This window comes from Vibrio sp. JZG10 (assembly GCF_054064075.1).
Genome location: NZ_JBSUGE010000001.1, coordinates 345261 through 571084, shown reverse-complemented (window position 1 = coordinate 571084; position 225824 = coordinate 345261). Strand labels below are relative to the sequence as shown.

Annotated in this window: 200 protein-coding genes, 1 tRNA gene, 2 riboswitches and 1 other annotated feature (1 of these 204 only partly in view); of the genes, 116 read left to right on the top strand and 85 right to left on the bottom strand. The window is 44.7% G+C overall.

Features of this window, described 5'->3' with window-relative positions; genetic code table 11:
* Positions 1–286: 286 nt before the first annotated feature.
* The 3 genes from glgC (at position 287) to ACWYVB_RS02580 (ending at position 3865) form a co-directional block, all read left to right on the top strand.
* A complete protein-coding gene (glgC, locus tag ACWYVB_RS02590; RefSeq protein WP_005390714.1) occupies positions 287–1504 on the top strand; it encodes a glucose-1-phosphate adenylyltransferase in 1218 nt (405 codons plus the stop codon).
* Complete coding sequence (gene glgA / locus ACWYVB_RS02585; protein ID WP_457527814.1) at positions 1494–2951, top strand: glycogen synthase GlgA; 1458 nt, start codon at positions 1494–1496, stop codon at positions 2949–2951. The genes glgC and glgA overlap by 11 nt, the downstream gene beginning before the upstream one ends.
* A gap of 110 nt (positions 2952–3061) precedes the next feature.
* Complete coding sequence (locus ACWYVB_RS02580) at positions 3062–3865, top strand: alpha/beta fold hydrolase (protein WP_006742124.1); 804 nt, start codon at positions 3062–3064, stop codon at positions 3863–3865.
* A gap of 37 nt (positions 3866–3902) precedes the next feature.
* On the opposite strand, the gene ACWYVB_RS02575 is transcribed toward ACWYVB_RS02580, so the two are convergent.
* From ACWYVB_RS02575 to torD, 5 genes are all read right to left on the bottom strand, one after another.
* A complete protein-coding gene (locus ACWYVB_RS02575; RefSeq protein WP_005390719.1) occupies positions 3903–4223 on the bottom strand; it encodes a hypothetical protein in 321 nt (106 codons plus the stop codon).
* A gap of 20 nt (positions 4224–4243) precedes the next feature.
* Positions 4244–4930: a TVP38/TMEM64 family protein gene (locus ACWYVB_RS02570; protein WP_237308480.1), complete on the bottom strand. Its 687-nt coding sequence runs from the start codon at positions 4928–4930 to the stop codon at positions 4244–4246.
* 115 nt (positions 4931–5045) lie between these two features.
* Complete coding sequence (locus ACWYVB_RS02565) at positions 5046–5636, bottom strand: TfoX/Sxy family DNA transformation protein (RefSeq protein ID WP_005390721.1); 591 nt, start codon at positions 5634–5636, stop codon at positions 5046–5048.
* Positions 5637–5752: 116 nt separating this feature from the next.
* Positions 5753–5842: riboswitch (cyclic di-GMP riboswitch) on the bottom strand.
* Between the two features lie 285 nt (positions 5843–6127).
* Positions 6128–7132: an HTH-type transcriptional repressor PurR gene (purR, locus tag ACWYVB_RS02560; RefSeq protein WP_457527811.1), complete on the bottom strand. Its 1005-nt coding sequence runs from the start codon at positions 7130–7132 to the stop codon at positions 6128–6130.
* 465 nt (positions 7133–7597) lie between these two features.
* A complete protein-coding gene (gene torD, locus ACWYVB_RS02555; RefSeq protein WP_006742122.1) occupies positions 7598–8245 on the bottom strand; it encodes a molecular chaperone TorD in 648 nt (215 codons plus the stop codon).
* 266 nt (positions 8246–8511) lie between these two features.
* On the opposite strand from torD, the gene torR reads away from it, so the two are divergent.
* Positions 8512–9222, top strand: coding sequence for a two-component system response regulator TorR (gene torR / locus ACWYVB_RS02550; protein ID WP_005390726.1), 711 nt, complete (start codon positions 8512–8514; stop codon positions 9220–9222).
* Positions 9223–9295: 73 nt separating this feature from the next.
* On the opposite strand, the gene elyC is transcribed toward torR, so the two are convergent.
* On the bottom strand, positions 9296–10081 hold the full coding sequence (gene elyC, locus ACWYVB_RS02545) for an envelope biogenesis factor ElyC (RefSeq protein ID WP_199803836.1): 786 nt from the start codon (positions 10079–10081) through the stop codon (positions 9296–9298).
* A gap of 114 nt (positions 10082–10195) precedes the next feature.
* Between elyC and cmoM the strand changes: the two genes are divergently transcribed.
* The 4 genes from cmoM to mukB are packed head-to-tail and all read left to right on the top strand — an operon-like array spanning position 10196 to position 17499.
* Positions 10196–10987 (top strand): tRNA uridine 5-oxyacetic acid(34) methyltransferase CmoM, encoded by a 792-nt coding sequence (gene cmoM / locus ACWYVB_RS02540; RefSeq protein ID WP_012841987.1) that lies wholly within the window; start codon positions 10196–10198, stop codon positions 10985–10987.
* Positions 10988–10989: 2 nt separating this feature from the next.
* Complete coding sequence (mukF, locus tag ACWYVB_RS02535) at positions 10990–12327, top strand: chromosome partition protein MukF (RefSeq protein WP_457527809.1); 1338 nt, start codon at positions 10990–10992, stop codon at positions 12325–12327.
* On the top strand, positions 12308–13033 hold the full coding sequence (mukE, locus tag ACWYVB_RS02530; protein ID WP_005378379.1) for a chromosome partition protein MukE: 726 nt from the start codon (positions 12308–12310) through the stop codon (positions 13031–13033). The genes mukF and mukE overlap by 20 nt, the downstream gene beginning before the upstream one ends.
* Before the next feature lie 2 nt (positions 13034–13035).
* Positions 13036–17499, top strand: a complete 4464-nt coding sequence (gene mukB, locus ACWYVB_RS02525) for a chromosome partition protein MukB (RefSeq protein ID WP_457527823.1) — start codon at positions 13036–13038, stop codon at positions 17497–17499.
* Between the two features lie 142 nt (positions 17500–17641).
* On the opposite strand, the gene ACWYVB_RS02520 is transcribed toward mukB, so the two are convergent.
* From ACWYVB_RS02520 to ACWYVB_RS02490, 7 genes are all read right to left on the bottom strand, one after another.
* Positions 17642–17794: a hypothetical protein gene (locus ACWYVB_RS02520; RefSeq protein ID WP_005390736.1), complete on the bottom strand. Its 153-nt coding sequence runs from the start codon at positions 17792–17794 to the stop codon at positions 17642–17644.
* Positions 17795–18014: 220 nt separating this feature from the next.
* Entirely contained in the window at positions 18015–18983 is a 969-nt protein-coding gene (locus ACWYVB_RS02515; protein WP_047008555.1) for an alpha-L-glutamate ligase-like protein, read from the bottom strand.
* A gap of 3 nt (positions 18984–18986) precedes the next feature.
* A complete protein-coding gene (locus tag ACWYVB_RS02510; RefSeq protein ID WP_005390741.1) occupies positions 18987–20492 on the bottom strand; it encodes an inactive transglutaminase family protein in 1506 nt (501 codons plus the stop codon).
* 11 nt (positions 20493–20503) lie between these two features.
* Positions 20504–21250, bottom strand: a complete 747-nt coding sequence (locus tag ACWYVB_RS02505) for an ATP-dependent zinc protease family protein (protein WP_012841986.1) — start codon at positions 21248–21250, stop codon at positions 20504–20506.
* Positions 21251–21526: 276 nt separating this feature from the next.
* Positions 21527–22498: a tRNA 5-methoxyuridine(34)/uridine 5-oxyacetic acid(34) synthase CmoB gene (gene cmoB, locus ACWYVB_RS02500; protein ID WP_012841985.1), complete on the bottom strand. Its 972-nt coding sequence runs from the start codon at positions 22496–22498 to the stop codon at positions 21527–21529.
* A gap of 85 nt (positions 22499–22583) precedes the next feature.
* Positions 22584–23321 carry a carboxy-S-adenosyl-L-methionine synthase CmoA gene (cmoA, locus tag ACWYVB_RS02495; protein WP_048626189.1) on the bottom strand — a complete coding sequence of 246 codons (738 nt, stop codon included), beginning with the start codon at positions 23319–23321 and terminating at the stop codon, positions 22584–22586.
* A 93-nt stretch (positions 23322–23414) separates the two neighbouring features.
* Positions 23415–24281 carry a DUF72 domain-containing protein gene (locus ACWYVB_RS02490; RefSeq protein ID WP_317388031.1) on the bottom strand — a complete coding sequence of 289 codons (867 nt, stop codon included), beginning with the start codon at positions 24279–24281 and terminating at the stop codon, positions 23415–23417.
* A 273-nt stretch (positions 24282–24554) separates the two neighbouring features.
* On the opposite strand from ACWYVB_RS02490, the gene aspS reads away from it, so the two are divergent.
* The 21 genes from aspS (at position 24555) to ACWYVB_RS02385 (ending at position 43564) form a co-directional block, all read left to right on the top strand.
* Positions 24555–26333: an aspartate--tRNA ligase gene (gene aspS, locus ACWYVB_RS02485; protein WP_420667038.1), complete on the top strand. Its 1779-nt coding sequence runs from the start codon at positions 24555–24557 to the stop codon at positions 26331–26333.
* Positions 26334–26475: 142 nt separating this feature from the next.
* A complete protein-coding gene (locus ACWYVB_RS02480; RefSeq protein WP_203342253.1) occupies positions 26476–27222 on the top strand; it encodes a YebC/PmpR family DNA-binding transcriptional regulator in 747 nt (248 codons plus the stop codon).
* A 91-nt stretch (positions 27223–27313) separates the two neighbouring features.
* A complete protein-coding gene (gene ruvC / locus ACWYVB_RS02475) occupies positions 27314–27835 on the top strand; it encodes a crossover junction endodeoxyribonuclease RuvC (protein ID WP_012841980.1) in 522 nt (173 codons plus the stop codon).
* A 67-nt stretch (positions 27836–27902) separates the two neighbouring features.
* On the top strand, positions 27903–28514 hold the full coding sequence (gene ruvA, locus ACWYVB_RS02470) for a Holliday junction branch migration protein RuvA (protein WP_005390750.1): 612 nt from the start codon (positions 27903–27905) through the stop codon (positions 28512–28514).
* Between the two features lie 286 nt (positions 28515–28800).
* Positions 28801–29805, top strand: coding sequence for a Holliday junction branch migration DNA helicase RuvB (gene ruvB, locus ACWYVB_RS02465; RefSeq protein ID WP_031780162.1), 1005 nt, complete (start codon positions 28801–28803; stop codon positions 29803–29805).
* 461 nt (positions 29806–30266) lie between these two features.
* Positions 30267–31853, top strand: a complete 1587-nt coding sequence (gene cydA, locus ACWYVB_RS02460; RefSeq protein WP_012841977.1) for a cytochrome ubiquinol oxidase subunit I — start codon at positions 30267–30269, stop codon at positions 31851–31853.
* Positions 31854–31870: 17 nt separating this feature from the next.
* A complete protein-coding gene (gene cydB, locus ACWYVB_RS02455) occupies positions 31871–33007 on the top strand; it encodes a cytochrome d ubiquinol oxidase subunit II (RefSeq protein ID WP_006742909.1) in 1137 nt (378 codons plus the stop codon).
* A gap of 12 nt (positions 33008–33019) precedes the next feature.
* The gene (gene cydX / locus ACWYVB_RS02450) at positions 33020–33127 is read left to right on the top strand and encodes a cytochrome bd-I oxidase subunit CydX (RefSeq protein ID WP_000270284.1); all 108 of its coding nucleotides are present in this window, start codon (positions 33020–33022) and stop codon (positions 33125–33127) included.
* Positions 33120–33422: a cyd operon protein YbgE gene (gene ybgE / locus ACWYVB_RS02445; protein ID WP_046874743.1), complete on the top strand. Its 303-nt coding sequence runs from the start codon at positions 33120–33122 to the stop codon at positions 33420–33422. Before cydX ends, ybgE begins: the two co-directional genes overlap by 8 nt.
* 172 nt (positions 33423–33594) lie before the next feature.
* Entirely contained in the window at positions 33595–34014 is a 420-nt protein-coding gene (ybgC, locus tag ACWYVB_RS02440) for a tol-pal system-associated acyl-CoA thioesterase (protein WP_012841975.1), read from the top strand.
* Positions 34004–34702: a protein TolQ gene (gene tolQ, locus ACWYVB_RS02435; protein WP_005378301.1), complete on the top strand. Its 699-nt coding sequence runs from the start codon at positions 34004–34006 to the stop codon at positions 34700–34702. The genes ybgC and tolQ overlap by 11 nt, the downstream gene beginning before the upstream one ends.
* 3 nt (positions 34703–34705) lie before the next feature.
* Complete coding sequence (locus tag ACWYVB_RS02430; RefSeq protein ID WP_005378298.1) at positions 34706–35149, top strand: ExbD/TolR family protein; 444 nt, start codon at positions 34706–34708, stop codon at positions 35147–35149.
* A 13-nt stretch (positions 35150–35162) separates the two neighbouring features.
* Entirely contained in the window at positions 35163–36230 is a 1068-nt protein-coding gene (gene tolA / locus ACWYVB_RS02425; protein WP_053807177.1) for a cell envelope integrity protein TolA, read from the top strand.
* Positions 36231–36242: 12 nt separating this feature from the next.
* Positions 36243–37595, top strand: coding sequence for a Tol-Pal system beta propeller repeat protein TolB (tolB, locus tag ACWYVB_RS02420; RefSeq protein ID WP_005390758.1), 1353 nt, complete (start codon positions 36243–36245; stop codon positions 37593–37595).
* 30 nt (positions 37596–37625) lie between these two features.
* Complete coding sequence (gene pal, locus ACWYVB_RS02415; protein WP_005378293.1) at positions 37626–38150, top strand: peptidoglycan-associated lipoprotein Pal; 525 nt, start codon at positions 37626–37628, stop codon at positions 38148–38150.
* Positions 38151–38165: 15 nt separating this feature from the next.
* Complete coding sequence (gene ybgF / locus ACWYVB_RS02410; protein ID WP_006742904.1) at positions 38166–38918, top strand: tol-pal system protein YbgF; 753 nt, start codon at positions 38166–38168, stop codon at positions 38916–38918.
* Positions 38919–39171: 253 nt separating this feature from the next.
* Positions 39172–40233, top strand: a complete 1062-nt coding sequence (gene nadA / locus ACWYVB_RS02405) for a quinolinate synthase NadA (RefSeq protein WP_457527801.1) — start codon at positions 39172–39174, stop codon at positions 40231–40233.
* Positions 40234–40351: 118 nt separating this feature from the next.
* Positions 40352–41395 carry a potassium channel protein gene (locus ACWYVB_RS02400; protein WP_256953262.1) on the top strand — a complete coding sequence of 348 codons (1044 nt, stop codon included), beginning with the start codon at positions 40352–40354 and terminating at the stop codon, positions 41393–41395.
* The gene (locus ACWYVB_RS02395) at positions 41395–41811 is read left to right on the top strand and encodes a DUF350 domain-containing protein (RefSeq protein WP_005390766.1); all 417 of its coding nucleotides are present in this window, start codon (positions 41395–41397) and stop codon (positions 41809–41811) included. The genes ACWYVB_RS02400 and ACWYVB_RS02395 overlap by 1 nt, the downstream gene beginning before the upstream one ends.
* An 8-nt stretch (positions 41812–41819) precedes the next feature.
* Entirely contained in the window at positions 41820–42389 is a 570-nt protein-coding gene (locus ACWYVB_RS02390; RefSeq protein ID WP_005390768.1) for a DUF1190 domain-containing protein, read from the top strand.
* 8 nt (positions 42390–42397) lie between these two features.
* Positions 42398–43564, top strand: a complete 1167-nt coding sequence (locus ACWYVB_RS02385; protein ID WP_109168514.1) for a glutathionylspermidine synthase family protein — start codon at positions 42398–42400, stop codon at positions 43562–43564.
* Between the two features lie 73 nt (positions 43565–43637).
* Here the strand turns inward: ACWYVB_RS02385 and ACWYVB_RS02380 are convergent, their stop codons facing one another.
* Positions 43638–44249, bottom strand: coding sequence for a YecA/YgfB family protein (locus tag ACWYVB_RS02380; RefSeq protein WP_005390772.1), 612 nt, complete (start codon positions 44247–44249; stop codon positions 43638–43640).
* Positions 44250–44302: 53 nt separating this feature from the next.
* Between ACWYVB_RS02380 and ACWYVB_RS02375 the strand changes: the two genes are divergently transcribed.
* From ACWYVB_RS02375 to ACWYVB_RS02345, 7 genes are all read left to right on the top strand, one after another.
* Positions 44303–46723, top strand: coding sequence for an ATP-binding protein (locus ACWYVB_RS02375; RefSeq protein ID WP_457527798.1), 2421 nt, complete (start codon positions 44303–44305; stop codon positions 46721–46723).
* Between the two features lie 519 nt (positions 46724–47242).
* A complete protein-coding gene (locus ACWYVB_RS02370) occupies positions 47243–47692 on the top strand; it encodes an L-alanine exporter AlaE (protein ID WP_005390779.1) in 450 nt (149 codons plus the stop codon).
* Positions 47693–47835: 143 nt separating this feature from the next.
* Positions 47836–47923 (top strand) — tRNA-Ser (locus ACWYVB_RS02365).
* A gap of 359 nt (positions 47924–48282) precedes the next feature.
* On the top strand, positions 48283–49920 hold the full coding sequence (locus ACWYVB_RS02360; protein ID WP_104971483.1) for a methyl-accepting chemotaxis protein: 1638 nt from the start codon (positions 48283–48285) through the stop codon (positions 49918–49920).
* 463 nt (positions 49921–50383) lie between these two features.
* Positions 50384–51523, top strand: coding sequence for an efflux RND transporter periplasmic adaptor subunit (locus ACWYVB_RS02355; protein WP_005390787.1), 1140 nt, complete (start codon positions 50384–50386; stop codon positions 51521–51523).
* 2 nt (positions 51524–51525) lie between these two features.
* Positions 51526–54687 carry an efflux RND transporter permease subunit gene (locus ACWYVB_RS02350; protein WP_457527796.1) on the top strand — a complete coding sequence of 1054 codons (3162 nt, stop codon included), beginning with the start codon at positions 51526–51528 and terminating at the stop codon, positions 54685–54687.
* Positions 54688–54879: 192 nt separating this feature from the next.
* Positions 54880–55335: a MarR family winged helix-turn-helix transcriptional regulator gene (locus ACWYVB_RS02345; RefSeq protein ID WP_012841967.1), complete on the top strand. Its 456-nt coding sequence runs from the start codon at positions 54880–54882 to the stop codon at positions 55333–55335.
* 46 nt (positions 55336–55381) lie between these two features.
* Here the strand turns inward: ACWYVB_RS02345 and ACWYVB_RS02340 are convergent, their stop codons facing one another.
* Positions 55382–56338 carry an AEC family transporter gene (locus tag ACWYVB_RS02340; RefSeq protein ID WP_237311863.1) on the bottom strand — a complete coding sequence of 319 codons (957 nt, stop codon included), beginning with the start codon at positions 56336–56338 and terminating at the stop codon, positions 55382–55384.
* Positions 56339–56930: 592 nt separating this feature from the next.
* Between ACWYVB_RS02340 and trpS the strand changes: the two genes are divergently transcribed.
* Positions 56931–57953, top strand: coding sequence for a tryptophan--tRNA ligase (trpS, locus tag ACWYVB_RS02335; protein ID WP_457527793.1), 1023 nt, complete (start codon positions 56931–56933; stop codon positions 57951–57953).
* Between the two features lie 90 nt (positions 57954–58043).
* Here the strand turns inward: trpS and ACWYVB_RS02330 are convergent, their stop codons facing one another.
* Positions 58044–59000: an ATP-dependent dsDNA exonuclease gene (locus ACWYVB_RS02330; protein ID WP_457527791.1), complete on the bottom strand. Its 957-nt coding sequence runs from the start codon at positions 58998–59000 to the stop codon at positions 58044–58046.
* A complete protein-coding gene (locus ACWYVB_RS02325) occupies positions 58997–60325 on the bottom strand; it encodes a sphingomyelin phosphodiesterase (RefSeq protein ID WP_457527789.1) in 1329 nt (442 codons plus the stop codon). Before ACWYVB_RS02325 ends, ACWYVB_RS02330 begins: the two co-directional genes overlap by 4 nt.
* 292 nt (positions 60326–60617) lie before the next feature.
* On the opposite strand from ACWYVB_RS02325, the gene ACWYVB_RS02320 reads away from it, so the two are divergent.
* Positions 60618–60884 carry a hypothetical protein gene (locus ACWYVB_RS02320; RefSeq protein ID WP_109168505.1) on the top strand — a complete coding sequence of 89 codons (267 nt, stop codon included), beginning with the start codon at positions 60618–60620 and terminating at the stop codon, positions 60882–60884.
* Positions 60885–61039: 155 nt separating this feature from the next.
* Positions 61040–62668, top strand: coding sequence for a methyl-accepting chemotaxis protein (locus ACWYVB_RS02315; protein WP_005390805.1), 1629 nt, complete (start codon positions 61040–61042; stop codon positions 62666–62668).
* 129 nt (positions 62669–62797) lie between these two features.
* Here the strand turns inward: ACWYVB_RS02315 and miaE are convergent, their stop codons facing one another.
* Both miaE and ACWYVB_RS02305 read right to left on the bottom strand, forming a co-directional pair.
* On the bottom strand, positions 62798–63568 hold the full coding sequence (miaE, locus tag ACWYVB_RS02310) for a tRNA isopentenyl-2-thiomethyl-A-37 hydroxylase MiaE (protein WP_104974277.1): 771 nt from the start codon (positions 63566–63568) through the stop codon (positions 62798–62800).
* 97 nt (positions 63569–63665) lie between these two features.
* Positions 63666–64430, bottom strand: coding sequence for a hypothetical protein (locus ACWYVB_RS02305; protein WP_006742886.1), 765 nt, complete (start codon positions 64428–64430; stop codon positions 63666–63668).
* Between the two features lie 313 nt (positions 64431–64743).
* Between ACWYVB_RS02305 and cysB the strand changes: the two genes are divergently transcribed.
* Together cysB and ACWYVB_RS02295 are read left to right on the top strand one after the other, a co-directional pair.
* Positions 64744–65718 (top strand): HTH-type transcriptional regulator CysB, encoded by a 975-nt coding sequence (gene cysB / locus ACWYVB_RS02300; RefSeq protein WP_006742885.1) that lies wholly within the window; start codon positions 64744–64746, stop codon positions 65716–65718.
* Positions 65719–65771: 53 nt separating this feature from the next.
* A complete protein-coding gene (locus tag ACWYVB_RS02295) occupies positions 65772–66968 on the top strand; it encodes an SAM-dependent methyltransferase (RefSeq protein WP_301657930.1) in 1197 nt (398 codons plus the stop codon).
* Positions 66969–67061: 93 nt separating this feature from the next.
* Here ACWYVB_RS02295 and ald read toward each other — a convergent pair whose 3' ends face one another.
* Entirely contained in the window at positions 67062–68186 is a 1125-nt protein-coding gene (gene ald / locus ACWYVB_RS02290; RefSeq protein ID WP_005378241.1) for an alanine dehydrogenase, read from the bottom strand.
* Between the two features lie 156 nt (positions 68187–68342).
* On the opposite strand from ald, the gene lrp reads away from it, so the two are divergent.
* From lrp to ACWYVB_RS02250, 8 genes are all read left to right on the top strand, one after another.
* Positions 68343–68837: a leucine-responsive transcriptional regulator Lrp gene (gene lrp, locus ACWYVB_RS02285; protein ID WP_005378234.1), complete on the top strand. Its 495-nt coding sequence runs from the start codon at positions 68343–68345 to the stop codon at positions 68835–68837.
* A 152-nt stretch (positions 68838–68989) separates the two neighbouring features.
* Positions 68990–72043 carry a DNA translocase FtsK 4TM domain-containing protein gene (locus ACWYVB_RS02280; RefSeq protein ID WP_457527783.1) on the top strand — a complete coding sequence of 1018 codons (3054 nt, stop codon included), beginning with the start codon at positions 68990–68992 and terminating at the stop codon, positions 72041–72043.
* Between the two features lie 74 nt (positions 72044–72117).
* Positions 72118–72744, top strand: coding sequence for an outer membrane lipoprotein chaperone LolA (gene lolA / locus ACWYVB_RS02275; protein ID WP_012841960.1), 627 nt, complete (start codon positions 72118–72120; stop codon positions 72742–72744).
* Positions 72745–74100, top strand: coding sequence for a replication-associated recombination protein A (locus tag ACWYVB_RS02270; protein ID WP_212756466.1), 1356 nt, complete (start codon positions 72745–72747; stop codon positions 74098–74100).
* Between the two features lie 91 nt (positions 74101–74191).
* On the top strand, positions 74192–75499 hold the full coding sequence (serS, locus tag ACWYVB_RS02265) for a serine--tRNA ligase (protein ID WP_167426732.1): 1308 nt from the start codon (positions 74192–74194) through the stop codon (positions 75497–75499).
* Between the two features lie 207 nt (positions 75500–75706).
* Complete coding sequence (locus tag ACWYVB_RS02260; protein WP_237311856.1) at positions 75707–76438, top strand: ATPase; 732 nt, start codon at positions 75707–75709, stop codon at positions 76436–76438.
* Positions 76432–76872 carry a hypothetical protein gene (locus tag ACWYVB_RS02255; RefSeq protein ID WP_457527780.1) on the top strand — a complete coding sequence of 147 codons (441 nt, stop codon included), beginning with the start codon at positions 76432–76434 and terminating at the stop codon, positions 76870–76872. The genes ACWYVB_RS02260 and ACWYVB_RS02255 overlap by 7 nt, the downstream gene beginning before the upstream one ends.
* 137 nt (positions 76873–77009) lie before the next feature.
* A complete protein-coding gene (locus tag ACWYVB_RS02250) occupies positions 77010–77132 on the top strand; it encodes a TraR/DksA C4-type zinc finger protein (protein WP_395196502.1) in 123 nt (40 codons plus the stop codon).
* 35 nt (positions 77133–77167) lie between these two features.
* Here the strand turns inward: ACWYVB_RS02250 and bioA are convergent, their stop codons facing one another.
* A complete protein-coding gene (gene bioA / locus ACWYVB_RS02245; protein ID WP_457527778.1) occupies positions 77168–78448 on the bottom strand; it encodes an adenosylmethionine--8-amino-7-oxononanoate transaminase in 1281 nt (426 codons plus the stop codon).
* Positions 78449–78578: 130 nt separating this feature from the next.
* Here bioA and bioB point away from each other — a divergent pair, with 130 nt between their 5' ends.
* From bioB to bioD, 4 genes are read left to right on the top strand one after another with little or no spacing between them, the layout of a single operon-like run.
* Positions 78579–79631: a biotin synthase BioB gene (bioB, locus tag ACWYVB_RS02240; RefSeq protein WP_395217847.1), complete on the top strand. Its 1053-nt coding sequence runs from the start codon at positions 78579–78581 to the stop codon at positions 79629–79631.
* On the top strand, positions 79618–80769 hold the full coding sequence (gene bioF, locus ACWYVB_RS02235; RefSeq protein ID WP_395217848.1) for an 8-amino-7-oxononanoate synthase: 1152 nt from the start codon (positions 79618–79620) through the stop codon (positions 80767–80769). The genes bioB and bioF overlap by 14 nt, the downstream gene beginning before the upstream one ends.
* Positions 80769–81575 carry a malonyl-ACP O-methyltransferase BioC gene (bioC, locus tag ACWYVB_RS02230; protein WP_139060892.1) on the top strand — a complete coding sequence of 269 codons (807 nt, stop codon included), beginning with the start codon at positions 80769–80771 and terminating at the stop codon, positions 81573–81575. Before bioF ends, bioC begins: the two co-directional genes overlap by 1 nt.
* Complete coding sequence (bioD, locus tag ACWYVB_RS02225; RefSeq protein ID WP_257889189.1) at positions 81572–82258, top strand: dethiobiotin synthase; 687 nt, start codon at positions 81572–81574, stop codon at positions 82256–82258. The genes bioC and bioD overlap by 4 nt, the downstream gene beginning before the upstream one ends.
* Positions 82259–82334: 76 nt before the next feature.
* On the opposite strand, the gene ACWYVB_RS02220 is transcribed toward bioD, so the two are convergent.
* On the bottom strand, positions 82335–82502 hold the full coding sequence (locus ACWYVB_RS02220) for a hypothetical protein (protein WP_005378215.1): 168 nt from the start codon (positions 82500–82502) through the stop codon (positions 82335–82337).
* Positions 82503–83010: 508 nt separating this feature from the next.
* Here ACWYVB_RS02220 and htpX point away from each other — a divergent pair.
* The 9 genes from htpX (at position 83011) to ACWYVB_RS02175 (ending at position 90244) form a co-directional block, all read left to right on the top strand.
* Positions 83011–83880, top strand: a complete 870-nt coding sequence (gene htpX / locus ACWYVB_RS02215; RefSeq protein WP_005390832.1) for a protease HtpX — start codon at positions 83011–83013, stop codon at positions 83878–83880.
* A 224-nt stretch (positions 83881–84104) separates the two neighbouring features.
* Entirely contained in the window at positions 84105–84524 is a 420-nt protein-coding gene (locus ACWYVB_RS02210; protein WP_005390833.1) for a nuclear transport factor 2 family protein, read from the top strand.
* Entirely contained in the window at positions 84521–85246 is a 726-nt protein-coding gene (locus ACWYVB_RS02205) for an SDR family oxidoreductase (RefSeq protein WP_237311851.1), read from the top strand. The genes ACWYVB_RS02210 and ACWYVB_RS02205 overlap by 4 nt, the downstream gene beginning before the upstream one ends.
* 12 nt (positions 85247–85258) lie before the next feature.
* On the top strand, positions 85259–86569 hold the full coding sequence (locus tag ACWYVB_RS02200; RefSeq protein WP_457527776.1) for an NAD(P)/FAD-dependent oxidoreductase: 1311 nt from the start codon (positions 85259–85261) through the stop codon (positions 86567–86569).
* Position 86570: 1 nt separating this feature from the next.
* Complete coding sequence (locus ACWYVB_RS02195; RefSeq protein WP_074191109.1) at positions 86571–87389, top strand: DUF1365 domain-containing protein; 819 nt, start codon at positions 86571–86573, stop codon at positions 87387–87389.
* Positions 87383–88639, top strand: a complete 1257-nt coding sequence (locus tag ACWYVB_RS02190; protein ID WP_457527774.1) for a class I SAM-dependent methyltransferase — start codon at positions 87383–87385, stop codon at positions 88637–88639. The genes ACWYVB_RS02195 and ACWYVB_RS02190 overlap by 7 nt, the downstream gene beginning before the upstream one ends.
* A gap of 6 nt (positions 88640–88645) precedes the next feature.
* Complete coding sequence (locus ACWYVB_RS02185) at positions 88646–89158, top strand: DUF2878 domain-containing protein (protein WP_046874769.1); 513 nt, start codon at positions 88646–88648, stop codon at positions 89156–89158.
* Positions 89118–89711, top strand: coding sequence for a chalcone isomerase family protein (locus ACWYVB_RS02180; protein ID WP_394452520.1), 594 nt, complete (start codon positions 89118–89120; stop codon positions 89709–89711). The genes ACWYVB_RS02185 and ACWYVB_RS02180 overlap by 41 nt, the downstream gene beginning before the upstream one ends.
* A complete protein-coding gene (locus tag ACWYVB_RS02175; RefSeq protein ID WP_374072668.1) occupies positions 89711–90244 on the top strand; it encodes a DUF3833 domain-containing protein in 534 nt (177 codons plus the stop codon). The genes ACWYVB_RS02180 and ACWYVB_RS02175 overlap by 1 nt, the downstream gene beginning before the upstream one ends.
* 116 nt (positions 90245–90360) lie before the next feature.
* Here the strand turns inward: ACWYVB_RS02175 and purB are convergent, their stop codons facing one another.
* From purB to mnmA, 3 genes are all read right to left on the bottom strand, one after another.
* Positions 90361–91731 (bottom strand): adenylosuccinate lyase, encoded by a 1371-nt coding sequence (gene purB, locus ACWYVB_RS02170; RefSeq protein ID WP_457527771.1) that lies wholly within the window; start codon positions 91729–91731, stop codon positions 90361–90363.
* A 147-nt stretch (positions 91732–91878) separates the two neighbouring features.
* Complete coding sequence (gene hflD, locus ACWYVB_RS02165; protein WP_046874772.1) at positions 91879–92496, bottom strand: high frequency lysogenization protein HflD; 618 nt, start codon at positions 92494–92496, stop codon at positions 91879–91881.
* Between the two features lie 10 nt (positions 92497–92506).
* Complete coding sequence (gene mnmA / locus ACWYVB_RS02160; protein ID WP_005390857.1) at positions 92507–93631, bottom strand: tRNA 2-thiouridine(34) synthase MnmA; 1125 nt, start codon at positions 93629–93631, stop codon at positions 92507–92509.
* A 188-nt stretch (positions 93632–93819) separates the two neighbouring features.
* Here mnmA and ACWYVB_RS02155 point away from each other — a divergent pair, with 188 nt between their 5' ends.
* Positions 93820–94089 carry a hypothetical protein gene (locus tag ACWYVB_RS02155; protein ID WP_005390859.1) on the top strand — a complete coding sequence of 90 codons (270 nt, stop codon included), beginning with the start codon at positions 93820–93822 and terminating at the stop codon, positions 94087–94089.
* Between the two features lie 117 nt (positions 94090–94206).
* Positions 94207–95511: an inosine/guanosine kinase gene (locus tag ACWYVB_RS02150; protein ID WP_005390861.1), complete on the top strand. Its 1305-nt coding sequence runs from the start codon at positions 94207–94209 to the stop codon at positions 95509–95511.
* Positions 95512–95638: 127 nt separating this feature from the next.
* Here ACWYVB_RS02150 and ACWYVB_RS02145 read toward each other — a convergent pair whose 3' ends face one another.
* Entirely contained in the window at positions 95639–96046 is a 408-nt protein-coding gene (locus tag ACWYVB_RS02145; RefSeq protein ID WP_005390863.1) for an H-NS family histone-like protein, read from the bottom strand.
* A 582-nt stretch (positions 96047–96628) separates the two neighbouring features.
* A riboswitch (Lysine riboswitch) is annotated at positions 96629–96811 on the top strand.
* A gap of 109 nt (positions 96812–96920) precedes the next feature.
* On the opposite strand from ACWYVB_RS02145, the gene tet(35) reads away from it, so the two are divergent.
* Complete coding sequence (tet(35), locus tag ACWYVB_RS02140) at positions 96921–98522, top strand: tetracycline efflux Na+/H+ antiporter family transporter Tet(35) (RefSeq protein ID WP_152812416.1); 1602 nt, start codon at positions 96921–96923, stop codon at positions 98520–98522.
* A gap of 326 nt (positions 98523–98848) precedes the next feature.
* Here tet(35) and ACWYVB_RS02135 read toward each other — a convergent pair whose 3' ends face one another.
* Complete coding sequence (locus ACWYVB_RS02135; protein WP_005390867.1) at positions 98849–99802, bottom strand: sigma-54 interaction domain-containing protein; 954 nt, start codon at positions 99800–99802, stop codon at positions 98849–98851.
* 365 nt (positions 99803–100167) lie between these two features.
* Positions 100168–100305: a sequence feature (His leader region), on the top strand.
* A 53-nt stretch (positions 100306–100358) separates the two neighbouring features.
* Here ACWYVB_RS02135 and hisG point away from each other — a divergent pair.
* The 8 genes from hisG (at position 100359) to hisIE (ending at position 107529) form a co-directional block, all read left to right on the top strand.
* On the top strand, positions 100359–101255 hold the full coding sequence (gene hisG / locus ACWYVB_RS02130; RefSeq protein WP_005390869.1) for an ATP phosphoribosyltransferase: 897 nt from the start codon (positions 100359–100361) through the stop codon (positions 101253–101255).
* A 5-nt stretch (positions 101256–101260) separates the two neighbouring features.
* Positions 101261–102553, top strand: a complete 1293-nt coding sequence (gene hisD / locus ACWYVB_RS02125; protein WP_005390871.1) for a histidinol dehydrogenase — start codon at positions 101261–101263, stop codon at positions 102551–102553.
* Positions 102554–102571: 18 nt separating this feature from the next.
* Positions 102572–103612 carry a histidinol-phosphate transaminase gene (gene hisC, locus ACWYVB_RS02120; protein ID WP_114322490.1) on the top strand — a complete coding sequence of 347 codons (1041 nt, stop codon included), beginning with the start codon at positions 102572–102574 and terminating at the stop codon, positions 103610–103612.
* 65 nt (positions 103613–103677) lie between these two features.
* On the top strand, positions 103678–104751 hold the full coding sequence (gene hisB / locus ACWYVB_RS02115) for a bifunctional histidinol-phosphatase/imidazoleglycerol-phosphate dehydratase HisB (RefSeq protein ID WP_457527767.1): 1074 nt from the start codon (positions 103678–103680) through the stop codon (positions 104749–104751).
* Between the two features lie 26 nt (positions 104752–104777).
* Positions 104778–105392, top strand: a complete 615-nt coding sequence (hisH, locus tag ACWYVB_RS02110; RefSeq protein ID WP_047008596.1) for an imidazole glycerol phosphate synthase subunit HisH — start codon at positions 104778–104780, stop codon at positions 105390–105392.
* Between the two features lie 12 nt (positions 105393–105404).
* Positions 105405–106142 (top strand): 1-(5-phosphoribosyl)-5-[(5-phosphoribosylamino)methylideneamino]imidazole-4-carboxamide isomerase, encoded by a 738-nt coding sequence (hisA, locus tag ACWYVB_RS02105; RefSeq protein ID WP_047008597.1) that lies wholly within the window; start codon positions 105405–105407, stop codon positions 106140–106142.
* Positions 106124–106897, top strand: coding sequence for an imidazole glycerol phosphate synthase subunit HisF (hisF, locus tag ACWYVB_RS02100; RefSeq protein WP_004749837.1), 774 nt, complete (start codon positions 106124–106126; stop codon positions 106895–106897). The genes hisA and hisF overlap by 19 nt, the downstream gene beginning before the upstream one ends.
* Positions 106894–107529: a bifunctional phosphoribosyl-AMP cyclohydrolase/phosphoribosyl-ATP diphosphatase HisIE gene (gene hisIE, locus ACWYVB_RS02095; RefSeq protein ID WP_005533681.1), complete on the top strand. Its 636-nt coding sequence runs from the start codon at positions 106894–106896 to the stop codon at positions 107527–107529. The genes hisF and hisIE overlap by 4 nt, the downstream gene beginning before the upstream one ends.
* Before the next feature lie 283 nt (positions 107530–107812).
* On the opposite strand, the gene ACWYVB_RS02090 is transcribed toward hisIE, so the two are convergent.
* The 4 genes from ACWYVB_RS02090 to ACWYVB_RS02075 form a co-directional block, all read right to left on the bottom strand.
* Positions 107813–108328, bottom strand: coding sequence for a YchJ family protein (locus ACWYVB_RS02090; protein WP_193448130.1), 516 nt, complete (start codon positions 108326–108328; stop codon positions 107813–107815).
* An 80-nt stretch (positions 108329–108408) separates the two neighbouring features.
* Positions 108409–109623 (bottom strand): EAL and HDOD domain-containing protein, encoded by a 1215-nt coding sequence (locus ACWYVB_RS02085; RefSeq protein ID WP_005378158.1) that lies wholly within the window; start codon positions 109621–109623, stop codon positions 108409–108411.
* A 98-nt stretch (positions 109624–109721) separates the two neighbouring features.
* The gene (gene lpxH, locus ACWYVB_RS02080) at positions 109722–110459 is read right to left on the bottom strand and encodes a UDP-2,3-diacylglucosamine diphosphatase (RefSeq protein ID WP_006743038.1); all 738 of its coding nucleotides are present in this window, start codon (positions 110457–110459) and stop codon (positions 109722–109724) included.
* A gap of 60 nt (positions 110460–110519) precedes the next feature.
* Complete coding sequence (locus ACWYVB_RS02075; RefSeq protein WP_005390900.1) at positions 110520–111014, bottom strand: peptidylprolyl isomerase; 495 nt, start codon at positions 111012–111014, stop codon at positions 110520–110522.
* Between the two features lie 203 nt (positions 111015–111217).
* Here ACWYVB_RS02075 and cysS point away from each other — a divergent pair, with 203 nt between their 5' ends.
* Positions 111218–112600: a cysteine--tRNA ligase gene (gene cysS, locus ACWYVB_RS02070; RefSeq protein ID WP_005390902.1), complete on the top strand. Its 1383-nt coding sequence runs from the start codon at positions 111218–111220 to the stop codon at positions 112598–112600.
* Positions 112601–112687: 87 nt separating this feature from the next.
* Positions 112688–113266, top strand: a complete 579-nt coding sequence (locus tag ACWYVB_RS02065) for a thymidine kinase (protein ID WP_005378154.1) — start codon at positions 112688–112690, stop codon at positions 113264–113266.
* Positions 113267–113328: 62 nt separating this feature from the next.
* On the opposite strand, the gene ACWYVB_RS02060 is transcribed toward ACWYVB_RS02065, so the two are convergent.
* The 3 genes from ACWYVB_RS02060 to ACWYVB_RS02050 are packed head-to-tail and all read right to left on the bottom strand — an operon-like array spanning position 113329 to position 115692.
* Positions 113329–113967, bottom strand: coding sequence for a YdcF family protein (locus ACWYVB_RS02060; RefSeq protein WP_301613097.1), 639 nt, complete (start codon positions 113965–113967; stop codon positions 113329–113331).
* Entirely contained in the window at positions 113964–114791 is an 828-nt protein-coding gene (locus tag ACWYVB_RS02055; protein ID WP_161445668.1) for an NAD-dependent epimerase/dehydratase family protein, read from the bottom strand. The genes ACWYVB_RS02060 and ACWYVB_RS02055 overlap by 4 nt, the downstream gene beginning before the upstream one ends.
* A 22-nt stretch (positions 114792–114813) precedes the next feature.
* Positions 114814–115692 carry a LysR family transcriptional regulator gene (locus ACWYVB_RS02050; protein WP_005390908.1) on the bottom strand — a complete coding sequence of 293 codons (879 nt, stop codon included), beginning with the start codon at positions 115690–115692 and terminating at the stop codon, positions 114814–114816.
* An 89-nt stretch (positions 115693–115781) separates the two neighbouring features.
* On the opposite strand from ACWYVB_RS02050, the gene ACWYVB_RS02045 reads away from it, so the two are divergent.
* Positions 115782–116240, top strand: coding sequence for a PACE efflux transporter (locus tag ACWYVB_RS02045; RefSeq protein WP_005390910.1), 459 nt, complete (start codon positions 115782–115784; stop codon positions 116238–116240).
* Between the two features lie 35 nt (positions 116241–116275).
* On the opposite strand, the gene ACWYVB_RS02040 is transcribed toward ACWYVB_RS02045, so the two are convergent.
* Positions 116276–116509, bottom strand: a complete 234-nt coding sequence (locus ACWYVB_RS02040; RefSeq protein ID WP_005378148.1) for a TIGR02647 family protein — start codon at positions 116507–116509, stop codon at positions 116276–116278.
* Between the two features lie 299 nt (positions 116510–116808).
* On the opposite strand from ACWYVB_RS02040, the gene focA reads away from it, so the two are divergent.
* Complete coding sequence (focA, locus tag ACWYVB_RS02035) at positions 116809–117669, top strand: formate transporter FocA (RefSeq protein WP_005393324.1); 861 nt, start codon at positions 116809–116811, stop codon at positions 117667–117669.
* Positions 117670–117752: 83 nt separating this feature from the next.
* Here focA and ACWYVB_RS02030 read toward each other — a convergent pair whose 3' ends face one another.
* Together ACWYVB_RS02030 and ACWYVB_RS02025 are read right to left on the bottom strand one after the other, a co-directional pair.
* Positions 117753–117890 (bottom strand): hypothetical protein, encoded by a 138-nt coding sequence (locus ACWYVB_RS02030; RefSeq protein ID WP_005378145.1) that lies wholly within the window; start codon positions 117888–117890, stop codon positions 117753–117755.
* A gap of 354 nt (positions 117891–118244) precedes the next feature.
* Positions 118245–119057: an ABC transporter permease gene (locus ACWYVB_RS02025; RefSeq protein WP_457527761.1), complete on the bottom strand. Its 813-nt coding sequence runs from the start codon at positions 119055–119057 to the stop codon at positions 118245–118247.
* Positions 119058–119519: 462 nt separating this feature from the next.
* Between ACWYVB_RS02025 and torE the strand changes: the two genes are divergently transcribed.
* The 4 genes from torE (at position 119520) to ACWYVB_RS02005 (ending at position 125361) form a co-directional block, all read left to right on the top strand.
* Positions 119520–119699: a trimethylamine N-oxide reductase system protein TorE gene (gene torE / locus ACWYVB_RS02020; protein WP_005378141.1), complete on the top strand. Its 180-nt coding sequence runs from the start codon at positions 119520–119522 to the stop codon at positions 119697–119699.
* A 50-nt stretch (positions 119700–119749) separates the two neighbouring features.
* Positions 119750–120934, top strand: a complete 1185-nt coding sequence (gene torC, locus ACWYVB_RS02015; RefSeq protein ID WP_031780338.1) for a pentaheme c-type cytochrome TorC — start codon at positions 119750–119752, stop codon at positions 120932–120934.
* A gap of 25 nt (positions 120935–120959) precedes the next feature.
* On the top strand, positions 120960–123422 hold the full coding sequence (torA, locus tag ACWYVB_RS02010; RefSeq protein ID WP_041156583.1) for a trimethylamine-N-oxide reductase TorA: 2463 nt from the start codon (positions 120960–120962) through the stop codon (positions 123420–123422).
* Positions 123423–123621: 199 nt separating this feature from the next.
* The gene (locus tag ACWYVB_RS02005; protein ID WP_457527759.1) at positions 123622–125361 is read left to right on the top strand and encodes a glycoside hydrolase family 36 protein; all 1740 of its coding nucleotides are present in this window, start codon (positions 123622–123624) and stop codon (positions 125359–125361) included.
* Positions 125362–125438: 77 nt separating this feature from the next.
* Here the strand turns inward: ACWYVB_RS02005 and ACWYVB_RS02000 are convergent, their stop codons facing one another.
* Positions 125439–126653: a putative manganese transporter gene (locus tag ACWYVB_RS02000; RefSeq protein WP_395216899.1), complete on the bottom strand. Its 1215-nt coding sequence runs from the start codon at positions 126651–126653 to the stop codon at positions 125439–125441.
* A 186-nt stretch (positions 126654–126839) separates the two neighbouring features.
* Between ACWYVB_RS02000 and ACWYVB_RS01995 the strand changes: the two genes are divergently transcribed.
* Positions 126840–127745: a manganese-dependent inorganic pyrophosphatase gene (locus tag ACWYVB_RS01995; protein ID WP_005393312.1), complete on the top strand. Its 906-nt coding sequence runs from the start codon at positions 126840–126842 to the stop codon at positions 127743–127745.
* A gap of 68 nt (positions 127746–127813) precedes the next feature.
* Positions 127814–128203, top strand: coding sequence for a DUF2750 domain-containing protein (locus ACWYVB_RS01990; protein WP_005378129.1), 390 nt, complete (start codon positions 127814–127816; stop codon positions 128201–128203).
* 82 nt (positions 128204–128285) lie between these two features.
* Here the strand turns inward: ACWYVB_RS01990 and ACWYVB_RS01985 are convergent, their stop codons facing one another.
* The 6 genes from ACWYVB_RS01985 to pspF all read right to left on the bottom strand — a co-directional run bounded on the left by ACWYVB_RS01985 (position 128286) and on the right by pspF (position 134740).
* On the bottom strand, positions 128286–129077 hold the full coding sequence (locus tag ACWYVB_RS01985; protein WP_457527756.1) for a peptide ABC transporter ATP-binding protein: 792 nt from the start codon (positions 129075–129077) through the stop codon (positions 128286–128288).
* Positions 129074–130069 (bottom strand): peptide ABC transporter ATP-binding protein, encoded by a 996-nt coding sequence (locus tag ACWYVB_RS01980; protein WP_005378126.1) that lies wholly within the window; start codon positions 130067–130069, stop codon positions 129074–129076. The genes ACWYVB_RS01985 and ACWYVB_RS01980 overlap by 4 nt, the downstream gene beginning before the upstream one ends.
* On the bottom strand, positions 130069–130956 hold the full coding sequence (locus ACWYVB_RS01975; RefSeq protein WP_005378123.1) for an ABC transporter permease subunit: 888 nt from the start codon (positions 130954–130956) through the stop codon (positions 130069–130071). Before ACWYVB_RS01975 ends, ACWYVB_RS01980 begins: the two co-directional genes overlap by 1 nt.
* Positions 130943–131905, bottom strand: a complete 963-nt coding sequence (locus tag ACWYVB_RS01970; protein ID WP_046874787.1) for an ABC transporter permease — start codon at positions 131903–131905, stop codon at positions 130943–130945. Before ACWYVB_RS01970 ends, ACWYVB_RS01975 begins: the two co-directional genes overlap by 14 nt.
* On the bottom strand, positions 131905–133524 hold the full coding sequence (gene sapA, locus ACWYVB_RS01965) for an ABC transporter substrate-binding protein SapA (protein WP_301615133.1): 1620 nt from the start codon (positions 133522–133524) through the stop codon (positions 131905–131907). Before sapA ends, ACWYVB_RS01970 begins: the two co-directional genes overlap by 1 nt.
* A gap of 205 nt (positions 133525–133729) precedes the next feature.
* Positions 133730–134740, bottom strand: coding sequence for a phage shock protein operon transcriptional activator (gene pspF / locus ACWYVB_RS01960; protein WP_046874789.1), 1011 nt, complete (start codon positions 134738–134740; stop codon positions 133730–133732).
* Between the two features lie 232 nt (positions 134741–134972).
* Between pspF and pspA the strand changes: the two genes are divergently transcribed.
* From pspA to ACWYVB_RS01925, 7 genes are all read left to right on the top strand, one after another.
* Positions 134973–135644: a phage shock protein PspA gene (gene pspA / locus ACWYVB_RS01955; RefSeq protein WP_005393294.1), complete on the top strand. Its 672-nt coding sequence runs from the start codon at positions 134973–134975 to the stop codon at positions 135642–135644.
* A gap of 14 nt (positions 135645–135658) precedes the next feature.
* On the top strand, positions 135659–135892 hold the full coding sequence (gene pspB, locus ACWYVB_RS01950) for an envelope stress response membrane protein PspB (protein WP_054867313.1): 234 nt from the start codon (positions 135659–135661) through the stop codon (positions 135890–135892).
* Entirely contained in the window at positions 135885–136274 is a 390-nt protein-coding gene (gene pspC, locus ACWYVB_RS01945) for an envelope stress response membrane protein PspC (protein WP_012841944.1), read from the top strand. Before pspB ends, pspC begins: the two co-directional genes overlap by 8 nt.
* A gap of 162 nt (positions 136275–136436) precedes the next feature.
* Positions 136437–137468 (top strand): efflux RND transporter periplasmic adaptor subunit, encoded by a 1032-nt coding sequence (locus ACWYVB_RS01940; RefSeq protein WP_374092698.1) that lies wholly within the window; start codon positions 136437–136439, stop codon positions 137466–137468.
* Between the two features lies 1 nt (position 137469).
* A complete protein-coding gene (locus ACWYVB_RS01935; protein WP_139059500.1) occupies positions 137470–138567 on the top strand; it encodes an efflux RND transporter periplasmic adaptor subunit in 1098 nt (365 codons plus the stop codon).
* Positions 138564–141674, top strand: coding sequence for an efflux RND transporter permease subunit VmeI (vmeI, locus tag ACWYVB_RS01930; RefSeq protein WP_457527753.1), 3111 nt, complete (start codon positions 138564–138566; stop codon positions 141672–141674). Before ACWYVB_RS01935 ends, vmeI begins: the two co-directional genes overlap by 4 nt.
* A 72-nt stretch (positions 141675–141746) precedes the next feature.
* Positions 141747–142313 (top strand): DNA-3-methyladenine glycosylase I, encoded by a 567-nt coding sequence (locus ACWYVB_RS01925; protein WP_005378109.1) that lies wholly within the window; start codon positions 141747–141749, stop codon positions 142311–142313.
* Positions 142314–142338: 25 nt separating this feature from the next.
* Here ACWYVB_RS01925 and ACWYVB_RS01920 read toward each other — a convergent pair whose 3' ends face one another.
* From ACWYVB_RS01920 to cls, 4 genes are all read right to left on the bottom strand, one after another.
* The gene (locus ACWYVB_RS01920) at positions 142339–143199 is read right to left on the bottom strand and encodes a lipase secretion chaperone (protein ID WP_457527751.1); all 861 of its coding nucleotides are present in this window, start codon (positions 143197–143199) and stop codon (positions 142339–142341) included.
* Between the two features lie 12 nt (positions 143200–143211).
* Complete coding sequence (locus tag ACWYVB_RS01915) at positions 143212–144141, bottom strand: esterase/lipase family protein (protein ID WP_457527750.1); 930 nt, start codon at positions 144139–144141, stop codon at positions 143212–143214.
* Between the two features lie 221 nt (positions 144142–144362).
* The gene (locus ACWYVB_RS01910; protein ID WP_253643723.1) at positions 144363–145571 is read right to left on the bottom strand and encodes a cystathionine beta-lyase; all 1209 of its coding nucleotides are present in this window, start codon (positions 145569–145571) and stop codon (positions 144363–144365) included.
* A 241-nt stretch (positions 145572–145812) separates the two neighbouring features.
* Positions 145813–147267, bottom strand: a complete 1455-nt coding sequence (gene cls / locus ACWYVB_RS01905; RefSeq protein ID WP_005393277.1) for a cardiolipin synthase — start codon at positions 147265–147267, stop codon at positions 145813–145815.
* A 430-nt stretch (positions 147268–147697) separates the two neighbouring features.
* On the opposite strand from cls, the gene ACWYVB_RS01900 reads away from it, so the two are divergent.
* From ACWYVB_RS01900 to ACWYVB_RS01890, 3 genes are all read left to right on the top strand, one after another.
* The gene (locus ACWYVB_RS01900) at positions 147698–149068 is read left to right on the top strand and encodes a sodium-dependent transporter (protein ID WP_043884644.1); all 1371 of its coding nucleotides are present in this window, start codon (positions 147698–147700) and stop codon (positions 149066–149068) included.
* An 82-nt stretch (positions 149069–149150) separates the two neighbouring features.
* Entirely contained in the window at positions 149151–149843 is a 693-nt protein-coding gene (locus tag ACWYVB_RS01895; protein WP_104974250.1) for a TIGR01621 family pseudouridine synthase, read from the top strand.
* A gap of 31 nt (positions 149844–149874) precedes the next feature.
* On the top strand, positions 149875–150807 hold the full coding sequence (locus tag ACWYVB_RS01890) for a class I SAM-dependent methyltransferase (protein ID WP_457527747.1): 933 nt from the start codon (positions 149875–149877) through the stop codon (positions 150805–150807).
* A gap of 90 nt (positions 150808–150897) precedes the next feature.
* Here the strand turns inward: ACWYVB_RS01890 and ACWYVB_RS01885 are convergent, their stop codons facing one another.
* From ACWYVB_RS01885 to ACWYVB_RS01845, 9 genes are all read right to left on the bottom strand, one after another.
* The gene (locus ACWYVB_RS01885) at positions 150898–151953 is read right to left on the bottom strand and encodes a hybrid-cluster NAD(P)-dependent oxidoreductase (protein ID WP_012841941.1); all 1056 of its coding nucleotides are present in this window, start codon (positions 151951–151953) and stop codon (positions 150898–150900) included.
* A gap of 81 nt (positions 151954–152034) precedes the next feature.
* Positions 152035–153696, bottom strand: a complete 1662-nt coding sequence (gene hcp / locus ACWYVB_RS01880; protein WP_012841940.1) for a hydroxylamine reductase — start codon at positions 153694–153696, stop codon at positions 152035–152037.
* 174 nt (positions 153697–153870) lie between these two features.
* Complete coding sequence (gene norR / locus ACWYVB_RS01875; protein ID WP_301615137.1) at positions 153871–155400, bottom strand: nitric oxide reductase transcriptional regulator NorR; 1530 nt, start codon at positions 155398–155400, stop codon at positions 153871–153873.
* A gap of 212 nt (positions 155401–155612) precedes the next feature.
* Positions 155613–156092 carry an outer membrane lipoprotein gene (locus ACWYVB_RS01870; protein WP_005393265.1) on the bottom strand — a complete coding sequence of 160 codons (480 nt, stop codon included), beginning with the start codon at positions 156090–156092 and terminating at the stop codon, positions 155613–155615.
* Between the two features lie 124 nt (positions 156093–156216).
* Positions 156217–156828, bottom strand: coding sequence for a CDP-alcohol phosphatidyltransferase family protein (locus ACWYVB_RS01865; RefSeq protein WP_053807232.1), 612 nt, complete (start codon positions 156826–156828; stop codon positions 156217–156219).
* Positions 156821–157468 carry an ATP-binding cassette domain-containing protein gene (locus tag ACWYVB_RS01860; protein WP_005393263.1) on the bottom strand — a complete coding sequence of 216 codons (648 nt, stop codon included), beginning with the start codon at positions 157466–157468 and terminating at the stop codon, positions 156821–156823. The genes ACWYVB_RS01865 and ACWYVB_RS01860 overlap by 8 nt, the downstream gene beginning before the upstream one ends.
* Positions 157434–159143: an ABC transporter permease gene (locus ACWYVB_RS01855; RefSeq protein WP_457527744.1), complete on the bottom strand. Its 1710-nt coding sequence runs from the start codon at positions 159141–159143 to the stop codon at positions 157434–157436. Before ACWYVB_RS01855 ends, ACWYVB_RS01860 begins: the two co-directional genes overlap by 35 nt.
* A gap of 9 nt (positions 159144–159152) precedes the next feature.
* On the bottom strand, positions 159153–160313 hold the full coding sequence (locus ACWYVB_RS01850) for an ABC transporter substrate-binding protein (RefSeq protein WP_457527742.1): 1161 nt from the start codon (positions 160311–160313) through the stop codon (positions 159153–159155).
* Positions 160314–160778: 465 nt separating this feature from the next.
* Positions 160779–161225, bottom strand: a complete 447-nt coding sequence (locus ACWYVB_RS01845; RefSeq protein ID WP_005393252.1) for an META domain-containing protein — start codon at positions 161223–161225, stop codon at positions 160779–160781.
* 210 nt (positions 161226–161435) lie between these two features.
* Here ACWYVB_RS01845 and ACWYVB_RS01840 point away from each other — a divergent pair, with 210 nt between their 5' ends.
* Positions 161436–161684 (top strand): DUF1289 domain-containing protein, encoded by a 249-nt coding sequence (locus tag ACWYVB_RS01840; RefSeq protein ID WP_182036719.1) that lies wholly within the window; start codon positions 161436–161438, stop codon positions 161682–161684.
* A gap of 98 nt (positions 161685–161782) precedes the next feature.
* Here the strand turns inward: ACWYVB_RS01840 and ACWYVB_RS01835 are convergent, their stop codons facing one another.
* Both ACWYVB_RS01835 and ushA read right to left on the bottom strand, forming a co-directional pair.
* The gene (locus ACWYVB_RS01835; RefSeq protein ID WP_005393249.1) at positions 161783–162004 is read right to left on the bottom strand and encodes a hypothetical protein; all 222 of its coding nucleotides are present in this window, start codon (positions 162002–162004) and stop codon (positions 161783–161785) included.
* A gap of 414 nt (positions 162005–162418) precedes the next feature.
* A complete protein-coding gene (gene ushA / locus ACWYVB_RS01830; RefSeq protein ID WP_041852973.1) occupies positions 162419–164107 on the bottom strand; it encodes a bifunctional UDP-sugar hydrolase/5'-nucleotidase UshA in 1689 nt (562 codons plus the stop codon).
* 749 nt (positions 164108–164856) lie between these two features.
* On the opposite strand from ushA, the gene ACWYVB_RS01825 reads away from it, so the two are divergent.
* A complete protein-coding gene (locus tag ACWYVB_RS01825) occupies positions 164857–165372 on the top strand; it encodes a GNAT family N-acetyltransferase (protein WP_031780335.1) in 516 nt (171 codons plus the stop codon).
* A 147-nt stretch (positions 165373–165519) separates the two neighbouring features.
* On the opposite strand, the gene rplY is transcribed toward ACWYVB_RS01825, so the two are convergent.
* The 5 genes from rplY to ACWYVB_RS01800 all read right to left on the bottom strand — a co-directional run bounded on the left by rplY (position 165520) and on the right by ACWYVB_RS01800 (position 170430).
* The gene (rplY, locus tag ACWYVB_RS01820; protein ID WP_005393245.1) at positions 165520–165798 is read right to left on the bottom strand and encodes a 50S ribosomal protein L25; all 279 of its coding nucleotides are present in this window, start codon (positions 165796–165798) and stop codon (positions 165520–165522) included.
* A gap of 284 nt (positions 165799–166082) precedes the next feature.
* Complete coding sequence (locus tag ACWYVB_RS01815) at positions 166083–167432, bottom strand: ATP-binding protein (RefSeq protein ID WP_457527738.1); 1350 nt, start codon at positions 167430–167432, stop codon at positions 166083–166085.
* Positions 167422–168081, bottom strand: coding sequence for a response regulator transcription factor (locus tag ACWYVB_RS01810; RefSeq protein ID WP_005378073.1), 660 nt, complete (start codon positions 168079–168081; stop codon positions 167422–167424). The genes ACWYVB_RS01815 and ACWYVB_RS01810 overlap by 11 nt, the downstream gene beginning before the upstream one ends.
* 76 nt (positions 168082–168157) lie before the next feature.
* Complete coding sequence (locus ACWYVB_RS01805; RefSeq protein ID WP_012841930.1) at positions 168158–168583, bottom strand: PepSY domain-containing protein; 426 nt, start codon at positions 168581–168583, stop codon at positions 168158–168160.
* Positions 168584–168678: 95 nt separating this feature from the next.
* Positions 168679–170430, bottom strand: a complete 1752-nt coding sequence (locus ACWYVB_RS01800) for a DEAD/DEAH box helicase (protein ID WP_012841929.1) — start codon at positions 170428–170430, stop codon at positions 168679–168681.
* A 121-nt stretch (positions 170431–170551) separates the two neighbouring features.
* Between ACWYVB_RS01800 and rsuA the strand changes: the two genes are divergently transcribed.
* The 3 genes from rsuA to ACWYVB_RS01785 all read left to right on the top strand — a co-directional run bounded on the left by rsuA (position 170552) and on the right by ACWYVB_RS01785 (position 173551).
* Positions 170552–171253: a 16S rRNA pseudouridine(516) synthase RsuA gene (gene rsuA, locus ACWYVB_RS01795; RefSeq protein WP_033905117.1), complete on the top strand. Its 702-nt coding sequence runs from the start codon at positions 170552–170554 to the stop codon at positions 171251–171253.
* Positions 171254–171689: 436 nt separating this feature from the next.
* Positions 171690–172892, top strand: coding sequence for a Bcr/CflA family multidrug efflux MFS transporter (locus ACWYVB_RS01790; RefSeq protein ID WP_182018946.1), 1203 nt, complete (start codon positions 171690–171692; stop codon positions 172890–172892).
* Entirely contained in the window at positions 172892–173551 is a 660-nt protein-coding gene (locus ACWYVB_RS01785) for a DUF2913 family protein (RefSeq protein ID WP_046874809.1), read from the top strand. Before ACWYVB_RS01790 ends, ACWYVB_RS01785 begins: the two co-directional genes overlap by 1 nt.
* Positions 173552–173637: 86 nt before the next feature.
* Here ACWYVB_RS01785 and ACWYVB_RS01780 read toward each other — a convergent pair whose 3' ends face one another.
* From ACWYVB_RS01780 to ACWYVB_RS01770, 3 genes are read right to left on the bottom strand one after another with little or no spacing between them, the layout of a single operon-like run.
* Complete coding sequence (locus ACWYVB_RS01780) at positions 173638–175620, bottom strand: MtrB/PioB family decaheme-associated outer membrane protein (protein WP_457527734.1); 1983 nt, start codon at positions 175618–175620, stop codon at positions 173638–173640.
* Between the two features lie 9 nt (positions 175621–175629).
* Positions 175630–176610 (bottom strand): DmsE family decaheme c-type cytochrome, encoded by a 981-nt coding sequence (locus tag ACWYVB_RS01775; protein WP_025604768.1) that lies wholly within the window; start codon positions 176608–176610, stop codon positions 175630–175632.
* Positions 176611–176663: 53 nt separating this feature from the next.
* On the bottom strand, positions 176664–178928 hold the full coding sequence (locus ACWYVB_RS01770; protein ID WP_457527732.1) for an OmcA/MtrC family decaheme c-type cytochrome: 2265 nt from the start codon (positions 178926–178928) through the stop codon (positions 176664–176666).
* A 452-nt stretch (positions 178929–179380) separates the two neighbouring features.
* On the opposite strand from ACWYVB_RS01770, the gene ACWYVB_RS01765 reads away from it, so the two are divergent.
* Positions 179381–180004 (top strand): c-type cytochrome, encoded by a 624-nt coding sequence (locus ACWYVB_RS01765; RefSeq protein WP_457527730.1) that lies wholly within the window; start codon positions 179381–179383, stop codon positions 180002–180004.
* Positions 180005–180026: 22 nt separating this feature from the next.
* Positions 180027–180611: a NapC/NirT family cytochrome c gene (locus ACWYVB_RS01760; protein ID WP_226421808.1), complete on the top strand. Its 585-nt coding sequence runs from the start codon at positions 180027–180029 to the stop codon at positions 180609–180611.
* Here the strand turns inward: ACWYVB_RS01760 and ACWYVB_RS01755 are convergent.
* Positions 180568–182046, bottom strand: coding sequence for a DUF2867 domain-containing protein (locus ACWYVB_RS01755; RefSeq protein WP_182036723.1), 1479 nt, complete (start codon positions 182044–182046; stop codon positions 180568–180570). The two genes, ACWYVB_RS01760 and ACWYVB_RS01755, sit on opposite strands and share 44 nt — an antisense overlap.
* A 95-nt stretch (positions 182047–182141) precedes the next feature.
* On the opposite strand from ACWYVB_RS01755, the gene ACWYVB_RS01750 reads away from it, so the two are divergent.
* The 8 genes from ACWYVB_RS01750 (at position 182142) to fabV (ending at position 194506) form a co-directional block, all read left to right on the top strand.
* Entirely contained in the window at positions 182142–183518 is a 1377-nt protein-coding gene (locus tag ACWYVB_RS01750) for an MATE family efflux transporter (RefSeq protein WP_005393232.1), read from the top strand.
* 187 nt (positions 183519–183705) lie between these two features.
* Entirely contained in the window at positions 183706–184377 is a 672-nt protein-coding gene (locus ACWYVB_RS01745) for an ABC transporter ATP-binding protein (RefSeq protein WP_005393230.1), read from the top strand.
* Entirely contained in the window at positions 184358–186811 is a 2454-nt protein-coding gene (locus tag ACWYVB_RS01740) for an FtsX-like permease family protein (RefSeq protein ID WP_457527727.1), read from the top strand. Before ACWYVB_RS01745 ends, ACWYVB_RS01740 begins: the two co-directional genes overlap by 20 nt.
* Positions 186811–187935 carry a lipocalin-like domain-containing protein gene (locus tag ACWYVB_RS01735; RefSeq protein WP_258680832.1) on the top strand — a complete coding sequence of 375 codons (1125 nt, stop codon included), beginning with the start codon at positions 186811–186813 and terminating at the stop codon, positions 187933–187935. Before ACWYVB_RS01740 ends, ACWYVB_RS01735 begins: the two co-directional genes overlap by 1 nt.
* 329 nt (positions 187936–188264) lie before the next feature.
* Complete coding sequence (nhaA, locus tag ACWYVB_RS01730) at positions 188265–189416, top strand: Na+/H+ antiporter NhaA (protein WP_006742626.1); 1152 nt, start codon at positions 188265–188267, stop codon at positions 189414–189416.
* 723 nt (positions 189417–190139) lie between these two features.
* Entirely contained in the window at positions 190140–190784 is a 645-nt protein-coding gene (locus tag ACWYVB_RS01725) for a TetR/AcrR family transcriptional regulator (RefSeq protein WP_005393225.1), read from the top strand.
* Between the two features lie 62 nt (positions 190785–190846).
* On the top strand, positions 190847–193129 hold the full coding sequence (locus ACWYVB_RS01720) for an acyl-CoA dehydrogenase (RefSeq protein ID WP_457527725.1): 2283 nt from the start codon (positions 190847–190849) through the stop codon (positions 193127–193129).
* A 174-nt stretch (positions 193130–193303) separates the two neighbouring features.
* Positions 193304–194506 (top strand): enoyl-ACP reductase FabV, encoded by a 1203-nt coding sequence (gene fabV, locus ACWYVB_RS01715; protein WP_145532240.1) that lies wholly within the window; start codon positions 193304–193306, stop codon positions 194504–194506.
* A gap of 76 nt (positions 194507–194582) precedes the next feature.
* Here the strand turns inward: fabV and ACWYVB_RS01710 are convergent, their stop codons facing one another.
* Positions 194583–196265 carry an aspartate:alanine antiporter gene (locus tag ACWYVB_RS01710; protein ID WP_006742623.1) on the bottom strand — a complete coding sequence of 561 codons (1683 nt, stop codon included), beginning with the start codon at positions 196263–196265 and terminating at the stop codon, positions 194583–194585.
* 174 nt (positions 196266–196439) lie between these two features.
* Entirely contained in the window at positions 196440–196706 is a 267-nt protein-coding gene (locus ACWYVB_RS01705) for a GrxA family glutaredoxin (RefSeq protein ID WP_005378026.1), read from the bottom strand.
* Between the two features lie 377 nt (positions 196707–197083).
* Between ACWYVB_RS01705 and ACWYVB_RS01700 the strand changes: the two genes are divergently transcribed.
* Complete coding sequence (locus ACWYVB_RS01700) at positions 197084–198328, top strand: iron-containing alcohol dehydrogenase (RefSeq protein ID WP_457527722.1); 1245 nt, start codon at positions 197084–197086, stop codon at positions 198326–198328.
* A 77-nt stretch (positions 198329–198405) separates the two neighbouring features.
* On the opposite strand, the gene ACWYVB_RS01695 is transcribed toward ACWYVB_RS01700, so the two are convergent.
* The 5 genes from ACWYVB_RS01695 to ACWYVB_RS01675 all read right to left on the bottom strand — a co-directional run bounded on the left by ACWYVB_RS01695 (position 198406) and on the right by ACWYVB_RS01675 (position 204115).
* Positions 198406–199260 (bottom strand): MurR/RpiR family transcriptional regulator, encoded by an 855-nt coding sequence (locus ACWYVB_RS01695; protein ID WP_005378021.1) that lies wholly within the window; start codon positions 199258–199260, stop codon positions 198406–198408.
* A 311-nt stretch (positions 199261–199571) separates the two neighbouring features.
* Positions 199572–201218, bottom strand: a complete 1647-nt coding sequence (gene panP / locus ACWYVB_RS01690) for a pyridoxal-dependent aspartate 1-decarboxylase PanP (protein ID WP_457527720.1) — start codon at positions 201216–201218, stop codon at positions 199572–199574.
* Positions 201219–201417: 199 nt separating this feature from the next.
* A complete protein-coding gene (locus ACWYVB_RS01685) occupies positions 201418–201930 on the bottom strand; it encodes a hypothetical protein (protein ID WP_012841922.1) in 513 nt (170 codons plus the stop codon).
* 206 nt (positions 201931–202136) lie between these two features.
* Positions 202137–203042 (bottom strand): lysine exporter LysO family protein, encoded by a 906-nt coding sequence (locus tag ACWYVB_RS01680; RefSeq protein ID WP_006742620.1) that lies wholly within the window; start codon positions 203040–203042, stop codon positions 202137–202139.
* 152 nt (positions 203043–203194) lie between these two features.
* Positions 203195–204115 carry an HDOD domain-containing protein gene (locus ACWYVB_RS01675; protein WP_005393212.1) on the bottom strand — a complete coding sequence of 307 codons (921 nt, stop codon included), beginning with the start codon at positions 204113–204115 and terminating at the stop codon, positions 203195–203197.
* A gap of 369 nt (positions 204116–204484) precedes the next feature.
* Between ACWYVB_RS01675 and ACWYVB_RS01670 the strand changes: the two genes are divergently transcribed.
* Positions 204485–205072 carry a TfoX/Sxy family DNA transformation protein gene (locus ACWYVB_RS01670; protein ID WP_005393210.1) on the top strand — a complete coding sequence of 196 codons (588 nt, stop codon included), beginning with the start codon at positions 204485–204487 and terminating at the stop codon, positions 205070–205072.
* A 191-nt stretch (positions 205073–205263) separates the two neighbouring features.
* Here ACWYVB_RS01670 and ACWYVB_RS01665 read toward each other — a convergent pair whose 3' ends face one another.
* The 3 genes from ACWYVB_RS01665 to ACWYVB_RS01655 all read right to left on the bottom strand — a co-directional run bounded on the left by ACWYVB_RS01665 (position 205264) and on the right by ACWYVB_RS01655 (position 208536).
* The gene (locus ACWYVB_RS01665) at positions 205264–205812 is read right to left on the bottom strand and encodes a hypothetical protein (protein WP_005393208.1); all 549 of its coding nucleotides are present in this window, start codon (positions 205810–205812) and stop codon (positions 205264–205266) included.
* Positions 205813–206101: 289 nt separating this feature from the next.
* Positions 206102–206599: a response regulator gene (locus ACWYVB_RS01660; RefSeq protein ID WP_012841921.1), complete on the bottom strand. Its 498-nt coding sequence runs from the start codon at positions 206597–206599 to the stop codon at positions 206102–206104.
* Complete coding sequence (locus ACWYVB_RS01655) at positions 206596–208536, bottom strand: ATP-binding protein (protein ID WP_256953311.1); 1941 nt, start codon at positions 208534–208536, stop codon at positions 206596–206598. Before ACWYVB_RS01655 ends, ACWYVB_RS01660 begins: the two co-directional genes overlap by 4 nt.
* 186 nt (positions 208537–208722) lie before the next feature.
* Here ACWYVB_RS01655 and ACWYVB_RS01650 point away from each other — a divergent pair, with 186 nt between their 5' ends.
* The 3 genes from ACWYVB_RS01650 (at position 208723) to ACWYVB_RS01640 (ending at position 212639) form a co-directional block, all read left to right on the top strand.
* A complete protein-coding gene (locus ACWYVB_RS01650; RefSeq protein WP_006742618.1) occupies positions 208723–209991 on the top strand; it encodes a DUF945 family protein in 1269 nt (422 codons plus the stop codon).
* Between the two features lie 138 nt (positions 209992–210129).
* Complete coding sequence (gene serC / locus ACWYVB_RS01645) at positions 210130–211224, top strand: 3-phosphoserine/phosphohydroxythreonine transaminase (RefSeq protein WP_457527717.1); 1095 nt, start codon at positions 210130–210132, stop codon at positions 211222–211224.
* 83 nt (positions 211225–211307) lie between these two features.
* Complete coding sequence (locus ACWYVB_RS01640; RefSeq protein WP_182016164.1) at positions 211308–212639, top strand: D-serine ammonia-lyase; 1332 nt, start codon at positions 211308–211310, stop codon at positions 212637–212639.
* A 97-nt stretch (positions 212640–212736) separates the two neighbouring features.
* Here ACWYVB_RS01640 and cydC read toward each other — a convergent pair whose 3' ends face one another.
* The 3 genes from cydC to trxB form a co-directional block, all read right to left on the bottom strand.
* Positions 212737–214458, bottom strand: a complete 1722-nt coding sequence (gene cydC / locus ACWYVB_RS01635) for a heme ABC transporter ATP-binding protein/permease CydC (RefSeq protein WP_154204674.1) — start codon at positions 214456–214458, stop codon at positions 212737–212739.
* Positions 214451–216238: a heme ABC transporter permease/ATP-binding protein CydD gene (gene cydD / locus ACWYVB_RS01630; protein ID WP_318084149.1), complete on the bottom strand. Its 1788-nt coding sequence runs from the start codon at positions 216236–216238 to the stop codon at positions 214451–214453. Before cydD ends, cydC begins: the two co-directional genes overlap by 8 nt.
* A 103-nt stretch (positions 216239–216341) precedes the next feature.
* Entirely contained in the window at positions 216342–217301 is a 960-nt protein-coding gene (gene trxB / locus ACWYVB_RS01625) for a thioredoxin-disulfide reductase (protein ID WP_005393195.1), read from the bottom strand.
* A gap of 359 nt (positions 217302–217660) precedes the next feature.
* Between trxB and ACWYVB_RS01620 the strand changes: the two genes are divergently transcribed.
* Positions 217661–218317, top strand: a complete 657-nt coding sequence (locus tag ACWYVB_RS01620; RefSeq protein ID WP_457527821.1) for a 2OG-Fe dioxygenase family protein — start codon at positions 217661–217663, stop codon at positions 218315–218317.
* Positions 218301–219536: a cysteine desulfurase-like protein gene (locus ACWYVB_RS01615; protein ID WP_457527715.1), complete on the top strand. Its 1236-nt coding sequence runs from the start codon at positions 218301–218303 to the stop codon at positions 219534–219536. Before ACWYVB_RS01620 ends, ACWYVB_RS01615 begins: the two co-directional genes overlap by 17 nt.
* Before the next feature lie 97 nt (positions 219537–219633).
* Here the strand turns inward: ACWYVB_RS01615 and ACWYVB_RS01610 are convergent, their stop codons facing one another.
* The gene (locus tag ACWYVB_RS01610) at positions 219634–220458 is read right to left on the bottom strand and encodes a DUF2797 domain-containing protein (RefSeq protein ID WP_065645312.1); all 825 of its coding nucleotides are present in this window, start codon (positions 220456–220458) and stop codon (positions 219634–219636) included.
* A 336-nt stretch (positions 220459–220794) separates the two neighbouring features.
* On the opposite strand from ACWYVB_RS01610, the gene ACWYVB_RS01605 reads away from it, so the two are divergent.
* Complete coding sequence (locus ACWYVB_RS01605) at positions 220795–222132, top strand: GGDEF domain-containing protein (RefSeq protein ID WP_237308409.1); 1338 nt, start codon at positions 220795–220797, stop codon at positions 222130–222132.
* A gap of 142 nt (positions 222133–222274) precedes the next feature.
* On the opposite strand, the gene ACWYVB_RS01600 is transcribed toward ACWYVB_RS01605, so the two are convergent.
* The 3 genes from ACWYVB_RS01600 to ACWYVB_RS01590 form a co-directional block, all read right to left on the bottom strand.
* A complete protein-coding gene (locus ACWYVB_RS01600; protein WP_005395853.1) occupies positions 222275–223645 on the bottom strand; it encodes an SLC13 family permease in 1371 nt (456 codons plus the stop codon).
* Between the two features lie 219 nt (positions 223646–223864).
* A complete protein-coding gene (locus ACWYVB_RS01595; RefSeq protein WP_457527711.1) occupies positions 223865–224599 on the bottom strand; it encodes a SanA/YdcF family protein in 735 nt (244 codons plus the stop codon).
* A gap of 154 nt (positions 224600–224753) precedes the next feature.
* Positions 224754–225824: the 3' portion of an NAD-dependent malic enzyme gene (locus ACWYVB_RS01590; protein ID WP_005395857.1), read on the bottom strand. 618 nt of this gene lie beyond the right edge of the window; 1071 of the gene's 1689 nt are visible here — the last part of the coding sequence; the start codon falls outside the window, past its right edge; it ends in the stop codon at positions 224754–224756.

Sequence of the window (225824 nt, the reverse complement as noted above, 5' to 3'; positions counted from 1 at the left end):
CAGGGCGAAAAGGATTCTGGTCAACTCCGCATGGAGTTGTAACAGTAAGTACCCCGTGCATGCACGGGGGTATCTACTACAAAAATTAGTGCAACTGTGTGCATTTTGCGTCGAAAATAAGAAAAGAGTGGACGTTGCATACTGGAAGTGCCGTAGCTTTTTTATCGTGTTGTAAGAGTTCAAAGAAACTCCTGATACGGTTACTAAATGTATTCGCTTGACTCCCCGAGTATGACTCATTCAAGCGAGTACCAAATCCAAGCTATAACGATATGGAGAACAACAAATGGCTGGTGTTTTGGGAATGATTCTTGCTGGCGGTGAAGGCTCTCGTTTGAGACCTTTAACAGAATCTCGTAGTAAACCTTCGGTACCGTTTGGTGGTAGCTATCGATTGATCGATTTTGCTCTAAACAATTTTGTAAATGCGGATTTAATGCGCATTTACGTCCTCACCCAATTTAAATCTCAATCTTTGTTCCATCATTTAAAAAAGGGCTGGAACATTAATGGCATCACTGACCGCTTTATCGATCCTATTCCTGCTCAAATGCGCACTGGTAAGCGTTGGTACGAAGGAACGGCAGACGCGATCTATCAAAACCTCCGTTTTATGGAACTAGAGGAACCAGAGCAAGTTTGTATTTTTGGTTCTGACCATATCTATAAGATGGATATTAAACAAATGCTGAACTTCCACTCAGAGAAACAGGCTTCTCTCACGGTATCAGCATTGCGTATGCCACTAAAAGAGGCGTCGCAATTTGGGGTTATCGAAGTGGACAGTGAAGGTCGCATGATAGGCTTTGAAGAGAAACCAGCAAACCCGAAGTCAATTCCTGGAGATCCTGATTACGCTTTAGTTTCAATGGGTAACTACGTTTTTGAGGCTCAGGTGTTATTCTCTGAGTTGGTTGAAGATGCGGATAATGAAGCTTCATCACATGATTTTGGGAAGGACATTATTCCTAAGATGTTCCCTCGAGGTGACGTGTTCGTGTATGACTTCAGTACTAACAAAATCAGCGGTGAAAGAGAAGAGGTGTACTGGCGTGACGTGGGAACCATTGATGCGTACTGGGAGGCGCACATGGATCTGCTAGAAAAAGACGCACCGTTTTCACTATATAACCGTAAATGGCCGCTGCATACTTATTATCCTCCACTGCCGCCAGCGACATTTACAGACTCTGATAATGGCCGTGTTCAGATCATCGACAGTTTGGTATGTAATGGCAGTTACGTCAGAGGCTCAAGAATAGAAAAGTCGGTGCTTGGGTTCCGCAGTAATATTGCATCTGCTTGCGATATCAGCGAATGTATCCTTCTTGGTGACGTGAAAATTGGCGAAGGCTGTGTTTTACGTCGTGTGATTGTCGATAAGGATGCCGATATTGCTCCTGGTACTCAGATTGGTGTGAATCTTCAAGAAGATAAAAAACACTTCCATGTATCTGAGGAGGGCATTGTTGTTATTCCGAAAGGAGCTCGAGTTGGCTACTAACAACTTATCTATTCTGTTTGTAGCTTCTGAGGTTGAAGGTCTCATTAAAAGTGGTGGCTTGGCAGACGTTGCCAAGGCACTACCGGAAGCCCTTCAAAACCTACAGCAAGACGTAAGAATTACCATCCCTGCGTACAGCAGTATTGATAAACTCGCTGACGCAGAAGTTGTATTAGAAACAGAACTAACATCATGGCCGCATACGGAGTATCGAGTTCTGCGGCTCATGCTAGGTCAAAATCCTGTTTATCTGATTGATTGTCAGCCGTATTTCAATCGACCATCGATGTATGCGGAGAACAACCAAGCGTATACCGATAACGGTGAGCGCTTTGCGTTTTTTAGTGCGGCATGTTTAGACATGTTGCCAAAGCTTGCTTTTCAGCCGGATATCATACACGCGAACGATTGGCACACTGGTCTTGTTCCATTTTTGCTCAAGCACAGGTATGGCAATGATCCGTTTTTTGCTCATACTAAAAGCGTCATTTCAATTCACAATGCGGTCTTTAAAGGCGTATTTAGTTATGAAGACGTGCAGTGCTTGCCAGAGTTTCATTGTCGAAACGTTCCCGATGCTGCGGTGAGTGCAACGCATATTACGATGCTCAAAGCTGGTGTAATGAATGCAGATAAGATAAACGCGGTCAGCCCTACGTACGCAGAGGAACTCAAAACAGAGCTTGGCAGTCATGGAATGGCTTGGGAGTTTCAGCAACGCGCGCAGGACTTAGTTGGTATTTTGAACGGTTGTGATTACAGTGCTTGGAACCCGGAAACGGATACTTACTTGCCAGTTAATTACTGCGCTGACCAACAAAGTATGACGCAAGGCAAGAAAGCGTGTAAACAAGCATTACAACTGCGGCTAAATTTGCCTGAAAAAGATGTAGCTATGTTTGGTATGGTTTGTCGGTTGACCCAGCAGAAAGGTGTGCATTACTTGCTGCCTGCTTTGGCTGATTTTTTGAAGCACGATGTTCAACTAGTTGTCGTTGGGACCGGAGACCCTGTACTAGCCGCTCAGCTAGAAGAGGTTGCTGCACAGTTTTCTAGTAAATTTGTCTTCGTAGAAGCTTATGATAATGAACTTGCGCATATCGTTGAAGCGGGTTCTGATTTCTTTCTGATGCCTTCTGAGTTTGAACCATGTGGTTTGAATCAAATCTATAGTATGGCTTACGGTACATTGCCGATAGTACGTGGTGTCGGTGGTCTAAAAGACAGTGTCAACGATTATGATGTGAACCCTTCTGAAGCGACGGGGTTTGTTTTTTTCGAACCGACACCGCAGGCATTGTTGTTAACGATGCTAAGGGCACTGTTGCTCTATGCTCAAAACGAACCTGAAGTGAATAAAGTACAGTTGCACGCGATGCAACAAGATTTTTGTTGGCAAAAGTCCGCAGAAGCTTATTTGCAACTTTACAATTCGGCGTTAAATTGACTTAAAATTGTAACGAAAGGCACCGAATGAGGTGCCTTTATTATCTTGAGTAAGGGGAGTGTGGTAGGATGGCTTTTTACTCAATAGCACGACCTTTTTGATACTTGAATATGACCCAGCCGCTACTTTTTCATAAAACCTATTTGCACCCTACTAGCCATGAGTGGGTTGTATTTGTGCATGGTGCTGGCGGTAGCTCTTCTATCTGGTTCAAGCAAATCAAAGCTTACAAGCAACATTTTAACTTATTGCTGATCGATTTAAGAGGTCATGGAAAGTCAAATCAGTTACTTAAAGAGCTCATTGCCAGCCGTTATACCTTTACGGAAGTTACCCAAGATATTTTGAAAGTATTGGACCATTTAAAGATCCAATCCGCTCATTTTGTCGGTATGTCACTTGGTACCATTATTGTTCGAAACCTTGCTGAATTATCAGCAGAGCGCGTGCGTTCAATGGTACTCGGTGGCGCTGTCACAAGGCTCAATACTCGTTCTCAAATATTGGTTAAATTAGGTAATTTTTGTAAGCACATTCTGCCGTACATGTGGCTCTACAAACTTTTTGCGTACATTGTTATGCCACAGAGAAGCCAGCGAGAGTCTCGCCATCTTTTTATTCGTGAGGCCAAGAAGCTTTGCCAAAAAGAATTTAAACGTTGGTTTATTCTTGCTGCTGATGTAAATCCTTTAATGAAGTATTTTAAAGATCGAGAGTTACCCATTCCCACACTCTATTTAATGGGCGACAGAGATTACATGTTTATTAAGCCTGTTAAAGAAATGGTTGCGGCGCATAAGCTTAGTGTTTTACGAGAGATCCCCAACTGTGGTCATGTTTGTAATGTTGAGCGCCCTGAAGATTTCAATCAACATTCCATCGAATTTATTAAGCAGCAAACGGTTTCTGCTTAGCGCTGAATAAATCGATTGAGTAGGAGTAGGGGAGTTATTAAGGCTCCCCTATTTGATGTCCACATTGCCAACAAGCACCAAACTGCCCCTCGTTTACCTCATGGCACTTCGGGCACTGCCAATCTTGATACTCATTTCCATCGGATTGTTTGCGGTAGGCTTGTACTATTCCTTCTGCTTTTACTTGTTGTTTGGCGTCAAAAAGCCAGACATAAGGATCGGTATCATCACTAAACGGCAGCTCTCCTTTTAAACCGAAAATACCTTCTCCGCGGACTTCACAGTAGACTTGCTCGGTTTTCAATAATTCGCACACGATATGCGCTTCTGCTGGGTTTTTAGCAATGAATATTTTCATTAAACACGTCCACTTACTAATTATGAGTTTTGCTGACTCGGTGTTGGCCTTACTTTATTCATAACCCATTTAGTGATGATTGGAAACAGCCCCAGTAACGCAAAAGAGGCCAATACCGCAGGTGAAATAATGCCTGACAGGCTTTCAATTGTTGCTAGCTGAGTACCGGCGTTTAAGTAAACTGCAGTGCCTGGCAACATACCTACTTGGCTAGTAAGGTAAAATCGACCTACAGACATTGGCGTTAAGCCCATCAACAAGTTGATAAGAAAGAAAGGGAATACCGGAATGAGACGCAAGGAAAATAGATAAAATGCACCGTCCTTTTCGACACCTTGGTTAATTGCGATTAACTTATTGCCGAACTTGTTTTGTACCCAGTCACGCAGCAAATATCGGCTGCTTAAAAATGCTAGCGTTGCACCCACAGTACTGGCGAAAGAAACCAGTAATAAGCTCGTCCAAAAACCAAATAGAGCCGCACCAAGTAATGTAACCACAGCAGCACCAGGAATAGAAAAAGCGGTAATTGCAATGTAGGCAAAAAAGTAAATAGCTGCCGAAAAAACAAAGTTCTGATCGATGTATGTGGTCAGCGCTTCTTGTTGGGCTTTTGCATTTTCCAACGTTAAATACTGACTAAAGTTAACGCCTAAAAAGATAATGATCGCGACCAGTATTAGGCCTAATATCAGTTTCTTATTCATATTTATGATTCCAATTTGGGATATATGTAATAAGACAGAAGGAAAGTCGAAAAAATTTCACAAAAAAACCGCAGATTAGACTGCGGTTTTACAAGATAGTTTTTAAGGCCGACTTTTATTGGAGGCCGTTCATCAACTCATCTCGGCGAGCTTGAGGTACAACGCTCCAATGAGTACCGTTAATAGCCCCTTCTAGTGCCCATAACAGCTCAATGTTGACGGTTGCAGAGTGCGTATCTCTTATCGCTTTATAAGCGTTAAGTGCACCTTCCTCTTCCAGTTTTTCTACTGACTCAATGCCTGCTTTTTTCAGCATGCGTTCAGTCGCCAGTCGTAAGTTAGGCAAATCTTTTAAGCGATTAGGCTTTGTAGTTGCCTGCTGTTCTTTTTCAAGCTTTGCCTTTTTCAACGATTGGTTAGCTACTTCGATTAAGCGTTCGCTAGACTCCCATAAATCGTTGGAAATTGCGTAGTACTTTGTAACGACTGGGAAGCCACGTTTTTTATAAACGTAAGGCTTTAGCCCTTGTTTCTCGAAGTCAGATGAAGTTTGTTGGTCTGCTCTTATATGAAGCTGATTATTTACAACTAGTGCAAACATTGTTTCATCAGCGAATAGTCCGAAGCCACCAAACATTGAGCGCGACTTGATATTACCAAGTGCCTCAAATAGCTTCATAGAGTCTTTGAGTATCGGTTTATCCATGTTTTGTTATCTCGGTGTAATTAATATTACGCCACCAAAAGTCAGGTCCGAGAGAGTAGCAAACATGCGCAAAAGCAATGTCATTACAGGGTAAAGTCATCGCTTGCACACTTGCCATCGGTAACCCCGCTACCTTCCATATAGTACTATGGTTCAGGCCGGAGGCTTTGCGTCCCACCCTTTCGAATGGTTTGCCCTGTGCGTGACAGAGTGAGCATACTTCGTATATTGAATTAACATCACGTTTTACCCGTAAAAGTGTGATTTTGGTTCAATAAAAAGTGTCGACAAGCGCATGTTTGTGCATATTTGAGAATAAGGCGGGATGATCTCGAGGTTGTGAGGGAGTGTGATTTACCTACATATAAAACAGAGACTTAGAGATTCGAGGCTTTTTGTCTAACAAACCTAAGTCAGGGAAAAGTTATTTAGAGATAAAAAATAAGCGCCCTTTTAGAGCGCTTATTTGACATCGTTATATTTGGCGAATTTTAGTTCATTTTCTTCACGGTGTTTCGAATTACAAGCTCAGGTCGCATTTCGAAAATTCGCTTTTCGTGTTCTTTATCTTTGATTCGCTCAAGTAGGATCTCGAACGCATTTTTACCCACACGACGTTTAGGTTGGTGGATAGTTGTTAACGGTGGAGAGAAGTATTCCGCAAGCTCGATGTTGTCGTAGCCGATCACTGAAATATCATCAGGAACTTTGATGCCGTTTTGTTGTAGGCGGCTCATTAGGCCCAGAGCCATTGTGTCGTTAAAGCAGAATACCGCTGTCGGACGTTTGTCCATTGCTGTAATTTTATCTGCGACTAATACGGCCGTATCACATTCAAAGTTACCTTCAAGGATCCAATCTTCATTTACAGTTAGGTTTGCTTCGCTCATCGCGCGACGGAAACCTGCAATGCGCTCTTGGCAAGCAAGTTTTTCAAAGTGACCGCTTAGACAAGCAATATCAGTATGGCCATTGTCGATCAGATGTTTGGTTGCGATGTAGCCACCTTCTTCTGAGTTATCCATGATCTTGTCCGCTTGTGAGCTTTCTGGACCCCAATCCATGACCACTTTAGGAATGTCGGCATGACGGTCAAGCATCTCTTTAAGCTCTTCGGTTAAGTCAGAACACATCACTAGGATGCCATCAACACGTTTTTCAGCCAGCATACGGATGTAATCGCGTTGTTTTTCGTAAATCCCACCCGTATTACACAGAATCAGAGTGTAGCCTTGGCGGTAACAGTAGCTCTCAACCCCGTCAATCACTTCTGAGAAGAATAGGTTGGTTGACTGCGTTACTAACATGCCAATCGTACGAGTTGAGTTGCACTTTAGGCTGCGTGCAACAGCACTTGGCGCGTAATTCAACTCGTCCACGGCTTTCATTACTTTTTCTTGCGTTGCTTCTGCAACGAAACGCGTTTTATTGATAACGTGCGAAACTGTCGTAGTGGAAACGCCGGCTAAGCGAGCAACGTCTTTTATAGTGGCCATAAATGGTGTCCTGTATCGAGCTACTGAAATATGTCGTGTTGGATGTACCTGATGCTCTAATGGTTTACACCCAGCAATCTAAGGTTGGCGCTAAGTGTTTCGGCAGCGGTTGGTCCAAGCACGACAAAAGGGTACGTAGCAGCATCGGTCGATGAATTTTATCTTTTTTCTATCTGATTAGAAATTGCCATCAACCTGTTAAAAAACACAAAAACCGCTATATTTCAGCGGTTTACATATAAATCATATTTAATCGTTTGCGCTCACATTTTAGCCCTATGTGGACTGACTAGCAATGTTTTCAGCAAGAGATTTGTGTATTTGAAGTCACATTTTGACTGCTAAATAACCAAGCGTCTTTGAGCTAAGTTAAGGCAAACGAATAATATACCCAACTTACTTACATTCAGTTATTTCAGGTATACAGGAAGCCCGATAGGCGGGCTCCTTAAAAATAGGCGGCAATTATTCACCAAGAAGGTAAGCGCTGTCTAGTTTACAAAATGCAACTAATAGTTTCGCGACGCTCGAGTAGAACCCAAATTCGTCGAATTGTTTACATTTGTCTGCAAACTGAGGTAACCAAGACATCAACTGTTGCTGGATAAAGTCGTTTTGTTTAACGAAGGCTTCTTCCATGTGTTTTTCTTGCTCAAGTTCGTTTGAGCGGATGATCATGTTGCCGAGAAAGTCTAGTTCAACGGCTAAGTGGTCCGCTGGCTCTTTTAGATTTTCATCTACTTGAACGCCAAATTCTGCCATCAACTTTTCCATTTCCTCGGCGGGCTTGTCATTCAGCAAACCTGATTCACCGATGTACATCGATGCGTAAGGAAGAGCGCCGTATTTTTCTGTCTTCAAAAACAGTTCACAAAAGTCAGCAGCAAGCTCCAATTGAGCGTCTTCACGATCTTGCAATCGGTTTAGCGCATCAACTAGGCTATCAACGGCTGGTTTCAGCGACTCATTTTCACCTAAACCTGCTAGAAAACTGCGAATTTCAACACTGTGGTAGGCTTCCAGCTCTTTCTCTGTTAGCTCTTTTGCGAACAAGCTCGAAAACCACCAGTAAATTTCAGCGCGTTTTTCATTAAAAGCTTTCACTTCTTGCATCTTGGGCTCCTGAATGATGCTTCAAGTTGTGCATCACAAAGTCAATTAGGGATATCCCCTAAGTGTAATCAATTAAAATGAATAGCAGTAACTATAATTATTATGTTTTATGGTCAAAAATTAACGTTTATTAATAGCGATGGGTAAGCTTGTTTTGAATCAATAAAAACGCTAAATCTTGCTTTTTAATGTATCTATGACTAGAAATGTTACTAGTTATGAATAGAATACGTCTTGGATAATAAGAAGACAGAAAAGTGGTGTAAATGAGCTATCACGTATTAGTCGTAGAAGATGATGTTGTAACTCGTAGTAAGCTTGCGGGATATTTCCAAAATGAGGGTTACCAAGTCAGCGAAGCAGAGAGTGGCGCAGAAATGCGTGAGGTCCTGCAAGCGGGTGATGTAGACCTAATCATGCTGGATATCAACCTGCCGGGTGAAGACGGCCTGATGCTTACTCGTGAATTACGTAGCCAATCGGATATTGGTATCATATTAGTAACAGGACGCACGGATAGCATTGATAAAATCGTAGGCCTAGAAATGGGCGCTGACGATTATGTGACAAAACCTTTTGAACTGAGGGAATTGTTGGTTCGCGTTAAAAACTTGCTGTGGCGTATTTCAGCAGCGCGTAGCGGTAGCGCGAAAGCGAACGAAACCAGTGAAGAACATATTGTACGTTTTGGAGAGTGGACATTCGACATTCAACGTCGTGCGCTGAGCCGTAACGGCGAACCCGTAAAATTGACCAAAGCAGAATACGAACTTTTGGTGGCGTTATCGTCTTACCCTAACCAGGTGTTAAGTCGCGAGCGTATTTTGAATATGATCAGCCACCGAGTTGATGCTCCCAATGATCGTACTATTGATGTTCTTATTCGACGTATGCGCGCAAAAATGGAGTTTGATCCAAAGAACCCACAAATTTTTGTGACGGTGCACGGCGAAGGCTATATGTTTGCTGGTGATTAAACTGAACAAACCTAAGTCTTAAAAAAGAAAAAGGAGAGCTTCGGCTCTCCTTTTTTGTGGTTTCAAGATAGTACTACTTTGCTTCAACCATTGGTGTTTGGCCGACAGTATCACGCAACCTTTGCCAAATGCTGCCCAAGTACTCATGCCAATAAAGCTCTGTTTGTTCTAAGTAACGCGCTTTAGGTGAGTATTTATCCCAAGGTTGACTGATTTCGCTAATAGCTAAGAAGTTGGTCGGGGCTGGGATTGGTTTAATGCCTGCTGCGTTGAACTCATACAATGCACGGCTCATGTGGCTCGCAGAAGTGACTAACACAATCTCCTTTTGTTGAACGAATGCAGCCGCTTGACGCGCCTCTTCCCACGTATCTTTCGCATCTTCTAATAAAATGATATCGGATTTCGCGACTCCCAACGCAAGGGCAACGTTCGCCATCATTCTTGCGTGGCTAATTTCAGATCCGCCAGCATAGCCAGATAAAATTAATTTAGCACCTGGATACATTCTTAAAATACGAATGCCTTCAGTTAAGCGCATTAATGCTGCACGGCTTAACTGCGAGGTGGGTGGAATTTCGTCATCGATAACATGACCATTCCCTAAAACCATCACGTAGTCGATGGTGCCAGAAACTGGCAAAAAGGCTTTATGCTCTCGCTCTAATGGCATAAGAAGCTTGGTTGAAACAGGTTGGAAGGCAATAAGAAAAATGCCAACAAAAGAGAATAGAACAACGAAGCAGCCAGTTTTACGTTTTGTGGTAAAACTAATGAGAGCAAGACCCAACAAGCCTATCAGCAGCAATGCCGGAAGTGGCATAAGCAAGGCTGACACTACTTTTTTCAGCTCAAACATACATAAATAGTCCGAAAAAACATCAATTGATAATAAAAATGAGGGTACCCCTCTTTATTCCTGCTTTCCTTGTGCCAGAATAGCGGCACAATCCGTTATGATAACTCAGCAGAAGTGACAGAAGACCGCAATTTCGACGATATCGCCCACAAATTTGCAAAAAATATTTACGGCTCCGACAAAGGGGAGATCCGCCAAATCATTGTGTGGGAAGATTTTCTACAGATTCTAAGTGAATTAGATGCTGACCAGCAACCCCTAGAGGTGTTGGATGCTGGTGGTGGTTTGGCACAAATGTCGCAAAAGCTTGCTAAGCTCGGACATCGAATCGCTTTATGTGATCTATCTTCGGAAATGCTGCAGTTGGCTAAGCAGGATATTGAAAAAAACGGTTTGCTTGAGCAGTATCGCCTGATTCATTCGCCTGTCCAATCCATTGGTGAGCATATGGATGAACAGGTGGATCTTGTTATGTTTCACGCCGTCATGGAGTGGTTGGTCGATCCTAAGGCCGCACTTGAAACGGTACTAGAACAAGTAAAACCGGGAGGCATCGCGTCAGTGATGTTCTATAACCACCATGGTTTAGTCTATAAAAACGTGGTTTGTGGCAACATTCCTCATATATTAGACGGCATGCCTCACCGAAAAAGATTTAAACTACAGCCGCAAAAAGGCTTAAAACCTGAAGAAGTCTACCAATGGATAGAAGATTCAGGCTTTAGTATTTGTGGTAAATCTGGTATCCGCTCATTTAGTGATTACATAGGCAATATGCAATACATGGGCGATTACGAGTTTGAAGATGTGTTGGCGCTAGAAAAACAACTTTGTCGACAAGAGCCATACCTCTCATTAGGCCGCTACATTCATGTGTGGGCTAAAAAGAACGATAAACAGGAATAACAATGAGTGAGATGACTCTCAATGCTGCAGAGCAACCAATCGATGAGTTGGTTGGCTGGGTTAAGCAGCACGATTTCTCGTTGAACCTGACCACAGAGCGATTGGCATTCTTAATAGCCATTGCCGTACTGAGTAATGAAAGGTTCGATGAAGAATTGGGTGAAGGTGAATTGCATGATGCGTTTGCCATCGTCACTCGATTATTTGATGAGACTGGCGAAGCATCCGCTTTTCGTGCTAACAACGCCATCAACGAGATGGTAAAGCAGCGCCTTATTAGCCGTTTTGTCAGTGAGATTACTGATGGAGCGAGCATTTACCGCTTGTCGCCTTTAGCGATAGGAATTACCGATTACTACGTGCGTCATCGTGAGTTCTCGAAACTGCGCCTTTCTATTCAACTGTCTATGGTGGCAGATGAAATGGCGAAAGCGATTGAGGCAGCACAAAAAGGTGGCACACCGGGCCACTGGAAGAAAAACGTATACGGAGTTTTAAAATATTCTGTAGGCGAAATCTTCGATCAAATCGATCTTAACCAACGTGTGATGGATGAGCAGCAGCAATCTGTAAAACAACAAATTGCCGATCTGCTAAATAAAGACTGGCGCGAAGCGATCAACAACTGTGAAGCGCTCCTATCAGAAACATCAAGCACGTTGCGTGAACTTCAAGATACGCTGCAAGCCGCCAGTGATGAACTGCAAACTCAGATCCTAGATATTCAAGAAATTGTGTACGGCGATCCTGAGCTAGAGTTCATCGAAGAAGCGTTGTTTGGTCTGCAAATGAAGCTGGATCGAATCACAAGCTGGGGCCAGCAAGCGATTGACCTTTGGATTGGTTACGACCGACATGTGCACAAGTTCATCCGTACTGCAATTGATATGGATAAGAACCGTGCGTTTAGCTCGCGTCTACGTCAATCCGTCAAAGATTACTTCGATGCGCCTTGGTATCTGACTTATGCAGATGCGGAAAGGCTTTCTGACCTTCGTGATGAGGCGTTGGTGCTACGTGATGACGAAGTGACCGGCCAAGTTCCGATGGAAGTAGAGTATGAAGAATTTCAACAAGTCAATGATGAGTTGTCTGAACGAGTTGGTGACATGCTAAAAGCGCATAAAGATCAAGGCACGCCAATCGACTTGAGTGTGGTATTGCGAGATTACCTTGCACAGCATCCTTACACTCATCATTTTGATTTAGCTCGCATTATTGTCGATCAAGCTGTGCGTCTAGGGTATTCAGAATCGGATTACCAAGCGATTCAACCAGACTGGAAAGCGATCAACGAATTTGGGGCAAAGGTACAAGCGAATGTCATCGACCGATACTAATGAATACATGTCAGAGAATCTGGCAAAAGCAATCTCTAACCCTCTGTTCCCAGCGCTAGACAGCATGCTTCGGGCAGGGCGTCATATCTCAAGTGAAGATCTGGACAATCACGCGTTGTTGTCGGATTTCGAACTTGAGCTTTCTTCTTTCTACCAACGCTACAACACCGAATTGGTGAAAGCGCCAGAAGGTTTCTTCTACCTTCGTCCTCGTTCAACTTCTTTGATTGGCCGCAGTGTGCTTTCTGAGCTGGATATGCTGGTGGGTAAGGTACTGTGTTTCCTTTACCTAAGCCCTGAGCGTCTTGCGCACGAAGGTATCTTCACTAACCAAGAGCTGTACGACGAACTGCTTGCGCTAGCAGATGAAAACAAGCTGATGAAGCTGGTGACCAATCGTGCTACCGGTTCTGACCTTGATAAAGAAAAGCTGTTTGAAAAAGTACGTACGTCACTTCGTCGTCTACGCCGCCTAGGCATGATCATCAACATTGGTGAGACCGGTAAATTCAGCATCAGTGAAGCGGTATTCCGCTTTGGTGCCGATGTACGTATTGGCGATGATATGCGTGAAGCGCAGCTACGTCTGATCCGTGATGGTGAAGCGGTAGTGCACACCAAGGAGCCAAGCCAAGGCAGCCTATTGTCTGAAGAAGATCAAGACGACCAAGCCCAAGAAGAAACAACAGAAGAGGGTGAAGCATGAGCATGATTGAACGCGGTAAATACCAATCGCTGACCATGGTCAACTGGAACGGCTTCTTTGCCCGTACGTTTGACATCGATGGTCTGGTCACCACACTATCAGGTGGTAACGGTGCAGGTAAATCAACCACAATGGCGGCGTTCATCACCGCATTGATTCCTGACCAAACGCTACTGCACTTCCGTAACACGACAGAAGCGGGCAGCAGCCAATCGTCTCGCGATAAAGGTTTATACGGTAAGCTGCAGCCGGGCGCATGTTATGCGGCGCTAGATGTGGTGAACTCACGTAACCAACGCCTACTGTTTGCAGTAAAACTGCAGCAAGTTGCGGGTCGTGATAAGAAAGTAGACATCAAACCGTTTGTTATTCAAGGCCTTCCAAGCCATGTAAAACCAACAGATATTTTGGTTGAAAGCGTATCTGCGACTCAAGCTCGTGTACGTCAAATCAACGAAGTAAAAGAATCGATCGCGGAATTTGAAGGTGTTCAATTCAAAGCCTTCTCTTCTATTGTTGATTACCATGCGCAGATGTTTGAATTCGGTGTTATTCCGAAGAAACTGCGCAACTCTGGTGACCGCTCTAAATTCTACCGTCTGATCGAAGCATCGCTTTACGGTGGTATTTCAAGTGCGATTACGCGCTCGCTACGTGACTACCTTCTGCCACAAAACGGTGGTGTGAAGAAAGCGTTCCAAGATATGGAATCGGCGCTGCGTGAAAACCGCATGACGCTAGAAGCGATCAAAACTACGCAAGCAGACCGTGACTTGTTCAAGCACTTGATTACAGAGTCGACCAACTACGTGGCAGCAGACTATATGCGCCATGCCAACGAGCGTCGTAAAAAACTAGAACAGACACTGTCTTTGCGTTCAGAGTTATTTGGTTCTCGCGAGACCTTGATTGAGCAAAACAACCTGCTTAACCGCGTTCAAGAAGAGCTGGAACTGCTGAACGAATCAGAATCTTCTTTAGAGCAAGACTACCAAGCGGCTTCGGATCACTTGCAACTGGTGCAAAACGCGCTGCGTCAGCAAGAGAAGATCGAACGCTACCAAGAAGATCTTGAAGAGCTGAGCGAGCGTCTTGAAGAACAAATGATGGTAGTGGAAGAAGCGCAAGAACGCGTGATGATGGCTGAAGAGCAAGCGACCGTTGCAGAAGAAGAGGTGGACAGCCTTAAGACGCAACTTGCTGATTACCAGCAAGCTCTTGACGTTCAGCAAACTCGCGCGCTTCAATACCAACAAGCCGTTCAAGCGCTGGAGAAAGCGAAGCAGCTACTTGGCGATGACAGCCTAACGGCAGAATCCGCACAAGCGTTAGTGGCGGAGCTTAAAAACAAAGAGTCAGAAAATACCAATACGTTGTTGTCTGTGAAACATAAGCTCGATATGTCATCAGCTGCGGCAGAGCAGTTTGATACTGCATTGAAGCTTGTACAGAGCATCGTTGGCTATGTTGAGCGCAAAGAAGCCTCTGAGCACGCAAAATTGGCAATCGCTAAAGCTCGAGAATCACAGCAAATTGCACAAAACGAACAGCAATGGCGAGCGCAGCATCGCGATCTTGAGCGTAGCCTCAATCAGCAACGTCAAGCGCGTGAACTGGTTGCTGAATACAAAAAGCAATATCACGTCGAGCTAACCGATGAAGTTACGTTTGAACAAGAACGTGAACGTCATGCGATGCAAATCGAATCACTAGAGATAGCTCAAGAAGAAGTTCGTGATCAGCGTGGTGAACAGCGCCGTCTAGAGCAAAACGCGGCGGCAGAAATCAGTAAACTTGAAGCGATAGCGCCAGCTTGGATTGCGGCTAATGATGCGCTAGAGAAACTGAGAGAGCAGAGCGGGGCAGACCTTGAGGATCGCCATGCGGTAATGAACCACATGCAGGTTGTTCTTGAGCAAGAAAGGGAGCTGTCCTTAGCTAAAGATAAACTTGCTGAGCGTCGCAGTCAGCTTGACACTGAGATTGAACGTCTTGCTTCTCCTGGTGGTTCAAACGACCCTCGCCTGAAAGGTTTGGCTGATACTTTAGGCGGTGTATTACTGTCTGAGATCTACGATGACATCACGATTGATGATGCGCCTTACTTCAGTGCGATGTACGGTCCGGCTCGTCACGCTATCGTTGTTTCTGACCTGTCAGGTATCGAAGAGAAACTGGTAGAGCTAGACGACTGTCCAGAAGACTTGTACATCATTGAAGGTGACATCGATGCCTTTGATGACAGCTCGTTCGATGCAGAAGAGTTAGAGGGCGCGGTTTGTGTTCGCATGAACGATCGCCAAATGCGTTACTCTCGCTTGCCTGAGATCCCATTGTTTGGTCGTGCGGCCCGTGAGCAGCGTCTTGAGTTGCTGCGTAACGAACGAGAAGAAGTGGTAGAGAAACACGCAAAAGCGGCGTTTGATTCTCAGAAAATGCAGCGTTTGTACCAAGCATTTAACCAATTTGTGTCTAACCATATTCAAGTTGCTTTTGACGCCGATCCAGAACAAGCACTCGCAACCATTCGTGATAAGCGTAACCAAATCGCTCGCGTGCTGGCGGATCTGGATGCAAAAGAGCAGCAACAACGCTCTCAGCTTCAAACTAGTAAGCAAGCACTGTCTTCTCTGGACAAGCTAGCATCACACATGGTGCTTGTTGAAGATGAATCATTGCAAGCGCGTTTTGATGAGCTAGAAGAGAAAATCGCTCAGCTTGTAGAGGCGAAAAACTTCTTAAATAATCATGCAAAAGCCGTCGCGCAACTAGAGAATATTGCGTCTGCGCTTGATGCTGACCCAGAGCAATTTGATGCACTAGAAGCAGAATACAAAGCGGCAGATGAACAGTTACAAGATCTTAAGAAGCAAATCTTTGCACTCTCGGATCTGGTTGAACGTCGTCACTACTTCGCTTACTCAGACTCGGTTGATCTTCTGAACAAAAGTAGCGAACTGAGTGAGCAGCTAAAAGCGAAGTTGGTTCAAGCTGAACAGACTCGTACTCGTTCTCGTGAAGAGTTGAAGCAAGCACAAGGACAAATGAACCAATACAACCAAGTATTGGCGTCTTTGAAGAGTTCGCATCAAGCTAAGCAAGAAACCGTACAAGAGTTCAAACAAGAGCTGCAAGAGTATGGCGTAAATGCCGACGAAGGTGCGGAAGAGCGTGCAATGCGCCGTCGTGACGAGCTGCACGAACGCTTACATACTTCACGTAGTCGTAAGAGTGAATACGAGCGCACGATAACGTCGACCGAGCTTGAGATGAAAGGCTTAGCGAAACGTCTGAAGAAAGTGCAGAAAGAATACGCAGAGCTGCGCAAATTTGTCGTTGCAGCGAAAGCGGGTTGGTGTTCAGTACTTCGCTTAGCGCGTGAAAACGATGTTGAGCGTCGTCTACACAAGCGCGAACTGGCTTACATGTCGGCGGATGAATTGCGTTCGATGTCGGATAAATCATTGGGTGCGCTGCGTTTAGCGGTTGCGAACAATGACGACTTGCGTGATGCGCTGCGTCTATCAGAAGACAACGCACGTCCAGAGCGTAAAGTTCTGTTCTACATTGCTGTTTACCAACACCTTCGTGAGCGTATTCGCCAGGACATCATCCGCACTGATGACCCAGTAGAAGCGATCGAAGAGATGGAAGTGGAACTGGCGCGTCTAACGGAAGAGCTAACGCAACGTGAAAACCGTCTAGCGATCAGCTCTGAGTCGGTAGCGAGCATCATCAAGAAGACGATTCAGCGTGAGCAAAACCGTATTCGTATGCTGAACCAAGGTTTGTCGAATATCTCGTTCGGTCAGGTGAAGGGCGTACGTCTAAACGTGAAAATTCGCGAAAGTCACGAAGTGCTACTGAACGGTCTAGCGACACAACAAGAGCAGCATAAAGACCTGTTTGAATCGACTCGCTTTACCTTCTCTGAAGCAATGGCGAAACTGTTCCAACGTGTGAACCCACATATCGATATGGGTCAACGTTCTCCTCAGGTTCTGGGTGAAGAGCTACTGGATTACCGTAACTACCTAGAGCTAAGTGTAGAAGTGAACCGTGGTACAGATGGTTGGCTACAGGCCGAGTCTGGCGCGCTATCAACAGGTGAAGCGATCGGTACCGGTCAGTCAATTCTATTGATGGTCGTGCAAAGCTGGGAAGAAGAGTCTCGTCGTCTGCGCAGCAAAGACATTGTGCCTTGTCGTTTGCTCTTCTTGGATGAAGCAGCGCGTCTGGATGCTAAATCGATCGCGACATTGTTCGAATTGTGTGACCGTCTGGATATGCAACTTCTTATCGCGGCACCAGAAAACATCAGCCCAGAGAAAGGGACTACCTACAAGTTGGTGCGTAAGGTGTTTAAAGACCATGAGCACGTACACGTAGTTGGTCTACGTGGTTTTGGTCAAACGGATAAGCCTAAGACCGAAGCGCAAGAGATGATCGAAGAGTTTGAATCGTAAACTTCGAATCTAGCAAAACGCCCGCATTTATTGCGGGCGTTTTTGTATTTGTTAGCGGGAGGCTTCAAAGCGTATAAAATAAGCCGAGACTGTAGGACGACAGTCTCGGCTTATTAATAGAACTTAGCGGGGAGGCTAAGTTTTATTCCTCTGAAATATCGTCTCTGATATCGATCATTTCAGCAAGCTCTTCAAGTGCTTGGACAGAAAGCTCAGACAAGCGTTGTAAATGCTGGTCTAAGCTCTCTTGTTCTTCAAGCTCTGGTTCATCGTTATCTGTTTCTTTTGTTAGCATTTCTCAACCTCTCAAGTTGAGTAAGGGGAGACCTCATCATACTCAAAAGTTAAAGGAGAAAAGAAACGATCTATGTTGATTCTGTTAGCTCGATCATTGATTCAAGTTATAGGTGAGATAGGTTTGTTTAATAAGATGAGTAGGTAGACGGTTTTGGAAACGGAAACAAAAAACGCCAGCAATCCGAACAATTACTGGCGAATGATATTATGATTGGCGATTAGAACTGCGGTTTTACCCCAAACTGCTCTGCTGCGTAGGCGACACGTTCAATCGGCTTTGGATACTCGGCAGGTGTGCCGAGGCTCTCTATGTGTTTCAAACGAGGAAGCAAGCCTGCACCATTAGCGATTTGGATTGCTAAGCCAGGACGAGCGTTGAGCTCTAAAACCATAGGTCCTTCCTCTTTATCTAACACCATATCAGTGCCCATGTATCCCAACCCAGTCATCTCCCACGCACTAGACGCAAGCTCAAGCAAGCGCTCCCAGTGCGGGACTTGGAGGGTAGAAAGGTCTTTGCCGGTATCCGGATGGTGGGTGACTGGATGGTCGAATTGCACCGCTCGGATTGCTTTACCTGTGGCGATATCAATGCCCACGCCCACAGCGCCTTGGTGTAGGTTTGCTTTACCGTCCGACGCCGCCGTAGAACAGCGCATCATTGCCATAACAGGGTAGCCTTTAAATACGATGATTCGAACATCAGGCACACCTTCATAACTGAAGCCATCGAAACAATCATCAAACTTAATCAGGTTCTCAACGACTGCGACGTCGTTTTTACCACCAAGAGAGAAAAGGCCAGCAAGCGCATTACTGATATGACGTTCAACTTCGTCCTTACCAATTGTAGAGCCGGAAGGTTTGGTATAGACCCCATCTTTATGCGAGGTAATAACCAAAATACCCTTACCACCACTACCTTGAGCGGGCTTGATAACAAAACCAGGCCAATCTTGCACCATCTTATGGATGGTCTTTACTTCTGCTTGGTTATGAATAACGCCGATCAGGGCAGGGACTGTCGCCCCTGCTGCCTGCGCAATGATTTTAGTCTTGAGCTTGTCATCAACTAACGGGTATTTAGAACGATCATTGTAACGGCCGATATAACTGTGGTTACGTTTGTTCATCCCCATAATGCCTTTATGGCGAAGCTTAGACGGCGAAGTAAAACTTTCGAACATCGTTTAGTCCTCCGCTAGTGGTTTGAAGCGTCGTAGCTCAGTGAGGCGGTAACCTGTGTAAGTACCTAGTAATAGAATACCGGCCAGAACAATCAACTGTAGACCAATGAAGTTAAAGGTTAGGTGCTGAATGTATGAGTTCGTCATCGCTAAGTAAACCAATACTGCGGTGAGCAGTGAGCCCCCACCTTGCAGAGCGACTTCTTTCGCGCCTTCTTCTTCCCATAGGATAGACATACGTTCAATTGTCCAAGACAAGATGATCATTGGGAAGAACGTAATTGTTAAGCCTTCCGTTAAGCCCATCTTAAATGCGACAACTGTGAACACCGAAATGATCATAATAACGGTAATAATGACCGCAGATATCCGTGCTACAAGCAGTAAGTTCAACCTCGATAAGTAACTTCGAATAATCAAGCCTGTGCCAACGATCAGTAAGAAACCGACAATACCCGTTAATAGCTGGGTTTGAACAAACGCAACAGCAATCAGTACTGGCATGAAAGTACCGGATGTTTTTAGACCGATAATCACACGCAAGAACACCACGATAAGGGCACCGATAGGGATCAGCATGATGGTCTTAAACATTGCTTGTTCTTCAAGAGGCAAGCTATGAATTGAAATATTCAGCAGCCCATCAGCTTCTATCTTGTTGTTCGTCGCTTGCTGTGGAGTCATTTCTTGCTTGATCATTGAGAAATGAACTTGGCTATTTTTACCACCAACAAGATCAAGCAGGGATACATTCGACTCATCCCAAACTAATAAGTTTGGTTTCACGGCTTTCTGTTCGGAATTTGGTGAGAACAGTACCCAATCTTTACCTGACCAAACCTGAACCATTGGTTGAATGGTTTGGCGTCGACGGCCATCTTCTAGTTCGATAACACCGACGGTTTTGCTCTGTATACCTGCGGTAAGCAAAATATTATGTAGTGCATCAGTACGGCTGAAGTCATTCAGTAGTAGCGATGAATTTTGACTGTCTGGGTCATTAAGCGCTTTGATGAGCTCACGAGTGAAGGTCACATTGTCGGCAGAGCGACTCATCGCACGCTCAACAAGGGCATTTGCCGCCGCGGCTTGTGGCGCTGATAGCGTTGGTGGCGTAATGTCTTCCGTTGGTGGTAGAGGCGTAACTTTAGCCTGAGGGTCCACTAAGAACTGCGCTTTGTAGTAAATGGTTTGAGGACCTTTGGCCTGACGAATTGACCACTCGGCACGACGTCCAGAATCAGAATTAATGTAGGAAACGCCATAACCAGAAGAGGAAGCGGATTCACCGATAAGCGTATAACCACTTTGTGTATGAGGTGCTGCGAGTGAAGCTTTGACTTCATTGCCGTTAGCATTGAACTCAATACGTGCCTCTACATCCCATACCTGACGAGTTTCGCCTGGTGTCCAAGGCACGCCGTAGTTTTCATGTCTGAAAACACTCAAAGCAATGCCCGCAATCACCAATAAGATGATTGAAAGGTAAAACGGTATTTTTGACGTCATAATCTACCTTATTATTTTTTATCTTCGTCCGTTTGGATATAGGTACGACTTACATCGACAAGTGCGATGTCGCGCATAAATTCTCTACCCAGTAAAATAGGATGGTTCATATGCGAGCGATCTGCCAACGTAAATTGCGCTTTTTCATGAATTTTTCCAACGCGCACCCAAAGTTCGACTACAGCGCGACGTTCTAGTTCTTCACTGGTAACTTGGCGAATTTTTACGTAACGAATGACTGGCGCTTCGATCCAAGTATTTTTTTCTTCTTCAGATTTACTGGTATCTGCCAGGTGGAATCGAACCCAGTTTTTGCCGTTTCTTTCGAACTCTTCAATATCAACTGCATTTAAAGATGAGGTTGCGGCACCGGTGTCGACACGTGCATCAAAAGTCTGCTTAATGGAGTCGATAGTGACCTTTTCAATTGAGCCAAGGACAATATCATGAGTTGGTGTTGGTTCCACAGGAGCAGGAGATTGGACAATAATCGGCTCTTTTGGCTTTTTCACTTCTGCCATTGCTTCATCACGAAATGTCAGAAGTTCAACCTGTAGTTTATCGACTTGTTCTTCAAGGCTGTCGATATAGTCCGATTGGTTGCTGAGCTGAAGCTCTAAGTTAGTAATGCGATTATTGACATTCGCTTCTGAAGTTTGAATAGCCGCTAACGTTTCTTGGTGGTACTGTTCGCCTTTGGTTAGTGAGCATCCAGATAGTAAGGCGATGGCAACAATCGGGGTCAATCGTAATAACATTGAAAACCTTGGGATTGGATTAAGTTGTTTATTTTTTAGGAGTTTAGCTCATATCGATAAAGCCTCACAAGTAAGAATGTTTCTCTATTACTTATTGTTTGAGGAATAGTGATGAAAAGCTAAAAATCAAGGACATAAAAGCGCATCCTTATTTAGAGCGTGCTTATGTTTTGATGTAACAAATGGACTCGAAAAACAAACACGCTCAGTACGAGGAAAGAGGGTAATGTCTTAACTCGTAAAATGAGTTAAGACAATGTCAGGAATCTCAGCGAATTATGGTTTGCGAGCGACAAGAACCGCGCGGCGAGGGGCAGGGTAACCTTCTACAGTCTTGCTTGGGTCGTTCGGATCTAGATAGTCTGGCAGAGAGTTATGCGTCATCCAATCTGTGGTACGTTGTTCATCAACCGAAGTGACGTTTTCATCAACGATGCGTACATCTTCAAATCCTACCAACTCTAACCACACTTTCAGCGCTTTTGCTGAAGGGAAGAAATAGACATTGCGCATTTGTGCGTAACGAGAAGTTGGAACCAACACTGAATTCTCATCACCTTCAATCACTAGTGTTTCTAGTACGAGTTCACCACCGGACACTAATTGATCTTTTAGCTGCACCAAGTGATCCAGTGGAGAGCGACGGTGGTAAAGCACGCCCATGCTGAATACCGTGTCGAACGCTTCTAACTTAGGTAGTTGTTCAATACCCAACGGCAGTAGGTGCGCACGTTGGTCATCTCCCATGAGTTTACGAATTGCTTCGAACTGAATTAGGAACAGGTGAGATGGATCGATACCGACGGTTAAGCGTGCACCTTCACCCAGCATACGCCACATGTGGTAGCCGTTACCACAACCAACATCGAGTACGCTGCGGTTCTTTAATGGAGAAATATGCGGAAGCACGCGGTCCCATTTCCAATCACTGCGCCACTCAGTATCAATATGAATGCCGTGTACGTGGTATGGCCCTTTGCGCCATGGGTGGAATGTACGAAGTAAGTTCTCTAATTTCTTCAGCTCACCTTCATGGAAAGGAGTGTCGTTGCTGATGGTCACGGAATTCTTGATGTCAATTTGATCCGGTGAGCCTTCTGGAATCTTGTTCAGTGCTTTCAACCAGCGACCAAAGTCACCGTGCTCTGCATTTTGCCAATCCGTTAGCTGTTGTGGTAGCACATTGAGCCAAGGTTGAAGACGTGTGTCTTGGGCAATCAATTGGTAGAAGTTTGCAAAGTTAAACATAGTTAGTTAATCGCTGAGTTGATGGTATTAAAATTATTAAATAACAGCCTAAATCGGCGTGATTCAGGGCATTTATATGCAAGGTTTATTTAATTGCGAACATAGAGCCAAAGTTAAAGCATTGGAACCAAACATCGTAGCTAGAAAAGCCAATTTTAGCGAAACGCTCTTTATGCTCTTTCTTTGAATCTGGGCGCATTACGTTTTCTATCGCGCTGCGCTTTTGGCTGATTTCTAGTTCGCTATAACCATTTGCACGTTTAAAGTCGTGGTGAAGGTCAATTAATAGCTCGTTTGACACTTCATCTTCGAAGACGAATTTCTCCGACAAAATCAAAATTCCGCCTGGACGTAGACCCGCGTAGATTCGTTCAAGCAGGGCGTAACGATCGTCTGGAGAAAGAAATTGCAGAGTAAAGTTCAGTACGACAACCGATGCGTTTTCAATATCGATATTACGGATATCCGCTTCAACCACATCTACAGGAGTATCGCTTCGGTACGCGTTTACATGTAATTTGCAACGCTCAACCATTGCAGGTGAATTGTCGACCGCAATGATCTTACAGCCTTCTTGTTTGATATGACGACGCATAGACAGCGTAGCAGCGCCCAAAGAGCAACCTAGGTCGTAGATGTTTGAGTGAGGTTTTACAAAACGTTCTGCCAGCATACCAATTGCAGAAATAATGTTGCTGTAACCCGGCACCGATCGTTGAATCATGTCAGGAAATACTTCCGCTACGCGTTCATCGAACGTGAAATCCCCAATTTTATCGATTGGAGCCGAAAAAATAGTATCTGGATTGCTCTTAGGGTTCATAACCAAGTCTCTGCATACAAGCCGCCTGAAAACGTCAGGCACCAAAAAAGGCGCGTATTTTATGGGAATTTCACGCCTCTGTCATGTGTTGCGTTAGAACATCTGCAACTGCGAGTTGCCATCGTTAGCCGGGAAAGAGGCTAAGTCAGGAAGTGTTATACGCTTTTGTATGTCTTTATACAGATTGGCTGCCAACTCCGGCGCAATTATATTGTCCGCAGTATGGATCATGACATACGGCTGTTTACCTTCTGCAATCCATTGCGGCAACTTGCTGAGCCATGGTGTAAAAAACTCGTAATTTTGCTGTTCTTCTGGATGACCAATAAAGCGAATCAAAGGGTGTGAAGCGGTAGCAATGGCGTGGACTGGTACTCTTGGTTTTTTCATTTGCGCATCAATGATCGCTTCATTGTTTGGCTTAGCGGCAAAGACAGGGCGGCTATCCATAATAATGCGGTCAATGTTATTTTCTACTAACCATTGGTTAAGCGCTCGCTCTTCTTCACCTTTGGAGAAAAATGCCATATGACGAACCTCAACACCAAGAGGGAAGTTAGGTGGAAAGCTCGCACAGAAATTTTTCAGTCGATCAAGGTGCTCAGGACCAAATGCGGCTGGCAATTGAATTGTCCATTGCCCCACACGGTCATGCAACGGCTCCATGACTTTCATGAAGTCTCTCAGTTGTTCGCTGCAACCTCTTAGCATTTGCTCATGAGTGATGGCTTTAGGAAGTTTGAAAGTAAAGCGAAAATCATCGTGGGTTGCTGCTCTCCAGTTTTGCACCGTGTTGAGCGTCGGCGTGGCATAAAATGTCGTGTTGCCTTCCACGGTATGGAACACCTGTGCATACTTTTCTAAACGTTCAGCGGGCTTTGTCCCGCTGCCGTAAAAGCTTTGTTGCCATTGATTGTGCGACCACATCGTCAATCCAAGTCGAAGAGGTAAGTTATCCATTATTCTTTACTGCTTGCTACTCGTGTGAATACTTTACGAGAGTTTTGCTGAAATAGGTAATTTCACGCTATAATCCCCACCAATTTTTTCGCTTTGGTGCGCTTTTGAACATTTGTTGTACTAAAAAGCACCAGTGAATGATAAAACACACTTAATTGTATGTTGAGTAGTCGATTTTCGTGGACATTCAGCGTATAACTGAATCTTTACTCTGCTTGGCAATGAGGCTGACAGAGCGTAGTTAACAACATTTGAGAGATTGGGAATTTCATTATGCGTACCCATTACTGTGGTCACCTGAACAAGTCCCTTGCAGGACAAACTGTAGAACTTTGCGGCTGGGTTAACCGTCGTCGTGATTTAGGCGGTCTTATTTTTATTGATATGCGAGATCGCGAAGGTATCGTTCAGGTAGTTGTAGATCCAGATATGGCGGATGCGTATGAAGTGGCTAACACACTTCGTAATGAATTCTGTATCAAACTAACGGGTGAAGTACGCGTTCGTCCAGAAAGCCAAGCAAACAAAGACATGGCAACAGGTGAAGTTGAGATCCTTGCGACAGGTCTTGAAATCATCAACCGCAGTGACGTTTTGCCTCTAGACTTCAACCAAAAGAACTCTGAAGAGCAACGTCTGAAGTACCGTTACTTAGACCTTCGTCGTCCAGAAATGAGTGACCGCATCAAGCTACGTGCTAAAGCATCTAGCTTTGTTCGTCGTTTCCTAGATGACAACGGCTTCCTAGATATCGAAACACCAGTACTAACGAAAGCGACACCAGAAGGTGCGCGCGACTACCTAGTACCTAGCCGTGTTCACAAAGGCAGCTTCTACGCGCTTCCTCAGTCTCCACAGCTATTCAAACAGCTTCTAATGATGTCTGGTTTTGACCGTTACTACCAAATCGTTAAGTGTTTCCGTGATGAAGACTTACGCGCTGACCGTCAACCAGAATTCACTCAAATCGATATCGAAACGTCTTTCATGACGGCTGAGCAAGTACGTGAAGTGACGGAAAACATGGTTCGCGATATGTGGCAAGAGCTACTAAACGTAGACCTAGGTCAGTTCCCAGTAATGCCATTCAGCGAAGCGATTCGCCGTTTCGGTTCTGACAAGCCAGATCTACGTAACCCACTAGAGCTAGTAGACGTTGCTGACCTAATGAAAGACGTTGAGTTCAAAGTATTCTCTGGCCCAGCAAACGACGAGAAAGGCCGCGTTGCCGTTATTCGCGTTCCAGGTGGTGCATCTTTGACTCGTAAGCAAATTGATGGCTACGGTGAATTCGTTGGTATCTACGGTGCGAAAGGTCTAGCTTGGATGAAGGTTAACGACCGTGCAGCAGGCATGGAAGGTATCCAATCTCCAGTAGCTAAGTTCCTAAACGAAGATGTGATCAACGCTATCCTAGATCGCACTCAAGCGGAATCTGGCGACATCATCCTATTTGGCGCTGATAAAGCGGGTATCGTTGCAGAAGCTATGGGTGCACTGCGTCTGAAGCTAGGTAAAGATCTAGAGCTAACTGACGAATCTGCATGGGCTCCATTATGGGTTGTTGACTTCCCAATGTTCGAAGAAGATGACGAAGGCAACCTACACGCGATGCACCACCCATTCACATCACCTCTAGGTGTGACTGCGGAAGAGCTAAAAGCGAACCCAGCTGCGGCAAACTCTAACGCTTACGATATGGTTCTAAATGGTTACGAAGTTGGCGGCGGTTCTGTTCGTATCCACAACGCAGATATGCAAGAAGCCGTATTTGATATTCTAGGCATCACACCTGAAGAGCAACAGCTTAAGTTCGGCTTCCTGCTTGATGCACTAAAATTCGGTACGCCTCCACACGCTGGTCTTGCATTCGGTCTTGACCGTCTAGTGATGCTGCTATGTGGTACCGAGAACATCCGTGATGTTATTGCATTCCCGAAAACAACAGCAGCGGCGTGTCTACTAACAGACGCACCAAGCATTGCGAACCCAGCAGCGCTAGAAGAGTTAGCAATCGCAGTGACTGCAGCGAAAGAAAAAGACGCAGAATAAGCGCACAACATTTGAAGAAAACTCCCGCAACTGCGGGAGTTTTTGTTTAAATAAACCCAAGAAACTTCCAAAGCAATTTCCCAAGCAACGCTTTTTAGCTCATGTTTGCTATTAAGCGTCAAAATACATTAAAAGGTGAATTATGGCAGGTCATAGTAAATGGGCGAATATTCGTCACCGTAAAGCAGCGCAAGATGCGAAGCGCGGCAAAATCTTTACCAAATTAATCCGTGAAATCGTTGTTGCGGCAAAAGAGGGAGGCGGTGAGCCAGAAAATAACCCACGTTTGCGAGCTGCAATTGATAAAGCGTTGTCTAACAACATGACGCGTGACACTGTCAACCGCGCTGTCAGCCGAGGTGCTGGTGGTGAAGGCGATGACAATATGGAAACCGTAATCTATGAAGGTTATGGTCCGGGTGGCACTGCAGTCATGGTCGAATGTATGACGGATAACCGAAATCGCACAGTATCTGGCGTACGCCATGCGTTCTCGAAGTCAGGAGGCAATCTGGGTACGGATGGTAGTGTAAACTATCTTTTCGACAAGAAAGGCGTGATCTCATACGCCCCAGGTTTAAATGAAGATACGGTGATGGAAGTGGCGTTAGAAAGTGGCGCTGATGACATCGAAACATCAGAAGATGGCTCGATTGATGTTTACACCGCGCCAAGCGATTTTGGACTCGTAAAAGATGCCCTTGATGCCGCAGGTTTTGAGGCGGAGAACGCCGAAGTGTCGCTTATCCCTTCAACGAAAGCAGAACTGGATGTGGACACTGCGCCAAAACTGCTCCGTTTGATTGACGCTTTAGAAGATCTGGACGATGTTCAGGAGGTTTATCACAACGGTGACATCTCTGATGACGTTGCGGCCTCTCTAGAGTAAACTCAATGTGCAGTGAGCGGTATTCGCTCCGAAATTAGAAAGTAATAATAAGAAATTGAGGCCGCATTCGGCCTCATTTTTAGGAACATTCATGTCAATTATTTTGGGCATTGACCCAGGTTCACGCATTACCGGTTATGGGGTCATTCGTCAAAATGGACGCCATTTGCAATACCTTGGTAGTGGTTGTATTCGTACTTCAGAAAAAGAACTTCCGGGCCGTCTTAAGCAGATTTACGCTGGCGTCACGGAAATCATTACTCAGTTTCAACCGGACGTATTTGCGATTGAACAAGTGTTTATGGCTAAAAATGCGGATTCAGCATTAAAGCTTGGCCAGGCTCGTGGCAGCGCAATTGTTGCTGCGGTGAATGCAGAGTTGCCGGTATACGAATACGCCGCGCGTCTTATTAAGCAAGCTGTAGTCGGTACTGGTGGTGCGGACAAAGCGCAAGTTCAACATATGGTTCAGCAGATGCTTAAACTGCCCGCCAAGCCTCAAGCGGATGCAGCCGATGCTTTAGGTGTGGCGATTTGTCATGCCAATACGAACAAAACCCTCGTTGCCTTAGCGGGCAAAGCAACCAGTGCCAGAAAAGGGCGCTACCGATAAAATTAACTGGATGTCTATCCAGTTCTTTATTATCCTGTCGCAAATTCATTTCCAAAGAGTATTTATAGTGATTGGACGTCTTCGTGGCACACTGATTGAAAAACAACCACCTGAAGTATTAATTGAAGTTAATGGCATTGGTTATGAAGTACAGATGCCAATGAGCTGTTTTTACGAGCTGCCAAATGTTGGCGAAGAAGCCATTATTTATACTCACTTTGTCGTCCGTGAAGATGCACAATTGCTATACGGTTTCAACACAGTAAAAGAACGAGCACTTTTCCGTGAAGTGATCAAAGCCAATGGCGTTGGTCCTAAACTCGGTCTTGGTATTCTCTCTGGTATGACAGCAACGCAATTTGTTACTTGTGTGGAACATGAAGACGTTTCTACGCTGGTTAAGCTTCCAGGCGTTGGCAAGAAAACCGCAGAGCGATTGGTTGTTGAAATGAAAGACCGCTTGAAAGGGTGGGGCGCTGGCGATCTATTTACACCATTTACGGATGCTGCTCCTGCGGATTCTGGTTCGACATCCAACAACGCGGAAGAAGAGGCAATTAGCGCGCTTCTAGCTTTGGGTTACAAGCCGACTCAAGCGTCGAAAGTGGTGTCTCAAATTGCTAAACCGGACATGAGCAGTGAGCAAATGATCCGTGAAGCTCTAAAATCAATGGTGTAACGCTGGTTTCACAGTGAGCATTTGCTCAAGATAACTCACTCTCTAAGGTTAATGCCAGTCGCTTAACGATGTTTTTGTGTCATTCCAGCGAGCCTTGGTGAGACCAGGAATCTAATAGCAGCACGCTGAGCGGTTAATGAAACAATTTGACCATAAACCGCTCGGATAGAAGATCCTGTATCACGCTCCTTCGTCGCTGTACAGGATGACGAGATACAGAAATATGCCACTTGCTGTTAAACGAGCGGCATTATTCTCTCAGGTAACCATTTTTCAAGGTAAAAAGATGATTGAAGCCGATCGTTTAATCGCGCCAGAAAACCCTGCCTTTCGTGATGAAGATGTCATTGACCGTGCTATTCGACCAAAGAAGTTGGCGGATTACCAAGGTCAGGACCACGTTCGTGACCAAATGGAGATCTTCATCAAAGCTGCTCAGTTACGTAGCGAAGCACTTGATCACCTTTTGATTTTTGGTCCTCCAGGTTTGGGTAAAACCACACTTGCGAATATCGTTGCCAATGAAATGGAAGTGAACATTCGCACCACTTCGGGCCCTGTACTTGAGAAAGCAGGGGATTTAGCCGCGTTACTAACCAACCTAGAAGAAAACGATGTGTTGTTCATCGATGAGATTCACCGCTTAAGCCCGATGGTTGAAGAGGTGCTGTATCCGGCGATGGAAGATTATCAACTGGATATTATGATCGGTGAAGGTCCGGCCGCTCGTTCTATTAAGATCGATTTGCCGCCGTTTACTTTGATTGGTGCAACGACCCGAGCGGGCTCTTTAACGTCACCATTACGAGACCGTTTTGGTATTACTCAGCGTCTTGAATTTTATAAGATAAAAGACCTACAAGATATTGTGCAGCGCAGCGCGGATTGTTTAGGTTTGTCAATGGAACCTGAAGGCGCATTGGAAGTGGCAAGACGTGCACGTGGCACACCACGTATTGCTAACCGTCTACTACGTCGTGTTCGCGATTATGCGGAAGTGAAAGGAAATGGTCACATTTGTGCAGAGGTTGCCGACAAAGCGCTGAATATGCTTGATGTGGACGCCGAAGGTTTCGATTACATGGACCGCAAACTACTACTCGCAATTATGGAGAAATTTGGTGGTGGTCCGGTCGGACTCGATAACATGGCGGCAGCGATTGGTGAAGAAAAGGATACCATCGAAGACGTTCTTGAGCCTTATCTTATTCAGCAAGGTTATTTACAACGCACTCCACGTGGAAGAATCGCGACAGATCGTGCGTATTTGCATTTCGGAATTGAAAAATAAGATTCCCTCGCTGGGCCTTTGCGGCCCAGTGCTTCATTAAAGTTGACCAAACTCACATTTTTTGAATTTCTTCTCATACCAGTTTAGTAAGTAAAAAGCATTGATTGTTAACTCTATGTTTGCTCACAACTGGTTAATTTCTCTCCTGATTACTCTCTCTTAACATCCGTATCTAATACTGGTTGATCTGGATCAATGTGATGGATTTTTGTGCAAATTCCGCGCATAAACATTGATGTATATCAAAGCGCATTCCGGCTATAAACCTTTTGAAACAATCTGTTTTTACAAGTAATATTAGCCCTAGCTATATTAGCTGATGCTTAACAATTAACTAACCAATGAAGCACATTTTTGCAACAATGAGTTGTGATAATTCAACATTTTTCAAGTGTAAATAACACTTGAATATGGATTGCAATATGTAGAGAGTGTCATTCAGCCGACACATAGGAGTTACCATGATTGACGTAGTTGATCTATCGCGGTTGCAGTTTGCACTGACAGCGATGTATCACTTCCTATTCGTACCATTGACCCTTGGTATGGCCTTCCTTCTGGCCATTATGGAATCGATGTACGTAATGACGAACAAGCAAATCTACAAGGACATGACCAAGTTCTGGGGTAAGCTATTCGGTATTAACTTTGCACTTGGTGTGGCGACAGGCCTTACCATGGAATTCCAGTTTGGTACGAACTGGTCTTACTACTCCCACTATGTAGGTGACATCTTCGGTGCGCCGCTAGCGATCGAAGCCCTTGTCGCATTCTTCCTGGAGTCAACTTTTGTTGGTCTATTCTTCTTCGGGTGGGATCGTCTATCTAAACGTCAACACTTAGCGGTTACCTGGCTTGTGGCGCTGGGCTCTAACTTCTCTGCACTTTGGATTCTTATCGCAAACGGCTGGATGCAAAACCCAGTAGGCGCGGACTTCAACTTCGAAACTATGCGAATGGAAATGGTGAGCTTCTCTGAAGTTGTACTAAACCCAGTTGCTCAGGTTAAGTTCGTGCATACGGTTGCTTCTGGTTACACTTGTGGCGCAATGTTTATTCTAGGCATCAGTTCATACTACCTATTAAAAGGTCGTGACATTGCGTTTGCTCGTCGTTCATTTGCTATCGCTGCTTCTTTCGGTATTGCGGCTATCTTATCTACCATCGTTCTTGGCGATGAATCTGGCTACGAGCTTGGTGAAGTTCAAAAAGTGAAGCTTGCTGCAATTGAAGCAGAGTGGCACACAGAACCAGCTCCAGCAGCGTTTACGTTGTTTGGTGTTCCTAACCAAGAAACCATGCACACAGATTACGCAATCAAGATCCCTTACGTAATGGGTATCATCGCGACACGTTCTTTTGATGAGCAAGTAACAGGTCTTCGTGACCTACGTGATGAGCACGTCGATCGTATTCGTGACGGTATGTACGCTTATGAACTTCTTGAGAAGCTTCGTGCGGGCGACAAGTCAGAAGAAAACATGACTGCGTTTGATGAAGTGAAGGGTGACCTAGGTTACGGTCTACTTCTAAAACGCTACACAGACAATGTTGTTGATGCGACAGAAGAGCAAATCCAAGCTGCTGCGGATGACTCAATCCCAACAGTATGGCCGCTATTCTGGTCATTCCGTATCATGGTTGCTTGTGGTTTCATCATGTTGTTTGTCTTTGGTGCGGCGTTTATCCAAACGTGTCGTCAGAAGATTGAACAGAAACAATGGATTCTTAAAGCTGCACTATTCAGCATCCCACTACCGTGGATTGCGATTGAAGCGGGTTGGTTCGTCGCTGAGTACGGTCGTCAGCCATGGGCTGTTGGTGAGATTTTACCAGTGCATGTTGCAGCTTCTGCACTAACTGCTGGTGAAATCTGGACTTCACTATTCGCAATTTTGGCGCTATACACGGTATTCCTGGTTGCAGAAGTTTACCTAATGTTGAAATTCGCTCGTAAAGGCCCAAGTAGTCTGAAAACGGGTCGCTACCACTTCGAGCAAAATGCTGACTCTGTTGAAGACAAAGTTAGTCGCCAAGTAGAAGCGTAAGGTAAGGAGATAACAAGATGTTTGATTACGAAATCTTGCGACTCATCTGGTGGGTACTAATCGGTGTTCTACTAGTTGGTTTTGCAGTAACGGACGGTTTCGATATGGGTGTAGGCGCGCTTGTACCTATTATCGGTAAAAACGACACGCAACGTCGCGTCATGATTAACTCAATTGCCCCTCACTGGGATGGTAACCAAGTTTGGCTTATCACTGCTGGTGGTGCACTGTTCGCAGCTTGGCCTTTGGTTTACGCAACGTCATTTTCAGGCTTCTACTTAGCGATGATTTTGACACTAGCAGCGCTATGGCTTCGTCCTCTTGGCCTAGACTACCGCTCTAAAATCGAAGATCCAAAATGGCGCAATACCTGGGATATCTGTATCTCAATCAGTGGTTTTGTTCCACCAATCATCTTTGGTGTAGCGTTTGGCAACCTACTACAGGGTGTACCATTCCAATTGAGTGAGTTCTTGATGCCAACATACCATGGCTCATTCTTTGGTCTTCTAAACCCATTTGCACTGCTGTGTGGCCTAGTTAGCTTGTTCATGATTTTGATGCAAGGTTCGACTTGGCTACAAATGAAAACAACGGGCGAAGTGCATGTGCGTGCTCGCAACGTTGCTCAGTTGGCAGGTTTACTGACGGTTGCAGCGTTTGTAGCGGCTGGTTTCTGGATCCAAAATATCGATGGTTACGTCATTGTTGGCGGTATCGACACTAATGCAGCTTCTAACCCTCTAAACAAAGAGGTAATCCGTGAAGCTGGTGCGTGGATGAAGAATTTTGAAAACTACCCACTACTATGGGCTGCTCCTGTACTAGGTGTTGCAATGCCGCTTCTTGCCGTATTGGCATCTCGTCTTGAAAAATGTGCGATTTCGTTCATTACTTCAAGTCTGGGTGTTGCTGGCGTTATCTTTACTGCAGGTTTTGCGATGTTCCCATTCATCATGCCTTCAGACTTAATGCCAAGCCACAGCTTAACAATGTGGGATGCAACGTCATCTGAACTGACTCTGAACCTAATGACAGGCGTTGCGTTTGTTATGGTACCAATCATCCTTGGTTACACGTCTTGGACTTACTACAAGATGTTTGGTCGCCTTGATGATCAGTACATTGAAGACAACAAAAACTCACTATACTAAGGAGCAATTACTATGTGGTATTTCGCATGGATTCTAGGTGTACTACTTGCTTGTGCATTCGGTATCATCAACGCTCTTTGGTTAGAGCACTCAGAAATGATGGACAAAGACAGTGAGTAATCTCGCTGATAAGGTAGCGCAACTTCACGCTCCGATGGATAAGACTCTGTTAAGAGTCTTATCTCTCATCCTTGGCTTTATGCATGTAGGATTGGTGATGTGGGATCCTGAAGCTTACCATCAAGCAATTGGTGGTTTTAACTCAATCATCGCACCAGCACTGATTTGGTCTGTATGCTCAAGCATGGTTTACGGTGTGGGCTTCAAACCGAGAAACTGGTACTGGCAAGTTTTGTTTAGTCCTTATTTCTCGTTAGCTATCTTAATTTATTTAACGGCACTTTATTTCTTTTAGGCTGAAATACGCTGTAATAAAGTCGGTTACTAAATCATCGAATAAAAGCTAGGTATTTCGCCTAGCTTTTATTTTTTCTACAAATTTCAAAAATATTCCCTTAGCTCGGTACCAATTGCTGTCGCTTCAGTTATAGTAATTACTTTAAAGAATTGAATATATTGGGACTCCCTTGCAAGGCACATCAAATCTCTTTCGCTGGCCGATCACCGTGTACTATGAAGACACCGATGCGGGCGGCGTTGTATATCATTCTAATTATCTAAAATTCTTTGAGCGCGCGCGGACAGAAATGTTACGTGCTAAAGGCATTTCTCAACATGTGTTATTGGAACAAAATATCGGCTTTGTTGTCCGACACATGGATATTGATTTCAACCAAGGGGCAAGGCTGGACGAGCATTTGACAGTATTAACCCGAGTGTCAGAAATAAAACGTGCTTCCCTGCAATTCTGTCAAGAGTTGGTCAATGATCAAGGCAAGATATTGTGCAAGGCCTCTGTTAAGGTAGCATGTATCGATAATAAGAAAATGAAACCAATAGCTATTCCAACCTTTATAAATTCGGAGCTAACAAATAGTGACTGCTGATATTTCCATTTTAGATCTCTTTCTTCAGGCCAGTCTGTTGGTAAAGCTTGTGATGCTGACGTTGCTTGGCATGTCAATTGTGTCATGGGCAATGATCATCAAGCGCAGCAAAGTGCTTTCTCAAGCGTCAAAGAATGCAGAGCAGTTTGAAGACAAATTCTGGTCGGGTACTGATCTTTCTCAGCTTTACCAAAAAGTAAAAGCGCGTAAAGACGAAATTGAAGGCACAGAAGAAATTTTTTACGCGGGTTTCACGGAGTTTGCTCGTCTACGTAAGAGCAACGCAAACTCACCAGCGTACATCATGGAAGGCACTGGCCGCGCAATGCGCGTTGCTGTCTCTCGTGAGGTTGATGAACTAGAAACAAGCTTACCGTTCTTAGCGACAGTCGGTTCTATCAGTCCTTACATCGGCCTATTTGGTACTGTTTGGGGCATCATGCACGCTTTTATTGCGTTGGGTGAAGTAAAACAAGCTACGCTGTCTATGGTTGCCCCAGGTATCGCCGAGGCATTGATCGCGACAGCGATGGGTCTATTTGCGGCTATTCCGGCTGTAATGGCCTACAACCGCCTAAGCAATAAAGTGAGCAAACTAGAGCACACTTACGCAACATTCTCTGAAGAATTCCACAGCATCCTTCATCGTCAAGCGATGGCTGGCCGAGACAGCGCGGATAAGGAATAAAGCATGGCGGGTTATCAACCTAAAAAGCGAAAAATGACAGCGGAGATCAACGTTGTTCCGTATATCGACGTAATGCTCGTACTGTTGATCATTTTTATGGCGACCGCTCCATTTGTGACTCAAGGCGTCGATGTTGATCTTCCGAAAACATCGACCGCTGAATCTATGCAAGACCTTGCTGGCGAAACTGACAGTAGTTTTATCATCATCGAAATTGATAGCGAGGGTAATTTAGGCCTAAGCGTAAACGATGAAGAAGTTCAACGAGGTTTGTCGTTGCAAGATGTTATTGTGCGAGTGAAAGCGGAGCGAGAGGTTAAGCCAGATTCACCAGTTGCGGTAGGTGGCGACGCGGCAACACCATATGCCGATGTTGTCCTATTACTGGATGAACTAAGTCGAGCTGGTATCCCTAAGGTAGGTCTAATGACCGATATCAGGGAATAGACATCAATTATCTATGAAAGATCACAAGAAGAAACCCAACCAATACGCCAAACCGATAGCAATATCGGTTGGTTTGCATGCAATTCTCGTTGCAGCCCTGCTTTGGGGGACGGACTTCAACATGTCTAAACCAGAGCCTACAGGGCAAATGGTTCAAGCTGTTGTCATCGATCCAAAACTTGTGCAGCAACAAGCGAAAGAAATTCGCCAGCAACGTGAAAAGGCAGCAAAAAAAGAACAAGAGCGTCTTGATAAATTGAGACGCGAAGCAGAGCAGCTAGAAAAAAACCGTAAAGCTGAAGAAGAGCAAATTCGCAAGTTGAAAGAACAGCAAGCGAAAGATGCTCAAGCGGCACGAGAAGCAGAAGCTGCACGTAAGAAAAAAGAACAAGAGCGCAAGCAGGAAGAAGAACGTGTTCGCAAAGAAAAAGAGCGAGCTGCTAAGCTAGAGAAAGAGCGTAAGGCAAAAGAAGAAGCTGTGCGTAAAGCTGAGCAGGAGCGTTTAGCGAAAGAAGCGGCTATAGCAAAAGCTGAGCAAGAACGTCTAGCTCGTGAAAAGGCGGCAAAAGAAGCGGAAGAAAAAGCACGTCGTGAGCGTGAAGCTGCTGAAAAAGCTGAACAAGAGCGCATCGCAAAAGAGAAAGCGGCAAAAGAGGCGGCAGAGCGAGAGCGCAAAGCGAGAGAAGCTGCGGAACGTGCAGAGCGCGAGCGTAAAGCGCAAGAAGCCGCGCTAGATGATATTTTTGCAGGCCTTGAGGATGAGGTTAGTAAAAATAGTGCTGCTCGAAATCAATTTATTGACGACGAACTTTCTCGAATGTCATCCATCTATACTCAAAATATTCAGCAAAAGTTGATTAAGGATGACTACTTGCTGGGAAAGGAGTGTAGGGTAAACATCAAATTGATTCCGACAGGAACTGATATGATGGTCTCTGGTGTTACCGTTTTGAGTGGCGATACTCGAGTATGTGCAGCGGCGAAGCGAGCGATAGCTCAGGTAGGGACGTTCCCTAAATCTTCAGAAGCTGCGGTAAACGAAAGACTAAAAGACATCAACATAACTGTTGCTTTGGACTAAAAGGAATAAGACGTGATTAGACGCCTTTTACTAGGAATGTTTGTACTGTTTAGCAGTATGACAAATGTGGCGAATGCCGCATTAGAGTTGGTCATTACCGATGGTATTGATTCAGCACGACCAATTGCTGTTGTTCCGTTTAAGTGGGAGGGCACTCAAGCGCTTCCAACGGATATTTCTGCTGTTATTGCCTCGGATTTGCAACGCAGTGGTAAGTTCAGCCCCGTTCCAACGAGCAAGATGCCACAAACTCCGTTCAGTGAATCAGAAGTCAATTTTGACGCCTGGACTAATTTAGGTGTAGATGCTCTGCTGACTGGCTCAATCAAACAAAATGCTCAAGGTGATTACGTTATCAACTACCAACTTGTTGATATTGTGCGTGGCCAGTTAACGGGCGGGAAAAGTAAAGCGCTTGGTAGCGATGGCGAATTAGTATTGTCAAAAGATCACGTGCTGTTCAATAAGGTCGCGACCGTTCAAGGCCCTCGCATGCGTGAGTACGCTCACCGTATCTCTGATTTGGTGTATGAGCAGTTAACGGGTGACCGTGGTGCCTTCATGACCCGTATTGCATACGTGGTGGTGAATGATAAAGACCGTTTCCCTTACCAACTTCGTGTGGCTGATTACGATGGCTACAACGAGCGCTTGGTTTTACGTTCTAAGCAACCATTAATGTCACCAGCATGGTCGCCAGATGGTAAAAAGCTTGCGTATGTTAGCTTCCAAAATGGTCAAGCAGAAATCTTCATCATGAACATCTACACCGGTGAGCGTGAGAAGATCACTTCATACCCACGTCATAATGGTGCGCCAAGATTTTCGCCTGACGGCAATAAGTTAGCGATTGTTCTCTCTAAGACAGGCTCGCTTCATGTTTACACGTTCGATCTTAACACTCGCAAGCTGACGCAAATTACGCGTGGCAGATCAAATAATACTGAACCGTTCTGGCATCCAGATGGAAAATCGTTGATTTTCACATCGGATAGGGGTGGTAAACCACAGATTTATCAAGTAAATTTGGGCAGCGGTTCTATTGACCGTTTGACTTGGCAAGGCAGCCAAAATTTGGGTGGCCAGATTACTCCTGATGGGCGATTCCTAGTAATGGTGAACCGCAGCAACGCAGGATTTAACTTGGCGAAACAAGATTTGGAAACTGGTGCTCTTCAAGTCTTAACTAAGACCTTGCTTGATGAGTCTCCTAGTATTGCCCCAAACGGTGGCATGGTTGTGTATAGCTCGATTTACAACAAGAAAAACGTACTATCGATGGTGTCAATTGATGGTCGATTCAAAGCTAGATTACCGGCAACAAATGGGCGTGTTAGAGCGCCTGCATGGTCACCGTTTTTGTAGTAATAAGTTTGATTAATAAAGGAAAATAAGATGCAACTGAACAAGGTTCTAAAAGGGCTACTAATCGCGCTTCCTGTAATGGCTGTTACAGCGTGTAGTTCAAGCGACGACGCAGCTTCTAACACTGGTGCAGCAACAAACAACAATGGCGCAGTTGAAACAACAGTAGCTACGCCAATTGATCAAAGCGGTCAGCTAACAGAGCAAGAGCTAAAAGAGCAAGCGCTACGTGAAACTCAAACAATCTACTTTGCTTTTGATAACTCAACAATTGCAGCAGATTACGAAGAGATGCTAGCGGCTCACGCTTCTTACCTAAGCAAGAACCCAGCTCTTAACGTAACTATCGAAGGTCACGCTGATGAGCGTGGTACTCCTGAGTACAACATCGCTCTTGGTGAGCGTCGTGCACAAGCAGTAGCGAACTACCTGCAAGCACTAGGTGTTCAAGCTGACCAAATCTCAATCGTTAGCTACGGTGAAGAGAAGCCACTTCTTCTAGGTCAATCAGATGAAGTTTACGCTAAGAACCGTCGCGCGGTTCTAGTATACTAATTCGAGGTAATCCTCATGTTCAGTAACACTAAGCGCGCTGTTGCGCTTACGTTACTGGCAAGTGCAGCGAACTTTGCGTTCGCTGCACCAGCTCCAGTATCCGATCTCAACAGCACATCATCCGTCTCTAAGAGCCGTTCATCTGAAACGGAAGTAGAGCGTCTAGAGCGCTTGCTACAAAACCGCAATCGCGTTCAGCTCCAAATGCAACAACAAATTGACCAAATGTCACAAGAGATCAGTGAATTACGTGGTCAATTAGAGCGAAATAGCTACGAAATGAAGCAAATGTTGCAACGTCAACGAGAGTTGTTTGTCGAGCTAGATCGTGTGCGTGGAGAAATCAAATCCGCGCCTGCGCAAGAAGCGAAACCGGCTAAAACAGGTGGTCAGTACACACCAAATGTTGATGAGCAAACGGCATACCAAAATGCAGTCGACCTCATTCTCAAGAAACGTGACTACACTGGCGCAATTGCAGCGTTCCAGCAATTCCAGAAAGATTATCCTGACTCCACATACTCAGCGAATTCTCACTATTGGCTAGGCCAATTGTACTTCGCTAAGAAGCAGGACAAAGATGCTGTAAAGAGCTTTGCTGCGGTGGTGTCTTATAAAGACTCCAATAAGCGAGCCGATGCTTTGCTCAAGTTAGGTGAAATCGCTGAGCGTAATAACAATGCAGCTCAAGCGAAAAAGTACTACCAACAAGTGGTTGATGAATACCCAGGTAGTGCATCTGCAAAACTTGCCAGCTCTAAGCTGTAAGACGTTATGTTTTAAAAAGGAAGCTTCGGCTTCCTTTTTCTTTTCCGTTTCTTTATCGGTGGTGATCGAATAAATCGAGAGGAATGGCATCGAGCCATTTATCCCCATCTTGCAACGGATCCTTTCAATCAGAAATGCTACCTGTAACAAAGATATACGGCTAGATAGCTAGAAATCCCCGCGACAAGTTGGTTTTTGAAAATTAACGAGGTTACAATACTCGGATTAAAGGAAGTTGCGTAGAGCAAGAGCAATGAGCCATATATTAGATAAAATCGACACTGTTTACCCATTCCCACCGAAGCCAGTTCCATTAAGCGAAGAAGAAAAAGCGTCTTACATTGAGCGCATTAAAAAGCTGCTAAAAGAAAAGGATGCGGTACTTATCGCACACTATTATACCGATCCTGAGATTCAAGCCCTAGCGGAAGAAACGGGTGGTTTTGTTGGTGACTCGTTGGAAATGGCGAAGTTTGGTAATCGTCATCCTGCAAGCACACTGATCATTGGCGGTGTTCGCTTTATGGGCGAGTCGGCCAAAATCCTAACACCAGAAAAGCGAATTCTAATGCCAACGTTGGAAGCGGAATGTTCGCTCGATCTTGGCTGCCCAGCGGATAAGTTCAGTGAGTTCTGTGATGCTCACCCTGATCACACGGTTGTGGTTTATGCAAATACGTCTGCCGCTGTTAAAGCCCGTGCCGACTGGGTCGTTACATCAAGCATTGCGCTTGAAATCGTAGAACACTTAGACGCTGAAGATAAGCCAATTATTTGGGGACCGGACCGTCACCTAGGATCGTACATCGCTAATAAAACTGGCGCAGACATGCTGCTATGGCAAGGTGAGTGTGTGGTTCATGATGAGTTTTCTGCTGATGCGCTACGCAAAATGAAGAGCGTGTATCCAGATGCGGCTATTTTGGTTCACCCTGAATCACCAGCAAGTGTGGTTGAACTTGCCGATGCCGTTGGCTCGACGAGTCAGTTGATCAAAGCAGCGAAAGCGCTTCCTCATAAACAAATGATCGTTGCGACAGACAAAGGCATTTTCTTTAAAATGCAGCAACTTGTGCCAGAGAAAGAACTTATCGAAGCTCCAACCGCAGGTGCTGGCGCAACATGCCGTAGCTGCGCACACTGCCCTTGGATGGCAATGAACGGTTTGAAAGCGATAGAGAAAGCGCTTAGTGAAGGCGGTGAAGAACACGAGATCTTTGTTGATGAAGAATTGCGTGTTAAATCGCTCATTCCGTTAAATCGTATGTTGGACTTTGCTGAGCAGCTAAATATGCAAGTGAAAGGTAATGATTAAAAAGTAGGCGTAACTGAAAGTAAATCTCAAAAACCAGCCGAATATGGCTGGTTTTTTTGTGTCTTACTATCAATGAGTTACTATTGATGCAATCAATGAATGTCGAGGTTATAAATTTATGGCGGTGTGGTTAGTAGTTAAAAAGTGGCTTAGTTCACACCTTTTTAAATTGAGCAACCGAAGTCTTCTCATCTTTAGTGGCTTATATGTGAGCCTTTCATGGGGACTGCTCGTTCTCGCTGGTGAAACCGCATTAACAGACAGCTTCTCTAACTTTATCTATTACCTTATGGTTACGGCGAGTACGGTTGGCTATGGTGATCATTCTCCAGTGACAGATTTGGGTAAATGGGTTGTTGTACTGTTTGTGATCCCAGGCGGCTTGAGCCTATTCGCTGCATTATTGGGACGTGTCGCTGGAGCAGCGATGGATTACTGGCGAGCGGGTATTTTAGGAAAACGGAGAGTAAGAGTGGAAAACCATATTGTATTGTTGGGTTGGAATGGATCGAGAACGATGCACCTTATTCGCATGTTACAACATGAAGAAGAGGGGAAGCGTCCGATTGTTTTATGCAGCCGTTCAGAAATAGAAAACCCGTTGCCAGGCGAGATCAGTTTTATCAAAGTGACCAGCTACACGGATTCGCAAGAGATGAAAAACGCCAATATTGCTGAAGCAGCTTGCGTTATTGTTGATAACCTCTCGGACGATATCACGCTGTCAGCCGCGCTGTACTGTGCTTCTGTGAATCCTTCCGCACATTTGGTCGCTTACTTTAAAGATGAGGCGTTAGGCCGTCTTTTAAGTCAACACTGTCCTAAAGCGGAATGCATACCTGCAGTTGGCGCGGAAATGCTGGCAAAAGCGGCGGTAGATCCAGGCTCAAGTGCACTTCACCAAGAGCTATTAGCTTCAACACGAGGCATGACTCAATACTCGGTTATTTATCCTGAAAGGCTGCCAGTAACTACTATTGAGAGTCTCTTCGTTTTTCTCAAAAGGCGTCATCATGCCACGCTAATTGCTTTTGACATTGGCCAAGGTATCCAACTCAACCCAGATTTAGATGCTGAAGTACCACCGAGTACCAAGCTGTTTTACATTGCAGATGAACGTATTGAAGATTTTGCATGGAAAGAAATGAACAAGGAACAATAATGCACATGATTGCTGACCTGTTAGCAGGTTTTCCCAATTTTTTACTCTATTTTTCTGTTTCTATTATTTTCGTTTTGGCGTTTAAGTTCATCTACGTCAAGCTTACGCCTTACGATGAATGGCACCTGATCAAAGAAAAGCAGAATACAGCGGCAGCGATTGCACTAAGTGGCGCATTTCTTGGTTATTGTATTGCGATTTCGGGGGCTGCAAAAAACTCAGTCAACATTGTCGATTTTATGGTGTGGGGCGTTGTTGCAATGCTGGCGCAGATCATTGCATTTGCGATTGTACGTTTTGTTTTACTTCCAAAAGTGACTGAGCGTATCGAAAAAGATGAGCTGCCTGCCGGTATTGTATTAGCGGCTGTTTCTATATCGGTCGGTGTATTAAATGCCGCTTGTATGACGTACTAGGAGGGACGATGAAGCGGAGTTCTAACGTTAAACGTTCTTCCATGGACAAAAGTTTAAAGCTTGGGAAAATTATTCCCTTTGCTGCTTTTGGCGGTATTTTCTTCTTTGCGACACAAGAATCGAAAACCGAAGGCTACATTTTTTCTGACGCTGATGAATGCAAATCAAACTCGCCAGAGTTCAGTGAGCAGTGTGACATTGCTTATCAAGAAGCTTTGGCTCGCGCCGAACGAAATGCCCCTCGCTACAACAATGAGTTCGAATGTGAAAATGATTTTTACGAAGACGATTGTTACTACAGTTCCAGTTCCCGAGCTTATGTGCCTCACTTTGGGGGCTTCTTTTACAGTCGCGCACTGAGCGGTTTGAAAGGTTACAACAAGAGCTATTACTCTGAACCAATGTATCGCTATAAATCCAAATTCTATAATGGTGCCGGACAATTTTTTGGTTCCTATCGTAATCAGCCGACGAAGGTTGCGACCAGTAACCTAAATAAACGTGGTGGCGGAACTATTGGTAGAGCAATGTCTCGAGGCGGGTTTGGTAAAGCGGTATCGGTCAGCCGAGGCGGTTAATAAGCACTATGTTTCGACGAGAAATACAAGAACGAGAAAACTGGCGTGAGTTAGCACGCCAGTTTGGTTTTGGCTTCCATTCCATGTATGACCAACCGTATTGGGATGAGAGTGCTTACTATCAATTCACGCTTGAGCAAATAGAGAACGATATTGAAGCGCCCACTGAAGAGCTGCATCAGATGTGCTTGGCTATTGTGGATGAAGTAGTTCGGAGTGAGAGGTTGCTGACGCAATGTGCGATCCCTGAATTTATGTGGGAGCAGGTTGCTTCTTCGTGGCACCGAAATGAACCCTCACTCTATTCGCGTCTGGATTTTGCATACAACGGAACTTCGCCAGCTAAGTTACTGGAGAACAATGCGGATACGCCGACCAGCCTGTTTGAAACGGGTTTTTGGCAGTGGGTGTGGTTAGAGGATGTTGTAAATAAAGGTCTAATTCACCAGAGCGCGGATCAATTCAACATTCTTCAAGACTTTTTGATTGAGCGTTTTTCCGAGATAGCCAAATATCAACCCGGGCAAACCCTTCACTTTAGCTGCTGCAAGTACACTGAAGAAGATAAAGGGACTGTCCAGTATTTAGAAGACTGCGCGCGCGAAGCTGGGTTAGCGACGGCGTTTGTTTATGTCGAAGATATTGGTGCGACGAAAGATGGTCTGTTTGTGGATGCAGGTGACAGAGCGATTCGTTGGATGTTCAAGCTTTATCCGTGGGAGTTTATGTTTGAAGAGGAATATGCGAAATACCTAGCGACCGCGAAAGTGAATTGGTTAGAACCCATGTGGAAGTCGATTCTATCCAACAAAGCACTTTTACCGTTATTGTGGGAGCGCTTTGCGAATCATCCTAATCTTTTACCTGCCTATTTTGCTAACGATTCAAAAGCGAACACTTTGAAAGATTTTGTAATCAAACCACTATTCTCTCGAGAAGGCGCGAATATTGAGATCGTCAAAGGTGGGAAACGCATACTCAAAACAGCAGGGCCTTATGAATCTAAATTCAATATCGTCCAGCAGTATCATCCGTTACCCAAGTTTGGGCAAAGCCATACATTAATTGGCAGCTGGTTAGTCAACGATAGAGCCGCTGGGATTTCGATTCGGGAAGACACTAGCTTAGTCACGCAAGATATGGCGCGATATATTCCACATGTGATTTTAACATGATCAAAAAAGCTCTCCATCCAGAGAGCTTTTGTCTATTCAGCGGTTCAATCTTGATGGTCGACAGCGTTGTGTCTTATTGTTCTTCAGCTAATGCAACACCGCGCTGAGTAAGACCACATAGCATCACTGGCATGGCATTGAAGATCTCTTCAAACTGTTCTAAGCCTTCCATGCCTTGTTCTGCCAACGTTTCAATGGTCGTTTCTGGATCGTAAAGCATCGTAAGAGAAAGCAAAACACCGCCGAGCAGAGCATTATCTTCGCTGTCCTCTGGCATTAGCGTTTCCCAGTCATCACGAGCAAGTTGCCAACCTTGTAATACACCTTCACAGAAATCACGGGTCTGGCTTGTTACGATATCTTGTTCATCTAACGCGCATCCCTCAGGCCACTGCCAAGATCCTTCTAGGAGAGCAGGACGAGTTTGGTTCCACATTTGCACAATCTCATCAATGTATTGCTCTAGTTGCTCACCGTCAGTAAATGGCGCTGTTTCTTCACCACCCCATAAGAATGGCAACCACTCTTGAGGCATTAATACGTTTGGCGCTGCAGCCATCGCTGTTACAAAGCCTTGAGTTTTTGCTAGGTTTAGTAGTTTACCGTCAAGTTCTGGGAGAGAAAGGATGTCTTGTAGTTTCAAAATAGAATACCATTTGTTAATGGGCTGGTTGATTGCGCTCATCTTACCAATCAATTTGTGATAAATCGATATTAGGGAATGATTCACAGACATCTATGGAAATTCGCTCATCACTTAGAAAAAAAAGCATTCTCGCCCTGACACTGTACCTGTGTTTCTTTATCGCAACGATTGGTTCTGTTGCCTATTTGGTTGTCGAGCCTCCGGTTAGGCAAAAGCTAGAGCAAAACCTAGAGTTACGCACCCAACTCCTTGCTCTAGAGATTAAAGAGCCTCTCCTTAGCTCTACCGGTGTATTGAGTAGCCTTGCAGGACTCGCCCAGGGGACTGAAAATATTCAATCTCTCAACACGACAATTCCGCATATTCTCCAATTGAGTGATGAGATGCTCGTCAGTGGTGGCGTATGGCCTAAACCAGAACTCAAAGCTGAACAATGGCGATATAAAAGCCTATTCTTCAATAAAAACAGTCATGGCGGTATTGACCAAATTCACTCCTACAATAATCCTGAATCTGGCGGCTATGATAATGAACCATGGTATAAGGCAGCTGCTGACGCGCCAGTTGGTTCTGTGAGTTGGTCTACGGTTTATATCGACACTTTTACTCAGGTTCAGATGATTACTGCGTCTTCCCCATATTATCAAAACGGTCAATTCGCTGGCGTTGTAACGGTAGACTTATCACTTGATGCACTTTTTCAGTTTATTCGAGAGCACACGAACCTGCATTCTTTAGGTGTGGTGGTTCGCGATGCTGACTCGAACGTGATTATTGAGCACAACTTCCAACTAACAGACGAAATTTATGTCAGTGAGCTTGATTTCGGAGAGTTTGATTGGCGGATGGAAGTTGTCAACGCGAAAGCTAAAGTAGCTGATCAAGTGTTTGAACAAGTCATGAGTGTTGAGGGGAGGATCATTCCATTCTTACTCTTGTGTGTACTGGTCGGGTATTACTTGCTGAATCGTTACATTGTCGAACCGATTGTCCGTATTGCGGCTAAGATTGATGACTCGAAAACTGGCGGGATCATAGACATTGACTACGATAGCGAAGATGAAATTGGACAGCTCATCGAGAAGTTCAATGAAAAAACCATCTATCTAGAGCAAGAGAGAATAAAAGCCCAGGCTTCGACGAACGCTAAAACGGCATTTTTAGCCACATTATCCCATGAGATTCGTACGCCAATGAACGGTGTATTAGGAACCGCTCAGATATTGTTAAAAACGCCACTCACCGATGATCAACGTAAGCACCTGAGAACACTTTATGACTCAGGTGATCATATGATGACGTTACTTAATGAGATTTTAGATTACTCAAAAATTGAGCAAGGACATGTTGAATTCGAAAATACGCCTTTCCCAATTGAGTCGATCATCGGCAGCATAAAAAGTGTTTATCAAACACTATGTGCAGAAAAAGGCCTTCGTTTTAGAGTCGTGTCTCATTTACCAACAGGGCGCTGGTACAACAATGACAAAGCCCGTCTGCGCCAAGTATTGTTTAACCTACTAAACAACGCTGTCAAGTTCACCGACCGAGGCATCGTAGAGGTAGAGCTGACCGAGAAATCGAGCAAGGTAGATACCAAGCTTATTCTCGCGGTGAAAGATACGGGTATCGGTATTTCTCAAGAAGCGCAAAAACGCATTTTCCGTCCTTTTGAACAAGCGGAGTCCTCGACGACGAGGCGGTTTGGTGGGACAGGGCTTGGTTTAGCGATAGTAAAAGAAATTGCCGAGCATATGGGAGGGCATGTGATTGTGCAGAGTCAAGAGAATGTCGGGACAACCTTTACCGTCGAGATCGCGCTTACGCCTTGTGAGCCTGGGAAAGTGGAAGCAGTCAATGCACATAAGCTGAATTGCAAAGGTTTGAAAGCGCTCATTGTCGAAGACAACCGAACAAATGCGATCATTATGGAAACTTTCCTAAGAGCCAAAGGCTTTGAGTGCACAAGTGTTGAAAATGGTCAGCTTGCCGTCGATGAGGTGGCCGTTCAGTCATTTGATTTGATATTAATGGACAATCATATGCCTGTTCTTGATGGTGTTGGGGCGATATCAGCCATTCGAGCGATGAGTTCGCCTGTAAAGTCGGTACTGATCTTTGGCTGCACAGCGGATGTATTCAAAGAAACACAAGAGCGCATGATAAATGTAGGAGCCGACCACATAATTGCGAAACCAATTGTGGAGTCTGAATTAAATGATGCGTTATATCTCCATGCAGCACGGTTATACCAATACCAGTCGGACTTTGGTGATAATACAACGGATATCCTTGATGCGGAAAAGTGGCTACTAAACTTCTATGTTGCTCTAGATAATGGTCATCTCAACGAAGCGCTAGAGGCTATTTCAGCGATTATTGCTCAAGTCACCCCAGATGCTAATAAAGACGTTTCTTTAGTTGCCGAGCGAATAAGGCGTAACTTAAAGCGTCAGCAGTCTCCAAACCAAGATGATATCGACACATTAACGCTCTTGCTCGCATCATCATAGCTTAATCCATATAGCGCGATTCAACGCTATCATGAATTGTCTTTACTCGTCATACCTAACCTTTAGCTGAATCGTCTATTTTTTCCTTACTTTCAATGAGCTTAGCTCTGCTGTTGGATTCTGTCATAAGAGAAACGGTGCGGCTCTCAGTTGCGCTCACATCGGGAATACTCTGAATTTTTACAACTCAGTAGCATAAGTTATTAGAATGATCGTTTATTCCCCGAACTTTATCCTAACCCTCCATCCAAACAATCACTTATCCCACTTTTTGTGTAAGTTAAATCCGTATTTTTTTATCATTTTTACGTCATTTTAGGCGTTTTTAGTTGTTGGTGGTGAAAAAAACTACTTTCATTTTAAAAAATGGTTATAAATTTACAACTTGATTTCAAATACAGTGCCATACGCTGCTTTTTATGTGATTTAATTGCCTTATCAACTGGTCATGTATTTGTTTGGTGGTTGATAGTTTTATTTTGTTTATTGTTGGTGGTATTTAATTTTAGGGGTTGGTTAATGAAGTCTCGCGGACCATTTTGTATTCGTCACGCCGCAGCGGATACCTTTGCTATGGTTGTTTTTTGCTTTATCACAGGGATGATTGTCGAGATTTTGATTTCAGGGATGACGTTTGAGCAATCTTTAGCATCACGTACACTATCTATTCCAGTGAATATTGCTATTGCTTGGCCGTATGGCGTTTTTCGTGATTGGGTGCTACGTCAGGGCAACAAGGTATCGCCGTCTTCATTTATGAAAAACGTATCTGATCTGGTCGCTTATGTGCTTTTTCAGTCTCCAGTTTATGCGGGAATTTTATTCGCAGTTGGTGCGTCTACAGACCAAATAGTGACCGCGGTGACAAGTAACGCCATTATTTCTTGCGGTATGGGTGTGTTGTATGGGTACTTCTTGGACATGTGCCGCCGTTGGTTCCGTGTTCCCGGTTATTCTCAAAGTATCTAAATGACCCAGTTTTGCTCAATTTAGTTACTTAGTGAGCAATCGAGTGGAAAAGGGCGCTTTTTTTTATGTTTAGCCTTGACCATCAGGCACATAATCATTAAATTATCGCCTCGTTAGCCAATGATGCTAACAAAAATTGATTCGGTGAGTTGTCCGAGTGGCTGAAGGAGCACGCCTGGAAAGTGTGTATACGGCAACGTATCGAGAGTTCGAATCTCTCACTCACCGCCATATTTGAGCCCTAGCAGAAATGCTGGGGCTTTTTCGTATTACGCGACAAGTTCAATCCCAGAGCTGTATATCGTATTGATTCTCAATTACTTATTGAGTCGGCAAGCCCTTCAAAAAAGCCTCCTTTTTATTCATCTTTTGTTACACATTTTCCGTACAGGTAGTGCGTTTTTATTCGCATGTTGTGATGAGCGTTCCTTATTAAATTTTCCATAAAATCAATTAATTGTTGAAATTAGAACGCTTGTCAAAAAGTCATCAGATATCATGTTTAATAGAGTCTTTTACCTAATGGGATACTCTATTTGTTTGATATAATTTCTGGCAGTTTGTATACCATAATTAAAGAGAGTCTATTCATGTTCCAGAACTTAACGATCAAGCAGAAGATAGTGATTCCGCTGTCACTGATTATTGGATTGTTTATTGTGAGCTCTGTATTAAACGTTATGACAAGTTGGAAACAATCTGAGTTGAGTGAAACACTTAACGAACAGATAGTGCCGAACTTATTAACGATTGAGGATGCTTACCGCGATCTTTACCAAGCGACATCTGCAATTCAAGGTGTTGCTCTTTCTGATACTCAAACCGATATTGACCACCACATCGGTGAATACAAAGACAACGCATACAAAGCGCTGCCACGTATGGAGAAAATGATTGAGCTATCGCAAGCTGGCGTGATGTCTTCTTCACATGGTAATGAAGTGAGAAAGCTTGTCTCCCTAGGTGAAAAATGGTTGGCGAGTTATGAAGCGATGTTGCGTTTACCTCAATCACAATGGCTTGGTTACTACAACGAACACAAACACACCTTTGAAAATCAGTTTATCGAGGTAAGAGCGCAACTTAATGTTGTGAAAGATGCGATAGAAGAAAAACAAAGCCTATTGAAAGATGAAATATCTGCAGCCGCAACACGAGCAGAGTTAATTCTTGAAGCGGGCATTGTGATTGTTATTCTGGCCGCTATTGCGATGGCGTTTTTGTTGTTGCAAACCGTCGTGAAGCCTATCAACGATATCAAAAATGCGATGACAGAAATTGCTTCTGGTGAAGGTGATTTAAGCCAGCGAATCGATGTGAAAACACAAGACGAAATTGGCAATTTAGCGAACGCGTTTAATCAGTTTGTGTCTAAAATCCAAGCGACAGTTTCTCAAGTAATTGAAAGTTCGAATACCTTGCGTAATGAGATGGAAAATCTTAGCTCGTTGACCACGACCATCGCGAACTCGACCGTTTCACAGCAAAAAGACAGCGAGGCGGTAGCAGCGGCAGTGCATGAGATGCAAGTCACCAGCAGAAATGTCAGCGATAGCGCTAACGAAGCTGCGGTTGCGAGCCAAACAGCGAATGATGAACTTACCAATACCAATGTTATTTTGGATCAAACCGTTAGCTCAATTCGTAGCCTCGCAAGTGAAATCGAAAGTGCAAGCCACGTCATTAACACATTGGATCATGATGTGAGTAACATTGCTTCTGTATTGGATGTCATTCGTGGTATCGCAGAGCAAACGAACTTATTGGCGCTTAACGCAGCGATTGAAGCGGCTCGTGCAGGAGAGCAAGGGCGAGGCTTTGCTGTTGTAGCCGATGAGGTTCGCTCGTTAGCCAGTCGTACACAACAGAGCACGGGTGAAATCCAAACCATGATTGAAAAGCTACAATCTGGTGCGGGACAAGCCGTAGAAGTGATGCGCGGTAGCCAAAATAGCAGTGATGAAACAATTCAATCGGCAGGGAGAGCGAGTCAATCCCTTTCTGAAATCTTAAACGCGATTTCACGTATGAACGAGATGAACACACACATTGCAACGGCTGCAAGCCAGCAAAGTACGGTAAGTGACGAAGTAAATAGCAACGTACAAGGCATTGCAGATAGCAGTACATCTATTGTGGAAATCGTCAACCAAGCGCAAGCATCTTTAGCCATGTTATCAGAGCAAACCCAGCGCTTAGATCATCAGGTTAGTCAGTTCAAAGTATAAGCTTGAGAACTGCAGTCTCACTGACGAAATAACCCGCTTCTTAGCGGGTTATTTTTTAGATAAGGGTCGAACCTGACTTGTGAAGGCTCGACTATATTTACATCCCTCTTTTACTTAACTTTGTATACCAGAGGTGCAAATAATCCTAGACAGCGGTGACAAACTCTGTACAGCGTGATGATGCTTTTATCATCACTTTTGCTGCTTTTTAACCATTGCAATTGCTCACAGGAAAGTGTGATTTCCAACCCAAAATCTTCAAATTTGAGAACTTCATTACACCTTTACCATAAACGTTTTTCGTAAGCGTATAGAACTGTAAATTTTGTTGTATGTACAACACTGGGTAATTATCATCCTAATTAATTTGTTCTGGATATACATCCGTTAGTCATCATTAAGTCATTCTAGAAGTTTTTAGCAAGGAACCTTGAAGGCTTGTAGGTAAAAGAGAGAAAAATTCATGAGACGTAAAACCACGCTATCTCTGCTGATTGCGTCGAGCCTTTTTGTGGTTGGATGTCAACCTAGCGAAGAAGGATCGAGTCAAGGTAGTGGTCCTGCGCCCGCAACCGAAGTTGAAGTGTTAACGGTGGAACCAACTCGCCAAGCGTTAACTGTCGAGTTGCCAGGTCGTAGCCGTGCATTCAAAGAAGCGGAAGTTCGTCCGCAAGTTACAGGCATTATTTCAGAGCGAAATTTTGTTGAAGGGGGCCTTGTTGAACAAGGACAGTCCCTATATCAAATTGATGATTCATCATTTCAAGCGGATTTGCTGAGCGCTGAAGCGGAATTAATCCGAGCTCAAGCAGCGGCAGAATCGACCCATGCCACAGTGAAGCGTTACAGAACCTTGATCACCAAAAAGTCCATCAGCCAACAAGATTTGGATGAAGCAGAAGCAGCATACAAGGAAGCGCAAGCACAGGTCCTAGTCGCAAAAGCGAAGATCAATACGGCAAAAATCAATTTAGATTACACGCAAGTGAAAGCTCCGATTAGCGGTGTGATCGGTAAATCGAGTGTGACGGCGGGTGCGTTGGTTACGGCTAACCAAGCAGCCAAATTAGCGACCATTCAGCAGCTTGATCCTATCAACGTTGATATTGTGCAATCATCCGCGCAACTGCTGCGTTTAAAAGCGGCTCTTTCCCAAGGTCATATGCAAGAGGATGATTCTGCGCAAGTTACATTGATGCTTGAAGATGGCAGCACGTACGAACACAAAGGCACGATGAAATTTACCGAGGTCAATGTGAACGAAAGTACGGGTAGCGTGACGCTTCGTGCTGAATTCCCAAACCCTGACGGTTTGTTACTTCCAGGAATGTTTGTTCGTGCGACGGTTATTACTGGTGTTGACCCTGACGCGATTCTGATACCACAAAATACCGTTTCTCGCGATGCGACAGGCAAAGCGACAGTGATGATGGTGAATGGTGAGAACAAAGTGGAAGCGAGACCAGTGAAGACAGCTGAAGCGATCAATAATCAATGGCGTATCATTGATGGTTTGAAAGCGGGCGATAAAGTCATTACTGCTGGGTTACAAAAGGTAGGTCCAGGCAGTCCTGTAACTATCCAAAACGGTGAACAGGAGTAATCATGGCACGATTTTTTATCGATCGTCCGGTATTTGCTTGGGTTCTCGCGATTCTAACGATGTTGGCGGGGGTAATGTCATTATTCAATTTACCCGTCTCGCAATACCCAACGATTTCACCGACAACGATCACCATCAGTGCACGTTATCCAGGTGCATCAGCGAAAACCGTTGAAGACTCGGTAACGCAGGTTATCGAGCAAAATATGACGGGATTAGATTATCTTCGCTACCTATCATCGAGCAGTGATGCATTCGGTAATGCGACAATTACCCTGACGTTTGATAGCGAAGCTGATCCTGATATCGCGCAAGTACAGGTGCAGAACAAGCTGCAATTGGCATTGACATCATTGCCGATGGAAGTACAAAACCAAGGTATCGTCGTGAATAAATCCAACACGGCGTTTCTCATGGTGGTGGCAGTTTATTCTGAAGATCCTGACTTTACAGAAAACGATATCGGCGACTTTGTTGTAACGAATATTCAAGACCCGATAAGTCGTGTAACTGGCGTAGGACAAGTGCAGGCGTTTGGTGCGCAGTATGCGATGCGAGTCTGGCTGGACCCATTTAAGCTTACGCAGTTCAACTTGACCGCAATCGATGTAGCAAATGCTATCAGTGAACAGAACGCGCAAGTTTCTTCAGGTCAACTTGGTGCAGCACCTGCGCAGGAAGGTCAGCTGTTGAATGCAACGATTTCGTCTGCAAGTCGTTTGAGCAGTGTAGAAGAGTTCCAAGACATCATTCTTAAGTCGGACGCCAGCGGTTCGAATGTTTATTTGAAAGATGTAGCTCGCGTTGAACGTGGGGCAGAAAGTTACGACATTCGAGGCCAATATAATGGCTTCCCAGCATCGGGGTTAGGTATTTCATTAGGTACTGGCGCAAACGCGCTTGAGACAGCCAATGCGGTAAAAGAGCGCTTAGACCAACTGAGTGCTACGTTCCCAGAAGGGTTACAGATTGCTTACCCATTTGAAACGACGCCATTCGTCAAAGCCTCGATTCAAGAAGTGGTTAAAACGCTATTAGAAGCCATTCTTCTTGTGTTCTTAATCATGTACCTGTTCTTGCAGAACTTCCGTGCGACGATCATTCCAACGATCGCAGTGCCTGTCGTACTGCTCGGCACCTTCGCTATTTTGTACGCGACTGGATTTAGCGTAAACACGTTAACCATGTTCGCGATGGTTCTGGCTATCGGTTTGCTGGTGGACGATGCCATCGTTGTGGTGGAAAACGTCGAGCGTGTGATGCATGAGGATGGGTTAGAGCCCAAAGAAGCGACCAAAAAATCGATGGGGCAGATCACTGGTGCTCTGATTGGTGTGGGTCTGACGCTTTCTGCGGTATTCGTCCCTATGGCGTTTATGTCTGGTTCTACAGGGGTTATTTACCGTCAGTTCTCGATAACCATTGTGGCGGCGATGACACTTTCAGTTTTGGTAGCGATAATTCTGACTCCAGCATTATGTGCAACATTACTGAAAAAAGGCGATGCTGAGCTTCTAGAAAAGAAAGGCTTCTTTGGCTGGTTTAACCGCAAGTTTGATGCGATGACAGCTGGCTATGAAACCGGCGTTGCTAAACTCCTAAAGCGTACAGGTCGTATGTTGGTTGTATTCTTGGCAATGAGTGCAGGTGCGGGCTGGCTATTTATGAACCTTCCGACGTCATTCTTGCCGGATGAAGACCAAGGCACAGTATTCTCAATGGCTATTTTGCCGCCTAACTCAACGCAAGAGCAGACGGAAAAAACACTTGAGAAAATGCGCGACTTTTACCTTGTGGATGAGAAAGACAACGTGAAATCCGTCTTCTCCGTTGCGGGCTTTAGTTTTGCAGGGCAAGGCCAAAACATGGGGATGGCCTTTATTGGTCTGAAAGATTGGTCAGAGCGTGAAGCGCCGGGTGCTGATGCAGCTTCCATTACTGGTCGAGCGATGGGGTACTTCTCAAGCATCAAAGAAGCACTGGTGTTTGCATTTGCACCTCCTGCGATTCAAGAATTGGGTAACTCGACAGGCTTTGATTTCTATCTTCAAGATTCGTTGAACAAAGGTCACGACGCATTAGTCGCTGCGCAAGGTCAACTGCTTGGCATGGCTGCACAAAACCCGAAACTTGTCGGTGTTCGTCCGAACGGTCAAGCAGATGCGCCAATGTACAAAGTGAACATTGACCACGTTAAACTGCGTGCTCTGGATGTTAGCATTAATGACGTCAACCAAATCCTGTCAGCGGCATGGGGCGGAGCGTACATTAACGACTATATTGATCGCGGTCGAGTGAAAAAAGTCATGATGCAAAGTGATGCGGAATACCGTATGCAGCCAAAAGACTTCGATTCGTGGTACGTGCGTAACTCAAAAGATGAGATGGTGCCTTTCTCTGCCTTTGCGAGCGGAGAGTGGACGTATGGTTCACCTCTTTTGCAGCGTTTTGATGGTTTGCCAGCGATGAATATCCAAGGCGGCGCAGCTCCTGGCGTCAGTACTGGTGAAGCCATGGCAGAAATTGAAGCAATGGTAGAAAAGCTACCAGAAGGCTTTACGGTGAACTGGAATGGCATTTCGTATGAAGAGCGCCTTTCCGGAAACCAAGCGCCAATGTTATATGCGCTGTCTATCCTCGTCGTATTCTTAGTTCTCGCCGCTTTGTATGAAAGTTGGTCAGTACCTTTCGCCGTGGTGTTAGTTGTGCCTCTTGGTGTGCTTGGTGCTGTGCTCGCGGTAATGACGCGAAGTATGGACAACGATGTATTCTTCCAGGTGAGCTTATTAACGACGGTCGGCTTAGCAACTAAAAACGCCATTCTGATTGTTGAGTTTGCGAAAGATTACTACGAGAAAGGCGCTGGCCTTATCGAAGCAACCCTGCATGCCGTTCGTGTTCGTCTGCGCCCTATTATTATGACATCGCTTGCCTTTGGTCTAGGTGTAGTACCGCTTGCTATCAGCTCTGGCGTGGGCTCAGCAGGTCAAAATGCGGTAGGTACTGGTGTACTTGGTGGCATGATCAGTGCGACGCTCTTAGGTATATTCTTTGTGCCAATTTTCTTTGTGGTGGTTGAGCGATTGTTTGATCGACGTGCGAGAAAAGACTCAGAGGCAGAGTTGTCTGAGACTAATCCTAAACCGGCTCAGCAAAGCGAGTAAGACTTGGTTGCTGTAACTAAGTTATACTGGTGATAATAAACACGATAAAAGGGCGCTTCGGCGCTCTTTATTTTATGTTTTCACTTGGTGGTTACCGTCTTTGACGCAAACTTGAAGGGGGAGCGTTTTGCCTTATGCAGAATCTGTTTATTCCTTCCGACCGAATGAAAGCCTAAAGAAGAACAAACGACGATGAAAGATCAGAAAATATCCCCAATTTCCGTTTTGGATCAAAGCCCTATGTTTGTCTGCGGTGTGATGCAGCGAATGTACCGCAATCGTGCTCAAGCCGAGCTCTCTCGGCAAAATTTAATGACACTCGAGATGGCAAGTGCACTGGCCGCTTTGGAAGAGTTTCAACCCATGAGTCAGCAAGCGTTGGCTGACGCGGTTCGAACTGAGCGAAGTGTAGCAAAGCGAATGGTGGATAATTTGGAAAAGCGAGGGTTTGTTCAAGTTTCTAAAAGTAAATCGAATCAGCGTCTCAAAATGCTCAGCATGACAAAAGAGGGGGCAAACGCTTTAAAGCAAGTGCATCAAATCATGACGAACTTACAGAAAGAATTTTTTGCTTGTTTGTCTGAATCAGAAGCGAGTGAGTTTTTTCGTCTGGTAAGAAAACTCACTTTTGCGAATCACGACCAGTAGCTTATCTTAATGCTATCTAGCGCGCCTTTACTTTATCGCTGGCCAATTATATTAAGTCGTAAAACTTAAGAAATAGAATGCCCAACGTACACGTGACGGTAGAAAGCACCGTAGTGAGTGCGATGATATTTGCGGCTAACGTGGCATTGCCTCCCATCGAACGTGCCATGACATAACTGGCTGCTGCCACTGGGGAAGCGTTCATAAAGAAAAGAATACCTAACTCAATTCCTCGAAAACCTACTAAGTAAGCACCAATAGTGATCATTACGGGTGCCACGATGAGCTTGTAACTGCTTGCAAACCAAGATGGACCTTTCTCTTTTCTCATCAAGCTAAAATCGAGTGAGCCGCCCGTACACAACAGCGCTAAAGGTAATGTCATTTTGGACAAGTAGTCCCCTGCATCAATAACAACATTCGGTACTGGAATAGAGAGCAAATAGAAAGCCATCCCTAGGACGATTGAGATTATCAGTGGATTCCTCGTCAGTGTTCGGCCCATCATTTTTGCGGCTTGTGGGACAGAAGTTGCGCCTTTGGGAGATAAGCAAATTACCGCTTGGACGTTGTAAATAAACGTGGTAACCGCGACATAAAGCGCTGCTAACGCCACACCTTGAGAACCATACGCATTGGCAACGTAAGCGATGCCAATAATACCTGTGTTTGCTCGGAACCCGCCTTGGATAAGAACACCTTGGTCAGGCGATGCTTTGAACAGAAGCTTGACCGAAAGGTAGGTGAAAATAAAAAAAGAAACACTAGCGATAACGCCGAAATTGACAAAGCCACTTGCCGCTGAAAAATCGTGTTCTGAGGCCACAATACTGACAAATAACATCGCAGGTAGCGTAACTTGAAACACCAGTTTGGAGCCTACTTCGATAAAATTATCGTTGATCAGCCCTATGCGTTTGAACATCACGCCAAGTATTAACATTAAGCAGATAGGGCCGGTTATCGACAAAGAGAATTGCAACTGATGTAGAACAGCTTCCATGTAAGTACCCGCAGCAAAAGAAAATATTCCTGCTGTCTATTAAGCCATAAACTCTGGGAGACAGGATAGAAAAGTGATGAAATTTTCCTCTTTTGTTGTTTCCAGAACCATTTGCATTCCAAGTTATGGACGAGGTCCCAGTTTAATAAAGCTGCACTGGTTCTATGCGCGATATGTTGGTTTACTACTTATCGTGATGCATCCACATGCGTATTAAATAAAAGGGTTGGTCATTGTGGTTATGGATAGGAGTTCATCGATGAAAAGGAAACACAACAAAACCGTACTTTGTGCATTTGTCTCAGGTTCGGTGTTTGGTGCAGCTTTAGTCATTGCGATGTCTTTACCAATGTAATCGTTTCTGTAGGCTCTTTGAATACTTACGCTAATTCAATACAAAAACAGATTGAGTTCAGCTTGATGAGTTTGAAAACATGAAAATACACGTTAGCCCTTCATCAACAACCTTCTTTTGGTGGCGCTCTAAATAGAGCGGCACGGAATACTCACATTCTTAAGCTGCTGGATGGTAGCTAAGAGTGTTTGATCTTTTTATCTCCAGTAGCGATCTATTAAATACTTGGAGATAAATATGAACACCATTCAAAGTACATCGCAGCGCGAAATTATCCTTACCGGCGATCGAGCGACAGGTCCGTTACACCTCGGACACTATGTCGGCTCATTGCAACAACGAGTCAAATTGCAAACGGAGCATGAGCAAACGATCTTGGTCGCGGACATGCAAGGTTTGACGGATAACGCCCACAATCCATCAAAAGTATCCTCCAATATTCTCAATGTCGTTGCGGATTATTTGGCCGTTGGTATCGACCCCACACAAACCACGATCACGTTGCAATCTCAAATACCAGCGTTAGCAGAGTTAACGATGTATTACAGCAATCTTGTCTCTATTACGCGTTTAGAGCGTAATCCCACGGTTAAAAATGAGATACAGAGTAAAGGCTTTGAACGCTCTATTCCTGCTGGCTTTTTAACGTATCCAATTTCTCAAGCTGCCGATATTACGGGGTTCCACGCGACGTTGGTTCCGGTAGGTGATGACCAACTGCCGATGTTGGAGCAAACTAATGAAATCGTAAGAAAAATAAACCACCTGGGTGGAAAAGAGGTTCTTAGAGAATGCCGTCCATTACTTAGTGATGCTCCTCGTTTGCCGAGTACTGATGGCAAAAATAAGATGTCTAAAAGCATGGGGAATGCAATCAACCTAGGGGCGTCTGAAAAAGAGATTTCTGCGGCGGTGAAATCTATGTATACCGACCCCAATCACCTGAAAATTGAGGACCCTGGCCAAGTCGAAGGTAATATCGTATTTACCTACCTCGATGCCTTTCACCCTGATAAAGATTATATCGAACAGCTAAAAGAGCATTATCGACGAGGTGGGTTAGGTGATGGTTTGACCAAGAAAGTGTTAGAAGAATGCCTACAAGAGATGCTTCGTCCTATTCGAGAAAAGCGCACTATGTATTTGAATGATAAAGCACAGCTGATTGATATTTTAAAACAAAGTAGTCAGCGTTCTCGCGAGAAAACCGAAAAAGTGCTATTTGATGTGAAAGATGTATTTGGTTTGAATTTGTTCTGAATTAAAAAACAGGGTTCTGAATAAAAGGCACGGCTGTTTATTCGTAACGTGCCTTTTGGACTTTCAATTCCCATCAATGAAAGCTGACGTTTAAGAAGAAAAGAACTCGCGGCGAAAATCCGCTATTTCTTGTTGGTAATAACTGTGCCATTCCGGTTCTGATAAACCAGCATGGCTGGTGACTCTCTCTTTTCTGAGTCTGGACTCAAGTTGTTGCAATGCTTGTTGGTAATCTCTGACTTGCTCTTTTTGCTCGGCAATTTGTTGCTGACGAGCGTGAATCTCTTCGCTTTCGTCCTTCGTTAAGTAAGTTTTTTCCAGCTCTGCGATGATGGTTTGGCGCTCTGGAAAGCTCATGCTATTGGGTATTAGGGCGACTGCACGCTCATATTTTGCTTGGTCGTTTGTAAGCCCGATAGCATCTGCATGTTCTTGCCAGTCTATGATGAGTTGCTCGAAAGCTTGCAAAAAGCTTTCTGGACTTTGCGTGTTGAGCTGTTGAGCCTCTAAATTGAAATCGTATAGGGCGAACTCATCCGCGAAAATAACATCAGCCAACTCGCCCCAAATGCCTCTTGCCTCGGCTTTAAGTTGTGCAATACGTGAGGCTAGTGGTTGTTGCTCATCAAACAACAAATTACCTACACTTTCTTGCCATTGACTGTTGAGTTGATGGTAGCTCGCCAAAAGTTGAAATCGTGCTGAAGATAAATAAGGCTCGAGCAAGGCTAACTGTTCCTCACAGTCGCGGTTCGACATGCACTCATGCCAAAATGACTCAAGCTCTGCGACGAGTTCTCTCCCTTTGAGCAGAGTTATTCTCTCAGTCGTTATTTGAGTCGCAGAAGGGAGCTCTGCGGTCTGTGCTGAAGCCTCTGCACTGGGAGCGATATTGCTTGTTTTTAGTGGTGTACTGGGGACGTTCTTATTTTTTGTTTTTGGAGCAGAAGCGGACGCGGCCGTTTCTTGCTGCCCATCTTGACTGAAAGTTAAAAACATCATGCCCGCCATAATGGCGGACATGATTATCAACGCGATTTTCTTCATGGCTTGATTGTTGCGCTAACTGGGAAATGGTCAGAAAGGTTGTAGTGTTTCCATAAACTCTCTGCGGTTGTGCGCGGCACGTCTACACGGTTGTCATTGAATGATTTCACCCCGTATTCACTACTCACCATGACATAGTCAAGGTATTCCACGTTTTCGCCACCTGATAACGGTTCACCTGCGAAGTTATTGATGCGGGGATCAAAGGTTGACTCCGTGTAACCAGAATACTGAGGCTCTATGGCGCTTAAGTTGGCGATCATTTGTTGGTAGTCACCAGGGAACTTTCTTTTGTTTACGTTAAAGTCACCGCTGTATACCACAGTTTCGCTTGAAGGAATGTTGAGAGATTTAGCGAGTGCGCGGATTTGTTTGAACTGGCGCTGACGATACTCGCGAGCGGTGTCTGTATCGAAAGATGCGGTATGGGTAGCAAACACATGGTAAGCCTGACCACCTTTAATAATTTCCGCATAATTAACGCCTTTGTCGGCAAAGCAGTCTGTGCCAGAGCAGTCGGGGAAGACATATTGCGCTTCATTCACGATAGGATAGCGACTGACAATGATCACCCCACCATCATGAATATTAACGCCTTCTTTATCTAACATCTTAGTTTGGTACGGATACTCCTTAGCTAACTCACGTAGGAATCCTTCACGACCGCTTGCAAACACTTCTTGCAGCGCTAATACATCATAACCTTTGACGTATTGAGGAATCAGTTCGTAACGATCACCGATGTGCGATGCAATAGCTGTAAGAGCCCAGATGTTGTATGTCATCAACTTAAGGTTTTGTTCTTCGTTATCGACAGATTCATTTACTTTGCTTGGCGTGATGGTGTAATAAAGATCGTCGTATCGAGCGGTACTGTCTGACTTAAATGCCAGTTCGGTTTCTCGGATGCCAAAAGCGTTAGTGTTGGCACGATGAATATTACGATCATCTTTAAGAGATAAATCGACATCGGACGCCGATAAGCCATATTCAATGGTTGAATTATACCAATGACCTTCCATGACCTGATTGAGTGTTATGCTTTCACCTTTAGGGCTAGAAACCACAGTTTCAAAACGGTAAGTTTGGTTTGATTTCACGCCTTCCCAACGATTGAAGCTCAATACAGGTTTGGTTTCCCACGGACCAAGTACTTGTACATGTTGCTGCCACTCTTCTCCGTATTGAAGTAAATCACTGCCTTCGTGCTTTACTTGAATAGTTAAAGGCTGATCAGAATTATTGGTTAGATAAACATCTGTATCTGCAATGCTTGGTAATGCCACCAAGCCACTTAATAAAAGACCCCACTGCGATAATTTCATCTTATTTTTCCATCATTTGAACTAGAGCAATCATTCTTGTTTATAAATATTACTTGCACGTTAAATATGGATGACATCGAAGCCAGTACTGAAAATTGTTATCAGAATGTGATCTTTATTCAATGGTGAGGAGTTGGGGTAGAGAGTTAATGGCTGCCTAAGCGGCTGTAAATAATAGCGATGGTTAACGAATCGTACTCACTGCAATCAAGTTGTCATCTTTGCTCTATAAGTTGTGCGGCGTCATTCATCCAGCCACATGGCTAGAACTTAAATTGATAGATGGAGCACCATGGCTAGAGCAGTAAATCCAATCGATGAAACCATCATTAAATTACTACAAGAGCAAGGTTTGATTAGAAGCGAAGCAGAAGCTCGTTTAAAGAAAGAGGTATACCGCTTGCAGCCTAATGAGATTGAAAAAGTCAAAAATTATGCCCAGCACTTTGGCATCAACGCTAAAGAAAAACTCATCGATGAGATCTTAGAGTTGCGCCGGGAAGCGCTCATAAAAAAATGCAGACACAATACGGAGCATGCGAGCCTATCTCTAAAATAGCACGTGATAAAAATATCAATTACTGGTCAAGATTTGATCTCTCAGGCCGATGTATATAAGAGCGCTCAATGATATCGAGCGCAAAAAACAGTGTGTTTTAGAGGTTAAGCTTTCACTTAAGTGAGAGGTTTGGAAAGGCTGCAGGGAGAAAGTGCATGCGTATTAAAGACTTAAGTGTCGTAAAGAAAATATCGGTTAGTTATTTAACCGTTTTTGCCGTGTTTGGTTTAGTGTCAGTAATGTTGGTGCAAGGTTTGTTAACACTGAATAAAGACATCTCAGTGCTAACAGATAAAAGCTTACCTTCTGTTGCGATTTTGAAAGGTATCCAAGTTGATATTACTAAAGTGCGCAAAGATGAGTTCTCTTTATTGCCAAACGCAAATCACCCCAAAATTGGTGAGTGGTTAAAAGGCCTCGACCAATGGCGTTCTGATGTGCAGGCTGGTATTGCAGAATACGAAAAGCTCGACCTTAATCAGCGTGAAACACAGTCTTTTAACGTTTTTAAAGAAACCTGGAATCAATACATCAAGGAAACGAAGACTTACAACGCACTGCTAAGTCAAGGTGATGCTGAAAGTGCAAATGATGTGATTTTATCGAGTTTCGATACCTACTCAAAAGCGTTGAGCAGCTTGGATGATACCCTCGCGTTGAACGATGAGTTGGTGAATTTGATTGGCGAAGAAGTACAAAATGAAGCGGCATTTACACAATACAGCGCTGCTGTTGGTGCGCTTGTCGTCGCATTGGTCATGGTAATGTCTGCCATGTTGCTTTCTCGAGTCATTTGCGGGCCTGTTGATCGAGCATTGGAATTCGCTTCCAAAATCGCCAAGGGTCAATTGAATAATCAAATCGACGAAAGTGAATTGAGCAAAGACGAGTTAGGAACGTTGCTCAAAGAGCTTGTCGGTATGCAAACAAACTTACATTCGCTGGTTTCTGAGATTAATGACTCAACGATTCAGCTAACGGCAGCAGTAGAGGAGGTGAGTGCTATTTCTTCTCAGACCGCTTCCGGTATGCAAAATCAACAAATTGAACTTAGCTCGGTGGCTTCTGCGATGACAGAAATGCAAGCTGCTGTAAGTGAAGTGGCACAAAATACCGAAGTTGGCGCGACCTCCGCTTACTCGGCAACGGAAGTGGCAAAGCAAGGAACGGCGACGTTACAACAAACTATCGCAGTAATTGAGCGTGTATCACATACGATCCAAGAGTCTGATGAACTGGCACGTGAGCTTGAATCTAGCTCAAACAATATCAATGTGGTCGTAGATGTGATCCGCGGGATTGCGGAGCAAACAAACTTGTTAGCACTGAACGCCGCAATTGAAGCCGCTCGGGCTGGTGAACAAGGACGTGGGTTTGCTGTTGTGGCAGATGAGGTTCGTTCTCTGGCGCAACGCACTCAAGACTCCACTTCACAAATTGTGGAAATTGTTAATCAACTACAAGAGAGCAGCAGCAAAATAGGGCATTCAAGCCGTGATTGTCAGGAGGGCATTTCTCAGTGTGTTGAGCAAGTCAATGACGCTGATAGCCAGATAAAAGAAATTGAACATTCTGTCGATAACATAGCGCAAATGAGCACACAAATCGCAACGGCTTGTAGTGAGCAGAATTCTGTATCCGAAGAGCTGAATCGAAGTGTGGAGCATATTAATAGTGCCTCAACAGAGATGGCTGAGGGAGCTTCGCAAACGGCTGTGGCTTGCCAGCAGATCAGTAGCCTAGCGCACAACTTGAAAACTCGAATGGGTTCATTCCAGCTCTAGTTGTTGTGTTTCAGCTTTATTCCTAACCTCATTGCTACAAAAAATAAGCCGGATGAAATGTCCGGCTTATTTATTCTCTGTCTATATAAATAAGTTCAGAACATGCTCAATCTTGGGAGAATATGCTCGCTAGGCTGGAATACCACTATGGAACTTAAAATCTGTATCTGGCGTAGAAATTAAATCCGCCTCAACTCGGCCAAAATAGGCTATGCGTTCGCTGATGTCTTTGCCCGCGATTTGCTCTGCCAATACAAGATAATCTTGATAGTGGCGTGCTTCTGAGCGCAGTAAAGAAACGTAGAATTTTGCGATATCGTCATCCATATGTGGTGCTAGTTTGGCAAAACGCTCACAAGATCGGGCTTCGATGTACGCACCAATGATGAGCTTATCGATCAGTGTTTCCGGTTCATGAGTCTTCATATGCGAAATGAGCCCTTTAGCATAGCGACTTGCTGGAATATTTTTATACTCAATTCCACGACTTTCCATGATCTCTAAAACTTGATAAAAGTGGTGTAACTCCTCTTTAATCAAAAGCACCATTTTATCGATCAAATCTTGGCTGTAAGGTGAGTTGGACTTAGCCATGATCGCTTTGGAAATATTGCTCTTACCTTTTAAAGTTTCTAGTGAGCCTACATTGCGATAAGCAAAATCTTCATAGGGTTTAAACCAGTCAAGCAGAGCATGTGAACTGGATTGGTCAACGGCATACTTACGAATTAAAAACATCGCAGATTGGCCAGCTTTTAGCTCACACAGTAGGTGGTCTAATAAAATGGTTTGAAGGTTTTCTGGTTTCTTTGCTTCCTCTACCCATTCATCAGGTGTGCTGCATTGCAGAAATTGGTTAATGGGAGCAAGAAGATCTTGATAGGCGTCTAGATTCATCATTTTAGTTTTAGTACTTCACATTCTAATTGGGCATATCCGCTATCTTACGGATAGAAAAAAGGCTGCGATCGCAGCCTTTATTGACCTTAAGTGAATGTTACCACTTTTTCTTCTCGCCGAAGAGTGCTTCCATGTCATTGTCGCGCTCTTTATCGGCGATCTGCTGCATTTCGGCATCACTTTTATCTTGGCGTTTTTTATCTAGGTCGCCCAGCATGTCTTCAAGCTTCTGTTTCGCTTGAATAGAGTAGGGATCGCTCTTTGTACTCAATGCATCGATACCTTTGCGTAGCAGTTGAAGTGCTGTACCAGGTTGACCTCGAGCGATTGAGTCGTTTGCTCTTTTAATGACGTTTTCGATGTTGATACGAATCTGCATCGTTTCTAAACGCGCATTTTCAGCGACATAAGTCTGGGTGTCGATACGGCCTTTATTGTGTTCGTTACGGATAGTATCGCGGAGGCGTTTCACCAACTTAAGCATGACGATGGCTTGTTTATCACTGCTCGGCATTTTGAACGTGGTACTCTCGCCAGTGGGACCATTCTCTTTCAGTTGCTCAATCTGTTGCTTCATGTTTTCGATACGTTGAGCAAGCTGCTTATTCTTCGGGTCAAGCTCATGCATGCTTTCTAGCGCGTCAAGAATACGATTGTTTAGACACAGCAACAGCTCCTTGCTAAAAGGGATATGATGCGCATGACCAATCAACTCTTCAGTGCCATCAATCAAGGCAACATAGCGTGCGGACTCCTGTCTTTTCGCAGTCTCTACCTTGACCTTATACTGCAACATAATGTTATAGCCTAGGATCAACACCAGTAGGATGGCTACCAAAGCGATTATTAAACCAATATTCATATCTTTGCGTCTGCTTTACTTTTCTACGGCTAGCGTTAAAGAATACATGAATCTTATCTTACTCGGCACCCTATTTGTTTGATTATTTTGTCTCTCCCACGTTTTAGCTACTGATAGAAGTCACATCATAGAAATTCAGTCATTTATTGGCTCAACTTTGTGCATATTGTTTCTATGTTGAGGATTATCAGTATGTGATTGAGGTATAAGTTAGAAATTACTGTTCATTTCGATTTGAACGCGTTATAACTAATTATTATATCGCTCGTCCGAGTGGCCAATAAATTATCTCATGAACAAGTAAGGGATTACGATGAAACTGCAGCAGCTGAAGTATATTGTTGAGGTTGTAAACCATAATCTGAATGTATCCGCGACGGCAGAAAGCTTGTATACCTCTCAGCCAGGTATCAGTAAACAGGTTCGGTTGCTGGAAGATGAGTTAGGCATTCAGATTTTTGAACGTAGCGGTAAGCACTTAACACAGGTGACACCTGCTGGTGAAGAAATTGTACGTATCTCTCAAGAAATTCTCGCTCGTGTAGAAAGTATCAAAGCTGTAGCAGGGGAGCACACCCACCCAGAAATGGGGACGCTGAATATCACCACGACACATACGCAAGCGCGTTATGCTTTGCCGGATGTCATCAAAGGTTTCACTTCTCGCTACCCCAAAGTGTCATTACACATGCATCAAGGTACGCCGTCACAAATGTCTGAGGCGATTGCCAAAGGTACGGCGAACTTTGCGATTGCGACAGAAGCACTTCATTTATATCAAGATGCCATCATGCTGCCTTGTTATCACTGGAACCGTTCAATTGTCGTGCCCAAAGATCATCCATTAGCGAAGAAAGACAAAGTAACGATCAGCGATCTTGCCGCTTATCCATTGGTCACTTATGTGTTTGGTTTTACGGGCCGTTCAGAGTTAGATACCGCATTTAATCGTGAAGGTTTAACCCCGAGAGTGGTGTTCACTGCAACTGATGCGGACGTTATTAAAACGTATGTTCGCATGGGTATTGGTGTCGGCGTAATTGCTAGCATGGCTGTGGATGAAGAGCAGGACAGCGATTTAGTCGCAATAGATGCGAGCCATTTATTCGGGGCTAGTACGACAAGTATTGGCTTCCGTCGCGGCACATTCCTGCGCTCATACATGTTCGATTTTATGGAACGCTTTGCTCCTCATTTAACTCGCCCAGTGGTAGAGCAGGCGATTTCGTTGAAATCTAATGCAGAAATCGAAGAGATGTTTAAAGACATCGAGCTCCCGGTGAGATAACACTTCATTGATGATTCGATTCCCTCTACAATGCGCTCGTTGTAGGGGGAGTTATGAAAACGCAATTTCAATTTATTAATGACTGCTTATTGGAAAACGAATCGCTATGGCGGTTTGAACCATTTAAAAGTAGCATCCACACCTCATTACCTTGGCAAGAGCAACACCCTCAGTTGTGCCAGTGGTTAGTGTCTCTTTCTCCCTCTCAAATCGAAGAGTATAAAGCGGAACCTGAACTCGCCTTAAAAGCGATAAGCGCGTTCGTGTCTCAACTCGAACAACTCGCTTATCACACGCGTTTAGAGTCTTTAACCTTAAATGGTTTGGCACTCGCTCGTGGTTTAGACAACGGCATTCCCGGACGTAAGCTGGAGCAAATCAGCTCGATGGGTGAAGCTGCAATTCAACAACACTGTGGCGAAGAATGGTTAGAGTGGTGTTCAGGGAAAGGTTATTTAGGACGAATCCTGGCAACACAAACCGATCAGCCTGTGACCAGTTTCGAATATCAACAAGTACTGTGTGATTCGGGACAACAAGCTGCGAATGAACACCATTGGAAAATGACGTTTATTCAAGGTGACGCGTTCGATAGCAAAGCAAAAGCGGTATTCAAGCCAGCGCAACACGCGGTGGCACTGCATGCGTGTGGTGACCTCCATGTTCGTCTAATGCAGTACGGCAGTGAGAATGGGATTGCTGCGATGACCATCTCACCTTGTTGTTATCACTTGATTAAGTCGGAACAATACCAGCCGATGTCGAAACCGGGGAGGGTTTCTTCTCTCTCATTGTCTAAGCAAGAACTGCGTATCCCGTTACAGCAAACGGTGACAGGGGGAGAGCGTGTACGTCGCCATCGTCAGCAGGAAATGGTGTTTCGTCTTGGCTTCGATTTGATTACTCGACGAGCGTTAGGCATGGCAGAGTACCAACCTGTCCCCAGTATTCGTAAGTCGCAATTAAGTGAAGGCTTTGAATCTTTGTGTCGTTGGGCGGCGGAGCAGAAAGGTATCGTTCTTTCTCAAGAAATCGATTTCGATCATTTTGAAAAGTTAAGCGAACAACGTTTCTGGCAAATGGAGAGAATGAGCTTAGTGCAACTGGTTTTTCAACGTCCATTGGAGATCTGGCTCGCATTGGACAAAGCACTTTATCTTGAAGAACGTGGTTATCGTGTTAGATTGTCAGAGTTTTGCCCTAAATCAGTTACACCTAGAAATATTTTAATTTGTGCATATAAGAATTAGTTATTTTTTATAGCTAAACGCTCTATATGAAAAAGCCCACTTATGTGTGGGCTTTTGTAAACAAAACGTGACAAATTGTGTTTTATTTTGTCATTAATTGAACATAGCGATAGCTTGAGTTGGTTCAACGTATTCCAAGTCAAAGCTTTCTGCTACTTCTTTACATGTTACTTTTCCGTGAATAACGTTTAGACCTTCAAGGAAGCCTTTGTCTTCTAGAAGTGCCTCACGGTAGCCTTTGTTTGCGAGTTTCACAATGTAAGGGAGTGTTGCATTGTTCAATGCGAAAGTTGAAGTACGTGCAACCGCACCAGGCATATTTGCTACGCAGTAGTGAACCACTTCATCAACGATGTAAGTTGGATCTGCGTGGGTTGTTGCGTGAGATGTCTCGAAACAGCCACCTTGGTCAATAGCCACGTCAACCACTGCCGCACCAGGTTTCATCTTAGCAATGTGCTCTTTTGTTACCAGCTTAGGCGCTGCTGCTCCAGGAATTAGAACGGCACCGATAACAAGGTCAGCTTCTAGAACATGTTTCTCGATAGCGTCTTCAGTAGAATAAACCACTTTAGCGCGACCTTGGAACTCTTCGTCAAGCTTACGAAGTGTATCTACGTTGCGGTCTAGAATGGTTACGTCAGCGCGAAGACCAACGGCCATCCGAGCTGCGTTTGCACCAACAACACCACCACCAACGATGACGACTTTCGCTGGCTCAACACCAGGTACGCCACCTAGTAGCAGACCACGACCGCCGTGTGATTTTTCCAATGTTTGCGCGCCAGCTTGGATAGACATCCGACCTGCCACTTCTGACATTGGTGCTAACAGTGGCAAACGACCCATATTATCTGTTACAGTCTCATAGGCTATACAGACAGCTTTGCTCTTGATTAGCTCATCAGTTTGTGGAAAATCTGGTGCTAGGTGTAAATAAGTAAATAAAATTTGCCCTTCGCGGAGCATTGCTCTCTCTACTGCTTGGGGTTCTTTTACTTTTACAATCATGTCTGCTTGCGCGAATACGTCTGCAGCATGAGGGAGAATGGATGCGCCGACAGCGATGTAATCATCGTCTGAAAAACCAATGCCGGCACCTGCATTGGTCTCAACTAAAACTTGGTGACCATGTGAGATGAGTTCTCTCACGCTTGCTGGGATCATACCAACACGATATTCGTGGTTCTTGATTTCCTTAGGTACGCCAATGATCATCCTGTATCCTCTTTCTATAATGGTTGTATTAACTGTTTGTAGGGTGTTATTGTCGAATTAATAACTAGTATAGTTATAGATTTGTAAAATTTGGCACCAAATATTAAAAAGTTGTAGTATATTTTTTTGCAAGGAAGTAATAAGGTGGAATAAAAAATGGCAGACAACTATAAAAAGCCGTCCAAGGAACTAGACCGTATCGACCGCAACATTCTTAATGAACTGCAGAAAGACGGTCGTATTTCAAACGTTGAGCTTTCAAAACGTGTGGGACTTTCTCCAACGCCATGTTTGGAGCGTGTACGTCGCTTAGAGCGTCAGGGTTACATCACAGGATACACTGCATTATTGAATCCGCAGTTCCTGGATGCGTCACTATTAGTATTCGTTGAGATTACACTAAACCGTGGTGCGCCGGATGTATTTGAGCAGTTTAACTCAGCTGTTCAAAAGCTAGACGACATACAAGAGTGTCATCTTGTATCAGGTGACTTTGACTATCTTCTTAAAACCCGTGTATCAGATATGGGTGCTTACCGCCGACTATTGGGCGATACGTTACTACGCCTACCTGGCGTAAATGACACTCGCACATACGTTGTAATGGAAGAAGTGAAACAATCTAACCAGCTTGTGATCAAAACTCGTTAATTTCTTGCAAAGAAAGCGGTATATGCTTCCGCTTTCGCCAGAGAGTAATTGGGTTTTTCTCTTTGATATGGTTAAATCAATTTACCGAGCGGCTTGATGCCGCTCGGAATGTTTTGCAATTTCCTATTTCATTTCCATATTCAAGTTGATTTATGTTCAAAGAGAACGCAAAGAAAGTCGAAACCATTATCAAAACCAGTGAAGAGCCCCAGTCTTCACGCTTAAATGGCTTCCAACGCTTAAAAGAGTGCTGCTTTATCGTTGGCGTTCTTAGCTCGGTATTGCTTGCGGTTGCACTATTTACCTTCAGTCCGGCCGATCCTTCCTGGTCCCAAACCGCATGGGGAGGGGAGATCGATAATGCTGGTGGCCTTTTCGGCGCTTGGCTTGCGGACACACTATTCTTCACATTTGGCTCTCTCGCTTATCCCATCCCTTTCTTGCTAGCTGCGGCTGCATGGGTGATTTGCCGTAAACGAGGAGAAGATGAGCCAATTGATTTCATGTTATGGGGTACGAGGTTACTCGGCCTTGTCGTCCTTATAATGACTAGCTGTGGTCTAGCCGATATTAATTTTGATGATATTTGGTATTTCTCGTCCGGTGGTGTCGTCGGGGACGTGTTGTCTAGCCTAGCTTTACCTACATTGAATGTACTTGGCACGACATTGGTTCTGCTGTTCTTATGGGGAGCGGGCTTTACGCTCTTTACTGGCATCTCATGGCTTAACATCGTTGAGTGGCTTGGAGATCGTGCGTTAGCGCTAATTGCCGCGCTTGCAAATAAGGCAAGAGGTTCAGAGCAGGAAGTTTTAGAACCTCAGCTTGATGAGTTTGTGGAAGATAAAGTCTCTACGCCTAGACATAACGTAGACCATGACATTGATGATGAACCGCTTCCTCATTTAACGGCGTTCGATGTCGATGAGCCGAAAGAATCGGCGCCTGCGCATGAGTATCCTATTTATATGCCTCAAGCTAAACCTGAGAAGCCAGCGGAACAAATGATGGTGGAACCGACGCCGCCACAACACAAGGCTACGGTTAATGCTGCGCCAGTTTATGCTCAACCTGAGCACCAAACGCAACCTGTCCATGCGGTGAATACTGATAACGTTGATCCGCTTCTGGAGCGTACCAAGCAGCTGAATGTCACGATAGAAGAGCTTGAAGCTGCAGCGCAACAAGCAGATGACTGGGGAACTGAAGAACAGGCAGCCCCATCATTTGCAGACACTTACTCTTCCTATGTAGACCAACATACAGCTACAGAAGAACCGAACAGTGTTGAACCAGATTATGCGGAGTACGAACAATTTGAAGCAGAGCAAGTACAGCAGCCAAGTATTGAGCATCCTGTGCATGAAGAGCCTGTAATTGATTCCGCTGCGCTAGATAGCATCACGGAGCAAACAGAATCGAGTCAACACATTGAACCTACGATCTCTGATTTTGACGTGTTAGACGATGAAGACGAAGTGGAGTCACAGTCTGTACAACAACTACAGCCAGCTCCAGCAACACCTCATCAGCAAGTGGCAACACCTTCAACAACATTTGAACCTGCACTTCAAAAAGCGGAGGTTGAAGAGGTTCAAGACGGCGACGAAGATGTAGCGGCATTCCAAGACATGGTTTCTAGTGCGCAAGCCAAAGTAGCAGCGACACAGAACCCATTTTTGGTACAGAAAGAAGAAAACTTGCCTGTTCCAGAAGAGCCACTTCCAACGCTCGAGTTGCTTTACCATCCAGAAAAACGCGAAAACTTTATCGACCGAGATGCGCTAGAGCAGGTCGCTCGATTGGTTGAGAGCAAGCTAGCGGACTACAAAATCAAAGCCGACGTGGTGGGGATTTATCCTGGTCCAGTGATCACTCGTTTTGAGCTTGATTTGGCGCCGGGGGTAAAAGTAAGCCGTATTTCTGGTCTTTCAACTGACTTAGCTCGTGCATTGTCTGCAATGGCGGTACGTGTTGTAGAAGTAATCCCAGGCAAGCCTTACATCGGTTTGGAACTGCCAAACATGAGTCGTCAGACGGTCTATTTATCTGATGTAATCAGTAGTCCTCAGTTTGAGCAAGCAACGTCACCAACAACGGTTGTGTTAGGTCAAGACATTGCGGGCGAAGCTGTTGTGGCCGATCTCGCGAAGATGCCTCACGTGCTAGTAGCAGGTACAACTGGTTCTGGTAAGTCGGTGGGTGTGAACGTGATGATTTTGAGCATGCTATATAAAGCAGGTCCAGAAGATGTGCGCTTCATCATGATTGACCCGAAAATGCTAGAGCTTTCTATTTACGAAGGTATCCCTCATCTTCTTTCTGAAGTTGTGACTGATATGAAAGACGCATCAAACGCTCTACGTTGGTGTGTGGGTGAGATGGAACGTCGTTATAAATTGATGTCGGCATTGGGCGTTCGTAATGTGAAAGGCTTTAACGAGAAGTTGAAGATGGCTGCAGAAGCGGGTCACCCAATTCATGACCCATTCTGGCAAGAAGGCGACAGTATGGATACGGAACCGCCATTGCTAGAGAAACTGCCGTATATCGTTGTTGTTGTTGACGAATTTGCTGACCTAATGATGGTGGTAGGTAAGAAAGTTGAAGAACTGATTGCTCGCTTGGCGCAAAAAGCGCGTGCGGCAGGTATTCACTTAATTCTTGCGACTCAGCGTCCATCGGTTGACGTTATTACCGGTCTAATTAAAGCGAACATTCCAACTCGTGTTGCGTTTACGGTATCGACTAAAACAGACTCCCGTACGATTCTAGACCAAGGTGGTGCAGAATCACTGCTTGGTATGGGTGATATGTTGTATCTACCGCCGGGCTCAAGTCATACAACTCGTGTCCACGGTGCATTTGCATCAGATGATGATGTTCATGCTGTTGTAAACAACTGGAAAGCGCGTGGTAAACCGAACTACATTGAAGAGATCATCAGCGGAGATCAAAGTCCAGAAAGCTTATTGCCAGGTGAGCAAATGGAAGCGGATGAAGATGTGGATCCACTCTTCGATCAAGTCGTTGAGCACGTAGTTCAGTCACGTCGAGGCTCTGTTTCTGGCGTACAGCGTCGATTTAAGATCGGTTACAACCGTGCCGCCCGTATTGTTGAGCAACTCGAAGCGCAAGGTATCGTGAGTGCTCCGGGTCACAACGGTAACCGCGAAGTTTTAGCTCCTGCGCCGCCAAAAGATTAATGAACTTGTTTTACTCACTTCAGTCCAACTGAGGTGAGTAACTTTAGGTCTTTGACCCTCTGATAGGTATCTGAATGAAAAAACGATTTTCAGCGAAACTTTTCTCAGCGCTAGTTTTAAGCGTTTCTTTCTTCTCAGCTGCGAATGCAGCATCTCCAAAAGATGAACTCAATAAACGTCTCGCAATGAACGAAGGTTTCAGTGCCGATTTCTCCCAGCAAGTGATCAGCCCTGAAGGTGAAACGGTAATGGAAGGTGAGGGCACGGTTGAAATCGCTCGTCCAAGCTTGTTCCGTTGGAGTACGACTTTTCCTGATGAAAACCTTTTAGTATCTGATGGCAAGACGTTGTGGTATTACAGCCCATTCATTGAGCAAGTAAGCATTTACTGGCAAGAGCAAGCGACCGAGCAAACACCATTTGTGCTGTTAACTCGCAATAGAGCAAGCGACTGGGATAACTATAAGATTTCTCAGAAAGGTAATGAGTTTACGCTCATTCCAACGGCAATTGACTCTACTCAAGGCCAATTCCAGATTAATATTGATGCAAAAGGCGTAGTGAAAGGCTTTAACGTCATTGAGCAAGATGGTCAGAAAGGGCTGTTTACTTTTAGTAATGTTAAGCTTGGTAAACCAAAGGTAGACAGATTTACATTCACAATTCCAGATGGCGTGGAAGTGGATGACCAAAGGAATTAATTGGTAGTGAGTAATTACACGTTAGATTTCTCAGGGGACGAAGATTTTCGTCCCCTTGCTGCTCGTATGAGACCACAAACTATCGAACAGTATATTGGACAGCAGCATATTTTAGGTCCGGGTAAACCCCTACGCCGAGCGCTAGAGGCGGGACACATTCACTCGATGATCCTTTGGGGACCACCAGGCACAGGCAAAACGACATTAGCGGAAGTGGCAGCAAACTATGCCAACGCCGAAGTTGAGCGTGTATCTGCGGTGACGTCTGGCGTTAAAGAGATCCGGGCTGCGATCGACAAAGCGCGTGAGAACAAAATGGCAGGTCGCCGCACTATCTTATTCGTGGATGAGGTGCATCGCTTTAACAAATCGCAGCAAGATGCGTTTTTACCGCATATTGAAGACGGTACGGTTACGTTTATCGGTGCGACCACAGAGAACCCTTCGTTTGAGTTAAACAACGCATTACTCTCGCGTGCTCGCGTTTACAAGTTGACTTCTCTTGACCAGAGCGAAATATCGCTGGCGCTTGATCAAGCGATTAACGACAAAGAGCGCGGCTTGGGTAATACACCAGCAAATTTCGCCGACAACGTTCTAGATCGCTTAGCAGAGCTAGTGAACGGTGATGCTCGCATGTCTCTCAACTACCTTGAGCTGCTATACGATATGGCAGAAGACAATGCGCAAGGTGAAAAAGAAATCACGCTTAAGTTGCTTGCGGAAGTGGCGGGAGAAAAGGTCTCTCGCTTCGATAACAAAGGTGATATCTGGTACGACTTAATCTCTGCGGTTCACAAATCCATTCGTGGTTCAAATCCAGACGCCGCTTTATATTGGGCTGCACGTATGATCGCCGCAGGTTGTGATCCGCTCTACATCGCTCGCCGATTACTTGCGATAGCATCGGAAGATGTTGGCAACGCGGACCCTAGAGCCATGCAAGTTGCACTCTCCGCGTGGGACTGTTTTACACGCGTTGGTCCAGCAGAAGGTGAGCGTGCGATTGCTCAAGCTATTGTTTATCTCGCGTGCGCTCCAAAGAGTAATGCGGTTTACGTTGCTTGGAAACAAGCGCTCACAGATGCTCATAACTTACCTGAATATGAAGTGCCGCATCACCTTCGAAATGCACCTACCAGTTTGATGAAAGACATGGGTTATGGAGCAGAGTATCGTTATGCTCACGATGAGCCGGGTGCCTATGCAGCCGGTGAGCAATATTTGCCACCAGAAATGGCGGATCGTAAGTACTATCAGCCAACAAATCGCGGTCTAGAAACCAAAATCGGCGAAAAGTTAGATTACTTGGCTAAATTAGACGCAAATAGCCAACAAAAGCGCTATGAAAAGTAGGCGTTTTTGGATACATTTGTTCAGTAAATTTTTTTAACGCGTACGCTTGGAAAGTGCGCGTGATTTCACAACAAAAAGCATAGGATTAACAATGCTGGATTCTAAATTACTTCGTACAGAGCTGGATGAAACAGCTGCTAAACTGGCGCGTCGTGGCTTTAAGCTAGACGTAGAGACTATTCGTAAACTTGAAGAACAACGTAAGTCCATTCAAGTAGAAGTAGAAAATTTACAATCCACGCGTAACTCCATCTCCAAACAAATCGGCCAAAAAATGGCGGCTGGCGACAAAGAAGGCGCAGAAGAGATCAAGAAACAAATCGGTACTCTAGGTAGCGATCTTGATGCGAAGAAAGTTGAACTTGAGCAAGTAATGGCTCAACTAGACGAATTCACGCTTTCTGTACCAAATATCCCAGCAGATGAAGTGCCAGATGGCAAAGACGAGAACGACAACGTTGAAATCTCTCGTTGGGGTGAGCCTAAGACTTACGACTTCGATTTGAAAGACCATGTTGACCTAGGTGAAATGGGTGGCGGTCTAGACTTCGCAAGCGCAGTTAAGATCACTGGCGCACGTTTCATCGTGATGAAAGGCCAATTTGCTCGTCTACACCGTGCAATTGCTCAGTTCATGCTAGATCTTCACACAGAAGAACATGGCTACACTGAAATGTACGTACCTTACCTAGTGAACTCTGACAGCCTATTCGGTACTGGTCAGCTTCCTAAGTTCGGTAAAGACCTTTTCCACACAGAGCCTCTGGCGGAAAAAGTAAACGACGAAGAACCACGTAAACTGTCGCTAATTCCTACGGCAGAAGTACCTGTAACGAACCTAGTTCGTGACACGATTTCTGACGAAGCGGATCTACCAATTAAGATGACAGCTCACACGCCATGTTTCCGTTCAGAAGCAGGTTCTTATGGTCGTGATACTCGTGGTCTGATTCGTATGCACCAGTTCGACAAAGTTGAGCTAGTACAAATCACTAAGCCAGAAGATTCAATGAATGCGCTCGAAGAGCTAACAGGTCACGCTGAGAAAGTTCTACAACTTTTAGAGCTTCCTTACCGTAAAGTGGTTCTTTGTACAGGTGACATGGGCTTCGGCGCTCGTAAAACTTACGACCTAGAAGTTTGGGTTCCTGCTCAAGAAACTTACCGTGAAATCTCTTCATGTTCTAACATGTGGGACTTCCAAGCTCGTCGTATGCAAGCGCGTTTCCGTCGTAAAGGCGAGAAGAAACCTGAGCTTGTACACACGCTAAACGGTTCTGGTCTAGCTGTAGGTCGTACCATGGTTGCTATCCTAGAAAACAACCAAGAAGCAGACGGTCGCATTGCAATCCCTACAGTACTTCAGAAGTACATGGGCGGCGCAACGCACATCGGTTAGTGCATTAGCCACTAGAACACCAAAACCCAGCCATAGTGCTGGGTTTTTTTGTTATTTGCGTCGAGTGAAAATACGTTGTTATGTAATTAGCACACGCAATAGTGAAGAGCTCGCCCAGAATCTGGTAGTACGAGACAAATGATATTTTTCTAAACGGTTTTTCACGTGACAAGCTAATGGCATCATTTGCCCTTGTTGTTAAACGTTATGCCAGTAAATCATCTTTCATTGCTTATTATTTTTGCGCTTACTTTGCTCGTTAGTAAGAGTGTTATCGCAAGTGAACTTATTCAGCCTCAATACTTAGATAGTGAGCGAACCGATCGCTTTTTCGCGCGCGAAATAGCGCAACCTTCCAAAGAAAATATGCAACTTCGTAACTCACTCGATTGGGGCTATGAACTTGAATTGAAACGTGCATCTGATGAAGAAAAACTAGTATCTAATTGCCAAGACTTAGCTACGGCAAACTCTACGGGCTTTACTGCGGCAAAAGCCTATGAATACGGCGCGTTTAAAGCATATTTAACTCAGTGCCAAACATGGAGTGAGATGGCAAAGTTAGCTGCCTCTAAGCGTTCATTTATATCAGACTTTAAGTTAGACGATACCTTTCCTAATTTCGCTCCAAGTGCACTTGCTTTTGTTATTTCTGACGAAAGTGCAGAGAAAGCAAAGACACTATCAACGTGGGATGAAGCAGACCATATCCAAAGAACTCAGGTCATCAGTGAAGTCAGAGCAGAGTATTACGATTCGACTGACGGCTTTCAGGTTATTACCGTTACCGCAAAAGGTGATTACAACGCTGACGGCATCGAGGATATCGTTATTGAGAAAGAGAATAGTGTACTCAGTGGCTCGTATTCATCTTCACACGGATATGTATTAACCCGTATGTCTGAACAAGCGCTATTTACAGTGTTGGCTGAATGGTAATGAAACGATTGGCGGTCACTTTGGGTTTAAGTGTTGCGATGATGAGCACGTTTGCTGTTGCTAACACCTCGCCCAGAAAAGTCTTTGAATGCTCAGTGAACCAAACTATGAACTTTAGTCTTTTTATAGAGCAAGGCAAAGGTGGGATTATCTTTAATGAGTCCATTGAGAATCAAAGCTCTGTTTTACAGCGGATAAAACCTCAAGATTATCGTGTTGAACATTATCATCGAGCGTTGGTAGATAAGAAGTCTTTGGAATTTAGTATTGGTGAGCGCGTCATATTAGTCAGTGAGTACTTTAGCGAGGAGTTAGGTGAGGTAGAGAAGATACTCAGTGTTACTTTGAGAGAGCCTGAGCAAACGCAGTACTTTGAATGTGAGGAAGGGAGTATGAGTAACCTTGCATTGCTTTTCCATGAGAGTGCCGAATAATCGATTGCAGAGTAATTATTACCAAAGCGTAATAGTGTTTTCGAATTTACCCTAATTATCTTATTATTTGTAATCGATATAATCATCCACCTTACCACGGTAAGTAGATTTTCTCATTCAAGTAACGAGGAGGGCTTATGGCCGTAGGGTGGGCAAACGACGATAGCGTCAGCCAACAAATTCAACATATCATCGACGAGCGAGTAAAGACAGTCAACTTCGATAGCTTTACTGCTCTAATAAATAACGAGACGGCTTGAGTCTCATACTCAAACCGTTTTCATGTTGAATTGAACTATGAAGCGAAGCAGTCTTTGCGTTGTAACGCAGCATCAATCGCATTCACTAACTTTTCAATATCTTCCGGCTTGCTGATGAACGGCGGCATCATATAAATCAGTTTGCCAAATGGACGAATCCAAACACCGTGCTCAACAAAGAGAGCCTGGATGGTTTCCATATTCACAGGTCGATGCGTCTCCACTACGCCAATAGCACCCAACCAACGGGTGTTTTTCACCAAGTCGTATTCTTCAAGTTTTGGTAGTAACTCAGAAAACAGCGTTTCAATTTGTTGGGTTTGTTGCTTCCAATCACCTTGCTCGATCAATTCCAAACTTGCAGTAGCTACAGCACAAGCGAGTGGATTCCCCATAAAGGTTGGACCGTGCATAAAACAACCAGCATCACCACCACAAACAGTGTCTGCTACGTGTTTGCTCGCGAGGGTCGCAGAGAGGGTCATGTAGCCGCCAGTGAGTGCTTTCCCGACACACAGAATGTCTGGTTGAATATCTGCATGTTCGCAGGCAAACAATTTGCCTGTGCGTCCAAAACCGGTAGCGATCTCATCTGCAATCAATAACAAACCGTATTTGTCGCAAAGTCTACGCACGCCTTTGAGAAATTCGGGATGGTAGATACGCATGCCACCTGCGCCTTGAACGATAGGCTCAAGGATCACCGCAGCAAGTTCTTGATGGTGCGTTTCAATCTTGTGCTCGAAGTCGGTAAGGTCTTCTGGCTTCCATTTATCCCAAAAGCCACAAGTTGGTGACTCCGCAAAGATATGCTCAGGCAGAAAGCCTTTGTAGAGAGAGTGCATGGAGTTATCAGGATCGGTTACCGACATGGCCGCAAAGGTGTCACCGTGATAACCGTATCGTAAAGTAAGAAACTTCGGTCGGCGTTTACCTTTTGCATGCCAATATTGCAGTGCCATTTTTAAGCTGACTTCTACGGCAACGGAGCCTGAATCGGCAAGGAATACATGTTCAAGATTACTTGGCGCTAGGGATAGCAACTTCTTACACAAACTGATTGCTGGCTGGTGGGTAACCCCGCCAAACATCACGTGAGAGACTTGATCGATTTGCTGGTGAGCCGCTTGATTTAAGTGCGGATGGTTATAGCCGTGGATCGTCGACCACCAAGAAGACATGCCATCGACAAGCTCAGTACCGTCTTCCAGTTTAATGTGAACACCATTTGCCGATGCCACTGGGTAGCAGGTCAGAGGTGTCAATGTCGAAGTGTAAGGATGCCAGATATGCTGGCGGTCGAAGGCGAGATCCATGTGCGATTCCAATAATAATTTAGATTAAAAAATAAACAGATGTAAACTTTGTTCTTTTGTGCTGTGTTGACAGTTTATCGAGACTCAGTAGACTGTCAACACAACAACAAAAGTGACTAAAGGAATACACGTGGAAGTTCGTCATAACTGGACGCATGCTGAAGTGCGCGATCTCATGGAAAAACCATTCATGGATCTCCTATTCGAAGCGCAGCTTGTACATCGTCAATATCAACAAACCAACCATGTTCAAGTAAGCACGCTTCTGTCGATTAAGACAGGTGCTTGTCCAGAAGATTGTAAGTACTGTCCTCAGAGTGCTCGTTACACCACAGACATCGAAAAAGAACGTCTGATGGAAGTAGAACGCGTACTCGATGCTGCGCAAAAAGCCAAAAATGCTGGTTCTACTCGATTCTGTATGGGCGCAGCATGGAAAAACCCGAAAGAGCGTGACATGCCGCATTTGACTGACATGATCAAAGGCGTGAAGGGCATGGGTTTAGAAACGTGTATGACATTAGGCATGTTGACGCCAGATCAAGCTAAGCAATTGGCTAATGCAGGTCTGGATTACTACAACCATAACCTCGATACCTCTCCTGAGTTTTACGGCAACATCATTACCACACGTACCTACCAAGACCGTTTAGACACTTTGTCTCACGTTCGTGATGCAGGCATGAAGATATGTTCCGGTGGCATCATCGGCATGGGTGAAAGTGCTAACGACCGAGCAGGTTTATTGGTTGAATTGGCGAACTTACCGGTACACCCTGAAAGCGTTCCAATCAACATGCTCGTGAAGGTGAAGGGCACACCGTTGGAAGAAGTCGATGATGTTGAGCCATTCGATTTCATTCGCCTGATTGCGATTGCACGAATCATGATGCCTCAATCAGCCGTTCGTTTGTCCGCTGGCCGTGAAAACATGAACGAACAAATGCAAGCGCTGTGTTTTATGGCGGGTGCAAACTCCGTCTTCTATGGTTGCAAGCTTCTGACCACGCCAAACCCTTCAGAAGACAAAGACATGATGCTGTTCAACAAGCTCGGCATTAACAGCCAAGAGGTGTCTCAAAAACCTGATGAAATCGAAGAAAACGAGCTACTCGATCGCGTCGTAGAGCGCGTTGCTGCTCGTCCGACAAAAGACGACCTTTTCTACGATGCCAGCGTTTAAATCTCGTATCGAGTCCGCTCTTGCTGAGCGTAAAACGCAAGGGTTGAATCGTTCTATGAATGTGGTGTTTGCCGGTAACCAGTCCGTTTTGGAACACGAAGGTAGACGTTACATTAATTTCTCAAGTAATGATTATTTGGGCTTGGCCAATGACCAAGAGCTTGTTCGTGCTTGGCAGCAAGGTTTAAGCGTATATGGCAGTGGCAGTGGAGCATCACCGATGGTGACTGGCTTTAGTGCCGCGCACAGCAATTTAGAAGCCGCACTGACCGAATGGCTGGGTTACGACAGAGCAATTCTGTTTGGCTCTGGATTCAGTGCTAATCAAGCCTTGTTGTTCACCTTGTTAGAAAAATCAGACGTATTGATCCAAGACCGTTTGAACCATGCCTCACTAATGGAAGCGGGGATGTTGTCACCAGCTAAGATGAAGCGCTTCAAGCACAATGACATCGAGCACCTAAAGTCGCTGCTGAATAGCGAAGACAATCACTTAGTCGTGACTGAAGGGGTGTTTAGTATGGACGGGGATTGTGCACCACTTGCTGATATCGCTGACGTCACCGTTAATCATGATGCATGGCTTGCTGTAGACGACGCTCATGGTATCGGTGTTCTAGGGGAATCTGGCGGTGGCTCATGTGAATTAGCGGCGGTTAAGCCTGAGATACTGATCGTTACTTTCGGCAAAGCGTTTGGTATGTCTGGCGCGGCTATTTTATGTGACCACGCAACGGGAGATTTTTTAACTCAGTTTGCTCGTCACCATGTGTATTCCACGGCGATGCCTCCTGCACAAGCCTATGCGCTCACGCATGCTGTCTCGATGGTTCAAGAGCAGTCTTGGCGACGTGAAAAGCTCACAGAGTTAAGTGAAGTGTATCGAGATAGCCTCAGCGACGTTGAGGGCTTTGTTGAGACTCAAACTTCGATTAAGCCGTTTGTGATTGGTGAATCTGATTTGGCTTTGCGAGTGGCAGGTGCTTGTCGCCAAAACGGTATTTGGGTTACTGCTATTCGTCCTCCAACAGTTCCGAAAGGGACGTCTCGTCTGCGAATCACACTCACTGCTAATCACACTAACGAACAAGTTAAAACGCTTTCAATGGCATTGAAGCAAGCATTAGGAACGCAGTAATGGATAATGCAGAGCAAATGAAGTTGGATTGCTTACTGCCTAATAAACAAGCGATCGCCGCTTCATTTAGTAAAGCAGCTAACACGTACGACAAACATGCCGCTTTCCAGCGTGATGTCGGCCATCGCTTAATAGACAAACTTCCGAATGACTTAACTCATAAACGTGTTTTGGATTTAGGATGTGGTACGGGCTATTTTTCTCAACTTCTTCAAGAGCGTGGCGCTGAAGTGTTTTGTGTGGACATCTCTCAAGAGATGTTAAGCAAAGCTATGGTGCGCTGTGGCCATGAGCGAATGAATTATGTGCTAGCCGACGCAGAAAACTTGCCTTTCGACGATACAAGCTTCGACTACGTATTCTCTAGCTTGGCTTTGCAATGGTGTGCCGATTTAAGTTACCCCCTGAGAGAAGTTCGTCGTGTACTAAAAGCTAATGGGAAGGCGGCTTTTTCTACCCTAGCTGAAGGGTCACTGTGCGAGTTGCGTGCATCATGGAAAAAAATTGATGCATATCAACACGTCAATAACTTTCTATCGCTCAATCAGGTAAAAATTGCGTTAGCGCAATCTCGATGTGACAACCATCAACTAGACTTGACCACCATCACAGTTTGGTACGACTCAGCATTTTCAGTTATGCGTGACCTCAAAGGTATAGGTGCAAATCACGTAAGCGGGCGCTCACATGGTTTAACCAGTCGAGAGACTTTGTTGCAAGTTGAGCATGAGTACCAAGCGTTTAAAAATGATCAAGGTCTTCTACCTGCAAGTTATCAGGTTTGTTTTGGAGTAATACATCTATGATTGATGCTTTTTTTATTGCTGGTACGGATACTGATGTAGGAAAAACGGTAGCGTCTAAAGCCATTTTGCAAGCGTTGGCAGCAAAAGGACTAAACACTATTGGTTATAAACCAGTGGCAGCAGGGAGTGATAAGACTGAAGCTGGATGGCGTAATTCTGACGCCTTACATTTACAAGCGGCCGCGACACTCGATGTCGCTTATGATGATGTGAATCCATACGCTTTAGAATTGCCTGCTTCTCCTCACATCGCGGCAAAACATGAACATGTCGAAATAAAATACGAACTCCTCAGTGAAAAGCTGGCTCAACACAAGCAGCAAGCTGATGTCGTTCTCGTTGAGGGCGCTGGTGGTTGGCGTGTGCCTGTGTCAGATACCGACTGTTTATCTACTTGGGTACAAGTAGAGCAGTTACCCGTGGTCTTGGTGGTTGGTATTAAATTAGGTTGTTTGAGCCATGCTTTACTCACGGCAGAGAGTATTAAAGCAGATGGCTTGAATCTTGTTGGTTGGGTGGCAAACCGAGTGAACCCTGGCACCGAGCACTATGCTGATATTATCGAGATGCTTGAAGCGCGTATCGGTGCGCCTAAGCTTGGCGAAATCCCATACATTCCAAGTGCTAAGCGCAAAGAGCTAGGCAAGTACATTAATGTCGAGCCTTTGCTAAATACTGACTGATTGTGTTTAAAATACTAAAAAACCAAAGGGCTGCGCAATGCAGCCCTTTTTTATTGGTGTAATCTATAACATCAGATTACTTATCTTGGCTAAGCCCCATCAATGCTTGCTGAGTTTCTGCAACACGCTGAGACATATGATGATCGGTTGAAATACCAAGTTGTTGCTTCGCCTCATCCTCTGAGATGCCTAGATGACAACGTAGTAAATCAATAGCCATTTGATAGTCGTTAGTTTCTACCATGGTTTTTCCCTCAATACATGGAAGTTTTGAGCTCGCCTAATGTACCTTTTTAATGTACTTAGAGTGGCTCTGTTTTGTTCATCTCGTTCGAATCTAGCATGTCCATGTCACCGCACAATAAGACCAAAGTCTATAGCGGGGCTAACATACTGTTTTTGGTCTAGTAAAATATTTCTAGCTAAGTTGCCTAGAGGTGATAGATTTAACATCAAGGTCATCCATTGATAGATGAGGTGCGATTCAAAGTACTTTTCATTACGGAAAGGAATGAATATGAATGGAGGTAATGGCTCTTATCAGAACGTGCCTAGAAATCGCTTGAACATAATCTTTCAGTCTCGAAAACAAATGTTGCAATTTATTGCTTAACCTTGTTTTTATCGCGGATAGACTATATCTATAACGCACGGAGCATGAAACTTAGCGGAATTGGCTTTTACAGCGATTACCACCTGTTCCTTATAACAATCCGTTTTAAAAAAACGATAAGCTTCCTCGGAGAAAAGTAATGAAGCGAATTATGTTATTCCTAGCAACTAACCTAGCTGTCGTGCTAGTGCTTAGTGTTGTTCTGAATATTGTTTACGCTACCACTGGAATGCAACCTGGCAGTCTTTCTGGTTTGCTAGTTATGGCCGCCATATTTGGTTTTGGTGGTGCACTGATTTCGTTGATGATGTCAAAGGGCATGGCACTGCGCTCGGTTGGCGGTATGGTCATTGAAAGTCCGCGTAACGAAACTGAGCATTGGTTAGTCGAAACTGTGGGTCGTCAAGCTCAGCAAGCGGGTATTGGTATGCCAACGGTGGCTATTTATGACTCACCAGATATCAATGCATTCGCGACGGGTGCAAAGCGAGATGACTCTCTTGTCGCGGTTTCCACTGGCCTTTTACACAATATGACTCGTGATGAAGCAGAAGCGGTACTGGCCCACGAAGTGAGCCATATTGCAAATGGTGACATGGTCACGATGACATTGATGCAAGGTGTTGTGAACACGTTTGTTATCTTCCTATCCCGTTTTATCGCCAATATTGTGGCATCGAACGATGATGAAGAAGGTCAAGGTACAAACATGATGGTTTACTTCGGTGTATCTATGGTGCTTGAGCTAGTGTTTGGTTTCTTAGCAAGCTTTATTACCATGTGGTACAGCCGTCATCGCGAATTCCATGCCGACGCAGGTGCTGCTCACTTAGTTGGTAAAGAGAAAATGATCGCGGCATTGGAACGTTTGAAGATGAGTCACGAATCTCAACTTGATGGCACAATGATGGCATTCGGTATTAATGGCAAGCAGTCATTGACTGAGCTACTGATGAGCCACCCTCCGCTAGATAAACGTATTGCAGCGTTACGTAGTCAGCAATACTAGTTGTAAAAACTGACAGCGCACGCGAAAGTAATCGTTAATTTCCTGAAAAGGCTTGGTTTTGACCAAGCCTTTTTTTTGATCGATTGATCGCTTGCGAGATCCATCACGTATCTACCTACAGAAACAAAGTTATACAAAATTATTTTTGTACAACTTTTAAAGAATGAACTATCTTGTACATATAATAATTTTGTACAACTTGATGGGCATGTAGGAGTAAACACATGGACATACAGTCTGTTGGCAATATCTATCAAAAGCTGAATAAAGCGAACTTACATCTGCTTAAAGACGTATATCACCAAGATGTCGTCTTTGAAGATGCTGCTCATCGTTTAGAAGGGTGGCCTGCACTTTCAGATTACTTCACATCATTATATGCCAACGTCATAAGCTGTGACTTTGTTATCCACGAACATCAACAAGTCGGAGATACTGGCTTCCTAACGTGGACCATGGATCTTCAGCATCCCAAACTTCAAAAAGGTGCACCTATTCTCGTTAATGGTGTGTCGCATCTTAAGTTCAGCGAAGGCCAAGTTATTTATCACCGAGATTACTTTGATCTCGGAGAAATGCTTTACGAAAACTTACCTTTACTTGGCTCAGTCGTAAAAACCATCAAGCAGAGGTTAGGACAATGAACAATACTATCTTAATCACTGGCGCTACCTCCGGAATAGGGAAGCAATTGGCTTTAGATTACGCGAACTCTGATTGGAGCGTTATTGCTTGTGGACGAAACAAAGACGTTCTTGCTGAATTGGGGGCTGCTTCTTCTAATATCCATACATTACAGTTTGACGTGACAAACCATGAACAAACTCAGCATGCGCTGTCCAGTTTGCCTTTCACGCCGAGTACCTGGGTTTTTAATGCAGGGGATTGTGAGTATATGGACAACGGTGTGGTTGACGCGAAACTCATGGCGCGTGTGATGAATGTAAACGTCGTTGGTGTTGCCAACTGCGTAGAAGGTTGCCAACCACACTTAGATAAAGGGCATCGCATCGTTATCGTGGGTTCTATTGCTTCAGAAGTCGCGTTGCCAAGGGCTGAAGCCTACGGCGCTTCTAAGGCCGCTGTGAGCTACTTTGCTCGCACATTAGCTGTTGATTTGAAGAAGAAGGGCATTCAAGTGGTGACCGTGTTCCCAGGCTTTGTGGAAACCCCGTTAACTGACAAAAATGACTTCGAAATGCCGATGATTATTTCTACGCGGCAAGCCTCGAACTCTATCAGAAAACAGTTGGCTGCCAACAAGACTCACATCTATTTCCCCGCGAGGTTTACCAGTATTTTACGTTTTATCTCGTTACTTCCATACAGTTGGCAAGCTCGCCTAACTGCTAAACTCGTGTCATAAGAAGGAATAAAAATGAAAACAGCAGGAAGAAAGAAGATAGCGATTGTGGGGACCGGAATTTCTGGCCTTACGTGTGGTTACTATCTACATAAAGAGCACCATGTCACCGTATTTGAAGCTAACGATTACATTGGCGGGCACACCGCGACGGTGGATGTAAAACTCGATGGTAAAGAATATGCGATTGATACGGGCTTTATCGTTTACAACGATCGCACTTATCCTAATTTCATCAAAATGATGAACGAGATTGGTGTCGAAGGATTGCCAACCCAGATGAGTTTCAGCGTAAGAAACGACGGCAATGGCTTGGAATATAACGGTCATACCGTGTCGACATTATTTGCTCAAAAGCGCAATTGGGTAAATCCTAAGTTCTATCGTTTTATCTTCGAGATCCTTCGTTTCAACAAACTTGCCAAAAGCGTCGCTAGCAAACAATCGAGTCATTCTCAGACGCTAGGTGAGTTTCTTGATGAGCACAACTTCAGTACTTTCTTTTCAGATAACTACATTTTGCCGATGGGCGCTGCAATTTGGTCTTCGACTTTAGCGGACATGCGCGCATTTCCGCTGATGTTTTTCCTTCGCTTTTTCTTAAATCACGGATTGCTTGATGTCACTAACAGGCCGCAATGGTATGTAATTAAAGGTGGCTCTCGTGAGTACATTCCACCTTTGACTCAAGGTTTTATCGATAAAATTCGACTCAATAGTCCGGTAGAAAAAGTGCTCCGTAGTGAGAATGGTGTGGGTTTAAAAGTTAACGGTGAAATGCACTGGTTTGATGATGTCATCTTTGCTTGTCACAGTGATCAAGCGATGAACATGTTAGGTGACATTAGCCCAGTCGAGCAAGAGGTGCTGGGTAATATGGCTTATCAAGCGAATGAAGTGGTGCTTCACACTGATACGAGTTTACTTCCAAAGCGTAAAGCGGCGTGGGCTTCGTGGAACTACCTACTGGAGGGCAGTGAAGACGAACAGCAACGCCTCCCTTGGCTTACTTACAACATGAATATTCTCCAACATGTTCAATCTGAACACACATTCTGTGTCACGCTAAATAGCACTGAGCAGATCGAACCGAGCAAAGTATTACGGACGTTTACCTATCACCATCCAGTGTTCTCCACCGACTCTATCGCTGCACAGCAACGTAAAGAAGAGGTGCAAGGGCTGAACAATACTTGGTTCTGCGGCGCTTATTGGTACAACGGTTTCCATGAGGATGGCGTTCGCAGCGCGTTGGACGTAGTGAAAGGGCTTGAAGAGAAATATCGCGTTCAGACTGCTGTCAACTTAGAAAAAGGTGCTGCGTGATATGGATAGCCAAATGAACAGCCAGTTGTTTGTTGGCAACGTTCGACATCGCAGGTTCACGCCGATAAAACATGAATTGAACTACTCATTGTTTATGCCAGCTATTGACGTCGATGAGCTAAAAAAACTAGAGGAAAAAGTTTGGGGATTTGGCTCTCGTTGGTGGCATTGGGCACGCTTTAAACGCAGTGACTATGTTGGTGAGGGCTGTTTAAAGGTGGCCGTACACGACAAAATTGAAGAGTTAACAGGTGTTCGTTGTACCGGCAAAGTCATCGCTGTTTGTCATTTGCGCTATTTAGGACTTTATTTTAGTCCGGTGAATTTCTACTACGTTTATAACAAAGAAGGGGAATGGAAATACCTCTTAGCTGAAGTCAGCAATACACCTTGGAACGAGCGTCATTACTACGCAGTCGCTGCTGAGCAAAACGATGAAAACTTTGGATGGGAACAAGAGAAAGCCTTTCATGTTTCTCCGTTTAATCCAATTGACCAACAGTATCACTGGAAGATTAAACCACTGACGGACAAGTTAAGGATTCATCTTGAATGCCACAAAAGCGAAAAGCACTTTGATGCGACGATGACAATGAAAGCTCAAGTGTTTTCGAGCAAAAGCTTATTGAAGTGTTTGATCGTTACGCCAATACAGACGGTAAAAGTAATGGTTGGTATTTATTGGCACGCATTAAAACTTTGGGTGAAAGGCGCGCCTTTTTATTCTCATCCTAAATATTCAACACACGACGAAATAGAAGCCGACACTAAAAAAACAGACAAAAAAAATAAAAAGCACAAGGAGAATTCTGCATGTTAAATACCAGTTCTATGACATTGCCGCGCAAATTGACGACAACACAAAAGGCGGCTCGCGGAGTTATTTTTCAATGTCTGCAAAAAATGGAAATCGGCTGCTTAACTGTTATTGAAAGCTTTAAGACGGAAACGAAAGAAAGAAGCGAGCGCTTTAATGCGCCCAACGGTGAATACAGCGGTCAGCCTGTTGTGGCGACGATTGAAGTAAAGCATCCTGGCTTTTACTCGCGAATCTTGCAAGGTGGCAGCATTGCGGCGGGTGAGGCTTATATGGATGGTTGGTGGGACAGCCCGGATCTAACCTCGTTAATGAAACTTATGGCTCTTAATATGCGCGCGCTAGATAAACTTGAAGAGAAAGGAAGTTGGCTAACTAAAATACTGTACAAGTTCAGTCATTGGACCAACCGCAATTCTCAAGAGAACTCTCGTAAAAACATTCATGCGCATTACGACTTGGGCAACAATTTGTACGAGTCATTTTTAGACGACAACATGCTGTACTCATCGGCCTTATATGTGCAAGACAACGATACTTTGGAACAAGCGCAAATCAACAAAATGGATCGTTTGTGCCAGCAGCTTGAGCTTCAACCATCCGATCGAGTGATTGAGATCGGTACAGGGTGGGGGGCTATGGCCATTTACATGGCAGAGCAATATGGTTGTCATGTAACGACAACGACGATTTCTGAAGAGCAGCATGCTTACGCTGAACAAAAAATTAGAGAGCGAAATTTGGGTGACAAGATCACTCTGTTAAAACAAGACTATCGAGACCTTTCGGGTCACTACGATAAGTTAGTCTCGATAGAAATGATCGAAGCGGTTGGAAAACAATTTTTGCCTTCCTACATCAAGCAATGCCAATCATTACTCAAGCCGGGTGGTTTAATGGCAATTCAAGCCATCACTATCGCTGACCAGCGTTATGATTACTACAGTAACAACGTTGACTTTATCCAGAAATACATTTTTCCAGGTGGTTTTTTACCTTCGGTTACATCTTTAACTCAAGCTGCGACCAAATACAGTGACTTGGTGGTGAGAGACTTATTTGATATTGGTCTGGACTATTCGAAAACCTTGAGCGAGTGGCACTCTAGATTTAATCAAGCTGAAGAGCACGTACGCTCTCTCGGTTATGACGACCGCTTTGTCCGCATGTGGCGCTATTACCTGAGCTATTGTGAAGGCGGCTTTTTAGCTCGAAGTATCAGTGCCGTTCACATGACATTCCAGCGACCTTAAACCGTTATGAAGTTGCTGATTGCCTCTACATGGTTCCAGCTCTGTTGGTTCTCTGCAGTGCTTGGGACCTATCAATGGCAGTGGCTAACACTGATCTTAACATTTATTACTCTTGTCTATTGTTGGAGGACGGACGCTTCTGCCTTGAAGCACATCGCGAGTATCGTTTTGGCGGGTGTAGTGCTCGATACGCTCAATCAACAGTTTTCTGTTTTTGTCTTTCCAACACAATGGTTACCCATTTGGTTGTTGTGCCTTTGGGTTCTGTTCTCTTGGTATGCCTATCAGCTCAAGCCTGTTTTGTACCGTTTCCCAAAAATCTACGTATCAATTGTAGGTGGCGTTGGAGGAACCGTCAGTTACTACGCCGGTTACAAGCTCCAAGTCGTTGAATATGGATTTAATACCAGCGTTACATTGGTCATTCTATTTGCTGAATGGTTTGCCATGACGCTTTTGATACTCAAGGTATACGGATATGAAAAGCTTGAAGAGAGATTTAACCCAGAGGCTGATTAAGGTAGTTGCTTCTCTAGTAGTTATGGGCTCCTTTGCTCTACAAGCTCAACCAGTTGGAAACAGTGAAAACGCAGATAAGATGTCGAGTTGGGAGGGGTGGAAAACTGTCGGTGAGGCACAACTCACATGGTTCATCTTCGATATATATCAGTCTCGACTAAAAGCACCCGATGGAAAGTTCATTGTAAATGGCGATGTATCACCACACCCTCTGGCATTGGAAATTAACTATCAAAGAGACATCAGCAAGCAGCAGTTGCTTGATGTAACTGATGAGCAATGGGCAAAACTTGGTTTTACTGAATCATATCGAAAAAGTTGGATCAGTGAACTAAACCGTATGCTCCCTGATATAAAAAAAGGGGATGAGCTTACTTACTTAACCGATGGTAAAACTGGTCAGCTTCTTTACCGACAAGCTGGCATTGCACAAATCAAGACAGTCGGCTTCGTTCAAGATGAGCGAATGAACGATGCGTTTTTGTCTATATGGTTGTCACCTAATACAGAGTTCCCAAAACTTCGAAAACAATTAATAGGGCAGGTTAGATAGTGCTTAAACGAATTTTAAAATCAGTCGCCTTGGCCGCTGCGGCCTTACTTTCAGCATGCTCAGCAGATATCGATAATTATCAATCTTCTACACCGACTTTTGATTTATTCGGCTATTTTGAAGGCGATACAAAGGCGTGGGGGATGGTCCAAGATTACACTGAACAACAAACTCGTCGTTTTGAAGTCGACATAGTGGGTACTGTGGAAGGTAACACGTTGACGCTGGTGGAAGACTTTGTGTTTGATGATGGAGAGGTTGACCAGCGAATTTGGGTTATTACCAAATTAGAAGATGGACGCTATGAAGGTAAAGCAGAGGATATTATTGGTGTAGCAACAGGGGCTGAGCAAGGCAATGCGTTGCAGTGGCGGTATGACTTTGAGTTGCAAATGGATGACTCAACAGTAACGGTCGCTTTTGATGATTGGCTTTATCGTCAGGACGAGAAGCATGTTTTCAACCTCACCAAAATTAAAAAGTTTGGTATAGAGGTCGGGACAATAACCTTATTCTTCCAAAAACAGCCATAATAGTTGGGGGATTTATCCTCTTGCATTACTACCAAATAACCGAAATTATTTCTTCCTAACTAAAAAGGTTGACGCTTTCACGTCAACCTTTTCAATTGCAGATCATCAAGGTGTGATTACAGCTTATCTGTCAGCTCAACCGCTTGACCAATGTAGTTCGCTGGCGTCATCTCTTTCAGACGTGCTTTCTCGTGTTCTGGAAGCTCAAGACTGTCGATGAAGTTGCGCATTGCTTCGCCGTCTACACGCTTACCACGAGTTAGCTCTTTTAGCTTCTCGTATGGCTTCTCGATGCCGTAACGACGCATTACTGTTTGTACTGGCTCAGCGAGTACTTCCCAGTTTTTATCTAGTTCAGCAAGAAGCGCTTCACGGTTTACTTCTAGCTTGCTGATGCCTTTAAGCGTAGAAGTGTACGCGATAATAGCGTAGCCAACACCAACACCAAGGTTACGTAGAACTGTTGAGTCAGTTAGGTCACGTTGCCAACGAGAGATAGGCAGCTTTTGTGCTAGGTGGCCGAATACTGCGTTCGCAAGACCTAGGTTACCTTCAGAGTTTTCAAAGTCGATTGGGTTAACTTTGTGCGGCATTGTTGAAGAACCAATCTCACCAGCAATGGTTTTTTGCTTAAAGTGGCCTAATGCAATGTAACCCCAAACGTCACGATCGAAGTCAATCAGAATAGTGTTGAAACGAGCGATAGCGTCGAACAGCTCAGCGATGTAATCATGCGGCTCGATTTGTGTTGTGTAAGGGTTCCAAGTTACGCCTAGAGACTCTGTAATGAATTCTTCAGAGAACTTGTGCCAATCTAGCTCTGGGTAAGCAGAAAGGTGTGCATTGTAGTTACCTACAGCGCCGTTGATTTTCGCTAGGATCTCAACGTTTTCGATTTGCTTGAATTGACGCTCCATACGGTACGCCACGTTTGCCATTTCTTTACCCATTGTAGATGGAGAAGCAGGCTGGCCGTGTGTACGAGATAGAAGAGGAATGTCGCGGTATTCAACTGCGAGTGCTTTGATAGCGTCAATTAGGTTACGCATTTCTGGAAGAATCACTTGCTCACGTGCTTCTTTTAGCATTAACGCATGAGAGGTGTTATTGATGTCTTCAGAAGTACATGCAAAGTGGAAGAACTCATTAACAGCGTGCAGTTCAGGAACGTCTGCTACTTTCTCTTTTAAGAAGTACTCAACCGCTTTAACGTCGTGGTTAGTTGTACGCTCGATTTCTTTAATACGGCGTGCATCTTCTTCAGAGAAGTTAGCAGCAAGGTCGTCTAGGAATTGGTTAGCTTCTGCGCTGAATGCTGGCACTTCTGCAATTTCAGCAGTAGCCGCTAGCTTCTGTAGCCAACGAATTTCTACGATAGTACGGTATTTTAGTAGACCGTACTCGCTGAAAATTTCGCGTAACGCAATCGTCTTACTTCCGTAACGGCCGTCTACTGGTGAAACAGCAGTCAATGCTGACAGTTCCATGATGTTCTCCTGAATTGGGTTTCTAAATTTCGTGAGCGTTATACCAATAACTGTGGCAATTGTCACGAATATTGCGCAAACGTTTGCGCGGGATTTGTTTTATTCGAAAAAAAGTAGCTCGCGATAAACGCGAGCTAGCAGAGTATTCTACATTCTGGCTAACAGGATTTGAGCCTGTTCGACCATTTTCTTTCGGCCAAAAATTAGATGACGACGTTTACCGCCTACTTGGCGCCACAGAACAGCACTACGAATACCAGATAGCAGTAGAGCACGGACTTTGTGTTGGCTTGCCGTTTGTTGCAGTACAGAAGGCGTGCCTGTTACTTGAATGCGTGGTCCAATAGGGCTAACAACATCCAAGTAGATGCTTGCTAAATTGCTGATCATTTGATCATCTAGCAGTTCAAAATGCTCTGACTGGCGCTTGGCCATCTGGATACGGTCACCAAGCTGGGACATGGCATCGTTGCGAGCGCTTAACTTACGTTCTAGCGCCATTAAGCTAATGATGTAACGAGTGATCTCACTGCCTGATGGGGTGCTATCAATCCCTTTAACCAGACACTCCAGACCGAGCTTTAGATCGGCTTCGCGACCGAATACGCCAACGGTGTTAGCAGGGTTTGTGTTCAAAATAGCGTTGATTGATGTTTCAAAAGCATCTTGATCACAATGCCCGTTTCTCGCAACTTGTTGAACCAAAGCGACAGCTTGGCAAATACCAGCGAAAGCGATAGTACGGTCATAAAGTGTATTCGCCACGTAACGACTCCTAAGCTTGAGAATATTTAATGCGTTGCTCGATGATGCCGCCACCTAGACATACGTCATCTTTATAAAACACTGCTGATTGACCAGGCGTCACTGCAATTTGTGGTTCATCAAAGATCACTTTAATGTTTTCATCATCGATCGGGATGATTGTACAAGGAATATCTTCCTGACGGTAACGAGTTTTCACTGTGCACTTCATAACATCGCGAATTGGCTCACGATCTACCCAGTGAAGTTGTGACGCAAGTAGACCTTCTGATTTTAGCATCGGGTGGTCTTTACCTTGGACTGCGATTAGCACGTTACGCTCTAGGTCTTTTTCACCAACAAACCACGGCTCTTCGTTACCACCGCCGCCTTTACGGCCACCGATGTGTAGACCTTTACGCTGACCTAGTGTGTGGTACATCAAACCTTGGTGTTGACCGATCACTTCGCCTTCTGGCGTTTCGATATTACCAGGCTGAGCAGGAAGGTAACGACCGAGAAAGTCGGTAAATTTACGCTCACCGATGAAACAAATACCTGTCGAGTCTTTCTTCTTCGCTGTTACTAAACCTTGCTCTTCCGCAATACGGCGTACTTCAGGTTTCTCTAAATCACCAACAGGGAAGAGGCTACGGCCAATTTGTTCGTGGCTTAGTGTATATAGAAAGTAGCTCTGGTCTTTGTTGCCATCTAGGCCACGCAACATCGCTGGTTTCTCACCGTTATCCGGGAAAGAGCGACGTACGTAGTGACCCATTGCAATGTAGTCAGCATCAAGCACTTCATCAGCGAATTCTAGGAATGCTTTGAACTTAATTTCTTTGTTACAAAGAATGTCAGGGTTCGGTGTACGACCCGCTTTGTATTCTGCAAGGAAGTACTCAAATACGTTATCCCAGTATTCGGCAGCAAAGTTGATGGTGTGTAGATGAATGCCTAGCTTGTCACATACTGCCTGAGCATCAGCAAGATCTTCTGCTGCTGTACAATATTCTTCGTTGTCATCTTCTTCCCAGTTCTTCATGAACAGGCCTTCTACTTGGTAGCCTTGTTGCTTGAGAAGATACGCAGAAACAGATGAATCAACGCCGCCGGACATACCGACGATGACTTTCTTTTGGCTGTTATCAGACATTACTAAACACCACTTAAATAAACGGGATGCAGATTCTATCAGAATCCACAGACCGGTGACAGATCCGAGATCGAAATCACAATTCGTTTCGCTGCATTTTTCTTCAACAGAAATTCGAACGGGCAATTTCGCAAGTATAGAAGAGGTATATATGGCATAGTTGGCAAAAATCCAAGAGGAAAGTCCAAATGACCGAAGAAAACCAGTTTATGCAAGAAGCCGAGTTGATTGAAATTGTTGAAAACCAACTTGAGGACGGCAATCCATTAAAAGTTAAAGAGACGCTAATGCGCTTAATGATGACAGGGACACCTAGAGAAGAAGCGGTTGCAATGATGGCATGTGCCATGTCGATTGAAATTTTCGATGTGATGAAAAATGAAGGTGAGTTCAACCTAAAGCGTTACTGCGAGCACCTTGAGCAACTGCCAGATCTAAGTTTTATGGAAGGTGAATAAGGAGTCTAGAAGAAAAAAGTGGCTAGCAAACGTTTGCTATAATTGCTTTTATTGCCGCTTTATTATTAGCGGTATAGAATCCGTTCTCCTTTTCATCCCCTTACTCAGACTGACAATATGAAATTTCCTGGACAACGCAAATCGAAGCACTATTTTCCTGTTCATGCTCGTGACCCGCTGGTGAGCCAAGCACAAGAAAGCAAGAAGATGACGCGCACTCACATCATTGGTATTGACCAAACTTTGGTTGATATTGAAGCTAAAGTTACAACGGATGTGATTGAAAAGTACGGTCTGAGTAAAGGTCACTCTTTGGTTATTGATGACGAAAGAGCAGAAGAGTTGTACCAGCAACTTAAAGAAGAGAACTTAATTACCAATGAGTATGCGGGTGGCACAATTGGTAACACGCTACACAACTACTCTGTGCTAGCAGATGATCGCTCTACGCTGCTTGGAGTGATGAGCCAGGATATCAAAATTGGCAGCTATGGCTACCGTTACCTTTGTAATACATCAAGCCGCATGGACTTGAACTACCTACAAGGTGTTGATGGCGCTATCGGTCGTTGTTTCGCTCTTATTACAGAAGATGGTGAACGTACTTTTGCGATCAGTGAAGGGCAAATGAACCAACTGCATCCTGATAGCATTCCAGAAAAAATCTTTAAAAATGCATCGGCGCTTGTACTAACGTCATATTTAGTACGTTGTAAAGAAGGCGACCCAATGCCTGAAGCAACAATGAAAGCGATTGAGTACGCGAAAAAGAATGATGTACCTGTTGTTCTGACTCTTGGGACTAAGTTCGTTATTCAAGATGACCCGAAATATTGGCAAGAATTCATTCGAGATAACGTTTCAGTCGTTGCGATGAATGAAGATGAAGCAGAAGCACTGACGGGTGAGTCAGACCCACTTGCTGCATCTGATAAAACACTGGAGTGGGCAGATCTAGTATTGTGCACCGCGGGGCCTGTAGGCCTATTTATGGCGGGTTATACGGAAGACAGCGCGAAGCGCGAAACTTCTTTACCATTACTTCCGGGGTCAATCGCTGAATTTAATCGCTATGAATTTAGTCGTCCGGCGAAAAAAGATACATGTGAAACACCAATAAAAGTGTACTCACATATCTCGCCATATATGGGTGGTCCAGAAAAAATCAAGAATACCAATGGTGCAGGTGATGCTGCGTTATCTGCTGTTCTTCATGATATGGCGGCAAACAAATACCATAAAGAAAATGTGCCTAATTCAAGCAAGCACAGTAACGAATATTTAACTTACTCTTCTTTTTCTCAAGTATGTAAATACGCAAACCGTGCGAGCTACGAAGTTCTCGTGCAACATTCTCCACGTTTGTCACGTGGGCTTCCTGAGCGAGAAGATAGCCTAGAAGAAGCATACTGGGAACGTTAATACACAGTAGTTTAATTAACCATTCTATAACTAAAGTAAAAGGCGCATTAAAAAATGCGCCTTTTTTATTTGGATCATTACAAATAAAAAAGGCTCCCAATAGGAGCCTTTTAAAAATAGCGCGAATTTAGATCAGGAAATCATCCAGAGATTTACCTGCATCAAGTTGCTCTTGAATTGCAGAAGGTGTACGACCTTGGCCTGTCCAAGTCTTCTCATTACCGTTTGAGTCTGTGTATTTGTATTTAGCTGGACGAGGTGCACGCTTCGCTTTGCCTTTCGTCTTAGTTTCGCCAGATAGCGCAGTAATAAGCGCTTCTACGTCAATACCGTCTTGAGCAATTTTCTCTGCGATCTCTGCTAGCTTAGCTTCTTGCTCAGCTTGTGCTGCACGTTCTGCTTCTTCTGCTTCACGACGCTCTTCTACGACAGTAGTTAGTTTATCTAGAGCTTCTTCCAATTGTTCTAGAGTCAGCTCACGAGAAAATGCACGAAGGCTACGGATATTTAGAAGGGTTTTAGTCAGCTCTGACATAACGATTCCTATTAAAAGGTTAATGTGTTGGGCACTTTTTATCGTTACGATTAAATAATGCCAATCTATAAATAAACAAAGAGTCCTTATATTTAACTTTATCTTTTCCTTATGTGCAAATACTAAATCAAGATTTTGTTTAAATTTAGCTATTTTTTTAAAGCAATAAATATTATTACACTCGAAATAAATCTTATTAGATGAGAATTGAAATCAACACTCGTTATTGTATAGAGATAGAGCCAGCTTGGTTTTTATAAAAAAAGTTGAGTTATTACTTAAAAATATGAAGCGTCCATCTTTGATGGAGTGTCATATATCCTTAATTTATTGATACAAGATAAACCATGATATTTTTAAGGTAGTAATAATGTTTCATAAATAACAAAATTGATGTGATTTCAGTTGCACAAAACTAACTTGAAGTAGACAAGGTTTATAAATTATCTCAGTCATTATTTATTTGTTTAATTTAGTTTGATGTGTTGCATTGACTCTCATCATAAGTACAATGGCTGCTACCTGATGCAATATTGCAGACAATTTGTTGTTAATTTGTACAGTTAGTGGTTAATTGTTTGTTGTTGCCGTAGAGGCGCGGTCTCGAAGAGTAGCTATTATTGGGGTGATGCCAATGAATAATAGTGGAAGGCGAAGATTGCCGAAGTAAGTAACTCATCAAAGTTACTTGCTGGGGTTGTATCTGAAAGGAACAACACTGCCATAGTATATATTCACATTAAACTATGGAGCGCTACTGTAGGGTTGGGTGGAGTGTTCGCTTCCCTGTCGCTAAGTTCAACATGAGCACGTATCGTATGCTACGTGACTTGTCTGCAGTAGATCTCTAGCCAAACTTTGGTTTTTGAAGATCATGAATTTAATAGATTTTTCTAGTTCTCCTGTTTCATTATTGCCACCTATTGTCGCTTTGACTTTGGCGATTCTGACTCGACGTGTATTAGTTTCCTTAGGTGTAGGTATCGTGCTGGGTGCGGTTCTACTTAATAGCTGGTCTATCGGTGATACCGTTAGTTACGTGAGTTCTCAAGTTTCTTCTGTCTTTATTGAAGATGGCGGAATTAACACTTGGAACATGAGCATTGTTGGTTTCCTAATCTTATTAGGTATGACAACTGCATTATTAACGCTATCTGGTGGTACTCGTGCATTTGCCGAATGGGCACAATCTCGAGTGAAGAGTAAACGCGGCTCCAAACTTCTTGCTGCCTTTTTAGGCGTATTCATTTTTGTCGACGATTACTTTAACAGCCTTGCTGTTGGTGCCATTTCTCGTCCAGTAACCGACCGTTTTTATGTGTCTCGCGCGAAGCTTGCATACATTCTAGACTCAACTGCTGCACCGATGTGTGTAATCATGCCTGCTTCTAGCTGGGGTGCTTACATTATTACGATTATCGGCGGTATCTTAGTCTCACATGGGATCACTGAGTATTCGGCTCTTGGCGCGTACGTTCGTCTTATTCCAATGAACTTCTATGCAGTTTTTGCACTGCTTATGGTGTTTGCTGTGGCGTGGTTTGGCCTCGATATCGGTAAGATGCGTGAGCATGAAATCTCTGCGTCTCAAGGCCGCGGTTTTGATAAAGACAAAGAAAACGACTCTCAAGAAGCGCATGATCTAAACGAAGAGCTAGATATCCGTGAGAGCGAAAAGGGTAAAGTGTCAGACTTGGTACTTCCTATCGTGACGCTGATTATTGCGACTATCGCTTCTATGCTTTACACGGGTGGCCAAGCATTGGCTGCTGACGGCAAAGAGTTTGCGCTTCTAGGTGCGTTTGAAAATACAGATGTAGGTACATCACTAATCTACGGTAGCTTGCTTGGCTTAGCAGTTGCACTGTTTACTGTTGTGAAGCAAGGTCTTCCAATAGGTGAAATTGCACGCACACTTTGGATTGGTGCGAAGTCTATGTTTGGCGCGATTCTAATCCTGGTATTTGCCTGGACTATCGGTTCGGTTATCGGTGACATGAAGACGGGTTCTTACCTTTCTACAATGGCTCAGGGCAATATCAATCCACATTGGCTACCAGTTATCCTATTCTTGTTGTCTGGTCTAATGGCATTTTCAACAGGTACTTCTTGGGGTACGTTCGGCATTATGCTTCCAATCGCGGGTGATATGGCTGGTGCAACCGATCTTGCGCTAATGCTCCCAATGCTAAGTGCAGTTTTAGCCGGTGCCGTTTTTGGTGACCATTGTTCACCTATCTCCGATACCACTATTCTGTCGTCGACTGGTGCACGTTGTAATCATATTGATCACGTATCGACCCAGTTGCCTTATGCATTGTCCGTGGCGCTAGTTTCCTGTGTTGGCTTCATTACTTTGGGGATGACTGCGTCAATTGCATTCTCATTCATCGCTGCATCAATCACATTTATTATTGTATGTGGAGCACTTTCTTGGTTGTCGAAGTCTAAAATGGCATCGTGCCAAAATGTCTAGTACAGCTCAGTATTTTTAATAAAGAGGAAGCTCCGCTAAATTTAGCGGAGCTTTTTTTTAACGCGATTTAGGTGAGGGGGGCAATCGCGTTTTTGGGGATAATCGTTTCGTGTTAAAAGCGAGCTATTTGTGTTCTGAGCACTCCTTTCTGTGCTGTGATAGAAAATCTATCAACCGACTTCTTCTTAGCTCTAAGCAAAGACTATGCCTAGTTTAAGTTGTTGATTTTAAAGGCGGTAATATCAAGAGGTTTATGATGAGGGGCTAAGTAAATGATATATGATGAGTTGTCTGTTACACAGTGTCACGTTACACCTGTACAGCAACTAAACATTTAAGTTGTATTTCTTTATTAGACGATAAAGCGTTGTTCTTGAAATACCAAGATGACGTGCAGCCGCACTCATATTGTGCTTATTTTCTTCGATAGCTTGCAGTAGGTAGTCGAGATCAATTTGGTCCACTGAAGGGAGTAATTGCCTTTCATTATTATCAAGGCCCAAGTCGGCGACGAGAAGCGTGTGATCTTCACACATGACAATCGCTCGTTGGATTACATTTCGCAGTTCTCTTACGTTACCTGGCCAACGATGCTTGAGGAGCTTGGCTTTGACTTTATCCGACATTTTTTGTACCTGACCATGAGACAAATCTGTTAAGAAGTGTTCTGATAACATAAGGATATCTTTCCCACGCTTTCTCAGTGGAGGAATAGTTAATGGCAAGATATTAAGCCGATAGAATAAATCTTCACGGAATCCACCTTGTACAACCTCATTTTTCAAATCCACGTGGCTCGCAGCAATGACTCTACAGTCCACGTCAATGAATTTATCAGCGCCGACTTTATGGATTTGCTTACTCTCTAAAAAGTGCAGAAGGTGGATTTGTAGATCCGGCGGCATATCACCAATCTCATCTAGGAATAGGGTACCTTTATGCGCTTTTTGAATAAAACCGATACGATCTGAAATCGCTCCTGTAAATGCTCCTTTTTCGTGACCGAAAAGTTCGGACGCAATAAGACCACTTGGAATTGCGCCGCAGTTAACTTCAACAAAAGGTGCCGAGTGTCTGTTCGACAACTGATGAATAAGACGAGCACAGAGACCTTTGCCCACCCCTGTTTCACCCTGAATGAGTACTTCAGCATCACATTGAGCGTACTTTTGGATTGCCGTGCGAAGTTCTTGGATACATGCACTATTGCCGATTAATGGGTATAGTGTTGTATCGCTGAAATCCACAGCTTGTTTGTTACTACCGTTACGCAGTTTCATGGTTAATCACTATTTTTTGCCCCACTAAAATAATAGTTTTGAATGAGTCGTCTCAAACGTGAGTGGATGTCTCTTTATTGAGAATGATGTCAATTACTAAGGGCGGTGAGATCTAAATAGTTGTTTTGATGAAAATTCATACTATTCTTCTTTTTCTTTAAGAATAGGGTTGAATAGAAACCTAATTTCTACCAAGATACTCAACTGAAGTTAAATTTAAATCCTTTGAAATCAAGTGATTATAAAAAACAGCTAGAAAATGTTAAATTCAGTATTGAAAAATATAGAATCCTTGGTTAGTGTGGTTACTAACGAAGCAACTCAATAGAGCCTTAAATAAGTATGCGTAATTTTGTAATGAACATTCATCACCATCATCACCCAATCTAGTCTTTCGGGCGATGTACGCATACCCGGGAGGCAGGAAACTCCCGGAGGTGAAATCAAAGTAAAAGCAGATTTTAAACCCTCGGGAGACTCCAATCTCTCGAGGGTTTTTTAGTTTTATTAATTCAAAAATTACTTAGATATCAAAATCTTGCACAGGGAAAAAGCAATGCAAACACAACGCTTAAGAATCGCAATTCAGAAAAAAGGTCGCCTTAGCAAAGAGAGCCAAGCTCTGCTAAAACAGTGCGGCGTAAAATTTAATGTAATGGGTGAGCGTTTAGTGGTTCACTCGGAGAACATGCCAATTGATTTGCTTTTGGTTCGTGACGATGACATCCCTGGCTTGATCATGGATGGTGTTGTTGACTTAGGTTTCATTGGTGAAAATGAATTGGAAGAAGTTCGTCTAGATCGTAAAGCTCTGGGTGAACCATGTGAGTTTGTACAACTTCGTCGACTTGACTTTGGCGGTTGTCGCTTGTCTATCGCTATCGACAAGGATGAAGAGTACAACGGTCCACAAGACTTAGCCGGTAAGCGTATTGCCACAACTTACCCTCAACTCCTAAAAGCTTACATGGATGAAGCAGGCGTTCCATTCTCCACATGTATGCTAACTGGCTCTGTAGAAGTTGCACCTCGCGCAGGTCTAGCTGACGCTATTGCTGATTTGGTATCGACTGGCGCAACGTTAGAAGCGAATGGCTTAAAAGAAGCGGAAGTGATCTTTAAATCTAAAGCGACGCTGATTCAACGTATCGGTGAGTTTGATGCAGACAAAACAGCACTGATTGAAAAACTACTGACTCGCATGCAAGGCGTACAACAAGCGAAAGAGTCTAAGTACATCATGCTTCACGCGCCAGCTGAAAAGCTCGATCAAATCAAAGCACTACTTCCTGGTGCTGAGGATCCTACGGTTCTTCCTCTTTCTGCAGATAAGCAGAAAATGGCTGTTCACTTAGTGAGTTCTGAAAACCTGTTCTGGGAAACCATGGAACAGCTAAAAGAGTTAGGTGCTAGCTCAATCCTAGTGCTACCAATTGAAAAAATGATGGAGTAAACATCATGAGAACAGTCGTTTGGCAATCTTTAAGTGAAGAGCAGCAAGATTCGATCTTAGAACGTCCTGCTATTGCAGAAGGTGCAAATATCACTGCAGCAGTGTCTGAGGTTATCGCTAAAGTTAGAAATGAAGGCGACTCTGCTCTCAACGAGCTGACAGAAAAGTTTGATCGCGTTAAACCTGAGTCCATTCGTGTTTCTTCTCAGGAAATTAAAGCCGCTTCAGAGCGCTTGTCTGAATCAATGAAAAATGCATTAGAGCAAGCTTATGCCAATATTTCTAAATTCCACAAAGCGCAAAAGCCACAGCCAATTAAAGTCGAAACTCAACCGGGTGTGCTTTGTGAACAGGTAACACGTCCAATTCAAAAAGTGGGTTTGTACATTCCTGGTGGTAGCGCGCCATTGCCATCGACGGTTTTGATGCTGGGCGTGCCTGCGAAAATTGCCGGCTGTCGTAAAGTTGTGCTTTGCTCTCCGCCTCCAATCGCTGACGAGATCCTTTACGTAGCAAAATTGTGTGGCATTGATGAAGTGTACAACGTCGGTGGTGGTCAAGCTGTTGCTGCAATGGCATATGGTACAGAGACCGTATCAAAAGTTGATAAGATTTTTGGCCCGGGTAACGCTTATGTGACGGAAGCAAAGCGTCAGGTGAGCAATGATTTCCGTGGCGCAGCGATTGATATGCCAGCGGGTCCTTCGGAAGTTCTTGTGATTGCGGATGAAACAGCGGACCCAGATTTTATTGCGGCGGACCTTCTAAGTCAGGCAGAGCATGGACCTGACTCTCAAGTTGTACTTGTGACGCCATCAGCCATTATTGCAGATCAGGTGACAGATGCCGTTCGTCGTCAATTGAAAGAGTTGTCTCGTTCAGAGATTGCAGAAAAAGCGCTCGCATCGAGTTTAATCATTATTGCTGAATCGATCACCCAAGCAATCTCTATTTCTAATTATTATGGTCCTGAGCACTTAATTGTTCAGACTAAGAACCCTCGCGAGCTTCTTCCTCTATTAGATAACGCAGGTTCGATCTTCCTTGGTGATTGGTCGCCTGAATCTGCAGGTGATTACGCATCGGGCACTAACCACGTTCTTCCTACTTACGGTTATACACGGACATATTCAAGCTTAGGTTTGGCTGATTTTTCTAAACGAATGACGGTTCAAGAGCTTTCAGCTGACGGTCTTAAAAATCTTGCGCCAACGGTTGTCACCATGGCTGAAGCAGAAGGTCTGGACGCCCACAAACGTGCTGTTACTATCCGTGTAGAAAAATTAGCAAGTAAGTAAGAATAAGAGAGTAAAGAGATGGAAAAGCTAGCGCGTAAACAAGTCCAACAACTAACACCTTATCTTTCGGCTCGCCGAATTGGTGGTACAGGTGACGTATGGCTGAACGCCAACGAATCGCCATTCAACAATGAATACAAAACAGACTTTGCTCGTCTTAATCGTTACAGCGAATGCCAGCCGAAAGAACTGATTTCTGCTTACGCCGCATATGCTGGAGTGAAGCCAGAACAAACGCTGACTTCTCGCGGTGCAGATGAAGGTATTGAGTTATTGATTCGTGCTTTCTGTGAACCGGGTGAAGACGCGATTTTATACTGCCCACCGACTTACGGTATGTACGCCATCAGTGCAGAAACCATCGGTGTAGAGCGCAAAACGGTGCCGCTAATGTCAGATTGGCAACTAGACCTCGCAGGTATCGAAGCGAGTCTGGATAACGTAAAACTGGTTTTCGTATGCTCGCCAAACAACCCAACGGGTAACTTAGTTAAGCGTGACGATATTGTCTCTCTGCTTGAGATGACAAAAGACCGCGCAATCGTGGTCATGGACGAAGCGTACATCGATTTTTGTCCAGAAGCGTCAACAGTAGATTTACTGGCAGAATATCCAAATCTAGCGATTCTGCGTACTCTGTCGAAAGCTTTCGCGCTTGCTGGTCTTCGTTGCGGATTTACGCTAGCAAACGAAGAACTGATTAATGTCCTTCTTAAAGTGATCGCGCCATATCCAGTACCGGTGCCAGTTGCTGAAATTGCTACTCAAGCGCTCTCTGAAGCAGGTTTAGCGCGAGCGAAGTTCCAAGTTCTCGATTTGAACGCGAACCGAGCTTACTTACAAGTTGGTTTGTCGATGATTCCGGGTCTGGAGGTTTTTGAAGGGTGGGGTAACTACTTATTGGTGAAATTCCCAGATGGCGATGCTCTTTTCAAAGCTGCTTGGGATACTGGCATTATCCTGCGTAACTCGCCAATTGAGAACTGCGTGCGTATCAGTGTTGGTAACCGCGACGAGTGTGAAAAGACACTGGGTTTCATTAGAAACTACTATTCATAAATAGAATTCTCAACGTTCTCGGTTTATGCCGAGAACGAAACAAGATTAGTAATAAGGAAGTTCGAGTGAGCAAGCAACAAAAAATCCTATTTATCGACCGAGATGGCACGCTGATTGTTGAGCCACCGATTGATTTCCAAGTTGACCGCTTGGATAAGTTAAAACTAGAGCCATTTGTTATCCCAAGCCTATTGTCGTTGCAGGATGCTGGATACCGTCTAGTGATGGTCACTAACCAAGATGGTTTGGGTACTGGCAGCTACCCACAAGCTGATTTTGATGCACCGCACAACATGATGATGGAGATCTTCGAGTCTCAAGGTGTGAAGTTCGATGACGTGTTGATTTGTCCTCACTTTGAAGAAGATAACTGCTCTTGCCGTAAGCCTAAGCTAGGCATGGTGAAAGAGTACCTTCAAGGTGGCAAAGTTGATTTCCAAAACTCTGTCGTGATTGGCGATCGTCAAACCGATCTTCAACTTGCAGAAAACATGGCAATTCGTGGCATTCAATACAACCCAGAAACCATGGGTTGGAAACAGATCCTAAAAGATCTGACGGTGAAGGCGCGCGTAGCTGAAGTGGTTCGCACCACGAAAGAAACGGACATCAAAGTTGCGGTTAATCTTGATGAGCAAGGCGGCAATGACATCTCTACAGGTCTTGGCTTCTTTGACCACATGCTGGATCAAATTGCGACGCACGGTGGATTCCAAATGGTGTGCAAAGTGGAAGGTGACCTGCACATTGATGATCACCACACAGTAGAAGATACGGCTCTTGCGTTAGGTCAAGCGTTGAAAGAAGCACTGGGTGACAAACGTGGTATTGGTCGCTTTGGTTTTAGCCTGCCAATGGATGAGTGCTTGGCACAATGTGCACTGGACCTATCTGGTCGTCCTTACCTTAAGTTTGACGCGCAGTTTAGCCGTGAGCAAGTAGGTGACCTTTCAACAGAGATGGTGGTTCACTTCTTCCGCTCTCTGACTGACACCCTAGCGTGTACGCTGCACCTTTCTTCTGCTGGCGATAATGATCACCACATCATTGAGAGCCTGTTCAAAGCGTTTGGTCGAACGTTACGCCAAGCAATCAAAGTAGAAGGCACTGAGCTACCGAGTAGTAAAGGCGTACTTTAAGGCTAACGTTAGCAAGGAGAAAAACAGTGACAGAACAGAAAGTTGTCATTATCGATACTGGCTGTGCCAACGTCTCTTCGGTGAAGTTTGCTATTGAACGCCTAGGTTATGACGTAACGATTTCAAAAGATCCACAAGTTGTATTGGCGGCTGACAAGCTATTTCTACCGGGCGTGGGAACCGCTAGTGAAGCGATGAAGAACCTAGAAGAACGTGACCTTATCAGCTTAGTAAAACAGGTAGAAAAGCCACTGCTAGGTATCTGTTTAGGCATGCAACTGCTGGGCAAAGTGTCTCAAGAAAAAGGGCAGAAAGCCGACGAGTTAGTTGAATGTCTCGGACTTTGTGATGGCGAAGTGAAGCTGCTACAAACTGGAGACTTGCCGCTGCCGCATATGGGTTGGAATACCGTTTCTGCAAAAGCAGGCAATCCGTTGTTCAAAGGCATTGAAGAGGGTGAGTACTTCTATTTTGTGCACAGCTTTGCGATGCCAGTTGGAGACTACACCATTGCCGAATGTGATTACGGAAATCCATTCACTGCTGCGGTTCAAAGCGGTAACTATTATGGTGTGCAATTCCACCCAGAGCGTTCTTCAAAAGCGGGCGCGAAGCTTATTCAAAACTTCTTAGAATTATAAAAGGGATTTAGTGTGATTATTCCAGCTCTTGATTTAATTGAAGGACAGGTGGTTCGCCTTTATCAAGGTGATTACGGCCAAGTAACCGAGTACAAAGTCGACCCAGCAGAGCAGTTCAATTTGTACCACCAAGCGGGTGCTAACTGGCTGCACTTGGTGGATTTAACTGGCGCGAAAGACACGACAGCACGCCAGCTAGGTTTGATTGCAAAGCTACTAGCAAGCACACCAGCGAACATCCAGATCGGTGGTGGAGTGCGTACAGAGCAAGACGTGATTGATCTGTTAGAAGCCGGTGCGCAGCGTGTTGTAGTCGGTTCTACAGCAGTAAAACAGCCAGAGCTTGTGAAAGGTTGGATGGAAAAATACGGCGCAGAGAAAATCGTTCTCGCACTAGACATCAACATCGATCAAGACGGCACGCGCAAAGTTGCCATTTCTGGCTGGCAAGAAGATTCAGGCGTGACTATCGAAGCTCTGATCAACGATTATCTGACGGTAGGTCTACAGCATGTGCTTTGCACGGACATTTCTCGTGACGGTACGCTAGAGGGCTCAAACGTTGAGCTTTACGTCGACCTATGTAAACAGTACCCACAAGTGCAGTTTCAATCTTCAGGCGGCATTGGCTCATTAGCGGATATCGAAGCACTAAAAGGCAGTGGTGTGGCTGGCGTGATTGTTGGTCGTGCGCTGTTAGATGGTAAGTTCACAGCAGAGGAGGCATTTGCATGCTGGCAAAGCGAATAATTCCATGTCTTGATGTTCGTGATGGACAAGTGGTGAAGGGCGTTCAGTTCCGCAACCACGAAATCATTGGTGACATCGTTCCTCTGGCGCAGCGTTATGCTGAAGAAGGCGCTGACGAGCTTGTGTTCTACGATATTACCGCTTCAAGTGATGGGCGTGTCGTTGATAAAAGTTGGGTCGCTCGCGTTGCAGAAGTGATTGATATTCCGTTCTGTGTCGCTGGTGGCATTAAATCAGCAGAGGACGCAGCGCGCATTCTTGAGTTTGGTGCAGATAAGGTATCTATTAACTCTCCTGCCTTGGCGAACCCTCAGTTGATTACTGACCTTGCTGATAAGTTTGGTGTGCAATGTATCGTCGTTGGTATCGATTCATACTACGACAAAGAGACGGGCAAGTATCAGGTTTACCAGTTTACTGGTGATGAAGAACGCACCAAAGCGACCCAATGGGAAACGCGTGATTGGGTGCAAGAAGTACAAAAACGCGGCGCTGGTGAAATCGTACTTAACATGATGAACCAAGACGGTGTGCGTAACGGCTACGACATCGAACAACTGAATATGGTGCGTGAAGTGTGTAACGTGCCATTGATTGCATCGGGTGGTGCAGGTGCCATGGAGCACTTCGCAGAAGCCTACCAAAAAGCCAATGTGGATGGCGCGCTTGCCGCATCGGTATTCCACAAACAAGTCATCAACATTGGTGAATTAAAGCAGTATTTGAAACAACAAGGCATTGAGGTACGACTATGAGTGTAAAAGCCGCCGAAGTAAGTTCGCTAGCTGAGCGAATCAACTGGGAAAAGGTGGATGGTCTGGTACCTGCCATCGTACAAGATTTTCAATCAAGCCAAGTGCTGATGATGGGTTACATGAACCAAGATGCGTTGGCAAAAACGGGCGAAACAGGTCAAGTGACGTTTTTCTCTCGTACCAAGCAGCGTCTTTGGACGAAAGGTGAAACCTCTGGCAACGTATTGCAACTAGTGAACATGCAGCTAGATTGCGACAACGATACGCTACTGGTTAAGGTGAATCCCATTGGTCCTACGTGCCACTTGGGTAATACAACTTGCTGGGATGTGGACCCTCAAGAGGAGTCACAAATGGTGTGGCTTCATCAACTTGAGCAGCTACTGGCTGCCCGCAAGAGTGCCGACCCAGATTCCTCTTATACTGCCAGTCTTTATGCCCGTGGCACCAAGCGTATTTCGCAAAAAGTGGGCGAAGAAGGCGTTGAAGTCGCGCTTGCGGCGACGTCGGGCGATAAGGCGGAGTTAGTGTGTGAATCAGCAGACTTGATTTACCACTTAATGGTATTGCTTCAAGACCAAGGCTTATCGATGAATGACGTAGTGAACAAGTTGAAAGAGCGTCATAAGTAAACTTGCTTATAGATAAGTGAAAGCCCCTATGCTCTCAAGTCTAGGGGCTTTTTTTAATTTAGTGTTCTTGATTCGGGGGTAAAAACCGGCAACAGTGCTGGTGGCGATTAGATTCTGAATCACGCTCGTCCCTCGCTGTTCAGAATGACGGTATATTTTCTAATGGTATTTGAAGTCGCGTTATCTATTTCAAACGAAAGTACATATTCACGTTATTCCGACGAGCTTAGGTGAGATCAGGAATCTCATTAAAGCGAGCTCAATAAGCTAAGCGTGGATGCCTTTACCCACAACACTTCTTAAACTTCTTACCGCTTCCGCAGATACACGGATCGTTACGACCTAGCTTTAGGCTACTCACTGGCTGGCTCAATCGTGGATCCTGTTCTGGTTCTTCTTCTGGCTCTTCTTCAGGAAATGTGCCGTCAATGTAGTACCAAAGCCCATTTTCTTTTACGAAGCGAGAACGTTCTGTCATACAGTAGCGTTTGCCGTCTTCATCAAAATAAGCGCTAAACTCGACAAAGCCTTCATTGTCATTACTGCCAGCTTCTGTTTTTAATACTTCAAGCTTGCACCAATCGCTGTCGATAGATTGGGCAATGCCTTCTCGTTGTTCTTCTGCATTACAGCTTGGGTGGTAGGTATTCACCACGTAATCTACTAGACCTAACACATGCGCACTGTAACGAGAGCGCATTAACTGCTCCGGAGTGGTAACGTCAGCATGGTTATTGTGGGCAATTTCACAACACTGTTGGTAGGTGCGGTTAGAGCCGCAAGGACAAGAAGAAGCCATAAAATGAAATCTCGATTAATTAAGCGGTAAAAACAAACAACCTCACAATTGCGAGGCTGGAGGTGAGGCATTATAGAGATTTAAGGCGTTTGAGACAGCAGTTCTTGAGCCCACTCGGTAGATTGATTAAAAGCGTCTGCTAATTGAGGCTCGGTTAATTTAAGAACGGTGCAATACCGCTCAGCTAATTCCCAGTCTGCTTGTTCGTAGGCGATCGTCATTGAAAGTAAGTGGCCAAGTACGCCTTTTCGACTGGTTAATGCGAGTTTTATATCTTCGTCAACGGGGATATCTTCAATGACATCCGAGAGCGGTTGATCGAGCAAAGATCCGAGTAAAGAAAACATTCCTGTCAAAAAAGCCTGCCCAGGGTCATACCTAGTGTTCATTTGACTAAGTAACAGTTCACACATTCTTGCACGCTGAATCGCTAAAGAGTAAAGAGAGTCAGGTTTATCCTCTTGAACGGATGCAATTGCAACTAAGGAAATAAAGCGTCGTAGTCGCTCTTCACCCAGATAAATAAGTGCCTGTCTGAACGATTTGATCTTAGTCGTTAATGTATATCCTGAATTTACGTAAGTAAGCAACTTGTATGACAGCGTCACATCAATCGAAAACAGACGTTCAACCTCATTGAAGTCGATGGGCTTATCTGCAATCTCTTTACACAGCTGTATGACGGTAAGAAACGCGGGGTTCAACCGTTTTTTCTGGATCATCTCAGGCTTGCTGAAAAAATATCCTTGAAAATAGTTAAAGCCGGCTTCTAAAGCTTGCTCAAATTCTTCATAGGTCTCTACTTTTTCCGCAAGAAAGTCGATTTTAAATGGGCTCAATGCCTGAATAAAAATAGCGGCTTTCTTGATCGGTACGAGTCGAATGTCAAACTTGATCATGGAAACGTATGGAAGAAAACGTTTCCAAGCCTTCGTCGGCACAAAATCATCTAAAGCAATTTTGTATCCGCACTCATGAAGGTGCTTGATGGCTTCTAGCAGCTCTTCTGTCGGTTCACAATCTTCAAGGACTTCAATGACGAGAGACTCTTTGGGAAACAGAGTTGGGACTAGATTCACCAAGCTTTGATGCGGAAAGTTAACAAAGCCAAGTTTGTTCCCTAATGTGTTGTAATGCGTCGACAAAAAATGATCGGATAGCAGTCGACTAGTAGCCAGCTCTGGTTCTACTTCAGGGAAGGTATTTTTAGGACCGTCTCGAAAGAGAAGTTCGTAACCTATGGTTCGTTTTTCTCTATCCAGAATCGGTTGGCGAGCTACGTAAGAATACTTCAATTAGGTACTTCGTTCTGTTTAACTTAGTATTATGATAATAGCGATTTTTTACAAAATATCTACGACTTGAGCGTGAATCTTCTACACGCTCTACATGCTTAACGCAAATTCTGTATGAATGGTCTCGTTTGTAGGTCAAAGCCATCAGAATTTACTTGTAAAACTGAGCCTTGCGTATACCAATCCCCTAAAACTATCCGGGTCTTTTTAACGCCATCGACGTCAAAAAAATGTGTATTCGGGCGATGAGTGTGACCATGAATCATTAAGTTGACGCAATTCTGAGACATCACTTTCTCGACTTCATTTTGATTGACGTCCATGATATCTAAAGGCTTGCTCATTTTATCATCACGAATATCGGATTGAACTTTTGAGACAATTTTCTTCTTAATAAACCAAGGAATGTGATTAAACAGCCATTGCAACCAAGGTTGATGAACAGTCTTACGGAATTTTTGATAATCAATGTCGTCAGTACACAGGGTGTCACCGTGGAGAATAACTGCTTTAGTACCATAAAGGTCTATGAGGCTAACTTCATCCAATAATGTAATGCCTGTCTCTTTACAGAAGCGTTTTCCCAATAGGAAGTCGCGATTGCCCTGAATGAAATAAACAGGAACGCCAGTCTTTGTTAGTTGCTGGAACTCTGTACGGATTTGATTGGCAAAAGGAGTTTTGTCATCGTCTCCAACCCAAAACTCGAACAGATCGCCTAATACATAAAGTGCATCGGCTTTCGTTGCTTCTGTTCGCATGAACGTCACAAAACATTCCGTAATATCCGGACGCGATGGGGTGAGGTGAAGATCGGAAATAAATAATGTTGTCATGGAAATAAGGGGAAGCGATGCCTCCCCATTAACTTATCTCTTAGAAATAATTCTTACGAATTATTCTTCAATTGTTGTACCAGTGATTACTACGTCCTCTAGAGGTACGTCTTGGTGCATGCCGTAAGAACCAGTGCTAACGCCTTTGATCTTATTTACGATGTCCATGCCTTCTACAACTTCACCGAATACACAGTAACCCCAACCATCTAGGCTTTCGCTACGGAAATCTAGGAATGTGTTGTTGTTTACGTTGATAAAGAACTGAGAGCTTGCTGAATGCGGCTCCATAGTACGCGCCATAGCAAGTGTACCCACTTTGTTGCTTAGGCCGTTGTTTGCTTCGTTCTTGATAGGTGCACGTGATGCTTTTTCACGTAGACCAGGTTCCATGCCACCACCTTGGATCATGAAACCGTCAATAACACGGTGGAAAAGAGTGTTGTCGTAAAAGCCATCGCGGCAGTACTGAAGGAAGTTTGCGCTAGTCTCTGGCGCTTTCTCTTCGTTTAGTTGAATCTTGATGTCACCAAAATTAGTGTGAAGGGTGATCATGCTACTTTCCTTTACTGTGTTGTGTTGAGCCCGAGATTCTAGCCTAAGTTCTAGTGCTTTAAAAACTCAGGAAGAGGAAATTCTTCGTTTTGTGCTTGAAGTTTAGCCGATTATCGTTTTATCGGTTAATTGCTATTACCTAACCAGGTCGGAGTTGATATACTCGACCTTCTTTTATTCATTCACAATCATAGATAGAGATCATGTTAAAGATATATAACACACTCACAAGACAGAAAGAGGAATTCAAACCAATTACAGCTGGCAAAGTCGGCATGTATGTCTGTGGAGTTACCATCTACGATCTCTGTCACATCGGTCACGGTCGCACTTTTGTCTCCTTTGATGTGGTATCACGTTACCTTCGTTACCTAGGTTACGATCTAACGTTTGTACGCAACATCACAGACATCGATGATAAGATCATTAAACGTGCGGCTGAAAATGGCGAGTCTTGTGACTCATTGACCGAGCGCTTGATCGGTGAAATGCACGCAGACTTCGACGCATTAAACATGAAGCGCCCAGATATTGAGCCTCGTGCAACCCAGTTTATTCCAGAAATCATCGAACTTGTTCAAAAACTGATTGAACGTGGTTTTGCTTACGTTGCGGATAATGGCGATGTAATGTTTGAGGTTCGCAAGTTTGACGAATACGGCAAACTGTCTAAACAAGATTTGGATCAGCTGCAAGCGGGCGCGCGCGTTGATGTCGAAACAGCCAAACGCAGCCCACTAGACTTCGTTCTTTGGAAGATGTCTAAACCAGGTGAACCTACGTGGGAATCACCATGGGGCCCTGGTCGTCCAGGCTGGCACATTGAATGTTCTGCTATGAACTCTTCAATCCTAGGCGATCACTTTGATATTCACGGTGGCGGCTCTGATCTTCAGTTCCCACACCACGAAAACGAAATCGCGCAATCATGCTGTGCACACGACACTAAGTACGTAAATACTTGGATGCACAGTGGCATGGTGATGGTAGATCGCGAGAAGATGTCTAAGTCTCTAGGCAACTTCTTTACTATCCGTGACGTACTTGGTCACTACGATGCAGAAACGGTTCGTTACTTCCTTATGTCTGGTCACTACCGTAGCCAGTTAAACTACAGCGAAGAGAACCTAAACCAAGCACGCGCTTCGCTTGAGCGTCTATACACTTCTCTACGTGGTTTGGATCTAAATGCTGCTCCTGCTGGTGGTGAAGAGTATGTATCTCGCTTTACAGCAGCGATGAACGATGACTTCAATACGCCAGAAGCGTACTCAGTTCTGTTCGACATGGCGCGCGAAGTTAACCGTCTGAAAACAGAAAACCTAGAGAAAGCGAGCGAGCTAGGTGCGCTAATGCGTGAACTAGCAGATGTGATCGGTATTCTTCACCAAGATCCAGAAGCCTTCCTAAAAGGTGATGCAGGTAACGATGATGAAGTGGCTGAAATCGAAGCTCTTATCAAGCTGCGTAACGACTCTCGCGCTGCGAAAGATTGGGCGAATGCAGATATGGCTCGTGACAAGCTAACCGAAATGGGCATTGTTCTGGAAGATGGTCCAGAAGGCACAACGTGGCGTCGTAAGTAATTGAACTTTCAATTTTAAAGGGCTGATAATTCAGCCCTTTTATTTTCCATTTCCATAAATTAAAACTTTAACTTTAGGTAATGCTCTGTGGCTCAGATGTATTTCTATTACTCAGCAATGAATGCGGGTAAATCAACAACGCTTCTTCAATCCTCTTTCAACTATCAAGAACGCGGCATGACGCCAGTTATTTTTACGGCTGCACTAGATGATCGCTTTGGTGTCGGTAAAGTGAGCTCTCGTATTGGTCTTCAATCTGACGCACACTTGTTTCGTCAGGATACCAATTTATATCAAGAGATCGCAGCTCTGAATGAAGTTGAGAAACGTCACTGTATTCTTGTTGATGAGTGTCAGTTCTTGTCGAAAGAGCAGGTTTACCAACTCACTGAAGTTGTTGATAAACTGCATATTCCAGTATTGTGTTACGGCCTTCGCACCGATTTTCTAGGCGAACTTTTTGAAGGCAGTAAGTACCTGTTATCTTGGGCAGACAAGTTGGTTGAGCTCAAAACGATCTGCCACTGCGGTCGCAAAGCGAATATGGTTATTCGTACCGATGAACATGGCGTGGCGATTAAAGAGGGCGATCAAGTTGCGATCGGCGGTAACGACAAATATGTCTCCGTGTGCCGTCAGCATTACAAAGAAGCACTCGGTAAATAATCCGTATTAATACAGAAAAGCCACCGTAATCGGTGGCTTTTTGTTGTCTGCTAGAAAGGGCTTTAGACTAAGTCAAAACCAAATCTCTCTAGCAAAAACTGATAAGATGATTCTACCTGCGGAGGGATGTTTTGCTCGGTTTGAAACCCTTTCTCTGGATAGCTTTTTACGCGAGAGAAATCTTCCATTAGTGCTTCTAGCACCATCATTAATGGCATGTCTTCATTAATATATTCAAAAAACGGATGAGCCGTAGAGCTTACCTGGAGCTGGGAGTAGGGTGACTGCCACTGTTTTTCAAATGTCGCTATAGCTCTGCGTTCCATAAATGGTTTTTGTACCAGAATAAACGATGAGCAATGTTTTCCTTCTTCTTTCAATCGTTGCTCAGTAAAGCGAACGTTTTCGCCACTGTTGGTGGATTCAGTTTCGAGCAAAATTGCTTCACTTGGCACACCTGACATCTTGGCAATCTCGGCAAAAGTTTCCGCTTCGCTTTTTTCAAACAGTCCATCGGTAAAACGACCTTCTCCCCCTGAAAATACAATCAAAGGCGCTAACTTCTGGTGGTACAGATTTGCTGCATGCTCTGCTACACGCACATCGTTACTGCACATCACAAATAAACAGTCTGCGGGTTTCAGCTCATGTTTGAGTTGCATGTAATCCCAAAGTGTTTCTATGTGTCGATAGAGTTTCATAGCGCGTCCAAAGTTGAGTTGAAATGAAATTGATAGCCAAGTGAGAGTAGTTTGTCTGCGAGAATGCGCTTATCTGTTTGTTCTGTGACTGGTGGAAGAGGTATCTCACTTTCGCTCTTATTTATAGCGGCTTGGTAGAACTCCGCCTTGCTGACGGTATGTGGTGTGGTCACGTTAATAACTTGGTTGCTTAAATTATCTAAAGCAAATTTGACCGCCGATACCGCATCATCTTGATGAAGCATATTAGCAGGCGCTTTACGACTGACTTGTTTTAGTCTCATAGCAAAGCGAGAAGGGTGCCTATCTGGCCCAATTAGCCCGCTACAACGCATAATGACGAAGCTAATATTAGAGTCGATAACATGCTGCTCGGCTTGTAGCATAATACGTGCATTGTCAGAGAAATAAGGGCTGTCGGCTGCTAAAGAGAGTGACGCATCTGCTTCTTCCATATCAGAAGCTAGGTTGGGATACACCGTTGTAGAGCTAATCATAACGAGCTTTTCAACGTTGTTTTGCTTTGCTGCGTTGGCGAGCATTTGCCATTGTTGGGCGTATTCTTGTCCGCGTCCTTTACGAAAACCAGGGGGAAAAGCACCGACAACGTGAGTAATTTGATGTTGCTTAAGCAACTCATCTAGCCGTTTCGCCGCGTTAAGTTGATTAAAATCGAATAATGCGGAGTGAGTCAATGAAGCGGGTAACTCGTTTAACCGAGCTTGGTTACGACGAGTAACGACAACGTGGTGTCCGTCTTTCATCAAAGTTTCTGCTAGCGGAGTTCCGAGCCAGCCTGCACCTACGATCAATGTATTTGCCATTTGGGTCTTCCTACTTACTTATTTATGTCTGCTCGAATAGATTGAGCAGCTCTGCTTTGGCTTGTTGATGGAGGGGATCTGAATGCCATTTCTGATGTTGAATAAGGTCAACATTGACTTGCCAAGCCAGCTTTGTGAAATCATCCCCAACTCTTTTCAGTGTGTTCGGTGAATACGCGACTAAATGCTCTGGAAGAAAGCACCAACCAAACCCTTTATTCGCTAATTCCAACAAAATATAGTAGTTATCAGCGTACCAGATATCCGGGCTGAATGCTTGATTGAGACCACATGGCTCTGCGTTTTTGGAGCGTATGACCAGTTGACGATGTTGTTTGAGTTGATCAATGTGAGTGACGCGTTGCTGTGCCAGAGCGTGTGTTGAAGAGACATAGACATCGAACGCAATGTTACCAAGATTAGTGAAATCGATATGTCTTGGCATTTGTAAGTCACTCAAAATAATCCCAGTAGTGGCGCGCTCCGATTTGACCAATTCAATGATATCCGGACTTGAAGCTGTTAAGCATTCAACTTGCAAGTGTGGAAAGCGTTGCTCTAAATTTTTTAGCACGTCGGGCAAGCGAGTCAGAGGAATCCCTTCATCAATGGCTAAAACCAATTTATTAGTTGGTGTTGAAAAAAGCTGTGATGCTCTGTTGTTCAATCGGTCTAGTTGGCTGATTGCCGCTTGTGCATAAGGTATGAGCGCGAGGCCACTCTCGGTTAATTTCGGATATCGACCAGAGCGATCAAATAGATCAACACCACAGTCGACCTCCATATTTATGATGTGTTGGCTGACTACGGATTGAGCTCGCCCCAGTTTTCTTGCCGCGCCTGAAAATGATCCGGTTTCTGATGTAGCAATGAAAGCTTGCAGTTGTTCGATGGTAAACATATCGCTTTTGCCGATGGTATCTAACTTTTTGTTATCTGAATAATAGATAAAATTCTAAGCATTGAGTAGAACTATTTGGACAGAGAAATATGACTCGTAACGAACGAATTTTTCATGCAGTACTTTTTGAGTTAATCGCACTCGCGATCATTGTGCCAGCGGCTTCATTGATCACCGGAAAGGGATCGAGTGATCTCGCGTTAGTTGGGATTGGGTTGAGCATGTATACCGTCGTGTGGAATTACATCTACAACTTGTACTTTGATAAGTGGTTTGGCAGCAATCGAACTGAGCGAAGTTTAGCGATGCGTTTTGGGCATACAATTGGATTCGAGGGAGGGTTGATCTTTATCTCTATACCCGTCATTGCTTGGTTCTTAGAAATTACGCTTCTTCAAGCTCTGGTGTTGGAAGCTGGCTTCCTAGTGTTCTTCCTATTTTATGCCACAGGCTTTAATTGGTTGTACGACAAGGTTCAGCCATTTAGCAAAATGAAAAAACGATTAGCGCCTCAGGTTTCGGCAGGAACAAAATGCAGGGACCAATAAAAAACGCCACCAACTCGGTGGCGTTTTTGTTCAAATTACACAGAAAGGACTCTTAAAATCTTATCCGCATGCTCTGCAACTTCAATACCTTCATCTGTTAAATAACCACCATCAGGCTGTGTACAAAGTTGCTTCTCGTATAGGCGAGCAACGGCTGCCTGCATTTCTTCTGACGCGTCTGTATGAACTTTAATACCAGTTGCAGCACTACTTAAGTCGAACTGAAGAAGTAGGTTCAATTCGGCGATATGTTCAGCTGAATATTTCATAAATGATTCCTTTACGCTTTTTTTACCAAGCTAGTCTGAAAAGAAGAGTTGAGCAACATTAAACGATAAGAAGTGTTAAGTATGGCGCTATCAGGCTGATATAACGCAGGATCTTTGTTCGAAAGGCAGAATACTTGTTAAGTATCAATGATAGTTACGATTGCTAATGATAGTTGACCTTTATTGGTTGATCTCTCGATAACAACATTTTTAGTAAACATGTTAAATAGCGCTTGAAAAAGTAGGGAAATGGAGCGATTATCCGCGCCTCTTTAATTGTTTCTAAATGTTACACCACAATGAACTTCAATCAGTTTGACTCATTATTACCGCCTCAGGCTGCGGAACGCGCGGCTGAAGTGGGGGTAGGTAAAGCAACTAAAGCACCGATCAAATCTTTTTTATTGGCAATTTCTGCCGGACTTCATATTGGTATTGCGTTCATCTTTTACACCACGGTGACAACCGGTGCAGGCGACCTTCCATGGGGTATTACCAGGCTAATCGGTGGCCTAGCCTTCAGCCTTGGTTTGATTCTTGTTGTCGTTACAGGTGGTGAGCTTTTCACTAGCTCGGTATTAACATTGGTAGCGCGAGCCAGTGGAAAGATCTCGTGGCAAGCGCTCATCAAAAACTGGTTTGTGGTTTATTTCGGCAACATGGTTGGTGCTCTTTTGTTGGTAGCATGCATGTTGGTCACCAAGCAGTATATGTTTGATCACGGCCAAGTTGGCCTCAACGCGATGGCGATATCTCAACACAAATTGCACCATGGTTTCTTTGCTGCTGTTGCGCTTGGCATCATGTGTAACGTGCTGGTGTGTATTGCTGTTTGGATGACGTTTAGTGGACGTACATTAACTGACAAAATAGCGGTCATGATTCTGCCAGTAGCTATGTTCGTGTCGGCAGGTTTCGAGCACTGTATTGCGAACATGTTCCAAGTACCCATGGCGATTGGAATCAAATATTTTGCACCGGAAGCATTTTGGCAAATGACAGGGGCGGATATTGCAAACTATGCGGACTTAAACATGATGGGGTTCATCGTAAATAACCTTATCCCTGTAACGATAGGGAACATCATTGGTGGCGGTGTATTCGTTGGTATGTGGTATTGGATGATTTATCTACGTGATGAAGACAAGCATTTACGATAAATCTAAAAGAATAAAAGAAAGGCGAGCCAAATGGTTCGCCTTTCTTTTATTCGTGTCGATAAGTTTCACACAAATCGAGTGAGTTAAATCAGCTCTTCATTGATGCCAAAATCGGTTGGGAGCCAATGAGAAGTCACTTCCTTTGGTTCTTGAACGAGCCAGTCCAGAGGTGCATCGGATAGGAGTTCATCGTAATTTTCTTTGATCATTAAGACATCCATGTACGTCTCTCCAAGTTTGTGGTCACTATCTTTACTCTAAAATTAGAATATGTCAGGCAAGTGATCAAAGCATGACGATTAGATTGATCACTTATGCTGCTATGTTTCTGGTTGCGTATGGGTTTAGGGTGTTTATCCACATTTTCTGTGGATAACCTGTCTCAAAGGCCGTGCGTATCTAAACTTGCAGAGAAAATTTCATAAAATTAGAGGCTTATACTCGAGAGAATTCTGTCTGACTTTTCTCCAGAAAGCGTCTTGATGAATGTTGAAAGAATGAATGAGTTATTCAGTTAAAAGTGCGTTTGACTTGATAATACAAGCCCTTTCACTGGCTTTGTTCACACGCTTAAACTATCTATGAGTTTTGGTAGGTTCTGATTGTTGGATTTTTATTTTGATCCGGCCTTCTTTCGTTTGTACCCAGCTCAGTGTCATCTCCAGCGTAATAGCGACGGAGGTACTCAACATGACGAGAATAGCCAGCATAATCACCAACTGATATTTAATTGCAACCATCGGGCTTGCGCCACCTAGAATTTGACCAGTCATCATGCCTGGCAAGGTAACCAGCCCTGTAGTGGCCATAGAGGCTAAAGTTGGAGCAAGTGACTTTCTAAGGGCCTCTTGAATGAAGGGGAATGATGCATAACGAGGAGAGGCACCAAGTGAGATAGCAGCCTCGTATTCTGATTGTCTCTGTTCAAAAGCCGTAAATAAATTCTGCAGTGCGATGATGTTACTACTTAAGCTGTTACCCAATAGCATGCCCGCAAGTGGGATCATGTACTGGGCGTTGTAAATAGGGGATGGCTGCACTAGGCCTGCGGTAATCGCTATAAGAAGTGGAATTAGACCACAGGTTAAGCCTGTAAGAAGAGGAAGCATAAGTGGCTTTTTAGGCAGGCGAGCTTTTCCTGCAATTGAGCTTGCACCAATCAGTAACATGATGGCAAGCCAAAGTATATTGACAAGTAAGCTGTTTAATTGAAAAAGATATTCTAAATACACGCCAATCAATATGAGCTGAAGTGTCATACGAATAACACTAATTATTGTGTCTTTCGCAATCCCTAATTTGTAGCGGGCATTAATAAAGAAGGGAACCAACAAAATCAGACCAAACAATGCCAGTTTGGTCCAACTTATATCCACCACGCTATCCATAATCGCTCCTCGAAAATCCGCGAATAATTGTAACTAAGCTCCTCCTTTATATGAACATCAATGTGCATTTTTTGATGTTCTCAACGTAAACCTTTAGCGCTATTCTTGTCATTATTTCGCATCATTTTATTCACAACTGATTATCTTTTGACGGGTTTTTAAGCCAATTTATGACCCGTTAATTACTATCCAAATGTAACTTATGTTTGGTAAATGTTGTCGTTTTAACAATTAGTTAAAAGACTTATTTTGTCACATCTGTTCATGTTTTTTAATAAATAACATCAATCAATCACATCTCTGGATGAGCTCAAAAAAGTGTTGAATTACAAGGTCTGAGAGCTCTTATTTGATTGAACCTTACTATTAGTATGGTCTAACATTTTCCATTAGAGATTGTAAAAAACTTAAGCTTGGTTACGCGGGCTTTTCAATAACACTAGATACAAAATAGGCAAATGTATGAGTGATGTTAATAAAATTGAGAGTGGTGAAAAACGCTCCCTGGAGTGGAAGTCGTTCCTCTTCATTGCAGTTGTTCTCTTCCCAATTCTGAGTGTGGCTTTTGTCGGCGGTTACGGGTTCATCGTTTGGATGTTGCAAGTGTTCTTCTTTGGACCTCCAGGCGCGCACGGCATGTAAGCCTGTGAGCTCATAACCACACTTTTGAAAAGATTTTAAGAGAGCAAATAATGAAATCATTAATCATTAAACTGTGGCGTACCATGACGCGCCCAGCTGTACATATCAGCCTAGGTGTGCTGACTATGGGCGGCTTCATTGCTGGTGTTATCTTTTGGGGTGGCTTTAACACCGCTCTAGAAGCAACCAACACAGAAGAATTCTGTATTAGTTGTCACACAATGCGTGACAACGTGTACGTTGAGCTGCAAGAAACGGTTCACTGGAAAAACCATTCAGGTGTTCGTGCTACTTGCCCTGACTGTCACGTTCCTCATAACTGGACAGACAAAATTGCTCGTAAAATGCAGGCATCTAAAGAGGTATTTGCACAGGTATTTGGCAACTACGATGAACCTGGTGTGTTCGAAGAGCGTCGTATCGAACTTGCGAAACACGAATGGGATCGTTTCTCGGCAAACAAATCTTTAGAGTGTAAGAACTGTCACAACTACGAATCGATGGATTTCGAGCAAATGTCTCCAACCGCTCGTATCCAAATGAAGCAAGCAGCAGAGAAAGATCAAAGCTGTGTTGACTGTCATAAAGGTATCGCGCATAACCTGCCAGCAGGTATGGACAGCATCGGCGGTATCGTGGGTGACCTAGAAGGTATGACTTCAAATACAGATTACTCTGTAGGTCAGCAACTAGTGAGTGTTCGTCACCTACCTATTTACTTTGATGCACAAGGCACTAAAGAAGCCGGTCTTCTTAACCCAGCATCGACCGTTAAAGTTCTTGAAGACAAAGGCGAGTTTGTTGAAATCGAAATCGATGGCTGGCGTAAAGCGAAAGGTTTTGGTCGCGTAATTCAAGAAGACTTCGGTAAGAACATTGCGACTGCGTCTCTGATGAAAGAAGCAGCGACAGATAGCAACATTGTGACGACTGGTGAGAAAAAAGTGGATGAGCTAACGGGTCTTCCATGGGAAAAAGTGGCAGCGAAAGTATGGCTTAAGAAAGAGTCTATGCTGAACGACATCAATCCTGTTTGGGAAAAATCTCGTGAAGCGTACAAAACCAACTGTTCAGTATGTCACACGCAACCTGCGGAAGCGCACTTCGACGCGAACACCTGGCCAGGTATGTTCGACGGTATGTTGGCGTTCGTTAACCTAGATACAGACAGTGAAGCCCTGATCTTGAAGTATCTACAGAAACACTCTTCAGATTATGCTGAAGGTCACCACTAATAAGCGTCGGATTGGAGTAATTTAAATGGCTATTACACGAAGAAGTTTTCTTAAAGGTGTAGCAACCACAAGTGCAGCGTCAGTTATTGGTCCTAGCTTATTGGCGTCAGCCTCTGCCAATGCTGTTGAGACGACAGGTACTTGGAAAGTAACAGGTTCTCACTGGGGCGCGTTCCGCGCCCACATCTACGCGGGTAAAGTTCAAGAGATCAAACCGCTAGAGCTAGACAAAAACCCAACTGAAATGCTAAACGGCATCAAGGGCATTATTTACAGCCCTTCACGTGTGCGTTACCCAATGGTTCGTCTAGATTGGTTGAAGAAACACAAATATAGCGCGGATACTCGCGGTAACAACCGTTTCATCCGCGTGACTTGGGATGAAGCGCTAGATTTGTTCTACCGCGAACTAGAACGTATTCAAAAAGACTACGGTCCATGGGCGCTACACGCAGGTCAAACGGGTTGGAACCAAACAGGTTCATTCAACAACTGTACCGCGCACATGCAACGTGCAGTAGGTATGCACGGCAACTTCATCACGAAAGTAGGTGACTACTCGACGGGTGCAGGTCAAACCATCATGCCTTACGTACTTGGTTCAACGGAAGTTTACGCACAAGGTACGTCTTGGTCTGAAATCCTAGAGAACTCTGACAACATCGTTCTTTGGGCTAACGATCCAGTGAAAAACCTTCAAGTAGGTTGGAACTGTGAAACGCATGAGTCGTTCAAGTACCTAGCACAACTAAAAGAAAAAGTAGCGAAAGGTGAGATCAACGTTCTATCTGTAGATCCAGTGAAGAACAAGACTCAGCGCTACTTAGAGAACGATCACTTGTACATCAACCCGCTGACAGACGTAGCGTTCATGCTTGCTGTGGCGCACGTGCTGTACAACGAAGACTTGTACGATAAGAAGTTCATTGATACTTACTGTCTAGGCTTTGAAGAGTTTATTCAATACGTTCAAGGTAAGACAAAAGATAAAGTAGAGAAAACACCAGAGTGGGCTGCGGCTATCTGTGGCGTGAAAGCGGACAAGATTCGCGAATTCGCGCGTATGCTAGTAAGTGGCCGTACACAGATCCTGATGGGTTGGTGTATCCAGCGTCAAGAGCACGGTGAGCAGCCATACTGGGCAGCGGCTGTGGTTGCTGCAATGGTTGGTCAAATCGGTTTACCTGGCGGTGGTATCTCTTACGGTCACCATTACTCAAGTATCGGTGTACCTTCAACTGGTTTCGCGGGCCCTGGTGGTTTCCCTCGCAACCTTGACCAAGGTATGAAGCCGAAGTGGGACAACAACGACTTTAACGGTTACAGCCGTACTATCCCAGTTGCACGTTGGATCGACTGTCTGCTTGAGCCAGGCAAAGAGATCAACTACAACGGCGGTAAAGTGAAACTGCCAGACTTCAAGATGATGGTGATCTCGGGTTGTAACCCATGGCACCACCATCAAGATCGTAACCGCATGAAGAAAGCGTTCCGCAAACTTCAAACGGTTGTAACGATCGAGTTTGCTTGGACTGCAACATGTCGTTTCTCGGATATCGTTCTACCTGCGTGTACGCAATGGGAACGTAACGACATCGACGTATACGGTTCATACTCGAACAAAGGTCTGATTGCGATGCATCGTCTCGTCGATCCATTGTTCCAATCTAAGCCTGATTTCCAAATCATGAGTGAACTCACTCAGCGTTTTGGTCGCCGCGAAGAATACACTCGTGGTATGAGCGAGATGGAATGGATCGAAAGCCTTTACAACGATTGTAAAAAAGCGAATGAAGGTAAGTTTGAAATGCCAGAATTCAACGAGTTCTGGGAGAAGAGCGTACTAGACTTCGGTGAAGGTAAACCTTGGGTTCGTCATGCGGACTTCCGTAAAGACCCTGAGCTTAATCCACTAGGTACGCCGTCTGGCTTCATCGAGATTACATCACGTAAGATCGGCCGTTACGGTTACGAACACTGTCAAGAGCACCCAATGTGGTTCGAAAAATCAGAGCGTTCACACGGTGGTCCTGGTTCAGATAAATACCCATTCTGGTTGCAGTCTTGCCACCCTGATAAGCGTCTGCACTCTCAGATGTGTGAATCTGAAGAGTTCCGCGCGACTTACGCGGTACAAGGTCGTGAGCCGGTTTACATCAACCCAGCGGATGCGAAAGCAAAAGGTATTAAAGATGGCGATTTGGTACGTGTATTCAACGGTCGTGGTCAGCTGTTAGCTGGTGCTGTTTTGACTGACAGCTACCCACGTGGCGTTATTCGTATCGAAGAAGGTGCATGGTACGGTCCTCTAAACGAGAAAGAGGGCGCAATCTGTACTTACGGTGACCCTAACACGCTAACGCAAGACATCGGCTCTTCTGAACTTGCGCAGGCGACTTCTGCGAACACATGTATCGTAGACTTCGAGAAGTTCACCGGCAAAGTACCGCCAGTGACTTCATTCGGTGGCCCAATCGAAGTTGCTTAATTAATGCAATTCACATCAATCGAAATACCAGCCTTCGGGCTGGTATTTTTTTAACCAAAATTTCAGTGAGCGTTATCTCAATAATAAATTTGTGACGCTAAACGACAGTAGGATTCGTGACGTTGATAACGAATTGGGTGGGACAAGCAGGGGATAATGAACCAAGCTAAACAATAATAATTAAGTGAGTAGACTCTTTATGGCTCAGAGCATTCAATTGGCAAATCACATTGAGATCACTGTGAATAACAACGACTTCCAAGTTGAAGTTGAGGGTAATCAATTACATTTTTCTTTTGCTGGGCTTCACAATAAAACGTTTACCGATCGTGAAGTGTTGTTCGAGATGCCGTTTTTGTACGAGCACGAGGCCAATGTGATTGGCGATGGCTTCCAAATGCTAGCGCAAACAGCGGGAACGGTTAGCCATCCCGTTGATATTGGTCGCTGTCCAGACAACAACCCTTCTTATCGAATCTATCCCAAAGATGCCCCTAAGCGTTACTACAACTATTTAGTGGTGGAAGGCTCGGCTGGCTATACCTTGTTTGGCTTTACTTCATGTCACCGTTTTGCGGGCTATTTTGATGTTGTACTGCGTGATGGACATTGGGTTTTATCTGCCGCGATTGATGGTGAGTTTACTCAAGTGGCGGATTGGGAAAGTAATCAACTTGAGTCCGTGGCGGTACTCTGTGGCCAATCTCTGTCTGAGCTTTATCAAATCTATGGCGAGATGATTGCAGAGCATCATCCTGTTCGCCAAGGTGTGACACAAGATGCGCCTGTCGGTTGGTGTTCGTGGTATGCCTACTACGCAGACGTGACAGAGCAAAACATCATGCAGAACGTTGATTGCATGCAAGATAAGCTCGAAGACCTAGAGTGGGTACTTCTGGATGATGGCTATCAAGCCTTTATGGGCGATTGGTTAACCCCATCGGATAAATTTTCTGGTGGCGTGAAAGAGCTCATTCATAGTATCCGTGCAAAAGGCAAAAAGCCGGCAATTTGGATGGCCCCCTTTATTGCTCAACCTGAGTCGGAGATCTTCAAACAACACCCAGAGTGGTTTGTTCGTCACAAAGATGGAAGCTTACTTAAAGCAGAAGATGTCACATACGGTGGTTGGCGCTGCACGCCTTGGTACATACTCGATACCTCAAATCCAGAAGTGCAAGACCATCTGACGAATGTGGTCTCTGTCATGAGACAAGAGTGGGGCGTTGAATTGTTCAAGCTAGACGCGAACTATTGGGGCACCTTGAAAGGTGTGCGTAAACAATCTGGTATTACAGGCGTTGAGGCGTATCGCTTAGGAATGGAAGCGATTGCTAAAGGCGCTGGTGATGCGTGGCTTTTAGGTTGCAACGCGCCAATGTGGCCATCTCTAGGGCTTGTGGATGCAATGCGTGTTTCTGATGACGTAGAACGCCATAGTCGTCGTTTCGAGCAGATAGCCAAAGAAACCTTTTATCGTAGTTGGCAGCATCGAAAACTGTGGCAAATTGATCCGGATTGCGCGACATTCACGTCATTAGCTAATCAAGCCGCATCCAGAGAAGAGTATGAATTTCATCGCACGGTGTTATTGGCGTGTGGTGGTTTGCTGCTGTCTGGCGATCCTCTCCCTGAGATTACGCCATTTGCAAAGAAGACATTGGCTAAGCTCATGCTACGTCAACAACGTAACCGAGAGTCAGCAAAGTTCACGGCTTTGAGTTTAAATCATGCGTTTTTAAAACTAACGACGAAGAATGACCTTCACTGCTTGTTTAACTATGCCTGCTACGGGGCGATGGAATTTACGCTGACGTCTGATCAACCGATGGATTGGTATGATTTCTGGACAGGAGAAAAGCTAAACCAAGAACCTTGTCAGTTATTAATGGTGAGCGTGGATAAAGGGTTAAATGCGAAAGCGATCGTCACGGCATAACGTGCAGCAAATCGTTCGATTATAAAAACAAGAAAGGGGCCTACTGTGGCTCCTTTCTTATTTTGACGTCCTGAGCGTTAGAACTCGAATAAAAAGTAATACCCGTATCCAACAATAAAAGCAGGAATGGACGAATAAATAGTCGCGACCAAAGCGGCTTTCGGTGCCATAGCAATGGCGGGGAATAGGGCGTCACCATCATTGGAAATCGCATTTGCCAACTGCGCCGAAAGTGGCGCTGCACCAGAGATGTAAAGGCTGGTGACTAGAATTTGCGGACCACAACCAGGTAGCATACCAATGGCTAAGCCAGCTAATGGCATCCATATCCCCCAATGAGAAAAGGTTTCTACGAGGTCGATTCCAGAAAAATAGGTCGTCAGTTCAAACGCCAGAAACGCCACGATCACCCAAGCACTGACGAAATTCGTATCTTGGGCTGCTTTTTGAATCGGGTGTGAGTCCACGATTTTTTCATCTTCAGAGACCGTTGACTGATAATCGCCGAGCTCTTTTGTCATCGCCCACAACGACATTGTGATCACCGCGAAGATAGAGCCCAGCCATTCAATGGTATTGGCCTGCAAAGACAACAGCTGATTAATATCGATTTGGAAAGACATTAACACAGCAACGACACTAGCAGGCACAATAAGCCATTTCCAAAATGCGCCTTGTAGATTGATTGCACGTTGTTCAAGAGGCGTGTGTCGGTCTGTCTGGTGTTGGCAACAAGCATGTGTCTGAAGTGCTTCTTTTGGCTCTGGGCGCAGAAAGTTATCAGCATGAAAAGCATTAACGACCAGCCCTGAAAGAGTACCCACGATTATGCCTAATCCAACCACGCCTAATCCAACACTAGGTTTGGCGGCGAGAAGCAAAAAGGCAGCGTCACCCATTGTTGAAGTAAGTACTGCGACAATCGCACCAAATCCTACTCGACCACTAATAAATTGCGTTGTCACAACAATAGCGCCACCACAGCCAGGCAAAGCACCCAATAAAGAAGCAAAGAAAACCTGATGATTACGCGAGCGGTGGTATAGCTCGGTGATTCGATTGGTTTTCGACATAAAGTTTGAAAGATAATGATAAATAGCCAATGTGGCAGCAACATAGCATGACACCGCCCAGAATGAGTCGGATAGCGTCTGTACGGCAACGTCACGTGTATTTTCATTGCCTAGCAAAATGAGCATGACGATAGGGATCAGCAATCGCTTATAAGCTAAACGAAACTGAGTAGGCTGAAACAACTGTTGTGCAGAGTGTAAAAATTGGGTCGCGTTCATCGTTTACTCAAATGCAAATAGGAATAATTATCATTATATGTAAATGAGATTTATTCGCAATAGCATTGTGAACTTTTCTTCGTGTCAAACTCTCTGAAATCAGGTAAAGTATCGGCCTTTGTGAGCAAACACGCCCTAATTAACTGTATTAGGCGGCGTATAAAATTGACTTGAATAGGAAGAAACATGATTCTAGTTGTAGGTCATAAGAACCCAGACAGTGACAGTATTTGTAGTGCACTCGTTGCAACTGAACTTCTAAAAGCGCGTGGCGTTGAAGCTATGCCAATTCGCCAAGGCGAAATCAACCGTGAAACTCAGCACATCCTAGAAGTTGCTGGCGCTGAAGTTCCTGAGCTTCGTACATCAGTTGCGGGTGAGACCGTTTGGCTAGTAGATTACTCAGATCTAGCACAAGCACCAGACGATATCGCAGAAGCTGAAATTGCGGGTATTGTTGACCACCACCGCCTAGGTGACGTGATGACAGTAAACCCAATGGAAGCATGGATCTGGCCTGTTGGTTGTACCAACACTGTTCTATTCAACATGTTCAAGATTGAAGGTCACGCGATTACTCCACAAATCGCTAAGCTAATGATGTCAGCAATTCTATCTGACACAGTAGGCTTCGCTTCTCCAACTTGTACACAAAAAGACAAAGATGCCGTTGCTGAGCTAGCGGTAATCGCAGACGTACAAGATGTTGACGCATTCACTAAAGATCTTCTAATTGCTAAGACAAACATCGAAGGTCTATCTGCTGCTGAGCTTGTTGAGAAAGACCTTAAAGGTTACCCATTCAACGGTCGTGACGTAGTAGTAGGTCAGGTTGAGCTTGCAACACTAGAGCAAGTTGACGGTATGATCGAAGCACTAGAAGCGGATCTAGAAGCGCGTTGCGAAAAAGATAACCTTGCATTTGCTGCTGTAATGCTAACAGACATCACGACTGCTCAAACTCGTCTTCTATACAAAGGTGAGTGGGCTGAGAAGCTTGTTAAGCACGAGAAAGACGGCATGCTAATGATGGAAAACACGCTAAGCCGTAAGAAGCAAGGTTGGCCTTGGCTTCAAACTGAGCTAGCTTAATTTTCTAGCATATACTTTAAATGCCCGCCTAGCTGCGGGCATTTTTCTATGGGAAATAGGAGACGAATATGTCTGAGCAACTGACCCAAGAGCAGATGGATACCATCAATCGTTACAACGAAGAGCAACGTTTAAAGTACTGCGTAAAAGAGATTGTGGCGAATCGTAAAGTTTGGATTCTGAAAGATGAACATGGCTGTGTCATGTTAAATACAGAAGATGATGATTGTGTACCAGTGTGGCCAAACGAAGAGTTTGCTTTGCAATGGGCGAATGGTGATTGGGAAGATTGCGAGCCAGAAGCGATCTCTCTAAACAAGTGGCACAGTCGTTGGACCTCTGGTCTAGAGGATGACGAGCTATCGATTGTTGTATTCCCAAATCAAAATGAAGAAGGGGTGGTTTTGTTTCCTGACGAGTTTGATTTTGAACTGCGCAAACAAGCGAGCCGCCGCTAATTTTTCGATTCGTGTCCATTTAATAAAGAAGCCTGCTTTAACGCAGGCTTCTTTACATTTGAACGATGACATCTTTGATAGGCTATTTTGTTTGGTGGCTTGGCGCCTTATAGAAGTGGCTTTCGACTAGGCGTTGAGTAATCGGATGTTCTGGGCTAGTGAGTACCTGGTTAGTTTCGCCAAACTCGACCACTTCACCTTCATGCATCACCATCACTTTATCAGTAATGTGCTTAACAATGCCAATGTGTTGAGACACGTACACAAATGACAATCCCATCTCTTCTTGTAACTCGAGGAATAAGTTAATGATCTGTGAGCGCATTGCCATATCCAAACCGTTTAACGCCTCGTCAGCGACAATGATGGAAGGTTGAAGAATAAGCGCACGAGCTAAACACACACGCTGTTTTTGACCTGCCGCTAGCATTTGTGGATAAAAATAGGCGTGTTCAGGCAACAATCCGACGCGGAGTAGGGTGTTCTTCACACGCTGCATGCGTGCATCTGGCGGCATGTTGGTGTTTCGCTTTAATGGGCCTTCCAAAATGCGGCCAATCTGGATACGCGGGTTGAGCGATGTGTTTGGATCTTGGAAAATCATGCGAATGAGCTTACAGCGTGTCGCGTAATCTTTGTGCTCCAATCGTTCACCATTCACACGGATCTCTCCGGAGCTTGGCTCTACAACGCCTGCAAGCATACGGGCAAGAGTGGATTTTCCTGAACCGTTTTGGCCAATAAAACCGATAGTTTGCCCCGGCTCCAACGTAAAGCTCACCGGTTTGACAGCATCATTAACCTGACGTTTGAACAGACGGGAGCGCGTAACAAATTGCTTCGATAAATTATCGACTTCAAGTAACGCACTCATGACTTTTTCTCCGTGTTCAATGGAAAGTGGCAGTTAAATTTATGATTCTTAATTCGTCTGGTGTGTGGAATTTCAACACATTGTTTCTGCGCATACGGGCAACGTGGACCGAGTCGACAACCGATGGGCAGATGCTGCAATGGCGGAATCGAACCCGGTAGGGATTGGAGTTTTTGCTTGTGTGGTACCCAATCATTAAAGTCTGGCATCGCTTTAAGCAAGGCATCTGTATACGGGTGCTTGGGTGCTGCAATGATTTTACTGGTATCGGCAGACTCTACCGACTGACCACAATACATTACCGTAATGCGGCCCGCCCATTGTGTGATGGTCGCTAAGTCGTGACCGATAAGCAGAATGGTCGTGTTGTTGAGCTGGTTCATACGGCTCAATAAACGCAATATTTGCGATTGGGTAATCGGGTCTAAGTCGTTGGTTGGTTCATCTGCGATCAGCAACTTTGGTTTGGTCGCTATCGCCATGGCAATCATGACTTTTTGACACTCACCATCGGTCAGTTCATAAGGGTAGCTACCCATTAAACGCTTGTGATCTTTAATGCCTACTTTATGCAGAAGCGCGATGGCCTGTTTTTTACGCCATTTAAATCGCTCCCACCATTTCCCTTCAAACGCACGAGATGGAATGGACTCGATCAACTGACGTCCCACTTCTTCTGAAGGATCAAGACAGGTTGATGGCTCTTGGAAGATCATCGCAATATCACGGGCAATGACACGTCGACGTTCTTTTGGCGTAAGCTGAAGCAAGTCAATATTGCCAAGGCGCATACGGTCCGCGGTAATGCGCCAGTTATCTTTACTTACCCCGACAATCGCTTTTGCAACTAAGCTTTTCCCTGAACCAGACTCACCTACAAGACCACGAATCTCACCTTCATTCAAAGTTAGGCTCATTCGGTCCACGGCTTTGACCAACCCTTGAGGGGTTTCAATCTCAATAGTCAAATGTCGAATATCTAACAACGGCATTATTCGATCCCCGCATTAAGCGCTTGACGTACACCTTCACCTACTAAGTTTAGGGTAATAACGGTAAACATGATGGTTAGGCCGGGTAGGGTTACGGTCCAAGGTGCAATATAAATCAACTCGACAGAGTCACCTAATATCGCTCCCCACTCAGTACTTGGTGCTTGTGCGCCTAAGCCAAGAAAACCCAGCGCAGTAATATCTAAAATCGCAGCAGAGAGCGCGAGCGTGATTTCAGCAGCAATAACCGTCAATATGTTGGGAAGAATTGAGCTCCACAACAAGTAGAAATCGTTCGCGCCATCAAGACGTGCTGCCATGATGTAGTCTTTTTCAACTTCGGTGTGGACTGCGATATAAACAGAGCGAATAAAACGCGGAATCAAAGCCAAGCAGATCGCGAGTAAAATATTGAACCCACCAAAGCCTAGAAATGCCACAAAAATGATTGCTAATAAGAGCGACGGGATCGACATGACGGTATCGAGCAAGTGATTGAGGGTACTCGACAGTAAGCCTTTCGTCATACCTGCTAATACGCCAATCAAACAACCTACGACCGCGGCAATCGCAGTGATGGCAACGGCTGCACCAAATGTAAGTTGAGAGCCCATGATCAAGCGTGACAGAATGTCTCGGCCTAAGTCATCAGTTCCCAAAAAGTAATCAACCGTTCCAGCAGGGGCCCATGATGGTGGCACAAGCAATTCGCCTGACTGTGCTTGGGCATCAAACGGCGCAAGCAGTGGCGCAAAAATGGTAATTAGGACGATAAATACCAAGCACCATAGGCCAAACATGGCTAGCCCGTTGGCGCGGTAACTTCGCCAAAATCGCTCAAACTGAGTTGGAATGCGTTCTTCCTGATAAACGTTATTTGTTAGCATACCATTCCTTTCGAACTAGAGGGTTAATCATCGCGCCAATCAAATCAGAGAGAATATTAGCGGTGAGAACCAAAGTCGCAAGTACCATCACGCCAGCTTGGATTGATGCATAATCTTGGTTTGCCAATGCATCTAACAACCAACGACCAATACCTGGCCAGTTAAAAATAGATTCAGTGATGATAGCCAAGGTAATCATACTGGAAAGCTGAACACCGACTTTGGGGATGATAGGCGGTATCGCATTACGCAAGACATGTTGAGTTACGATCTCGCGGTTAGAGAGACCTTTGATTCTCGCTGCACGAATGTAGTTTTGGCTCATCACTTCCGCCACCGAAGAACGCATTAGTCCGACAACCTGCGTTGTTGGAGCCAAAGCGAGCACCAAACATGGCAGCACCATATGCTCAATGACGCTTTGCAGTGCGTGAGCGCGGTATTCACCTTTCGCCATGAAAGCGTCGATAATGGCAAATCCGGTTACATGATCAATTTCGTAAAGCAGGTCATACCGTCCTGCCACGGGAAAGAGTTGGTATTCCAATGAAAAAACCATGATAAGTAGCAGAGCCACCCAAAAAATTGGGGCGGAATAACCAGACATCGACATGAATGAAATGCTGGTGTCGAGCCATTTACCTTGCTTCATCCCAGCCACGGTTCCAAGCGGAATGCCGATCAAAAGGGACACCAAAAAGGCAAAAAAGCACAGTTCCAAAGTGGCAGGGAATACGACGGCGAGCTCGTCATAAATCGCGTTGCCGTTTTTACTTATGCCAAAATCAAGCTGAGAAAGGTTGATTAAGTAAGTTTGCCAACCAGACCAAAAATCAACGTTTGCCCAGTGCGAGAGAGGGTCAAGGCGCAGCAGAGAAAAGCCCACTAATGTGAGGATCATCAAAGTGATGAAAAATAGGTTAAAGCGTCGAACGGTATACCAAAACATCAGTGAATTCTCTCAACTCTATCAAACGGTTGGGCATTGAAAGGGCTTGATTTGAAGCCTGTCAGTGATTTGTCGTGAACACGGAATTGCACACCATGTGCCAGAGGAATTACCGGGAATTCTTGATTTAAAATGTTCTGCGCTTGGCGATATAAGTTCAGACGGTAACGCGGTTCTTGGGTTTCCAATGCCAAATCGAGCAAGAAATCGAAATCATCGTTACACCACATCGATACGTTGAGGCCAACGCGATCAGACTCACAAGATAATAACGGGCGAAAAAAGTTGTCAGGGTCCCCGGTATCACCAATCCAACCAGTTAAAAGTAAATCGATGTCGTTGATGTTCTCTAAATCCACACGTTCGAATCTATCATCGGTTAGCAACGTTAACTCAACCCCAATATCGGCAAAATTCGCTTGGATTAGCTCCGCGGTCTTGCGAGGACTTGGGTTAAAGGCGCGTGGTTCAAGTGGTACCCACATGGTCAGCTCTAGACCATCTTCATAGCCAGCATCACGGAGTAGTGCTAATGCGTAGTTACGGTCATAACGAATTTTTACGCTGTCCTTTTGATAGGCCCATGAATTAGGCGGTAGCAATGTATAAGCTTGCGAGCCAGTTCCGTAGTAAACCGAATCTAAAATGTTCTGACGGTTAATCGCTAAGTTAAGTGCTTGGCGGACGCGAGCATCACTAAGTGCGGTCGTTTCAGTGTTGATCGCAATAAAGGATACGTTGTTGGCTGGCGTAGCAGTTAACTCAAGATTGTCATTTTCTTGAATAACGGGTATTTGGCTTGAAATAGGCGAAGAGAGCACATCACACTCGTTTCTTAAAAGTTTCGCCAAGGTACCAGTGCCTCGATGAGAGATATCGAATACCACTTGTTCCATTTTCGCGGGTGACTTCCAGTAGTTAGAGTGACGTTCCAAACGAATCAAGTCGTTCACTTGGTATTCTTTTAGCTGATATGGGCCGGTACCGATAGGAAGTTGGTCGATTTCTTCTTTATGATCTTTTGCTGCCAGTTGCTGTCCGTACTCTGCAGACAATATGACAGCATGGCTGGTGGCAATATTTGCCAAGAAGGAAAAATTTGGCTGAGATAAGGTAAACCTTACCGTATGCTCGTCAATCGCAGTCACGTCTTGCAACAGGTTTTGAAAATCTAACCCTGCAAACCATGGATAAAAACCACCACCAACTTGGTGAAAAGGGTGGTCTACATCAATGATTCGCTTGAAGCTAAATACCACATCTTTGGCATTCAATGGTCGAGTGGGAGTGAACCAGGACGTAGTTTGGAATTGAACATTACGTTTAAGCTTAAACGTGTATTCCGTTCCTGACTCATTCACAGACCAACTCTCAGCGATACTTGCTACTGGCTGATGTGATTTAGGATCGAGCGTGAGCAGCGTATCGTACAACTGCGGGCTCAGTGCCTCTGCGGTAATACCGCTATCAATAAGCTGAGGGTTAAACGTGGTTGGCTTACCTTGTCCGCAAAACACAAAGCCAGCTTTGCGAATGTCATTGTGGTCAATTTCATCACCACAAGCGGTCAGTAGGCTAATCCCAATAAGGCTCAGCGATAATCTTATAAAAGCATTCATAATATGAAATGTTCATTGGATCTTGCTTGTTTCATTTGATCTTACTCTTTCAGAGCTAACAAGCGAAAATGATCTCGCTAATTTATCACCTTTGTGAACTCGCTCCAAACATAAAATCCATACACTGTAAGGTGTTATGCTTGAAAGACATACAAATTAGAGCGCTGTCACTCGCTCGCTAACCGATCAAGCACCTTCGACCAAGCTAGCTTTGCCCGACTAAACCATATTTTCTAACCATCCCTCGTAATTGGTGGTAGCTCAAACCAAGTAGTTCGGCTGCTTGTCGTTGATTAAACTTGGCCTCTTCCAATGCGCGATTGAGTAAGTGGATGTCTTGCTCTTCTTGCCACTGTTTATAGTCTAGAGGGAATTGAACTGCGCTGCTTGGTGCTTCCTCTTCTTGCTGCTGTTCGGCTTGCTCGGCATTATGACCAAGCGTGTTATTCCAAACTGTTTCAAAAGGATTGAAAATCAGTTCATCAATTGGATCGGCATTGAGACCATGTTGGTAAATAGCACGTTCAATCACGTTTTTTAGTTCACGGACATTACCTGGCCATTCATATTCAAGAAGCGAATGCTGTGCTTTTGAGGTAAAACCGACAAAATATTCGAGCTGAAGTTCACGGCACATCTTCATCGCGTAGTGCTCTGCTAAAGAGAGGATGTCTTCTTTTCGTTCACGAAGAGGAGGCAGCATGATGACGTCAAACGCTAAACGATCGAGTAAGTCGGCACGGAAATCGCCTTGTTCCGCCAATTTTGGTAAGTCCGCATTGGTTGCACAAACAAGTCGAACATCCGCATTGAGAGCGGTATGACCGCCAACTCGTTCATATTCACCATATTCGATGACACGCAACAGCTTTTCTTGAACTAAAAGTGGTGCGGTGGCCAGTTCGTCAAGAAACAAAGTGCCGCCTTCGGCGCGTTCGAAACGTCCTTTATGCTTGCCCTTAGAACCTGTAAAAGAACCGGATTCATGACCAAATAGCTCTGAATCTATTAGTCCTTCGCTTAAGGTCGCACAGTTGAGTGATAGTAGTGGCTTATCCCAACGTCTTGATAAATAATGCAAACGCTGAGCGATGAGTTCTTTACCCGTTCCTCGTTCACCGATAATGAGGACTGGACGCTCAATAGGCGCAAGTTGTGATACTTTATCTAGTACGGCGAGAAAAGCAGGTGATTCACCAATCAGGTTTTGCTTCATAAAGTCCTTCTTATTTAACAGCCGAGCCATGATTTACATATGGAGTTGGTGAATTTCACCAACAGTTGGTGAAAAACATCATAGCATAATAGTGCATAACGACAACAAAATGCATAAATTGCTGATTTTAAATGTGATTTTAAGTTGGCATGCTACTTGTAATGTATTCAGGGAGACACAAGGTCAATCACTACCTTGTCGAGTTTTAATAGGAAAAAAGAGGAGTTCCGTTATGGGTATTTTTTCTCGATTTGCAGATATCGTTAACTCAAACATCAGTGCATTGCTGGACAAGGCGGAAGATCCTGAAAAAATGATCCGTCTTATCATTCAAGAAATGGAAGACACACTTGTTGAAGTGCGTACTAACTCGGCTAAAGCGATTGCAGACAAAAAAGAGTTGGCTCGTAAAGTTGAAACGTTAGAAGAGCAAATTGGCGAATGGAGCCAAAAAGCGAGCCTAGCGTTGGTAAAACAGCGTGAAGATTTGGCTCGTGCAGCGTTAATTGAAAAGCAAAAGCTTGAGCAAGTGATTAAAGGTCTTCACACTGAACAGACGTTAGTAGAAGAAACGATCGACAAGCTTACAGGCGAGATCGGTAAGTTAGAAAGCAAAATTGCAGAAACGCGTGCAAAACAGCAAGCACTAGCAATTCGTAACCAAACAGCCTCTAACCGTCGTGATGTGCAAAAACACCTGCACACTAGCCGTACTAATGAAGCGATGGCGAAGTTTGAGCAGTACTCGCGTAAAGTGGATGAAATGGAAGCAGAAGCAGATTTGTACGCACAAACTGGTAATGCAAAATCGCTAGAGCAAGAGTTTGCAGAGCTTCAAGCTCAAGACGAAATCGAAAAAGAGTTGGCAAAACTGAAAGAACAGATGTCATCGAAAGATAAATAACAAAGGAGCCATTTATGTCGACATTTTTTATAGCAGGACCAGTGATTGTCTTTTTAATCTTTGTCGCTCCACTATGGCTCTTCTTACACTATCGCAGCAAACGCAAAACAGATAGTGCACTGTCGAGCCAAGATTTAGAGCGCCTTCAGGTACTATCTGAAAAAGCGGAAGCGATGCAGTCCCGAGTTGATACATTGGAGCGCATCTTGGATGCTGAGTCACCAACATGGAGACGCAAGTATGACTAATCGAGAGCTGTATCGTGACCCAGTAAATGGCAAAATCTCCGGTGTTTGTGCCGGAATTGCCAACTACTTTGGTGCAGAGGTTTGGTTGATTCGTATTGTAGTGATTTCTGCAGCGCTGTTGGGTGGTACGTTTTTGGTGCTGTTAGCATACGTCGCGATGGCGTTTATGTTAGAAAAGCAACCAGTGACGTATTCTGAAAATATCCGAGCGCAACAAGAGCACACACTTAAAAGTAAGCCTTGGCAGAAAGGACAAAGTCCGGACCAATTGCTCAGTGTGTTGGAACGCGATTTTGACCGTCTTGATGGCAAAATCCGTAACATGGAAGCGTATGTTACGTCTGATACATATAGGGTGAATCGGGAGTTCAGCAAGCTCTAAACACTCCGCATCCAAAGAAGATTTAAACGAAGCAGGCGCAAAGCCTGCTTTTTTGTCACAAATTACTAATTTTAAAGCACTATTAATCTTTTCAACTCTGGAAGTTCGCCCAGAATTCATCTACTTTAAAAATAATCCCTTAATTTTTTATGGATGAATGTAATGAGAAGATTGCTCATTCCTGTCGCCATCTCGGCTGTGTTGTCGGGGTGTGGTAAAGAACTTCCCCCTGTTCCAGAACCTGAATCCCGCCCCGCGAAGCTATTTACAGTATCTGTTGGCAATGCCCAATTTGAACGACACTTTCCTGCCACGACGGAAGCTGGTGATAAAGCGGTACTGACGTTTCGAGTTCCTGGACTTCTTCAAACGATTGAGGTGAATGAAGGCCAAGTCGTCAGCAAAGGCGATGTATTGGCTTCATTAAACCCTGATGAATATTCTCTGCTTGAACAGCAAGCTCGGGCAAATTTCGCGCTCGCAGACGTGCAGTACAAGCGATACCAAAAGTTACGTAAAGACCAAGTGGTGTCCGAACAAGATTTTGATGAGGCAAAAGCGAATCACAATTCAGCCAAAGCTCAGTGGAATCAAGCAAAGGCAAATTTAAGGTATACCAAACTTGTCGCGCCATATGATGGTACGATTTCGTATATTCCAGCAGAAAACCATGAGTATGTTGCCGCAAAAGAAGGCGTGATGAATATCCAATCCAACCAACTGCTTAAGGTGATATTCCAAGTCCCTGACTATCTGCTAAACCGTTACACGCAGGGGAGCGATGTCTCTGCCAGAATGGTCTTTGACGCTTTCCCCGAGCAGTCATTTGACCTGACCTTTCAAGAAATCGATACAGAAGCCGATCCTAAAACCGGTAGTTACAAAGTCACTATGGTTATGGAGCGACCATCAGAAATAGGCCTTTTACCGGGCATGTCTGGTAATGTTTACCTCCTATCTAAAAATGCTGGTGCAACAAAAATTCCTAATTCCGCGTTGCTAGAAGAGAACGGCAAAACATACGTTTGGCGTGTTGATGAGCAAGGTATTGTGTCCAAAACCGCTATTGAGATGAATGACAAAAACCAAGTGTTAGCGGGGCTTAACGATGGCGATCAAATCATTATCTCTGGTGTTAGTGTAATTGAACCCGGAATTAAGGTAAGAGCCTGGATTAAGGAAAGAGGGTTGTAATATGAAAGGAATCATCTCTCTAGCGGCATTATTTTCAACGTTTCTTCTTGTTGGTTGTGGCGATAAGGCACCAGAAAAAGCTCTTGAGACACCGCGTGTAAGAGTTACCTCATTAGCGGGAAATCGGGTGGATGACAACTTATATTTCCCTGCGGTTGCGAATGCAGCGGATCGCTCTCATTTGAGTTTCCGAGTGACAGGAGAAGTCAGCCGCATCATGGTAAAAGAGGGCGATAAAGTCACGAAGGGTGATGTTATCGCAACGTTGGATCCTACTGACTATGAGTTGGATGTAGATAATGCGAGTGCGCGTTTTTCTGTTGTTGACAGTCAGTATCGCCGTTCACGTCCTTTAGTTGACAAAGGTCTATTAGCTAAGTCTCAGTTTGATGAAATTGCAGCACAACGACAAATCGCTCTGGCTGAGCTTAAGTTAGCGAAACTCCGTTTATCATTTACTACCTTAAAAGCGCCTGTGGATGGGATCATTTCGCGAGTTAATATCGAGCAATTCGAAAATGTCCAAGTCGGACAGCATATCGTCAATATTCATAGTTTGGAGCGAGTAGAGGTGCTGATTCAACTTCCAGACCGGCTCTATGTTAACCAACCGCCAACGGAAGAAAGGCTTACCGCGATAAAGGCATTGGTGCGCGTGCCTAGTGGTAACGAGTACAACGCGACCGTGAAAGAATTTACGACTGAGCCAGACCCAACAACAGGTACGTTTACCGTCACATTATCGCTTCCTATGCCGGAAGAAGAATACATCCTAGATGGGATGGCCGTTGAGGTGACCTCCAAAGATAAGAACGTTGGCTTGGATCTCAATTTAGGAATTAATGTTCCCATTGAAGCCATTTTTAATGCGGACGGTGACGAGCTGGGGCGCGAAAATAAATTTGTTTGGGTACTGAATGATGACAACACGGTATCGCGCAGGCAGGTGCGAGCAGGTAAAGCATCTAAAACGTCCATTCAAATCCTTGATGGTCTCATGCTCAAAGACAAAGTTGTGATTGCCGGTGTTTCTCGGTTAAGGGATGGCATGAAAGTGGAAGTGATACAGGAAATGGCTACGCAGGAGGCCGGTCTATGAGCGATCTTAATAAATCAGTGCCTCAAAGTGATGATGATGTGACCGGTATTGCTGCGTACTTCATCCGAAATCGTGTCATCAGTTGGATGGTCGCACTGATCTTTTTGATTGGTGGTATCGCTGCATTCTTTGGGTTAGGGCGTCTTGAAGACCCTGCTTTTACCATCAAAGATGCCATGGTGGTGACCTCTTATCCTGGTGCGACGCCGCAACAAGTCGAAGAAGAAGTGACTTATCCGATCGAAAAAGCGATTCAGCAGCTTACTTATGTTGATGAAGTGAATTCGATTTCTAGCCGAGGATTATCGCAAATCACGGTCACGATGAAGAACAATTATGGCCCTGATGATCTGCCACAGATCTGGGATGAGTTACGCCGTAAAGTGAATGACCTTAAAGGGACGTTGCCTCCGGGTGTGAATGAACCTCAAGTGATCGATGATTTTGGTGATGTTTACGGGATTTTGTTAGCGGTGACTGGCGACGGTTATAGCTACAAAGAGCTACTGGATTACGTTGATTACTTACGCCGAGAGCTCGAACTGGTTGATGGCGTGAGTAAAGTTTCGGTATCCGGGCAACAGCAAGAGCAAGTTTTCATCGAAGTATCGATGAAAAAGCTGAGCAGTATAGGACTTTCCCCCGATACGGTCTTTAATCTTCTCTCGACGCAAAACGTGGTTTCTGACGCAGGGGCGATCAGAATTGGTGAGGAGTACATCAGAATTCAGCCGACTGGCGAATTCCAGAGTGTGGATGAGCTAGGCGATTTGTTGATTACTGAGTCGGGAGCTCAGGGGCTCATCTTCTTGAAAGATGTAGCGGAAATAAAACGTGGTTATGTAGAAGTCCCGAATAATATTATTAATTTTAACGGCAGCCTCGCACTAAACGTGGGTGTTTCTTTTGCTGAAGGCGTCAATGTCGTTGAAGTCGGAAAAGCGTTTGATCATCGCCTTGCAGAGCTAAAGTACCAACAACCTGTCGGTATCGAAATCTCGGAAATTTACAGTCAGCCTAAAGAGGTGGATAAATCGGTTAGCGGTTTTGTTGTCAGCTTGGCTCAAGCTGTCGGTATCGTCATTATCGTACTTCTGTTCTTTATGGGGCTACGTTCAGGTCTGCTTATCGGTTTAATTTTACTGCTGACGGTGTTGGGTACGTTCATTTTCATGAAGTATCTCGCGATAGATTTGCAGCGGATTTCATTAGGTGCCTTGGTTATCGCGTTAGGTATGTTGGTGGACAATGCAATCGTCGTGGTTGAAGGGATTTTGATTGGTACTCAAAAAGGACGAACTCGACTCCAAGCAGCGACTGACATTGTTACCCAAACCAAGTGGCCATTACTTGGGGCAACTGTGATCGCGGTAACTGCATTTGCGCCCATTGGACTGTCTGAAGACTCGACGGGTGAATACTGTGGCACTTTGTTTACGGTTCTGCTGATCTCATTGATGTTGAGTTGGTTTACCGCTATCTCGTTGACACCGTTCTTTGCTGACATCTTCTTTAAAGGCCAGAAGATTAAACAAGGTGAAGGGGAAGAAAATGATCCATATAACGGGGTTATTTTCGTTATTTATAAAAAGTTTCTTCAGTTTTGTATGCGTCGTGCTTGGTTTACCGTTGTGGTGCTGATTGCGGGATTAGCGGCAAGTGTTTACGGGTTCACCTTTGTGAAGCAAGCGTTTTTCCCATCTTCGACAACGCCGATTTTTCAGTTAGATGTATGGATGCCGGAAGGAACTGATATTCGAGCAACCAACACAACGCTTAAAGAGTTAGAAAGTTGGTTAGCTAAGCAAGAGCATGTTGACCATATCACGACGACCGCGGGTAAAGGCTTACAGCGCTTCATGTTAACGTACGCGCCCGAGAAAAGTTATGCGGCTTATGGTGAGATAACCACTCGTATGGAAAACTACGAAGCGTTGAAACCATTAATGGCGAAGTTTCGAGAGTATTTAAAAGCCAACTACCCAGAAATCAATTACAAGCTCAAACAGATTGAGTTAGGCCCTGGTGGTGGTGCAAAAATTGAAGCGCGCATTATTGGCTCTGATCCAACAATCCTTCGTACGATAGCCGCTCAGGTCAAGGACATCATGTACGCCGATCCTCAGGCAACAAATATCAGGCATGATTGGCGTGAACGAACCCAAGTTCTTGAACCGCAGTTTAACGAGAGTCAGGCACGTCGCTATGGCATTACCAAATCGGACGTCGATGACTTCTTGTCCATGTCATTCTCTGGAATGACGATAGGCCTCTACCGAGACGGCACGACGCTCATGCCTATCGTGGCTCGCTTACCTGAAGATGAACGTATTGATATTCGTAACATTGAAGGCATGAAAATATGGAGTCCAGCACAGAGTGAGTTTATCCCACTTCAACAAGTCACAATGGGTTACGACATGCGTTGGGAGGATCCTATCATCGTACGTAAGAACCGTAAGCGTATGCTCACTGTGATGGCAGACCCTGATATTCTTGGTGAAGAAACCGCATCGACGTTGCAAAAACGTTTACAGCCACAAATCGAAGCGATTCAATTACCACCAGGTTATTCCTTAGAGTGGGGTGGTGAATACGAATCTTCAGGTGATGCTCAAGAGTCGCTGTTTACTACCATGCCAATGGGGTACTTGTTCATGTTCTTGATCACCGTATTCCTATTTAACTCTATCAAAGAGCCACTCATTGTTTGGCTTACCGTGCCGCTGGCGTTAATTGGTGTCACCACCGGTTTGTTGGCACTCAACACGCCGTTTGGTTTTATGGCATTGCTCGGCTTCTTAAGCTTATCGGGAATGGTGCTCAAAAATGGCATCGTATTACTGGACCAAATTGAAATAGAAATGAAATCGGGTAAAGAGGCTTATGATGCGGTCGTTGATGCTGCGGTAAGCCGTGTTCGTCCTGTGTGTATGGCTGCAATCACGACGATCCTTGGTATGATCCCACTATTACCAGATATTTTCTTCAAACCAATGGCGGTTACGATTATGTTTGGTTTGGGCTTTGCGACAGTCCTGACACTGATTGTCGTGCCAGTGTTGTATCGTTTATTCCATAAAGTGGCAGTACCGAAACAGGCTTAGTGCTACTGATATAACGATGAAAAGTATCGCGCCTCTAGCTCATCAGTTAGAGGCGCTTTTTAAGGAAGAATAATGACAGAACAAAAAACGTGTGCGTGGGCGATGAATCACCCATTGGAGCGCGAATATCATGATTCCGAATGGGGCGTGCCAGTATATGACGACCAAGTCCTGTTTGAATTTATTACGTTGGAAGGTGCACAAGCTGGGCTTAGTTGGATCACCATTCTTAAAAAGCGCGAAGGATATAGAGAAGCGTTCGAGAACTACGACCTAGATGCGTTGGAACAAAGAAATGAAGAACGCGCTGAATACATCGTGGAAAACTTCGATGTTGTAAGGCATCGCGGAAAGATTAACTCGGTTTTCAGTAATGCCAAAGCGGCCAAAGCGTTAATTGCTGAATACGGAAGTTTATCAGACGCGTTGTGGCAGTTCGTGGACGGCGAACCAATCGTCAATCAATGGCAGCATATGAGTGACGTACCAGCTTCGACAGAGCAATCCAAAGCCATGAGTAAGTTCCTAAAAAAGAAAGGCTTCAAGTTTGTCGGTGAAACCATCTGTTATGCTTTCATGCAAGCCGTCGGCATGGTGGATGACCATATCGTTGGATGTCCTAAAAAGCAGAATAAGTAACGTTTGGCTTGTTCAGTTTATATCGTTAATTCTGGCTATCATGGATACGTTCCAAAGCTTCGATTCGACGCCATTGAGCTGCATCGAAGCTTTGTTTTCTTAAAGCAATGATTTCTGCCTGTTTTTCATCTTGCCCTAGAAAATCCCTATTCAGAATATCTTGACGCTGTTTTAAGTAAGTGGCGAGTTGAGTCTCAAATGATGCTCTTTGCTCATCAAGCTTTTGCAGCCTTTGCGCTCCAGCGTCTCCCACCAGTGCAACACGGGCGATGTACTTATCTTGTGAATCAAGCTGAGAAGCTCGCTCGAGTTGCTCCGCTAATGCGTTATTGCGTTCACTCTCTCGGATGTAATCTGGTTGTTCTGATAACGCTTGATTGAGAAGGTGTGTCTGACTCTCGATATCCGATGCCTGTTTTTTAATCGTCAGCTTTTCCAATGCAAGTTGGCGAAGTCGGTTTTCTTCGTCAAACAATTGAGCTATCTGGACCTCGCTAAAGTATTGAAGCTGTAAATTCAGTATCGCTTCATTCAGCATGGTTAACTGTTCAAGCGTTAGGTGTTTATGCTCAAAAGGCTCTAATGCAGAGAGCGCTTGCTTGTAGGAAAGGTAGGTCTGGAAGAGTTTGGCATCAATATTCAGTGTTTGTTTTGCTAAAGTGTCTTCATTGACTTCCGCTTTGATCGTATCGAGATCTTCTTCGCCCAGCCGGCTAAGAGAATATTCGAAGAAGTCTTTTGGGGAAGAGACATTGGCGGCTATGTCTTGCTGAGATTGCGAATGGCTGGAGGTTATCTCTTGTTGTTTGTCGCTTTGCAATAGAGAAAGCGCTCCCACGCCAAATATCGAGAGCAGGATAAAAGTGGTGAGAGCGACTTTCTTCATTGTGATGACCTCTTATAAACCTTGAAGTTTGAGACGATTTGCATGTTGGCGATAAAGCGTGACTGGATCGGTTTCAAAAAGATGATGAATACCGAGTAGGCCGTTAATTTCATCCAAATGGTTCATTTGATAATCATCACGTATGACTTTGCCCAAATGTGTGCTGCACGCACCAACTAAGCCATCATTCGGCCCATCAAAGGCTAAGCCAAGTACCATCATGGCAGCATCGGTCGGATCGAAAACGTTTGTAAAAGTGGATGATCCGGTCCATGAGTAGTAATAAACGCCATTTGAAGCCAGCAAGTCGCCATTACCACATTCGCTAGTAGGCACTCCCTCTGGGTAGTGCTGGTTAAACGCCAATGATCCTTCCGTGGTCAAGGCTGCTAATGAGGCCAAAGGGTCTTGGTCGAGATCAGAACCGCCTGATAGAAGATTAATAAGAGTGGTTAAGCCTTGCGCCAGTTTTACCGCGAGCTGCTCGCTGCCAGAACCCTCAGATACGGTGCCACGAACTAAATCTGCCACGTTAGACCCTTTATTAACGCCACCGATACTCGTAACTGATGCGACTAGGTCAGGACGGACAGAGGCAACATAGCGCGTTGTTGGACCACCATGACTGTGACCAATGAGATTGACTTTCTCTGCGCCTGTTGCAGCTAGTAAGGTTTCTACTTGAGCAAGCAGTTGCTCCCCTCTAACTTCGCTGCTGTTGGTCGCGGATACCTGCGCGACATAAACTTTAGCGCCGTCTTTCGTTAAGGAATGTGGTATTCCGAAAAAGTAATCTACGCCTGCGAGGGTATCAAAACCAAATAATCCATGAACCAGAACAATTGGATACTTGGTTTGGGTATAACCCGTTGCGGCGTGTACGGTGGTTATTGGGACGGTAATTAAGGTAAAAAGTATTAGCGCTATGAATTTGAGTTTCAAAACTATCTCCTTGTGGTATGACCTCTTATGAATGATAAAAAGTAGGAGAGAAACTCTAAATTTGGAAAGCCTATTTGTGGCACATTATTTCATTCTGTGACTGCTCAATTGAAAAACAACACAAATGATTAACATTAACGAATAGGTGGTGGGAATGTTAGGTAATTCTAATTAAGTCAGCGAGTTATAAAAACGCCCCGCGAAGCAGGGCGATTCAATTACTATTTTAGAGAGACTTCTTTTTCTAAAATTAACGCGTTATAGCGTGCAAAACCAGCCTCTAGATCGGCGAGCAAGTCATCCACGTCTTCTAAGCCAATATGAATTCGAACTAAAGTGCCCTCAAAGTGTGGGTGCGCTACGGTTCTCAAGCTGTTAAAGCTCTTTGGTTCGTTAGCTAGAATGAGGCTTTCATACCCGCCCCAAGAATAACCCATACTGAAGTGTTTCATACCATCAAGCAGAGCCGTCGTCGCTTTTGGATAAGACGTTTTGAGAACAAATGAAAATAAGCCGTTTCCGCCAGTGAAATCGCGTTTGAAAAACTCATGCCCAGGGCATGATTCCAAAGCTGGATGGCGGACATGATCAACTTCCGGACGAGAAGTCAGCCACTTGGCGACTTTCAAGCTACTTTCTGCGTGTTGTCTTAGGCGAACATCCAGCGTGCGAATACCACGAAGGCCTAGGTATGCGTCGTCAGGAGAAACGCATTGGCCCATCAAGTAGCTTTGTTCACGCAGTTGGGGCCAGTATTTTTCGGAAGCTACCGCTGTACCTAACATTACATCAGAGTGACCAACTATGTATTTGGTGGCGGCTTGAATGGAAATATCGACACCATGTTCAAATGGTGAGAAGTTCACGCCAGCTCCCCATGTGTTATCAAGCATCACAATAATATCGTGCTCGTGAGCAATGCGCGCCAATGTTGGTACGTCCTGCACCTCCATTGTGACTGACCCCGGAGATTCTAGGAAAAGGACTTTGGTATTTGGTTGAATCAAATCACGAATACCTTCTCCAATCATTGGATCATAATAGGTAGTTTCGATGCCCATTTTCTTCATGATGGTATTACAAAAATCACGAGTTGGTTCGTAACAAGTGTCCACCATCAGAATGTGATCGCCAGTTTCGACGAAAGAGAGAATCGCATTTGAAATTGCTGCCGTGCCACAAGGGTAGAGAGCACAACCTGATCCACCTTCAATCTCAACCATTGCATCTTGAAAAGCGAAGTGCGTGTTGGTGCCACGGCGACCATAAAATAATGTTTTATTGGTGCGGTTCATGGTGGCTTGGTTCTTCTCTGCAACCGTGTTGAATACCACGGTTGAAGCGCGTTGAACGGGTGGGTTTACAACACCGTTTGTCCACTTTTTATCGCGGCCAGCGGTAATGAGCTTGGTTTTTTTGCCCTCTGACATAAAAGTTCCCTGTCTTAAATATTACGATTTTGATTATTTAAAACATGGACGACATAACGTTTGCAAGGGAAAAGTCAACTATCACCCAATAATAGCCGAGATTATCGAGTGAAGGCGTCAAAGCTGAAAGGTTGAGTTGTAGGCTTAGAGTGTATCGCTAAGGTGAAAAACGTAAGTAGAACAAACCTCCGGCAAGATGTTTGAAGCGCTGGAGGTTTTTTTAGTCGGTGTATTTGAGGTATTAGAGGAGTGGATTGAAGAGATAGAATACTCGCTCTAAGAATCGAGAAAATAGACTTCTTTTCTCCCATTCTTCCAATACAACAGTGTGAGATTGCTTAATATAGCTATCTTGTAACCAAGACATTTGCTTCGTGAACTCTTCGTCGTCAACGGCGAGGGTAACTTCGAAGTTCAGCCACAAGCTGCGCATATCCATGTTTACGGTGCCAACTAAACAGAATTGGTCGTCAATTACGACGGATTTCGTATGCAGCAAACCACCGTAAAACTCATAGATTTTGACTCCTGCACACAAAAGCTCACTATAAAAGGCGCGTGACGCCCATTGCACCATCATTGAGTCATTTTTATGTGGAATAATGAGTTCAACATCAATGCCTCGTTGTGCTGTCATCTTTAACGTTTCAAGTAAGTCTGCATTGGGCACGAAATATGGCGTTGTAATTCGTACCGAGCGATTGGCTTGGTTGATTGCCAATGTTAATACTTGATAGATCAGATATTCCGGCATACCAGGGCCAGAAGGCACAACCTGAATAGGGTGTTGGAATTCACTCTCATCGATCTTGCATTCAGGTAGTCTCGGTAAATGACGTTCGCCAGTTTCGACTTCCCAATCCCAACAGTGGATAGCACTCAATACGTTTACCGTTGGTCCCGTAATGCGAACCATGATGTCCACCCAATGCCCGACGCCACTGTTTTGTTTGAAGTAAGCCGGGTCAACCAAGTTCATTGAACCTGTATAAGCAATTTCATCATCAATTACGATGATCTTGCGATGTTGGCGAAGATCAAGACGACGTAAGAAAATACGCCACATCTTCACTTCTAGCGCTTGAATAACTTCAATTCCAGCATCCTGCATCATTCGATACCAAGGACTTCTGAAAAAACGTGGACTACCTGCTGAATCGAGCAATAGTTTGACATCTACGCCGCGTTTAGCCGCTTGGATAAGTGCAGAAGCGACAGAGTCAGCCAAACCACCTGGATGCCAAATGTAGAATACCATTCGAATACTGCTCTGCGCGTTTTCGATGTCTTCAATAATGGAATGCAAAATCTCATTAGGTGACTGTTGCAGCGACAATGTATTACCGCTCAATGCGGGAAGACCAAGGCGGTTGTTACAAAGTTCATCAATTCGGTAGATGTGCCTTCCCATCGTTTCTGGGTTGTGCGCGTTACAGTCGTTCAACTGACTGAACCACTTCTCGAATGGTGTAAACATCTCTTTTGCGCGTTCGGCCCGTTTTCTGCCTAAGTTCAGTTCACCGAAGAGGAAATAACACGCGACACCCAGAACGGGAAGGATATAAATGATCATTAGCCAAGCTAAAGACACGCTCACTGCACGGCGCTTTAAAACGACACGAATGGTCACACCTGCGACCAGTAACCAATATAGCCCGATGCCAGCTAAAGTAAGAAAGTGATAAAACTTGTCCATATACGCTCAGAGTAATATGCCCTTCTAGGATATTAAGCATAAAAGTGGGTTGGGGGAATAGATTTCCCATTTAGACGTGGGATTGACCTTATATGAGGAACGAATTTCATAACAGCTGATTCTGTTATTTTAATGTGAAAAATAAGGTCATTCTTTAACTTTTGAACAAAAAAGCAGCATTTAACCTGCGTAACTCGACACTTGTGCGATAAATGTACTTTTTTGGGGTTCCAATTTTAAAGGGGAGCTGCTTTACTTTCTAGACATAGTGCGTCGAACGCTTATTTTATAAGTGTACAATAATTTTTACATAAACTTTTTAGACGCCTATCTCTATGCATACACAACAAACTAATTTTGGAGAAAAAGCGTGGCTACAACTAATACAGCAGCACCACGTGATACGTGGGGGTCTAAACTAGGCTTCGTAATGGCAGCAGCGGGTTCCGCTGTCGGTTTAGGCAATATATGGAAATTCCCTTACACAGCGGGTGAGAGTGGCGGCGGTGCATTCGTTGCTATCTACCTTATCTTTGTTATTTTTATCGGCTTTAGCGTGATGCTGACAGAGTTCGCTATTGGTCGTAAGACAGGTCTTTCTGCCGTAGGTGCATTCAAAACAACTGACCGACGCTGGACGTTCACTGGCGTTATGGGAGTCTTCAGTGGTCTTTTGATCATGGGCTTCTACCCAGTGGTTGGTGGTTGGGCATTGGCCTACATCTTTAAAGTGGGCGGTGGTCTACTCAGCGCGCCAGAAGCAATTGGCGACAGCTTTGGTGGTTTCATCTCAGATCCGATTCAACCTTTAATGTGGATGGGTGTTTACCTGTTCCTTAACGTCATGATTGTGATGAAAGGGATTTCGGGTGGTATTGAGAAAGCCGGTAAGGTTCTGATGCCGCTTCTGTTCTTAATCCTAATCGTTGTTTCTGTTAAAGGCTTGATGCTGCCAGGTGCAATGGCTGGCCTTGAGTTCTTATTCATGCCGGACTTTTCTAAAGTCGATAGCAATGTGGTTCTTGCTGCACTAGGGCAGGCGTTCTTCTCACTTAGCTTAGGTATGGGCTGTATGATGACGTACGGTTCTTACCTGAAGAAGAAAGAGAACCTAGTTCAAACAACCGGTATGGTTACTGCGATGGATACAGGTGTAGCGATTCTTGCTGGTGTTGCTATGTTCCCAGCTATGTTTGCCTTCGGCATGGAACCTGCGGCAGGCCCAGGTCTTGTATTCGTTGTCGTTCCTCAACTATTTGCTGAAATGGGCGGTGTGATTGGGTTGCTATTCGCGTTGCTATTTTTCATCGGCTTGACGGTGGCGGCATTAACTTCTTCTGTATCATTACTGGAAGTTGTCGTGTCTTACCTAATCGACGAGAAAGGCATGAAGCGCTCTAACGCTGTTCTGTCTGCAAGTGCTGTCATGGCGGCACTATGTATCTTTGCGTCACTATCGTTAGGTGGAATGGGGCCAACGCTGTTCGGTACCGGTGCCTTTGATATCTTCGACTTGCTAACGGACAAAATCTTCCTAGCGGTTGGTGGTATGTTGGTTTGTATCTTTGCAGGATGGCGCCTAAGCCGTGCTGAGCTAGAAAAAGAGATCACTAATGACGGCGAAGTATCCTTCCCGCTATTTGGATTGTGGTACAACCTAGTTAAATACCTGATTCCTGTTGCGATTGCTATTGTTGCCTTCATGGGGATTAAGTCGGGCTTTGACAGTGGCAAAGGTGAAATCATGCTGCTGGGTATCGCAATCATTGGTCTTGCTGGTATTTTCTCTAGAAAGCTCTAGCTCAGGCCTTGGGGCAAGCCTCGATAGCTTTGTCCGATAACTTATGTATACTGCTGGCTCCAAACGTGGAGCCAGTTTTTTTATGTTCGATATTCTACATACCCATCCCGATTTTCTGATCATCAATAAGCATCCCAACGTCTCTGTTCATAAAGACGATGGCGACACAATGCTGCTGCAAGAAGTGGCTAAGCAGAGTGGTGATGAGCAGCTCTATCTTATCCATCGCTTGGATAAAATGACATCGGGTATTCTGCTCCTCGGACGCAACGCCAAAGCGGCCAGTGCGTTATCGCAAGCCTTTGCTGACCGCCAAGTGGAAAAGTTCTATCTGGCGATTGGCTCTAAAAAGCCGAAAAAGAAACAAGGTTTGGTCGTTGGTGATATGGAGCGTTCGCGCCGTTCATCATGGAAGCTGGTCAACAGCAAAAATAACCCAGCCGTTACCCAGTTTTTCTCTCTTGCGGCAGAGCCAGGAGAGCGCCTATTTTTATGTAAGCCACACACTGGTAAAACGCATCAAATCCGCGTGGCATTAAAATCGGTTGGCTCAGGTATTGTTGGTGACCCGATTTACAATGCAGGCAATGAGGCTGATCGCGGTTATCTGCATGCATTTTCACTTTGCTTCCAATACCGAGATGAGCAATATCGCTTTGTTTGCGACCCACGAGAACACAAAATGCTTGGTAAAAAATGGCACAGTGAGACCGTCTCTCAGGGTTTGGATACTTGGCTTTCCCCTTGGGAACTGAACTGGCCTACGATCAAATAACCGTCACAAAGAAAACTAATAAGAGAACTCGATGCAAGCATCACAACTTCCGCTGTTTTTTCAGCATCTAGAAACCGAGCTCGCGCAAGCTCCGAATGAAATTCGTCGACTGTTTCATGGTCGTGGCCGTAGTTTTGAGGGCCTAGAGCAAATTACCTGTGATTGGTTACAAGGTCAGTTGGTCATCAACTTGTTTAAAGAAGTTGATGACGTGTTTCTCGCTGAGCTGAAAAGCGGCCTCAATGCGGTGGCACAATCACAACAGTGGGCAAATAAGCAAGGTCGCACTATGGTTCTTCAGCACCGTTATGCCGATGGTGCGCCTTCAGAAGTGCTTGTCGGTGAATTAGACGCTCGCCCTGTCGTTGAAGAAAGCGGTTTGAAATACCAATTGGATATTGGCCGCAACCAAAACTTCGGTCTGTTTTTGGACATGCGCTACGGTCGTGATTGGGTTCGCGAACATGCGAAGCATAAAAACGTGCTCAACTTGTTTGCTTACACGTGTGGCTTTTCTGTCGCTGCCATTGCGGGTGGCGCAGATAAAGTGGTTAACGTCGACATGGCAAAAGCGTCGCTGTCTAAAGGTCGTGAGAACCACAAGCTAAATGGTCATAACATCAACCAGGTAAGCTTTATGGGGCACGATATCTTTAAATCGTGGGGTAAGATTAAAAAATCTGGTCAGTATGATTTGATTATCATCGATCCGCCGTCATTCCAGAAAGGCAGCTTTGCGCTGACTAAAGATTACAAAAAGATTCTACGTCGGTTGCCAGATTTGTTGGCAGAAGGCGGTCAAGTGATGGCATGTGTGAACTCGCCATCTGTGACAAGCGACTTCTTGATTGAAAGCATGAAAGAAGAAGCGCCACAACTGACGTTCCGCGAGCGTCTGGATAACCCGCCAGAGTTTATGGACGTAGACAGCGAAGCAGCATTGAAAGTGTTGTTATTTAGCTAAAAGACTTTTGTTGCAACAGAAGTAACATCAAAAAAAGCGCCGCGAAACAACTAGACAGACGTATCGCGGCGCTTTTTTGTATTTGGAAAACTAACCAATCTGCACTTCAAGATCCGCTTCGATGGTTGATGAGCAGGCGAGCACATAGCCTTGTTCAATTTCTTCTGGCGTTAATGTTTCTAGGCTGGTGGAAGAGACGTTGCCTTGACGAACCTTGCATTTGCACGAGCCACAAATGCCGCTACGACAAGCGACGATTAATGGTAAACCTGCGCCTTCAAGCACATCGGCCAGTACCTGACCTTTTTGCGCATCGATGGTTTGAGCAAAGTCAGGAACAGAAACACGAACAACTTCATCGGAGACCGATGTTTCTGCGCCAGTCGCAGGCGTAAAACTCTCTTGGTAGAAGTTCGTCATGTCAAAACCAAGGTCATTCAAATAGCCGTGAACATCTTGCATGAACTGGCTTGGACCACACAGGTAAACGGTGCGCTGTTTGAAATCAGGAACAAGCTCTTTAAGCCAGTCGGCATTCAAACGACCTTGTGGGTGTGACGTTCCTTCGCGGTTTTTTAGCAACAGCTTTAAATGGAAGTTTGGATACACAGCGTCGAACGTTTCTAGCTGATCGTAGTAAATCGTCTCTTCGGGGCTGCGCGCGATATGAAGAAATGCGATGTCCACATCGTTGTCGTTTTCATCTTGATTACTCAGCCAGTGTTTTGCCATCGAATATACGGGCGTGACACCGCAACCTGCACTGATAAGCAAGGCTTTTGTTTCGCCATCACGTAACACGGGTGGATGGTCGATGCAGTTAAATTCACCTGCTGGTGGTAATGCTTGAACGGTATCACCGAGCAGCAGCGAGTCAACGATGTAGTTCGATACTTTACCGCCAGATACTCGTTTGATGGTGAGTTGAAGGTGATTGTCTTCATTGATCGAGCTGATTGAATAGGCACGAAACTCCATTTTTCCATCAATTTCGACGCCCAAGTTAATAAACTGGCCAGGCTTAAACTGAAACAGAAGTGACTCTGTTAGCTCAGCCAACTTAATGCTGACGGTGTCGTGTGTTTCGAAGTATTTGTCGATGCAACGGAGTGTGACGGGTTGGTTACCTTGCCATTCAAAAAACATAACAATCTCTTTGGTTGTGGCTATTTTTAGTTCGAAATAGATAGCGCCTCCACGTAAGGAGGCGCGTAACAAGCAAGTTTATTAAGCTGCTAGGATGGCTTTTAGATCATCCTGAACATTGCCAATACTGCGCATATCGAACTTCTCTTGGATGATCGCGATTAGGTTTGGCGTTAGGAATGCCGGTGCAGTAGGGCCTGTGTAAATGCCTTTCACGCCCAATGCAAATAGCGTTAGCAAGATAACGATCGCTTTTTGCTCGAACCAAGAAAGTACAAGCGTGAGTGGCAGTTCATTGATGTCACAGTCAAACTCTTGCGCCAGTGCAAGTGCAAGCTGGATTGCAGAGTAAGCATCGTTACATTGGCCCACATCCAATAGGCGAGGGATACCGTTGATATCGCCGAACGTATTCTTGTTGAAGCGGAACTTACCACACGCCAACGTCAGGATTAGCGTATCTTCTGGCGCTTCAGCCGTAAAATCGGTGTAGTAGCTGCGTTCCGCTTTATCACCATCACAACCGCCGACTAGGAAGAAGTGTTTGATGTTGCCTTGCTTCACTTGGTCGATAACCGCAGGGGCGGCGTTCATCAGTGCATTGCGACCAAAACCAACCGTGATGTGGTGTTCGATTTCATCGTGTTGGAAACCGTCTTGCGCTAGAGCACATTCAATCACTTGGCTAAAATCATCGCCTTCGATGTGAGCCACACCAGGCCAGCCAACAATACTACGGGTGAATAGACGGTCTGCGTATTGACCCACATTTGGATTCAACAAGCAGTTCGACGTCATTACGATTGCGCCAGGGAAGTTTGCGAACTCTTTCTGTTGGTTTTGCCATGCGCTGCCGTAGTTACCGACAAGATGAGAGTATTTCTTCAGCTCAGGGTAGCCGTGTGCAGGCAGCATTTCACCGTTGGTGTAAACGTTAATGCCTTTGCCTTCGGTCTGTTGCAGGATTTTTTCTAGGTCATGCAAATCATGGCCAGAAACAAGAATACATTTACCTTTTACTGGCTTGACGTTCACCGTGGTTGGTTCTGGATGGCCGAAGGTCGTTGTTTCACCTTGGTCGAGCATTTCCATCACTTTGTAGTTCATCAGACCAATGCGCATTGAGCAATCAAGTAGTTCGCCGAGATCTTCAGGATCTGTGCCCAACCACGCCATGATTTCATGGTATTCGGCATAGATATCGTTGTTGGTTTGCTCAAGAACACGTGCGTGCTCCATGTACGCGGCTGCACCTTTAAGGCCGTATAGGCAAAGTAGGCGTAGGCCAATAACATCTTCATGTACTTGGTCTTTACCACGGTTAACCGCGACTTGCGGAGCAAAAGCTAAGATTGCTTCTGCGCTGTTTGGTAGCTCAAAGTGAGCAACCGCAGGAATGTCAGCGACTTCGGTATCGGCAAGCGTTGCTGCCGACATCACTTGCTCTTTTAGCAATGCTTTGTACGTTGCTGCTTGAGAAGTCAGCTCTAGGACACGTTCAGGGTCGAAGTTTACGTTCGTCAATGTAGAGAAAAATGCTTTTGGTGCCCATTGGTTGATTTCATCGTTAATGATGTTGAATTCAAGTGCTTTTGATGCCCAAAAAGAAACCCCTTGCAGTGTGTAAACCAACACGTCTTGTAGGTCTGATACTTCAGAAGTTTTGCCACACATGCCTTGTGCAAAAGAACAACCTTTAACAGCAGGGGTTTGAATTGTCTGTTCACATTGAATACAGAACATATTGGGTTCTCCAGTGATTGTTTTAATAGTCGTGATGTTGACCACTAGAGAGCAGAATGTGTGCCAATTATTATCTTGTTGATTTATATTGTATTTTGTCAGTTTCAGAAGAGTGGTTGATGTAATTAAGACAACGCAGTTGATGTCTTAATTACAACGGCTTCTTGTGGTTGGTTATTTATTGATCCCAAGTTTTTTACCCATCCGATATAAGTTCCCGCGATCCATTTGCAAAAACTCCGCTGCTTTTGCCCAAACACCACCAGTTTGGCTCAAAGCATGTTCAATTAAATCACGCTGATAGCTTTCTATCAGCTCTCGCATTGGCTGGCTTTCTTTAGGCAGATAATGCGATGTGTTTTTTACATCATCGAGAGCCAGTGAGGTGTCGAAATGGTTAAGCATGATCGTGCTCGCACCTTGTTGAATGGCGTGTAAAGCCGCGCGAGTTAAAGTGTGTTCGAGCTCGCGTACGTTTCCGTACCAAGGTAAAGACTCCAGTTTAGTCAACACTTTAGGGTGAACGTGCAGATTGGGCGCATTAAATTGTTGGCGTACCTTTTCTAACAGATATCCGGCTAAAACGGGAATATCACCGTCACGGGCACGAAGTGGGGGAACTTGGATTGGGAATACGTTTAAACGGTGGAAAAGGTCTGCTCGAAATGCGCCAGCTTCGACCTCTTTTTCCAGCTGTCGATTGGTCGCGGCAATGATGCGCACATTGACCATCAAATGCTGATCGCTACCTACACGTTGCAGCTCGCCTTGCTGAATCACACGTAGCAATTTTGCCTGTAAAATCAAAGGCAGTTCGCCCACTTCATCAAGGAAAATCGTCCCGCCGTCTGCCAGTTCAAACTTACCGGCGCGGTGGCTATTGGCTCCAGTGAATGCGCCTTTGACATGGCCAAACAGTTCACTCTCAGCCAGACCTTCAGGCAGGGCCGCGCAGTTTACGTAGATCATCGGCTTATCGCTACGATGAGATTGCGCGTGCACCGAGTGCGCGACCAGTTCTTTACCAGTACCGGTCTCTCCTGTGATAAGTACCGCGTAATCCGATTGAGCAACGGTCGCAATGTTGTTTCGTAACTGGTTGATCTGCGGGCTCAAGCCCACCATTTCGCCATGTTGGGAACGGGCTTGTTGGATAAGGGTTTGAGTGACGCTTTTCTGCTTTTGGTTTTGTGCTTTGAGCGCTTTTAATTGAGCAATGTTACGCAATGTCGCAGCGGTCAAAGCCGCCAAGGTTTCGATAGCGACAGGGTCAATGTCATCAAACGCGCCCACCGTTAGAGCATCCATAGTTAGTGCGCCAACAAGTTGTCCTTCCACATACAAGCTAAAGCCCATGCAATCGTGAACATCAATGCACTGGTCTTCGGTTAATAGTGTGCCGTCAAAAGGATCAGGCAGTGAACAATCGGCATCGAAACGCACCGGTTCACGGCTATGAATAATGGCATCTAAGCGTGGATGCGCTTTGGGGAAATAGCGACGACCTAAGACCGAGCTGGATAAGCCTTTTACCGCGACAGGAGTCAGAAACCCATCCTCATCGAAGATAAACAGGCAGCTCGCATCACATGGGAATACTTGCGCGACCCCATCAATGAGGTTTTGATATTGCTGCTCGTGAGAGCGATTAGAGCTGAGGTTTAGCGCGATATTAAGGAGTACGTGGTCAACAGTCGGTGTCATAACAAGCCCAAAGTTATCTGGAATGGGCTCATGCTAGCAATTTGATGTCATTTGAACATCGAAAGGTGTGGGAGATTGATGTTCCATTGACGACGATCAAACTTGATACAAATAGAATCGCGCAAGCCGATGAGTAAGCAACGTACGCTTGCGCGGATTAAGCTCTTTGAACCAAAACAGCAGACCAATGGAAAGGAGTAACCGAGTTCAAATTAGCGAGGAACAACCCTTGCTTCATTACCAGACATGTTAATTTGAACCGCTTGGCCTGGCTGAAAAATCATGTTTGGGTTTGCTTCTTGAACGACAGATATTATTTTTCCATCTTCTAAGCGAATGGTCAGATTCACACCGTTTCGTTTCGCGGTTGCTTCAGCGGCTTTACTGCCGGCATAACCACCCAGCAGACCACCACCAATAGCTGCGATATCCGAGCCAGAGCCGCCCCCGACTTTTGAGCCTAATATACCACCCACGGCGGCACCAGCGATTGTGCCAATGGCGTTGGATTGGGTAGAGGCATCAATGGTTACTGGTTCAACTTTTTCAATCGTTCCGTAGTAAACCTGCTGAACTTTGCGCGTGTCTGAAGAGCCGTATGCATCTCCGTACGGGTTAGGTGAGGTACAGCCGCTAAGCATAACAATACAAGACATGATGAGCAGCATACCTAGCTTGACGTATTTTTTCATATAGCCTCCGAATGATTTCTCTCCATCCAAAGAGTATATACCCCAATTTAATATATGCTTTAGTGTTATATAAAACAGGTGCTTAGCGGCTGTTCTATCAAGGCAACGTGAACTTCTAAGTGGTTTAATGGCCTTTAAGCGTATGAAACCCAGAGTAAATACGTGTGAATGTGGTAAACCAACATGCTGCACCAAAGATATAAGCAATGACGGCAAAGTGTTGCGGTAACAAACAAAACAGAACCAAACAACCAATGGTTTCAGTACCTTCGGTTAAACCGCTCATGTAGTAGAGAGATTTGTGTTTATACACTGGATTATCGATGCCTTGTTTGCCTGCCATGATGGCAAAAGCCAAAAAGCTACTCCCAGTGCCGACGAAGGAAAAAATCAAAAATGCCCCTGCAATGGCATTTTGTTCTGGATTGGCCAACACAAAACCAAAAGGAATCAAGGAATAGAACAGAAAATCTAAGCTGATATCGAGAAAGCCTCCGGCATCGGTAATGCCTTGAATCCTCGCCAGTGCGCCGTCTAATCCATCACAGATTCTGTTCAGCAAAATAAACAGCAACGCCAACAAGTACTGTTCGGCGATCAAAGCCGGTAGGGCAAAGCAGCCAAGCACAAAACCAAATACTGTCGTCTGATTTGCGGTGATGCCACATTTATCGAGGTATGTCGCACTGATGGCCAGCGGTTTGCGGATGAGCTTTATACTCAGGCTATCAAGCATGGTTTGTCTCCCATGGCCAGTTTAGGCAGCGGCTGCCATTGGGAATATCGTCTTCATCGTGCGTTACCATCAAAGTAGGGATGTTCGCTTGCTGCAATTGCTCGACCACCCAATTGCGAAATTGTACGCGCAGATCTTTATCTAACTTGCTGTAGGGCTCATCGAGTAGCGCAACTTTCGGCTTTGCCAACAGCATACGAGTCAAAGCAATACGGGCTCGTTGTCCTCCGGAGATTTGATCTGGGAAGGATTCGGCAAGTTTGGTCAATGCAATGTTCTTCAGTGCTTGCATGGCGTGTGCTTTACGCTCCTCACCTTTGATTGAGTTTGGTAGCGCGAATGCAAGATTCTCCCATACCGTTAAGTGAGGGAAGAGCAAATCTTCTTGGAACAGAATACCAACCTGCCGCTTATGTGCAGGGAGGGCATCCAACTTTTCGTTATCAAGCGTAATGGAGCCAGAGTAGTTGAACTCGGCGGAGAGGTGTCCAGCAATGGCATCCAACAAAGTGGATTTACCACAACCGCTTGGTCCCATCAGAGTAACAATTTCACCTTTCTCTACGGTCATGTTGAACGCTGAGAAAAGCGTGTCGCCATTGGTTTTACGGATGGCGAGGTTTTCGAGACAAAGACTCATTCAGTAGTAAACCTTTTATAGACAAGCGGCGATACTTCACGTGTAAGCGGCTTAGTAGTATCGCAAAAGAGAAGAACAAGAACGGCAAGAGTGCTTGCCAAATGGCATAAATCGCGGTGACACGTCGGTCAAAACCACTGGATAGCGCAACGGCTTCGGTGGTGATGGTGCTAATGCGCCCAGCCCCTAGCACCAGTGTCGGTAGGTATTGCGCCAGACTTACGCTAATACCGACCGCCCATGCGAATGTAATTGCAGGTAGGAGGATTGGCAGTTTCACTTTTAACCAAGCTTGCATCGGTGATTTACCCAAGCTGAGTGCGACGCGAGTTAAGCCGTTGTCGAAGCTGCGCCACGGGCCGTCTAGCGAGAGGTAAATAAATGGGAATGCGAAGAACACATGCGCCCAGCATACCCAAAAGAAATACGCGTTACTGTTAAAATACAGTGTCACTACTTGCATACCGAATAGCACCGATAGCTGAGGAATCAGCATTGGGATGGCGATAATGTAACCGGGCACCTGCCAGCGATAACGAAGGCGATACTCGTGTGCGATCAAGGCAAGGACTAGAGCGACGGTCGCGCTTATAACAGCAATCAGCATGCTCTGTTCCAGCGTGCCAAGAATGCTGTGCCATTCGTATTCCCAAAAACGCAGGCTATAGCGGCTCGGTAGTAAATCTGGAAAGCGCCAGCGTTGAGCAAAGCTCCATACCACCATGAGTGGAATCATTAGAAGTGCGAGTAGCGCAATCAGTGAAAACAGGGTCTTACCGGGTAAACGAAACCCGTTTCGACCAGAGTACTGCCAGCGTTTGAAGCCTTTGGTAATACACCATTCCATTAAGCGTGCAAATCCAATCAAAAGGCTAGCGATCGCAAACAACACTACCGCGCCTGCGGCAGCTCTTGGTAGTAGCGATAAATCAGGGTCGTTAAACCACTGCCACACTAAAACCGCAAACGTTGGTGGGTTGGTAGGGCCAATAATCAATGCAACATCGACAACCGACAAGCTGTAAGCCAATACCGCCAGCATTGGAAAGCGCAGTTTTGCTATCCACTGTGGGAACACGCATTTCCACCACGCTTGCGCCGAACTGTAGCCCATCGAATGACTGACTTTTTCAATCTTATCGACTTTCAATTGCTGAAGAATTGGAATACTCATCAACAATAAAAACGGCACTTCTTTAATCGCAAGCATGATGATCAAACCGAGTGCATGCGGATCTTTAATCAGCAATGCTAAGTCATTCACCGTTTGCGCATTGGGATCGTAACCAAACAGTTGGTTGAGAACCCTAACGCCCATACCAGTTGGGGCAAACAAGAACGCAAAGCCAATCGCAAACGCTACGTGCGGCATGGCAAGAAGTGGCGAGAGGCTTACTTCAATTTTTCGCCAAAACTTGCTGCCCCACGATGCTTGCAAAATCGCAAATGTGATCAAGCAAGCCAAGTAGCTACTGAAAATGGCAGAGTAGAAAGTAAGCCCGATGGATGTCCAAACACCCTCCCAATCAAAAACAGCGTTAAAGCCATCTAAAGAAAAGTGGTGCAAGCCGATAGGAGGCACATAACCGAGCGCAGAGACCACCACTCCGAGTAGTCCCGGAATGGTAGGCAAAATACAAACTGCGATAATGACTAAATATAGCGCTCTTAACATGGGCTCTTATTAATTTCCGTAGCGTTTCAACCATTCTTTTTCTAAGGCAGATTGCCAGCTTGGATGCGGCTCAGCGATAGATTTGAATTGTTGAGTATTTTTAGCCGAACCTGTTAGGTATTGGCTGCTTAGCACTGAAGGATCGCCCCAGATGTTAAGGTTACCTTTGCGAGATTGTGCTTCAGGGCTCAATAAAAAGTTTATCGCAACTTGCGCACCGGCACTGGCATTTGCGTTCCAAGGAATCGCTAAGAAGTGAATGTTTGAGAGTGCACCTGCGTCCATCGCATACGCTTTGGCGCTTTCTGCAAGATTACCGCTCGACTGCGCAGAGAAAACCGCGTTCGGGTTAAAGGTAATTGCCAGGTCAGTCTGACCATCATCCAGTAGTTGAAGGGTTTCTGCTGTACCGCCTGGAAACTGTTTACCACCGCGCCAAGCGACTTTATGGAACTCATCTAGGTAAGCCCACAGCGGTTGAGTAACTTGTTCAAACGTGTCATCGGTAACTGGTTTTTGCAGAGCAGGGGCGTTGTTAGACAGTTCAATGAGTAATGCTTTAATAAAGCTTGTGCCATGAAACTCTGGTGGGCGAGGGTAAGTTAGGCGATTTGGAAACGCCTTTGCGTAACTCAGCATTTCAGCAAATGATCGAGGAGGGTTATGCAGGGTTTGCTCATCATGGATAAACACCAATTGCCCCACACCCCAAGGTGCTTCCAAACCTTCAGTCGGCTCTGAAAAATCCACATCAATTGGCAATGATTTATCGACGTATTGCCAGCTTGGCAAACCTTCAACAAAAGGACCAAACAGCAATTGGTTATCCTTCATTGATTTGAAGTTTTCGCCATTGATCCAAACCATATCAACACTGCCACCGCTGTTTTTACCTGCGGCTTTTTCTGCGATAAGTCGAGTGGTGGTCTCAGAAATATCGGTGACTTTAACGTGGTTTAGCGTCACGTTATAACGCGATTTTAGCTCTCTACTCGCCCACTGGATGTAGCGATTAATTTCTTGGCTTCCGCCCCAAGCATGAAAGTAGACGGATTGTCCGTCGGCTTGTTGTTCGATTTTTTGCCATTCACTAGCAACCGATGAGTTGGCAAAAGAAAATGTCGCGAAAGTGGTGGCTAAAATGCCAACGGTACTGAGTAGCTTTTTCATATCTATTCCGTGTTATGTCTTTTTATTCTCGTTTCCGGCGTTATTGACGTCTAAACAAGTCGCTCCGCTTTGTTACAAGGATAGTAATCCATCTCTCTCTATTATCAATGCCAATCCCAAACGGAATCACTCATTGATTCAAAGAATTATTCTCAATGTGAAGCAAAACGAAGAAAGGACAGTTCTGGTGTCGTTTTAGGTATACAAGAGCGGACCGCTTGTTTGACGATATTCTTTCAAGTAATTGAAAATTATTGTCCTCAAGCAACTTCGATATGTTGATTTGGAAGACTGAACCCGCGTCGTAGACGTGGCGTTGAGGGCGTAAAGAGGGAAAGAGTTTGTCGTTTTAAACGATTTTGCTAACCGAAACGTGCGAAACAGACATCCTGCCTGCTTTGATATGGATTAGGAGGCATAAAAAAGCAGCCATTTTATGGCTGCTCTTAGAATATGACATGGGACTTAGTTTACCCAATCACGCAACTGAAACGTTAGTTCGTGATCGTCATTTTTAAGCATTAGCCCTTCTTTGGTTAGCGTTATATCACTCCATTCAGTAAGAGTTTCAGACATCGCTTGCTCAATTTTCATTTGGTCATCCATACACATCTTCATGGTCATTCCCATTTTTTCGATGCGTAGTTGATTGTTTTTTAGTTCAGCTTGACCAAAGAAGTTGTTACACCCCGCGTTACCATTTGCAGTCAGATTTTCTCCGATTTCTAAGCGAGGCGCTTGCTGACGTTCTTTTAATTCGATGTTTTTACCATCAATCTGAACCAGCTCCCAATTATGGTGCTGTAAATCTTGAGCCGTAATTTCTTTCACATTGTCACCGTTGCTAGCACATGCAGTCATAAGAACAGGAAGAGAGATTGCTGTAACTAACGTTTTTAGGCTAAGCTTCATTTTATAGACTCCGTTTTTAGAAAACGTGGTAAGTATAGGTAATAAAACACTGTTTTTGTCAGCATAAGGTAATAGTTTCGTATTACTGTGACAGAGTCCAGTTTATATACTCAAACGGCTTCAAGGTGCAAGATGTATAGCACTGTTGGGAGCGTATATTGAAGTCGTTATAATATCATTACAGCACAGCGAGCAAAAAACGGTTAGAGCATGGAGCAACTAGAGTTTTTTACCGTCCCAAACCCTTGCGTTGGTATTTGTAGTGTGGACGAAAAAGGGTATTGCAAAGGATGTATGCGTAAAAGAGAAGAGCGATTTAACTGGCTCACTTATACCCCTGCTCAACAGTTGCATGTAATTAAGCTATGCCGTCAGCGCTATAGAAGAAAGGTATTGGCAGGGAAGGGAAAGGCAGAAGAGCCTCAAGAAGAATTATCACCACAGCAAGATCTCTTTTAAATTTCGAATTATCCCGGCTCGGCAATAATCAATGATGAGCCGGGACTGTATTAGCTCTTACTATGCGGTGCGTGTAAGGCAAACTCGTTAAATTAGCGCTACTTCATTGACCAACGGTCACTGACCCATCCCCCAGCATGTTCGTCAAAGTGGCTTCCTGAAAATCGATGATTGAATTCAACATCTAATTTACTTGTCGGGCGTTCATCCATCAGCTGATGAATGTATCTCGCCATAGGATCCGTGCAAGCTTCGCGCTCTCTACGGGTAACCACTTCTTTGATCATTTGAAGTCTGTAGCTATTGCTGGCTCGTTTCATTTTTGACCTCCTGAACTCGATGGCAGCAGTTTGAACATATTGACGTCCAGATCGCTGCTCATTGGTGAACGCTTGGCGGCGAATCACCTTCGTTTTAGGTCAAAAAGACAAATTGTTTGAGAGCAGTGTTTGTAACGCCATTCACATCTTTCCTAGAATCATCCACTAAGCCACGAAACTTCATAGCGAAAAGTTAGTTGATGAATCTGTATTTTCGAAAGACCTTATCAAACATAGAAGCCCAGCACATGGGCGTCAACAACACAAATGAATAATTTTTGAACACTTTATGAAGGACGATAATTTTCAGCACTTTAACGAAAATAAAAAAACCGAAGCGTCACGCTTCGGTTTTTAGGGAGGCTCTGACGGAACAACTTCTAAAAGCTCTTCACGTCAGAGTGTAAGGTGTTTTTAGCTATTAGTTGCTGGGCAACCTTTCACAGCTTGACCGTTACTGAAGTACTTGATGTTTTCTAAGTTCTTGTTGTAGCTATCCGCAGAGATCTGTGGATTATTTACGAAGAACTCACGTAAAACGTATGCATCGGTTAGCTGGGTAGATTGAACATCGATGATTGGATAGTTATCGCCACCAGCAGCACTGAAGCTGATTACAGAGAATGTGTACGTTGCGTCTAGATCGAAGCCTTTATTGTTAATGTCGGTAATGGTTACTGAGCCAGCATCACAATTTACATCTAAAGTGATGTTATCTAGTTGAGCGTAAGCACCAGAGCCTGCAGATTTCGTCGCAACCACATCTAGGTATTCTTTAACTTCTTTACCTGTCATAGTTGCTTTAGTCACGAAGTTACCAAATGGCTGAACGGTTAGTACATCACGGTAAGTGATATCACCATCTTGGATTGAATCACGCACACCGCCAGAGTTCATCACACCAAAGTCAGCACCTACCGTTTTGTAAGTACGGTATGCCTCGCCCAGTAGATGACCTAGGTTAGTTTGTTGAGAGCGAACTACGTTACGATCACCTTCTAACTTACCCGTTGTATTAGAAATCTTCTCATCTAATAACTCTTGACCTTGCTGTTGGTATGGCAGTAGTAACGCTTTTACCGTCGCATCTTGTTGAATGCGTTCACCGATCACTTCATCGTTGTCGTCCAGAAGGTTTACAGGAATCAGTGCGTAATTCGCTAAGTGAAGCTTGCCGTCGTAATATTCGAAGTCCGCACGACCCACATATTTACCCCACTCATGCGCTTGCATAATCCAAGTGCCTTTTTGTTGGTCTGGCGCGCAATCATCACCAGGTTTGAAATCAGCATACTCATTGGTACCTGGCTCCATACACACTGGGTTTTGTGAGTGACCACCGATGATAGCGTCTAGTTGTCCCTCTTCAAGAGAGCGAGCGAGCTTCACGTCCCCTGGTGCTTCACTACCATTATTACCATCTTGGTAGTGACCCATGTGCGTCGTTGCAAATACTAGGTCTACTTTTTCGTTTTCTTCGATTTCCTTAAGTACTTTTTTGATTTCAACTTGAGGGTCTTCGAAGTGGATGTTTGATACGTTGTCTGGATTAACTAGCTTCGCCGTGTCCTGGGTGGTTAGACCAATAACAGCGATCTTAAGGCCGTTGATAGTAAATACTTTGTAAGGGTCGAAGTAACGCTCATTGGTATCTTTCTTATAGATATTCGCAGCCAGCATAGGGAAGTCAGCTAGCTCAGCTTGCATATCGAGAATATCTAGTGAGTTATCAAACTCGTGGTTACCGACAGCCATTGCATCGTAACCAAGTAGGTTCATCCCTACGAAGTCTGGAACCGCATCTTGCATGTCTGATTCTGGTACGCCGGTATTAATATCACCGCCAGACAGCAGAATGGTTTCACCGCCTTTTGCTTCGACTTCTGCGCGAATAGATTCGATTAAAGTGTGACGCGCAGCCATGCCATATTCGCCGTCGCTGTTATGCCAAAAGCGACCGTGGTTATCGTTAGTGTGGAGAACGGTGAACTTAGTACAAGAATCTGCAGTCTCGCAGGTTACTGGAGAATTATCGCTGTCTGAGCCGCATCCTGCTAGCGCAGCGCCCACTGCCATTACCAAAAGAGATTTGGAAAACTTCATAAGGGATCCTTTCTTTGTGATTTTGTTATTGTTACGGCGTGAAATATACGGAATTAATGTGAAACTTTAGTGATCTATCTCTTATTTATACTTCTATCGGAGAAATGAATTAATAAGCCTGCAAACTACGTCTCCAATTAAACAGAAATAGTTTTTAGTATATTGAAATTAGAGGGAGGGGGTTATTTTGTGAAGTAGCCAATTGAATGAATGTGGTTTGTGTGAATCAATGCGCATTTTTGCGAAGTATAGCGCTGATTTTGGTGATTATTTTGCCAAGTTCATGTTTTTCTTAGCAGCTATGACACAAATCGTTATAAATTTTCGCTCTGATGATGAGGGAAATGTTTTGTATATAAAATGATCACTGTAAAACCCAAACTCGTTTGATCTTGGCTTACTCTGTTTAATACAACCAGAAAGGGTATTTCTCTCTGTACTATAATTGCGACCGTTTAGAAATTTTATGCCTTAGATATCGTTTATTTATTCTTATTCGATACCTTACCGTGTTTATCCCGCTTTCGATACCCGGATGTTAAAACAAATAGATTCAATCTAATGAGCGAAAGTGAAACGTAAATAACGAGGCGTTTTCTTCGGATATTACGATGTGCACTATCATTGAATTAATGAAAATGAAATGGAGTAATGTAAAGCGTTGCATCTGTGGCTGCTCGCTTTGAGCTTCGATTTAAAGAGTAGGGTTGAAAGAATTTGTAAGTGGTGAATTTTAAGAAAGGATAGTAATGAGATACACAGTAAGGAACGCAGTCAGAGAGGAAGCAACTCAAATCGCCAAGATACATGTTGATTCGTGGCAGGTAGCATACAAAGGGTTAATGCCACAGAGCTACATCGATCAGTTTACGATTGAGCGCCGAGAAAGGATGTGGACGCGAGTCATGACTGAGCAACTGGCCCAATTGATCGTCGTTGAGAGACAAGGGGAAATCGTCGGCTTTTTAAGTTACGAACTACCTAACCACACCTGTGAAGATAAAACGGCGTGGGTAACATGTTGCTATGTCTCTCCTTTGCATTATGGGCAAGGGGCAGGGAGTGCATTGTTAGATGAACTAGAAACGCGTCTACTCTCTACGCCCGTTATGCAGATAAGCCTGAAAGCACTGGATACCAATAAACAGGGGCTTAACTTCTACAAGAAGTGTGGTTTTGTACGTACTGGAGAGGAAGAGGCGGAAATCATTGACCGTATGACGCTGACGGATCTCACTTTAGTGAAGTACATTGCCCGTTCGTAAATCAATTGTTATATGCCACATATAGTAAAACCCCGGAGGTGGTAAGACTCCGGGGTTTTGAAATTTTTTAGATGTCTCGGTTGGTAAGTCCGATTATCTTTAATGCAAAAGGTTTGGATTTAATCAGATTAATTCCTTGGTAGGGAATTAGATACGGATGAAGTCCATGTGTTCAACTTTTGGCTTGAACGCGTGACGTTGAACGTCTTGTGGCTTAACTTTAACTTCTTTGCCATCGATAACTAGAACTAGACCTTCGTAGAATTCAGGCTTGTCCATTTGGTTTACGATGTCGTCGTGGTTAAGAACGATAGCTACTGCTGCTTCTTCACCGCCGTATACAACTGCAGGGAATTTGCCAGCGTGACGTAGGCGGCGGCTCGCACCTTTACCTAGTTCAGTACGTACTACTGCTTCGAATTTCATAGTATTTACTCTCAAATTAGTAAAAATCAAATGTTCACAATCAACAATGCGACCTTGTTGTTCGTGGTAAAGCTTGAAACAGGAACTGTTCAAGCGAGCGCGGATACTATCATTCCACTTATAAATGGGCAACCCAAATCGTATCCAAATCAACAAAAAGGTATGATTTGGCTAGGTGTAAGGCTATCCCTTTTAACACTTTGCTTGGATTTTGTTCACATCGGCTTCATTTTCATCGGTTTACTAATCATGGTCCGAAGAACAAAGTTTATGCGTTATATGCTTTATGTTCGGCTGAGATGTAAGATTAAAGATGCTTTTAAGCCACCTAAAGCGCTCGCTTCCAGTGTTAATTGACCTCGGTAACTGTGTGCCATTTCACTGACTATATTTAGACCAAGACCTGAACCAGGGGTTGCTTCATCCAATCTAACGCCTCTCTTGATTACTTGACTCAGTTTCTCTTTAGGGATACCTGGTCCGTCATCTTCAATGATGATGTGTATGTTTTCTTTATCCTGAGAGGAGTGCACACGAATCATGTTGTTGGCCCACTTATAGGCATTTTCAAGCAAGTTGCCCAGCATTTCGTCGAGATCGGTCTGCTCTACCGCTACATTCAGCTCTGAATCAAGTTCATTAATTAAGGAGATATCTCGGCTCGCATACACTTTATCAAACGCCATTGAGATAGCATCCACACGCTCTGCTGGGTTCGATTTCACTGATAAAATATTCATAGACCCCGCCATGCGGGCACGGCCCAGATGGTAATCGATATGATCTTGTATTTGATTGATCGGAGTACGCAGACGGGATTGCGTATCAGGTTCTAACGTCTGTACTTCATTTTTTAGGACAGAAAGTGGGGTTTTTAGCGCATGTGAGAGATTGCCTGCATGATTCCTAGCTCGTTCTAACAACTCCTGATAATGGAAAAGCAGAGCGTTGAGGTCGAAGATAAGAGGAGAAATCTCTTTCGGATAGGTTTCTTCTAGACTCTTTTTGTTACCAGACTTCAGCTCGGCCAACTCTTTTTGTAACTTCGTAAGCGGACTCAATGACCATGCAATTTGCAGCAAAATGACGGCAAGAACCCCTGCGAATAATAAGCCTAAAATAAGCCAGAGTTGCCCGATTAGCGTTTGCAGGGTGCTTTTGATAGGCTCTTCGTCAATACCAATAATGATATGGATAGGCCCATCGTAATCTGGTAAGTACAGAGCTTTTTCTATGGTAATCAGCCTTTCGCCTCTCGCGCCGTAAGCATCGTTATCCAGACCTTTGTATTCGATTTTTTTGTCCCACAAAGAACGAGAACGCTCGAGACTCGTCTCAGTGGAGGCACTCCAATATAAACCACTGTAAGGTCGGTTAAATCGAGGGTCTGAGAGCAGTGCAGCGAGTGAGAGGTGCCCAGTCTCATCGACTTCTAACTGAGCGGCGATTTCATCCATAAAAATGCTCAGCTGTGAGCGAGTGTCGTCAACCATATAGTTGTACACTTGGGTCGGTATCGTCACACCAGCTGCGAGGATCATTGCCGTCAACCAAACGATCGCCGCTAAAACGAGGCGACTTTTGATACTCAGTCGTTTTATTGCGTTCAACGGTAGCCTGTTCTTATTCGGCATTTAATTGGTATCCCAACCCTCGGACAGTTTTGATGATCTTTGGCGCGATTTTTTTGCGAATTCGGCCGATAAAAACTTCGATTGTGTTGGAGTCACGATCAAAGTCTTGTTTGTAAATGTGCTCGACGAGTTCGGTGCGAGAAATTACTTTTTCTGGGTTATGCATAAAGTAAGCGACCACTTTATACTCCAGTGCCGTTAAGCTTACTGCTTGCCCTTGCCACATTACTTTAGAAGTGCGCGTATCCAAGCTCAAGTCGCCAATTTGCATCACAGGAGAGGCGTTACCTGATGCTCTTCGTAGTTGTGCGCGAATACGAGCGATAAGCTCAACCATTTCAAACGGCTTAGTTAGGTAATCGTCTGCCCCTGCGTTTAGACCTTCAACTCTCTGCGTTAGGGTATCGCGAGCACTCAGGATAACGACAGGGGTATTGATGTTTTCATCACGAATGCCTTTTAGCACGGTGAGGCCATCCAATTTCGGCAGTCCTAGATCAAGAACAATAGCGTCCCATTCTTCCGATGTCGCGCGATACAGAGCGTCTATGCCATCTTGAGATAATTCTGGTACCCAGCCGGTACTTTCTAATGTTTCGATGATTTGCTCGCCTAAACGAGGGTCATCTTCAACGACAAGTATTTTCATATTGGTGATTCTTATTATGTTTGGAGTGTTATCGAAGTAAGTTACGCATTGCGTCGGGATTACGCATTAGACCAGTTTAGTTGTTTTGTGGCTTTAACGCTTTGTTAAAGCTGCGACCTTTGATCTCAAGCATTTCCAGCGTGGCGGCGTCATACTCAACTTTCAGGACGCTATTGTTGTACAGGATTTTCAATTCATACACCCAAGCATCATCATCTTCTTCAAGCTCGACCTTGATGATACGGCCGTATAGGTCGTTTTCTACTGCGGCGTAAAGGTCCGAAAATGGTCGTATATATCCTTGTTGAACCGCGCGATAGACCTCATCTTGATCTTCATCGAATTCAATACGTGTTCCAGGCTTTTCGACATCTTGCACGATGGCGTGACCATTTTGTGAGGCATAGTAGTCGTCATGCTTGGCGAAACTTGGTGCACACATCAATGTCGTGATAAGGCCGAAAAGTAACGCAGAATGTTGAGAAGTCGTTGCTTTATACATAGTCAAACCTTTTCTAGAACGTTAGCCGCAGTATATCGGATATAGATGAACAGAGAGTGAATCATCGAGTTCAGTTTTACTAAATGTTGCGGACGTTATTTCAACTCGTCTTCAAAAATTTTGTCTCGCAATTTCCAAAAGCGACCGGATTTCCTTGCAATAACAAACTGAGGCAAACGGAAACGATGTTGATTGGCAACAACACGTGTCGGTGAAGCTTCTTCAAAAGGGCGATGCTTGTCTGCCAAGTGAGGGCGCACAAATTGGTCTTTAAACGTTTGTTTTTGTTTTTTGGTACTCAATGACCAAAACTCATGAACTAACGCATTGCCTTCGCCTTGGTATGGTTCGCCAGAATATGTCACCTTGAGTTGAGATTTACCATCACTGGACTTGAATACTGACAGGTCCATTTCTGTGCATTCAAATATCAATGCATCTTTCAGATTAAGGGCTTCTTTTAATTTTTTATCTGGATCAACAAGCGTTGCGTCACACTCATGACAAATGCGCGCAGCGATATCGTTGTCGGCACCACATTCACCACAGTATTTGGCACGAAAACGGTATCCACAGTGTTCACGTTCGCCTGTGTCTTCATCTTCAAAGTAACCTTGGCAACGTCTGCCAAAGTGTTCAACCAAGAAACCGTTACTATCCAATTTACCCCAGAAGTTGTTATTGAATCCGCAAGCCGGGCAGGGAATCGTGATAATTTCACTGTCAGAGTCTGGTTTGGGATCACCGACTTCAGGTTGGTATAAATCGTAGCTGTTGCCTGCGTAATCAAGCACTAAACATTCTGATTTTCCGTCTGATAAGCGTAATCCTCGCCCTACAATCTGCTGGTATAGACTGACTGACTCTGTAGGTCGCAAAATCGCGATTAAATCGACATGCGGCGCATCAAACCCGGTAGTCAGTACCGAAACATTGACCAAATATTTTATTTGACGATTCTTGAACGCTTGGATGATCGCATCGCGCTCCGGCGTAGGTGTATCACCAATAACGATTTCAGTTTCGCCTTCTGGCAGTAAACTGTGGATCTCTTGTGCGTGTCGGACAGTCGCGGCGAAGATCATGACACCTTGACGTTCTCTCGCATATTGCATGATTTGCTCAACAATTTGCGGAGTGGCGCGTTTGGCTTTATCGATCACCATGTCCATTTCTGCTTCTTTGTAGCGTCCGGTGTTTGCGGGTTTCAGTTGCGAGAAGTCGTAAGACAAAACGGGCGCGTCCATCATGCGGGCTGGAGTGAGGAAGTTTTCGTCGAGCAAGTAACGGATCGGTAGTTCGAAAATACAATCGCGGAAGAATCGAGGCTCTTCGGTGCGTACTTGACCTCGGGTGTGATACTGATAAATCCAGCCCATTCCTAAACGATAGGGCGTTGCAGTTAGTCCCAGCACCTTAATGCCTGGGTTCAGTTCTCGTAAGTGAGTAATAACTTTTTGGTAGCTGCTGTTTTTGTCATCCGGCACACGATGGCACTCATCAATAACGAGCAGAGAAAACTGGTTTTTGAACGAATCTAAGTTACGCACCACCGATTGAACCGAAGCAAACACGACTTGCTGGTCAGTTTCTTTTCGCCCCAATCCTGCTGAGAAGATGGAACCTTTTAAACCATAACCTTCATACTTCGCGTGGTTTTGCTCGACTAGCTCTTTAACGTGAGCGAGGACTAACACTCTCCCTTTCGCAAGGCGAGCAAGCTCTGCGATCACCAAGCTTTTTCCGGCACCAGTAGGCAGTACGATCACTGCTGGTGTCGAGTGTTTACGAAAGTAGTGAATGACGGCTTTAACCGAGTCGGCTTGATAAGGGCGAAGTGTGTACATGAAAATATGTGAAATTGCTCAACTATTCGAACGAGGAACGCTATAATACCTGACTTTTATACCCAAGTGACCTTTAAACCGAGATTTGGAGGTTACTTGGGTATAATTCAATGAGGTATTCATGCGTTTAGATAAATATTTGTGTGACGCTCTGGGTGCAACACGCAAACAGGCAACAAAGATCATCAAAAGTGGTGACATCACCGTTGACGGTGAGGTTCAAAAAAGTGGTGCATTTAAAGTACCTGAAGGTGCGGAAGTGATGTGGGAAGACCGTGTTATTGGTGCTCCTGGTCCTCGTTACATTATGTTGTACAAGCCTGCTGACTTTGTTTGTTCACATGAAGATGGCTACAACCAAACTGCATTCGCATTGCTCGATGAGCCTAAAATTGAAAACCTTCACTTTGCAGGCCGATTAGACGTAGACACAACCGGTTTGGTGTTGATTACGGATGATGGTAAGTGGTCTCACCGTATTACCTCACCGAAGCATAAGTGTGAGAAAACGTACCGTGTTTGGCTTGTCGATGCGATTCAGCCTGATTACGCGGAAAAGCTCGAACAAGGCATCATTTTGCGCAATGAATCAGAAGCAACATTACCTGCTCGTTTGGAGATCGTGAACGAGGCAGAGAATGAAGTATTGTTAACTATTGTGGAAGGTAAGTATCACCAAGTGAAACGCATGTTTGCGGCGTTAGGAAATAAAGTTGAGTACTTACATCGTGAGCGTATTGGTTCGATTGAACTCGATGAGGCACTAGAACCTGGTGATTATCGCTACCTCACGCAAGAAGAAATTGATTCTATTTGGAATTAATTATCGGCATGGGAAATTCTTTAGTTCCCAATTGGAACTAGTTTTTTGGTAGGAATTGGCTCAAAATTAATTTTCCTACCAAAATTAGTGCCTAGACAATTCCGGTGTGCTTACTCATCTCAGTGATATGCCTTTGCATTTAGCTGAGGCATGCATACTCTTATTGCAAAGCCTTCGGCTACGGTGAATGGAATGATGGTGTCAACGCTATCATTTTTACTGCATTGTGTTTGTTTCCCATAAACACATTTCGCTTTCACATGCTTTTCTATGTCGAGTTCGTCAAGGTCACACCTTGGTACATATTTGCCCTTATGATTCTCGAACGTTGATAGAACAGGCCTTTGGCTTCTAGATTCAGCGATATGAGAACCGTCCGTTACGTTCACTTTGCTCTGAAAGTATTGACGAAAGGGCTCCAACAAGAGGTAAAAGAATGACAGAAAAAGCTCAAAGCGCTCCGCAATCCCAAATCAGTTTTCTATTGTTTCTTGTATTAGGAGCTATTGGTGCTTTGACGCCTTTGGCGATCGACATGTATCTGCCTGCAATGCCAACCATCGCGAAAGATTTGGGTGTTGCGCCTGGCGCGGTTCAGATTACGTTGACGGCTTATACGGCAGGTTTTGCGATTGGCCAGTTAATTCATGGGCCGCTTGCCGATAGTTTTGGCCGTAGACCTGTACTGATTTTGGGTGTGCTTTTCTTTGGATTAGCGGCGGTAGTGAGTGCGACCACAAACGGCATCGATGCATTGACTTATGTGCGAACAGCACAAGGTTTTGCTGGCGCGGCAGCGGCGGTCATTATCCAAGCCGTCGTGCGTGACATGTTTGACCGTGAAGACTTTGCCCGTGCAATGTCTTTCGTCACCTTAGTGATCACCATGGCACCCTTGGTTGCGCCTATGATAGGTGGTCACCTAGCGATCTGGTTTGGTTGGCGTTCGATCTTTTGGGTGTTAGCCATTTTCGCTGTGGTGGTAATTCTACTGGTACTTTGGAAAATCCCAGAGACGTTGAAACCAGAAAATCGTCAGCCGCTTCGTTTTCGCACTACGATGAGAAACTACGCCAGATTATGCTCCAACCCTGAAGCGATAGGTTTGATGCTTTCTGGAGCGTTTTCATTTTCCGGAATGTTTGCATTCCTGACTGCGGGCTCGTTTGTTTATATTGATTTATATGGTGTTCGACCAGACCACTTTGGTTATTTATTTGGTTTGAACATTGTTGCGATGATCATCATGACCAGTATTAATGGTCGCTTGGTGAAAAAAGTTGGCTCTCATGCCATGCTTCGTTTTGGGTTGTTCGTGCAACTTTTGGCGGGGATTGGTTTATTCGTAAGTTGGTTAATGGACTTCGGATTATGGGGCATCGTACCTTTTGTTGTGCTGTTTATCGGTACATTGTCGACGATAGGTAGTAACGCGATGGCGCTGCTTTTAAGTGGCTACCCATCAATGGCGGGTACAGCGTCGTCTCTAGCGGGGACGTTAAGATTCGGTATCGGCTCATTGGTTGGCGCGCTGGTGGCATCATTACCCGGTAATGCGGCGTGGCCTATGATCATCGTTATGTTTGCTTGTTCTGTGCTTTCAGCACTGTTTTATTGGACTTTAGGAAGAAAGGCGTAATGTCGAATTACACCAAAGAAATTCAAAACTTAGTTAACTCAGCACTTGAAGAGTTAGATCAAGAGCATCGCTCAGGTAAGTTAGCCAATGCCCCTGTTGCGAATAACCATTATTTAGTGCGCTGGGTTACCAAAGCACTTAAATCTCAGCGTTTCGGTCGAGCCGTAGGCGATGACTTAACACGTTGGCAAAAAGCGGGTCGTTCAAAGGGTAATGACGCTGGTTTGTTGTTTATCTTCAAGCGTATTTCCGCTTTTTACGCTCAGTTTTTTCCTGAAGGTGAAGAGTCCAAAGTGATAAAAGACTCCGATATTGAATCATTTCTTGATTTGATGGAGCAAGCGGGTTGGGAAGTATCAACGTCTGAGCAACTTGTTGGTTGTGGCAAAATCCAAATCTTCACGGAGGGTCAAAACTCTTTGGCGCTATGTGCAGATCAATGCGAAAGCTGCTTCGACGGCGAGTTGCTCGTCAAACCAATGAGCTGGTTTGTACGTGGCAACCATGCTGAGTTTGTTGAGAAAGCAGCGCAAGCGGGCTTTATGGTGCATAAAGTGACGGACTACAAATCGATGGTGAAATACCACGGCGAGTACCTTATCTTTCCTGCAAACGAAGGTAACCAATTGGCTGAGATTCCTTTGAGCTTCCAAGCTTAATCAACTTCTCACAGCAGTAGAATTGAAATACGAAAGCATCAGGCGCTTGAAACGTCTGATGCTTTTTTTGTTACGTCACACTGTGCTTAAAAGCGATATTTCCAATAGACGCCGCCATACAGGCCTTCATAGCTTTGCAAAACGTCGCCCATCGTTTCGGTTTCGTTATTAAACAAGTAATCCTCTTCTGAGTAGTCTTCATAACGGAGGTTGAGCTGCACGTTTTGATTTTCAGATACTTCATAGTCAGCGATGACTTCAAATCGGTACGAGTTCGCCTCGTTATCAGGATATTGGTAGCCACCAGATGTGGTTGAAGATTTTCCATCAGCTTGGCTGTAGCTGTAATCAAACGAGATAGAAAGTTTGTCGTCTAGTAGCTGCTCTTTACTCACACCAAAGCCAATGGTTGTGATGTCATCTTTGAGTTTGGTGGTGTAGCGATTCCAACCGACAACGTCAGAGTTTGCTTGTTGTTGCTCGGAGCGGATGACCTGTTGATTGTAAAAAACATGCCCATTTAGTCCGTCGAGTAAATTGAAGTTGACGCTGATATCGTAGCCGTAATCTTCTCCTTCGCTTAAACCTATATCGGGTTTAACATAGTCGTCGTTTCCGTACCAAAGCTCAGCAAGTAACTGGACATCGTTTGTTACGTCATAGCCGCCGTCGCCACGGAGCTCGATCCTCTCTTTATCGGCTAAATAGTATTGGCGCAAATTAGGCGAGTCGCTGCTGTCGTCCTGCCAATCAGAGCCATCGCGAAAAGAGTAGGAGACTTTACCGCCTAATTGCCACGGTCTATTTGGTCGGTACTGGGCTCCAACAAAAACGCGTTGTTCATCGGTACGTTTCCTATCAGCATAACTTCGCTCATCTTGTCTAAAATGGTAACCCGTATTCACTTTTACATCAGAAGTAACACGATGCTTGAGTGTTGCTTCCAGTTTGGTTTTGGTGTGGTCGTATTTTTCTCTCGTCGATCCGATGATGGTATTTCTATCGGAGTTATCGTCTTTATCTGAATAGTCCGCAGAAATGGCGAAAGCAGTGTCTCGCGAAAGTTTGTTGTGGTAATCCGCGCTCATTTGCCAAGTGTTGGTTTCGCCATGGAATGTATTGGAGTTAACGGGGGACTGCGGGAATGGATTTAACCCGCCTTCAGAAGACGTCTGTGACCAAAGTAAGCGGCCACTGAACGTTTGTTGATTCAACCGATAATTCCCCGTGACAGCAAACTGGTGAAAGTCGTTGTCAGGCTCATACGCGAGGTGGTTAGCGTAAGGATTGGTAGTGCTGCCGTAATAAAGTGCGGACTTGTCATTTCTAAAAAACGAGCCGCGATACGCAATATCCACCAGCCACAAATCTTCCATGTAGCTTACTCCTACTTGAGTATTTAAGGTTTCATGTTCTACGGCTTTGGGTATGAATCCCGGCGCGTTGGCGTAACCCGGAATAGTCGATGAATAAAGCGAAGTTGTGCCTTCTTTACGTTCGTGCTTCATGGATGCATATGGCTTCCATGGCGTATGTGGTGTGTACTTGAGTTCTAACTTAAACGTCTCTCGCGTCACTGAGTTTTCATATTTCGATAGGTCACCACTGACGAGTGCATCCTCTCTTGGATGATACGCACTGAGTGAGGACTGATTCCAGAAATACGGCGTTTCACTATAACTGCCGAGGACACGTAATCCGTCGTACTGGCCCATTTCCCACTGCAGTAAGAAGCGTTGCAAACCAAGATCTTCGACGACGATTCGATTGTAGAACCCATCGTCTTCATATTGTTCGATATCGGCGTTTAGGCTCGCGTTAAAGTGTTTATTGTCAGAGTTTGTACCGTAAACGGGCGGATTCCAATTATAGAATCGAGAGGAACCGTCGTTGTTAAGGTAACCGACGCCCACGCTGACTTCTCCACTCCATGTGCCGTCGCCACTGCATTCACTGCACTGCCAGCGGCTAGTGTCGGCTGGTTGAGAACGTTGTAACGAATAATCGTTGGCGTGCGCTTGCACAGCAAAAGCAAGGGAAATAGCGATGCACAGTTGAGATAGTTTCATGCCTCCCTCCTAATAACTTAATGTTTGACCACGTGGGTGGTTAGAGCCATGCACTTGATTGTGGCAGTTTAAACAACTTCCGCCGCGCACTCTCAAGTCGTTTTCAGGAATGGCTACGTTTGCATGTGGCACACGGTGACATTCCTGACATAGCATTGGCAGCCGTTTATTGAGCAAGGCTTTGTTCACTGAACCATGAGGTGTGTGGCAGGATGTGCAATCTTCAGTTACTGGCTCATGCTCCCATAAGAATGGGCCGCGTTTTTCCGCATGACACTCGTAACAAGCGTTATTGACGGTTGACCAATTCAAGCTCGCTTCATTTAATGTCTGATGTGGATTGTGGCAGCTAGAACAAGTCATGACGCCGTCGATAATAGGATGACGACTGCGTTTGTGGATATCCGATTTGGTGCGGGAGTGACAATCGGTGCATTTGTCTGCTTGCATTTCGGCAACCATCATCGGATCGTCTTTTTGATGCAGTTGGTGACAGCTTGCACAAGACAGACCTTCAAAAGCGTGCTCACTGCTATGCCAAGTCGAGCGTTTCGCATCTTGGTGGCAAGATAAACACACGCTGTTTTGCTTTTCGGCCGGAACAGGGGAGTTTGGCCCAAAGGTGATCATCGGCTCACGAACTTGTCCTTTTCGTGGATTGCGCTCGTGATTGTTCGCTGGGCCATGGCATGCTTCACACTGTTTATCATTCATTGGCCCATGCAGGTTTGCGGACTTGCCATGAATGTTGTCGAAAATACCCGTTGCAGGTTTATCTGATGTATCGTCATGGCAACGAAGGCAGCCATCTGGTCCGCGGCGTGAATATTTCCCCTCGGAAAACTTGGTGTCTAATATGGTTTCCATTTCTTCTTGAGTTAACGTCGCCGCTTCGGGTTCTGGCTTGGCGACATCTTCCGAACTGACGGTGAAGATGACGCCTAACCCAAGTATCCCAGCTACCAACCACCGCAGAAACATTGCTTTCATAGCTCTTCCTTTTCTTATCCTTAGTTGTCAAAGCATTGTGTTCAATGACGAATTCAACGGTAGTCGTATACCTTGTGAACCTTATCTACCCCTTGTGACTGACCAATAGCATGGCAAGTCGCACATTGTTCGGAGCCCGTTGCTTGTGCTGCTGTGTCTGCTCCAAATACCGCGCCGTGATTCAGCATATGGTTTAGAGGCGCATCTCCTGCCACGGTATCCGGGTCAGCATTAGCTAAAGATGACTCTAAGTGACACGCGCCACAGGTGACTAATGCAGGACTAAAGTATTTACCACTCGCCAGAGAAGGGCGCGTATTTTGTTGGCTAGGTAAGTTGTATTGAGCATTGGTATGGCAGGACTCACAGTTGTTGACTGCGCCAGGGAAAGACGCTTCACCGCTATGAGCGGAGCCAAAGGCGTGGAATGAGTGCACGTGGTACTTTAGATCAGCTGCCATCCCAGGATAAAACGCAGAACGTTCAGAGTTATGGCAATTTTTACATTGTTGGAAGTCGGTGGCGGCATGTGGATGCTCACCAAGCTTATGGATAGCCAGCTCTTTGTGACAATCGTTACACGATGAAATGTCCGCGCCCACTGGCAGTTTGTGTTGCTTGTTGATACCAGACACATCAAACGAGCCGGATGCGTTATTGGCGGCAATGACGAAAGGCGATTTGATAAGATCGATGCCTTCAAACGTGACGCATTCGGCGAGCTCGCCATCTCTACGGTTGGCGCAAAGTGGCATGTCGGCGATGTTAACCGTCAACGTAGAGTTGGAGATTGGCTTAATCGCAGCGTCAGTGAAGTCTTTATGACACAAGAATAGGCCTTCTCCTTGAGCCTCACAGCCGTCACCAAGTGCGCCATCATCGGCGACGTTGAGACTGTTGTTTGCGACCATCGGGCCTTGGCCGTTATCCCAGTTCAGCAACAAATTGAGGTGCCCATGTTCATTAATGAAAGGGGTCAGTTCGTTGATGGATCCAATACCTGTGCCCGCTTTCGACACTCTTAGTTCAACCTCAAACTGGTCATCAATAAATCGCGCGCTTTCAACGTTGATTTCAAGCGAATCACGCGCTTTTGCAAGATTCTCTAAACGCATTACGTGAACCGTTTTAGCACTTCGGCTCGCGTCTTGGCCGATGATTGGATCGCCATTGTCATCTCGGTCATAAGGTCGGTGACAGCCCGAGCAGGAGTTTTGTGGCTCGCCGTTTCTTACCCAAGCCGTACCGACTTGGTTATCATGCGCGCCTCTGTCTCGGTACAAGTGACAGGTCTCACAGGCAACTTGGCTCGGGTGTTCAAACCAATTGTTGGCGTCTGATGCTTTCGCGACATCGGTTGAATGGCAGGTTGTACAGTTGCGGGCATCTTGCGGGAAAGGGTTGCCTTCAATGACTAAACCATTGATGTCGGTAACGAGCACGTCATTCTCGTCGACAGGCTGTTTGTAAGTGTCGGTGTTATTTCTGTCGCTACCTAATTTGAAAACATTACCGTGGTATTGATGAACAACGGCAGCGAGAGGGCGTCTGGCTGGCGCAGCGCTAGGGTTACTGTCATTGTGGCAAGCGGTACAAACGGCAATGTTGTTATCAATTGAGCGATAACCCGGTCCATGATGAAGCGGTTCGCCCATATGGCAGTTTTCGCAGGTGCCTTTTTCTATTACATTGCGAGAGACAACCGCATCTGAACTTTCTTGCGGCACCCATTCAAACACGTAGGTAAAACCGTTGCCTTGCTCGCCATACGCCATGACGATTCGGTGGAGTTTATCCGCATCCCAAGCGATAAAACCATTGTTGCTAGAAGAGTCGGCAGTATAAGGATCTGACACTTTCAAAACGTCAGGAATGGCAAACGTGTAGCGATACCCCTCGTCTGTTTTTACTAGTGTTCCATCCCAAACACTCTCCATGCTGGCACGGTTATTTGCGGTATTACTTGAGTGATGGAAACTCTTCCAATAAGTGTTGCCATGGCGCCCATTGAAGGCAAAGGCTGGATCGCTCGAGTTTTGTGTATCGACACGAGAAGGCATTGCTTTAAGAAGTGCGATGCGAAAATCTTTCGTTTCGTCTAGCTCATGAGGTCTGCCACTGCCGTCTTTGACGGTAAAATTGACCACCAGTTTGGTTTCTCCGGTTTCTTGAGTGACCAATGATGGCTCGGAAACACTGATCTTGAAATCACCAAGTGCAGGTGGTGGTGTATTCTGATCGTTTTTGCTGTCTGGACCACATCCGCTGAGCAGTAAAATAAAAAATATTAATGTAGCGATCGACTTTAAACCGTTCATAGTCCCTCTCGATTCGTCCTAAAGTAAGTGGGAATGCATAGGAATGGTTGAATATTTCAATAAACGATTGATTGAAATATTAATTTTATATTCAAGCCAAAAGAAAAATATCCATATTTACATCACTTGAATAAATCGAAATACATGGCTTGTAAGAGTATAGACGCAATATGAAATATTATTAAAATAAACCGCTATTTTTGTGTGGTAATTTTTGGGTTTAAATTATTGTCCCTTCAAATCAATTGTTTGGGTTGGTTTTTTCTGTGATTGAAGAGGTCGGTGCAGAAAAATTAAGGGTGTTGAACTACGCTACTTTAAATAGTTGACGGCTTAATATTTTTATCTTGGATATCGTTGGTTTTAAGTCGCGTTTATAAATTGATTTTCCTATCGTTTATTCGCTGTCTGGTTTTGATTAACAAAGATAATTACTACGGAGTCAGTCTAATATGCATCAACTAATTAAATTATCTCTAAAATTTTCCTCGGTGTTAGCCATTAGCTCAGTTTTGACCTCCCACAGTTTAGCGTCACCAAGTGAGCTAATTTCACAATACGAATGTGAAGCCTGTCATGGGTCAGACGGTGTTAGTTCCGACACGAATATTCCTACCATCGCAGGGATTCCCGAATTCAATTTTTTTGACCAGATGCTACGTTACCTAGAAGGTAGGCCTGCAAATTCTGTTAGTCACGCTTACGGAGACACGAGCAAAAAAGGCGACATGGTGTCGATAGTTAAATCTTTACCTGAGGCGCAGATTGAAGAGTTAGCAAAACATTATGCTGGGCTCGAGTTTGTGCCAGCTAAGCAGTCTTTTGATCAAGCGTTAGCGATGAAAGGTAAGGCTATCCACGCGAAAAGTTGCGAGAACTGTCATTCGGATGGTGGCAGTAACGCTCTGGATGAAGCTTCGATTTTAGCTGGTCAGCAGAAGGGCTATCTCGCCACTACGTTGCAACAGTTTAAGCAAGGCAAACGCTCCGTTGATAAAAAAATGGATGAGGCGTTCAAAGGGCTTAGTGCCGATGATTTAAACGCGCTCGTAGAATACTATGCGAGTTATCGCTAGCGCTGCTTTGGGATGAACACCAATGAGTTTATGGCGTAAACCAAACAGAAAATGGATGCTCGGCATACCAATTGGTGGCTTATTGGCGTTTATCCTTGGTGGGGCGGCCCTCAGTGTTTTTCACTTTGGTATGGATTACACCAATCGCAACGAGTTTTGTTACAGTTGCCATATTGGGATGGATACGATAGTTGAGGAGTACCAAGCATCTCCACACTTCAAAAATGCTCAGGGTGTGGTTGCCGCTACGTGCAGTGATTGCCATGTCCCTAGGGAGTTTTTTGCTAAAATCGCATTGAAAATCGGCGCTACAGCCGACATCTATCACAAACTGACTGGAGAAATTACGTTAGAGAACTTCGAGGCGGAGCATCGTCCGAGGTTGGCTGCTGAAGTCACACAGCAGTTTATCGAGAATAAATCAAAGCAGTGTCGATATTGCCATTCCGTTGACAAGATGGATTTCGAAGCGCAAGGACGAACCGTTGCGCGTCGACATCAAATGATGGAAAGTCGAGAGCAATCGTGCATTGATTGCCATGCGGGGATTGCTCATCACCTGGCTATTTCTCTAGATTCTCCAGAGACTGTCCCACCTGAGGAGTAATACTGATACTTTCGGCTTCTTTCGCGATGGCTTTGACCATGCCTTTGAATATGAATAGATGGGCTGGCATCATGGCAAACCAGTAAAGCAGCCCGAGAAACCCCTGTGGGTGCCACCAAGCGGTGATATCCAGTTCTCGTTCATCACCATGGTCTTTGATGGTAATTTCTAAACGTCCAAGCCCCGGGCCTTTCATCCCAAAAAACAGTGAGAGGAACTGATCTTCCTCGCAGCGAATCACTTTCCAAGAGTCAATATAATCGCCGACTTTGAGCTCCGGCCCCGGAGGAGAAACGCGAATCGGTTTCCCACCACCAAAAAAGATGTCGAGCCATTCACGTGTGCGCCACAAAATGTTGGCAAAGTAATAGCCTTTTTCACGACTCCCGATTTTTTGAGCCACTTTCCATAATGCCGCAGCGGAGGCTTGAGTTTTTATGCTCGCACCGGCTTGTTTAGGGTAGTAGCCATACCCCGGTTGCCATCGACGAAGTGCCGCTGGCTCAAAGCCCCAAACATTACTGCGCACAAACGTGCCTTCATCTTGAATGGTATCGGATACCGCTTGCTCGTAGCTGATCAGCGTTTGCGGAAATCGTGCTTCAATCGCTTTGGAATCGGCGATGTAATCATGCTCTAACCCCGCGAGTAATGCTTTGCCGATGTTTGCTGGTACAGAGGTGACCAAGCCGAGCCAGTACGATGCCATTTTGGGGGTAAGCAACGGTGTCGACCACAGCCGATAAGGCTTGTTGGTGATTCGGCAAATGACTTTAAACTGCTCGCGGTAGCTGAGTGTATCTGGCCCACCAACTTCATAAATTTGGTTTTCTTCTGGGGGTGATGCTTCGGCCAGCTGCAATAAATAGTGATTGAGGTTGGGTAGGGCAATAGGGTTGGCTTTTGAGTCGACCCATTTAGGCGCAATCAAAATAGGTAAGTTGTAGACAAAATCTCGCATGATCTCGAAAGCCGCGGAGCCGGGGCCAATGATGACGCCTGCACGCAATTCAGTTACTGGAACGCCAGACTGTCGGATAATTTTGCCCGTTGCTTTGCGTGCGGCTAAATGACGCGAGTTTCCGGTTTGCGGTTGGATGGCACTTAAATAAATGACATGTTTGACACGGCTTTGCTCCAATGCGTATTTAAAGTTCAAAGCAAGGTTTAGCTCGTACTCAACAAAGTCATCGCCTTGTGCCATTCCGTGCACTAGGAAAAATACCAAGTCAAAATCGTTCACCACAGCGAGCGTGGCTTCTGCGTCGGCTAGGTCTAAATACCGCAACGTTAAATTAGGATGGGGCCGAGTCCTTGACTCCAAATAATCGATATGCCGCGCCGCAGCCGTGACGGCGTAACCTTTGTCTAAAAGTAACGGAAGAAGTTGAGAACCAATGTAACCCGAGGCGCCTAGCACCAACACCTTTTTCATTATCTGTCCTTTTAATCGTTGGTGGAATAAACACCACAGAGTATAATCATGAGACACTTTCCCCATTCTATCAATAAGTTGTCGTTGGAGCGCTTGTGACTTTTCTCTCTCAACTCTCAATACATGCAGATAAAGCATTCTTACGTCGCTTATTCGCGATCGCGCTACCAATTACACTGCAAAGCATGATGTTTTCTAGCCGAAGCCTCGTCGATGTGCTTATGCTCGGCCAACTTGGTGAAGCTGAAATAGCCGCTGTTGGGGTAGCGGCGCGCGCGACGTTTGTTACTACCATCATGTTAGTTGGGGTGACGACGGGTGGTGCATTACTGACCGCACAATATTGGGGGGCGGGCGATAAAGTCGGGGTACGTCGCAGTACCGCTTTAACATGGATGATAGCCATGGTGTTTGCCGCCATTGCCGTTGCTTTGTTTGTTATTTTCCCACAGCCAGTCATGAAACTGACTACAGACTCACAAGAAGTGATTGAGTTAGGGGCCAGCTATCTAATTATTTCATCCGTTAGCATGTTTGCTGTTGCGTGTGTCGCTAGTATGTCGGTGGGCTTGAGAGCGATGCACCAACCGGGGCTGAGCACATTTTTTAGTGGTATAGGCATTCTGTCTAATGTTTTCCTCAACTGGGTGTTAATTTTTGGTCACTTAGGTTTTCCTGCTTTAGGGATTACAGGGGCAGCCATTGCAACGGTTATCAGTGGCGCGATCGAAGTCGGTTGTCTATTTGGCTATTTATGGCTGAAGAAACACATAATTGCATTTGGTTGGGATGATATACGCGCAGGTTTGGTTTTAGACAAAATAACGCGTTTCTTGAGCCTTTCCTTACCGACCACATTTAACTTTTTGGCATGGGCTGGTGGATTGTTCGCTTACCATGCCATCATGGGGCAAGCGGGTGTGCAAGGTTTGGCAGCGTTGTCGGTGATGACGCCCGTTGAGTCAATCGCTCTCGCTATGATGATTGGCCTATCGAATGCAGCTGCGGTTTTAGTGGGTAACCAACTCGGCGCGAAAAACTTTGAACCTGTGTATTACCAAGCTTGGGCTACGGTCATTTTGAATGTGTTTATCGCATTTGTGGTCGCTGTTGTATTGATAGTGTCCAATCAATGGATCCTTAATGCGTTTAGTGCACTGACAGCGGATACTCGCCAGTTAGCTGAACAGTTTATGGTGATTCTTGCTTTAGGTGTCGTACTACGCTCGGTGCCGATGATGGTCATTGTTGGGGTATTACGTGCAGGTGGTGACGTTAAGTTTTGTTTGTATCAAGACATTCTTGCGCAGTGGGTAATCGGGATTCCACTCGCGGCATTTGCAGCGATTCAGCTCGGTTGGGACCCACAATGGGTTTACTTACTCTTTTTGACCGAGGAAGTTGTGAAGTGGACGATTTGTCTGCCAAGAATGGTGAGCCGAAAATGGATGAAAAACCTTATCGGTCAATAGAGGTAAACAGAGCTTTCTGCAGCTGCAAAAATCTGCTCAATACGTCAACAAAATTAGGAACAGAAAGTGAATCGAGTTGCATTTGTACTCTCATAGTGTGATCAAGCATTCAAAATACTTTCTACTAACAGGATTTTAGTGTAGATTCTGATCCCAATTTTTAAATACCATCCGAGCGGCATAATCAATGTTAAAACTGTCAGACCTATGTAAAGGCTATGTAGACGGGGGAGAATTTCACCCTGTATTACAAGGGGCAGAATTAACATTACAGCAAGGTGACCAAGTCGCTCTGATGGGAGAAAGTGGTTCGGGTAAAAGTACTTTGCTGAACTTAATTGCCGGACTGGATACTGCAGACTCTGGTGAAGTTCAGTTTCCAAATTTTGCCATGCATGATGCGCCAGAGCATTTGAGAACCCTTTATCGCCGCAACAATATTGGTAATATCTTCCAACAGTTCAACTTGCTTCCTACGCTCAATATTGCCGATAACATTCGTTTTTGTCGTCAGTTAAAGGGTTTGCCAGAAGATAAAGAGTTATGGCGTCAAATTCTTTCTGCTCTGGATTTGATGCCTCTGCTAGGCCGCTACCCGGAAGAAGCATCTGGTGGTCAGCAACAACGTGCTGCTATTGCTCGCGCACTCTATATGGAACCTAAAATCCTACTCGCTGATGAGCCAACTGGTAGCCTAGACGAGCGAAACGCAGAAGCGGTAATGCGCTTATTGACGAGTCTCGCTCGCCAACTGGAGTGTACTTTGCTGTTAGTGACGCACAGTGAAAAAGTGGCGGCCCATATGGAAGGTAAGATTCGACTTCAAGGAGGGCAACTGCATGTTATGGCCCGTAGTTAAGGCACTACTCGGTCATTACCGTCGTTACCCACTACAAATTATTCTTGTCTGGCTAGGGTTAACCTTAGGCGTGTCCCTTCTTGTTGGTGTTACTTCTATCAACCAGCATGCAAAACAAAGTTATGCGACAGGAGAAAAGCTTTTCTCCAATCCTTTGCCATACCGAATCCGAACTAAACACTCTGCCAATAAAATCCCTCAAGGTTTCTATATCCAGTTGCGTCGAGCTGGGTTTAACCAATGTGCGCCGTTTGACGTGCTACATCTAGATGCTAAAACCGATATGAGCTTGATGCTGGTGGGGATTGATCCTGTCGCGATGATTCCATTGCAGCAAGGCAAATCTGTGGGTGAGATGCCCGTTCTATCATTAATGAAACCTCCTTATCCCATTCTAGTCAGTCAAGATTTGGCCGCTTACATGAGTTGGCAGGATGGGGACTTTATTGAGATGAATGACGGAAGTCGTCTCGGACCGATTCAAGTCGATAAAAACAAAATGCTCTCAGGGACTCGGCTGGTTACTGATATATCGTTGTTGCGTATGCTCAAGCGGAGCTCAGGTTTATCTGCGATTTCTTGTGGTGAAATGCCAGAGGAAAAGCTAATAGCACTGAAAAATATGCTTCCCAATGGCATGACGCTCGTTAGGAATACGCGTACGGAGCTTGAGTCGTTAACTAATGCATTCCACATGAATCTCACTGCGATGGGGATGCTGTCATTTTTGGTCGGGTTGTTTATTTTTTATCAAGCGATGTCTTTGTCATTTATTCAGCGACAACGTTTGGTGGGTATTTTGAGACAGACGGGGGTCAACGGAACGCAGTTGGCTCAAGCATTGTTGTTAGAGTTGTCGTTGCTCGTCTTTATTGCGTGGGCGTGTGGTAACTTTTTTGGTTTGATCTTGGCAAATGAACTGATCCCTGCAGTCTCATCGAGCCTGAGCGATTTGTACGATGCCAACGTAGGCTTAACAATAGGATGGTCTTGGCAGTCCAGCTTATATAGTCTGATCATGGCAGCGATGGGCGCATTAATATCGTGTTTGTGGCCATTGATTCGTTTGTTGAAGTCACAGCCAATTCGTCTATCTTCTCGACTGTCATTAATGCGATTTGCAGGGCGTGAGTTCTCTTGGCAGGCTCTTGCTGCGTGTGCGTTTTGTGTCGCGGCAATCGCAGTGTATCAAGCACCGAAAACACAAGAAACTGGCTTTGCCATTATTGCGCTGATGTTGGTTAGTGTGGCCTTGTTCATGCCATTTATTATGTGGCATATGTTCCAGAGCTTTTCTTACACCATGCGTTGGGTACGTGTACGTTGGTTTTTTGCCGATGCGGCTGCGAGCATGAGTTATCGCGGTGTGGCAACAATGGCGTTTATGTTGGCACTGGCGGCAAACATCGGCGTAGAAACGATGGTAGGCAGCTTTAGGGATACGACCGATAAATGGCTGAGCCAGCGATTAGCAGCGGATATTTATATCTATCCGACAAATAACTCAGCAGCTCGGATGAGTGCGTGGCTGCAAAACCAACCAGAAGTCAACTCGGTTTGGTGGCGTTGGGAAAAAGATATGCCAACCGAACATGGTGCTTTGCAAGTGGTGAGTACAGGCTCTTCTGAAGGTGAGCTAGATGCACTGACGGTAAAACTAGGTGTCCCGAATTACTGGTATCAACTGCACGCGACCAAGAGCTTGATGGTGAGTGAATCGATGGCCTTGAAGTTGGATATTCGCCCAGGAGACTTCATTAACTTGCAGGAACCACTGGGTGGAGACTGGCAAGTTGTTGGTGTTTATTACGATTATGGAAACCCGTATAACCAGGTGATGATGTCGCACCGGAATTGGCTGTATGCATTTGCAGGGACGGGCAATGTTGGCCTTGGTGTGGTGTTAAAAGATAGCGTTAATGGGGAGGGGCTGAAAAATCGCTTAGAAAATGTATTCCGCCTCCCGCAAGACCGTGTGTTTGATAATGGTAATATCTATAGTCAGGCAATGAGGGTATTTGATCATACCTTCGCTATTGCAGGAACCTTGGGCAACATCACGCTGATTATTGCTGTGTTTGGCTTATTCTTCGCGACATTGGCGGGCGAACTGTCGCGGCAGCGGCACTTCTCTTTGCTGAGATGTATGGGGGTATCCGGAAAGGAACTTGTCGCATTGGGTGGTTTGCAGTTGTTTGTCTTCGGGGCCATTTCCGCGATTATTGCGGTGCCACTTGGTCTGGCACTTGCACACTTGATCGTTGATATTATCATTAAGCAATCATTCGGCTGGTCTCTGGAGCTTCAAACGATCCCTTGGGAATATGCTCAAACTATTGCTTGGGCGATGCTTGCCATCATGATTGCTGGAGCATTGCCAGTTATTAGAATGATTAAGAGTACGCCAATGAAGTCATTAAGGGATGCGTTGTAATGAAAAAAGTGGGCTCTAAAAAACGCTTGTTAGTTTCAACGATGATTGTTATTACGTTTGCCTTTTTGACCGGTGCTGCTTTTTACTCAACTTTTTGGTTGGAAGCGACAGCGACACAAGAAAGCGAGCTTAATTCTATTCTAACGCGTGAAAATCAAACGATTTTCGAACCTGTATTACCTGACGAGCATGTCTCTTTACCGTCAGATTTTCGCTTTCATCCCGAGTACCAACATGAATGGTGGCACTACTTTGCGAAACTGAAAGATGAACAAGGGAAAATATACAATGTTCAATGGAGCTACTTCAGGGTCGCGACGGATGAGCGAGAAACCAGCGGATGGCAAAACCCTCAACTGTACATTTCACATGTTGTCGTTAGCCATGGTTCGCACGTCTGGAAAGAGCAACGTGTAGCGAGAGGCGGGATAGGCCAAGCTGGCATGACTAATCGTCCTTTCAGGTTATGGATTGATAATTGGACGTGGCGTTCACTTGGTGCAACGCCTTTCCCTGGTAACTTGAATGTGACTACCGATACGTTTGGTTTAGATCTTAATACTATGACAAATGGCCCCTTTGTCGTGAATGGAGACAAAGGTTTTCAGGTTAAACACGCGTTGCAATCTGTTGCCTCTTTCAGTTTTAGTGCGCCATTTTTAAAGGTGAAAGGGAGTTTGAACATTAATGGCAAACGCTTCTCTGTTGCTGGCTCTGCTTGGGCTCAGAAAGAGTGGGGCAGTGGCTTAATTGGTGAAGGGCAACAGGGGTGGGATTGGTTTGTATTCAATTTAGATGATGGTCGAGCACTGACAGTCAGCCGCTACCGCCACCATGGACAAACACCGCATGTGTTTGGCACCTTGTCCACACGCTCAGGTAAAGTCATTAATCTCTCAGATGATGATATCAGTATTAAACCAATGCAAGTGACCAGTTTATCAAATGGAAGAAGGCTGCCTTTGCAGTGGATTATTAATATTCCAAAGCATCAAATTAACTTGACCACTCGTATTATCAAATCAGATATGTGGCTTCCGTTTGTTATACCGTATTGGGAAGGTCCCACCTTAGCTTCTGGCTCCAACGAGGCTTGGGGCTTTATGCAGCTCACCGGTTATTAAATTCTGATAAAAACCACCCCAATGGGTGGTTTTTTAGTGGATGAAACTTCCTGAATTTTTCTCAAAAGTATGGGGTTATCATGACAGTACATGCCATGTTATGCTGATTTTCTCATAATCTTGATAAACATTTGGCGCGATAACAACAAGTACGCGCTGTGATCAAAATTGAGTGTTATGTTGGAAAATACGATGTATAGTAAACTTCATATCGGAAAAATCGAAGTTTATACTCTGAAGAAGCGATTATTCTAAAGTTTTCGACCGCTATACACTCTTATCATTCTTTGTTAATCGTTTATTAAGATAATAAATATAAGGACGAAACCATGAACGATGTCATTCGTGACTTTTTCAAAATGGAATCAGCTGGTGGTATTCTTCTCGTGATTGCAGCGGCAATTGCGATGACCATTGCTAACTCACCGCTGGGCGAAACTTATCAATCTGTACTGCATACTTATGTATTTGGTATGTCAGTTTCTCACTGGATTAATGACGGCCTAATGGCTGTTTTCTTCTTACTCATTGGCCTTGAAGTTAAGCGAGAGCTACTTGAAGGTGCGTTAAAATCAAAAGAAACCGCAATTTTCCCTGCGATTGCAGCGGTTGGCGGTATGTTAGCTCCTGCTCTTATTTACGTAGCCTTTAATGCCAACGACCCTGAGGCGATTTCTGGTTGGGCAATTCCAGCGGCGACAGATATCGCTTTTGCTTTAGGTATCATGGCGTTATTAGGTAAGCGTGTACCAGTAAGTCTAAAAGTGTTCTTGCTGGCGCTTGCTATCATCGATGATTTAGGTGTGGTTGTTATTATCGCGCTATTTTACACCGGTGACCTGTCGACCATGGCGTTGCTTGTTGGCTTCATCATGACTGGTGTCCTATTCATGTTGAATGCGAAGGAAGTAACAAAACTTACGCCATACATGATCGTCGGTGCGATCTTATGGTTCGCGGTGCTTAAATCTGGTGTTCACGCAACATTGGCAGGTGTAGTGATTGGTTTTGCTATCCCACTAAAGGGAAAGCAGGGCGAACATTCTCCACTTAAACATATGGAGCACGCGCTTCACCCATACGTGGCATTTGGTATTCTGCCTCTATTCGCATTTGCCAATGCGGGGATTTCGTTAGAAGGCGTATCGATGTCAGGTCTAACTTCAATGCTGCCACTCGGTATTGCTTTGGGTCTACTGGTTGGTAAGCCTCTAGGTATCTTTACCTTTAGCTGGGCAGCGGTAAAAATGGGCGTTGCTAAGTTACCTGAAGGCGTTAACTTCAAGCATATCTTTGCGGTATCTGTGTTGTGTGGTATTGGCTTTACAATGTCTATCTTCATTTCCTCTTTAGCGTTCGGAAATGTAAGTCCTGAATTTGATACCTATGCTCGACTCGGTATCTTAATGGGTTCGACGACAGCAGCATTACTTGGCTATGCCTTACTGCACTTTTCTTTGCCTAAGAAAGCGCAAGCGTAAGATAAAAATGCGCTATTTTGTAAAGCCTCCCAATCGGGAGGCTTTTTTATACCCATAGTTCAGTACATCAGCGACTTAATAGCGACACTTTCGTATTGAGCGGATGTCTAGACCATGGAGATGAACGGAATCATCGAAAAGTTAGGTGGTAGATCTGCGGGCGAAAAAAAGCCCAGCCGAAAATTTGACTGGGCGGATACAAACATAGGAGTTAATAAGAAAAAAGCAGCAACGTAACAATTAGATGGAAACAAGTTTGACGGCTAGTGAAACTTAAAATGCCCTAGTTGTTACATTTATTCAGACCGAGCCTTTTCCAAACAGTTCCATTTTTTTTCAAAAAAAATTCGATTTAATTCTTTCTGCCCGCTTGTATCGTAAAGAAGTAAGAGAAGAGGCGAACAGCGTAACCAACTTAATGGCGGTTTGAAACTCGATAGCCCTCTTTTCTATAGTAGCTATAAACTTAAATTGCATTTCAAACCCGCACCTCCTGCTCCGACCGCCTAACGACATTGCTAGCGTTTCAAATACGATGGTTTGCGAAACTTGGTCATTTTCTTCAGGCGAGCATCATTTGCTTATTAGACTTAAATTCAAAAGATTAGATCACACCTTCTAAGTTCTGGTCAGACCAATTGGTGAAAGTGTGATGTTAATCATTTGTTAATCTAAAGTTTCAGGAGTATATTTTCAAACAGTTGTTTAATACGAGTGATTAAAATGGCCCCGAGAACATCAACAAAAGAAAAAATACTCGATGTCGCAGAAGGACTCTTTGCTGAACATGGTTTTAATGATACTTCGCTAAGAACGATAACAGGTAAAGCGAACGTCAACTTAGCATCGGTAAATTATCACTTTGGCGATAAAAAAACGCTAGTTAGAGCGGTTTTAGATAGATACCTAGAAGCGCTCATGCCGAGCATTAAAACCTCACTAATTGAGTTAAATACGCGTGATAGCTACGACATGGACGACGTCTTTGAGTCATTGCGTTTACCTTTGCGTACATTAAATGATGTGCGCCCCAATGGTACTGCATTATTCATGTTGTTAATTGGCCGTGGTTACACAGACGTACAAGGTCATCTGCGTTGGTTCATCACCACTCGATATGAAGAGGTACTTAACCTCTTCACCTTCTCGATAATGAAGGCAAACCCGGAACTATGTGAGGAGCAGCTGTTTTGGCGACTGCACTTCACGCTAGGTACCTGCGTATTTACGATGGCTTCAAGCCAGGCTCTTTCGGAGCTTGCTGAAAGTAAATTTGAAAAGGAAGTCGATGTGAAATCTGTCGTCGATTTACTGATTCCTTATTTGTCAGCAGGAATGTCAGCGAAGCAGTTGGCACAAGACAAATAAGAAAGTTAAACCAATAATAAAATTATGCCCAGAGCGGTTACGTGAACAAAAGGATCTGAACTATGAGCTCTCTACGAAGAAAATGGATTAGTGACCCAGCTTTTAAAGTGTTCAAAAAAGTATTGCCACCTCTCTCTAGCACCGAGAAAGAGGCGATGGAAGCGGGTAGTGTGTGGTGGGATGCCGAACTATTTTCAGGCAAGCCTAACTTCACTACATTGCACCATTATCCAACGCCGACACTGACAGCAGAAGAGCAGTCATTTATGGATAATGAGCTTGAAACCCTGCTAGAAATGCTTGATGACCAGAAGATTGTCAAAGAAGACAGGGATTTACCGCCTGAAGTATGGGAGTACTTACGTAAAGAGCGATTTTTCTCACTGATCATTTCAAAAGCGTATGGTGGTCGTGAATTTTCCGCTTTAGCGAACTCAACCATTGTTTCTCGTATTGCGACTCGTAGCATCAGCACCGCTGTCTCGGTAATGGTACCGAACTCTCTTGGTCCAGGTGAGCTTTTATCGCACTACGGTACACAAGAGCAAAAAGATTACTGGTTGCCTCGTTTAGCTGATGGTACCGACATTCCTTGTTTTGCATTAACAGGGCCCGAAGCGGGATCTGACGCCGGTGGTATACCAGATCAAGGCGTAGTTTGTTATGGCACTCACGAAGGCAAAGAAGTGCTTGGCGTGCGAGTTAGCTGGAATAAACGCTACATCACACTTGCGCCAGTGGCGACAGTGCTCGGATTAGCATTTAAGCTACAGGATCCAGAAGGGCTACTTGGTGATAAGAAAGAGGTTGGAATCACATGTGCGCTGATCCCCGCTGACCATGAAGGTGTCGAGATAGGCGAGCGCCATGATCCTCTGGGTTCTGCATTCATGAATGGTCCGACTCGTGGTGAAGATGTCTTCATTCCTATGGACTGGTTGATCGGTGGCGCTGATTACGCAGGTAAAGGTTGGCGTATGCTGGTTGAGTGTCTTTCTGCTGGTCGTGGTATCTCTCTCCCAGCGCTTGGCACAGCGATTGGCCACCTTACTACACGTACAACCGGTGCTTATGCTTACGTACGTAAACAGTTTGGTATGTCGATCGGTAAGTTTGAGGGTGTTGCAGAAGCAATGGGGCGCATTGGTGGCCTTACTTATCTACTAGAAGCAACACGTACGCTGACGACGACGTCTCTCGATATGAAAGAAAAACCTGGGATCGTAACCGCGATTGCCAAGTACCACATGACGGAAATCGCGCGTACTATTCTAAATGATTCGTTTGATATTCATGCAGGTCGTGCGATTCAAGATGGCCCAATGAACTATCTTGCTAAACATTATCTCGGTATTCCAGTTGCTATCACTGTTGAAGGCGCGAATATTCTGACTCGTAACCTGATGATTTTTGGTCAAGGTGCGACTCGTTGTCACCCATATGTACTACAAGAAATGGAAGCTGCTGCGAATCCAGATTCTGAACAAGGGGCGAAAGAATTTGACAACTTGCTCTTTAAACACATCAAACATGCTGTAGGCAATACATTTGGTGCATTTGGCGCGGCGCTAACTGGTTCTCGGTTTGTAAAAGCGCACATGAGTGGCCCAACACAGCAGTACTATAAAGAAATCACAAGATTAAGCCGAGCGCTTGCCGTTAGTGCTGACTTCGCGATGTTAACACTAGGCGGTGATTTGAAGCGTAAAGAAATGATTTCCGCACGTCTAGGTGATGGCTTAAGCTATCTATATATGGCGTCTGCCGCACTGAAAAAGTATGAAGATGAAGGACGTCAACAAGGCGATCTGGATTTTGTCCACTACGCCGTTCAACACTGCTTGTATAACGCATCTAAGTCATTAAATGAGGCTTATACCAACTTCCCTGTGAAATACGTTGGCGGTGTGCTGAAAGGGTTATTGTTCCCACTTGGTAATCATTTTAATAAGCCAAGCGATGAACTGTGTGTGAATCTGGCGGAAGCGATGATGACGCCAGGAACACAACGCGATCGACTCACGCATCTTTGCTACATCGGAAAATCCGACGACGACAGCGTAGGCTTAATGGAGAAAGCCTTCCTCGCAATGTACGAAATCAAACCTTTAGAGCGTAAGCTTATGAAGGCGGCGAAGGATGGGAAAGTGGCTCGTAAAGGTCTGCTACACGACCGTCTGCAGCAAGCATTTGAAATTGGCGTGTTAACTGAGCAAGAAATTGACCAAATCATGGCGGCAGACAAATTGCGTTACAAGGCGATTCAAGTTGACCACTTTAGTCATGACTTTTCTGAAGTACGAACCGATTGCCCAAAAAAGTCGCATTTGAACCCGGCGGCATAGTAAACCGTTAATACTAAGAAAAGCACCTCAATGAGGTGCTTTTTTGTGTTCTTGCAGAGTGGATGTTGGGATAGTGCTCCAACCACTTGCCTTTTCAGAGCATTTTTACAGAAATTAGATGCGAAATCCCGACGAAACTTTTATCCTAACAAGGTTTTTTAAAGGAAGTTGAATATGATCATCAAACCTAGAATTCGTGGATTTATCTGTACTACAACGCACCCTGTTGGTTGTGAAGCTAACGTAAAAGAACAAATTGCGTACACTAAAGCGCAAGGCCCAATCAAAAACGCACCTAAGCGCGTTCTTGTTGTCGGTGCATCAAGTGGCTACGGTCTATCTTCTCGTATCGCTGCGGCATTTGGTGGCGGTGCATCAACTATCGGTGTTTTCTTCGAAAAAGAAGGCACTGAGAAGAAACCAGGTACGGCAGGTTTCTACAATGCAGCTGCTTTTGAAAAGCTAGCGCGTGAAGAAGGCCTGTACGCAAAAAGCCTAAACGGCGACGCTTTCTCAAATGAAGCGAAACAGAAAACTATCGAACTGATCAAAGAAGATTTAGGTCAGATCGATATGGTGGTTTACTCACTGGCTTCCCCAGTACGTAAAATGCCAGAAACTGGCGAGTTAGTTCGTTCAGCGCTTAAGCCTATCGGTGAAACTTACACATCAACTGCCGTTGATACCAACAAAGATGTGATCATCGAAGCAAGTGTTGAGCCTGCAACAGAAGAAGAAATCAAAGACACAGTAACCGTTATGGGCGGTGAAGACTGGGAACTTTGGATCAATGCACTGTCTGATGCTGGTGTTCTTGCTGAAGGCTGTAAGACAGTCGCGTACAGCTACATTGGTACTGAGCTAACTTGGCCAATCTACTGGGATGGCGCACTAGGTAAAGCGAAAATGGACCTAGATCGTGCGGCGAAAGCGCTAAACGACAAGTTAACAGCGACAGGCGGCAGTGCAAATGTTGCTGTACTTAAATCTGTTGTAACTCAGGCAAGTTCCGCAATTCCTGTTATGCCACTGTACATTGCAATGGTATTCAAGAAAATGCGCGAAGAAGGCGTACACGAAGGCTGTATGGAACAAATCTACCGTATGTTCAGCCAACGTCTGTACAAAGAAGATGGTAGCGCAGCAGAAGTGGATGAGATGAATCGTCTACGCCTGGATGACTGGGAACTTCGTGACGACATTCAGCAGCACTGTCGTGAGCTATGGCCTCAAATTACGACTGAGAACCTAAAAGAACTGACTGACTACGTAGAGTACAAAGAAGAGTTCTTGAAACTATTTGGTTTCGGTGTTGAAGGCGTAGATTACGAAGCGGATGTAAATCCAGCGGTTGAAGCTGATTTTATCCAAATCTAATCGAATGACTGATTAGACAACCGATATACAAAAGGCGCTCATTGAGCGCCTTTTTTGCTTTCATCAGTCAAAGTTATTAACTTAATATTATCAGGATCGTACCGGCTAACGTCATCAGAATATTAGCAATCGCATAGGTACCCGCATAGCCAAGAGCAGGGATGGTGGATTTAGCGTAGTCGTTGACGACATCCATAGCTGGGGCACAAGTTCGGGCACCAATAATGGCACCGAAGAGCAGGGCACGGTTCATCTTGAGTATGTGTGCGCCCACTAAATAGGCCAGTACCACAGGCACAACACTAACAATGAATGCTAGACCAATCACTTTTGGACCAACTTGAGTCAAGTGTTCGAACATCTTTCCGCCTGCACTTAGACCTATTCCCACCATAAAGAACATCAAACCCAAATCTTTGACCATATTCAGCGCCCCCTGCGGGACATAGCCGAAAGTAGGGTGATTTGCTCGTAAGAAACCAAGTGTAATACCAGATAACAAAAGACCTACCGCGTTACCCAAGCTGAACGAAACCTGGCCGAATGTCATGGTGATGAGGCCAAACAGAATACCCAAAATAAAGAAGCTGCAAAAAGCGAGTAAATCGGCCATTTGACTGTGGATCGAGATGAAACCGATTTTTTCCGCGAGTCCATGTACTCGGCTTTTCTCGCCGCTTACCTGAAGGACGTCACCTTTAGCGAGAACAATGTCTAAGTCCATCGGCATTTCTATTTGCGCACGTACCACGCGGTTTAAGAAACAGCCAAACTCAGATAAGTTTAAATCAGATAAACGCTTGCCTGCGATAGCGTCACTTTTTACGACAATTTCTTCTTCAACGATGCGCAAATCAAGCAAGTTACGATCAAATACTTCTTTTCCGTTGCGGAAGCTAGGATCCAAGCGAGCATGGCTATCAGGGAAGCCAACCAGTGCAATTTCATCACCCTCTTGCAAAATGGCATCACCATCTGGATGGGCGAGAATACCGTTACGGCGGATTCGCTCAATGTAACAGCCAGTTTGACGATAAATGCCTAGTTCACGCAAGTTCTTGCCGTCTGTCCAGTCAATCAATTCTGGACCGACTCGGTAAGCACGAATAATCGGTAAGTACACTTTTCTTTGGCTTGAATTTCCAAGGCCACGTTCCTGAGCAATTTGCTGCGCAGAATCAGACAGGTTCTGCTTCTGTAGTTTTGGCAATAGCTTCGCGAACATGATCATGCTAATTAAGCCCACCAGATAAGCCATCGCGTAACCTACAGATAGATTTTCTAATACCAAAGAAAAATCCATATTGCGCGGTATAGTAGCAAGGCCGGAGTTTAGAGCGTCTTGTGCACCAACCAGTACTGGTGTTGCTGTCAAAGCGCCAGCCATCATACCGGCTGACAAGCCAAAATCGAGGCCGAAATAGTGGCTCAAGCCATACGTTAAGCTGACTGCGGACACGAGAACGGTCATACTTAAAATAAAGTAATGCTTACCATCTCTGAAGAATATGCCAAAAAAGTTTGGTCCAGCTTCAATGCCAACGCAATAGATAAACAGCATGAAGCCAATGGTTAATGCTTCTGCATTGAATGAGAAGCCAAGGTGACCCATTACCAACGAGGTAATAAGAACGCCTATGGAGTTGCCTAGTTGTAATTTGCCAAATCGGATTTTTCCGATGGCAAGGCCAATGGCTAATACGACGAAGATTAGAAGGATAGGGTTTTGCTCAAGAAGGTATACGACGTCTATGTTCACTGTGTGGCTCGGTAAAGTGTGTGCCAAAAAGATTAAGAATTGCGAATTGTAACTAAATATAGCAAAAAGATAAGTGAATTTTTTTAGGTTTTACCATTAGTTGACGTAAGGTAATAACCAACTGAAAAATAATAAAAAAGCCGCTTGAAGCGGCTTTCTTAAAAACTGTCTTTATTATTCGTCAAATAGACCTAGGTGCTCTTTCGCGTATGCTTCGAACTCGTCGCAGCCACCGATGTGCTCTTGGTCGATAAAGATTTGAGGAACAGTTTCAACTGGTTTACCAACTGTTTTCTCAAGATCTGCTTTAGAAATGCCTTCAGCATGGATATCAACGTAACGGTAGTTGAAGTCGTCACGCTTCGCTTTTAGCGTTTCTGCGTGTTCTTTTGCACGAACACAGAAAGGACATGCAGGGCGACCAAAGATAACAACGAACATAATCTTATTTCTCCTAAATCTATTCTTTTTTGAAAGCGTACAAAACATAGCGGCTGAGTGCGCTCTCTTTTGTTGCAGTAACTATGCCCGATCCAGATACGGAAATAAAGCGGCAATTACCTCTTGGTTCTATAGGTGAAATCTATCGAATAAAAACTAAACGCGCTCCCTTATTCTATGGCTCTAAAGTATGTGAAGTGACGCATAAAAAACATACATTTTAAGGGGTTAATGATGGCAAGGTGGAATTGGTCAATTTTTTTTATTCAAAAACATAGCAATCTAATCTGGCTATACGCAAATGACTTCAACTCTTACATAAGTGTTAAATCAGAGGGCAAGAGGTTATTTGGGTATATTATTTTGGGAGGATGTGTATGTTTCAGTTTATGACTGCAACAAGGATTATATTTGGTGAAGGTGCACTTCAGTCTTCATTATCCGTTATCAACCAATTTGGCTACAGTGTTTTGCTGGTAACTGGGAAGGACACCCAACGAGCCACGCCCATCATTAACTACCTTAAAGCTCAAAATATGCGTTACCAACACGTAGCAATCAATGGCGAACCTTATATCACAATGGTAGAAGAGACCGCGGTACTCGGTAGAAAATTCCAGCCTGATATGGTGATTGCTATTGGCGGTGGCAGTGTCATCGATATGGGTAAAGCCCTAGCCGCTATTATTCCTAATCAAGGCAATGTTTACGATTACGTCGAAGTGGTAGGAAGAAACGTACCATTAAAGGCAAAACCTCTTCATTTTATTGCAATTCCTACGACAGCAAGCACGGGCTCAGAGGTGACTCGAAATGCGGTGTTGAAGTCTGGACAAGATAAAGTGAAAGTGAGTCTTCGAAGCCCTGATATGCTGGCAGACGTTGCCATTGTGGATCCGACGCTCACTTATGGAACCGATCAATACACATCCGGGCGTGGCGCGATGGATGCGTTCACTCATTTGATGGAAGCGTATGTGTGTGGTGAGCCAAACCCTCTTACAGATATGGTGTGCGAAGAGGGACTTCGTCGTTTAAGCCGTTCAGTGATTGCTGCTTGTAAGCAAGATAATCATAAGGCTCGCTCGGATTTATCATTCGCTGCGTTGCTCGGTGGCATGGCCATTACTAATGCCAAATTAGGTGCTGCGCATGGGCTTGCGTCGGCGTTAGGAGGTAAGTTAGATGCTCCCCACAGCGTGATCACGGCGCGTCTTGCACCGCACGTGATGCAGGAAAATATTAACGCCGCGAAGCTCGCTGGTAGGAATGATGTGATAAATCGTTATCGTAAACTTGCCCAACTGGTTACCGATCGTGCGAACGCGAATGAGCACGATGGGGTTCTTTGGGTAAATATGGTGTTAGATAAGTTAGCGTTGCCGTTACTTGGCCAATTCGGAGTATGCCAAACTTCTTTTGAACAAGTGGCGAACGATGCGCTTAAGTCGATGGCGATCAAAGGCAACCCGCTACCCCTTAATCAGGAACGTTTGATATACATATTGCAGCAAGTCTGTGATTACAGTGGAGAGTGTGTGGCAGAGAGCACACAACACGTGAGCTCTGTAGAAGTGCTTGAATCAAGAACGGACTTATCGAGTGTGAACGACTTGGGTTGATGTATTGATCTAAAGCACATTGAAAAAAAGGGGAGCGTTGAGCTCCCCTTTATTAAACTTTCACTAAACAGCAGGACTTAGTACTGACTTAGCTTGTCATAGCGACTGTCTTTCAACGCATCTTTTACGCGTTTTAGGTTCTCTCGGAAACCTGTACCACGGCGAAGTGTGAAGCCAGTTGCCAGTACATCAATCACCGTCATCTGTACAACTCGACTCGCCATTGGCATATAAACGTCGGTATCTTCAGGAATATCAAGCGTAATAGCGAGTGAACTTGCCTTTTCTAGCGGTGAGTCCTTTGCTGTAATCGCAATGACCGTCGCGCCGTTTTCACGAGCAAGGTTTGCTATTTCGACCTGACTCTTCGTTCGACCTGTGTGAGAAATAAGAACCACAACATCATTATCACTGCAGTTAATACAACTCATGCGCTGCATGACAATGTCTTCAAAACAAGTAATTGGAATGTTAAAGCGAATAAACTTGTTTTGTGCGTCTCGGGCTACAGAAGATGATGCACCAAGGCCAAAGAATGAAATGCGCTTCGCTTGCGTTAGCAAATCGACCGCACGGTTCACTTGCATTGGATCTAGGCTGTTTTTCGCGACATCTAAACACGCCATGGTCGATTCGAAAATCTTATGGGTGTACGCGTCTGGGCCATCGTCTTCTTCCACGTTACGGTTAACGTAAGGGGTACCGTTGGCTAGGCTCTGTGCCAAGTGAAGCTTAAAATCTGGAAAGCCCTTGGTGTCCAGACGACGACAGAAGCGGTTTACAGTGGGCTCACTAACATCAGCCATTTTAGCCAACGTTGCAATGCTTGAATGAATTGCAGTTTGTGGAGACGCCATAATTACTTCCGCAACTTTGCGCTCTGACTTACTGAAATTCTCCAGGTTTTTTTGAATTTTTTCTAATGTATTCATAGTGTTCACGAGGGTATAGAGAACAACTCGCTGGCTCTGTTAACGAAAGGAAACACGAAGATTCCAGAGTAGAGTGGGGCGTTAACGAAAACAACCAGCGCCATAGAATCAGTATAAACCTGATCTTCAATCAGTCTAAACCAATAACGGATACTATTTAGTGAGAATTTGACAGGCCTCAAACAAAATGTTGTAAAAACTACAGAATTGGATGTGTAATCGATGTTTTGTTGCGCCAGTCGCACGAGAATGATGTTTGAGTTACATCAAAACGAAAAAAAATTTCAAATTGATGTAACTCTTTCGGGCCATTAAGACGATTGGATATTAGTGACCACCTGCTGAATTCTTTCCATCAAATTTGGTGCTTGCTTGGCGATTTCACGTTGTTCATCAAGCACCGAACTCAAAATCTCTTTGGTCGTCAGCGGATTTGCCAAAACCACTCGGAACACAATCGTGTTCATGCGCTGCCATTGGTCTGGGTTCAGTCTTGTACGTGAAACAAACGATTTGCCCGTTTCACGCTGACGCTTTTGAATAAACTGTGTTAATTCATTAATCAGTTCATTCAGTTGTTCTTTTTGTGAACCTTCCGCTTTTGCTAATGCCTCACGGATGAATGGCGGCAAGTAGCGGTATGTGAGCAGACAAAGCTCTGGTTCAGAAACCAATTCGAAATCATCTTGCTGCTTGATTAAATCCGCAAAGTAGCGAGCTTTTTCAATGCTTTGGTCTATCAGCAGCTCATAGCCTGGGCGGCTGATGATGTGCATTGCGGCATAGACCAACATTGCCATGCCTGAACGAGAGCCTTCTAATGTATGACTGCCTAGGTCTTTTGAGCCTTTACGCAAGATATATTGAGCGTGATGCTCTATGGATTTCATTGCGTCAGGGTCTTTGAACAGAACCATACCAGCGCCCATCGGGATGTAGAGTTGCTTGTGCGCATCAATGGTTACTGAGTCTGCCATTTCCACACCGTTAAGAAGGTGACGGTGGTGATTAGACATAAGTGTTGCGCCACCCCATGCGGCATCCACATGGAAATGACAACCGTGAGCTTGGCAGACTTCTGCGATTTCAGGTAGCGGGTCGACATTACCAGTCTCTGTTGTACCAGCTACACCAATAACAGCAATAGGCTTGATGTTTTGTTTCTCTAGTTCAACAATTTTCGCTTTAAGGTCGTCGACAATAATACGGTTGTTGGCATCTGTTTTAACCGCAACCAAGCCATCTTGACCTATACCTAGTACATCGGCTGCTTTCTTAAGGGAGTAGTGACCACGCTCAGACACCAATACCGCTAAGCCATCGTAGCCATAATGCTTCATGGCTTTAAATAGGCCTTCTTTCTCAACGCCTTTAAATGAACTATTGGCTCTTAACGCCTTGTTACGTGCTACCCAAAGTGCAGTGATATTGGCAATGGTACCGCCGGAGCAAAATGCGCCCAATGAGTGGTTTGCGCTATGCATCCACTGATCGTAAAACGTATCGCTCTGACCATAGATCAAGCGATGTAGCATGCCCAAAACTTGACGTTCAAGCGGGGTAAAGGCTTTAGAAGTCTCTATCTTTACCAGGTTTTGGTTTAAGGCGATCATGATCTTTGACAGTGGCATCAAGAAATAAGGCAGCGCCGATGTCATATGACCAATGAAGCTTGGTGAAGAAGTGTGAACGGAGTGCGACACCAAAGTGTCGAGTAAGTGTTCTGTATGATCTGACACGAACTCTGGCTGCTCAGGAATCTGAGCAGAAGAAAAGTCTTTTTCGATTTCGCGTAAAGGCTTTTCTTCTGCCACGATGTGTTCACGAAGAAATTGATTTAGATTTCGCGAGAGGCTCTCGTCAATTTTGGTTAACGTTGAGTCAGGACCTTCTGGGACAGTGAAGATCTTTAGCAAGCTCTCAAAGCTAACGTCAGCGGTTTTTTGTTCCTTAACCATAGCAAAGAATCTTTGTAGTTATTTTGGTAATGCGAGCGGCACAATCTAAACTAAAACGGGCGCAAAGTCCCGTTTTAATTGTTGAAACCCATGTTGCTGAAATGAAAATTTTAGGTGAAGGCTACAATCTTCGCATTAAAAAATCGTTGATTTTAATGTGTTAAAACACTCGGCGTTTTCGAGCATCCTCAACGATTAATTAATCACACTTCTGCTTTTCAATCTTCTCTATTGACTGATTGTACTTATTAAGCGCGGTATCAATTTGTTGTGGATGGCTAAGCAGGTCGGCGAATGCTGAACGGAGTTCGTAGTTTTTTGGATGGTTAGTCGATTGACGGTCACTAAACGTTTGTTTTGCGACTTCACCTAACTTATCACTTCGGCTTGCTAGCTGCTTAACGTCGTGTTGTTCCAATTTTAGCCATGCTTCGATTGGCTGTTCTGTTGCAACACGGCTAGGATCGTTCTCTAGAAAATAATGAACTGCTTCACGGTTTAATTCAAAGTGATGTTTACGGCCGTCCAAGAACCACTGGCTAACTTCTTTTAGATCTGGATACTGGGTAACCGTCAAATCAACAAGATCTTGATACCACTGTAGTGAGGCATCAACATAGCCGTCGTATTTGCTAGCAAGACATTGTTGATCTGCGGCAAACGTAAAAGTTGAGCTTGTAGCGAGGAGCGCTGCAACGACAAAGCGTTTCATTCTTCTTCCTTCTGGTTGTTATCCCTTTATTAACGCAAGGCACATAAGTTGATGTTTCACCCTTCTTTCTCTTTAGTCGTGATAAATCATTGGGCTAATTGATAAAAAGAAAGCGGATTATTGCCAAAATCGTGATCACTTTGACGTTAACTGGGTATTTGAATTTTTGCCGTATTGTAATGGATGTTAAAGCGAAAACCTGAGATCTAGCTAGCAAGTGATACAAAGAAAAGCATCATAACTGGTACCAGTAAACTCAAAATAAACCCACTAACGATGGCAACTGGGACACAACGCACACCACCTGTAGTCTGAATAACAGGTAGGGTAAAGTCCATCGCTGTTGCCCCTGCATAACCAATTGCTGTGCACGGATAGCTACGAATAAAGAGAGGAATGGCTACCAGCGCGACCAGCTCTCTCATCAATTCGATCAGGAAAGATGCCCCCCCAAACACGGGGCCAAAAGCGTCTCCCATCAAAATTCCTGCGAGTGAATACCAGCCAAAGCCTGAAGCCATCGCGAGGGCTTGATAGAGAGGAAGGTCCAAAAGTATCGCTGCAATAACGCCACCAAGCATACATGTTGCGATCACAACTGCCGCAATGGCCATACCCTGTTTATTTAATAGAATTTGGCGAAGAGTAAGACCACTATTGCGAAGCTGAATACCAATAAAAAATAGGAGCAGGAAGAGTATCCATTCGCTCGCTGTATCCACCCAACTTAAATCGATGGGTAACAGCAGACCAACTACTAGCCCGCCACCAACGACAACAATCAGCTTTACTGATTCTAAAGCCATCGAGGATAGTGGCAGCTTCTTTTGATTCTGATTGGTCTGGAGAGGAATAATCCTATCGATAATAGGCAGCGCCAACAGATTACAGGTACTTAAACATAAAAAGAAAGTACTCGCATAGAGGAGAATACTCTGTAAGTTGCTACTTAAGTTATCGAGCGCTGCTAGGCTTAGTCCCATCAACGACAAAATGACGTAAATAAGGTAGGACGTTGATTGATTGATCTTCTCCAGTAACGAGGCTCGAGATATAGGAATTAGATACCCCACAACAAGTGGAGCGAAAATAAATAGCATCCCTGAGAACATAAAGCTCTATGATTCCTTTTTTGAGATAATACCAACACACATAAATCAAATTATTTATCGGTTGAAATTAGAGAGATATTTCACCAAATACCAAACGCTGCTCAGCCTTGAGCGAATCGTTTATCGCGAATTAGGTGTGAGAAAACGATAAATTACAAGCCGCTAGCACTTAGCACTGCACGTATTTGGTCATTGAAGTCAGTATCACTCATATTGCTGAGTTCATACAAGACCTCTGCACCTGTTAAGTTGAATTCAACTTCGTGTTCATCAATGCGTTCATCATGATTGCGGAACATCAATAGGTGATGCGCGATTCTTGCAATGTCTAAATAACTCACTTCCGGTCGCGTTTGCTCGTACTTCTCGTTTGAGGAGACCTCTCTAAAGTCATTGTCAAATCCCCAGCGCTCGAGCACCAGTTTGCTTGTTGCTGAACAACGAGTTTGGAAGATTTGCAACGCAATTTCAGGATCTAGGTAATTGCCTCTATCTAAGTACAGGTGGTACTCGTTAATTAGACAAAACAAACCGATATCGGCTAGCAGACCAACCAGCAATGCTTTTTCTTGCTCCAAGTGCCCGTAAGTACCTGGCTCGTGTTTACGAAACGCTTGAACCAATATCACCATGACGGCACCGAGTTCTCGGGATACCGCTGCACTTTTCACCAAGATAGCATTACATTCTTTGGTTAAATTTACTGAATGTTTAAGTTGTTCAATCGCTTGTGCGGTAACAATATCACGCACGCGCAGTATACCAAGGCGAGATACCGCGGTGGTTAAGTCGTTGCAGGTAATGTTTCTACGATTGAAAATTACAGAGTTTGCTACTCGTAGAACGACCGCCGCCAAGCCGGGATCTTCTAACAAACAGTTAGCAACATCTGAAATAGTGGTGTGTTCTTCGACACATAACTGCTGAATTTTAAGCACGACATCAGGAATAGGGGGTAATGAAATCTTACCCGTTGAGATGGACTGTTCTACCAGCTGAGCAAACTCGGATTCCAGTGCGTTTATAAGCTTATCTTTATTATTTGGCAGCCAAAAAAATGATAAATGTTCCATTGTGACGCTGTACTTGAGATCTTTCGTACAGTGTACCCTTACAGCGTATTCTTTATCAATTAAATGCGTATCAAGTGCTCGTAATTGCCAGCGAGATCATAATGATGGCGTGTTTTGGGCATGCCGTGCGTCAAAAAAATATCACCACATGAATAATAAGTGTGAAACTAATCACGTATGCTGGATATATACTTTTTTATATGTGACCTATGTCCTAACTTATTTTTCAACGTTAAGTATGATTAAGCAAGTTGGTGAGCACAACTCACAAAAATATCGCCAACAAATCGACATTTATAATTCGCTATAAGCTGCTGTTTATCTGGTGACATCGCTAATCGGGGTAATTTATTCAGATTAAAGAGGTCAATGGACATGACAGACCAAGCTTTTTTTAAATATGTACGCAACTTTAGTGAGTATCAAAAACGTTCTATGTTCGGTGGTATCGGTTTATTCACCGATGATGCTATGTTTGCGCTTGTCAGCAATGATTGCTGCTACTTACGTGGTGGTAATGGATTGGACGAAGTGTTTACTCAACTGAATTGCGAAAAATATAAGCACGTCAAAAAACAGACGACGGCAACCGTAAATTATTATGACGTAACAGATTTGTTTGAATCCGGATATGCAGGACTCGATGAACTGGTACAAAAATCAATTGAATACTCAATTAAGGAACGAAAATATCAAAAGTCTTCTGCCAGTAGACGTTTGAGAGATCTGCCAAATATGCAGTTAACTCTTGAGCGAATGGTCAAGAAAGCAGGTGTTGATGACGTAGAAACCTTTTTAGAACTTGGACCTGTAAAAGTCTTCAACAAAGTTAAAGTGGCTTATGGCAATGACGTTGATGTTAAGTTGCTTTGGAAATTCGCTGGTGCAACTGACGGTGTTCATTGGAAACTGATTCAAGAGCCGCGTAAAAAGCAGTTATTGGCGCTGTGTGAGTAAGCAAGCTAAACGCACGATGATTGACTCGTTTTGATGGAGTTAGCGGGTCGTAAAGGCAAGTGTTGAAAGCGGAAAAAGGACATTGAAGTTTTTGACCACTTCATTGAGTTAGTCATTAGATTAGACAAAAAAACCGAGGCATGGGCCTCGGTTTTTGTTTTTTAATTTGCTCTTTTCTTAAAGCACAAATCTTAAAACTTAAAACGCGTGGTGAACATTACCTGATCACCATAAAAGTCGTTGATACGCGCTTCAGCACCTAGAGAGAAAAGCTCAGTTGAGTGGAAACGAGCGTATGCTGCACCGGTCCAGTCGTCATCGTTATCAATAGATACGTAGCCGACTTTGCCGCCTACTTCTAATTGAGGACCTAACCATTGACGAACACCTAAGTTCAGTTCCATACCTACGTCAGTGCTGCTATCGCTTGAAGGTTGTACAACGCGCATTAGCATTTCACCTGTAAGGTCAGCCCAGTTGTTTAGTGGCGAATGAAAGCCAAAACCAGCGGCTGAGTCAAAATCACTTTCAAACTCAGAGTCGATACGAGCAATAACATGTGCGTTAGGGTGAATTGATTTGCTGAATCCAGCACCAAATGTCACAGGACTTGCGCCAATACGTGCTTCGAAATAGTCGTAGCTAAAGTTGCTCATAGTTGCTGGCGCATTGCGGTCGTTTGCGGCTAGGGCATGGCTTGATGCCACTAGTAAGGCAGCGGCTAATAGTGTTTTACGCATAACTAACGATAAACCTTGTTCATTATTTCCATGGATTCAAGCAACCACTTGAACCGTAATCTGATTTGTCCGACATCATAATAAAAAGGAAGGTCCACGACCAACAAAAATGTGTCGATGTTTTGTCAATTAACTTAATAGTTAGTTGGTTTAAGCAAAAACTACGCCATATACATAACGTCTAAGAGCATCAATCGGATAAATAGTGATGCTTTTCCATACTCGCGCTATTGCGCGAAATAACGTGGATCAGCTGGCTTTGGTGACATTCAAGCTAGAGCCACGCATATTACTCGCCGAAGCTTGCTCTGCGTTCAGCCATGGCATTGAGGATCGCCTCAGAATCAAGGACTTGAGTCCAAGATAATAAGTTATCATCGTTTGCAATCATAAAAGCAGTAAGCTGAGACACGATTGCTTTTCTCAACTCTTCACCTCTCCATGGTTTGGCTATGTAATAGTCCAGACTTGCGTTATTGACGGCCTCAACGGTGTCTTCTAAGCCGGCTTGTCCTGTAAGTAAGACTTTGCGGGCCGCTTTTGTGTCACCATTTTGACTGAGTTCGATTAAGAAGCTAATCCCAGTTTGCTCCGGCATAATGTGGTCGCATAAAATGAGCGCAAGCTGAACTTCCTCTTCCGCCATCTCCTCGATCACTTGCCTTGCTTCAGTGACTGATTCCGCTCCCTCGACAATAAAATGTTCCTCAAAGGGAGCGAGATCCTGGAGCACGCTATCCAAGACTTCTCGTTCGTCATCGACACATAAAATTAAATACTTGGTCATATTTCATCTCCTTTTTCGATGACTGGTAACCAGACTGTCATTCGTGTGAACTTGTCGAGCTCTGATTCGACGTCAATCCATCCCTTATGTGCGGTCACGATTTGCTGGCAGATGGACAGCCCAATGCCTAAACCAAAGTTGCCTTCTTTTTTCGTCGTGAAGTTGAGCTCGAAAATGGCATCTCTTTGCGATTCAGGAATGCCACACCCATTATCTTCAAACGAGATAACGGCGTAATGTGTATGATCTTTTTCTGCAAGACGTGTTTGTATTTTTAAAACGCCTTTTTCCGGAAATGCATCAATGGCGTTAGAGACCAAATTCGTCCATACCTGTTGGAGTGCGATTGGTTGACAAAGGATAGGAGGTAAATCCGCATAATCAGTGGAAACCTGATGCATTTTTAGTTTGTTTTCGAAGATCACCAAGGTATCTTCAATACCTTCATGAATATCAGCATAGTGCTGGGTCTCATCATCTGAGCGTGCGTAACCTTTAAGGCTTTTCACCATATCTGCAATTCGCGCAGCACAGACGTTAATCGAGCGAAGAGTGGAACCTGCTTTGTGGTATTGCTCAAGAGTATCGAGAACATGAGAAGACACTTGCTGTTTTTTCGTTAGTTGAGTGAGTAACTCGTGATCTGACTCTAGCCCAAGGTTCACCACTTTCTTAGCCAGTGTTCGGTCTGGAAGGGCATGATTAAGTGCTTTAACGCGTGATCTGAGCTCTGCGGTTGAAGCGGGTTTTGCGGTTTGAGCTTTGCTCAGCAACTCAATGCCTTTGATTTGTATATCGGAACTGGGTACTTCGTTAAGTAATCGTGCAAGCGTATGCGTTAAATTTTCTACGCCCCTCAATATCGCTGCTATCGGATTATTTAGTTCATGCGCCACGCCCGCAACCAACTGGCCGAGCATCGCCATTTTTTCTCTTTCAATGAGTTGCTGGTGGGCAGACTCCAGCGATTCGAGCGTTTTTTGAAGTTGCAGCTTGGTGTTGATGCTTCTTTGTAACCGGCGGTTGAAGTGGCGTAAGAGCAAGTTTGTAAAAAGAGGCAGCAAGTTTGAGTCGCTTTGCATCACTTTATTGAATACGTTGCGATCGAGTTTGATGACCTCTGTCTTTGTCAGCGTTAGGGCTGTCGAGAAAGAACATTCCCCAGTAACAAACGACATGCCTCCGACAATATTACCTTTGTTATGGCGTACAACCTCTCGCTGCATGCCTTGTTCATCGCGCTTGTACAGAGCCACTTCACCATCGGTGATAAACCACAAGAAGCTATTTGGCTCGCCTTCTACGGTTAATAAGTGTTCAGTTGAATAGGTGCGGCAGGCTCTTGTTTCGTCATTGTCTTTAAAAAACTGTTGGAGAGCGGAGATCACTTGCTCGGCTAACTCAGCATCAGACATCGAGTGGTAGTCGTGTAAAAAGCCCGCTTGATAATGGCTCATCTGATTATTGATGTGCGCTCGCAACAAGCTGTGATGATCCAATATCTGACTGTAACTTAGCAGGTCTTCTTTACCGTTTCGCAATATAAATTGGGTCAGCTCTTTTTGCACTGTGTTAAATAAGACGTGATCTGGCAAAGGTTTAGTGAGGCAGTGGTCGAGCCTGCCCTCATTAACGGCAGTGAGAATTGCCTCTATATCAGACGAGCAGCTAATAAGAATTTTTCTTGCTTGCTCGGTATGCGGCATCCGGTCTAAACCAATAAGAAAATCCACGCCATTAAAATGAGCGTGATGGCTCGCTATGACTAAAGCAACAGTCTGTTCTCTTTCTTCTAGATACTCTAAAGCGCTTTGAGCCTCTTCTATCGACTCGACAGAAAAGATATCAAATTTACTTGAGAAGGCAGACAGCTCCAATCGAAACTGTTCAGCACTGATTGGGTTGTTGTCGAGACATAACACAGCATAACGATTCACAGATGTTTTAGCTCCGGTTAAAACTTCGCCACGCAAACTTTAACAATAAAAGGACATGATGAGTGGGAGCCAAGTATGATTCCTGATTAATGGACTAGAATAAGCATCAATAGTCTGATTTGTCTCAATGTTTTCTCCGCAGGTGGTTTGGGGTAGACTGACCGAAAATACCTAATAAGTGACGTTATGCAAAATCTTAAAAAAATCGGCGCCATTGGTGGTGCTATCTCATTAGCGCTGTGTTGGCCATTGGCTGTCGGACAAATTGGTCAGTCCATCATTGAAGATGGTATTACCAATATGAATGATGAAATGATTAAAGGCGAAGTGGTCGAGTATCAACGTGGCTATTTGTCTTCAGTCGTGCTGACTCGTTATTCAGTTGTTGATCCTGAGCTTAAAACGCAGCTAGAGCGTGATGGTATGCCAACGACGTTTGACGTAACCAGTGATGTAAGCCACGGTCTAACAAGCCTAACAGCAGATTCAAAATTGGTGGACAATGACTTTTTGCCTCTCACGATGCATAGTCAGACTCAACTAAATGGCAATACGGCATTCACCCTTGACCTAGACAGTTGGCATTATCGTAACGAAGCGCAAGGTGTTTCTGTTTCTACAAGCCCTGCAAAAGTGACAGGGGATGTGACGGTATTGGGTGATCTCAATTACCAAGTTTCTGTTCCTTCTGTTCAAGTGGATTTTGAAAACGGTGAAGAGCTTCATCTGAATGCATTGACAGGTCAGGGTAAAGGTAAGCAAGCAAAAGGCTATTGGCTGGGTGAGCAATCTTTTTCTCTAGAGAAGCTGGATGTGGTTGATTCGAACTTAACGCCTGTCTTTTTGATTGAGAATGCGAGTTACCGCGGCAACACTACGATGAATGAGTCTGGTGATAAGCTGAACAGTCAGCTGAACCTAGATGCTAAGAAACTGCGTTTAACTGATGGTACGGATGTCGATAACTTTAAGTTGGATTTCTCAATTGCAGATGTGGATAGCCAGTCATTTGACCAAATTATGTCTATCTATCAAAGCTCTCCAATGTTAGACGAGCAGGAAATTGCGAGCTTATTGCCGCATGTTGACACGCTGTTTAGCAAAGGTTTTGATTTATCCGTGAATGAGCTTTCACTTGCGTTTGGTGACGGTAAGTTCCATAACGAGTGGCAATTATCCATTCCTGAAGGTACTGACCACATTACTCAAGACCCAATGAAGTTGATGACGGCGACTACTGGTGAGCTCAGTACTTACTTCTCTGACGAATTAGTGACGCACTACCCATTTATTCAAGAAGGAATCGATGAGCTGCTCATCATGGAGTTGATCGAGAAAGTCGAGGGCGGTTATCAACTCAAAGCAGAAATCGGTGACGGTAAATTGAAGTTCGAAAATGGACATGAGTTCCCATTAGTGGCGCTACTTATGCCCGCCTTGATGCAACAACAGTAGCCAAGTATTGTTGCGGAATTAATCCAATTTAACGCTTAGTCTTTAAAAAGAGGTCGTAAGACCTCTTTTCTTGTTTTTATCGCTGCGAAAACGTGATATTAATTTCGTAATATTTACATAGCAGGAGCAATGAGCATCATGGAACAAAATACGGACAACGTATTTAACTTCAGTGCAGGGCCAGCAGGTCTGCCTAAAGCAGTTATGCAGCAAGCACAACAGGAACTAATCGATTGGCAAGGCCTTGGTACTTCGGTCATGGAAATCAGCCATCGAAGCAAAGAGTTCATCAAAGTTGCAGAAGAAGCCGAGCAGGATTTACGTGATCTTCTGAATATTCCGGACAACTATAAAGTGCTGTTCTGCCAAGGTGGTGCTCGTGCTCAGTTTGCTGCTGTTCCTCTAAACTTACTTGGTGATGCCGAGACGGCAACTTACATCGACGGCGGTTATTGGGCTGAAAGTGCGGTAGCTGAAGCGAAGAAATACTGCGAGCCAGACGTATTTGATGCAAAAACAGAAATCGACGGAAAAGTAGCCGTTCTACCTGCAAGTGAATGGAAAATTGCTCCAGAAGCGGCTTACGTGCATTTCTGTCCAAATGAAACCATTGACGGTATCGAGATTAACGATCTTCCAGTCACCGACAAACCAATCGTTGCTGACATGTCTTCGACGATTCTTTCTCGTGAGATTGATGTATCGAAATACGGTGTGATTTATGCGGGCGCTCAGAAAAACATTGGTCCTTCAGGCATTGCTATCGCTATCGTGCGCGACGACTTGTTAGGTATGGCGAAGCAGGTACTGCCAAGTATCTTGGATTATACTGTTCTGGCTGAGAAAGAATCAATGTTCAACACGCCACCAACCTTTGCATGGTACCTGTCTGGTCTTGTTTTCAAATGGTTGAAGGCGCAGGGTGGGGTAAAAGCGATCGAGCAAGTGAACCGCGCTAAAGCCGCACTACTGTATGATTACATCGATCAGTCTGATTTCTACCGTAATGGCGTGCACTCAGCAAACCGTTCTTTGATGAATGTGCCATTCCAACTTGCGAAACCTGAACTGGATGCGACGTTCCTTGAACTAGCCGATGCCAAAGGGCTGAAATCACTAAAAGGACACCGAGCCGTTGGTGGTATGCGAGCTTCCATTTATAACGCCATGCCGCTAGAAGGTGTACAAGCGTTAGTCGATTTTATGCAAGAGTTTGAGAAAAACTACGCGTAAGCTAAAACTGATAGTTGTTCTCCAAAGCGTCGCTATTGCGGCGCTTTTGTTTATCTCAACTCACATCATTCCAGGAAGGTAAAATGACCAAGGCAAATATTGAAGCGCTGACTAAGCAGTTCCCACTCTTGGCAGCACTTATTGATCTTGAAGAGGTTTGTTGGTTCAACCCCCATATCAGTTCCTTGGAGGAAGGCTTACCTCATGTCGGGTTAGATGAAAAAGATATTCAAGCGGCGAGTGAACGGCTAACAAGATTTGCGCCTTATTTGATGAAGGCGTTTCCCGAAACGGAAACGTCGCGTGGCATTATTGAGTCCCCAGTGGTGGATATTCCCAATATGAAAGTGCGTTTGGAGCAGCAATACGACACACCAATATTGGGCCATTTAATGCTCAAAAAAGACAGTCATTTGCCAATTTCTGGTTCGATCAAAGCGAGAGGTGGTATTTATGAAGTGCTCACTCATGCAGAAAAGTTGGCGTTTGAAGCCGGCTTGCTCTGTGAAAACGATGATTACAGAAAATTGTTCAGCAATGAGTTTCGGCAGTTTTTTAAGCAGTACAGTATTGCGGTTGGCTCAACCGGCAATCTTGGTATGTCCATCGGCATCATGAGTGCGAAGCTGGGTTTTTCAGTTTCAGTCCACATGTCTGCGGATGCGCGGGAATGGAAGAAAAATAAGCTCCGGTCGCATGGTGTTAATGTCGTAGAGCACCAAGAAGATTATGGTATTGCTGTCGAGCAAGGTCGTAAAGAGGCAGAAAAAGATCCCAACTGTTTCTTTATCGATGATGAAAACTCACGGACGCTGTTTCTAGGTTACTCTGTTGCGGGTGAGCGTCTTAAGCAGCAATTTGATGACTTGGGAATCGTGGTTGATGAGCATCATCCATTGTTTGTTTATCTTCCTTGTGGTGTTGGCGGCGGGCCTGGTGGCGTGGCATTTGGCTTGAAGGTAGCATTTGGCGAGCATGTCCACTGTATTTTCGCAGAGCCAACGCACTCACCGTGCATGCTGTTGGGCGTACATACAGGCTTGCATGACGATATTTCGGTGCAAGATCTGGGTATCGATAACATCACCGCCGCTGATGGTTTGGCAGTCGGGCGTGCCTCGGGATTTGTCGGAAGAGCGATGGAAAGGCTACTTGATGGTTTTTACACCATTGATGACGCTCGTATGTATCACCACTTGGGTGAGTTAAGTGAACTGGAAGGTATTAATCTAGAGCCTTCTGCATTAGCCGGTATGATTGGGGCAGTGCACGTCTCGAATAACCATGCTTATCAGTCTCGAATGAAATTTGACGAAGAAAAACTCAAAAACGCAACACATCTTGTTTGGGCAACAGGTGGGGGCATGGTTCCGGAAGATGAAATGGCGGCTTATCTCAAAAAATCTGGTCGGTAAATCAGCACTGTATACGTGCTTAATTAGGTAACTAATAATACAGGAATAACAAAAGGGCTCATCGTTTGATGAGCCCTTCTCGTCACTGAAAATCGAATTATAGAGATTGTAATAGCTGGTAGTAACGACCTTTTTGAGCGAGTAGCGTTGGATGGTCGCCTTGTTCGATGATCTCACCTTGTTCCATCAAACAGATGCTATCCATACTTTCTAACTCTATCAGTCGGTGTGTAATGAATACTACTGTCTTATTAGCAAAGTGTTCATTGAAAAGCGCCATCACTTTTTGTTCCGTACGCTTATCGAGGCCTTCAGTCGGCTCATCTAAGAGTAGGATTGGGGCATCACGTAGCAATGCTCGAGCAATACCGATTCGGCGTTTCTCACCACCAGATAACTGACGACCGCCGTCGCCTAACCAAGCGTCTAAACCCGGCTCTTCAAGAAGTCCGCCAAGCTCGACTTTTTGTAAAATAGTAGACAGTTGCTCATCACTTGCGTCCGGAGCGGCCATGAGTAAGTTGTCACGTAGTGTCCCGTTTAGTACATCTACGCGTTGACTGACCACTGTCATTGCTGCTCGCAGGTCCGACTCGCTCCAATCTTGCAGTTTTGTACCACCGATTCGAACTTCACCTTGGTTTACATCCCAGTAGCGACAAAGAAGCTGAATCAGTGTTGATTTACCTGAACCTGTTTGACCTACAATTGCAGTTTTAGTGCCCAACGGTAGTGAGAGTGACAAGTCTTTCAGCACCTTTTGCTGACCGTCAGGGTAAGTAAAATCTATGTTGTCGAATTCAATGTCTAACGTTGTGTCTTTATGTTTCGACTGCTCAGGGAAGACAACGTCAGGTTCAGCCAAAATTACTTCATTTAAACGACGAGCAGAGGTCAACGTTTGACCGAGATACTGGAATGCGCCCGCGATAGGCATCAGAATCTCAAAGCTCGCCATGGTTGCAAACGCAAACAGCGCAATCCAAGGATCAGGAGCACGACCACCTACGCCGTCTGCAGCAAACCAAAGCATCACAACCAGTGTAAGGCCGTTCACCAGCATAAGCAGGCCTGAAGCCATGCCCGTTAAATTCGCGTTCACAAATTGGTTAGACAGCAACTGCTTCTGCTTCTCTAGAATGAGATTACGATAACGTTCTTCTGCTCCAAAGATACTCAGTTCACTGTAGCCTTGAAGCCAGTCCAGTGTCGCCACTCGAAATTGCGCTTTATGATGAGTGAGATTCTCGCCATTATTTTTACCCAGTTTATAGAACAGCACTGGCCATACAAACAACATGACGGTAAGAATCGAGCCAAGCAGTAGGGCGAGATGCCAATCAAAGAAAGCCAGGATAGCCGTTAAACACAATATGCCAAAAATACCAATCACGACAGGGCTGATAAGTCGAAGGTAAACGTGATCCATCGCGTCTACGTCCGCTACTAGGCGGTTGAGCAGATCGGCATCACGCATCGTAGAAACACGACCCGGAATCAGTGGTGCAAGTTTCTTAAAGAAGAAGATACGTAGATCGGTAAGCAGCTTGAACGTTGCATTGTGGCTAACGACACGTTCTCCCCATCGACCTGCGGTTCGAGCCATTGCAGCGCCGCGTACCCCGGCACCTGGTAACATGTAGTTGAAGGTCTCACGAGCAACCGTCAAGCCTGCCACCGCTGCGGCTGAAATAAACCAACCTGATAGCGTTAATAAGCCAATAGACGCCGCTAAGGTCAGAAATGCCAGTAGCATACCTAGCGAAAGACCAAACCAGTGTTTTTTATAGAGTTTTAGATAAGGGAGTAAATCACGCATCTAAGTTCCCCTTGTCTGTTTCACGTTGTGCGAGGTTCGCTTCCAACATGTCTTTAAATAAGCCATCTTCTGTCGACAGTGTGGCGTAATCACCACGTTGAACAATCTGGCCGTCCTGCATAACAAGAATTTGCGATACGTTTTGTAAAGGCGCAAGTTGGTGAGTAATCATCAAATTCGTTGTGGCATGCGCATACTTGTTAATGCCTTCCATCACGAGTTTTTCACTGCGAGCATCTAAGCTTGCGGTTGGTTCATCTAATAACCAAAAACGACCATTTTGTAGCATGGCGCGAGCCAGTGCTAAACGCTGCGCTTGGCCGACAGATAAACCACCAGAACGATCAGATATCGGATAATCCAACCCATGCATTTCAACAAATTCAGCAGCGTGAGAGTCATTCAACACAGAATGTACGTCTGCATCCTGAATATTGTGCTTACCTAGTGTGATGTTATCTCGAATGCTACCGTGTAATAGCATCGGGTTTTGACCAATCCAGCTTACTGCCTCTCGCCATGTGGCTAGATCCAGTTGCGACAATTCGCAGCCATTAATTTTTAAGCTACCTTGATAAGGCATGAAACCGAGGATTGTGTTTACCAAACTTGTTTTACCTGCGCCACTTGGTCCAACTAAAGCCGTACTTTTGTTGGCTTCAAGAGAGAAGGATAGGGGACCTGCGAGCTGCTTACCTTCCGGACTAAAAATGGTTAACTGGTCCGCTTCAATATGGATAGGGCTGTTTTTATCTAACGCTTGGGTACCATCTTTGATTTGATCGACTTCCAAATCCAGAAACTCGACAATGCTTTCTGCTGCGCCAACCGCTTGCTGTTTTGCATGATAGAACGTGCCCAAATCGCGTAATGGCTGATAAAACTCTGGAGCAAGAATCAGAATGAACAAACCAGCAAAGAGCGTAACACCTGTGCCGTAGTAGCCGAAGTCCAGCTCCCCGATATAACTAAAGCCAAAGTAGACAGCGGTAATTGCGATAGAAATGGAAGTGAAAAACTCTAACACCGCAGAAGACAGAAACGCGATTTTCAGAACGTCCATGGTACGAGTACGAAAGACTTCTGAAGCACCCTTTAGCGTCTCAGTTTCAGATTTTGTTCTATCGAATAAGCGAATGGTTGTCATTGCTTGCAAGCGGTCATAAAAGTGACCCGACAAACGCTGCATCGCTTTAAAGTTTTTACGGTTTGCTTCTGCGGCTTTCATCCCAACCAGTGCCATGAAAATAGGCACCAGTGGTGCAGTGACCAGGAAGATCAAGCCTGTTGCCCAGTTTACTGGGAATACGACAACCAAAATGATGAAAGGCACTAGTACCGATAATGACATTTGAGGCAAGTAGCGTGAGAAGAAATCTTGCATATCTTCTACCTGCTCTAAGATGAGCGTTGCCCAACTGCCAGCAGGTTTGCCTTTGATGTAAGCTGGCCCAAGTTTATGAACTTTATCTAAAATGAGTTGGCGAATATAAACTCGAATTTGCTCCCCGCAACGGTAACCGGCAAGCTCTCGACCCCAGGTACAAGCAGCTCGACCGATAACCGTGCCACCGAGCCCAACAAAATGCCAAATGAGGTCGGCTTTGTCGACTTGGTCAATGATTAACTGGTGCAGAATGGAGGCGAGCAGGGCTGCTTGAGCCAATAAAAACACGCTTGAAAGTACGCCTAGGCCTATCGCAATCATAAGCCAGCGCTTGGCTAACTTACTTTGTTGCTTCAGCCACTTATTCAAGCTGCTTTGCTTTTTCTTATCCATCGTGAAGGCTTAATGATAATTGTTTTAATGAGGCGGTAGTATACAAAAGAAAACCCAGCGGGAATACCGCTGGGCTTTAAGGATATGACACAAATGTGAAAAGTTATTTGTCACCAAGTGAGTCTAAGAAACGCTCAGCATCTAATGCCGCCATACAACCTGTACCTGCTGATGTGATAGCTTGACGGTAGTTATGGTCCATAACGTCGCCTGCTGCAAATACACCTTCAATGCTAGTTTGTGTCGCGTTGCCTTCTAGGCCAGACTTAACGATGATGTAGCCATCTTTCATGTCTACTTGGCCTTCAAAGATTTGTGTGTTTGGCTGGTGGCCGATCGCAATAAACGCGCCCATCACTTCAAGGTCTTCAGTCGCACCTGTGTTGACGTCTTTAATACGAACGCCAGTTACGCCCATATCGTCGCCAAGTACTTCATCGAGAGTTCGATCGGTATGAAGAACGATATTACCGCTTTCAACTTTATCCATCAGACGTTTCACAAGGATCTTCTCTGCACGGAATGAATCGCGGCGGTGGATCAGGTGAACTTCTGACGCAATGTTAGATAGGTAAAGTGCTTCCTCAACAGCAGTGTTACCACCGCCCACAACTGCAACTTTCTGATTACGGTAGAAGAAACCGTCACAGGTTGCACAAGCAGAAACGCCGCGACCTTTAAATGCTTCTTCAGACTCAAGGCCAAGGTATTTTGCTGATGCACCGGTAGAAATAATCAATGCGTCACATGTGTACTCGCCAGAATCACCTTTTAAACGAAATGGGCGTTGTGATAGTTCTACTTCGTTGATGTGATCAAACACGATCTCAGTTTCGAAACGCTCGGCGTGCTCTTTCATGCGATCCATCAATGCAGGACCTGTCAGACCTTCAGCGTCGCCGGGCCAGTTTTCAACTTCAGTAGTGGTGGTTAGCTGACCACCTTGTTGCATTCCCGTCACAAGCACAGGGTTTAGGTTGGCACGCGCTGCGTAGACGGCAGCTGTGTATCCTGCTGGACCAGAACCAAGAATTAATAGTTTACAATGTTTTACGTCGCTCATTATGGCTCCAAAAAGGGCTGAACATTTCCCTCGATTGTATGGAAATTCTTAGTGCTTTAAAAGCATAAACAACGATTGTGATCGAATAATTGGTTATAGATTAGAACCCACTAAAGATTGATAAAGAACGTTGACTTCTAGCATAAAATTCTATTCGTAGTAGAGAAGTCTAGTTTCAAATATCGCCAAAGCGCAAAACTGAAACATGGCTCTGTATTTTTGCTTTGGATTGGTTTGTTATGTTGTTTTTGTTATTTTGTTGAAGCTATCAACGTTAAAAGCTGGCAATTACAGAATATTTGCGTAACCTAGTGTGTAAATTAAATGTTAATTAATGTGCCTCATTAAAGGAGACAATGATGTTACATTCACGTGAGAATACTCTGCATTTAACACAGCTCAGCATGGCAGCAATTGAGCAGCTTTCCCCATCGTTTGAAGAACTACCTCGTACCGAGCATGCAGATGGTCAGTATCGACTAAGACGTTATTCTGTGGTTGGTTTTGATAACGGCAAAGTCATTGACTTAAACAAAAACAGCTTTGTTCAATCGTCTGATATCAACCGATTCCAAGGTGATGTTGTAAGACAATTTGAGCCGATTGAGAAGGATATTCTCACCAGTGATGGTTTCCGAGAAATGTGCGAATTGTTTGTCAATGCGAATCATTTGCCTAACGGCCAGGAAATAGAAATTCACCAAATCCGAATCACAGCGCTAGAAGAAGAAACTCAAGTGGCACCTGAAGGTGTGCACCAAGACGGTTTTGATCACATTGCAATGGTTGGCGTAGGACGTCATAACATCATTGGTGGTGACATCATGCTGTACAGCAGTCATAACCAAGCCCCATTTTTCCGTAAGGTGTTAGAAATGGGTGAGGTTGCAATATTGGCAGACAGTAAACTGTGGCACAACGCGTGCCCAATCCGTTCTGTCATTGATGATGAAGCGGGTCATATGGATGTGTTTGTACTCACGGCAACGGATAAGCGCAATGAACTTCAATCTTAATCTGATCAGAGAGCAGTTTCCGGCGCTCGCTCAATACCATAACGACAAACCTGTGACGTTTTTTGATGGTCCAGGCGGGTCACAGGTACCTCAATCAGTGCTAGACAGCATGGTGGGATATTTAGGTTGTTTCAACGCCAACTTAGGCGGGCATTATTTTTCTAGCCAAAAGACGGTTGACGTGATGCAAAATGCACGCGAGTCAGCGCAAGCTCTGCTAAACGCGCCGTCGTCTGGCAATATCGTCTTCGGCGCGAACATGACATCGTTAACCTTTCAGCTCAGCCGTGCGATTAGCCGAGATTGGCAAGAGGGAGATGAGATCATTGTTTCTGCTTTGGACCACTATTCGAATGTGTCTAGCTGGCAGCAAGCGGCAGAAGATAAAGGCGTTACGGTTCATCAGGTTCGTATCAACGAAGATGATTGTACGTTGGACTTGGAGCATTTAAGCAGTCTTCTTTCTGATAAAACGTGCCTTGTAGCGGTGACCTATGCATCGAATACGACTGGTTCTATCGTGGATGTGCAGCGAGTAGTAAGCATGGCGCACAACGTCGGGGCACAAGTTTATGTGGATGCCGTTCATTACGCGCCGCATCACTTGGTTGATGTTCAAGCGTTGGGTTGTGACTTTTTAGCGTGCTCTGCTTACAAGTTTTTCGGCCCGCACGTTGGTATTGCTTACATTGCCGATCAGTGGCTGCACAGTATTCGTCCGTACAAAGTCGAGCCTGCTACCAATATTGGCCCAGGCCGATTTGAAACGGGTACGCAAAGTTTTGAAGGTCTTGCTGGTGTCGTTGCTGCGGTTGAGTATCTGGCTCAATTTGGTGAAGCCGATTTACCTCTTCGTCAACGATTGGAACAAAGTTACCAATTGTATGAACAACATGAGCAACGCTTGAGCGAGCGTTTCTTACAGCGTCTGAGTGCACTAGATGGTGTCAATCTATTTGGCATTGCGAAAGAAGATAGCCAGCTCCGCACACCAACTTTTGCGCTAACATTCGACCGATATTCTCCAGAATTCATCGCGAAAACGCTGGGTGAACACAACATCTGTGTTTGGAACGGCCACTTTTATGCGCTGGGCTTAGTTCGTCAACTTGGTCTAGAAGAGTCGGGTGGTGTGGTACGAATTGGTTGCATGCATTACAACACAATAGAAGAAGTCGATATGTTGTTCGATGTACTAGAAAACATCCTTGATGCGTAACTGATCATATCTTCCTGATAGAAAAACAAAAGCTCGAGTCAAACTCGAGCTTTTTCGTTTTTATTTCAACAAACCAGCTATATATGCGTGTATGCAATTAGGCGCTTACCTCCACTTCATAGGAAGTGAATTTTCTTACGTTGATAACGCCAGTGTCAAAAATGAGGTATTGACCTTTGATGCCTTGCAAAGTGCCAGTAACAACGGGGTTTTTATCGAAATTATGCGAGGTGATCTTAGTTGGGTGCTGTTGTACCGGATAGCTAAGGTCGGTAATGCTTTCGCTTAATACTTCAATTGCATCTTCACCGAATTGCTGTTTTATCTCAGCAATCTTGTCTTCGACCAACGGCAATAGCTCAGCAAAACGATCTTGCAGTGCCATTGGTTCACCATCGCCTTTCAGCAGTGTGCGCCAATTGGTTTTATCTGCGATGTGTTTCGCCAGTTCAACTTCAATTAATCCGGAGATATGTCGAGTTTTTACCTTAAAAATTGGCAAACCCTGAGTCGCACCTTGATCAATCCAACGAGTTGGGATTTGCGTATGACGAGTGATACCAACTTTTAAGCTGGATGTATTGGATAGGTAGACAAAGTGATCCACCATGCAGTTCTCTTCGCCCCATTGTGGCTCGCGACAAGTCCCTTGGTCGTAGTGGCAAGTCTCTGGCTTCATGATGCACATATCGCAGCTTGCTAGCTTTTTCATACAGACAAAACAATGGCCTTGCGAATAACTCTTTTTCGTTTTCTTACCACATGAGCAACAAAAAATATTGCCCGTGTGAGTCAGTGTGAGCGTTTTACCCAGAAACGGCGATAGATCAATTTCTTCCTCACCAACAGGTAGACGGTAACTGACAGCACCGTCCAGAGATGCACGCATTTTATTTAGCGTACCAGTTGCAATTAATGACATGACATTACTCATTATTGTGTTTTTGCACAGTATATCCGAAGTGGTGATGAGATGCAGGGTTGACAGGCACATTAAAGCGAAATGTATCGCTCTGAAATGTTATGCACTGGCCTTCATGGGTTAGGAAATACGGCTGTGAAATGCTTCGCAAATAACAAGTGAACCGCATTTTTGAGAGATTTAAAAACGTGATAACGGTTCAAAACACGTTACCATGTATCGAAAGTAAGAACGAAAGCTAAAAGTAATTTTGTTTCTTGATAAATGACTTTGTTTGAAGTTCGAAAAATCATTGAGTACATTGTGTTGTATATAAGCTGAGCAGGTCACTCGCCCATGAAGTGGATCCATAAATTTATCTTTGCCCTCTCTATTTGCACTATTAGTTTGGTTGCGCTTTATAGTGTTCTTGGCGATACACGAAAGCTGACCATTACACCAGAACATTTCAATATCTATGCGACTAAAGACGCCAGCGAAGGTGGCTTGAGTGAGGCTGATATTTTTTACGATAAGCAAAGCCTAGTTCTCAGCTGTGACTTAAAGCAAAGCTCGTATGCTTGGCCTTATTGCGGAATCTCTGTTTATACCGATTCCACAACGCCAACACAGGGGATTGACCTTTCGAATTACCATACGATTCGATTGAAAGTGAGATATGAAGAGGCGGGGGTGGGGCCCAATCCGAGCCATGATTTGCGTTTATATCTGCGCAACTATAACCCTGAGTATTCCAAACCAGACGACGAGTACACGATTAAATACAATGGCATGCAGTTTTCTCCGTCCGGTTCAAACGACATCATCGAAATTCCGATTAAAAATTTACAGGTGATGACGTGGTGGTTAGTAGACAACAAAGTCGCGATTGAACACTCTGCACCTGAATTTTCAAACATCACACGTATTGATATAGCGACCGGATCTGGTGCGGCACTTGGCGAGCACAAAATTGTGATTGATAAAATTGAGTTTGAAGGCGCTTACCTTGCACAAGAAACGTTACTGTATGCGCTCTTACTCTCTTGGATGGCGCTTGGACTGGCATTTTCGCTGCACGAATTACGAAAAAATCGAGTCGCTTATGAAAAAGCGAAAAAACGTCATCGTCATTTAGAGAAGGTGAATGGTACGTTGCGAGCTCAAAACTATGAGTTTGCAGAGTTGGCGCATCGCGATGCGTTGACGGGAGCGATGAACCGTCACGCAGTTCAGCACTGGCTTGAGCAGCAATCACGCCAAGTTCGCTGGGGGCATAGTACATTCAGTATCCTTTATATGGATTTGGATAAATTTAAGAAGGTGAATGACAAATTTGGGCACCAAATGGGGGATGACATATTGCGCGAATTTGTCATGGTGGTGGCAAGTTCCATCTACCCAGATGACCGACTTGTTCGTTGGGGGGGAGAAGAGTTTGTTGTATTTTGCCCTGACACCAATATTGAGCAAGCTGTGAAGAAGTCGGAAATGATTCGCAAAAATGTGGAGAGTCATTTGTGGGTACACGGTGAATCATTAACATGCAGTATTGGCGTCGCCCAAATGCAAAATGAACGTGTCTCAGAAACCATGGCGAGAGCAGACGAAGTGCTTTACCAAGCGAAGCGCAATGGTCGTAACCGGGTCGAGGTTCATTATGGTTTGCTTGCCTGCGAAAAGAAGCAAGCCTAACGATTCGTCACTCAAAGGAATAAAAAAAGGTGGCCAACTGGCCACCAAGAGGGAAACTGCTGAACACCACTTAGGGGGAAGTTTGGGGCATCGATGTGATTACCGTGAGCAGCAGTGTAGTGCTAATCGAACTTGCTATTTTTTACCAGAACAACCAAGCGAAAAGCGTTAGTGCAGCAATACAGGCAATGTTTAAGACGAAGCCAATTCGCATCATTTCTTTTTGCTTGATATGACCCGTACCGAACACAATCGCATTTGGAGGCGTCGCAACTGGTAACATAAATGCACAAGATGCAGCGACGGCAATTAATGCAGAGAGAATGACCGGAGACATGCCTAAGGCCTCTGCGATGGTTGCAAATACAGGGACCAGCAGTGCAGCACTAGCGGTGTTACTTGCAAACTCAGTCAAGAAGACAACAAAAGCAACCACTGCAAGAATCGTTAGAAGAATACCGGCTTGCTCAAGGAAGCCTGACAAGCTATGAGCCAAAAATACGCTTGTTCCGGTTGCTTTTAGGACGTTACTCAAACAGATGCCACCACCAAATAGGATTAACACACCCCAGTCGGTTGTTTTCTCAATATCTTTCCACTCTACAGCGCGAGAAGCCCCAAGCAGAAGGATCGCACCTATTGCGACAAGGGTATCGAACTTAGCGAAGCCACCCAGCATAGCGTTAATAGGCTTACTGAAAATCCAAAGCGTGACCGTCAGTAAGAAAATCGCCAGCGTAATCATTTTGCCGTTTGTCCACTCGACTGGTTGATGGTCAAGATCAAACTTGTGGCTAAGGTCAGGCTTAGTCATGGTGTACAACACGAGAATAGCGATTGGCATTAGTACTAATGAGATAGGCACACCGAGCTTCATCCACTCAGTAAAACTTAGGCCAACTTCAGCTGCTGCAATGGCGTTTGGTGGGCTACCAACCAGCGTTGCAATACCACCAATCGAAGCACTGTAAGCGATGCCGAGCAGAACAAACAAAAAGGTATTGTGATTTTTCTTCGCGTCTAGCTTTGTCATCACACCCAGTACAAGGGGCAGCATCATAGCGGCAGTGGCGGTGTTTGAAATCCACATTGACAGGCCAGCACTCACACCAAATAGCATGAATACAGCGACAGACATTTTGCCTCGTGCGAGTAACAGCACTTTATCAGCAATAGCTTGGTCTAACTTCTGTTTATGCAAAGCTGCAGCAAGTGCAAAACCACCTAAGAATAGAAAGATGATGGAGTTGGAGAAGTTGTTCAGTGCGGTCTGAGTGTTAAACACGCCTAAAAATACCGCAAGTAATGGTATGAGTAGCGCGGTTATGCTGACGTGAATCGCTTCGGTTAGCCAAAGAATAGCAACAAAAACTAAGATGCTCAGGCCGGTTACTACTTGTGGCTCAAAGGGTAGGGTATTAAACAAGATAATGAACAATACGATATTCGCGTTCAAAATCATGCTGTTGCGAGTGAAGAACCAGTTCTTCAATGTCACAGCGAGTGCGGTCATGGGTAGTGCTCCTTTTGCATTGCCTTTTGTCGGTTTTTTTATGGCAAAGTAACTGACTTGTAGTTATTTATTGATTAAATGTTACTTGGAATGCAAAAAAGAGTTTTGCCTGAATCGTAGAGCAAATTAGAAAATGTGATGTTGAGAATTGGAAATGGGTAGAAAACTACCCATTTGTTTTATAGAAATGTTATTAGCCTTGTGAGCTGCGTTGTTCCTCTATTCGACGGGAACTTGCAGAGGCTCATTAGATATTTTTTCAGGCTCTTTTACTGCAACGATAGGTTCTTGAGGACCAAGAAACTTGGGCTGCGTATTAATAATGTAGAGGTCTAAAAAGGCTTTCACACGGGCGAGCAACTCTCGAATACGCATTGATGTTTTTTGTTTGTTTGTCGTAGGTCCTGCTACCGCAAGACACTGCGCATCAATGTTGTAAGCATCGGCAATAAACAGCGCTCGCTCACAATGAAAGCGCTGAGTCACAATCAGAAAGCGCTCCGAAGCAAAAATCTTTTTCGCCCTCACAATCGAATCTAGAGTACGAAAGCCAGCATAATCAAGGTGAATCACTTCCTCAGGCACGCCGGCTTTAAGTAAGTCGCGTTTCATCGTCCACGGTTCGTTGTAGGAGCGATGGGCGTTATCGCCACTCAATAAAAACTGTTTTACTTTACCTTGGTTGTAAAGCTCAATCGCCGCATTAATACGATGAGTGTAGTAAGTGTTGAGGAACTTACCGATGTATTTACTGGTACCGAGAACCACAGCAACCTCATGTTGAGGTATTTGTTCGTATTCAGTGAAAATGCTTTCTTTGGCTTGTAAAACCACCCATCGGTCGATGGCAATAACAGAGACAAGCAGACTAAGTACAGAGATCGACAAAATCAAAGCAAGTCGCTTCCAGGAAAATTTCAGCTTCCACTTTGATCTTATGCGAGAAAACAACAAAACGTTTTATATCCTTAACTAAAAATGTAGTTCTCATCATATCTGATAGAAACAAAAAGAGAGAAGCCCATTTATGCCAAAATCTGGTTAGGATGATAAAAAAATAAAAGCCCCTACATGGTAGGGGCTAATTATTAAACGAAATGTCTCAAGCTTAAAACGCAGTGCGTTTGTAGCGACGGTAAACCGGCTGCCAGAACGATTGTTCAATCGCCACGTTCAATGCTTCATCAGTAATTTCTAATGCCACACCTTGTTCGATTGCCTTCTTACCAACAGCAAACGCGATCTTTTTCGATACCGAGTGGATCTCTTCCAACGGTGGAAGTAGCGCACCACGACCGTTGATTGCTAGAGGAGAGCATGTTGCGAGCGCACGGCTTGATTCCATTAACATTTCGTCGGTGACACGTTTTGCGTTTACAGCAAGTACACCAAGGCCAATGCCAGGGAAAATGTAGCTGTTGTTACATTGGGCAATAGGGTAAGTGCGACCTTCATGAACCACAGGCTCAAATGGGCTACCTGTTGCAACCAGTGCTTCACCATTTGTCCAACGAATGATGTCGTTCGGTGTCGCCTCTACGCGGCTTGTTGGGTTCGACAGTGGGAAGACAATCGGACGCTTACAGTGTTTATGCATTTCTTCGATGACTTCTTGGCTAAATAGGCCAGGAGCACCAGAAACACCAATCAGTACCGTTGGTTTAGCGTTACGCATAACATCGAGGAGTGAGAAGCCATTTCCTTCATTTTCCCACTCTTTCGTATTGGTATGTTTCTGCACCAAGCGTTGTTGGAAATCAAGAAGGTTAGGCATGCCTTCTTGTAACAGACCCCAACGGTCAACCATGTAAACTTGTGAGCGAGCTTGCTCGTCAGAAATCCCTTCCGATACCATTTGTGCGATGATCGCTTCTGCGATACCGCAACCAGCAGAGCCAGCGCCCAAGAAGGTGATACGCTGTTTAGACAGCTGAGTGCCTGCAGCTTTACAGGCGGCAAGTAGAGAGCCAACAGTAACGGCCGCCGTGCCTTGAATATCATCATTGAAGCAGCACACGCGATCTTTGTAACGCTCAAGAAGAGGCATCGCATTTTTCTGAGCAAAGTCTTCGAACTGGATCAAGGCATCAGGCCAACGGCGCTGTACTGCTTGGATAAACTCTTCTACAAATGCATCGTATTCTGCACCTGTAATACGAGGGTGACGCCAACCCATGTA

What these genes read in the sequence shown, in the direction of transcription:
- cysB (WP_006742885.1), top strand. Translation starts at nt 64,744, where the DNA reads ATGAAACTGCAGCAGCTGAAGTATATTGTTGAGGTTGTAAACCATAAT.
- mnmA (WP_005390857.1), bottom strand. Translation starts at nt 93,631, where the DNA reads ATGTCTGATAACAGCCAAAAGAAAGTCATCGTCGGTATGTCCGGCGGC.
- ACWYVB_RS01890 (WP_457527747.1), top strand. Translation starts at nt 149,875, where the DNA reads ATGCAAGCATCACAACTTCCGCTGTTTTTTCAGCATCTAGAAACCGAG.
- cls (WP_005393277.1), bottom strand. Translation starts at nt 147,267, where the DNA reads ATGGACAAGTTTTATCACTTTCTTACTTTAGCTGGCATCGGGCTATAT.
- ACWYVB_RS01810 (WP_005378073.1), bottom strand. Translation starts at nt 168,081, where the DNA reads ATGAAAATACTTGTCGTTGAAGATGACCCTCGTTTAGGCGAGCAAATC.
- ACWYVB_RS02575 (WP_005390719.1), bottom strand. Translation starts at nt 4,223, where the DNA reads ATGAAAATATTCATTGCTAAAAACCCAGCAGAAGCGCATATCGTGTGC.
- ACWYVB_RS01840 (WP_182036719.1), top strand. Translation starts at nt 161,436, where the DNA reads ATGGAGCAACTAGAGTTTTTTACCGTCCCAAACCCTTGCGTTGGTATT.
- ACWYVB_RS02185 (WP_046874769.1), top strand. Translation starts at nt 88,646, where the DNA reads ATGAAGTTGCTGATTGCCTCTACATGGTTCCAGCTCTGTTGGTTCTCT.
- ACWYVB_RS01935 (WP_139059500.1), top strand. Translation starts at nt 137,470, where the DNA reads ATGAAAGGAATCATCTCTCTAGCGGCATTATTTTCAACGTTTCTTCTT.
- norR (WP_301615137.1), bottom strand. Translation starts at nt 155,400, where the DNA reads ATGACACCGACTGTTGACCACGTACTCCTTAATATCGCGCTAAACCTC.
- glgC (WP_005390714.1), top strand. Translation starts at nt 287, where the DNA reads ATGGCTGGTGTTTTGGGAATGATTCTTGCTGGCGGTGAAGGCTCTCGT.
- cmoB (WP_012841985.1), bottom strand. Translation starts at nt 22,498, where the DNA reads ATGTTTAACTTTGCAAACTTCTACCAATTGATTGCCCAAGACACACGT.
- pspF (WP_046874789.1), bottom strand. Translation starts at nt 134,740, where the DNA reads ATGAAGCAAAACCTGATTGGTGAATCACCTGCTTTTCTCGCCGTACTA.
- ACWYVB_RS02135 (WP_005390867.1), bottom strand. Translation starts at nt 99,802, where the DNA reads ATGAAACTGCGTAACGGTAGTAACAAACAAGCTGTGGATTTCAGCGAT.
- cydX (WP_000270284.1), top strand. Translation starts at nt 33,020, where the DNA reads ATGTGGTATTTCGCATGGATTCTAGGTGTACTACTTGCTTGTGCATTC.
- ACWYVB_RS01620 (WP_457527821.1), top strand. Translation starts at nt 217,661, where the DNA reads ATGTTACATTCACGTGAGAATACTCTGCATTTAACACAGCTCAGCATG.
- ACWYVB_RS02325 (WP_457527789.1), bottom strand. Translation starts at nt 60,325, where the DNA reads ATGAAATTATCGCAGTGGGGTCTTTTATTAAGTGGCTTGGTGGCATTA.
- ruvB (WP_031780162.1), top strand. Translation starts at nt 28,801, where the DNA reads ATGATTGAAGCCGATCGTTTAATCGCGCCAGAAAACCCTGCCTTTCGT.
- hisIE (WP_005533681.1), top strand. Translation starts at nt 106,894, where the DNA reads ATGAGTGTAAAAGCCGCCGAAGTAAGTTCGCTAGCTGAGCGAATCAAC.
- bioD (WP_257889189.1), top strand. Translation starts at nt 81,572, where the DNA reads ATGATTGATGCTTTTTTTATTGCTGGTACGGATACTGATGTAGGAAAA.
- hisG (WP_005390869.1), top strand. Translation starts at nt 100,359, where the DNA reads ATGCAAACACAACGCTTAAGAATCGCAATTCAGAAAAAAGGTCGCCTT.
- ACWYVB_RS01910 (WP_253643723.1), bottom strand. Translation starts at nt 145,571, where the DNA reads ATGTCAGAGGGCAAAAAAACCAAGCTCATTACCGCTGGCCGCGATAAA.
- nhaA (WP_006742626.1), top strand. Translation starts at nt 188,265, where the DNA reads ATGAACGATGTCATTCGTGACTTTTTCAAAATGGAATCAGCTGGTGGT.
- ACWYVB_RS02315 (WP_005390805.1), top strand. Translation starts at nt 61,040, where the DNA reads ATGCGTATTAAAGACTTAAGTGTCGTAAAGAAAATATCGGTTAGTTAT.
- cydC (WP_154204674.1), bottom strand. Translation starts at nt 214,458, where the DNA reads ATGCGTGATTTACTCCCTTATCTAAAACTCTATAAAAAACACTGGTTT.
- ACWYVB_RS02195 (WP_074191109.1), top strand. Translation starts at nt 86,571, where the DNA reads ATGGATAGCCAAATGAACAGCCAGTTGTTTGTTGGCAACGTTCGACAT.
- ACWYVB_RS02510 (WP_005390741.1), bottom strand. Translation starts at nt 20,492, where the DNA reads ATGACGTCAAAAATACCGTTTTACCTTTCAATCATCTTATTGGTGATT.
- ACWYVB_RS01995 (WP_005393312.1), top strand. Translation starts at nt 126,840, where the DNA reads ATGATTCTAGTTGTAGGTCATAAGAACCCAGACAGTGACAGTATTTGT.
- ACWYVB_RS01885 (WP_012841941.1), bottom strand. Translation starts at nt 151,953, where the DNA reads ATGTTTTTTGAATGGCAAGGTAACCAACCCGTCACACTCCGTTGCATC.
- ACWYVB_RS02565 (WP_005390721.1), bottom strand. Translation starts at nt 5,636, where the DNA reads ATGGATAAACCGATACTCAAAGACTCTATGAAGCTATTTGAGGCACTT.
- ACWYVB_RS01870 (WP_005393265.1), bottom strand. Translation starts at nt 156,092, where the DNA reads ATGAAAAAATACGTCAAGCTAGGTATGCTGCTCATCATGTCTTGTATT.
- ACWYVB_RS02030 (WP_005378145.1), bottom strand. Translation starts at nt 117,890, where the DNA reads ATGGATGTCTTAATGATCAAAGAAAATTACGATGAACTCCTATCCGAT.
- nadA (WP_457527801.1), top strand. Translation starts at nt 39,172, where the DNA reads ATGAGCCATATATTAGATAAAATCGACACTGTTTACCCATTCCCACCG.
- miaE (WP_104974277.1), bottom strand. Translation starts at nt 63,568, where the DNA reads ATGATGAATCTAGACGCCTATCAAGATCTTCTTGCTCCCATTAACCAA.
- hisD (WP_005390871.1), top strand. Translation starts at nt 101,261, where the DNA reads ATGAGAACAGTCGTTTGGCAATCTTTAAGTGAAGAGCAGCAAGATTCG.
- ACWYVB_RS02210 (WP_005390833.1), top strand. Translation starts at nt 84,105, where the DNA reads ATGGACATACAGTCTGTTGGCAATATCTATCAAAAGCTGAATAAAGCG.
- ACWYVB_RS01640 (WP_182016164.1), top strand. Translation starts at nt 211,308, where the DNA reads ATGACCAAGGCAAATATTGAAGCGCTGACTAAGCAGTTCCCACTCTTG.
- pspB (WP_054867313.1), top strand. Translation starts at nt 135,659, where the DNA reads ATGTCGACATTTTTTATAGCAGGACCAGTGATTGTCTTTTTAATCTTT.
- ACWYVB_RS01685 (WP_012841922.1), bottom strand. Translation starts at nt 201,930, where the DNA reads ATGAAACGCTTTGTCGTTGCAGCGCTCCTCGCTACAAGCTCAACTTTT.
- bioA (WP_457527778.1), bottom strand. Translation starts at nt 78,448, where the DNA reads ATGGATCTCGCCTTCGACCGCCAGCATATCTGGCATCCTTACACTTCG.
- tolA (WP_053807177.1), top strand. Translation starts at nt 35,163, where the DNA reads ATGAAAGATCACAAGAAGAAACCCAACCAATACGCCAAACCGATAGCA.
- ACWYVB_RS02570 (WP_237308480.1), bottom strand. Translation starts at nt 4,930, where the DNA reads ATGAATAAGAAACTGATATTAGGCCTAATACTGGTCGCGATCATTATC.
- ACWYVB_RS01610 (WP_065645312.1), bottom strand. Translation starts at nt 220,458, where the DNA reads ATGTCATTAATTGCAACTGGTACGCTAAATAAAATGCGTGCATCTCTG.
- ACWYVB_RS02090 (WP_193448130.1), bottom strand. Translation starts at nt 108,328, where the DNA reads ATGGCTTCTTCTTGTCCTTGCGGCTCTAACCGCACCTACCAACAGTGT.
- ald (WP_005378241.1), bottom strand. Translation starts at nt 68,186, where the DNA reads ATGATCATTGGCGTACCTAAGGAAATCAAGAACCACGAATATCGTGTT.
- ACWYVB_RS01700 (WP_457527722.1), top strand. Translation starts at nt 197,084, where the DNA reads ATGTTTCAGTTTATGACTGCAACAAGGATTATATTTGGTGAAGGTGCA.
- ACWYVB_RS01675 (WP_005393212.1), bottom strand. Translation starts at nt 204,115, where the DNA reads ATGGAACATTTATCATTTTTTTGGCTGCCAAATAATAAAGATAAGCTT.
- pal (WP_005378293.1), top strand. Translation starts at nt 37,626, where the DNA reads ATGCAACTGAACAAGGTTCTAAAAGGGCTACTAATCGCGCTTCCTGTA.
- lpxH (WP_006743038.1), bottom strand. Translation starts at nt 110,459, where the DNA reads ATGACAACATTATTTATTTCCGATCTTCACCTCACCCCATCGCGTCCG.
- ACWYVB_RS01755 (WP_182036723.1), bottom strand. Translation starts at nt 182,046, where the DNA reads ATGAAAAAGGTGTTGGTGCTAGGCGCCTCGGGTTACATTGGTTCTCAA.
- ACWYVB_RS02145 (WP_005390863.1), bottom strand. Translation starts at nt 96,046, where the DNA reads ATGTCAGAGCTGACTAAAACCCTTCTAAATATCCGTAGCCTTCGTGCA.
- ACWYVB_RS02180 (WP_394452520.1), top strand. Translation starts at nt 89,118, where the DNA reads ATGAAAAGCTTGAAGAGAGATTTAACCCAGAGGCTGATTAAGGTAGTT.
- ACWYVB_RS02040 (WP_005378148.1), bottom strand. Translation starts at nt 116,509, where the DNA reads ATGAAATATTCAGCTGAACATATCGCCGAATTGAACCTACTTCTTCAG.
- ACWYVB_RS01900 (WP_043884644.1), top strand. Translation starts at nt 147,698, where the DNA reads ATGGCAGCAGCGGGTTCCGCTGTCGGTTTAGGCAATATATGGAAATTC.
- panP (WP_457527720.1), bottom strand. Translation starts at nt 201,218, where the DNA reads ATGGTTAAGGAACAAAAAACCGCTGACGTTAGCTTTGAGAGCTTGCTA.
- hcp (WP_012841940.1), bottom strand. Translation starts at nt 153,696, where the DNA reads ATGTTCTGTATTCAATGTGAACAGACAATTCAAACCCCTGCTGTTAAA.
- ACWYVB_RS02385 (WP_109168514.1), top strand. Translation starts at nt 42,398, where the DNA reads ATGTTTCGACGAGAAATACAAGAACGAGAAAACTGGCGTGAGTTAGCA.
- ACWYVB_RS01775 (WP_025604768.1), bottom strand. Translation starts at nt 176,610, where the DNA reads ATGAAAGCAATGTTTCTGCGGTGGTTGGTAGCTGGGATACTTGGGTTA.
- ACWYVB_RS02330 (WP_457527791.1), bottom strand. Translation starts at nt 59,000, where the DNA reads ATGAAGAAAATCGCGTTGATAATCATGTCCGCCATTATGGCGGGCATG.
- ACWYVB_RS02305 (WP_006742886.1), bottom strand. Translation starts at nt 64,430, where the DNA reads ATGAATATTGGTTTAATAATCGCTTTGGTAGCCATCCTACTGGTGTTG.
- ACWYVB_RS02205 (WP_237311851.1), top strand. Translation starts at nt 84,521, where the DNA reads ATGAACAATACTATCTTAATCACTGGCGCTACCTCCGGAATAGGGAAG.
- ACWYVB_RS02375 (WP_457527798.1), top strand. Translation starts at nt 44,303, where the DNA reads ATGGAAATTCGCTCATCACTTAGAAAAAAAAGCATTCTCGCCCTGACA.
- ACWYVB_RS02260 (WP_237311856.1), top strand. Translation starts at nt 75,707, where the DNA reads ATGCCAGTAAATCATCTTTCATTGCTTATTATTTTTGCGCTTACTTTG.
- ACWYVB_RS01825 (WP_031780335.1), top strand. Translation starts at nt 164,857, where the DNA reads ATGAGATACACAGTAAGGAACGCAGTCAGAGAGGAAGCAACTCAAATC.
- ACWYVB_RS01975 (WP_005378123.1), bottom strand. Translation starts at nt 130,956, where the DNA reads ATGCTAACAAATAACGTTTATCAGGAAGAACGCATTCCAACTCAGTTT.
- ACWYVB_RS02060 (WP_301613097.1), bottom strand. Translation starts at nt 113,967, where the DNA reads ATGAAACTCTATCGACACATAGAAACACTTTGGGATTACATGCAACTC.
- purR (WP_457527811.1), bottom strand. Translation starts at nt 7,132, where the DNA reads ATGGCCACTATAAAAGACGTTGCTCGCTTAGCCGGCGTTTCCACTACG.
- ACWYVB_RS02520 (WP_005390736.1), bottom strand. Translation starts at nt 17,794, where the DNA reads ATGCTAACAAAAGAAACAGATAACGATGAACCAGAGCTTGAAGAACAA.
- ACWYVB_RS01745 (WP_005393230.1), top strand. Translation starts at nt 183,706, where the DNA reads ATGTTAAAACTGTCAGACCTATGTAAAGGCTATGTAGACGGGGGAGAA.
- hisF (WP_004749837.1), top strand. Translation starts at nt 106,124, where the DNA reads ATGCTGGCAAAGCGAATAATTCCATGTCTTGATGTTCGTGATGGACAA.
- ACWYVB_RS01650 (WP_006742618.1), top strand. Translation starts at nt 208,723, where the DNA reads ATGCAAAATCTTAAAAAAATCGGCGCCATTGGTGGTGCTATCTCATTA.
- trxB (WP_005393195.1), bottom strand. Translation starts at nt 217,301, where the DNA reads ATGAGCGACGTAAAACATTGTAAACTATTAATTCTTGGTTCTGGTCCA.
- ACWYVB_RS02295 (WP_301657930.1), top strand. Translation starts at nt 65,772, where the DNA reads ATGAAAACGCAATTTCAATTTATTAATGACTGCTTATTGGAAAACGAA.
- ACWYVB_RS01720 (WP_457527725.1), top strand. Translation starts at nt 190,847, where the DNA reads ATGAGCTCTCTACGAAGAAAATGGATTAGTGACCCAGCTTTTAAAGTG.
- bioC (WP_139060892.1), top strand. Translation starts at nt 80,769, where the DNA reads ATGGATAATGCAGAGCAAATGAAGTTGGATTGCTTACTGCCTAATAAA.
- ACWYVB_RS02390 (WP_005390768.1), top strand. Translation starts at nt 41,820, where the DNA reads ATGAAGCGGAGTTCTAACGTTAAACGTTCTTCCATGGACAAAAGTTTA.
- ACWYVB_RS02250 (WP_395196502.1), top strand. Translation starts at nt 77,010, where the DNA reads ATGGCCGTAGGGTGGGCAAACGACGATAGCGTCAGCCAACAAATTCAA.
- ACWYVB_RS02360 (WP_104971483.1), top strand. Translation starts at nt 48,283, where the DNA reads ATGTTCCAGAACTTAACGATCAAGCAGAAGATAGTGATTCCGCTGTCA.
- ACWYVB_RS01850 (WP_457527742.1), bottom strand. Translation starts at nt 160,313, where the DNA reads ATGAAAAAGCTACTCAGTACCGTTGGCATTTTAGCCACCACTTTCGCG.
- ACWYVB_RS01925 (WP_005378109.1), top strand. Translation starts at nt 141,747, where the DNA reads ATGACAGAACAAAAAACGTGTGCGTGGGCGATGAATCACCCATTGGAG.
- cydB (WP_006742909.1), top strand. Translation starts at nt 31,871, where the DNA reads ATGTTTGATTACGAAATCTTGCGACTCATCTGGTGGGTACTAATCGGT.
- ACWYVB_RS01990 (WP_005378129.1), top strand. Translation starts at nt 127,814, where the DNA reads ATGTCTGAGCAACTGACCCAAGAGCAGATGGATACCATCAATCGTTAC.
- ACWYVB_RS02200 (WP_457527776.1), top strand. Translation starts at nt 85,259, where the DNA reads ATGAAAACAGCAGGAAGAAAGAAGATAGCGATTGTGGGGACCGGAATT.
- ACWYVB_RS02190 (WP_457527774.1), top strand. Translation starts at nt 87,383, where the DNA reads ATGTTAAATACCAGTTCTATGACATTGCCGCGCAAATTGACGACAACA.
- ACWYVB_RS01695 (WP_005378021.1), bottom strand. Translation starts at nt 199,260, where the DNA reads ATGAATACATTAGAAAAAATTCAAAAAAACCTGGAGAATTTCAGTAAG.
- ACWYVB_RS01770 (WP_457527732.1), bottom strand. Translation starts at nt 178,928, where the DNA reads ATGAACGGTTTAAAGTCGATCGCTACATTAATATTTTTTATTTTACTG.
- ushA (WP_041852973.1), bottom strand. Translation starts at nt 164,107, where the DNA reads ATGAAGTTTTCCAAATCTCTTTTGGTAATGGCAGTGGGCGCTGCGCTA.
- ACWYVB_RS02050 (WP_005390908.1), bottom strand. Translation starts at nt 115,692, where the DNA reads ATGTTTACCATCGAACAACTGCAAGCTTTCATTGCTACATCAGAAACC.
- ACWYVB_RS02255 (WP_457527780.1), top strand. Translation starts at nt 76,432, where the DNA reads ATGGTAATGAAACGATTGGCGGTCACTTTGGGTTTAAGTGTTGCGATG.
- ACWYVB_RS02370 (WP_005390779.1), top strand. Translation starts at nt 47,243, where the DNA reads ATGAAGTCTCGCGGACCATTTTGTATTCGTCACGCCGCAGCGGATACC.
- ACWYVB_RS01860 (WP_005393263.1), bottom strand. Translation starts at nt 157,468, where the DNA reads ATGAGTCTTTGTCTCGAAAACCTCGCCATCCGTAAAACCAATGGCGAC.
- torD (WP_006742122.1), bottom strand. Translation starts at nt 8,245, where the DNA reads ATGCAAGAAGTGAAAGCTTTTAATGAAAAACGCGCTGAAATTTACTGG.
- mukE (WP_005378379.1), top strand. Translation starts at nt 12,308, where the DNA reads ATGTCATCGACCGATACTAATGAATACATGTCAGAGAATCTGGCAAAA.
- ACWYVB_RS02150 (WP_005390861.1), top strand. Translation starts at nt 94,207, where the DNA reads ATGAAATTTCCTGGACAACGCAAATCGAAGCACTATTTTCCTGTTCAT.
- fabV (WP_145532240.1), top strand. Translation starts at nt 193,304, where the DNA reads ATGATCATCAAACCTAGAATTCGTGGATTTATCTGTACTACAACGCAC.
- ACWYVB_RS02345 (WP_012841967.1), top strand. Translation starts at nt 54,880, where the DNA reads ATGAAAGATCAGAAAATATCCCCAATTTCCGTTTTGGATCAAAGCCCT.
- ACWYVB_RS01670 (WP_005393210.1), top strand. Translation starts at nt 204,485, where the DNA reads ATGGACATGACAGACCAAGCTTTTTTTAAATATGTACGCAACTTTAGT.
- rsuA (WP_033905117.1), top strand. Translation starts at nt 170,552, where the DNA reads ATGCGTTTAGATAAATATTTGTGTGACGCTCTGGGTGCAACACGCAAA.
- sapA (WP_301615133.1), bottom strand. Translation starts at nt 133,524, where the DNA reads ATGAATGCTTTTATAAGATTATCGCTGAGCCTTATTGGGATTAGCCTA.
- ACWYVB_RS01855 (WP_457527744.1), bottom strand. Translation starts at nt 159,143, where the DNA reads ATGTTAAGAGCGCTATATTTAGTCATTATCGCAGTTTGTATTTTGCCT.
- ACWYVB_RS02350 (WP_457527796.1), top strand. Translation starts at nt 51,526, where the DNA reads ATGGCACGATTTTTTATCGATCGTCCGGTATTTGCTTGGGTTCTCGCG.
- ACWYVB_RS02400 (WP_256953262.1), top strand. Translation starts at nt 40,352, where the DNA reads ATGGCGGTGTGGTTAGTAGTTAAAAAGTGGCTTAGTTCACACCTTTTT.
- ACWYVB_RS01865 (WP_053807232.1), bottom strand. Translation starts at nt 156,828, where the DNA reads ATGCTTGATAGCCTGAGTATAAAGCTCATCCGCAAACCGCTGGCCATC.
- ACWYVB_RS02005 (WP_457527759.1), top strand. Translation starts at nt 123,622, where the DNA reads ATGGCTCAGAGCATTCAATTGGCAAATCACATTGAGATCACTGTGAAT.
- ACWYVB_RS02280 (WP_457527783.1), top strand. Translation starts at nt 68,990, where the DNA reads ATGTTCAAAGAGAACGCAAAGAAAGTCGAAACCATTATCAAAACCAGT.
- elyC (WP_199803836.1), bottom strand. Translation starts at nt 10,081, where the DNA reads ATGTTTGAGCTGAAAAAAGTAGTGTCAGCCTTGCTTATGCCACTTCCG.
- ACWYVB_RS01760 (WP_226421808.1), top strand. Translation starts at nt 180,027, where the DNA reads ATGAGTTTATGGCGTAAACCAAACAGAAAATGGATGCTCGGCATACCA.
- pspA (WP_005393294.1), top strand. Translation starts at nt 134,973, where the DNA reads ATGGGTATTTTTTCTCGATTTGCAGATATCGTTAACTCAAACATCAGT.
- ACWYVB_RS02580 (WP_006742124.1), top strand. Translation starts at nt 3,062, where the DNA reads ATGACCCAGCCGCTACTTTTTCATAAAACCTATTTGCACCCTACTAGC.
- ACWYVB_RS01790 (WP_182018946.1), top strand. Translation starts at nt 171,690, where the DNA reads ATGACAGAAAAAGCTCAAAGCGCTCCGCAATCCCAAATCAGTTTTCTA.
- ACWYVB_RS01895 (WP_104974250.1), top strand. Translation starts at nt 149,151, where the DNA reads ATGTTCGATATTCTACATACCCATCCCGATTTTCTGATCATCAATAAG.
- ACWYVB_RS01920 (WP_457527751.1), bottom strand. Translation starts at nt 143,199, where the DNA reads ATGAAGAAAGTCGCTCTCACCACTTTTATCCTGCTCTCGATATTTGGC.
- ACWYVB_RS02380 (WP_005390772.1), bottom strand. Translation starts at nt 44,249, where the DNA reads ATGAGCGCAATCAACCAGCCCATTAACAAATGGTATTCTATTTTGAAA.
- ACWYVB_RS02515 (WP_047008555.1), bottom strand. Translation starts at nt 18,983, where the DNA reads ATGTTCGAAAGTTTTACTTCGCCGTCTAAGCTTCGCCATAAAGGCATT.
- ACWYVB_RS01970 (WP_046874787.1), bottom strand. Translation starts at nt 131,905, where the DNA reads ATGTTTTGGTATACCGTTCGACGCTTTAACCTATTTTTCATCACTTTG.
- mukF (WP_457527809.1), top strand. Translation starts at nt 10,990, where the DNA reads ATGAGTGAGATGACTCTCAATGCTGCAGAGCAACCAATCGATGAGTTG.
- ACWYVB_RS02220 (WP_005378215.1), bottom strand. Translation starts at nt 82,502, where the DNA reads ATGGTAGAAACTAACGACTATCAAATGGCTATTGATTTACTACGTTGT.
- cydD (WP_318084149.1), bottom strand. Translation starts at nt 216,238, where the DNA reads ATGGATAAGAAAAAGCAAAGCAGCTTGAATAAGTGGCTGAAGCAACAA.
- cysS (WP_005390902.1), top strand. Translation starts at nt 111,218, where the DNA reads ATGTTAAAGATATATAACACACTCACAAGACAGAAAGAGGAATTCAAA.
- ACWYVB_RS01815 (WP_457527738.1), bottom strand. Translation starts at nt 167,432, where the DNA reads ATGCCGAATAAGAACAGGCTACCGTTGAACGCAATAAAACGACTGAGT.
- ACWYVB_RS01660 (WP_012841921.1), bottom strand. Translation starts at nt 206,599, where the DNA reads ATGACCAAGTATTTAATTTTATGTGTCGATGACGAACGAGAAGTCTTG.
- torC (WP_031780338.1), top strand. Translation starts at nt 119,750, where the DNA reads ATGAAATCATTAATCATTAAACTGTGGCGTACCATGACGCGCCCAGCT.
- pspC (WP_012841944.1), top strand. Translation starts at nt 135,885, where the DNA reads ATGACTAATCGAGAGCTGTATCGTGACCCAGTAAATGGCAAAATCTCC.
- ACWYVB_RS01705 (WP_005378026.1), bottom strand. Translation starts at nt 196,706, where the DNA reads ATGTTCGTTGTTATCTTTGGTCGCCCTGCATGTCCTTTCTGTGTTCGT.
- serC (WP_457527717.1), top strand. Translation starts at nt 210,130, where the DNA reads ATGGAACAAAATACGGACAACGTATTTAACTTCAGTGCAGGGCCAGCA.
- purB (WP_457527771.1), bottom strand. Translation starts at nt 91,731, where the DNA reads ATGGAACTGTCAGCATTGACTGCTGTTTCACCAGTAGACGGCCGTTAC.
- serS (WP_167426732.1), top strand. Translation starts at nt 74,192, where the DNA reads ATGCTGGATTCTAAATTACTTCGTACAGAGCTGGATGAAACAGCTGCT.
- htpX (WP_005390832.1), top strand. Translation starts at nt 83,011, where the DNA reads ATGAAGCGAATTATGTTATTCCTAGCAACTAACCTAGCTGTCGTGCTA.
- rplY (WP_005393245.1), bottom strand. Translation starts at nt 165,798, where the DNA reads ATGAAATTCGAAGCAGTAGTACGTACTGAACTAGGTAAAGGTGCGAGC.
- torA (WP_041156583.1), top strand. Translation starts at nt 120,960, where the DNA reads ATGGCTATTACACGAAGAAGTTTTCTTAAAGGTGTAGCAACCACAAGT.
- ACWYVB_RS01725 (WP_005393225.1), top strand. Translation starts at nt 190,140, where the DNA reads ATGGCCCCGAGAACATCAACAAAAGAAAAAATACTCGATGTCGCAGAA.
- ACWYVB_RS02055 (WP_161445668.1), bottom strand. Translation starts at nt 114,791, where the DNA reads ATGGCAAATACATTGATCGTAGGTGCAGGCTGGCTCGGAACTCCGCTA.
- ruvC (WP_012841980.1), top strand. Translation starts at nt 27,314, where the DNA reads ATGTCAATTATTTTGGGCATTGACCCAGGTTCACGCATTACCGGTTAT.
- focA (WP_005393324.1), top strand. Translation starts at nt 116,809, where the DNA reads ATGAACTTCAATCAGTTTGACTCATTATTACCGCCTCAGGCTGCGGAA.
- ACWYVB_RS01680 (WP_006742620.1), bottom strand. Translation starts at nt 203,042, where the DNA reads ATGTTCTCAGGGATGCTATTTATTTTCGCTCCACTTGTTGTGGGGTAT.
- ACWYVB_RS01735 (WP_258680832.1), top strand. Translation starts at nt 186,811, where the DNA reads ATGAAAAAAGTGGGCTCTAAAAAACGCTTGTTAGTTTCAACGATGATT.
- ACWYVB_RS01985 (WP_457527756.1), bottom strand. Translation starts at nt 129,077, where the DNA reads ATGAGTGCGTTACTTGAAGTCGATAATTTATCGAAGCAATTTGTTACG.
- ACWYVB_RS02430 (WP_005378298.1), top strand. Translation starts at nt 34,706, where the DNA reads ATGGCGGGTTATCAACCTAAAAAGCGAAAAATGACAGCGGAGATCAAC.
- ACWYVB_RS01940 (WP_374092698.1), top strand. Translation starts at nt 136,437, where the DNA reads ATGAGAAGATTGCTCATTCCTGTCGCCATCTCGGCTGTGTTGTCGGGG.
- ybgF (WP_006742904.1), top strand. Translation starts at nt 38,166, where the DNA reads ATGTTCAGTAACACTAAGCGCGCTGTTGCGCTTACGTTACTGGCAAGT.
- ACWYVB_RS01665 (WP_005393208.1), bottom strand. Translation starts at nt 205,812, where the DNA reads ATGCGTAAAACACTATTAGCCGCTGCCTTACTAGTGGCATCAAGCCAT.
- ACWYVB_RS02000 (WP_395216899.1), bottom strand. Translation starts at nt 126,653, where the DNA reads ATGAACGCGACCCAATTTTTACACTCTGCACAACAGTTGTTTCAGCCT.
- vmeI (WP_457527753.1), top strand. Translation starts at nt 138,564, where the DNA reads ATGAGCGATCTTAATAAATCAGTGCCTCAAAGTGATGATGATGTGACC.
- bioF (WP_395217848.1), top strand. Translation starts at nt 79,618, where the DNA reads ATGCCAGCGTTTAAATCTCGTATCGAGTCCGCTCTTGCTGAGCGTAAA.
- ACWYVB_RS02320 (WP_109168505.1), top strand. Translation starts at nt 60,618, where the DNA reads ATGGCTAGAGCAGTAAATCCAATCGATGAAACCATCATTAAATTACTA.
- cydA (WP_012841977.1), top strand. Translation starts at nt 30,267, where the DNA reads ATGATTGACGTAGTTGATCTATCGCGGTTGCAGTTTGCACTGACAGCG.
- ACWYVB_RS01800 (WP_012841929.1), bottom strand. Translation starts at nt 170,430, where the DNA reads ATGTACACACTTCGCCCTTATCAAGCCGACTCGGTTAAAGCCGTCATT.
- ACWYVB_RS02045 (WP_005390910.1), top strand. Translation starts at nt 115,782, where the DNA reads ATGACTCGTAACGAACGAATTTTTCATGCAGTACTTTTTGAGTTAATC.
- ACWYVB_RS01980 (WP_005378126.1), bottom strand. Translation starts at nt 130,069, where the DNA reads ATGCCGTTGTTAGATATTCGACATTTGACTATTGAGATTGAAACCCCT.
- ACWYVB_RS01785 (WP_046874809.1), top strand. Translation starts at nt 172,892, where the DNA reads ATGTCGAATTACACCAAAGAAATTCAAAACTTAGTTAACTCAGCACTT.
- ACWYVB_RS01600 (WP_005395853.1), bottom strand. Translation starts at nt 223,645, where the DNA reads ATGACCGCACTCGCTGTGACATTGAAGAACTGGTTCTTCACTCGCAAC.
- ACWYVB_RS02025 (WP_457527761.1), bottom strand. Translation starts at nt 119,057, where the DNA reads ATGGATAGCGTGGTGGATATAAGTTGGACCAAACTGGCATTGTTTGGT.
- ACWYVB_RS01605 (WP_237308409.1), top strand. Translation starts at nt 220,795, where the DNA reads ATGAAGTGGATCCATAAATTTATCTTTGCCCTCTCTATTTGCACTATT.
- lolA (WP_012841960.1), top strand. Translation starts at nt 72,118, where the DNA reads ATGAAAAAACGATTTTCAGCGAAACTTTTCTCAGCGCTAGTTTTAAGC.
- ACWYVB_RS01740 (WP_457527727.1), top strand. Translation starts at nt 184,358, where the DNA reads ATGTTATGGCCCGTAGTTAAGGCACTACTCGGTCATTACCGTCGTTAC.
- hisC (WP_114322490.1), top strand. Translation starts at nt 102,572, where the DNA reads ATGGAAAAGCTAGCGCGTAAACAAGTCCAACAACTAACACCTTATCTT.
- torR (WP_005390726.1), top strand. Translation starts at nt 8,512, where the DNA reads ATGAGCTATCACGTATTAGTCGTAGAAGATGATGTTGTAACTCGTAGT.
- ACWYVB_RS02395 (WP_005390766.1), top strand. Translation starts at nt 41,395, where the DNA reads ATGCACATGATTGCTGACCTGTTAGCAGGTTTTCCCAATTTTTTACTC.
- ACWYVB_RS02490 (WP_317388031.1), bottom strand. Translation starts at nt 24,281, where the DNA reads ATGGATAACTTACCTCTTCGACTTGGATTGACGATGTGGTCGCACAAT.
- aspS (WP_420667038.1), top strand. Translation starts at nt 24,555, where the DNA reads ATGCGTACCCATTACTGTGGTCACCTGAACAAGTCCCTTGCAGGACAA.
- ACWYVB_RS01845 (WP_005393252.1), bottom strand. Translation starts at nt 161,225, where the DNA reads ATGAAGCTTAGCCTAAAAACGTTAGTTACAGCAATCTCTCTTCCTGTT.
- cmoA (WP_048626189.1), bottom strand. Translation starts at nt 23,321, where the DNA reads ATGAACCCTAAGAGCAATCCAGATACTATTTTTTCGGCTCCAATCGAT.
- mukB (WP_457527823.1), top strand. Translation starts at nt 13,036, where the DNA reads ATGATTGAACGCGGTAAATACCAATCGCTGACCATGGTCAACTGGAAC.
- ACWYVB_RS02155 (WP_005390859.1), top strand. Translation starts at nt 93,820, where the DNA reads ATGACCGAAGAAAACCAGTTTATGCAAGAAGCCGAGTTGATTGAAATT.
- ACWYVB_RS01780 (WP_457527734.1), bottom strand. Translation starts at nt 175,620, where the DNA reads ATGAAACTATCTCAACTGTGCATCGCTATTTCCCTTGCTTTTGCTGTG.
- ACWYVB_RS02505 (WP_012841986.1), bottom strand. Translation starts at nt 21,250, where the DNA reads ATGTTATTACGATTGACCCCGATTGTTGCCATCGCCTTACTATCTGGA.
- ACWYVB_RS01805 (WP_012841930.1), bottom strand. Translation starts at nt 168,583, where the DNA reads ATGTATAAAGCAACGACTTCTCAACATTCTGCGTTACTTTTCGGCCTT.
- ACWYVB_RS02355 (WP_005390787.1), top strand. Translation starts at nt 50,384, where the DNA reads ATGAGACGTAAAACCACGCTATCTCTGCTGATTGCGTCGAGCCTTTTT.
- ACWYVB_RS02340 (WP_237311863.1), bottom strand. Translation starts at nt 56,338, where the DNA reads ATGGAAGCTGTTCTACATCAGTTGCAATTCTCTTTGTCGATAACCGGC.
- trpS (WP_457527793.1), top strand. Translation starts at nt 56,931, where the DNA reads ATGAACACCATTCAAAGTACATCGCAGCGCGAAATTATCCTTACCGGC.
- torE (WP_005378141.1), top strand. Translation starts at nt 119,520, where the DNA reads ATGAGTGATGTTAATAAAATTGAGAGTGGTGAAAAACGCTCCCTGGAG.
- lrp (WP_005378234.1), top strand. Translation starts at nt 68,343, where the DNA reads ATGGCAGACAACTATAAAAAGCCGTCCAAGGAACTAGACCGTATCGAC.
- ACWYVB_RS02480 (WP_203342253.1), top strand. Translation starts at nt 26,476, where the DNA reads ATGGCAGGTCATAGTAAATGGGCGAATATTCGTCACCGTAAAGCAGCG.
- ACWYVB_RS01615 (WP_457527715.1), top strand. Translation starts at nt 218,301, where the DNA reads ATGAACTTCAATCTTAATCTGATCAGAGAGCAGTTTCCGGCGCTCGCT.
- ACWYVB_RS01835 (WP_005393249.1), bottom strand. Translation starts at nt 162,004, where the DNA reads ATGAAACGAGCCAGCAATAGCTACAGACTTCAAATGATCAAAGAAGTG.
- ACWYVB_RS01765 (WP_457527730.1), top strand. Translation starts at nt 179,381, where the DNA reads ATGCATCAACTAATTAAATTATCTCTAAAATTTTCCTCGGTGTTAGCC.
- ACWYVB_RS02075 (WP_005390900.1), bottom strand. Translation starts at nt 111,014, where the DNA reads ATGATCACCCTTCACACTAATTTTGGTGACATCAAGATTCAACTAAAC.